The organism is Pseudomonas fluorescens, from assembly GCF_902497775.2.
Lineage (GTDB): Bacteria > Pseudomonadota > Gammaproteobacteria > Pseudomonadales > Pseudomonadaceae > Aquipseudomonas > Aquipseudomonas putida_F.
In genome coordinates this window covers 3,451,249-3,681,934 of the sequence record NZ_OZ024668.1, presented here as the reverse complement: position 1 = coordinate 3,681,934, position 230,686 = coordinate 3,451,249, and the positions used below count along the sequence as shown (strand labels likewise).

At 62.0% G+C, this 230,686-nt stretch carries 189 protein-coding genes, 4 tRNA genes, 1 other RNA gene, 4 pseudogenes and 1 riboswitch (2 of these 199 running past the window's edge); of the genes and pseudogenes, 100 read left to right on the top strand and 98 right to left on the bottom strand.

The annotated features are described in order from the left end of the window. The 6 genes from F8N82_RS16810 to F8N82_RS16785 all read right to left on the bottom strand — a co-directional run. On the bottom strand, positions 1-138 hold the 5' portion of the coding sequence (locus tag F8N82_RS16810; RefSeq protein ID WP_038996331.1) for a PaaI family thioesterase. 300 nt of this gene lie to the left of the window's left edge; the window shows 138 of its 438 coding nt (coding positions 1-138); its start codon is at positions 136-138; its stop codon lies off the left edge, out of view. 12 nt (positions 139-150) lie between these two features. Then, positions 151-1,227, bottom strand: coding sequence for an acyl-CoA dehydrogenase family protein (locus F8N82_RS16805; RefSeq protein WP_038996330.1), 1,077 nt, complete (start codon positions 1,225-1,227; stop codon positions 151-153). Positions 1,228-1,236: 9 nt separating this feature from the next. Next, positions 1,237-2,361, bottom strand: a complete 1,125-nt coding sequence (locus F8N82_RS16800; protein ID WP_038996329.1) for an FAD-dependent oxidoreductase — start codon at positions 2,359-2,361, stop codon at positions 1,237-1,239. Next, positions 2,358-4,304 (bottom strand): asparagine synthase (glutamine-hydrolyzing), encoded by a 1,947-nt coding sequence (gene asnB, locus F8N82_RS16795; RefSeq protein ID WP_052251554.1) that lies wholly within the window; start codon positions 4,302-4,304, stop codon positions 2,358-2,360. The genes F8N82_RS16800 and asnB overlap by 4 nt, the downstream gene beginning before the upstream one ends. Before the next feature lie 86 nt (positions 4,305-4,390). After that, positions 4,391-5,173, bottom strand: coding sequence for an enoyl-CoA hydratase-related protein (locus F8N82_RS16790; protein WP_052251553.1), 783 nt, complete (start codon positions 5,171-5,173; stop codon positions 4,391-4,393). A 3-nt stretch (positions 5,174-5,176) separates the two neighbouring features. Next, the gene (locus F8N82_RS16785; RefSeq protein WP_038996328.1) at positions 5,177-6,364 is read right to left on the bottom strand and encodes a hydroxymethylglutaryl-CoA synthase; all 1,188 of its coding nucleotides are present in this window, start codon (positions 6,362-6,364) and stop codon (positions 5,177-5,179) included. Between the two features lie 670 nt (positions 6,365-7,034). Here F8N82_RS16785 and F8N82_RS16780 point away from each other — a divergent pair. After that, on the top strand, positions 7,035-7,940 hold the full coding sequence (locus tag F8N82_RS16780) for a LysR family transcriptional regulator (RefSeq protein WP_038996326.1): 906 nt from the start codon (positions 7,035-7,037) through the stop codon (positions 7,938-7,940). Positions 7,941-7,957: 17 nt separating this feature from the next. Here F8N82_RS16780 and F8N82_RS16775 read toward each other — a convergent pair whose 3' ends face one another. From F8N82_RS16775 to F8N82_RS16760, 4 genes are all read right to left on the bottom strand, one after another. Further along, positions 7,958-9,331 carry a TolC family outer membrane protein gene (locus tag F8N82_RS16775; RefSeq protein WP_038996325.1) on the bottom strand — a complete coding sequence of 458 codons (1,374 nt, stop codon included), beginning with the start codon at positions 9,329-9,331 and terminating at the stop codon, positions 7,958-7,960. Between the two features lie 104 nt (positions 9,332-9,435). After that, the gene (locus F8N82_RS16770) at positions 9,436-12,516 is read right to left on the bottom strand and encodes a MexW/MexI family multidrug efflux RND transporter permease subunit (protein ID WP_038996324.1); all 3,081 of its coding nucleotides are present in this window, start codon (positions 12,514-12,516) and stop codon (positions 9,436-9,438) included. 45 nt (positions 12,517-12,561) lie between these two features. Further along, positions 12,562-13,677, bottom strand: a complete 1,116-nt coding sequence (locus F8N82_RS16765) for an efflux RND transporter periplasmic adaptor subunit (protein ID WP_038996322.1) — start codon at positions 13,675-13,677, stop codon at positions 12,562-12,564. Next, entirely contained in the window at positions 13,674-14,330 is a 657-nt protein-coding gene (locus F8N82_RS16760) for a DsbA family oxidoreductase (protein WP_052251552.1), read from the bottom strand. Before F8N82_RS16760 ends, F8N82_RS16765 begins: the two co-directional genes overlap by 4 nt. Before the next feature lie 170 nt (positions 14,331-14,500). Here F8N82_RS16760 and F8N82_RS16755 point away from each other — a divergent pair, with 170 nt between their 5' ends. Continuing rightward, positions 14,501-15,427: a class I SAM-dependent methyltransferase gene (locus tag F8N82_RS16755; protein ID WP_038996320.1), complete on the top strand. Its 927-nt coding sequence runs from the start codon at positions 14,501-14,503 to the stop codon at positions 15,425-15,427. 7 nt (positions 15,428-15,434) lie between these two features. Here F8N82_RS16755 and F8N82_RS16750 read toward each other — a convergent pair whose 3' ends face one another. The 12 genes from F8N82_RS16750 to gcl all read right to left on the bottom strand — a co-directional run bounded on the left by F8N82_RS16750 (position 15,435) and on the right by gcl (position 31,070). After that, the gene (locus F8N82_RS16750; protein ID WP_038996319.1) at positions 15,435-16,898 is read right to left on the bottom strand and encodes a PepSY domain-containing protein; all 1,464 of its coding nucleotides are present in this window, start codon (positions 16,896-16,898) and stop codon (positions 15,435-15,437) included. A 10-nt stretch (positions 16,899-16,908) separates the two neighbouring features. After that, entirely contained in the window at positions 16,909-19,077 is a 2,169-nt protein-coding gene (locus tag F8N82_RS16745) for a TonB-dependent receptor (RefSeq protein ID WP_038996318.1), read from the bottom strand. Between the two features lie 100 nt (positions 19,078-19,177). Beyond that, positions 19,178-19,564: a DUF2946 domain-containing protein gene (locus F8N82_RS16740; RefSeq protein ID WP_038996316.1), complete on the bottom strand. Its 387-nt coding sequence runs from the start codon at positions 19,562-19,564 to the stop codon at positions 19,178-19,180. A gap of 41 nt (positions 19,565-19,605) precedes the next feature. Then, positions 19,606-21,633 carry a mechanosensitive ion channel family protein gene (locus F8N82_RS16735; protein ID WP_038996315.1) on the bottom strand — a complete coding sequence of 676 codons (2,028 nt, stop codon included), beginning with the start codon at positions 21,631-21,633 and terminating at the stop codon, positions 19,606-19,608. A 129-nt stretch (positions 21,634-21,762) separates the two neighbouring features. Then, positions 21,763-22,764, bottom strand: a complete 1,002-nt coding sequence (locus tag F8N82_RS16730; RefSeq protein WP_038996314.1) for a sulfate ABC transporter substrate-binding protein — start codon at positions 22,762-22,764, stop codon at positions 21,763-21,765. A gap of 93 nt (positions 22,765-22,857) precedes the next feature. After that, on the bottom strand, positions 22,858-23,682 hold the full coding sequence (locus tag F8N82_RS16725) for an ion transporter (protein WP_038996313.1): 825 nt from the start codon (positions 23,680-23,682) through the stop codon (positions 22,858-22,860). 44 nt (positions 23,683-23,726) lie between these two features. Beyond that, positions 23,727-24,611: an urea transporter gene (locus tag F8N82_RS16720; RefSeq protein WP_038996311.1), complete on the bottom strand. Its 885-nt coding sequence runs from the start codon at positions 24,609-24,611 to the stop codon at positions 23,727-23,729. Positions 24,612-24,752: 141 nt separating this feature from the next. After that, positions 24,753-26,168 (bottom strand): pyruvate kinase, encoded by a 1,416-nt coding sequence (gene pyk, locus F8N82_RS16715; protein WP_038996310.1) that lies wholly within the window; start codon positions 26,166-26,168, stop codon positions 24,753-24,755. Between the two features lies 1 nt (position 26,169). Further along, the gene (locus F8N82_RS16710; protein WP_038996309.1) at positions 26,170-27,438 is read right to left on the bottom strand and encodes a glycerate kinase type-2 family protein; all 1,269 of its coding nucleotides are present in this window, start codon (positions 27,436-27,438) and stop codon (positions 26,170-26,172) included. Positions 27,439-27,531: 93 nt separating this feature from the next. Further along, positions 27,532-28,425 (bottom strand): 2-hydroxy-3-oxopropionate reductase, encoded by an 894-nt coding sequence (locus F8N82_RS16705; protein WP_038996308.1) that lies wholly within the window; start codon positions 28,423-28,425, stop codon positions 27,532-27,534. Positions 28,426-28,454: 29 nt separating this feature from the next. Further along, complete coding sequence (gene hyi, locus F8N82_RS16700; protein WP_038996307.1) at positions 28,455-29,237, bottom strand: hydroxypyruvate isomerase; 783 nt, start codon at positions 29,235-29,237, stop codon at positions 28,455-28,457. Positions 29,238-29,294: 57 nt separating this feature from the next. After that, positions 29,295-31,070: a glyoxylate carboligase gene (gcl, locus tag F8N82_RS16695; RefSeq protein WP_038996306.1), complete on the bottom strand. Its 1,776-nt coding sequence runs from the start codon at positions 31,068-31,070 to the stop codon at positions 29,295-29,297. 256 nt (positions 31,071-31,326) lie between these two features. On the opposite strand from gcl, the gene F8N82_RS16690 reads away from it, so the two are divergent. Next, the gene (locus tag F8N82_RS16690; RefSeq protein ID WP_010225106.1) at positions 31,327-31,767 is read left to right on the top strand and encodes a GlcG/HbpS family heme-binding protein; all 441 of its coding nucleotides are present in this window, start codon (positions 31,327-31,329) and stop codon (positions 31,765-31,767) included. A gap of 82 nt (positions 31,768-31,849) precedes the next feature. Here F8N82_RS16690 and F8N82_RS16685 read toward each other — a convergent pair whose 3' ends face one another. Continuing rightward, positions 31,850-32,458: a TetR/AcrR family transcriptional regulator gene (locus tag F8N82_RS16685; protein ID WP_038996305.1), complete on the bottom strand. Its 609-nt coding sequence runs from the start codon at positions 32,456-32,458 to the stop codon at positions 31,850-31,852. Between the two features lie 146 nt (positions 32,459-32,604). Between F8N82_RS16685 and F8N82_RS16680 the strand changes: the two genes are divergently transcribed. Beyond that, the gene (locus F8N82_RS16680) at positions 32,605-33,513 is read left to right on the top strand and encodes a DUF808 domain-containing protein (protein ID WP_038996304.1); all 909 of its coding nucleotides are present in this window, start codon (positions 32,605-32,607) and stop codon (positions 33,511-33,513) included. 15 nt (positions 33,514-33,528) lie between these two features. Here F8N82_RS16680 and F8N82_RS16675 read toward each other — a convergent pair whose 3' ends face one another. Then, entirely contained in the window at positions 33,529-35,475 is a 1,947-nt protein-coding gene (locus F8N82_RS16675) for an LTA synthase family protein (protein WP_038996303.1), read from the bottom strand. Positions 35,476-35,614: 139 nt separating this feature from the next. Here F8N82_RS16675 and F8N82_RS16670 point away from each other — a divergent pair, with 139 nt between their 5' ends. Next, positions 35,615-35,980: a hypothetical protein gene (locus F8N82_RS16670; protein WP_038996301.1), complete on the top strand. Its 366-nt coding sequence runs from the start codon at positions 35,615-35,617 to the stop codon at positions 35,978-35,980. 98 nt (positions 35,981-36,078) lie between these two features. On the opposite strand, the gene F8N82_RS16665 is transcribed toward F8N82_RS16670, so the two are convergent. The 7 genes from F8N82_RS16665 to puuE all read right to left on the bottom strand — a co-directional run bounded on the left by F8N82_RS16665 (position 36,079) and on the right by puuE (position 43,065). After that, positions 36,079-36,867, bottom strand: coding sequence for an outer membrane protein OmpK (locus tag F8N82_RS16665; protein ID WP_038996300.1), 789 nt, complete (start codon positions 36,865-36,867; stop codon positions 36,079-36,081). A 362-nt stretch (positions 36,868-37,229) separates the two neighbouring features. Continuing rightward, a complete protein-coding gene (locus tag F8N82_RS16660; RefSeq protein ID WP_038996299.1) occupies positions 37,230-38,015 on the bottom strand; it encodes an outer membrane protein OmpK in 786 nt (261 codons plus the stop codon). Between the two features lie 134 nt (positions 38,016-38,149). Further along, the gene (locus F8N82_RS16655; protein WP_038996298.1) at positions 38,150-39,505 is read right to left on the bottom strand and encodes a nucleobase:cation symporter-2 family protein; all 1,356 of its coding nucleotides are present in this window, start codon (positions 39,503-39,505) and stop codon (positions 38,150-38,152) included. A 133-nt stretch (positions 39,506-39,638) separates the two neighbouring features. Further along, complete coding sequence (locus F8N82_RS16650; protein ID WP_038996297.1) at positions 39,639-40,964, bottom strand: urate hydroxylase PuuD; 1,326 nt, start codon at positions 40,962-40,964, stop codon at positions 39,639-39,641. A gap of 51 nt (positions 40,965-41,015) precedes the next feature. Then, a complete protein-coding gene (locus tag F8N82_RS16645; protein ID WP_038996296.1) occupies positions 41,016-41,519 on the bottom strand; it encodes an ureidoglycolate lyase in 504 nt (167 codons plus the stop codon). A gap of 104 nt (positions 41,520-41,623) precedes the next feature. Then, on the bottom strand, positions 41,624-42,139 hold the full coding sequence (uraD, locus tag F8N82_RS16640) for a 2-oxo-4-hydroxy-4-carboxy-5-ureidoimidazoline decarboxylase (RefSeq protein ID WP_038996295.1): 516 nt from the start codon (positions 42,137-42,139) through the stop codon (positions 41,624-41,626). Next, positions 42,136-43,065: an allantoinase PuuE gene (gene puuE, locus F8N82_RS16635; RefSeq protein WP_038996294.1), complete on the bottom strand. Its 930-nt coding sequence runs from the start codon at positions 43,063-43,065 to the stop codon at positions 42,136-42,138. The genes uraD and puuE overlap by 4 nt, the downstream gene beginning before the upstream one ends. Positions 43,066-43,463: 398 nt before the next feature. Here puuE and uraH point away from each other — a divergent pair, with 398 nt between their 5' ends. Then, complete coding sequence (gene uraH, locus F8N82_RS16630; RefSeq protein WP_010225132.1) at positions 43,464-43,817, top strand: hydroxyisourate hydrolase; 354 nt, start codon at positions 43,464-43,466, stop codon at positions 43,815-43,817. A 958-nt stretch (positions 43,818-44,775) separates the two neighbouring features. Here the strand turns inward: uraH and F8N82_RS16625 are convergent. Next, positions 44,776-46,125 carry an NCS2 family permease gene (locus F8N82_RS16625; RefSeq protein WP_038996292.1) on the bottom strand — a complete coding sequence of 450 codons (1,350 nt, stop codon included), beginning with the start codon at positions 46,123-46,125 and terminating at the stop codon, positions 44,776-44,778. 358 nt (positions 46,126-46,483) lie between these two features. On the opposite strand from F8N82_RS16625, the gene F8N82_RS16620 reads away from it, so the two are divergent. Both F8N82_RS16620 and aqpZ read left to right on the top strand, forming a co-directional pair. After that, a complete protein-coding gene (locus F8N82_RS16620) occupies positions 46,484-47,251 on the top strand; it encodes a GntR family transcriptional regulator (RefSeq protein WP_036994364.1) in 768 nt (255 codons plus the stop codon). Positions 47,252-47,390: 139 nt separating this feature from the next. After that, positions 47,391-48,089 carry an aquaporin Z gene (gene aqpZ / locus F8N82_RS16615; protein ID WP_038996290.1) on the top strand — a complete coding sequence of 233 codons (699 nt, stop codon included), beginning with the start codon at positions 47,391-47,393 and terminating at the stop codon, positions 48,087-48,089. Here the strand turns inward: aqpZ and guaD are convergent. The 4 genes from guaD to xdhA all read right to left on the bottom strand — a co-directional run bounded on the left by guaD (position 48,086) and on the right by xdhA (position 54,200). After that, positions 48,086-49,390 (bottom strand): guanine deaminase, encoded by a 1,305-nt coding sequence (gene guaD, locus F8N82_RS16610; RefSeq protein WP_038996289.1) that lies wholly within the window; start codon positions 49,388-49,390, stop codon positions 48,086-48,088. The genes aqpZ and guaD overlap by 4 nt on opposite strands. Before the next feature lie 10 nt (positions 49,391-49,400). After that, positions 49,401-50,246 carry a xanthine dehydrogenase accessory protein XdhC gene (xdhC, locus tag F8N82_RS16605; protein WP_038996288.1) on the bottom strand — a complete coding sequence of 282 codons (846 nt, stop codon included), beginning with the start codon at positions 50,244-50,246 and terminating at the stop codon, positions 49,401-49,403. 110 nt (positions 50,247-50,356) lie between these two features. Next, on the bottom strand, positions 50,357-52,753 hold the full coding sequence (gene xdhB, locus F8N82_RS16600) for a xanthine dehydrogenase molybdopterin binding subunit (RefSeq protein WP_150776777.1): 2,397 nt from the start codon (positions 52,751-52,753) through the stop codon (positions 50,357-50,359). After that, positions 52,746-54,200, bottom strand: coding sequence for a xanthine dehydrogenase small subunit (gene xdhA / locus F8N82_RS16595; protein WP_038996287.1), 1,455 nt, complete (start codon positions 54,198-54,200; stop codon positions 52,746-52,748). The genes xdhB and xdhA overlap by 8 nt, the downstream gene beginning before the upstream one ends. 272 nt (positions 54,201-54,472) lie before the next feature. Here xdhA and F8N82_RS16590 point away from each other — a divergent pair, with 272 nt between their 5' ends. From F8N82_RS16590 to F8N82_RS16550, 9 genes are all read left to right on the top strand, one after another. Further along, complete coding sequence (locus tag F8N82_RS16590) at positions 54,473-55,132, top strand: GntR family transcriptional regulator (RefSeq protein WP_038996286.1); 660 nt, start codon at positions 54,473-54,475, stop codon at positions 55,130-55,132. Positions 55,133-55,134: 2 nt separating this feature from the next. After that, complete coding sequence (smc, locus tag F8N82_RS16585; RefSeq protein WP_038996285.1) at positions 55,135-58,623, top strand: chromosome segregation protein SMC; 3,489 nt, start codon at positions 55,135-55,137, stop codon at positions 58,621-58,623. A 204-nt stretch (positions 58,624-58,827) separates the two neighbouring features. Further along, entirely contained in the window at positions 58,828-59,697 is an 870-nt protein-coding gene (zipA, locus tag F8N82_RS16580) for a cell division protein ZipA (RefSeq protein WP_038996284.1), read from the top strand. A 92-nt stretch (positions 59,698-59,789) separates the two neighbouring features. Then, a complete protein-coding gene (gene ligA, locus F8N82_RS16575) occupies positions 59,790-62,144 on the top strand; it encodes an NAD-dependent DNA ligase LigA (RefSeq protein ID WP_038996283.1) in 2,355 nt (784 codons plus the stop codon). Positions 62,145-62,204: 60 nt separating this feature from the next. Beyond that, on the top strand, positions 62,205-63,362 hold the full coding sequence (locus tag F8N82_RS16570) for a zinc-binding metallopeptidase family protein (RefSeq protein ID WP_038996281.1): 1,158 nt from the start codon (positions 62,205-62,207) through the stop codon (positions 63,360-63,362). Between the two features lie 97 nt (positions 63,363-63,459). Further along, positions 63,460-63,556, top strand: an RNA gene (gene ffs / locus F8N82_RS16565) — signal recognition particle sRNA small type. Positions 63,557-63,688: 132 nt separating this feature from the next. Continuing rightward, the gene (locus tag F8N82_RS16560; protein ID WP_080764781.1) at positions 63,689-68,326 is read left to right on the top strand and encodes a dermonecrotic toxin domain-containing protein; all 4,638 of its coding nucleotides are present in this window, start codon (positions 63,689-63,691) and stop codon (positions 68,324-68,326) included. Positions 68,327-68,420: 94 nt separating this feature from the next. After that, positions 68,421-70,427 carry a DNA polymerase III subunit gamma/tau gene (gene dnaX / locus F8N82_RS16555; RefSeq protein ID WP_038996278.1) on the top strand — a complete coding sequence of 669 codons (2,007 nt, stop codon included), beginning with the start codon at positions 68,421-68,423 and terminating at the stop codon, positions 70,425-70,427. 69 nt (positions 70,428-70,496) lie between these two features. Further along, positions 70,497-70,823 carry a YbaB/EbfC family nucleoid-associated protein gene (locus F8N82_RS16550; RefSeq protein WP_010226011.1) on the top strand — a complete coding sequence of 109 codons (327 nt, stop codon included), beginning with the start codon at positions 70,497-70,499 and terminating at the stop codon, positions 70,821-70,823. Positions 70,824-70,879: 56 nt separating this feature from the next. On the opposite strand, the gene F8N82_RS16545 is transcribed toward F8N82_RS16550, so the two are convergent. From F8N82_RS16545 to F8N82_RS16530, 4 genes are all read right to left on the bottom strand, one after another. Next, on the bottom strand, positions 70,880-71,962 hold the full coding sequence (locus tag F8N82_RS16545; protein WP_080764780.1) for a fimbrial protein: 1,083 nt from the start codon (positions 71,960-71,962) through the stop codon (positions 70,880-70,882). A 14-nt stretch (positions 71,963-71,976) separates the two neighbouring features. Next, the gene (locus tag F8N82_RS16540) at positions 71,977-74,538 is read right to left on the bottom strand and encodes a fimbria/pilus outer membrane usher protein (protein WP_224793724.1); all 2,562 of its coding nucleotides are present in this window, start codon (positions 74,536-74,538) and stop codon (positions 71,977-71,979) included. A 99-nt stretch (positions 74,539-74,637) separates the two neighbouring features. Then, positions 74,638-75,378: a fimbrial biogenesis chaperone gene (locus tag F8N82_RS16535; RefSeq protein ID WP_052251550.1), complete on the bottom strand. Its 741-nt coding sequence runs from the start codon at positions 75,376-75,378 to the stop codon at positions 74,638-74,640. 67 nt (positions 75,379-75,445) lie between these two features. Continuing rightward, positions 75,446-75,985: a fimbrial protein gene (locus F8N82_RS16530; RefSeq protein WP_052251549.1), complete on the bottom strand. Its 540-nt coding sequence runs from the start codon at positions 75,983-75,985 to the stop codon at positions 75,446-75,448. A gap of 367 nt (positions 75,986-76,352) precedes the next feature. Between F8N82_RS16530 and recR the strand changes: the two genes are divergently transcribed. Further along, positions 76,353-76,955 (top strand): recombination mediator RecR, encoded by a 603-nt coding sequence (recR, locus tag F8N82_RS16525; RefSeq protein WP_038996276.1) that lies wholly within the window; start codon positions 76,353-76,355, stop codon positions 76,953-76,955. A gap of 13 nt (positions 76,956-76,968) precedes the next feature. Here recR and F8N82_RS16520 read toward each other — a convergent pair whose 3' ends face one another. The 16 genes from F8N82_RS16520 to ccoN (F8N82_RS16445) all read right to left on the bottom strand — a co-directional run bounded on the left by F8N82_RS16520 (position 76,969) and on the right by ccoN (F8N82_RS16445) (position 92,570). Further along, entirely contained in the window at positions 76,969-77,517 is a 549-nt protein-coding gene (locus F8N82_RS16520) for an adenine phosphoribosyltransferase (RefSeq protein ID WP_038996275.1), read from the bottom strand. Positions 77,518-77,572: 55 nt separating this feature from the next. Then, positions 77,573-78,307: a Crp/Fnr family transcriptional regulator FnrA gene (gene fnrA, locus F8N82_RS16515; RefSeq protein ID WP_010226003.1), complete on the bottom strand. Its 735-nt coding sequence runs from the start codon at positions 78,305-78,307 to the stop codon at positions 77,573-77,575. Positions 78,308-78,523: 216 nt separating this feature from the next. After that, a complete protein-coding gene (gene hemN, locus F8N82_RS16510; protein WP_038996273.1) occupies positions 78,524-79,906 on the bottom strand; it encodes an oxygen-independent coproporphyrinogen III oxidase in 1,383 nt (460 codons plus the stop codon). Positions 79,907-79,989: 83 nt separating this feature from the next. After that, positions 79,990-80,673, bottom strand: a complete 684-nt coding sequence (locus F8N82_RS16505; RefSeq protein ID WP_038996272.1) for a sulfite exporter TauE/SafE family protein — start codon at positions 80,671-80,673, stop codon at positions 79,990-79,992. Further along, complete coding sequence (ccoS, locus tag F8N82_RS16500; protein WP_010225999.1) at positions 80,666-80,878, bottom strand: cbb3-type cytochrome oxidase assembly protein CcoS; 213 nt, start codon at positions 80,876-80,878, stop codon at positions 80,666-80,668. The genes F8N82_RS16505 and ccoS overlap by 8 nt, the downstream gene beginning before the upstream one ends. Before the next feature lie 12 nt (positions 80,879-80,890). After that, positions 80,891-83,344 carry a heavy metal translocating P-type ATPase gene (locus F8N82_RS16495; RefSeq protein ID WP_038996271.1) on the bottom strand — a complete coding sequence of 818 codons (2,454 nt, stop codon included), beginning with the start codon at positions 83,342-83,344 and terminating at the stop codon, positions 80,891-80,893. 97 nt (positions 83,345-83,441) lie between these two features. Beyond that, positions 83,442-83,981 carry a FixH family protein gene (locus tag F8N82_RS16490; RefSeq protein WP_038996270.1) on the bottom strand — a complete coding sequence of 180 codons (540 nt, stop codon included), beginning with the start codon at positions 83,979-83,981 and terminating at the stop codon, positions 83,442-83,444. 12 nt (positions 83,982-83,993) lie between these two features. Beyond that, positions 83,994-85,409: a cytochrome c oxidase accessory protein CcoG gene (gene ccoG, locus F8N82_RS16485; protein WP_038996268.1), complete on the bottom strand. Its 1,416-nt coding sequence runs from the start codon at positions 85,407-85,409 to the stop codon at positions 83,994-83,996. A 252-nt stretch (positions 85,410-85,661) separates the two neighbouring features. After that, positions 85,662-86,642, bottom strand: coding sequence for a cytochrome-c oxidase, cbb3-type subunit III (gene ccoP, locus F8N82_RS16480; RefSeq protein ID WP_038996267.1), 981 nt, complete (start codon positions 86,640-86,642; stop codon positions 85,662-85,664). Further along, a complete protein-coding gene (locus tag F8N82_RS16475) occupies positions 86,639-86,836 on the bottom strand; it encodes a CcoQ/FixQ family Cbb3-type cytochrome c oxidase assembly chaperone (RefSeq protein WP_010225992.1) in 198 nt (65 codons plus the stop codon). The genes ccoP (F8N82_RS16480) and F8N82_RS16475 overlap by 4 nt, the downstream gene beginning before the upstream one ends. A 5-nt stretch (positions 86,837-86,841) precedes the next feature. Beyond that, positions 86,842-87,450: a cytochrome-c oxidase, cbb3-type subunit II gene (gene ccoO, locus F8N82_RS16470; protein ID WP_036994387.1), complete on the bottom strand. Its 609-nt coding sequence runs from the start codon at positions 87,448-87,450 to the stop codon at positions 86,842-86,844. Beyond that, the gene (gene ccoN / locus F8N82_RS16465; protein ID WP_038993873.1) at positions 87,450-88,892 is read right to left on the bottom strand and encodes a cytochrome-c oxidase, cbb3-type subunit I; all 1,443 of its coding nucleotides are present in this window, start codon (positions 88,890-88,892) and stop codon (positions 87,450-87,452) included. The genes ccoO (F8N82_RS16470) and ccoN (F8N82_RS16465) overlap by 1 nt, the downstream gene beginning before the upstream one ends. Positions 88,893-89,379: 487 nt before the next feature. After that, complete coding sequence (gene ccoP / locus F8N82_RS16460) at positions 89,380-90,327, bottom strand: cytochrome-c oxidase, cbb3-type subunit III (protein WP_038996266.1); 948 nt, start codon at positions 90,325-90,327, stop codon at positions 89,380-89,382. Next, positions 90,324-90,521 carry a cbb3-type cytochrome oxidase subunit 3 gene (locus F8N82_RS16455; protein ID WP_010225988.1) on the bottom strand — a complete coding sequence of 66 codons (198 nt, stop codon included), beginning with the start codon at positions 90,519-90,521 and terminating at the stop codon, positions 90,324-90,326. Before F8N82_RS16455 ends, ccoP (F8N82_RS16460) begins: the two co-directional genes overlap by 4 nt. Positions 90,522-90,526: 5 nt before the next feature. Next, complete coding sequence (ccoO, locus tag F8N82_RS16450) at positions 90,527-91,135, bottom strand: cytochrome-c oxidase, cbb3-type subunit II (RefSeq protein WP_038996265.1); 609 nt, start codon at positions 91,133-91,135, stop codon at positions 90,527-90,529. Positions 91,136-91,145: 10 nt separating this feature from the next. Beyond that, the gene (gene ccoN / locus F8N82_RS16445) at positions 91,146-92,570 is read right to left on the bottom strand and encodes a cytochrome-c oxidase, cbb3-type subunit I (RefSeq protein ID WP_038996264.1); all 1,425 of its coding nucleotides are present in this window, start codon (positions 92,568-92,570) and stop codon (positions 91,146-91,148) included. A 49-nt stretch (positions 92,571-92,619) separates the two neighbouring features. On the opposite strand from ccoN (F8N82_RS16445), the gene F8N82_RS16440 reads away from it, so the two are divergent. Continuing rightward, complete coding sequence (locus F8N82_RS16440) at positions 92,620-93,306, top strand: alpha/beta family hydrolase (RefSeq protein ID WP_038996263.1); 687 nt, start codon at positions 92,620-92,622, stop codon at positions 93,304-93,306. An 87-nt stretch (positions 93,307-93,393) separates the two neighbouring features. On the opposite strand, the gene F8N82_RS16435 is transcribed toward F8N82_RS16440, so the two are convergent. Further along, the gene (locus tag F8N82_RS16435) at positions 93,394-93,678 is read right to left on the bottom strand and encodes a pyrimidine/purine nucleoside phosphorylase (RefSeq protein WP_038996262.1); all 285 of its coding nucleotides are present in this window, start codon (positions 93,676-93,678) and stop codon (positions 93,394-93,396) included. A gap of 70 nt (positions 93,679-93,748) precedes the next feature. Then, positions 93,749-94,300, bottom strand: coding sequence for an exonuclease domain-containing protein (locus F8N82_RS16430; protein ID WP_038996260.1), 552 nt, complete (start codon positions 94,298-94,300; stop codon positions 93,749-93,751). A gap of 180 nt (positions 94,301-94,480) precedes the next feature. Here F8N82_RS16430 and F8N82_RS16425 point away from each other — a divergent pair, with 180 nt between their 5' ends. After that, entirely contained in the window at positions 94,481-95,269 is a 789-nt protein-coding gene (locus F8N82_RS16425; protein WP_224793725.1) for a substrate-binding periplasmic protein, read from the top strand. Between the two features lie 61 nt (positions 95,270-95,330). Further along, positions 95,331-96,344 carry a GNAT family N-acetyltransferase gene (locus F8N82_RS16420; protein ID WP_038996258.1) on the top strand — a complete coding sequence of 338 codons (1,014 nt, stop codon included), beginning with the start codon at positions 95,331-95,333 and terminating at the stop codon, positions 96,342-96,344. Between the two features lie 59 nt (positions 96,345-96,403). Here the strand turns inward: F8N82_RS16420 and F8N82_RS16415 are convergent, their stop codons facing one another. Next, positions 96,404-96,934, bottom strand: coding sequence for an RNA polymerase factor sigma-70 (locus tag F8N82_RS16415; RefSeq protein ID WP_038996257.1), 531 nt, complete (start codon positions 96,932-96,934; stop codon positions 96,404-96,406). Positions 96,935-97,269: 335 nt separating this feature from the next. Between F8N82_RS16415 and F8N82_RS16410 the strand changes: the two genes are divergently transcribed. After that, positions 97,270-110,232 (top strand): non-ribosomal peptide synthetase, encoded by a 12,963-nt coding sequence (locus F8N82_RS16410; protein WP_150776781.1) that lies wholly within the window; start codon positions 97,270-97,272, stop codon positions 110,230-110,232. Between the two features lie 4 nt (positions 110,233-110,236). Here F8N82_RS16410 and F8N82_RS16405 read toward each other — a convergent pair whose 3' ends face one another. The 4 genes from F8N82_RS16405 to dsbD form a co-directional block, all read right to left on the bottom strand. After that, positions 110,237-110,716: a YkgB family protein gene (locus F8N82_RS16405; protein WP_038996255.1), complete on the bottom strand. Its 480-nt coding sequence runs from the start codon at positions 110,714-110,716 to the stop codon at positions 110,237-110,239. A gap of 76 nt (positions 110,717-110,792) precedes the next feature. Beyond that, positions 110,793-111,557 (bottom strand): thiol:disulfide interchange protein DsbG, encoded by a 765-nt coding sequence (dsbG, locus tag F8N82_RS16400; protein ID WP_038996254.1) that lies wholly within the window; start codon positions 111,555-111,557, stop codon positions 110,793-110,795. Continuing rightward, positions 111,542-112,399 carry a TlpA family protein disulfide reductase gene (locus tag F8N82_RS16395; protein WP_038996253.1) on the bottom strand — a complete coding sequence of 286 codons (858 nt, stop codon included), beginning with the start codon at positions 112,397-112,399 and terminating at the stop codon, positions 111,542-111,544. Before F8N82_RS16395 ends, dsbG begins: the two co-directional genes overlap by 16 nt. After that, a complete protein-coding gene (gene dsbD / locus F8N82_RS16390; protein ID WP_038996251.1) occupies positions 112,399-114,102 on the bottom strand; it encodes a protein-disulfide reductase DsbD in 1,704 nt (567 codons plus the stop codon). Before dsbD ends, F8N82_RS16395 begins: the two co-directional genes overlap by 1 nt. 175 nt (positions 114,103-114,277) lie before the next feature. Between dsbD and F8N82_RS16385 the strand changes: the two genes are divergently transcribed. The 3 genes from F8N82_RS16385 (at position 114,278) to F8N82_RS16375 (ending at position 117,856) form a co-directional block, all read left to right on the top strand. Next, positions 114,278-114,961: a response regulator gene (locus F8N82_RS16385; RefSeq protein ID WP_038996249.1), complete on the top strand. Its 684-nt coding sequence runs from the start codon at positions 114,278-114,280 to the stop codon at positions 114,959-114,961. Further along, entirely contained in the window at positions 114,958-116,283 is a 1,326-nt protein-coding gene (locus F8N82_RS16380) for an ATP-binding protein (protein WP_038996248.1), read from the top strand. The genes F8N82_RS16385 and F8N82_RS16380 overlap by 4 nt, the downstream gene beginning before the upstream one ends. Before the next feature lie 160 nt (positions 116,284-116,443). Further along, positions 116,444-117,856: an aspartate aminotransferase family protein gene (locus tag F8N82_RS16375; protein WP_038996247.1), complete on the top strand. Its 1,413-nt coding sequence runs from the start codon at positions 116,444-116,446 to the stop codon at positions 117,854-117,856. A gap of 122 nt (positions 117,857-117,978) precedes the next feature. Here F8N82_RS16375 and F8N82_RS16370 read toward each other — a convergent pair whose 3' ends face one another. Then, positions 117,979-118,950 (bottom strand): siderophore-interacting protein, encoded by a 972-nt coding sequence (locus F8N82_RS16370; protein WP_038996246.1) that lies wholly within the window; start codon positions 118,948-118,950, stop codon positions 117,979-117,981. Positions 118,951-119,095: 145 nt separating this feature from the next. Between F8N82_RS16370 and F8N82_RS16365 the strand changes: the two genes are divergently transcribed. Beyond that, positions 119,096-120,718: a twin-arginine translocation signal domain-containing protein gene (locus tag F8N82_RS16365; RefSeq protein ID WP_038999512.1), complete on the top strand. Its 1,623-nt coding sequence runs from the start codon at positions 119,096-119,098 to the stop codon at positions 120,716-120,718. An 82-nt stretch (positions 120,719-120,800) separates the two neighbouring features. Here the strand turns inward: F8N82_RS16365 and F8N82_RS16360 are convergent, their stop codons facing one another. From F8N82_RS16360 to F8N82_RS16350, 3 genes are read right to left on the bottom strand one after another with little or no spacing between them, the layout of a single operon-like run. Then, on the bottom strand, positions 120,801-122,201 hold the full coding sequence (locus F8N82_RS16360) for an efflux transporter outer membrane subunit (RefSeq protein WP_038996245.1): 1,401 nt from the start codon (positions 122,199-122,201) through the stop codon (positions 120,801-120,803). Between the two features lie 3 nt (positions 122,202-122,204). Continuing rightward, the gene (locus F8N82_RS16355; protein ID WP_038996244.1) at positions 122,205-124,181 is read right to left on the bottom strand and encodes a MacB family efflux pump subunit; all 1,977 of its coding nucleotides are present in this window, start codon (positions 124,179-124,181) and stop codon (positions 122,205-122,207) included. Beyond that, positions 124,182-125,360 (bottom strand): efflux RND transporter periplasmic adaptor subunit, encoded by a 1,179-nt coding sequence (locus tag F8N82_RS16350; protein WP_038996243.1) that lies wholly within the window; start codon positions 125,358-125,360, stop codon positions 124,182-124,184. 227 nt (positions 125,361-125,587) lie between these two features. Here F8N82_RS16350 and F8N82_RS16345 point away from each other — a divergent pair, with 227 nt between their 5' ends. From F8N82_RS16345 to F8N82_RS27650, 6 genes and pseudogenes are all read left to right on the top strand, one after another. Beyond that, positions 125,588-126,067, top strand: coding sequence for a sigma-70 family RNA polymerase sigma factor (locus F8N82_RS16345; RefSeq protein ID WP_038999510.1), 480 nt, complete (start codon positions 125,588-125,590; stop codon positions 126,065-126,067). A 181-nt stretch (positions 126,068-126,248) separates the two neighbouring features. After that, a complete protein-coding gene (locus F8N82_RS16340; RefSeq protein WP_038996242.1) occupies positions 126,249-126,734 on the top strand; it encodes a hypothetical protein in 486 nt (161 codons plus the stop codon). Between the two features lie 97 nt (positions 126,735-126,831). Further along, positions 126,832-128,142 (top strand): MFS transporter, encoded by a 1,311-nt coding sequence (locus F8N82_RS16335; RefSeq protein WP_038996241.1) that lies wholly within the window; start codon positions 126,832-126,834, stop codon positions 128,140-128,142. A 114-nt stretch (positions 128,143-128,256) separates the two neighbouring features. Further along, a pseudogene (locus F8N82_RS16330) lies at positions 128,257-128,555 on the top strand (type II toxin-antitoxin system MqsR family toxin). A 2-nt stretch (positions 128,556-128,557) separates the two neighbouring features. Next, positions 128,558-128,959 (top strand): type II TA system antitoxin MqsA family protein, encoded by a 402-nt coding sequence (locus F8N82_RS16325; protein ID WP_038996240.1) that lies wholly within the window; start codon positions 128,558-128,560, stop codon positions 128,957-128,959. A gap of 412 nt (positions 128,960-129,371) precedes the next feature. Next, positions 129,372-129,569: a hypothetical protein gene (locus F8N82_RS27650; RefSeq protein WP_038996239.1), complete on the top strand. Its 198-nt coding sequence runs from the start codon at positions 129,372-129,374 to the stop codon at positions 129,567-129,569. Here F8N82_RS27650 and F8N82_RS16315 read toward each other — a convergent pair. The 3 genes from F8N82_RS16315 to F8N82_RS16305 are packed head-to-tail and all read right to left on the bottom strand — an operon-like array spanning position 129,566 to position 132,811. Next, a complete protein-coding gene (locus F8N82_RS16315) occupies positions 129,566-130,528 on the bottom strand; it encodes a DHH family phosphoesterase (RefSeq protein WP_038996238.1) in 963 nt (320 codons plus the stop codon). The genes F8N82_RS27650 and F8N82_RS16315 overlap by 4 nt on opposite strands. 1 nt (position 130,529) lies before the next feature. Further along, entirely contained in the window at positions 130,530-131,705 is a 1,176-nt protein-coding gene (locus F8N82_RS16310; RefSeq protein WP_038996237.1) for a sulfotransferase family protein, read from the bottom strand. Further along, complete coding sequence (locus F8N82_RS16305) at positions 131,702-132,811, bottom strand: DUF1214 domain-containing protein (protein WP_038996236.1); 1,110 nt, start codon at positions 132,809-132,811, stop codon at positions 131,702-131,704. The genes F8N82_RS16310 and F8N82_RS16305 overlap by 4 nt, the downstream gene beginning before the upstream one ends. A 505-nt stretch (positions 132,812-133,316) precedes the next feature. Here F8N82_RS16305 and F8N82_RS16300 point away from each other — a divergent pair. The 8 genes and pseudogenes from F8N82_RS16300 to F8N82_RS16265 form a co-directional block, all read left to right on the top strand. Further along, complete coding sequence (locus F8N82_RS16300; protein WP_338918780.1) at positions 133,317-136,367, top strand: hypothetical protein; 3,051 nt, start codon at positions 133,317-133,319, stop codon at positions 136,365-136,367. A 43-nt stretch (positions 136,368-136,410) separates the two neighbouring features. Next, positions 136,411-138,204: an RHS repeat-associated core domain-containing protein gene (locus tag F8N82_RS16295; RefSeq protein WP_338918779.1), complete on the top strand. Its 1,794-nt coding sequence runs from the start codon at positions 136,411-136,413 to the stop codon at positions 138,202-138,204. 156 nt (positions 138,205-138,360) lie between these two features. Further along, complete coding sequence (locus F8N82_RS16290; RefSeq protein ID WP_338918777.1) at positions 138,361-138,846, top strand: hypothetical protein; 486 nt, start codon at positions 138,361-138,363, stop codon at positions 138,844-138,846. A 550-nt stretch (positions 138,847-139,396) separates the two neighbouring features. Continuing rightward, positions 139,397-139,699 (top strand): DUF3077 domain-containing protein, encoded by a 303-nt coding sequence (locus F8N82_RS16285; protein ID WP_038996233.1) that lies wholly within the window; start codon positions 139,397-139,399, stop codon positions 139,697-139,699. A gap of 133 nt (positions 139,700-139,832) precedes the next feature. Continuing rightward, positions 139,833-140,300 (top strand): SRPBCC domain-containing protein, encoded by a 468-nt coding sequence (locus tag F8N82_RS16280; protein ID WP_038996232.1) that lies wholly within the window; start codon positions 139,833-139,835, stop codon positions 140,298-140,300. Positions 140,301-140,387: 87 nt separating this feature from the next. Continuing rightward, positions 140,388-141,299: a sulfate adenylyltransferase subunit CysD gene (gene cysD, locus F8N82_RS16275; protein WP_224793727.1), complete on the top strand. Its 912-nt coding sequence runs from the start codon at positions 140,388-140,390 to the stop codon at positions 141,297-141,299. Then, positions 141,299-142,260: pseudogene (locus F8N82_RS16270) on the top strand (sulfate adenylyltransferase subunit 1); the annotation flags it as partial. The gene cysD and the pseudogene F8N82_RS16270, both read left to right, overlap by 1 nt. An 80-nt stretch (positions 142,261-142,340) precedes the next feature. Beyond that, positions 142,341-142,454 (top strand): annotated as a pseudogene (locus F8N82_RS16265) (transposase); the annotation flags it as partial. A 27-nt stretch (positions 142,455-142,481) separates the two neighbouring features. On the opposite strand, the gene F8N82_RS16260 reads toward F8N82_RS16265, so the two are convergent. Further along, on the bottom strand, positions 142,482-144,146 hold the full coding sequence (locus F8N82_RS16260) for an electron transfer flavoprotein-ubiquinone oxidoreductase (RefSeq protein WP_038996229.1): 1,665 nt from the start codon (positions 144,144-144,146) through the stop codon (positions 142,482-142,484). 544 nt (positions 144,147-144,690) lie between these two features. On the opposite strand from F8N82_RS16260, the gene F8N82_RS16255 reads away from it, so the two are divergent. From F8N82_RS16255 to F8N82_RS16215, 9 genes are all read left to right on the top strand, one after another. Beyond that, the gene (locus F8N82_RS16255; protein WP_010224703.1) at positions 144,691-145,440 is read left to right on the top strand and encodes an electron transfer flavoprotein subunit beta/FixA family protein; all 750 of its coding nucleotides are present in this window, start codon (positions 144,691-144,693) and stop codon (positions 145,438-145,440) included. Beyond that, positions 145,441-146,370: an electron transfer flavoprotein subunit alpha/FixB family protein gene (locus F8N82_RS16250; protein ID WP_045200521.1), complete on the top strand. Its 930-nt coding sequence runs from the start codon at positions 145,441-145,443 to the stop codon at positions 146,368-146,370. A gap of 166 nt (positions 146,371-146,536) precedes the next feature. Continuing rightward, positions 146,537-147,310, top strand: a complete 774-nt coding sequence (locus F8N82_RS16245) for a substrate-binding periplasmic protein (protein WP_224793732.1) — start codon at positions 146,537-146,539, stop codon at positions 147,308-147,310. 9 nt (positions 147,311-147,319) lie between these two features. Continuing rightward, positions 147,320-147,673: a DUF4398 domain-containing protein gene (locus tag F8N82_RS16240; RefSeq protein ID WP_038996224.1), complete on the top strand. Its 354-nt coding sequence runs from the start codon at positions 147,320-147,322 to the stop codon at positions 147,671-147,673. Beyond that, positions 147,670-148,479, top strand: a complete 810-nt coding sequence (locus F8N82_RS16235; RefSeq protein WP_038996223.1) for an OmpA family protein — start codon at positions 147,670-147,672, stop codon at positions 148,477-148,479. The genes F8N82_RS16240 and F8N82_RS16235 overlap by 4 nt, the downstream gene beginning before the upstream one ends. Positions 148,480-148,874: 395 nt before the next feature. Next, positions 148,875-150,320, top strand: coding sequence for a PLP-dependent aminotransferase family protein (locus F8N82_RS16230; protein WP_038996222.1), 1,446 nt, complete (start codon positions 148,875-148,877; stop codon positions 150,318-150,320). Positions 150,321-150,381: 61 nt separating this feature from the next. Next, positions 150,382-150,858: a hypothetical protein gene (locus tag F8N82_RS16225; protein ID WP_052251548.1), complete on the top strand. Its 477-nt coding sequence runs from the start codon at positions 150,382-150,384 to the stop codon at positions 150,856-150,858. Positions 150,859-150,985: 127 nt separating this feature from the next. Further along, a complete protein-coding gene (locus F8N82_RS16220) occupies positions 150,986-151,240 on the top strand; it encodes a YkgJ family cysteine cluster protein (protein ID WP_038996221.1) in 255 nt (84 codons plus the stop codon). Between the two features lie 32 nt (positions 151,241-151,272). Continuing rightward, positions 151,273-151,878: an START domain-containing protein gene (locus F8N82_RS16215; RefSeq protein ID WP_038996220.1), complete on the top strand. Its 606-nt coding sequence runs from the start codon at positions 151,273-151,275 to the stop codon at positions 151,876-151,878. A gap of 143 nt (positions 151,879-152,021) precedes the next feature. On the opposite strand, the gene gltA is transcribed toward F8N82_RS16215, so the two are convergent. Further along, the gene (gene gltA, locus F8N82_RS16210; protein WP_010224685.1) at positions 152,022-153,311 is read right to left on the bottom strand and encodes a citrate synthase; all 1,290 of its coding nucleotides are present in this window, start codon (positions 153,309-153,311) and stop codon (positions 152,022-152,024) included. Positions 153,312-153,661: 350 nt separating this feature from the next. Between gltA and sdhC the strand changes: the two genes are divergently transcribed. The 11 genes from sdhC to F8N82_RS16155 all read left to right on the top strand — a co-directional run bounded on the left by sdhC (position 153,662) and on the right by F8N82_RS16155 (position 167,603). Continuing rightward, entirely contained in the window at positions 153,662-154,048 is a 387-nt protein-coding gene (sdhC, locus tag F8N82_RS16205; RefSeq protein WP_174242293.1) for a succinate dehydrogenase, cytochrome b556 subunit, read from the top strand. Beyond that, complete coding sequence (gene sdhD / locus F8N82_RS16200) at positions 154,042-154,410, top strand: succinate dehydrogenase, hydrophobic membrane anchor protein (protein ID WP_028945358.1); 369 nt, start codon at positions 154,042-154,044, stop codon at positions 154,408-154,410. Before sdhC ends, sdhD begins: the two co-directional genes overlap by 7 nt. Before the next feature lie 3 nt (positions 154,411-154,413). Beyond that, complete coding sequence (gene sdhA, locus F8N82_RS16195) at positions 154,414-156,186, top strand: succinate dehydrogenase flavoprotein subunit (protein ID WP_038996219.1); 1,773 nt, start codon at positions 154,414-154,416, stop codon at positions 156,184-156,186. A gap of 11 nt (positions 156,187-156,197) precedes the next feature. Then, positions 156,198-156,902 carry a succinate dehydrogenase iron-sulfur subunit gene (locus tag F8N82_RS16190; RefSeq protein WP_038996218.1) on the top strand — a complete coding sequence of 235 codons (705 nt, stop codon included), beginning with the start codon at positions 156,198-156,200 and terminating at the stop codon, positions 156,900-156,902. Between the two features lie 246 nt (positions 156,903-157,148). Then, positions 157,149-159,980 carry a 2-oxoglutarate dehydrogenase E1 component gene (locus tag F8N82_RS16185; RefSeq protein WP_038996217.1) on the top strand — a complete coding sequence of 944 codons (2,832 nt, stop codon included), beginning with the start codon at positions 157,149-157,151 and terminating at the stop codon, positions 159,978-159,980. A 42-nt stretch (positions 159,981-160,022) separates the two neighbouring features. Next, entirely contained in the window at positions 160,023-161,240 is a 1,218-nt protein-coding gene (odhB, locus tag F8N82_RS16180) for a 2-oxoglutarate dehydrogenase complex dihydrolipoyllysine-residue succinyltransferase (protein ID WP_038996216.1), read from the top strand. 105 nt (positions 161,241-161,345) lie between these two features. Further along, positions 161,346-162,782: a dihydrolipoyl dehydrogenase gene (lpdA, locus tag F8N82_RS16175; RefSeq protein WP_038996215.1), complete on the top strand. Its 1,437-nt coding sequence runs from the start codon at positions 161,346-161,348 to the stop codon at positions 162,780-162,782. Positions 162,783-162,957: 175 nt separating this feature from the next. Continuing rightward, complete coding sequence (sucC, locus tag F8N82_RS16170) at positions 162,958-164,124, top strand: ADP-forming succinate--CoA ligase subunit beta (RefSeq protein WP_010224674.1); 1,167 nt, start codon at positions 162,958-162,960, stop codon at positions 164,122-164,124. Beyond that, entirely contained in the window at positions 164,124-165,008 is an 885-nt protein-coding gene (gene sucD, locus F8N82_RS16165; RefSeq protein WP_004376004.1) for a succinate--CoA ligase subunit alpha, read from the top strand. The genes sucC and sucD overlap by 1 nt, the downstream gene beginning before the upstream one ends. Positions 165,009-165,359: 351 nt before the next feature. Continuing rightward, positions 165,360-166,673 (top strand): branched-chain amino acid transport system II carrier protein, encoded by a 1,314-nt coding sequence (gene brnQ, locus F8N82_RS16160; protein WP_038996213.1) that lies wholly within the window; start codon positions 165,360-165,362, stop codon positions 166,671-166,673. Between the two features lie 189 nt (positions 166,674-166,862). Then, entirely contained in the window at positions 166,863-167,603 is a 741-nt protein-coding gene (locus tag F8N82_RS16155) for a DUF599 domain-containing protein (protein ID WP_038996211.1), read from the top strand. A gap of 86 nt (positions 167,604-167,689) precedes the next feature. Here the strand turns inward: F8N82_RS16155 and F8N82_RS16150 are convergent, their stop codons facing one another. Then, positions 167,690-167,965: a hypothetical protein gene (locus F8N82_RS16150; RefSeq protein ID WP_038996210.1), complete on the bottom strand. Its 276-nt coding sequence runs from the start codon at positions 167,963-167,965 to the stop codon at positions 167,690-167,692. A 153-nt stretch (positions 167,966-168,118) separates the two neighbouring features. On the opposite strand from F8N82_RS16150, the gene F8N82_RS16145 reads away from it, so the two are divergent. The 4 genes from F8N82_RS16145 (at position 168,119) to F8N82_RS16130 (ending at position 171,834) form a co-directional block, all read left to right on the top strand. After that, the gene (locus tag F8N82_RS16145; protein ID WP_038996208.1) at positions 168,119-168,595 is read left to right on the top strand and encodes a PaaI family thioesterase; all 477 of its coding nucleotides are present in this window, start codon (positions 168,119-168,121) and stop codon (positions 168,593-168,595) included. Beyond that, a complete protein-coding gene (locus tag F8N82_RS16140) occupies positions 168,592-169,053 on the top strand; it encodes a PaaI family thioesterase (RefSeq protein WP_038996206.1) in 462 nt (153 codons plus the stop codon). The genes F8N82_RS16145 and F8N82_RS16140 overlap by 4 nt, the downstream gene beginning before the upstream one ends. Positions 169,054-169,147: 94 nt before the next feature. Then, a complete protein-coding gene (gene htpG, locus F8N82_RS16135) occupies positions 169,148-171,052 on the top strand; it encodes a molecular chaperone HtpG (RefSeq protein ID WP_038996205.1) in 1,905 nt (634 codons plus the stop codon). A 56-nt stretch (positions 171,053-171,108) separates the two neighbouring features. Beyond that, positions 171,109-171,834 carry a dienelactone hydrolase family protein gene (locus tag F8N82_RS16130; protein ID WP_038996204.1) on the top strand — a complete coding sequence of 242 codons (726 nt, stop codon included), beginning with the start codon at positions 171,109-171,111 and terminating at the stop codon, positions 171,832-171,834. Positions 171,835-171,954: 120 nt separating this feature from the next. On the opposite strand, the gene F8N82_RS16125 is transcribed toward F8N82_RS16130, so the two are convergent. Beyond that, positions 171,955-172,815: a pirin family protein gene (locus F8N82_RS16125; protein ID WP_038996203.1), complete on the bottom strand. Its 861-nt coding sequence runs from the start codon at positions 172,813-172,815 to the stop codon at positions 171,955-171,957. A 104-nt stretch (positions 172,816-172,919) separates the two neighbouring features. Between F8N82_RS16125 and F8N82_RS16120 the strand changes: the two genes are divergently transcribed. The 4 genes and pseudogenes from F8N82_RS16120 to F8N82_RS27640 all read left to right on the top strand — a co-directional run bounded on the left by F8N82_RS16120 (position 172,920) and on the right by F8N82_RS27640 (position 176,223). Further along, positions 172,920-173,927, top strand: coding sequence for an amidohydrolase family protein (locus F8N82_RS16120; protein WP_038996202.1), 1,008 nt, complete (start codon positions 172,920-172,922; stop codon positions 173,925-173,927). 66 nt (positions 173,928-173,993) lie between these two features. Beyond that, the gene (locus tag F8N82_RS16115; RefSeq protein WP_038996201.1) at positions 173,994-174,458 is read left to right on the top strand and encodes a DUF3859 domain-containing protein; all 465 of its coding nucleotides are present in this window, start codon (positions 173,994-173,996) and stop codon (positions 174,456-174,458) included. A 139-nt stretch (positions 174,459-174,597) separates the two neighbouring features. Continuing rightward, a pseudogene (locus F8N82_RS27645) lies at positions 174,598-175,368 on the top strand (MCP four helix bundle domain-containing protein); the annotation flags it as partial. After that, entirely contained in the window at positions 175,360-176,223 is an 864-nt protein-coding gene (locus F8N82_RS27640) for a methyl-accepting chemotaxis protein (RefSeq protein WP_414602496.1), read from the top strand. The pseudogene F8N82_RS27645 and the gene F8N82_RS27640, both read left to right, overlap by 9 nt. 121 nt (positions 176,224-176,344) lie before the next feature. Here the strand turns inward: F8N82_RS27640 and fabB are convergent, their stop codons facing one another. The 5 genes from fabB to F8N82_RS16085 all read right to left on the bottom strand — a co-directional run bounded on the left by fabB (position 176,345) and on the right by F8N82_RS16085 (position 183,227). After that, entirely contained in the window at positions 176,345-177,565 is a 1,221-nt protein-coding gene (gene fabB, locus F8N82_RS16105) for a beta-ketoacyl-ACP synthase I (RefSeq protein ID WP_150776782.1), read from the bottom strand. A gap of 11 nt (positions 177,566-177,576) precedes the next feature. Then, positions 177,577-178,092, bottom strand: a complete 516-nt coding sequence (gene fabA, locus F8N82_RS16100; RefSeq protein WP_038996198.1) for a 3-hydroxyacyl-[acyl-carrier-protein] dehydratase FabA — start codon at positions 178,090-178,092, stop codon at positions 177,577-177,579. Positions 178,093-178,297: 205 nt separating this feature from the next. After that, positions 178,298-180,226 carry a response regulator gene (locus F8N82_RS16095; RefSeq protein WP_038996197.1) on the bottom strand — a complete coding sequence of 643 codons (1,929 nt, stop codon included), beginning with the start codon at positions 180,224-180,226 and terminating at the stop codon, positions 178,298-178,300. Continuing rightward, complete coding sequence (locus F8N82_RS16090) at positions 180,223-181,116, bottom strand: ABC transporter substrate-binding protein (protein ID WP_038996196.1); 894 nt, start codon at positions 181,114-181,116, stop codon at positions 180,223-180,225. The genes F8N82_RS16095 and F8N82_RS16090 overlap by 4 nt, the downstream gene beginning before the upstream one ends. After that, on the bottom strand, positions 181,116-183,227 hold the full coding sequence (locus F8N82_RS16085; RefSeq protein WP_038996195.1) for a TonB-dependent receptor plug domain-containing protein: 2,112 nt from the start codon (positions 183,225-183,227) through the stop codon (positions 181,116-181,118). The genes F8N82_RS16090 and F8N82_RS16085 overlap by 1 nt, the downstream gene beginning before the upstream one ends. 171 nt (positions 183,228-183,398) lie before the next feature. Between F8N82_RS16085 and F8N82_RS16080 the strand changes: the two genes are divergently transcribed. From F8N82_RS16080 to F8N82_RS16040, 9 genes are all read left to right on the top strand, one after another. Continuing rightward, positions 183,399-184,424, top strand: coding sequence for an NAD(P)H-dependent glycerol-3-phosphate dehydrogenase (locus tag F8N82_RS16080; RefSeq protein ID WP_038996194.1), 1,026 nt, complete (start codon positions 183,399-183,401; stop codon positions 184,422-184,424). A gap of 13 nt (positions 184,425-184,437) precedes the next feature. Further along, on the top strand, positions 184,438-184,785 hold the full coding sequence (locus tag F8N82_RS16075; RefSeq protein WP_038996193.1) for a DUF4389 domain-containing protein: 348 nt from the start codon (positions 184,438-184,440) through the stop codon (positions 184,783-184,785). Continuing rightward, the gene (sixA, locus tag F8N82_RS16070) at positions 184,782-185,237 is read left to right on the top strand and encodes a phosphohistidine phosphatase SixA (protein WP_038996192.1); all 456 of its coding nucleotides are present in this window, start codon (positions 184,782-184,784) and stop codon (positions 185,235-185,237) included. The genes F8N82_RS16075 and sixA overlap by 4 nt, the downstream gene beginning before the upstream one ends. A 38-nt stretch (positions 185,238-185,275) precedes the next feature. Further along, complete coding sequence (locus F8N82_RS16065; protein ID WP_038996191.1) at positions 185,276-185,719, top strand: hotdog fold thioesterase; 444 nt, start codon at positions 185,276-185,278, stop codon at positions 185,717-185,719. Between the two features lie 91 nt (positions 185,720-185,810). Next, a complete protein-coding gene (locus F8N82_RS16060; RefSeq protein ID WP_038996190.1) occupies positions 185,811-186,158 on the top strand; it encodes a hypothetical protein in 348 nt (115 codons plus the stop codon). 92 nt (positions 186,159-186,250) lie between these two features. Then, positions 186,251-187,045, top strand: a complete 795-nt coding sequence (locus F8N82_RS16055; protein WP_038996189.1) for an alpha/beta fold hydrolase — start codon at positions 186,251-186,253, stop codon at positions 187,043-187,045. Then, positions 187,042-187,896: an alpha/beta hydrolase gene (locus tag F8N82_RS16050; protein ID WP_038996188.1), complete on the top strand. Its 855-nt coding sequence runs from the start codon at positions 187,042-187,044 to the stop codon at positions 187,894-187,896. Before F8N82_RS16055 ends, F8N82_RS16050 begins: the two co-directional genes overlap by 4 nt. Before the next feature lie 145 nt (positions 187,897-188,041). After that, entirely contained in the window at positions 188,042-188,809 is a 768-nt protein-coding gene (locus F8N82_RS16045; RefSeq protein WP_371857241.1) for a DUF4892 domain-containing protein, read from the top strand. Between the two features lie 12 nt (positions 188,810-188,821). Next, positions 188,822-189,874 (top strand): AI-2E family transporter, encoded by a 1,053-nt coding sequence (locus F8N82_RS16040; RefSeq protein ID WP_038999507.1) that lies wholly within the window; start codon positions 188,822-188,824, stop codon positions 189,872-189,874. Between the two features lie 9 nt (positions 189,875-189,883). On the opposite strand, the gene F8N82_RS16035 is transcribed toward F8N82_RS16040, so the two are convergent. The 10 genes from F8N82_RS16035 to F8N82_RS15990 form a co-directional block, all read right to left on the bottom strand. Next, positions 189,884-190,378 (bottom strand): Lrp/AsnC family transcriptional regulator, encoded by a 495-nt coding sequence (locus tag F8N82_RS16035; protein ID WP_010224632.1) that lies wholly within the window; start codon positions 190,376-190,378, stop codon positions 189,884-189,886. Between the two features lie 12 nt (positions 190,379-190,390). Further along, positions 190,391-191,242: an ABC transporter ATP-binding protein gene (locus F8N82_RS16030; RefSeq protein WP_224793827.1), complete on the bottom strand. Its 852-nt coding sequence runs from the start codon at positions 191,240-191,242 to the stop codon at positions 190,391-190,393. A gap of 3 nt (positions 191,243-191,245) precedes the next feature. Further along, complete coding sequence (locus F8N82_RS16025) at positions 191,246-191,959, bottom strand: ABC transporter permease (RefSeq protein ID WP_038996186.1); 714 nt, start codon at positions 191,957-191,959, stop codon at positions 191,246-191,248. After that, positions 191,956-192,681 (bottom strand): ABC transporter permease, encoded by a 726-nt coding sequence (locus F8N82_RS16020; RefSeq protein WP_038996184.1) that lies wholly within the window; start codon positions 192,679-192,681, stop codon positions 191,956-191,958. The genes F8N82_RS16025 and F8N82_RS16020 overlap by 4 nt, the downstream gene beginning before the upstream one ends. 75 nt (positions 192,682-192,756) lie before the next feature. Beyond that, on the bottom strand, positions 192,757-193,536 hold the full coding sequence (locus tag F8N82_RS16015; protein WP_038996183.1) for an ABC transporter substrate-binding protein: 780 nt from the start codon (positions 193,534-193,536) through the stop codon (positions 192,757-192,759). Between the two features lie 249 nt (positions 193,537-193,785). Next, positions 193,786-194,832 carry an ornithine cyclodeaminase gene (locus F8N82_RS16010; protein WP_038996182.1) on the bottom strand — a complete coding sequence of 349 codons (1,047 nt, stop codon included), beginning with the start codon at positions 194,830-194,832 and terminating at the stop codon, positions 193,786-193,788. A gap of 20 nt (positions 194,833-194,852) precedes the next feature. Then, positions 194,853-195,770: a citrulline utilization hydrolase CtlX gene (gene ctlX, locus F8N82_RS16005; protein WP_038996180.1), complete on the bottom strand. Its 918-nt coding sequence runs from the start codon at positions 195,768-195,770 to the stop codon at positions 194,853-194,855. A 133-nt stretch (positions 195,771-195,903) separates the two neighbouring features. Further along, positions 195,904-196,836 (bottom strand): ABC transporter substrate-binding protein, encoded by a 933-nt coding sequence (locus F8N82_RS16000; protein ID WP_038996179.1) that lies wholly within the window; start codon positions 196,834-196,836, stop codon positions 195,904-195,906. Next, positions 196,833-197,219, bottom strand: coding sequence for a (2Fe-2S) ferredoxin domain-containing protein (locus tag F8N82_RS15995; RefSeq protein WP_052251662.1), 387 nt, complete (start codon positions 197,217-197,219; stop codon positions 196,833-196,835). Before F8N82_RS15995 ends, F8N82_RS16000 begins: the two co-directional genes overlap by 4 nt. 106 nt (positions 197,220-197,325) lie before the next feature. Next, positions 197,326-197,529: riboswitch (cobalamin riboswitch) on the bottom strand. A 5-nt stretch (positions 197,530-197,534) separates the two neighbouring features. Beyond that, positions 197,535-199,346 carry a sigma-54-dependent Fis family transcriptional regulator gene (locus tag F8N82_RS15990; RefSeq protein WP_038996178.1) on the bottom strand — a complete coding sequence of 604 codons (1,812 nt, stop codon included), beginning with the start codon at positions 199,344-199,346 and terminating at the stop codon, positions 197,535-197,537. 244 nt (positions 199,347-199,590) lie between these two features. Between F8N82_RS15990 and F8N82_RS15985 the strand changes: the two genes are divergently transcribed. The 6 genes from F8N82_RS15985 to F8N82_RS15960 are packed head-to-tail and all read left to right on the top strand — an operon-like array spanning position 199,591 to position 205,525. Further along, complete coding sequence (locus F8N82_RS15985; RefSeq protein ID WP_038996177.1) at positions 199,591-200,685, top strand: ABC transporter ATP-binding protein; 1,095 nt, start codon at positions 199,591-199,593, stop codon at positions 200,683-200,685. Beyond that, positions 200,685-201,782, top strand: coding sequence for an ABC transporter ATP-binding protein (locus F8N82_RS15980; RefSeq protein ID WP_038996176.1), 1,098 nt, complete (start codon positions 200,685-200,687; stop codon positions 201,780-201,782). The genes F8N82_RS15985 and F8N82_RS15980 overlap by 1 nt, the downstream gene beginning before the upstream one ends. Further along, a complete protein-coding gene (locus F8N82_RS15975) occupies positions 201,779-202,642 on the top strand; it encodes a carbohydrate ABC transporter permease (RefSeq protein ID WP_038996175.1) in 864 nt (287 codons plus the stop codon). The genes F8N82_RS15980 and F8N82_RS15975 overlap by 4 nt, the downstream gene beginning before the upstream one ends. A gap of 9 nt (positions 202,643-202,651) precedes the next feature. Then, positions 202,652-203,452: a carbohydrate ABC transporter permease gene (locus F8N82_RS15970; RefSeq protein ID WP_038996173.1), complete on the top strand. Its 801-nt coding sequence runs from the start codon at positions 202,652-202,654 to the stop codon at positions 203,450-203,452. A 10-nt stretch (positions 203,453-203,462) separates the two neighbouring features. After that, complete coding sequence (locus tag F8N82_RS15965; RefSeq protein ID WP_038996172.1) at positions 203,463-203,735, top strand: DUF2160 domain-containing protein; 273 nt, start codon at positions 203,463-203,465, stop codon at positions 203,733-203,735. Positions 203,736-203,785: 50 nt separating this feature from the next. Beyond that, complete coding sequence (locus F8N82_RS15960; RefSeq protein ID WP_038996171.1) at positions 203,786-205,525, top strand: ABC transporter substrate-binding protein; 1,740 nt, start codon at positions 203,786-203,788, stop codon at positions 205,523-205,525. A gap of 61 nt (positions 205,526-205,586) precedes the next feature. Here F8N82_RS15960 and folD read toward each other — a convergent pair whose 3' ends face one another. Next, entirely contained in the window at positions 205,587-206,441 is an 855-nt protein-coding gene (folD, locus tag F8N82_RS15955) for a bifunctional methylenetetrahydrofolate dehydrogenase/methenyltetrahydrofolate cyclohydrolase FolD (protein WP_038996170.1), read from the bottom strand. A 284-nt stretch (positions 206,442-206,725) separates the two neighbouring features. Between folD and F8N82_RS15950 the strand changes: the two genes are divergently transcribed. From F8N82_RS15950 to F8N82_RS15935, 4 genes are all read left to right on the top strand, one after another. Then, positions 206,726-206,802, top strand: a tRNA-Arg gene (locus F8N82_RS15950). Positions 206,803-206,843: 41 nt separating this feature from the next. Further along, a tRNA-His gene (locus F8N82_RS15945) sits at positions 206,844-206,919 on the top strand. Positions 206,920-206,972: 53 nt separating this feature from the next. Then, positions 206,973-207,057: transfer RNA gene (locus tag F8N82_RS15940), tRNA-Leu, on the top strand. Between the two features lie 84 nt (positions 207,058-207,141). Then, positions 207,142-207,217: transfer RNA gene (locus tag F8N82_RS15935), tRNA-His, on the top strand. 174 nt (positions 207,218-207,391) lie between these two features. Here F8N82_RS15935 and F8N82_RS15930 read toward each other — a convergent pair. Beyond that, positions 207,392-207,706, bottom strand: coding sequence for a hypothetical protein (locus F8N82_RS15930; RefSeq protein WP_150776985.1), 315 nt, complete (start codon positions 207,704-207,706; stop codon positions 207,392-207,394). A 206-nt stretch (positions 207,707-207,912) separates the two neighbouring features. Here F8N82_RS15930 and F8N82_RS15925 point away from each other — a divergent pair, with 206 nt between their 5' ends. From F8N82_RS15925 to F8N82_RS15900, 6 genes are read left to right on the top strand one after another with little or no spacing between them, the layout of a single operon-like run. Beyond that, positions 207,913-210,324 (top strand): TonB-dependent receptor, encoded by a 2,412-nt coding sequence (locus F8N82_RS15925; protein WP_052251547.1) that lies wholly within the window; start codon positions 207,913-207,915, stop codon positions 210,322-210,324. Positions 210,325-210,335: 11 nt separating this feature from the next. Continuing rightward, positions 210,336-211,256 (top strand): ChaN family lipoprotein, encoded by a 921-nt coding sequence (locus F8N82_RS15920; protein WP_052251546.1) that lies wholly within the window; start codon positions 210,336-210,338, stop codon positions 211,254-211,256. A 26-nt stretch (positions 211,257-211,282) separates the two neighbouring features. Next, positions 211,283-212,227, top strand: a complete 945-nt coding sequence (locus F8N82_RS15915) for a ChuX/HutX family heme-like substrate-binding protein (RefSeq protein WP_038996168.1) — start codon at positions 211,283-211,285, stop codon at positions 212,225-212,227. Next, positions 212,224-213,054, top strand: a complete 831-nt coding sequence (locus tag F8N82_RS15910; RefSeq protein WP_038993863.1) for a heme/hemin ABC transporter substrate-binding protein — start codon at positions 212,224-212,226, stop codon at positions 213,052-213,054. The genes F8N82_RS15915 and F8N82_RS15910 overlap by 4 nt, the downstream gene beginning before the upstream one ends. Continuing rightward, positions 213,051-214,061 carry a FecCD family ABC transporter permease gene (locus F8N82_RS15905; RefSeq protein ID WP_038993862.1) on the top strand — a complete coding sequence of 337 codons (1,011 nt, stop codon included), beginning with the start codon at positions 213,051-213,053 and terminating at the stop codon, positions 214,059-214,061. Before F8N82_RS15910 ends, F8N82_RS15905 begins: the two co-directional genes overlap by 4 nt. Position 214,062: 1 nt before the next feature. After that, positions 214,063-214,830 carry an ATP-binding cassette domain-containing protein gene (locus F8N82_RS15900; RefSeq protein ID WP_038993861.1) on the top strand — a complete coding sequence of 256 codons (768 nt, stop codon included), beginning with the start codon at positions 214,063-214,065 and terminating at the stop codon, positions 214,828-214,830. 7 nt (positions 214,831-214,837) lie between these two features. Here F8N82_RS15900 and F8N82_RS15895 read toward each other — a convergent pair whose 3' ends face one another. The 3 genes from F8N82_RS15895 to F8N82_RS15885 all read right to left on the bottom strand — a co-directional run bounded on the left by F8N82_RS15895 (position 214,838) and on the right by F8N82_RS15885 (position 216,795). After that, on the bottom strand, positions 214,838-215,797 hold the full coding sequence (locus F8N82_RS15895; RefSeq protein ID WP_038993860.1) for a FecR domain-containing protein: 960 nt from the start codon (positions 215,795-215,797) through the stop codon (positions 214,838-214,840). Continuing rightward, a complete protein-coding gene (locus F8N82_RS15890) occupies positions 215,794-216,309 on the bottom strand; it encodes a sigma-70 family RNA polymerase sigma factor (protein WP_038993859.1) in 516 nt (171 codons plus the stop codon). The genes F8N82_RS15895 and F8N82_RS15890 overlap by 4 nt, the downstream gene beginning before the upstream one ends. Before the next feature lie 69 nt (positions 216,310-216,378). Beyond that, the gene (locus tag F8N82_RS15885) at positions 216,379-216,795 is read right to left on the bottom strand and encodes a hypothetical protein (RefSeq protein WP_052251391.1); all 417 of its coding nucleotides are present in this window, start codon (positions 216,793-216,795) and stop codon (positions 216,379-216,381) included. Positions 216,796-217,055: 260 nt separating this feature from the next. On the opposite strand from F8N82_RS15885, the gene F8N82_RS15880 reads away from it, so the two are divergent. From F8N82_RS15880 to F8N82_RS15850, 7 genes are all read left to right on the top strand, one after another. Then, positions 217,056-217,346, top strand: coding sequence for a DUF6388 family protein (locus F8N82_RS15880; RefSeq protein WP_038993858.1), 291 nt, complete (start codon positions 217,056-217,058; stop codon positions 217,344-217,346). Between the two features lie 278 nt (positions 217,347-217,624). Further along, positions 217,625-218,938 carry a trigger factor gene (gene tig / locus F8N82_RS15875; RefSeq protein WP_038996167.1) on the top strand — a complete coding sequence of 438 codons (1,314 nt, stop codon included), beginning with the start codon at positions 217,625-217,627 and terminating at the stop codon, positions 218,936-218,938. 91 nt (positions 218,939-219,029) lie between these two features. Then, complete coding sequence (gene clpP / locus F8N82_RS15870) at positions 219,030-219,671, top strand: ATP-dependent Clp endopeptidase proteolytic subunit ClpP (RefSeq protein ID WP_010224369.1); 642 nt, start codon at positions 219,030-219,032, stop codon at positions 219,669-219,671. A 108-nt stretch (positions 219,672-219,779) separates the two neighbouring features. Then, positions 219,780-221,063, top strand: a complete 1,284-nt coding sequence (gene clpX, locus F8N82_RS15865) for an ATP-dependent Clp protease ATP-binding subunit ClpX (RefSeq protein ID WP_010224368.1) — start codon at positions 219,780-219,782, stop codon at positions 221,061-221,063. Between the two features lie 151 nt (positions 221,064-221,214). Then, a complete protein-coding gene (lon, locus tag F8N82_RS15860; RefSeq protein ID WP_038996166.1) occupies positions 221,215-223,611 on the top strand; it encodes an endopeptidase La in 2,397 nt (798 codons plus the stop codon). Positions 223,612-223,759: 148 nt separating this feature from the next. Then, complete coding sequence (locus F8N82_RS15855; protein ID WP_010224366.1) at positions 223,760-224,032, top strand: HU family DNA-binding protein; 273 nt, start codon at positions 223,760-223,762, stop codon at positions 224,030-224,032. 198 nt (positions 224,033-224,230) lie between these two features. Then, positions 224,231-226,102, top strand: a complete 1,872-nt coding sequence (locus tag F8N82_RS15850) for a SurA N-terminal domain-containing protein (protein WP_038996165.1) — start codon at positions 224,231-224,233, stop codon at positions 226,100-226,102. A 110-nt stretch (positions 226,103-226,212) separates the two neighbouring features. Here F8N82_RS15850 and F8N82_RS15845 read toward each other — a convergent pair whose 3' ends face one another. The 4 genes in view from F8N82_RS15845 to F8N82_RS15830 are tightly spaced (at most 1 nt apart) and all read right to left on the bottom strand, a layout consistent with a single transcriptional unit that may run on beyond the window. After that, positions 226,213-227,823 carry an ABC transporter ATP-binding protein gene (locus tag F8N82_RS15845; RefSeq protein WP_038996164.1) on the bottom strand — a complete coding sequence of 537 codons (1,611 nt, stop codon included), beginning with the start codon at positions 227,821-227,823 and terminating at the stop codon, positions 226,213-226,215. Between the two features lies 1 nt (position 227,824). Beyond that, positions 227,825-228,844 carry an ABC transporter permease gene (locus F8N82_RS15840; RefSeq protein ID WP_038996163.1) on the bottom strand — a complete coding sequence of 340 codons (1,020 nt, stop codon included), beginning with the start codon at positions 228,842-228,844 and terminating at the stop codon, positions 227,825-227,827. 1 nt (position 228,845) lies between these two features. Beyond that, positions 228,846-229,919, bottom strand: coding sequence for a microcin C ABC transporter permease YejB (locus F8N82_RS15835; protein ID WP_038996162.1), 1,074 nt, complete (start codon positions 229,917-229,919; stop codon positions 228,846-228,848). A 1-nt stretch (position 229,920) separates the two neighbouring features. Continuing rightward, positions 229,921-230,686, bottom strand: partial view of an extracellular solute-binding protein gene (locus F8N82_RS15830; RefSeq protein ID WP_095162000.1) — the 3' end only. 1,079 nt of this gene lie beyond the right edge of the window; only the last 766 of its 1,845 coding nucleotides appear in the window; its start codon lies off the right edge, out of view — the gene reads right to left on this strand; it ends in the stop codon at positions 229,921-229,923.

The following is a 230,686-nucleotide window of genomic DNA, read 5'->3' as shown; positions in this document are numbered from 1 at the left end:
GATGGCCTCGGTGACCCGCAGGCGGCAGGTGCAGGCCCCAGGTGTCTGCTCCAGTAGTTCGAGCCCGCAGTAGCGCTGGTAGGCATGTTCGAGCAGCGCGCTGGAGTGGGCGGCGGCGTGTTCACTGATCTGATTCATGGTTGTGTTCCTTCACAGTTGCCGGGCAATGATTTCCAGCATGATTTCGTGGGTGCCGCCGCCGATGGCCAGCAGGCGGGCGTCGCGGTGAATGCGTTCGACGCTGTTGGGCGCCATGCAGCCGTGGGCGCCCTGTAATTGCACGGCATCGCGGGCAATGGTTTCCAGGGTCTGCACCGCGCTGTTCTTGGCAATGGCTACCTGATGGGCGCTCAACTGGCCGGCGGCCTGCAGGGTCACGCAGGCTTGCACGTAGTGGCGGCTGACGCTCAATTGCGCGTAGTGCTCGCTGAGGCGCTGGCGTATCACTGATTTTTCGATCAGTGCCTTGCCGCCGACCTGGCGCTGCTTGCACCAGGCGATGCTGTGCTGCAGGGCGATATCGGCCGAGGTACTGGCCATCACCGCCAGGTTCAGGCGCTCCTGTTGCAGGCTGCCCTGCAACAGGCGGCCGACACCGCCGGCCTTGGTCAGGCGCACCACCGGAGTGTTGTCGAAGCTCAGGTCGGCCAGGGGCAGGCAGCGCCAGCCCAGGCATTGGCGTGGTGTATGGCTGATACCGGCAGCCGTGGTGTCGACCAGGAACAAGGCCAGGCCGTCTTCGCAGTGGCCAACCAGCAACAGCCAGTCGGCCCGGGCACCGTTGCAGATGAACGCCTTGTGACCGCTCAGGCGGTAGCCGCCGGCATGCCGCTCGGCACGGCAGGTGAGGGCGTGCAGGTCGGAGCCGGCCTGGCTTTCGGTGATTGCCAGGGCGATGCTCTGGCGGCCATCGAGTACCGCCGGGATCAGCTCGGCAGCCAGTTCCGGGGCGCTGGCGTGTAGGGCCTTGAGGCTGACAAGGTGCGAACCCAGGCCCATGGTGATGCCCTGGGCACCACTGCGGGTCAGCTCTTCGACCAGAATTGCCAGGCGCTGTGGATCGTCCGGCAACACGGCGTTGCTATGGCCCAGGTTGAGCAACCCGGCCTCGCCGGCCTGCTGATTGAGCCGCGGCGGGTAGGCCCCGAGCTCCTCCCACTGCGCCACGTAAGGGCTGATGTGCTCGTTGACAAAAGCACGCACGTCGTTGCGAAAGACTTCGCTCATGCTCGTTCCTCAGAAGACGGTGGTTTGGGCCAGGTCATGGAAGCGGTTGACGATCGGCAGGATGCGCGCCGGGGTGACCGCACTGTCTTCCTCGAAGTAGTACAGGTCGGTCATGTCGCGCATCACTTCCAGCATCACCCGCGAGCGTTCGGCAGCGCGCACCTGGTAACGCTGCAGGGCGGCATCGAGGCTGTCGTCGCACAGACCGATCAGGGCCTGGGCAAGCATGAAGCCATTCTCAAGACCCAGGGTCAGGCCATAGCCGAGGGTCGGCAGCATGGCGTGAATGCTGTCGCCGAGCATCGCCACCCGGCCGTTGTGCCAGCGCCCGGCACCGGTCAGGGCCATCATCTTGTGGGTGAGGATCTGTTCGTGCGGGGTGCGCTCGATCATCCGCAGAATGTCCGCGGGCAGGTCGGCGAACAGCTTGAGCAGGCCTTCACGGTCATGCAGTGGCTGGTCATGGTGCTGGTAGGCGGCGAACCAGTAGCGGTAGGGGCGGTCGGCCGCCAGCGGGTAGGTGACCACCCGCGAGAAAGCCGAGGTGAAGATCTGGCAGCGGTCGTCGTGCAGCAGCGGCGAATCGAACTCGACCATGCCGCGGCTGGCCACCAGGCCCGTGTCGTAGGGGCGCAGACCGGGTTCCAGGCACTGGCGCACGGTGGAACCGACGCCGTCGCTGCCGATCACCAGGTCAAAGTCCTGCTGATGGCCGTTGCTGAAGTGCACCCGGGCCCGGTCGCCGAGGTTGTCGATCCGCTCGCAGCCCATTTCATAGCGCACCTGGTCGGCGCCGAGCTTTTCGCGCAGCAGGCCGAACAGCTCGCTGCGTGGAAACATCACCGCAGGCGCCGGAATCTCCAGCCCGGTGGGGCGCACCGGTTGGCTGTGGATCAGTTGGCCATCGCGACCGTGGGTATCCAGGTACTCGATGGCTTTGCCGTGCCGCATGAACTCACGGTCATTGAACAGAAAGCGCAACACCTGCACGCCTTGGGGCCAGACATAGATCCCGGTACCGGCATCCCGCGGCCCGTGACTGCGCTCGTACACTGTGCAGTCCAGGCCGAAGCGCTTGAGCATGAGGGCGCAGGCCAGGCCATTGAGGCCTGCGCCAATGATCGCGATCTTCATGCCGCCACCCCTGCATCCAGCGGGTTCCAGTGCTGGCCGGTCATGCGGTAGCGACGTTGCAGCAGGCACAGGCTCGTCAGTTCCATCAGCATCGGGTCGAGCAGGCCCTGCTCCTGGGCCGACAGGCTTGGCAGCTGGTTGAGCAGGCTGCGCACCTTGGCCGCGTCGAAGAACGGCAGGGCGTCCAGGTCGCTGCTGTTGAGGGTGTCCTGCACCAGTTGGTACAGGCGCCCTTGTTGCTGCAGGGTTGCCGGTGGCGCGCGGAAGTAGTGCTTCTTGCGTTCGTACAGGGCGGTTGGCAGGTAAGGACGCATGGCTTCGCGGAAGACGAACTTCTCGGTGGCGCCACGGACTTTCATCCATACCGGCATCTGGCAGGCCAGCTCGACCACGTGGTGGTCCAGCAGCGGCACCCGGCCTTCGATGCTGTTGGCCATTTCCATGCGGTCACCAAGGGTGGTGAGGACAAAGTTGGGCAGGTACGACTTGGCCCACAGGTACATCGAGTTGTGCACCGGGTCGCGGTCTTGCAGCTTGCTGTGATCAAGGCGATCGAAGAACTGGCGGTACGGGTCGATACCGGCAAACTGCTCGCGGAAGTCGGTGCGGTACAGGCCTTCCAGGGCCTTGAACCAGCCCGCCTGGTTGTCCAGCCAGGACACCCCGTGCTTGAGCTGATTGACCATCCAGTGGATGTCCTGGGGCATGTGCGCGCCGGTGTAGCCCTGTTCGTTGTCCTTGATCCGCTGGCGCAGCAGGCTGATGACCTTGGGGTCTTGCTGCTCGTTGTTGTACAGCAGCATGTCGCGACGAAAGTGCGGGTAGCCGGCGAACACTTCGTCGGCGCCTTCGCCGGTCAGTACCACCTTCATGCCGGCCTTGCGGACTTCGCGGCTGAGGATGTACTTGGCCACGCCGTGGGCGTTGAAGAACGGTGTTTCGTTGTGCCACAGCGCCTGTTCGAAGTTGTCCGCCAGGTGGTCCTGGGTAATTTCGATGGTGTGGAAGCGCGCATTGTTGTGTTCAGCGGCCATGCGCGCAAAGCGGTTCTCGTCGTAGTCGTCCATGTCGGTGAACGACAGGTTGAAGGCATCCAATGGCTCGCCGTGCAGTTTGGTGGCGATCCCGAGCATGGCCGAGGAATCGATGCCACCACTCAGGTACACCCCCATCGGGACATCGGCGCGCAAGCGCAGGCGCACCGATTCTTCGATGGCTTCGCGAACCGCCTGGATCATCCCGGCTTCGTCGGCAGGTGCCACGGCGTCACGGCGGGCGAACTCCATGTCCCAGTAGCGACCGCTGTGCAGGCCGCCGTGGTCGACCATGATCCAGCAGCCGGGCTGCACGCTGCGCACGCCTTTGAACAGCGTGTGGTCGCGCAGATAGAAGGCGCGGCTGGCGTAGGCGTTCTCGTCCCAGGCAGCGCTGACACCGGCGGCCAGCAGGGCCTTGATCTCCGAGGCGAAGTACCAGTTGCCCTCGTGCTGGGCGTAGAACAGCGGCTTGATGCCCAGGCGGTCACGCACGGCCAGCATCAGCCGGCGCTGGCGGTCGAACAGCAGCAGGGAGAACTCGCCGCGCAGGCGGTTGAGTCCGGCCAGGCCCGAGCGGCGGTACAGGTGCATGGCGATTTCGCTGTCCGAGGCGGTCTTGAAGGTGGCGCCGTCGGCTTCCAGTTCGGCGCGGATGCGTTCGTGGTCGTAGAACTCACCGTTGACCACGATCACCAGGTCGCCTTCATCGGCAACGATCGGTTGCATGCCATTGTCCAGGCCGATGATGCTCAGCCGGGTATGGCCGAGCACCGCGTGCTCACCCGGGTCACGCCAGAGGCTGTGCTCGTCCGGGCCACGGTGATTGATCGCAACCAGGGCGTCGAGCACCGCCTGGTCAGGTACGTTGTGACGATTGGACTGATATACACCGATAAAACCACACATGACAAAATCCTTTTTGAATGAGGTCGGGCGTCGCCATCGGGCGGCTCCGGGGTGCGGGGGCAGATTCACCCGCACGGTGTCAGGGTTCACTCCAGCCAGTCAGGCCGGGTACGACTGAAGAAAGCGTTGAGTCCGTGCTGGCCTTCGTCCGAGGTCCGCAAGCGGGCGATCAGCCGCAGGTTCTCCGGCTGTTCTTCGAGCAGACCGTCCTGTCGGCCCAGGCGCAGGAGCATGTGCTTGACCGCACGGCTGGCCTGCGGGCCGGTCTGCAGGAGCAGGCCCAGCCAGCGGTCGCGGCAACTCTCGAGCACCTGCTGCGGTACCTGCTTGTGCACCAGTTGCAGCTGCACCGCGCTGTCGCCGTCGAAAATCTCCGCCGAAAGCATATAGCGCCGCGCCTGGCGCAGACCCATGGCGCGCACCACATAGGGGCTGATCATCGCCGGGGCCAGGCCCAGGCGCGCTTCACTGAAGGAGAAGCGCGTCTGATCGGCTGCCAGCACGTAGTCGGCACAACACAGCAGGCCCAGGGCACCACCGAACACCGAACCCTTGGCGACGACGATGACCGGTACCGGGAAGTTGTCCAGGCGTTGCAGGACTGCGGCCAGGAGGCCGGCATCCTTCAGGTTCTGGGCTTCGCTGAAGGCCAGGCTGCGGCGCATCCACTCAAGGTCGGCGCCGGTGCAAAAATGCTCCCCGGCACCATCCAGTACCAGGGCCCGCAAACCAGAGCGGCTGGCCAGCTCGTCCAAATGCCCGGTCAAGGCCTGCATCAGGCTTTCATTGAGGGCATTGCCGGCATGTGGACGGTTCAGGGTCAGGCAGGCAACCGTTGGCTGTAGCCAGCTCAGAAGCGCTTCGCTCATGGTCTAGCTCGCCATCTGCAGTTGCTGGGCGGTGCTTTCGTACAGGCGGCGGTAGCCTTCGGCGCCGCAGTAGCGGAAGGCGCCGGTGGTTACCCGTGGGGTGCTGTAGTCGGCGCTGGCCGGCTGGTTGTTGCCGTAGAACCAGTCGCTGTACTGGGCGTGGCTCAGGCGGGTGCGCTGGGCGAGCATGCGGGCATGCTGCTGGCGCCGCGAGTGGGCCTGGTAACCGTTGACCACGGTGGCGCTGAAGAATTCGCCAACGCTGCCCGAGCCATAGCTGAACAAGCCGATGTGCTGGCCGCTGAGGTCTTCCTCGGTCTTGTCCAGCAGCGACAGCAGGGCGATGTACAGCGAGGCGGTATAGCAGTTGCCGATGGCTTTGCCATACAACTGGCTGGTGCTGTAGGCCTTGTCGCCGAGCGCCATGGCGGCTTGCGGTTCGATAGTCTCGAATACCGAGAAGGCCTTTTTCGCCATCTTGGTGAACGGCTGGTGGAAGCACAGGTAGCTGATGTCGCTCAGGGCCAGGCCGCCATCGGCGCGGTAGTTCTGCCAGGCGTGTTGCAGCGACTCGAGGTAGACGTCGATCGACAGTTTGCCGTCTACCAGCGCGGTGCTACGGTAGTTCGGCCGCCAGAAGTCCATGACGTCCAGGCTGTAGCGGCCCTGGTGCGGGTGGATCTCCAGCAGGCGCGGGTTTTCGCCGACGATCATCGCCACGGCGCCGGCGCCCTGGGTGCATTCGCCCTCGGAGTTCTGCTCGTAGCGGGCGATGTCGGTGGCGATCACCAGGACCTTTTCCTGTGGCCGCTGGCGTACCAGGGCGCAGGCCATCTGCAGGCCGGCGGTGGCGCCGTAGCAGGCCTGCTTGAACTCCACCACCCGGCAATCGGCGCGCAGGCCGAGCAGGCTGTGGACGAACAGACCGGCCGATTTCGACTGGTCGATCCCGCTTTCGGTTGCCAGGATCACCGTGGCGATGCTGGCCCGGGTCGCGTTGTCAATCAACGGCAGCGCGGCGTTGGCCGCCAGGGTGACGATGTCTTCGTCAGGGGCGGGGACGGCCATGAATTCCTGGCCAATGCCCACCAGGTATTTATTCGGGTCGATATTATGCCGCGCGGCAAGTTCATCGAGTGAAAAGAAGTGCTCCGGTACAAACAGCCCAATATCGTCAATGCCGATTTTCATGTGTATACCCAGTTTATTATTCGTTCGAGAAGTTGCTGATACACGCCCGGTTGTTGTTCTCCGGTGCCGACTTATCCAGTTGCAAGTGGCGATTGAATTATTGCGGCTGAAGGTTCAATCAGGAAAAGCGAATTATTCAGATAGGAATCATGAGGGGGGTTCATGGGTTGGTGATTGTTGCTTTTTTATGTCCGTTTGCCCCCGGGTAAAGGCTCTGGTTGCTATTCGTGATTCGCTTGATGGCTTTGTAACGGGCAGGCTAAAGCCTCGCGCAAGCACGAAGAAAAGAGTACCCGATAAAAACAAAGTTTCTTTATTTTTCCAGTTTGTCCGACAGTTGGGTGTTAGTTAAATAATCGGCTGGTGCCGTCGGAAGGTCGCTTTATGGCATGTTTATGCCGCTGCAGGTAGGCGTTGATTACGCAGTTGGCGATCGCCTTAGTTGCCCGTGATTTATCCGTGAGGTTCATCGCCTTCTCCCAGAAGGTCAGTGTTCTTCCATGATTGAATAAACGGCTGCATGTTCAGTTGTCGCATGAAGGCGTCTGCCGGGAAAAGTGAATTAAGTAGCGTTGATCCGGTCACCCGCTTCATGTATTCGCCGTGGCTGTGGTACAACCCCCGGGTGGCGTCGTTGACGCCCCGATGCCGGTCATACAAGGAGGTAGGCATGTTTTCCAAGATCAGTCTCGATCAGTGGCGCGCGTTCGTGTCGACCGTGGAGTGCGGTGGGTTTCAGCAGGCTGGCGAGCACATGTACAAATCCCAGTCGGCGATCAGCCACTCGGTCAATCGCATGGAGATGCTGCTGGGCCAGGAACTGTTCATCATCGAAGGGCGCAAAGCTGTGCTGACCCCGTTGGGCAAGGCCCTGCTGCCCCAGGCCAAGCACTTGCTGGGCGCGGCGCAGAAGCTTGAACACCTGGCCAACCAGTATCAGCCGGGGCTGTTCACCGAGCATGCGATGGCAGTCGATGTGTTGTTCCCGATCGAGTTGCTGCAGCAAGGGTTGCATGAGTTTTCGTCCACCTTCAAGGATCACCGCATCCGTTTGTATGAAACCGCGTTGTCCGGTGCCCGCGAGCTGCTGGAAGACGGCAAAGTCGAGCTGGGCATCGCCAGCAGCCTGCCGTCCGGTTACCTGCAGGAGTTCCTGCTCAACGTCTCGCTGATCTGCGTGGTGGCGGCCGACCATCCACTGGCGTTGGTCGAGGGCGAACTGAGCCTGGACGACATGAAGACCCATCGTCAGGTGGTGATTCGCGACTCGGGTACGCGCAATTCACAGAACAGTGGCTGGCTCGGCACCTCCCAGCGCTGGACGGTGAGCAGCCTTGCCGCCGCCAAGATCTTCGTCGATCGCGGCCTGGGTTTTGCCTGGTTGCCGGAGCATGTGATCGCCGACGAGCTTGCCGACGGGCGCTTGCGCCGGGTGCCGTTGCAGCACCAGCGCGAGCGTGAAGTGCCGATGTACATGGGCTATGCCGAAGAGTTCAAGCACAGTCCGGAGGTGCGGCTGATGGCTCAGATCATTCGTCAGCTGTGCCAGCGGCAAAAGGAAGGCATCCAGGGCTGACCGGATAGCGGCCTGGTTCAGCTCTGGCGGGCCAGGTCGGTGGGCAGGAAATCCTTGTCCGGGTCGTAGTCGGGTTTGAGGTACTGGGCCAGGCTCTGCAGGTCGCCGGGGTTGAGGCTGCCGGCTTCGAGCTTGAGGCGCAGGCCATTGAGGATGTAGCCGTAGCGGGCGATGTTGTAGTCGCGCACGGCGTTGTACAGATCACGCTGGGCATCAAGGATGTCGACGATATTGCGGTTGCCGACCTCATAGCCAGCTTCGGTGGCCTTGAGCGAGCCCTGGCTGGAAATGATGGTCTGGCGCCGCGCCCGTACCTGCTCGACATCGCTGTTGACCGCGCGAAAGGCGTTGCGCGAGCGCTCCACCACTTCCCGTTGCAGGCTGGTCTGGTCATATTCGCTCTGGTCCAGGCGATGACTGGCCTGGCGCACCCGCGAGCTGGTGCCGCCGCCACTGAAAATCGGCAGTTTGAAGTGCACCATCAGCGTACTGTCGCGCTGGTTGCCCGAGCGCTGGCCAAAGTGGCTGGGGCTGTCCATCAGGTCACTGTCGCCTTCGGCATAACCCAGCGCCAGGTTGAGGGTCGGCAGGTGCTCGGCCTTGCTGCTGCGCAGGGTCTGCTCGGCAACTTGCAACTGCGATTGGCTGGCACGCAGGCGCAGGTTCTGGCTCAGCGCCTTGTCGACCCAAAGCTCGACCTGATTTGGCGACGGCGCCACCACCGGCAGGCTGTGGCGGATGCCGATCAACGGCGGCTGCGCTTGCCCGGTCAGGCGCATCAGGGCCTGGTAGGCATCGTCGCTGCGCCGCTGGCTGTCGATCAGGTTGGCGTTGGCCCGGTCGAAGCTGGCCTGGGCCGAAAGCACGTCGTTCTGGTCGGAGAGGCCGGCATCGAAACTCAGGCGGGTCTGGCCCAGTTGGCGCTCGAAGGCACGCAACTCGGCCTTGGTCGCGGCGAGGTTGTCCTCGGCCAGCAGGGTGTTGAAGTAGGCCTCGGCGGTGCGCAGGATCAACTGCTGCTGAAATGCCGAAAAGTCCAGCTCGGCCTGTTCGCTTTCAGCCTGGGCGGCCTTGAAGGTGAACCAGCGCGAGGCGTCGAACAACGGCTGGTTGAGGGTCAGGCGGTACAGGCTACCACTGCGTTCTTCGACGTCATGGCGGTCGCTGCGGCGATTTCCGGCATCGGCCTCCAGGGCTACCTGCGGCAGCAGTTCGGCGCGTGCCTGGGGCATGTTTTCCTGGCGCGCCAGGTAGTTCTCGCGAGCGGCGGCCATTTCGCTGTTATGCGCCACCACCTGGGTGTACACCGACATCAGGTTGCTGCGGCTGGCCTCTTCGGCCTGGGCCAGCGGCGCCAGGATCAGCAGGGCGAGGATTGACTTTCGAAACATGTGTGGCTCTCTTTTTTGCCAAGCCGGTCCCGCAGCGGCCCTCAGGGCCACCGGGGAAGGCGGATGGAAGCAGGCGGGCACGGCGAGGCCATACCCGGTTCAGGTCAGGCCAGGGCGCTTACGTCGGCCAGCTCCTGGTGACGTGGCGATTCACTGGCGGCGCGGTGGTCCTTGGCCAGCAAGGAGTACACGGTCGGCAGGATGAACAGGGTGAACAGGGTGCCGATCAGCATCCCGACCACGATCACCAGGCCCAGGCTGAAGCGGCTGTGGGCACCGGCGCCGCTAGCCAGCAGCAGTGGCACCAGGCCGACGACCATGGCGGCGGTAGTCATCAGGATCGGCCGCAGGCGGATCTGTGCGGCACGTTCGATGGCACTGCGGCGGTCGAGCTGTTCAGCCTGCTGCAGTTCATTGGCGAACTCGACCATGAGGATGCCGTGCTTGCTGATCAGGCCGATCAGGGTCACCAGGCCGATCTGCGTGTAGATATTCACCGTGGCATAGCCCAGGTACAGCGGGATCAGCGCGCCGCAGATCGACATCGGCACACTGATGAGGATAACCAGCGGGTCGCGCAGGCTTTCGAACTGCGCCGCCAGCACCAGGTAGATGACCAGGATGGCGAAAATGAACGTCACCACGAGGGCGCTGCCCTCCTGGACGAACTGGCGGGCATCGGACAGCCAGTCATGGCTGAAGCCTACCGGCAAGCTGTCGGCCTGGGTGCTGAGGAACTGCACCGCATCACCGATGCTCACCCCCGGGGCCGGCACGGCCTGCAGGGTGGCCGAGTTGAGCTGGTTGAACTGGGTCAGCTTGTTGGCTTCGATCGACATGTCGAAGCTGACCAGGGTCGAGAGCGGGATCTGTGCGCCATTAGCCGCTTTCACGTATTGTCCGACCAGCATTTCGGCAGACATGCGCTGATTGCGCAGCACCTGGGGAATCACATCATAGGAGCGGCCGTTGAGGGCGAAGCGGTTGATGTAGTTTTCGCCCACCAGCACCGCCAGGGCGTCGCCAATGGCCTGCATGCTGATACCCAGGTCGTTGGCCTTGTTGCGGTCGATGCTGATGTTGACCAGCGGGCTGTTGAAGTCCAGGTCGCTGTCGACCACGGCGAACAGGCCGCTGGCCATAGCCGCTTGCTTGATCTTCTCCATTGCCTCGAACACCACCCGGTGTTCCTGGGAACTCTGGATCACCATCTGCACCGGCAGGCCACCCGTGGAGCCTGGCAACGACGGCAACTGGAAGGCGAAGATGCTCACCCCCTCGATTTCGCCGACGGCTTTCTGGATTTCGCCCTGCAACTGGTCCGCGCTGCGCTCGCGCTCTTCCCAGACGCTCAGGTTGGCACCGCCGAAGGCTGTGCGCGGGCCGTCATTGCCGTTGACCACCCAGGTGATGTCGGTTTCCGGGAAGCTGGCGAACAGCCGGTCCATTTTCATGGCATAGACTTCGGTGTAATCGATGTTGGCGTATTGCGGCGCCTTGGCCACCGCCAGCACCTGGGCCTGGTCTTCGCCCGGCGCCAGTTCGCGTTGAGCGCCCAGGTACAGCACCGGCAGGCTGATGAATACCGCCGCCGCCAGCACCAGGGTCACGCTACGGTGGTGCAGGGAGACGTCCAGCAGGCGCCGGTAGCCATTGCCCAGGCGCTGGAAGAAGCGTTCGGCGGCGCGCGCCATGGGACCTTCATTGACCTGGCGGCTGAGCAGAAACGAACTCATCACCGGCGACAGGGTCAGGGCCACCACCCCGGACACTACTACTGCCCCGGCCAGGGTAAAGGCGAACTCCTTGAACAGCGCCCCGGTCAGTCCGCCCATCAGGCCGATAGGCGCATACACCGCCGCCAGTGTCAGGGTCATGGCAATCACCGGCCCGGCGATTTCCCGCGCACCGACCAGCGCCGCATGCAGGGGCGACTTGCCCGACTCGATATGACGGTGGACGTTCTCCACCACCACGATCGCATCGTCCACCACCAGGCCGATGGCCAGGACCATGGCCAGCAGGGTCAGCAGGTTGATGCTGAAGCCGAACAGGCTCATGATCGCCGCCGCGCCGATCAGCGACAGCGGGATGGTCACCAGCGGAATCAGCACGGTGCGCAGCGAACCAAGGAACAGGAAGATCACCACGGCGACGATAATCACCGCCTCGACCAGGGTCTTGAGCACTTCGTCGATCGATGCCTGGATGAACCGCGCTACCTCGAAGACGATGTTCGCGGTCATGCCCGGGGGCATGTTTTCGCGTATCTGCGGCATCAGGTCCTTGACCCCCTGGACGATGGTCAGCGGGTTGCCGGTGGGGGTCGGGTGCAGGCCGATGAACACGCTCGGTTCGCCGTCCATGATGCCGCTGGTGTCAAAGGATGTGGCGCCCAGCTCGGCGGTGCCGATATCGGCGAGGCGGATCAGGGTGTCGCCCTGGGTCTTGACCACCATCTGGCGAAACTGCTCGACACTGGTCAGGTCGGTGTTGACGTTGATGTTGGCCGAGACGTACTGGCCCTTGGTCTGGCCGGCGGCGGCCTGGAAGTTGTTCTTGCGGATCGCTTCGGCGACATCGCTGGCGGAGATGTTGCGCGCCGCCATGCGTGCTGGGTCGAGCCACAGGCGCATGGCCAGTTTTTGCCCGCCGAGGATCTGCGCTTCGGCAACGCCGTCCACCGAGGCGAACAGCGGTTGCACCACCCGCGAGATGTAATCGGTAATTGCTGGCAGGCCGATGTCCTTGCTGGAGAAACCGACATAGATCACCGCCGTGCCTTCACCCGAGGACTTGGCAATCACCGAGTCATAGGCGCCTTCGGGCAGTCGGTATTTGACCTGATTGACCGCGGCCATGATCTCGGTAAGGGCCTTGTTCGAATCGGCGTTGAGCTTGAGGCGGATGCTGATCACGCTCTTGCCCTGGGTCGAGGTCGAACTCAGGTAGTCGACGCCGTCGACCGAGGCCACCGCCTGGGCGATCGGCTGGGTGACGAAGCCTTGCATCAGCGAGGAGCGCGCCCCCGGGTATTCGGTGCTGACGGTAATGGTCGCGCTTTCCAGTTGCGGATACTGGCGGATCGGCAGGTTGAGCAGAGCCAGCAGCCCGAGCATGACGATCATCGAGCAGACGACCAGCGTCAGCACTGGCCGACGGATGAACAGGTCAGTGAATTTCATAGCGGAACAAGTCCCTTTCAAAGGCACGCAGAGTGCCGGTCGGCGTTACAGTTGCTGCGCCACGTCGGGTTTCTTCAGGTCGCTGGCGGCCATCGCATCCTGGGTCAGGCGCACCGGCATGCCGTTGCTCAGGCGGATCTGCCCGGAGACCACCACGCGGTCATTGGCGTTGATTGCATCGAGCACCACCACGCGGTCATTGCGCCGTGCGCCGAGCTTGACGAACACCTGCTCGACATTGAGCTGGCCGTTGTTTTCGCGCAGGACGAACAGCGAATTGCCGTAGGCGTTGTAGCTGATCGCGGTTTCCGGAACGCTGAGCACGTCGGCCAGGCTAGGCAGCTCGACACTGACATTGGCGAACATGCCGGGCTTGAGCAGCAGATCGGGGTTGTCCAAGGTCGCCTGGACCTGCATTGAGCGGGCACCAGGGTCGATCTGCGGCTCCAGGGTGGTGACCGTGGCCTGGAACGAGCGCTGCGGCCAGGCATCGACCTTGAGGTTGATCAACTGGCCAGGTTGCAACTGGGCGGCAGCCTGTTCCGGCAGCGAGAAGTTCACGTACAGGCGTGACAGCTGGGTCAGGGTCACCACGCTGTCGCCGGGGCTGAGGTACTGGCCCAGATCGACCTTGCGGATACCCAGCACGCCGGCGAACGGTGCGCGCAGGGTTTTCTGGCTGATCACAGCCTGGACCCGGGCAATCTCGCCACGCACCTGGTCGTAGTTGGCCTGGGCCTGGTCCAGTTGCGACTGGGTCGAGGCCAGCAATAGCACCTTGCGCGTGCGCTCCAGGGCCAGCTTGGCGTTTTTCGCCTGGGCCTGGAGCTTGGCCAGGTCACCCTGTTCCGGGCCGTCGTTGAGCTTGAGCAGTACCTGGTTGGTGCTGACTGCCTTGCCGGCGGTGAAGTTGAGTTCGACGATACGCCCGCCGACTTCCGGTGACACCTGTACCTGCTGGACCGCGGCCAGGGTGCCGACACTCGACAGCACCACCGGCATCGGCCCCGACTGGACATTGGCCACCGCCACCGGGGTTGCTGGCGCCGCACTCGGCGTCGGTGCGCTGGTATCACTGACGCCACTCGGCGACCAGACCATGAAGGCTGCCGCCAACATGGCGACGGCGCTGCCCGATCCTACCCAGTAGCGCGCTTTCATTGCAGGGCTCCTTGTGGCTGGGCGGCCAGTTCCTGGCGAATCTTGCCGAGCGACTCACGCAGTTGTTCAAGCCCCAGGGCGCCCGGGATCAAGTAACGGTCGGCGACCACCAGCGAAGGCACCGAGCTGATGCCCAGGTGGCGGCCCAGGTGCAGGTCCTGTTCGAGCAGGGCATGGGCATCGTGCTCGAAACTGTGGGCAAAGGCCTGCGGGTCGAAGCCGGCTTCGGCGGCAATCGCCAGCACCGTGGCCTGGTCGCCGATGTTGCGGCTTTGCACCAGGTGCGCCAGTTGCAGGCGGTCGAACATCAGTTCGTGAGCCGCATTGCCACCCAGGGCGTTGGCGGTCTGGCAGGCGCGAGCGGCCAGCAGGCCGTTGGGGTATTCGAACGCTTGCTGGCGCATGCCTTCGATGTTGATGCGTTTTTCATCCTCGGCGCGGGCGCAGGCTTGCCAGTGCCCGAGGATGGTGTCCTTGGCCTGTGGCATCGAGCCGAAGCGTTCGATCATCGCTTCTCGGCTGGTTTGCAGGATGAAGGTGCGGTGCTGGATATCCAGGTCGAGTTCGGCTTGCAGGTGCTTGAGCCGTGGGGCAAGGACGAAGCACCAGCCGCAGACGACATCGTGGAAAAATTCGACTTTCAAGGAAGACATGGTAGTGACCCGATAGCAGGAGGGATGGAGGCACTATCCACAGCGGCTGCGGGAGAAAAAAGCGACAAAAGTGCAGCTAACCCTCCCATCCCCTTCATCGATGGCCGAACGGCCAGCCAGCACGGGCCGGGCAGGGTAGAATAGGCCGCTTTACCCGATTGAATCCGCCCATGACCTCTGTGATCGACACCCTCCAGCAGCACCTGCTCGCCGCCCTCGCCCCGGCGCCGACTGAAACCCAGCGCCTGTTCCACGGCCGCGGGCGCTGCTGGCCGGGCCTTGAGCAGATCACTGTGGACTGGCTGCAGGGCGTGCTGCTGGTGTCACTGTTTCGCGAGCCGCCCGAAGGCCAGTTGCCAGCGCTGGAGCAGATGCTCCTGGCCCTGGCCGAGGCGCCGTGCTGGCCCGGTCAGGCCATTCTGATCCAGCATCGCTATCTGCCGGACAGCCCCGGTCAATGGCTGCTGGGCACACCTAGCGAGCATTGGCTGATCGATGAAGACGGCCTGCGCTACCAGCTGGACCTGGGCCTGAAGCAGAACACCGGCTTGTTCCTCGACATGCGCTATGGCCGGCGCTGGGTGCGCGAGCAGGCGGCGGGCAAGCGCGTGCTCAATCTGTTCGCCTACACCTGTGGTTTTTCGCTGGCGGCGATTGCCGGCGGCGCCGAGCAGGTGGTCAACCTGGACATGGCGCGTTCAGCGCTGAGTCGCGGCCGGGATAACCATCGGCATAACGGCCATGACCTGGGCAAGGTGAGTTTTCTCGGCCATGAGTTGTTCAAGTCGTGGGGCAAGGTACGCAAGTCCGGGCCCTACGACCTGATCATCATCGACCCGCCAACCTTCCAGAAAGGCAGCTTTGTCCTGACCCAGGATTACCGCAAGATCCTGCGGCGCTTGCCGGAACTGTTGAATGACGGCGGCACCGTGCTGGCCTGCGTCAACGACCCGGCCATCGGCCCGGACTTTCTCATCGAAGGCATGGCTGCAGAAGCCCCGGGGCTGGCCTTCGTCGAACGCCTGGCCAACCCGCCGCAATTCCCTGACAGCGATCCGGCGGGTGGCTTGAAGGCGCTGGTGTTCAAATCCCGCTAGGCAGGGCCTACTTGCCTAACCTCCGCCAGCCCAGTACCACACCACTGACACTCAGCAGCAGCCCGCCCAGGCTGCAGGCGATCATCCAGGCATCCCACAATGGCCGCTGCTGCAGCAGCGGCAGCCAGTCCCAGCTGTGCAGCAGCGAGAACAACCAGCGCGATGCGCGCCGGGGCCGGTCCAGTACACCCAGCACCTCGCCGGTGAACAGGTCCAGGTGCAGCCAGGTCCGCTGCGGGTCGGCAAAGCGGATACGTAACACCGGCAAGCGTTTTTCCAGGTGCCCGAGCATGCTCTGCTCGGCCCTGGCGTAGTAGTAGAAGTCATAGGCTTCAAGCTGCTCACTGTGCATCTGGCCCTGAGGCAAGATCGCTTGCGCGGCGCGCTCCAGCACTTCCCGCGGCAGGCGCTCCAGCACCTGGCCGTCGGCCATCGACAGCACCCGCGTACGGCCAGCACTATCATGACCGACCAGATACCCGCTGCCGGCGATCAAGCGCCATTCAAGCTCACGGGCCTTGAAACCTTGCTGCTCAAACCGCGCCAGTGCCTCGCTGGCCGAGACCGGCAAAGCCGCCGCCGTCAACGGCCCGCCCTGGTACGCCGCAACGTTCAGCGGCGCCGAACTGCTGAACAGCCGCCACGGGTTCATCGACATCAAACCGCTGAAGATCCAGGTGATTGCCAGCACGCCGAACAGCAAGCCGCCGATATGGTGCCAGCGGGCGAAGCCCCGGTAGGGTGAGCGCGAGCCACTGCGGTAGGGCTTGCGCAGGCGCCAGCGGAGGATGCCGATCACCGCGCCGAGCAGCGCCATCAGCGTGGCGGCTAGCGATAGGTAGATCACCATGTTGCTCCACACGCCATCCATACCGACGCCACGCAGCGGGTACAGCCAGTGCAGCCAGGCGCCGACCAGGTTCCAGCCGCGCTCCAGGGCGCTTGCATCGCGCACCACTTCGCCGGTTTTGCCGGAGATGTACAGCAGCGTGCGCTCGGCATCGTCGAGCTGCACCCGTTGCAGCGGGCGCTCGGCGTCGAGGGCGCGGGAGTGGCTCCACAGGTCCTCGATCACCGCGCCGGCATAACGGGCCGTCGCCTGCGGGTCGTATTGACGCGCGCTGGCAAGGGCCTGCTCGCGATCGATCGCTTGCAGGCGCTGACCGCTGCGGGCATCCACCGCCACACTGGGCCGATCCGGATAGCTGAGCAGGTAGCGCGGCGCCCCGGCCACCATGCTCAGGCGGATGCTTGCCGGGTTGCGCTCGGCATCGGCACTGCGCAGGGCAGTGCCGAGGTCGACGCAGCAATCCTGCAGGCGCAGCGGCGGCAGGTGAGCCAAGTGCTCGCGGGGCGTCAGCTTGGGGTAGCCGACATACAGCATGACCATGCCCGAAAAGAACCACAGGGCCATGAACAGGCACAAACCGATGCCCAGCCAGCGGTGCCAGAGGTACAGGTAACGTTTCATCGGCGGCGTCCTAGAAGCGCGTCTGCACGGCCAGTTCCAGGGTGCGCGGGGCACCGAGGTAGAGCATGCTAGAAGAGGTCCAGCGGGCATACACCTCGTCGGTCAGGTTGCGCACCCGGGCAGTGATGCGCGTGTCGTCATCGACCTTGTAGCCGAGGAAGGCGCCGAAGATCGTGTACGCCGGCGCGTAGCGCGTGTTGGCCGCATCGGCATACACCGAAGACACATAGCGGCTGTCGGCGCCGACCTGCCAGCTCGGGTCGATGTCGTAGGTCAGCCACAGGTTGGCGACCCGTTCGGGGATGTTGGTCGGGGTGTTGCCTTTGCGCGAGATCGAGCGCCCGGCGACGTTCTCGTTGAACTCGTCGTACTGGGCGTCGACATAGGCGAAGTTGCCTTCGGCCAACAGTTTCGGCGTGACGTGCAGCGAGGCGGCCACCTCGACCCCGCGCGAGGACTGCTTGCCCACTGGCTGGGTGAGGCTGGGGTTGGCGGCATCGGCGGTGGCCAGGTTCTTGCGCTCGATGTGGTAGGCGGCGACGGTGGCGGCGCCGCGGCCATCGAGGAAGCTGAACTTGCTGCCCACTTCCAGTTGCTTGCCGGTGCTCAGGTCGAAGTCGCGGACCGAGGCAAAGCTGGCCGTGCTGAGCATGCCCGAAGGCGGGTCGGCGGCGGTGCTGTACTGCACGTAGACGTTGGCGGCCGGGGTCAGCTCATAGACCAGGCCGATGCGCCCGGTGGTGGGCTCGTAGCTGCGCTGGAAGTCCAGCGGGTTGTTGGCATCGACGCTGCGGTAGTTATGCACATCGAGATCGATATGGTCGTAGCGCAAACCGGTGAGCAGCGACAGGCGCTCGGTCAGTTGCAGGCGGTTTTCGACGAACGCCGCCCAGGTGTCGACGGTGTTCTCGCGGTTCTTCTGATAACCCGGGACCATGCCGTTCAAGTCGTAGAAGTGCCCGGGTTCGAAGTTCGCCGGATCGACGCTGTCGAAAATGCCGGTGATCGAGCGCGGGTAGTTCATCTGCACGTTGTGGCTGTAATCCAGGCCCGCCGACCACTGGCTGTTCAGACCGAACAACTGGCCCTCGTGCAGCAGCTCGAAGCGGTTGCCGTTGAGCTCCTGGTCATGACGTTGCAGCAGCGCGTTGGAGCGGTTAACCCGGCTGTTGTCGGCGTTGTAGGCGTAGGTTTCGAGGTTACGGAAGTTACGCTCGGTGTTGTAGTGATAGAGGGTGTTGCGCAGCGAGGTGGTGTCGTTGAAGCGGTATTCGGTGATCGAGCGCAGCCAGCGCACGCGCTGCTCGTAGCGGCCGTCCTCGACGTTGTAGTTCTCGAAGCGGCGGCTCTCGTCGATCTTCATTTCACCACCCAGTGGGTTGAGCACCGGGCTGCCCCAGTAGGGGCTGTCGACCGTTTCGTTCTGATACTCCACGGCCAGGGTGTGGGACAGTTGGTCGTTGATGTCAGTGAGCAGCGAGAACGCGACGGTCCAGGCATCGCGCTCTTCGCGATCGACGTAGCCGTTGCTTTTGCTATGGCTGAAGTCCAGGCGTGCGTAGTTGCGGATGCCGTCGCCCTCGTTGAGCGCGTGGTTGAAGCCGAACGAGGTTTCGCTGCTGTCGTAGGAGCCGTACTTGATCCTTCCTTCGTTGAAGTTCTCGTCGCGGCTGGCCAGCTTGGTGATGTAGTTGATCGATCCGCCCACGGCACCGGCACCGAACAGGAAGCTCGACGGCCCGCCGACGGCTTCGACCCGGTCATAGATCCAGCTGTCGACCGGGCGCGCGGCTACCGTGTCGTATTGCAGGCTGATGCCATTGAACAGCTGGGTGATCTGCGCCCCGGAAAAGCCCCGGTAAGCCACCGAGCCTGCCGAGCCTGGCGGCGCGGCGGCGGTCATGCCGGGTACGCCGTTGAGGACGTCCTGGGTGTTTTGCGCGCCGCGCTGCTCGATCTGCTGGCGGTTGACGATGTTCACCGAAGCCGGGGTTTCCCGGGGGGTGAGGCCAAGGCGCGAGCCGGTTTGCGAAGGCGTGTCGAGCAGCACACCGTCTTCGGCGTCGGTGCGGCTGTTGATGCGCAGGTCAGGCAGGGTCAGCGGCGCCTCGGCCACAGCGTGGAAGGACAGCGCGCACAGCAGCGCCGCGCAACCGCAAAGGCGATAGGAGTAGGGCATGAATCACACTCTGGAAATTGAGCCAGCGGCCGCTTGCACCTGTCGGGCAGGCGCAGCAAAAAACGGCCGGTTTCGGGCAGCCCGGGAGCTGCCAGGAGGTTCAAGCCAGAAGCGGGGAGGCGCGGGGGTTGGCGGCCGGCCAGCAGTAACGCGGCGGTGCCTTGCTGCGCAGTTCACGGTGATAGCGACGGACATGGGCAACCGCCAGTAGCCAGCCGATGACCAGCACAAGGCCCAGGCATACCACGGCTGCAGCGCACACCGGGCAGGTCTGCATGCTGTCCCAGCCCGCCACCGCCTGATCGCCGAAATCGCTTTTCAGCGTCGGCCCGGCGCTGCCCATGGCCGAGCAATAGGCGCCGCCGATGCCGTTGAGTTGCAAGCCCATCATCTGCCCGTGACCGATACCGCAGGCGAACAGATTGAACAGGACACAGAAGTACAAGGTCCAGGCAATCAGCGGGCGGTCGGAGGGGGCGCGGTTCATGGCCGCGACTTTAGCACCGATGCCCGCTGGCGTTAAAGCAATCAGGCCGGTTCTTCAGCGACTTTTTGCGGCGGCGGATTGTATTGCGCGAAGCTGACGTCGTCGGTCTGGTCGACGCGCTTTTTCAGCCGTTCGTTGAAGGCGCGATTGACCGCATATTGCCCGCCGGAGCTGGTGCGAAACTGCGCGGTCAGGGTCATGCCGTTGAGGTTCATGCTGTCGACCCCGAACACCTGCAACGGCCCTTGCAGGCTGTGGCGCAGCAGCGGGTCTTCACTGATCGACTGGCCGACTTCGCGGATCAGTTTCAGCGCGCTGTCGACGTCGGTCTCGTAGCTGAACTGCACCGAGAAGAACGCATAGGCGAACTGGCGCGACTGGTTGGTAACCGCCTTGATCTGACCGAACGGTACCGAGTGCACGAAGCCCTTGCCATCGCGCAGGCGCAGGGTGCGGATGGTCAGGCTCTCGACCGTGCCGGCATGCCCCGAATCGAGTACCACCCAGTCGCCAATGGCGATGGTGTCTTCGATGAGGATGAACAAGCCGGTGATCACGTCCTGCACCAGTTGCTGGGAGCCGAAACCGATGGCCAGGCCGACCACCCCGGCACCGGCGAGCAGGGGCGCGACGTTGATGCCCAGGTTGGCCATGGTGGTGATGGTGCAGATCACCACTAGGATGATCTTGATGGCGTTGCGCAGCATCGGCAGGATGGTCCGCACCCGGGTGCTGGGCTGGCGCGACGAGCGCCGGCCAACCGTGGGCTTGAGCGCTTCCTGGATCGCGGTGTCGATCACCACCCACAGCAGCCAGGTGACCAACAGAATCAGGCCGATGCTGCTCAGCGAATCACTGATCGCCCGGCCCAGGCTGTTGCGCAGGGCAAATTCGAGCACCGAAAAGCCCCAGATGCGCCCCAGCAGTTCGATGAAGGTCACCGCCATGGTGATGCGCAGCAAGGCATGGGCGAGGTTGCGCAGCAGCTCCTTGTACGGGCGCAGACGCTGCCCGGGCTCGATGTCGTGGGTCTTGAACAGGTGCTGCAAGGTGGTACTGAGGAACAGTGTGCCGATCAGCAAAATGGTGGTCAGCAGGGCGTTTTGCAGGGCCTTCTGGCTCTCTTCACCGGCGCCGATCAGGGTGATGGCCGAGACCAGGATCATCATCAGGATCGGCAGGTACCAAAGCCAGGAAAAGATCCGCAGGGTCTCCTGCACGGCGCGGTGCTGCATACGGTCCTTGAGCGAGCGGTTGCGGATCAGGTGCGCCACCGGCCGGCGCAGGCGGATCACCAGGATGGCAAACGACAGGGTCGCCAGCAGGCCGGTCACTACCGCCACGCTGCTGGTGATATTGCCGCCCAGCTGCCGGGCGATCTGCGGGCTGGTCAGGGCATCGCTCCAGGCCGCCAGGAAGCCGATCATGAACAACGGCCGCGGCGCCACCTGGCGAATGATGCGCACCGCCGCGCGCTTGTGGCCGGTGTCGAACAGGGTGATCAGGCAGAGGATGATCGAGGTCGAGAAGATGCCGCTGCTGGTGGCATAGGCCAGGCTCAGGCCCAGGGCACGGCCAACCGAAGGCTCGAGGTAATGGCTGATGTACAGGGTGGTCGGCAGACTGGCCAGGGCCGGCAGGGTGTAGGGCAACAGATAGCCGAGCAGTTTTTGCAGGCGCGGCCGCTCGCGCAGCGTTCGGCTGTTGTTGCTGCGGTGGGCCAGCAGGCGGCCGAGGTTGGTGAGTACGGCGAAGGCGACCAGCCAGGTGATGCTCAGCAGGGCGAAATCGCCGAGCAGGTCCAGAGCATCGCGACCGGCGTGGCGGTTGACCAGTTGATCGACTTCGTTGGCGGCGCGGTCGGCGCGCAGGCGCCAGCTGTCGAACAGGTGGCTGTCGACATCCAGCTCCTGGCTGACATCGTCCAGGCCATCGGCAATGGCGCCAAGCAGGCCGCCCTGGACCACAGGTTCCGGGGCAGGAGTTTCAGCGGCAGGGGTTGGCTCGGCGGCGAACAGCTGGCTGCTCAACAGGCAACTGAACAGCAAGGTGAGTAAAGATCGGGTCACTGGGCACTCCTTGAGCCGTGGATGACGGAAAGGGTAGTCAATGAACTGATCAGCGGATGGGGGGAGAAGTTCGATAGGAGGGTGGAGCAATCGCGGGGCAAGTCGAGTCGTCGCCCCGCGATGAGGCCATTACTGCCCGGTATAGATCTGGTCGAAAACCCCGCCATCGTTGAAGTGGGTTTTCTGCACGGTGCGCCAGTCGCCGAAAGTCTTCTCGACCGACAGGAAGTCGACTTTCGGGAAGCGGTCGGTGTACTTGGCCAGCACCGCTGCATCACGTGGGCGCAGGTAGTTGTTGGCGGCGATTTCCTGGGCCTCTGGCGACCACAGGTACTTCAGGTATTCCTCGGCGGTGGCGCGGCTGCCTTTTTTGTCGACCACTTTGTCGACCACTGTCACTGGCGGCTCGGCTTCGGCGCAGACGCTTGGGTAGATCACTTCGAACTGATCACGACCGAACTCGCGGGCGATCATCTCGGCTTCGTTCTCGAAGGTCACCAGTACGTCGCCGATCTGGTTGGTCATGAAGGTGGTGGTGGCGGCACGGCCACCGGTATCGAGCACCGGCGCCTGCTTGAACAGCTTGCCGACAAAGTCCTTGGCCTTGTTTTCGTCACCGCCGTTCTTCAGTACATAGCCCCAGGCCGAGAGGTAGGTGTAGCGGCCGTTGCCCGAGGTTTTCGGGTTTGGCACGATCACCTGGACGCCGTCCTTGAGCAGGTCAGGCCAGTCTTTCAGGGCCTTGGGGTTGCCCTTGCGGACGATGAACACAGTGGCCGAGGTGAACGGCGCGCTGTTGTTCGGCAGGCGCGTGACCCAGTTGTCCGGCACCAGCTTGCCGTTGTCGGCCAGGGCATTGATGTCGGTGGCCATGTTCATGGTGATGACATCAGCCGGCAGGCCATCGATCACCGAACGGGCCTGCTTGCTGGAGCCACCGAAGGACATCTGTACGGTGATTTTCTCTTTGTGCTCGGCTTCCCAGTGCTTCTGGAACGCGGCGTTGTAATCCTTGTAGAAGTCGCGCATTACGTCATACGAGACGTTCAGCAACGGCGCCGAAGCGGCCTGGGCCAGGGAGCCGAAGGCGAGGCCGGCGGCCAGAAGCGAGGCACTGAAGAGTTTTTTCACTGCGCATTCCTTGTTCGAGTTGGCGTTAAAGGCATTATGCCAGCGACTATAGCGGTTGGGCTTTAGGCGCTAAAAGATTAAAAAGTGCTTTGCTTATTCCATTTTATTGAACAGTGCGTTGCCGCAGCGCGAGCAGAACGCAGCGCCGTGCTCATGGCTGTTTTTCCGGCACACCGGGCAGTCGTGCTGCAGCTGTTCGCCACGCATGGCGTTGGCCAGCTCCGCGGTGAAAATCCCGGTGGGCACGGCAATGATCGAGTAACCGGTGATCATCACCAGCGACGAAATCACCTGGCCAAGCGGGGTCTTGGGCACGATGTCGCCAAAGCCGACGGTGGTCAGGGTGACGATGGCCCAGTAGATGCCCTTGGGGATGCTGGTAAAGCCATGCTCAGGGCCTTCGACCACGTACATCAGGGTGCCGAATACGGTGACCAGGGTGGAGACGCTGAGCAAGAACACGATGATTTTCTGCTTGCTGCCGCGTAGTGCCGCGAGCAGGTAATGGGCCTGCTTGAGGTAGGGGCTGAGCTTGAGCACACGGAAGATCCGCAGCATCCGCACGACACGGATGATCAGCAGGTACTGGGCATCGCTGTAGTACAGGGCGATGATCCCCGGGACGATCGCCAGCAGGTCGACCAGGCCATAGAAACTGAAAGCGTAGCGCAAGGGCTTGGGCGAGCAGTACAGGCGGACCAGATACTCGACCAGGAAAATCGCGGTAAAGCCCCACTCGATGGCCGCCAGCAGCCCGGCGTAGCCCTGGTGCACCTCGTCGATGCTGTCGAGGATCACGGTGACAAGGCTGGCGAGAATAATCAGCAACAGGATCTTGTCGAAGCGCCGACCGGCAGTGGTGTCGGATTGAAAGACGATGACGTAGAGCCGCTCGCGCCAGCTCGAAGGGGTGTCCATAGGCTCGTTCCAAAGGCAGATGGGCAGAGCCTAGGGGCTGCATCTCAGCTGTGCAAGCGACGCCGGCTGTGGGACGCGGGCACGCGCAGCAGGCGGCCACCGGCGTGCAGCAGCCAGCAGGCGAGGATGAACGGCGCGGTCAGGCCGGCGACCGGCAGCAAACTGAACGCCGGTTGCAGGGCAATCGCCAGGACGATGGCCAGCAGCGGCAGCCAGGGCCGTTGGCGCTCCTGGCTGAAGGCCAGGGCGGCGAGGGCGGCGTTGAAACCGAACAGGCCGTTATAGGCCGCCGTGGCTTCGCCACCGATCAACGCAACGCTGCCACCGATGGCCGAGCCGAGCAGAGCCCACACTGCCGCGTAGCGATTGGAGATCAGCAGGCCGATCGCGATCAGCACACCGGCCAGGGGCTGGTCGAGCAAAAAGATTTGCCCAAGGCCGCGGGCCAGGGCAAACAGCGGGTTGGCCTCGACAGTGGAGTTGCTGACGGAGGCGGGTTCAGCCATGGCCAGCGCAGCCCAGCCGAGCACTACGAACGGCGCGGTATAAGCGGGCAGCAGTTGCTTGGGGCCGCGCTTGAGCCACTGGTGCACGAGCATGCTGCTCAGGCCGCCGGCGGCGATGATCAGCGGCGGCAGGATCGCCGACCAGGGCAGGGCATGGCTGATCAACAGGCCGATCAGTACGCCGTTGTAGCTGTACAGGCCGGCCTGGCGATCCGTGCGGTTGTAGCCACGGCGCTGGGCGGTCAGCAGCCCGGCGAGGGCCCCGAGCAGTGCGCCGCCGACCAGGTCGGGCGCGGTCAGGGTGATTGCCAGCAGGCAGCACAGGCCGCACAGCGGATTGCGCTGCAGCAGCACCTGGCTGAAGCCGTTGAGCAAAGCCGTAGCCCAGTCGGGGCACGGGTTGACGAAATTCTTGGTGTACATGAGGGCAGTCTGGGTTGATGTGGAGTGGGGAGCCTCTTTGGGCCGGGTTGTCCCACCTGGAGTTTGTGCTGCATTCATCGCGGGGCAAGCCCGCTCCCACAAACCAGTAGGAGCGGGCTTGCCCCGCGATAGGCCTCACCTTCAGATCAAGGTCTCGATCCGCAGCGTGTTAGTCGACCCCGGCTTGCCAAAAGGCACACCGGCAGTGATCAACAGGGTATCGCCACGGCTGGCCATGCCTTGGGCCTGGGCGATTTCCAAGGCGGTGGAGCAGATCTCGTCGACCTGGCGCAGGCGATCGTTGACCACCGAGTGCACACCCCAGGCCACGCTCAGGCGCCGTGCGGTGGACAGGTTCGGGGTCAGGTTGAGGATCGGTGCCCGTGGCCGCTCACGCGCAGCGCGCAGGGTCGAAGCCCCCGACTCGCTGTAGTTGACCAGCACCGCCACCGGCAGGATGCCGCTGATACGGCGAATCGCGCAGCTGATCGCATCCGACACGGTGGCCTCGGCTTTCGGCCGGCCGACATCAAGCTGCACCTGGTAATCCGGGCCGTTCTCCACCTGGCGGATGATCTTGCTCATCATCTGCACCGCTTCCAGCGGGTAGTCACCCGAGGCGGTCTCGGCCGAGAGCATCACCGCATCGGCGCCTTCGGCCACGGCGTTGGCCACGTCGGTGACTTCGGCGCGGGTCGGCGCCGGGGAGAAGCGCATCGATTCGAGCATCTGCGTGGCCACCACCACCGGTTTACCCAGTTCGCGACAGGTGTTGATGATGCTCTTCTGGATCTGCGGCACGCTTTCGGCCGGCACTTCCACGCCCAGGTCGCCACGGGCGACCATGATCGCATCGCTGAGCTCGGCAATAGCGCGCAGCTGGGTGACTGCCGAAGGCTTCTCAATCTTGGCCATCAGGTAGGCGCGGTCACCGATCAGCTGGCGCGCTTCGACGATGTCTTCCGGGCGCTGCACGAACGACAGCGCCACCCAGTCCACGCCCAGCTCCAGGCCGAAGCTCAGGTCACGGCGGTCCTTGGCGGTCAGTGGGCTCAGGTCCAGCACCGCTTGCGGCACGTTGACGCCCTTGCGGTCGGACAGCTCGCCGGCGTTGAGCACTTCGGTCTCGATCGCGTCGCTGTGCTTGGCGGTCACCCGCAGGCGCAGCTTGCCGTCATCGAGCAGCAGGTCCATGCCCGGCTCCAGCGCGGCGATGATTTCCGGATGCGGCAGGTTGACCCGCTCAAGCGTGCCCGGGGTGCTGTCCAGGTCCAGGCGCAGGGCCTGGCCGCGTTGCAGCTGGACCTTGCCTTCGGCAAAACGGCCAACGCGCAGCTTCGGTCCCTGCAGGTCCATGAGGATGCCCAGCGGGTAGTTGAGCTGGCTCTCCACCTCGCGGATCCACTGGTAGCGCAGGGCGTGGTCTTCGTGCTCGCCGTGGCTGAAGTTCAGGCGAAAGATGTTTACCCCGGCCTCGACCAGTTGGCGGATGTCATCGATGCCCTTGATCGCGGGACCGAGGGTGGCAAGGATTTTGACTTTTTTATCAGGCGTCATGTCAGGCACTCTCGAGAATCAGGATGGCGCGAAAATCGTTGACGTTGGTCCGCGTCGGCTCGGTGACGATCAGGTCATCGAGCGCGGCGAAGTAACCGTAGCCATTGTTGTTGTCCAGCTCATCGCTGGCCGACAAGCCCAGGGCCGCGGCGCGGGCGTAGCTGTCCGGGGTCATCAGCGCGCCGGCGTTGTCTTCGGAGCCGTCGATGCCATCGGTGTCACCGGCCAGGGCGTAGACCCCGGGCAGGCCCTTGAGGCTTTCGGTCAGGCTCAGCAAAAACTCGGCGTTGCGCCCGCCACGGCCATTGCCGCGCACGGTCACGGTGGTCTCGCCACCGGAGAGGATTACGCAGGGCGGCGACAGCGGCTGGCCGTGCTGGACGATCTGCCGGGCGATGCCGGCATGGACCTTGGCCACCTCGCGCGACTCGCCTTCCAGGTCGCCAAGGATCAGCGGGCTGAAACCGGCCTGGCGGGCTTTGACCGCAGCGGCTTGCAGCGACTGCTGGGGGCGGGCGATAAGCTGGAAGTGGCTGCGCGCCAGGGCCGGGTCGTCAGCCTTGACGGTCTCGGACGCCGGGTTGTTCAGCCAGGCGGTCACCGCAGCGGGTGCTTGGATGTTGTAGCGCTTGAGGATCGCCAGGGCTTGGGCCGAGGTGCTCGGGTCGGCCACGGTGGGGCCGGAGGCGATGACCGTGGCCAGGTCGCCCGGTACATCGGAAATTGCATAGGTATAAACGGTGGCCGGCCAGCAGGCCTTGGCCAGGCGCCCGCCCTTGATCGCCGAGAGGTGCTTGCGCACGCAGTTCATCTCGCCGATGGTGGCGCCGGATTTGAGCAGGGCCTTGTTGATCTGTTGCTTGTCGGCCAGGGTCAGGCCTTCGGCAGGCAGTGCCAGCAGCGCCGAACCACCACCGGAGAGCAGGAAGATCACCCGGTCGTCAGCCGTGAGGTTGCTGACCATTGCCAGCACGCGCTTGGCCACGGCCAGGCCGGCGGCATCCGGGACCGGGTGGGCGGCTTCGACCACTTCGATCTTCGAGCAGCTGGCGCCGTGGCCGTAGCGGGTGACCACCAGGCCGGAGACCGGGCCCTTCCAGGCGCGTTCGACGACTTCAGCCATGGCCGCGGCGGCCTTGCCGGCGCCGATGACGATGACGCGACCGCTGCGGTCGCTGGGCAGGTGAGCTTCAAGGACCTGGCGGGGATGCGCGGCATCGATGGCCGTGGCGAACAGCTCGCGCAGAAAGTGTTGCGGATCGACCGACATGGCAGGCTCCAATCTTATTGTTTTTCAGAATCAAAAACGCCCCTGGGCCCGCCTCCGTGCAGGCTGACCCAGGGGCGGGTGTTGCCCGGGGTCTTACTTCTCGTCGCGGATCGAGAAGTTGGCCATGTGCTCAAGGCCTTTGAGCAACGCGGAGTGGTCCCAGTTGGCGCCACCGATGGCCGCGCAGGTGCTGAACACTTGCTGGGCATTGGCGGTGTTGGGCAGGTTGATGTTCAGTTCCTTGGCGCCTTGCAGGGCCAGGTTCAGGTCCTTCTGGTGCAGGCTGATACGGAAGCCCGGATCGAAGGTGCCCTTGATCATGCGCTCGCCGTGCACTTCGAGGATCTTCGAGGAAGCGAAGCCACCCATCAGTGCTTCACGCACCTTGGCAGGGTCGGCGCCGTTCTTGGCGGCGAACAGCAGCGCTTCGGCCACGGCCTGGATGTTCAGGGCCACGATGATCTGGTTGGCGACCTTGGCAGTCTGGCCATCGCCGCTGCCGCCGACGCGGGTGATGTTCTTGCCCATGACCTGGAACAGCGGCAGGGCGCGCTCGAAGGCGTTCGGGCAGCCGCCGACCATGATGCTCAGGGTCGCGGCCTTGGCGCCGACTTCACCACCGGAAACCGGGGCGTCGAGGTAGGTGGCGCCGGTAGCCTTGATCTTCTCGGCGAAGGCTTTGGTGGCGGTAGGCGAGATCGAGCTCATGTCGATCACCACCTTGTTCGGGCCGACGCCCAGGGCCACGCCGTTCTCGCCGAACAGTACCGAGTCTACCTGTGGGGTGTCGGGCACCATGACGATGATGAATTCAGCTTCCTGGGCCACTTCTTTCGGGTTGGCCAGGGCCACGGCGCCAGCGGCGACCAGGTCGGCCGGAGCTGCATCGTGGTGGGTAGACAGGAACAGGCTGTGACCGGCTTTTTGCAGGTTCTGCGCCATTGGGTGGCCCATGATGCCGGTGCCGATGAATCCGATTTTAGCCATGAGAAATGCCTCTTGTAATTGTGTGCAGGTCAGATCGCGTTATGGGTCTTCAGCCAGCCAAGGCCCGCTTCGGTGGTGGTCAGCGGCTTGTATTCACAGCCCACCCAACCCTGGTAGCCGATGCGGTCCAGGTGTTCGAAGAGGAAGCGGTAGTTGATCTCGCCAGTGCCCGGCTCGTTGCGCCCAGGGTTGTCGGCCAGCTGGATGTGGTTGATCTTGGCCAGGTTGCTTTCCATGGTGCGGGCAAGATCCCCCTCCATGATTTGCATGTGGTAGATGTCGTACTGCAGGAACAGGTTGCTGCTGCCGACTTCGGCCTGGATTTCCAGGGCCTGTTTGGTGGTGTTCAGGTAGAAACCCGGGATGTCGCGGGTGTTGATCATTTCCATGACCAGCTTGATCCCGGCGGCTTGCAGTTTGTCGGCGGCAAATTTCAGGTTGTCGACGAAGGTCTTGCGCACGCTGGCGCAGTCCGGACCTTGTGGACGGATACCGGCCAGGCAGTTGACCTGGGTATTGCCCAGTACCTGGGCGTAAGCGATGGCCAGGTCCACGCCTGCGCGGAACTGCTCGACACGGGCCGGATCGCAGGCGATACCGCGATCACCTTTGGCCCAATCGCCGGCCGGCAGGTTGAACAGCACCTGGGTCAGGCCGTGGGCATCGAGCTGCTGCTTGATTTCAGCCGAGCTGAAGTCGTAGGGGAACAGGTACTCGACACCGCTGAAGCCGGCGTCGGCAGCAGCCTTGAAACGGGCGAGGAAGTCCTGCTCGGTGAACAGCATGGACAGGTTGGCGGCAAAACGTGGCATGGTTGTCTCCTTGCAAAAAGGGGCCCTGTGCACTCGGCAACAGGGCCTTCGCAGCGATCAGTCGAGCAGGGAAATCGCGGTTGGCGCGTCGTTGCCGACCAGGGCCAGGTCTTCGAATTCGTTGACCGCGTTGATTTCGGTGCCCATGGAAATGTTGGTCACGCGCTCGAGGATAACCTCGACCACCACCGGTACCTTGAACTCTTCGGCCAGTTTCTGCGCCTTGAGCAGGGCCGGGGCGATCTCGCCAGGCTCGGTCACGCGCAGGGCCTTGCAGCCCAGGCCTTCGACCACGGCGACGTGATCGACGCCATAACCGTTTAGCTCAGGTGCGTTGACGTTCTCGAACGCCAGTTGCACACAGTAGTCCATCTCGAAACCACGCTGGGCCTGGCGGATCAGGCCCAGGTAGGAGTTGTTCACCAGCACGTGGACGTACGGCAGGTTGAACTGCGCGCCCACCGCCAGCTCTTCGATCATGAACTGGAAGTCATAGTCGCCCGACAGTGCCACGACCTTGCGGGTCGGGTCGGCCTTGACCACGCCCAGCGCGGCAGGGATGGTCCAGCCCAGTGGGCCGGCCTGGCCGCAGTTGATCCAGTGGCGTGGCTTGTAGACGTGGAGGAACTGCGCGCCGGCGATCTGCGACAGACCGATGGTGCTGACGTAGCAGGTGTCCTTGCCGAAGACCTGGTTCATTTCCTGGTAAACGCGCTGCGGCTTGACCGGCACGTTGTCAAAATGGGTCTTGCGCTGCAGGCTCGACTTGCGCTGCTGGCAGTCTTCCAGCCAGGCGCTGCGGTCCTTGAGCTTGCCGGCGGCTTTCCACTCGCGGGCCACTTCCAGGAACACATCCAGGGCGGCGCCAGCGTCGGAAACGATACCCAGGTCCGGGGTGAATACCCGGCCAATCTGGGTGGGCTCGATGTCGACGTGAATGAAGCGGCGGCCTTCGGTGTAGACGTCAACGGAGCCGGTGTGACGGTTGGCCCAACGGTTGCCGATACCCAGCACCACGTCGGACTTGAGCATCGTGGCGTTGCCGTAGCGGTGCGAAGTCTGCAGGCCGACCATGCCCACCATCAGCGGGTGATCGTCGGGGATGATGCCCCAGCCCATCAGGGTCGGAATTACCGGAATACCGGTCAGCTCGGCGAACTCCACCAGCTTGTCGCAGGCATCGGCGTTGATGATGCCGCCACCGGCGACCAGCAATGGACGCTCGGCCGAGTCGAGCATGGCCAGGGCTTTCTCGACCTGGATGCGGTTGGCTGCAGGCTTTTGCACCGGCAGCGGCTGGTAGGCGTCGATGTCGAATTCGATCTCGGCCATCTGCACGTCGAACGGCAGGTCGATCAGCACCGGGCCTGGGCGGCCGGAGCGCATTTCATAGAAGGCTTTCTGGAACGCATACGGCACTTGGCCGGGTTCCAGCACGGTGGTCGCCCACTTGGTCACCGGCTTGACGATGCTGGTGATGTCGACGGCCTGGAAATCTTCCTTGTGCATACGGGCACGCGGCGCCTGGCCGGTGATGCACAGGATCGGGATGGAGTCGGCCGAGGCACTGTACAGGCCGGTGACCATGTCGGTGCCGGCAGGGCCGGAGGTGCCGATGCACACGCCGATGTTGCCGGCCTTGGTGCGGGTGTAGCCCTCGGCCATGTGCGAGGCGCCTTCAACGTGACGAGCGAGGACGTGATCGATACCGCCGACTTTCTTCAGGGCCGAGTACAGGGGGTTGATGGCTGCACCCGGAATGCCAAACGCGGTTTCCACACCTTCGCGGCGCATCACCAGAACGGCTGCATCAATTGCTCTCATTTTGCTCATGGTTTTGTGCCTCTTTGATTTTGTAATTGTATACAAATGGCTTTTTACCAGAGTGTATTCACGGCAGACGACTCTGGTCAATCCATTTTCATCGGCGATCGGCGCTTTCGTCGGGAAGCCTTTAAAAATGGCATTTCGTCAGAATTGGTTCATCGCGTCGAAATTATTGTATACAAAAATATTCGCAATTGTGTTCTATTTGTTCTATTGATTTTTACACCTGCCCTCGGGCTTCTAACAACAAGAGGACCTTTCCATGAACGCTTTGACCTTGAAAGTCGCTGTCAGCCTGGTGAACGCTGCGCTGGTTGCCGGGCGCAAGATCTCCTCCGCGCCGTTGACCGTGGCGGTGCTGGATAACGGAGGGCACCTACTGGCCCTGCAGCGAGAAGACGGCGCCAGCCTGTTGCGTCCACAAGTGGCGATGGGCAAGGCCTGGGGCGCGATCGCCCTGGGCAAGGGCTCGCGCCTGCTGGCGCTGGACGCACAACAGCGCCCGGCGTTTTTCGCCGCGCTAAACGGTTTGGGTCAAAGCCCGGTGGTGCCGGCGCCGGGTGGAGTGCTGATTCGTAATCAGCAGGGCGTGGTGCTCGGGGCGATCGGTATCAGTGGCGATACCTCGGATATCGACGAGCAGTGCGCGATCAGTGCGATTGAGGAGGCGGGGTTGACGGCGGATGCGGGGGTAGCGGCTTAAGGCCTATCGCGGGTCAAGTCTCCCACAGGACTACAGCTATCTCTGTGGGAGCGGGCTTGCCCCGCGATAAATACACCACCGATCAAGCGTCCGGCTCACACCCTTTGAGCACCAGGCGAATGATGGTCTGCGCCGCCGCCTCGTAGTCGCTGTCATCCAGCTTGGCCTTGCCGGTGACCACCGAAATCTGCCAGTCGAAGTCAGCGTAGGTCTGGGTCGCCGCCCAGATGCTGAACATCAGATGATGCGGGTCGAGCTTGGCGATCTGGCCGCGGTCGATCCAGGCCTGGATGCATTCGATGTTGTGCCGGGCCTGGTCATTGAGCTGCTCGACCTGGCTCGGGCTCAGGTGCGGCGCGCCGTGCATGATCTCGCTGGCAAATACCTTGGAAGCAAACGGCAGGTCGCGGGAGATGCGCACCTTGGAGCGGATGTAGGCGCTCAATACTTCTTTGGGATCGCCGTCGGCATTGAACGGTGTCGACGCCTGCATGATCGGCTCGATGATACTTTCCAGGACCTCGCGGTAGAGGTTTTCCTTGGACTTGAAGTAGTAGTAGACGTTGGGCTTGGGCAGGCCGGCCTTGGCCGCGATGTCGCTGGTCTTGGTGGCAGCGAAGCCCTTGTCGGCAAACTCTTCACTGGCCGCGCGCAGGATCAGTTCTTTGTTGCGCTCGCGAATGCTGCTCATGGTTGACGCTGTTCCTCGTGTCTGGCCGCTGGCGGCACCGGGCCTGGGAGGGCGGTTGCGCATGGTAGCACCGCGTTCGCAAGCGGCTCAAGGTGGCGACTTTGAGCTAGACTGTGGCCCTCTCAACCCGCTGGAATCAGGCAAACATGGCAGGAAGCAGTCTTCTGGTATTGATCGACGATATCGCCACGGTACTCGACGATGTCTCGGTAATGACCAAGGTCGCGGCAAAAAAGACCGCGGGGGTGCTGGGCGACGACCTGGCGCTCAACGCTCAGCAGGTCACTGGCGTGCGCGCCGAGCGGGAAATCCCGGTGGTCTGGGCGGTGGCCAAGGGCTCGTTTCTCAACAAGCTGATCCTGGTGCCGGCCGCGCTGTTGATCAGCGCCTTTATCCCTTGGGCGGTGACGCCGCTGCTGATGATTGGCGGCGCGTTCCTGTGCTTTGAAGGGTTCGAGAAGCTCGCGCACAAATTCCTCCACAGCAAGGAGGAAGACCAGGCCGAGCACGCGGCGCTGAGCGAGGCGGTGGCTGACCCTGCGGTCGACCTGGTGGCCTTCGAGCAGGGCAAGATCAAGGGCGCGGTGCGCACCGACTTCATCCTCTCGGCCGAGATCATTGCCATCACCCTGGGCACGGTCGCCGATGCGCCGCTGACCCAGCAGATCATCGTGCTCTCGGGCATCGCCATTGTCATGACCATCGGGGTCTATGGCCTGGTGGCCGGCATCGTCAAGCTCGATGACCTGGGCCTGTGGTTGACCCAGAAGGCCTCCAGTGCGGCCAAGGCGATCGGCAACGGCATCCTGCGGGCGGCGCCGTACATGATGAAAAGCCTCTCGGTAATCGGTACGGCGGCGATGTTTCTGGTCGGTGGCGGGATTCTGGTGCACGGCGTGGCGCCGCTGCATCATGCCATTGAAGCCTTCAGCGCAGGGCGCGCAGGGGTGCTGACCAGTACCCTGCTCAATGCCGGGGTGGGGATTGTCGCGGGTGCTGCTGTGCTGGCGGTGGTTGTGGTTATCGGCAAGCTCTGGCGTGCTGTCAGAGCTTGATTTCGAGGGGGCCGATCAGTTCTTCAGTGCCGTGCGTTCGTCGGGCGATGGCAGCCAGTCGAGCAGGTGGTGGGTAAAGCCGTAGCTGGCCACCTGGTAGTAGGCGATGGCGCGCTGGATCAGCGGATCGCTCTTGTCGCTACTCACCTCGCGGCTTTCGCCCAGAGCCTGATTATGCCGGCGCAGGCCGTCGCGAGGGCTGAGGATCGCCAGGTCCTGGCCGTCGAACAGGCCCAGGTGCTGGTAGTTACCGATCAGCACCCGTGGCGCCAGGCCATCGTCCTGCTGCAGATCGCGACCGAAGAAGGTCGAGGTGTAGCTCATGTTCAGCAGGCCGAGCAGGGTTGGCGCCAGGTCGATCTGGCTGGCCAGTTTCGCTTCCTCGCGTGCTTCGATCAGTTTCGGCGCATAAATGAACAGTGGGATCTGGTAATTGCTCACTGGCAGGTCTTCCTTGCCGGCACTGCCCGCCGTGTGGTCGGCGACAAAAATGAACAGGGTATTGTCGAACCAGGGCTTGCTGCGTGCCTGTTCGAGGAAGCGTCCGATCGCATAGTCGGTGTACTTCACCGCACCGTCGCGACCATTGCCAGAAGGAATGTCGATGCGACCTTCGGGGAAAGTGTAGGGGCGATGGTTGGAGGTGGTCATCAACTGCAGAAAGAACGGCACCTGGTTGGCATGGTCGGCATCTGCCAGTTTGATCGCCTGGCGGTACAGGTCTTCATCGGATATGCCCCAGGCATTCTTGAAGCTGATCTCGGCGTCATCCACGCTGCTCTGGTCGACGATGCGATAACCGTTGCCGCTGAAGAAGGCGTTCATGTTGTCGAAGTAGCCGCGCCCGCCATAGACGAACACGCTGTCATAACCCACTTCCGACAATTGTTGGCCAAGGCTGGCAAACCCGCTTTCGCGACCGATGCGCTTTACGATCGAGCGGCCCGGTGTCGGCGGCATTGACAGGGTGATGGCCTCCAGACCGCGGTCGGTACGGGTGCCGGTGGCATAGAAGTTGTTGAAGTACAGGCTCTGTTTGCGCAACGCATCGAGGTTGGGCGTAAGGTTGCGCGTATCGCCGTTGCTGCCCAGGTATTTGGCACTCAGGCTTTCGATCGTAACCAGAACGATGTTGGGCGTGCGCGGGGTGCCAGCGTGGGTAATTTCGCGGCGAATGCCCATGGGCTCCTGGTCGATGAAGCGGCTATTGGGTTCCTGCAGTTCGGCGCGGATCAGCTGGGTCGAAGCGTTTTGCGCCAGGCTGCCATAGAACTGCGAGTAGTCCAGTTCGTTGTTGCGAAATGCGGCGAAGAATTGATAAGGCCCATTGCTGGCCAGTTCACGGGCATAGGCATTGCCGCCTTGGCCACGTGGCATGTCCTGGTTGATCAGCAACAGACAGGCGCCTGCCAGCAGGGTCAGGCCGGCAAAGCCAGCCAGGCGCTGACGAGTACTGGGCAAGGGTGCGTCCAGAGCCTGGCGCAAGGGGGCGCGTAGCGCCAGCGTCAGCACTGCGGCCAGCAGTGCCAGCACGCTGAGGATCAGGCCGATGGGATAAGACTCGAGAATGTTGTTCAGCACCTCATCGGAATACACCAGGTAATCCACGGCGATGAAGTTGAAGCGCACACCGAACTCGTCCCAGAACAACCCTTCGGCAACCGCCACGAACAACATCAGGTACAGGCTGGCACACAGCGCGACACGCAGCAGCCCGCGGTGCAGGCGCAGACGCCAGGCACGCGCCGGGCACACCAGCAGATACAAGGCCAGGGGCAGGGCGGCGTATACCAGGAAACTTAGGTCGTAGACGAAACCGGTGACGAAGATCGAGAAAAAACTCCCGCCGGCTTCGCTCAAATGGGTGAAGTACAGGATGCTTCTGGTTATCAGGAATGTAAATAACCACATCGAGGTCAATAACAGTAAATAGCGCACCGGCGCTGAGCGGATAGCGTGCATGGCGTTTGCCTTGTTATAGCGAAAGAGAAGGGCCGGCAAACTAACGCTGGAGGTGAGAAAAATTTGTCAAATAAATGCAGTGGAGAAGTTTTTCCTCTGGTTTATAGTGGTGCGCTCTTACTTGCAAAGGATTGCATCAATGGCGGTCGTATCGGCTGCCTTTGCCTCATTGACAGGGAATTTGCATATGCCGTTAAAAACATTGACCTACGGTGCCTTTCATCTTGGCTTGTATATGCTTGCAGCATTGGCCTGGACCGGCCTGTGCGTCCTGGTGCTGCTGAACGCGCGCAGGGGTATGCCCGGCCTGTCGGCGGGCGCTAGCCTGTATACCGGCACAGTCGGGGCACTGGTCTGCCTGGGGTTGCTACTGCTGGATGTCTTTCGCCTGGTAAGCGATCGGGTGGTGTTGTTCGGGTTGCTTGTAGTAGGGGTAATGGTGCCGACGCTGATTGCGGTGTTTCTTTATGTGCGGCTGAATGCACGCCGCCAGGATGTATGTTGATTTTATTTGTAGGAAGTTTATTTATTGTGTGTAGGAAAGTTAATATTTGTAATATGACCGTGCCCTGGCAAGGGGCACGGTCTATTAGAGTGTAGTAATCAGAAGTGCACTTTAACCAGGAAGCTGGCAGTGTTCTGGTCGGTGTCGAAGGCGTCGCTGTCCTTGATACCGTACTTGTTCTTCCAGTAGTCGTATTCGAAACCGACATACAACTGCTTCTCACCCCAGTTCAACGCCTTGCCCAGGTCGTATTTGACCTGTGGGTTGAAGTGCAGGTTGGCGTGGTAGGTGCCACGGCGGCTGGTGGCGTCGTTATCCACGACCCAGTCCATGAAACCATCGATGAGGATGTCGGATTTGCCCACAGGGATGGTGTAGGACCAAACCGGGGTGATCTGCCAGACATTGTCACCGGCGCGGCTGCCTTCGGTGTTGCGCTGGTAGAAGTTCAGCTGGAAGTAATCGAAGCCTGGGATGTCCAGGTCGAAGCCCGGGCCGATCAGGTAGGACTCGGTGTCACCCTCGCCAAACTCGTAGGTCATGGCCAGCAGCACGTCCTTGACCGGGCCGAAGGCCAGCTTCTGGTCGAAGATCTTGCCGAACGACAGGCGCGGGCTGATCTCGCCGTAGTAGGTGTTGGGGCCGTTGTTGAAGTCCTTGTCGCCGTTGTAGAAGATCTTGTCGACGAAGATGAAGTTGTCACCGTACTTCCAGCCATCGGCGTGCTCGAAGGTCACGGTCTGCTGGATCGACGGGTTGACGGCGAAGTTCTTGCCCCACAGGTAGGTCAGGCTGTTGTTCTGCCATTGCAGCAGATCACCGGCGCTGGCGCCGGTGCTGGCCGCCAGCAGGCCGCTGGCGAGGATCAGGCTGTTGGTAATACGCATCGCGTAGTTGCTCCCTTGATTGATTCTTTATGGGTGCTCTGGTGTGGCACCTTCTGGGTAAATACTTGTCTTGCGGGTCAGTTTTTTTCGATTGGCCACAGCTATTTGGCAAGCGCTGGGCCAACCTTCCGGGTCAGTCACAAGCAATCCTGCTCGACGTCTTTCTGAACAGTTGAAATGGGTATTTCAGGTTGGCGTGACGCTTGCCAACCGCCCGAATTCATTGACTGAGCGGTCAGCAAACGCAGGCAGGATCCGTCCTGCCCTGATCGAGGGGGCGCGCAGATTACTGGCTTGCGCGCCGGTCCTCAAGTGCTCCGTCCTGGAGCGGGTGGGGCAAAAATTGTGCGTTCGGTCAGCTTTTAGAAGTGAACCTTAACCAGGGCGCTGGTGACGCTCTGATTGGTGTCGAGCTTTCCACTGTTCTCGATACCGTATTTGTCTTTCCAGTAGCTGTATTCGATACCCACGTACAGCTGTTTGGCGCCCAGGTTCAGGGCCTTGCCCAGGTCGTATTTGACCTGCGGGTTGAACTGCAGGTTGGCGTGGTAGGTACCGCGCCGGCTCTGGTCGTTGTCCACCACCCAGTCCATGTAGCCGTCGATCAGGACGTCGGATTTGCCCACGGGGATGGTGTAGGAGAAGGTCGGGGTAATCTGCCAGACGCGATCACCCGGGCGGCTGCCTTCGGTGTTGCGCTGCATGATGTTGAGGGTGAAGTAGTTGAAGCCGGGGATCGCCAGGTCAAACCCGGGGCCGATCAGGTAGGCCTCGTTGTCGCCTTCGCCAGACTCGTAGGTCATGGCGATCAGGACGTCCTTGATCGGGCCGAACTCGAACTTGCGATCGAAGATCTTGCCCAGGGACAGGCGCGGGCTGAACTCACCGTAGTAGGTGTTGTTGCCTTTGTTGCGGTCGGTGCCGCCGTTGTAGAAAATCTTGTCGATGAACAGGAAGGTGTCGCCGTACTTCCACTTGTTGGCATGTTCGAAGGTCACCGTCTGCTGGATCGCAGGGTTGACCTGGAAGTCCTTGCCGTAGAGGTAGGTGAGGCTGTTGGTGTGCCAGAGCAGCAAGTCCCCTGCGGTGGCTGGCAAGGTGGCCAGCAGGCCGCTACCCAGCAGGAGGGAAGTGGTGATGCCTTTCATGTTGTGATTCCCGGCTTTGTTATTGTTGGTTTTCGGTTTTTTTGGCGCGAAGCGCCCCGGCCGACCCGCTCCCACGGGTCGACGGCCTTGCGTATTGCTTGGGTGATGCCGGGCGGCAAGCGCCGCCCAAAGGCTCAGTGCTGGTGGGCGGTATCGTTGTGGGCGGCGCGCTCGGCGCCACCGAGAATGTTGAACAGCAGGTTGAGGATCAACGCGCTGACCGTGGCCATGGCAATCCCGCTGTGGGTGATCGGTTCCATCCACTGCGGCATCTGCGCGAAGAACTCCGGACGCACCACCGGGATCAGGCCCATGCCGACGCTGACGGCTACCAGCAACTGATTGCGGCGGTCGGCGATGTCGGCTTCCTGAAGGATCTTGATACCGGTGGCGGCGACCATGCCGAACATGGCAATCGACGCCCCGCCGAGTACCGCAGGCGGAATCGAGGCAATCAGGAACGCCGCTTTTGGCAGCAGGCTGAGCAGGATCAGAAAGCCTCCGGCGACCACAGTGACGTAGCGGCAGCGCACGCCGGTCATCTGCACCAGGCCGATGTTCTGGGCGAACGAGGAGTGGGTGAAGGTGTTGAAAAAACCAGCCACGAACGACGCACCGGCATCGCACATCAGGCCGCGGCGCAGCATGCCCGGGGTAACTTCACGGTCGGTGACCTTGCCCAGGGCGAGGAACATGCCGGTGGACTCGACGAAGATGATCACCACCACCAGGCACATCGACAGGATCGGCGCTAGGCTGAAGGTCGGCATGCCGAAATGCAGCGGCGTCACGACCTGTACCCATGGCGCTTCACCGAGGCCAGAGAGGTCGACCATGCCGATGGAGCCGGCGATGATGTAGCCCAGGCCCATGCCGATCAGTACCGAGACATTGACCCAGAAACCACGCATGAAGCGGTTGATCAGCAGGATGGTGGCGAGCACCAGGCCGGCGACGATCAGGTAGACGGGGGAGCCGAAGGGCGCGGCATCGGCGCCACCGCCGGCCCAGTTGACGGCAACCGGGAACAGCGACAGGCCGATCGAGGTGATGACCGTGCCGGTCACCAAGGGCGGGAAGAAGCGCACGACCTTGGACATGAACGGCGCGATGATCATGCCGAAGAAACCGGCGGCGATGGTTGCGCCGAAAATCCCCTGCAGGCCGACGCCGGGCATGCCGGCCATGGCCACCATGCTGCCAACGGCGGCAAAGCTTGCGCCCATCATCACCGGCATGCGGATGCCGACAGCGCCAATGCCGAACGACTGGACGATGGTGGCGACACCAGCGACCAGCAGGTCGGCATTGATCAGGAAAGCGACTTCTTCACGAGAAAGTCCGGCGGCTTGTCCGATGATCAGCGGCACGGCAATCGCGCCTCCGTACATCAGCAACACATGCTGCAGACCCACCAGGAACAGTTGGAACAGGGGCAGTGGCTGTCGTGGGGGCGCAACAGGGATGTACGCCTTGCGTGACTCGGACATGCAACACCTCGGTTTTGTTTTTATTCTTGGAGCTGCAAGCTTCAAGCGCCAAGCTTCAAGAAGAAGCAGGAGGTCGCGCTTGGCTTGCAGCTTTTTTTTGCTTGTCGCTTACAGCTGGCAGCTTGCGGCTGCCTTAGTGGGTCGGTGCTCCCTTGGCGACCCAGGCGCCAATCAGTTCACGTTCCTGCTGGGTCATCTGGGTGATGTTGCCCAGCGGCATGATCTGCGTAGCCACGGCTTGTGCCTGGATGCGTGCGGCCTGTTGCTGAATCTGTTGCGGGGTATCGAGCATCACCCCGGCAGGAGCGGCGCTGAACAGCGGGCTGGTCGGCTTGGCCGAGTGGCACACGGTGCAACGCTCCTGGATGACGCTGTGGATCTTGTCGAAGCCGGCGTCGTCGAGCTTGGCGGTGGCGTTGGCTGGCGCCTCGGTCGGTGCGGCAGGCTGTGCTGGAGCGGCAGCCTGTTCGGCAGCTTTCTCGGCAGCGGTCTTGCCACCCAGGGCGGTTTCCGGCAACGGCTGGTACTCGACCTTGGCGGCGGCCTGCTCAGGGGCGGTCGGCATCGGCGCTGGGCCGGTGACGTAGGCCAGGCAGATCATCGCCAGGGCGCCGACCGGCAGGGTCCAGGCGTACTTGTTGCTGTCATGACGGGTGTTGAAGTAGTGACGTACCAACACCGCAGCCACCGCGATACCGCCCAGGATCAACCAGTTGTACTGGCTGCCATAGGTGCTCGGGAAGTGGTTGCTGATCATGATGAACAGCACCGGCAGGGTGAAGTAGTTGTTGTGTCGCGAACGCAGCAGGCCTTTGGCCGGCAGCAGCGGATCCGGCGTCTGGTTGGCTTCGATGGCGGCTACCAGCTGACGCTGGGCCGGCATGATGATGCGGAACACGTTACCGACCATGATGGTGCCGATGATCGCGCCGGTGTGCAGGTACGCGCCACGACCGCTGAACACCTGGCTGAAGCCGTAACAGGCGGCGATGACCAGCACGAACAGCACCAGGCCGAGCAGGCCAGGGCGCTTGCCCAGGGGCGAGTCGCAGAGGAAGTCATAGATAAACCAGCCGGCGATCAGCGAACCGACACCGATGGCAATGCCTTCACCACCGCTCAGGGTACTGCCAGGAGCCAGCAGGTAGAGGGTCGGGTTCCAGTAGAACACCAGGCACAGCAGGGCAATACCCGACATCCAGGTGAAATAGGCTTCCCATTTGAACCAGTGCAGGTTCTCCGGCATTTTTGGCGGAGCCAGCTTGTACTTCTCCAGGTGGTAGATCCCGCCACCGTGAATCGCCCAGAGATCGCCGGACAGACCGTCGCGCGGGTTGGCCCGGTTGAGGTTGTTTTCCAGCCAGACAAAGTAGAACGACGCGCCAATCCATGCCACGCCAGTGATCATGTGAACCCAACGCACGCTCAGGTTCAGCCATTCCAACAGATGTGCTTCCACAGTCTTTACCTCTACCCCTGGCACCCTGTAGCCGGGCGCTCAGGTCTTCTCTTATTGGTGGGGGGCGAGGATCAATTGCTCATCCTCATTGAAAAAATGCTCATCGCAGTTGTTGCCAGTGCCACTGCGATCAACCACCAGGAAGTCATCCCGCTTTTCGATCGTCAGCACCGGGTGGTGCCAGACGCCGCGATGGTAATTGATGCCCTGCCTTCCATTACTGATGAAGGCACGGACCAGGCCCGATACAGGTGCATCGCCAACGGGCGCGACCACGATCAGAAAGGGGTTGCCGAGCAGCGGAATGAAAGCCTGGCTGCCCTGCGGATGGCGCTCCAGCATGCGGACGGTCAGCGGCATGTCCTGCGCGTCGGCGCGGAAGATGCTGATGATCGCCTTGTCGTCGGGGTGTGCGGTTTCGACCGTGGCCAGACGATGAAAGCGCATAGTCGAGCCGTTGTTGATCATGAAGTGGTCGCTGCCGTCGGTTTCGATCACGTCACCGAAAGGGGCGAAGGCTTCTTTGCTCAGGGGCTCAATCACTAAAGTGCGCATGCGGATTCTCTTTATTCTGTGTTGTGGAGGGTGTCGTTGTTGCGCCGGTCAGGCCCTGGGTACGCTCGCGTGGCGCACTCGGGCCAGCCCGGCGGTCGACGCCCTTAAAGCTGCAGCAGGCGGAACAGGGCGATCAGGTTGATCTGCGCCAGCGCTTCCTTGAACTCGGCTTCGACCGAGTTGTGGATGCGCTTTTCAAAGGCGGCCAGGATCTGGTGCCGGTTGCTGCCTTTGACCGCCATGATGAACGGGAACTTGAACTTCTCTTTGTAGGCATCGTTGAGTTCGGTGAAGCGCTCGAACTCTTCGGCGGTGCACTGGTGGATACCGGCGCCGGCCTGTTCATTGGTGCTCGATTCGGTCAGTTCACCCTGGATCGCGGCCTTGCCGGCGAGGTCCGGGTGAGCATTGATCAGCGCCAGCTGAGCGGCGTGGTCGGCGCTCAGCAGGATGTCGCTCATGCGCTGGTGCAGGGCTTCGATCTGGTCGATTTCCTGCAGTTGGCCCAGGTCGTAGGCCTTTTCGGCAACCCATGGCGAATGTTCGTAGATGTCGGCGAAAGCTTCGACGAACGCTGTGCGATCCAGGGTCGACGGCTTCAGGGTCTTGAATGCGGTCATTGTGCTTTCTCGGCTTGGAAAGGGTGGGTGGCATGCCAGTGACGGGCGATGTCCACGCGCCGGGCGAACCAGACCTGGTCATGGCTCTTGGCGTACTCGACGAAGCGCTTGAGCGCAGCCAGGCGCGCCGGGCGGCCGATCAGACGGCAGTGCAGGCCGATCGAGAGCATCTTCGGTGCCTCGGCGCCTTCTTCGTAGAGCACATCGAAGGCGTCCTTGAGGTACTGGAAGAACTGCTCGCCGCAGTTGAAACCCTGGACCTGGGTGAAGCGCATGTCGTTGGTGTCCAGGGTGTAGGGGATCACCAGGTGCGGCTTGTCGGTCGGGTTGTTGCGTTCCCAGTAGGGCAGGTCGTCGTCGTAGGTGTCGCTGTCGTAGAGGAAGCCGCCTTCCTCCATCACCAGGCGGCGGGTGTTCGGCCCGGTGCGGCCGGTGTACCAGCCCAGCGGACGCTCGCCGGTGAGTTCGGTGAGGATGCGGATGGCTTCGAGCATGTGCTCGCGCTCCTGGGCCTCGTCCATGTTCTGGTAGTCGATCCAGCGGTAGCCGTGGCTGCAGATCTCGTGGCCGGCTTCGACCATGGCGCGGATCACGTCCGGGTGGCGCTGGGCGGCCATGGCCACGGCGAACACGGTCAGTGGTACGCCGGTGTCCTTGAACAGCTTGAGCAGGCGCCAGACGCCGGCGCGGCTGCCATACTCGTACAGCGATTCCATGCTCATGTTGCGCGCGCCCTGCAACGGCTGGGCGGCAACCATTTCCGAGAGGAAGGCTTCGGACTCTTTGTCACCGTGAAGGATGTTGCGTTCGCCACCTTCTTCGTAATTGAGCACAAAAGACAAAGCAATGCGGGCGTTCCCCGGCCAGCGCGGATGGGGTGGGGTGTTGCCGTAACCGATCAGGTCGCGAGGGTAATCAGCGCTCACTGCAGTCTTCCTTCTTGTACGTGAATGCGGAGGGCGTGGGCGCCCGGGTAGGGTATCGGCCACGACGATGGAATTATTGTATACAACTTTGTTTGCGATTTGTAAGCCTGTTTTTTCGCTTTTCTTTGTCTTTTCACCCACTCCAGCCTCTATAAGGAGCCCTGCAAGAAATCTGCCTGATCGGTCAGCTAATGACGGGTGTGTCGGCCAGTGGCGTGGTTTTGCGACTGATGGCATATTTGCAGGGGATGAGCGGTGTGTCAGGAAAGAATACCGAATTATTGTGTACAATTTTACAGAAAAATGTCTTAATAATCCGACAGCCGCACGTTGTCGGGCTTCCTGACGCTGGCGTGCGGGTATTTTTTGCCCACAGATAGAACAGAGGCGAGCAAGCAATGGGACGTTTGACCACGCATGTACTGGATGCCGCTCATGGCTGCCCTGGCAGCTCGATCAAGGTCGAGCTGTACCGGGTCGAAGGCCAGCAGTTGGAGCTGGTGAACACTACCCTGACCAACAGCGATGGCCGTTGTGACGCGCCGCTGCTGCAAGGCGATGATTACCGCAGCGGCGTCTACCAACTGCAGTTCAGCGCCGGCGACTACTACCGTGCCCGCGGCGTACAACTGCCCGAGCCTGCTTTCCTTGATGTGGTGGTACTGCGTTTCGGCATCAGCGCCGAGCAGGATCACTACCACGTACCGCTGTTGATCTCGCCGTACAGTTACTCGACCTATCGTGGAAGCTAGTTGGTCGCTAGAAGAATCTTCGTAGGTCCTTGCCCGCTCACACTGCGGGCTTTTTTTGGTTCTTCACGGGTTGCCGGAGGCTATGATCCTTGGGTTGGGATGTTGAGGTTTCTAGCTTATCCATTCACTGTGGCGCTGCTGCTGGCCCCTTCCGCCCTTACGGCGGGTCCCTTTTGTCTTGGCAAAAGGAACCAAAACCGCTCGCTCCAGCATACGGCCCTACGCTGCGCTCCGGGTTCCTTCGCTACGGTGCCTTCCAGGGGCATCGCGGCCTACGACTTGCTACGCCAAGTCTACGTCTCGCGACTTCGGCCTGGGCCGAAGGGTGCTACGCACCAGCCCCCTCCAGACACCTACGCTCAGCCTCCTGAAGTCGCGAAGTTATGGGCGGCGCCTGCACTGACGTATCTGCGAAAGCAGATTATGGCGGCGCCAAGCTGACGCTGAAGCGAGGACCGACTTGCTTCATCTTGATGTTGATCTTGATCTTCATGCGCGTACTTCCAGGCGCCGCGAAAGGCGACTTCAGGAGGCCGAGCGGAGGTGCTTGTAGGGGCGGTGCGCAGCACCTTCGGCGTCAGCCGAAGACGCGAGACGTAGACTTGGCGCAGCAAGTCGTAGGCCGCGATGCCCCGGAAGGTGGCGTAGCGAGGGGACCCGAAGCGCAGCGTAGGGCCGTATGCAGGAGCAAGCGGTTTTGCCTACCTTTTCCCAAGAGAAAAGTAGGCCGCCGTAAAGGCGGAAGGGGCCAGCAGCCCCACACCGAATGGATAAACTCGCGCCCCCCAACCCAGGATTCCGTGAAGAACCTTTTTTTTGCCTGTGATTTTTCTGCGGCCTCATCGCGGGTCAAGCCCGCTCCCACAGGTGTAGGAGCGGGCTTGACCCGCGATAGGTCCCTCGCAAACAACAAAAAGCCCCACCCGAAGGTGAGGCCCTTGTCTCGCAATCGCCTTGTTTACAGGAACACAAACTTGGCAATGAAGATCGCCGTCAACACCCACAGGCTCGCCGAGATCTCTTTATAGCGACCGGTACCCGCCTTGAGCACCACATAGGTGATAAAGCCCAGGGCGATACCGTCAGCGACGGAGAAGGTCAACGGCATCATGATCGCAGTGACGATCGCCGGGATGCTGTCGGTGGCTTCATCCCAGTTGATATGGGCCATGCTGCCCATCATCAGCATCGCCACGTAGATCAGCGCGCCGGCCGTGGCATAGGCGGGAATCATCCCGGCCAGCGGAGCGAAGAACATCGCGGCGATGAAGAACAGGCCGACCACCACCGCAGTCAGCCCGGTCCGGCCGCCGGCGGCGACCCCCGCAGCACTCTCTACATAGCTGGTCACCGGTGGTACGCCGACCACGGCACCGAACACACTCGATGCGCTGTCGGCTTTAAGCGCTCGCGAGAGGTTCTCGATGCGCCCGTCGGCATTCACCAGGTTGGCCCGCTGGGCCACGCCCATCAGGGTGCCGGCGGTGTCGAACATGTGCACGAAGAGGAAGGCAAACACCACGGCGATCATGCTGACGTTGAACACCCCGGCCACGTCCATGGCCATCCAGGTCGGCGCCAGGCTCGGCGGCAGCGAGAACAGTCCGCCGTACTCCACCAGGCCCAGGCCCCAGCCGGCGAGGGTGACGCTGATGATGCTGATCAGGATCGCGCCAAACACCCGGTGGTAGCTGAGCACCGCGATCATCAGAAAGCAGATCGCCGCCAGCAGCGGGCCGGGCTCGTGCAGCGAGCCAAGCTTGATCAGGGTCGCCGGGCTGTCGACGACAATCCCTGCGGTTTTAAGACCGATCAGTCCGAGGAACAATCCGACGCCGGCACCCATGGCATGACGCAGGCTGACCGGAATGCTGTTGAGCAGCCATTCGCGCACCCGCGACAAGGTCAGCAGCATGAACAGTACCCCAGAGACGAACACCGCGCCCAGCGCAGCTTCCCAGGTGTAGCCCATGGTTCCGACCACGGTGTAGGTAAAGAAGGCGTTGAGGCCCATGCCCGGTGCCAGGCCAACGGGCCAGTTGGCGTACAGGCCCATCAACAGGCAACCGAGGGCTGCGGCGATGCAGGTGGCGACGAACGCCGCGCCGTGATCGATGCCAGCATCGGCCATGATGTTGGGGTTGACGAAGATGATGTAGGCCATGGTGATGAAGGTGGTCAACCCGGCGATCATTTCGGTTTTGACGGTGGTGCCATGTAGCTTGAGTTTGAAAATCCGCTCCAGCCAGCTCGTTTCGAGCGGTGGGGCAAGATCCAGCGTAGGGGCGTCGGATTTGCGGCTTTCCACAGCGTGTACTCCTCAAGTCTTTTCTTGTTTTCCAGAACCAGTCCTGCGCACGCACTGGGGGGCTCTGTGAGGCGGATGGGATGGCAGGCCACCGGACCGTTTGTTGACTTCTGGGTCAGGAAGTTGCACGGATGGATTATGCGTTTGTATACAAAGAATGCAAATAATGTTTTTGTTGTTGTGCCCAGATAATTTGCTGGTGTAGCTATAAAGGCCATCGCCACCTGCAGAAATCCCTGCGGCTGTGTACAATGTGCCAATACCTTAATCGTTTAATTTCTTATCAGGACTTGCCATCGCCCCACTGGCTGGTATTACAGTCAGGGTCCGACTGGCGGATCTCCGTGCTCGAGTGCCCATGAACGAACAGCTGCAACCTCTCAAGAAACCAGTGCGTACCGGCAAGGCCGGTCGTAGCGGAACCCAGGACGATATCGTCTACGCGCACATTTTCGAGGCCATCCTCGAGCAGCGTCTGGCGCCGGGTACCAAGTTGAGCGAGGAAGCCCTGGGCGAGATCTTCGGCGTCAGCCGTACCATCATCCGTCGCGCCCTGTCGCGCCTGGCCCACGAAAGCGTGGTGCTGCTGCGGCCCAACCGCGGTGCGGTAGTGGCCAGCCCGACGGTCGAAGAAGCCCGCCAGGTGTTCTTCTCGCGGCGCATGGTCGAGCGCGCCATCACCGAGCTTGCGGTCGAGCACGCCACTGCCGAGCAACTCAACGAACTGCGCCAGATGGTCCGCGAGGAGCGTGACAGCTTTTCCCGCGGCGATCGCGGTGCTGGTATTCGCCTGTCCGGCGAGTTCCACCTGAAACTGGCGGAAGCGGCGGGCAATGCCCCCTTGATCAGCTTCCAGCGCAGCCTGGTGTCGCAAACCTCGCTGATCATCGCCCAGTACGAAAGCGGCAACCGCTCGCATTGCTCCTACGACGAGCACATGCAACTGATCGACGCCATCGAGGCCCGTGACGTCAACCAGGCAGTGAGCCTGATGATGCACCACATGGACCACATCGACAGCAAGCTCAACCTCGACGAGGACAGCGCTTCGGACGACCTGCATGCAGTGTTCTCGCACCTGCTGCAGACCAAGAAGCGTGGTGGGGTTGCGCCGCTCAAGGGGTGAAGGCCAGTAACACCCAATCGCGGGTCACTGGCAGGTTATCCAGCCTCTGCTAGATTCTCACCTGAACCACCGCAAACCTTCATCAAGCAGTTGGGCTTGCGCGCTATGCGTAGAATTTCAACTACTTGAGGACAGGTATATGTCGATGCCCCTGAGCAAACGCATGGGTGCTGAACTGATCGGGACGTTCTGGCTGGTGGTGGGTGGCTGCGGCAGTGCGGTGATCGCGGCCTCGTTCCCCGTCGGTATCGGCCTGGTCGGGGTGGCCATGGCCTTCGGCCTGACCGTGCTGACCATGGCTTTCGCCATCGGTCATATTTCCGGATGCCATCTGAACCCCGCAGTGTCGGTCGGGCTGGTGGTGGGTGGGCGTTTTCCGCTCAAGGACCTGCTGCCCTACGTCATCGCCCAGGTGATCGGGGCGATCCTCGGTGCAGCGGTGATCTACTTCATTGCCAGTGGCAAGGCAGGCTTCGAGTTGTCGGCGGGGCTGGCCTCCAACGGCTATGCCGATCATTCACCCGGCGGCTATTCATTGGCGGCAGGCTTTGCCAGTGAAGTGGTGATGACCGCGATGTTCATCCTGATCATCATGGGCGCTACCGACAGCCGTGCCCCGGCAGGCTTTGCACCGATCGCCATCGGCCTGGCCCTGACCCTGATCCACCTGATCTCGATTCCCGTCACCAACACCTCGGTGAACCCGGCGCGCAGCACGGGGCCGGCGATTTTCGTCGGTGGCTGGGCGCTGCAGCAACTGTGGTTGTTCTGGGTGGCGCCGCTGATCGGGGCGGTGATCGGCGGCGCGTTGTACAAGGGGCTGTTCCGCGAGCCTTAGCGCTGGTGCACGCAGCGCCCGGCAGCGAAGGTCTGCTTGACGGTGCGGTCATCGCCCAGGGTCATCAGCACGAACAGCGTCTCGTCGATACTGTTGGACTGCTGGATGCGGTAGTCCATCAGCGCCGTGGCCTTGTAGTCGAGGACCACGAAGTCGGCATCGTTGCCAGGCTGCAGGCTGCCGATACGGTCATCCAGGCTCAGTGCCCGGGCGCCGCCCAAGGTTGCCAGGTACAGTGACTTGAACGGGCTCAGGCGCGCGCCCTGCAACTGCATGACCTTGTAGGCTTCATTCAGGGTGTTGAGCAGCGAGAAGCTGGTTCCGGCGCCGACGTCGGTGCCCAGGCCGACCTTGACCTTGAACTTCTCGGCCTGTGGCAGGTTGAACAGGCCGCTGCCGAGGAACAGGTTGGAGGTCGGGCAGAAGGCCACGGCCGAGCCGGTTTCGGCCAGGCGCTGGCATTCGTCGTCGCACAGGTGCACGCCGTGGGCGAACACCGAGCGTTGGCCGAGCAGCTTGAAGTGGTCGTAGACGTCCAGGTAGCCCTTGCGCTCCGGGAACAGTTCTTTGACCCAGTCGATCTCCTTGAGGTTTTCGCTCAGGTGGGTGTGCATGTACAGGTCGGGATACTCGCTCAGCAACTGGCCGGCCAGGGTCAGTTGCTCCGGGGTGCTGGTCGGGGCAAAGCGTGGGGTCACTGCGTAGTGCAGGCGGCCCTTGCCGTGCCAGCGCTCGATCAGCGCCTTGCTTTCGGTGTAGCCGGATTCGGCGGTGTCGGTCAGGTAGTCCGGGGCATTGCGGTCCATCATCACTTTGCCAGCGATCATGCGCAGGTCCAGGCGCTCGGCCTCTTCGAAGAAGGCATTGACCGACTCCGGATGGACACTGCCGAACACCAGGGCGGTGGTGGTGCCGTTGCGCAGCAGTTCTTCAACGAAGATCTTCGCGACCTTATCGGCATGCGCCTTGTCGGCGAACTGCTTCTCGCAGGGGAAGGTGTAGGTGTTGAGCCAATCCAGTAACTGCTCGCCGTAGGAACCGATCATGCCGGTCTGCGGGAAGTGAATATGGGTGTCGATAAAGCCCGGGGTGATCAGGGCGTCCTGGTAATGCTCGACCGCGACGTCGGCGGCCAGGGTCGGCAGCAGCTCGCGGGCATCACCCAGGGCGCTGATCTTGCCGTTGTCGATCAGCAGCAGGCCATCTTCGAAATACTGATAGGAGGCTTCGACGCCCACTTCGGCAGGGTCGGCGATGCTGTGCAGGATGGCGGCACGGTAGGCTTTGCGGGTTGCGCTCATAGGGCTCTCGTCATATGGCTTGGCTGCGCCGTGATGGCGGCAGCAATTGGGCAATGGGGCCGGTGTTGGCAGCGTTGTTGTGCTGGCCAAAGCTGGCGTTGTAGGTGGCAATGATTTGCGCGGCGATCGACACGGCGATCTCGATCGGCAGCTTGCCCTTGACCTCGGCGATGCCCATCGGGCAATGCATGCGCTGCAGGCGTTCCTCGGCGAAGCCGCGCTCACGCAGGCGATGCTCGAACTTGACGCGTTTGGTCTTCGAGCCGATCAGGCCGAACCAGGTGAAGTCGTTGCGCTTGAGGATCGCCGCCGTCAGTTCCAGATCCAGCTGATGGTTATGGGTCATGACGATGCAGTAGCTGCCCACGGGCAGCTCATCGACTTCATCCACCGGCTCTTCACTGACGATCTTGCTGACCCCGGCGGGAATGCTCTCGGGGAATTCCTGCTCGCGCGAGTCGATCCAGCGCACCTTGCAGGGCAGGGCGGCGAGCAAGGGTACCAGAGCGCGGCCGACATGGCCTGCGCCGAATACGGCGATCTGCGCCTGCACCTGGCCCATCGGCTCGAACAGCAGCACGGTGGCGCCGCCGCAGCACTGGCCGAGGCTGGCTCCGAGGCTGAAGCGTTCAAGGTGCGGGGCTTCGCGGCGCTCGGCGAGCATCTGCCGGGCGATGTGCATGGCCTTGTACTCCAGGTGGCCGCCGCCGATGGTGTCGAATAGTTGCTCGGCACTGACAACCATTTTCGAGCCGGCATTGCGTGGCGTCGAGCCGCGCTCTTCGATGATGGTTACCAGTACGCAGGGCTCGCCGCGGGACTGCAGGTCGGACAGGGCGTTGATCCAGGTGTGCATGTTCAGTTACCTATGTGGTGCCTGTGCTGGCCTCATCGCGGGTCGAGCCCGCTCCCACAGGTCCGGTGTACACAGATCCTGCGGGAGCTGGCTTGCCAGCGATAGCGGGCTCACGGTGTCACTGTCTCAACCTCGGTAGCAGGCTGCTGCGCCGCCAGCGCCTTGCGCATCTGCTCGCAACCCCAGAGCACCCGCTCCGGCGTCGCCGGCGCATCGATCAGCGGGTGCACGCGGTAATCGCCCAGGCTCGCCACGGCGTCCTTGATCGCGCACCAGGCGGCAATGCCGAGCATGAACGGCGGCTCGCCCACGGCTTTGGAATGGAACACCGTGTCTTCCGGGTTCTTGCGGTTTTCCACCAGTTTCACCCGCAGATCCACCGGCATGTCGGCCACCGCCGGGATCTTGTAACTGGCCGGGCCGTTGGTCATCAGCTTGCCCTTGGCGTTCCACACCAGCTCTTCGGTGGTCAGCCAGCCCATGCCCTGGATGAAGCCGCCCTCGACCTGGCCGATGTCGATGGCCGGGTTTAGCGAGGCGCCGACATCGTGGAGGATGTCGGTACGCAGCATCTTGTACTCGCCGGTCAGGGTGTCGACGATCACCTCGGCGCAGGCCGCACCGAAGGCGAAGTAGTAGAACGGCCGGCCACGGGCCTGGCTGCGGTCGTAGTAGATTTTCGGGGTCTTGTAGAAGCCTGTGCTCGACAGCGAAACCTGGGCGAAATACGCCTGCTGCACCAGGGCATCGAAACTGAGGATTTCATCGCGCACGCGCACGTGGCCGTTGCGAAACTCGACGTCTTCCTCGCTGACTTTGTACTGCCGTGCGGCGAACTCGGTCAGGCGTTGCTTGAGGATCTCGGCGGCATTCTGCGCCGCCTTGCCGTTCAGGTCGGCGCCGCTGGAAGCTGCGGTCGGCGAGGTGTTGGGCACTTTGTCGGTGTTGGTTGCGGTGATCTGGATGCGCTGGAAATCCACCTGGAACACTTCGGCCACCACCTGCGCGACCTTGGTGTTCAGGCCTTGACCCATTTCGGTGCCGCCATGGTTCAGGTGAATGCTGCCATCGGTGTAGATGTGCACCAGGGCACCGGCCTGGTTGAGGAAGCTGGCGGTGAACGAGATGCCGAACTTCACCGGGGTCAGTGCCAGGCCTTTCTTGAGGATCGGGCTGTTGGCGTTGAAGCGGCGGATCGATTCGCGGCGCTCGGCGTAATCACTGCTGGCTTCGAGCTCGGCGGTGATCTCTTCGAGCATGTTGTGCTCGACGGTCTGGTAGTAGTGGGTGACGTTGCGCTCGGTCTTGCCGTAGTAGTTGGCCTTGCGCACTGCCAGCGGGTCGAGGGCCAGGTGGCGGGCGATATGGTCCATCACCTCCTCGATGGCGACCATGCCCTGCGGGCCGCCAAAACCACGGTACGCAGTGTTGGAGGCGGTGTTGGTCTTGCAGCGGTGGCCATGGATGGTGGCATCGCCCAGGTAGTAGGCGTTGTCGGCGTGGAACATGGCACGGTCGACAATCGAGGCCGAGAGGTCCGGCGAGCAGCCGCAGTTGCCGGCCAGGTCGAAGTTGATCCCGTGCAGGCGGCCGTTGTCATCGAAACCGACGTCGTACTCGATGTAGAACGGGTGGCGTTTGCCGGTCATCAGCATGTCTTCGACCCGCGGCAGGCGCATCTTGGTTGGCTGGCCGGTGAGGTGGGCAATCACTGCGCACAAGCAGGCGGGGCTGGCTGCCTGGGTTTCCTTGCCGCCAAAACCGCCACCCATGCGGCGCATGTCGACGACGATCTTGTTCATCGGCACGTCGAGCACTTCGGCCACCAGCTTCTGCACTTCGGTGGGGTTCTGGGTCGAGCAGTAGACGATCATCCCGCCATCTTCGGTGGGCATCACCGAGGAGATCTGGGTTTCCAGGTAGAAGTGCTCCTGGCCGCCGATGTGCAGGGTGCCCTGCAGGCGGTGCGGGGCGCTGGCCAGGGCGCTGACCGAGTCGCCGCGCTGGTGGGTATGGCTGTCGAGCACGAAGTGTTTTTTGCGCAGCGCCTGGACCACATCCAGCACCGGCTCCAGGTCTTCGTATTCGATGATCGCGGCCATGGCCGCGCGGCGCGCGGTATCGAGGTCGCGGGCAGCGACGGCAAGCACCGGCTGGCCGACGAACTCGACGGTGTCGATCGCCAGCAGCGGGTCGCCGGGCAGCAGCGGGCCGATATCCTTGAGGCCCGGCAGGTCTTCGTGGGTGATCGCGATGCGCACGCCTTCGAAGGCGTAACAGGGGCTGGTGTCGATGCTCAGCACCCGGGCGTGGGCGCGGTCGGACAGGCGTGCATACACATGCAGCTGGTTGGGGAATTCCAGGCGGTCATCGATGTACACCGCTTCGCCGGACACATGTTTGTCGGCACTGTCGTGCTTGAGGCTGCGGCCGACCCCGGTGGTCAGGTCCTGGCTGAACAGTTCTGCCATTTCGGCCTGGCTTTTGGCGACGTGATGGTTAGACATAAGCGGTCACCCGAGTTTCGATGTGCGGCGTTTGCAGTTCGATGAAGTATTTGCGCAGCAGGTTCTGCGCGCTGAGCAGGCGGTATTCCTTGCTCGCGCGAAAATCCGAGAGCGGTGTGAAGTCCTCGGCCAGCGCCTGGCAGGCGCGCTCGATGCTGGCCTGGTTCCAGGCCTTGCCGACCAGCGCCGCTTCGCAGGCGCGGGCCCGTTTGGGGATTGCCGCCATGCCGCCGAAGGCAATGCGCGCCGCCTCGACCACGCCGTTGTTGATGCGCAGGTTGAACGCCGCGCAGACCGCCGAAATGTCATCGTCCAGGCGCTTGGACACCTTGTAGGCGCGGAACGCCCAGTCGGCGCGGGCCCGTGGCACGATGATCTTCTCGATGAACTCGCTTTCCTGGCGTGCGGTGATGCGGTAGTCGATGAAGTAGTCTTCCAGCGCCAGGGTACGGCTGTTGTCACCTTTGCGCAGGACGATCTGCGCATCCAGGGCGATCAGCAGGGGCGGCGAGTCGCCGATTGGCGAGGCGTTGCCGATGTTGCCGCCCAAGGTGCCCTGGTTGCGGATCTGCAGCGAGGCGAAGCGGTGCAGCAGTTCGCCAAAATCCGGGTATTCGCGACTCAGGGCGTCGTAGCAGTCGGTCAGCGGCGTGGCCGCGCCGATTTCCAGGTGCTCGGCTTGAGTGTCGATGCGTTTGAGTTCGGCGACGTTGCCAACATAGATCATCACCGGCAGGGTCTTGTGGAACTGGGTGACTTCCAGCGCCAGGTCGGTGCCGCCGGCCAGCAATCGGGCTTCGGGGTGCGAGCCGTAGAGTTCGGCAAGGTCAGCCACGGTCAGCGGCACCAGGCAGCGTTTGTCGCCGCTGTTGAGCTCGCCGGTTTCGCTCGGGGCGATGGCCTTGAGGCGGGCAATGGTCTGCGCTTGGCTGCGGTCGAACTGATCAGGCTGGGCCTGGCAGCAGGACTGCTCGGCGGCGGCCAGGATCGGCCGGTAGCCGGTGCAGCGGCAGAGGTTGCCGGCCAGGGCTTCCTGGGCCTTGTGCAAATCGGGTGCGTCACTGTTCTTTTGCAGGGCGAACAGCGACATGACAAAGCCCGGGGTGCAGAAGCCGCATTGCGAGCCGTGGCAATCGGCCATGGCCTGCTGCACGCTGTGCAGTTTGCCCTGATGCTTGAGGCCTTCGACGCTAATCAACTGTTTACCGTGCAACGACGAGACGAAGGTCAGGCACGAGTTGAGGCTGCGGTAGCGAATGTGTTCGCGGCCATCCTCGGCCTGGGCCAGTTCGCCGACCACCACGGTGCAGGCGCCGCAATCGCCGCTGGCGCAGCCTTCCTTGGTACCGGACTTGCCCAAGTGTTCACGAAGATACTCGAGCACGGTCAGGTTGGGGTCCAGGGCATGCTCACTGCGCAGCTCCTGGTTAAGTAGAAACTGGATCACGGGAAGGCCTCACAAGCGACTTATTGTTGTTGAGCGGACTGTAAGCAGACTTGATTTTCAGGTCAACAATTTTCTGACCTTTGGGTCAGGAAATTTCTCGTGGCGCTTCCGCCCTTTCACAGGTGCTCTGTTATGAGCATAGTTGGCCCTGCGTGATCCGAATCTTTTGCGCCAATCGTGCCAACTTCTGCTGTATGGCCACTGCGCGGCGCGGGGGCAAGTGCGCTACAATTCCGCGCTTGTGCACAGTTCAATGATTTTGAAGGAAAACCATGACGTTCAAGGCGCCGGACAGCCTCTCCGAGCAAATTGCCCATTACCTGGCCGAGCGGATCATCCGCGGCGAGCTCAAGCCCGCCGAGCGTATCCAGGAGCAGAAGGTCACCCAGGCATTGAATGTCAGCCGTGGCTCGGTGCGCGAGGCGCTTTTGATCCTCGAACGCCGCCACCTGGTGACCATCCTGCCGCGTCGTGGTGCCCATGTGACCGAACTCAATGAGCACAATGTGCGCAGCCTGTGCACGCTGATGGGCGAGTTGTACAACCTGCTCGGCAATGCCGTGGCCCTGAACTGGCGCAACGATGGCGATCTGTTGCCGTTCCTCAAGATCCAGCAGCGCCTGAACGGTGCGTTCGAGCGCCAGGACATCCGCGCTTTCGTCGACGAAAGCTTCGCGGTGATGCGCGCCGCCTATCCGTTTGCCAACAATCCCTACCTGCAGGAAACCGTCGAGAACCTGCAGCCGGCCATGAGCCGTACCTATTACCTGGCGCTGGACCAGCGCAAGGCCAACATGAACGATTTCCTGGTGCTGTTTGCCAACCTGCTCGAAGCCGTGGTGGCCCGTGACCCGCTGCGCATCCGCACGGTGCTGGCCGAGTACTGCCAGCGCAGCTGCGAGCTGGTGCTGGCGGCGCTGGCGACTGCCTGAGCATGCGCTTAAAGTGCATTCGCCTGGCCGGGTTCAAGTCGTTCGTCGACCCGACCACGGTCAACTTCCCCAGCAACATGGCCGCCGTGGTCGGGCCCAACGGCTGCGGCAAGTCCAACATCATCGATGCGGTGCGCTGGGTGATGGGCGAAAGCTCGGCCAAAAACCTGCGTGGCGAGTCGATGACCGACGTCATCTTCAACGGTTCGACCAGCCGCAAGCCGGTGAGCCAGGCCAGCATCGAGCTGGTGTTCGACAACTCCGATAGCACCCTGGTCGGTGAATACGCGGCGTATGCGGAAATCTCCATTCGCCGCAAGGTGACCCGCGACGGGCAGAACACCTATTACCTCAATGGCGCCAAATGTCGGCGCCGTGACATTACCGATATCTTCCTCGGCACCGGCCTGGGCCCGCGCAGCTACTCGATCATCGAGCAGGGGATGATCTCCAAGCTGATCGAAGCCAAGCCCGAAGACCTGCGCAATTTCATCGAGGAAGCGGCGGGCATCTCCAAGTACAAGGAGCGCCGGCGCGAGACCGAGAACCGCATCCGCCGCACTCACGAGAACCTCGAGCGCCTGACCGACCTGCGCGAAGAACTCGAGCGCCAGCTCGAACGTTTGCATCGCCAGGCCCAGGCAGCCGAGAAGTACAAGGAATATAAAGCCGAGGAGCGTCAGCTCAAGGCGCAACTGGCGGCCCTGCGCTGGCAGGCCCTGAACGATCAGGTGGGCCAGCGCGAAGCGGTGATCGGCGACCAGGAAGTGGCCTTCGAGGCCCTGGTGGCCGAACAGCGCAATGCCGATGCCAGCATCGAGCGCCTGCGTGATGGCCATCATGAGCTGTCCGAGCGCTTCAACCTGGTGCAGGGACGCTTCTACTCGGTTGGCGGCGATATCGCCCGGGTCGAACAAAGCATCCAGCACGGCCAGCAGCGCCTGCGCCAGTTGCAGGATGACCTGAAAGAGTCCGAGCGCGCGCGCCTTGAAACCGAATCGCACCTGGGCCATGACCGCACCATGCTCGCTACTCTGGGTGAAGAGCTGGAGATGCTCGAGCCCGAGCAGGAACTGACCCTGGCTGCCGCCGAGGAGGCCGCCGCCACCCTGGAAGACGCCGAAACCACCATGCATGGCTGGCAGGAGCAGTGGGACAGTTTCAACACCCGCTCGGCCGAGCCGCGGCGCCAGGCCGAAGTGCAGCAGGCGCGCATCCAGCAGCTGGAAACCAGCCTCGAGCGCTTGGCCGAGCGCCAGCGCAAACTCGGTGAAGAGCGTGATCAGCTCAGTGCCGATCCGGAAGACGCCGCCATCCTCGAACTGGGTGAGCAAGTCGCTAGCAGTGAGCTGCTGCTCGAAGAACTGCAGATAGAAGAGCTGCAGGTGGTCGAGCAGCTCGAGACCCTGCGCGAACAACTGCAGCAAGCGGTACAGGCCCAGCAGCAAGCCCAGGGCGAACTGCAGCGTCTGGGCGGCCGCCTGGCTTCGCTTGAGGCCCTGCAACAGGCCGCGCTCGACCCTGGCACCGGCACCGCCCAGTGGCTGCGCGAGCATGGCCTGGAACAGCGTCCGCGCCTGGCCGAAGGCTTGCGCGTGGAGCCGGGTTGGGAGCTGGCGGTGGAAACCGTGCTCGGTGCCGACCTGCAGGCGGTGCTGGTCGAGGATTTCAACGGCCTGGACCTGAGCACCTTCGATCAGGGCGAGCTGCGCCTGCTCGACAGCCGTGGCGAAGGCGTGCGTATGCCCGGCAGCCTGCTTGACAAGGTCGAAGGGTGTATCGATCTGGCGCCCTGGCTTGGCCAGGTCAAGCCGGTAGAGAACCTCGAACAGGCCCTGGCCCTGCGTGCTCAGCTGGCGGATGGGCAAAGCCTGATCAGCCGCGACGGCTACTGGGTCGGCCGGCACTTTTTGCGCGTCAGCCGTGCCAGCGACGCCCAGGGAGGGGTGCTCGCCCGTGGCCAGGAGCTGGAGCGCCTGGGCCAAGAGCTGCAAGAGCATGAAGCGGCGCTGGAGTTGCTGGAAGCCCGGCTGCGGGAACTGCGCGAGCAGCAGCAAGAACTTGAAGAGCGCCGCGAGCAATTGCGTCGCCGCGCTCAGGACGAAGCCCGCCAGCAAAGCGAACTCAACGCCAGGCTCTCGGCCGGCAAGGCCCGTTCCGAGCAACTGAGCCTGCGCCGTCGGCGTCTGGAAGAAGAACTGGCCGAGCTGCTCGAACAGCGCAGCCTTGAGCACGAAAATCTCGGCGAGTCGCGCCTGCAGTTGCAGGAAGCCCTCGACCTGATGGCGCAGGACACCGAGCAGCGCGAGCTGCTGCTGGCCCAGCGCGACAGCCTGCGCGAGCGTCTCGACCGGGTGCGCCAGGAAGCCCGCCAGCACAAGGACCACGCCCACCAGTTGGCGGTGCGCCTGGGTTCGTTGCGCGCCCAGCATGACTCCACCCGCCAGGCCCTGGAGCGCCTGGAGCTGCAGTCCGAGCGCCTGAGTGAAAAACGCGAACAGCTGACCCTGAACCTGGAGGAGGGCGAGGCGCCGCTGGAAGAACTGCGCCTGAAACTCGAAGAGCTGCTGGAAAAGCGCATGAGCGTCGACGACGAGATGCGTCAGGCACGCCTGCACATGGACGAAGCCGACCGCGAGCTGCGCGATGCCGAAAAGCGCCGCACCCAGGCCGAACAGCAGTCGCAGCTGCTGCGTGGCCAGCTCGAGCAGCACCGTCTGGAGTGGCAGGGGCTGAGCGTGCGGCGCAAGACTTTGCAGGAGCAACTGCACGCCGATGGTTACGATCTCGACGGGGTGCTGGCGACCCTGGGCGAACAGACCAGCGAGCAGGAAGCCGAACAGGAGCTCGAACGCATCGATGCGCGTATCCAGCGCCTGGGTGCGATCAACCTGGCGGCTATCGATGAGTACCAGCAGCAGTCCGAGCGCAAGCACTACCTGGATGCCCAGGATGCCGACCTGGTCGAAGCGCTGGATACCCTCGAGAACGTCATTCGCAAGATCGACAAGGAAACCCGCAACCGCTTCAAAGATACCTTTGATCAGATAAATGCCGGATTGCAGGCACTTTTCCCAAAAGTTTTCGGTGGCGGCAGCGCTTACTTGGAACTGACGGGCGAAGATCTACTCGATACAGGGGTGACGATCATGGCGCGGCCACCGGGCAAGAAGAACAGCACCATTCACCTGCTCTCGGGCGGTGAGAAAGCGCTGACCGCCCTGGCCCTGGTGTTTGCCATTTTCAAATTGAACCCGGCACCGTTCTGCATGCTCGATGAAGTCGATGCGCCACTGGACGATGCCAACGTCGGGCGTTACGCCCGGCTGGTGAAAGAGATGAGCCAGACGGTGCAGTTCATCTATATCACCCACAACAAGATCGCCATGGAAATGGCCGATCAACTGATGGGCGTGACCATGCATGAACCGGGTTGTTCGCGGCTGGTGGCGGTGGATGTGGAGGAGGCGATGGCCATGGTCGACGCCTGATTTGAAGCAATAAAGCGTGAACCTGCGGTAAATGGCCCTGTCAGTTGCGACAGACGGTGTAAAGTTATCTTTGGTCGTGCTAGCTTAATGTCACTTATTTTTTTGCGTGGGTAAAACGCCTGTCAGAACATAGAGTTGGCGCCACGTTTTAAAGGGGTTTAAACCCTTTATTTTTCAGCATTTTTTACAGAGGCACGGGATTACATGGAAATCGGTCTGCGCGAGTGGCTGATCGTCATCGGCATTATTGTCATTGCCGGTATTCTTTTCGACGGCTGGCGCCGCATGCGCGGCGGCAAGGGCAAGTTGAAATTCCGTCTGGACCGCAGCTTTTCCAACCTGCCGGACGATGAAAGCAGCAGCGGCACCGAAGTGATCGGTGAGCCGCGCGTGCTCGACACCCACAAAGAGCCTGCGCTGGACGAGCACGATTTACCGTCGATGAGTGCGGGGCGTGAGCGTGAACCCAAGGTTGGCAAGAACAAACGCAACAAGCGCGGCAACGAGCCACAGCAGGGTGACCTGAACCTGGCCGCCGAACCGCGTGAGCCTGATCTGTTCGGCAATGCCGACGACGACTTCCCGGATGAAAGCCCGAAAACCAGCGGCTATGGCTCCAGCCCCGACAAAGACCTGCCACCGGTTGAAGAAGTGCTGGTGATCAGCGTGATTTCCCGCGATGAAGGCGGCTTCAAGGGCCCGGCATTGCTGCAGAACATCCTTGAAAGCGGCCTGCGTTTTGGGGAAATGGACATCTTCCACCGTCATGAAAGCATGGCCGGTAATGGTGAAGTGCTGTTCTCGATGGCCAACGCGGTCAAGCCGGGCGTGTTCGACCTCGACGACATCGACCACTTCAGCACCCGCGCGGTGAGCTTCTTCCTCGGTCTGCCAGGCCCGCGTCATCCCAAGCAGGCCTTCGACGTGATGGTGGCTGCGGCGCGCAAGCTGGCCCACGAACTCAATGGTGAGCTCAAAGATGATCAGCGCAGTGTGATGACCGCGCAGACCATCGAGCACTACCGCCAGCGCATCGTCGAGTTCGAGCGCCGGGCACTGACCCAGAAGCGCTAAAGGCATCGCCTGTAGGAGCGGGCTTGCCCCGCGATAAGAAACACGCAAGAGCAGCCAAGGCTGCTCTTTTGCTTTGCAAGAGATGACACACCATGACCGCCGAATCCCGAATCCTTGAACTGCGTGCCGAACTCGATCAGCACAACTACCGCTACTACGTGCTCGATGAGCCGAGCGTGCCTGACGCCGAATACGACCGGCTGTTCAACGAGCTCAAAGCCCTGGAAGCCGAACACCCGCAGCTGGTGACCGCTGACTCGCCAACCCAGCGCGTCGGCGGTTCGGCCTTGTCGGCGTTCAGCCAGGTGCGCCACGAAGTGCCGATGCTCAGCCTTGGCAACGCCTTCGAAGAGAACGACCTGCGCGAGTTCGACCGCCGGGTGGTTGAGGGCCTGGACCTGCCGGCTGGTGATCTGCTCGGCGATGGCGAGGCGGTTGATTACAGCTGCGAACCCAAGCTCGACGGCTTGGCCGTCAGCCTGCTGTACCGCGACGGGCAACTGGTGCAGGGCGCCACACGTGGCGACGGCACCACCGGTGAAGACATCAGCGTCAACGTGCGCACTGTGCGCAACATCCCGCTCAAGCTGCAGGGCGAGGGCTGGCCGGCGGTACTGGAAGTGCGTGGCGAGGTGTTCATGTCCAAGGCCGGGTTCGAGCGCCTGAACCAGGCGCAGATCGAAGCCGGTGGCAAAACTTTCGCCAACCCGCGCAACGCCGCGGCCGGCAGCCTGCGTCAGCTCGATTCGAAGATCACTGCCAGCCGCCCGCTGGAATTCTGCTGCTACGGCGTCGGCCAGGTGTCGGCGCCGATTGCCGACACCCATACTGGCACCCTGGAGCAACTCAAGGCCTGGGGCATGCCGATCAGCCGCGAGCTGCGCCATGCCGCCGGCGTGGCCGAGTGCCTGGAGTACTATCGCGACATCGGCGCACGGCGCAATGACCTGCCTTACGAGATCGACGGCGTGGTGTTCAAGGTCAACAGCCTCGCCTCCCAGCGTGAGCTGGGCTTCCGTGCCCGGGAGCCGCGCTGGGCGATTGCCCACAAGTTCCCGGCCATGGAAGAGCTGACCGAAGTGCTGGATGTCGAGTTCCAGGTCGGTCGAACCGGCGCGGTAACCCCCGTGGCCCGGCTCAAGCCGGTCAAGGTGGCGGGCGTGACGGTGTCCAACGCGACCTTGCACAACATGGACGAAGTGGCGCGTCTGGGCCTGATGATCGGTGACACGGTGATCATCCGCCGCGCCGGCGATGTGATCCCGCAGGTCATGCAAGTGGTCACCGAACGCCGTCCCGAAGACGCCCGTCCGGTACACATTCCCACCGAGTGCCCAGTGTGCGGTTCGCAGGTCGAACGCACCCAGCTGGTCAAGCGCAGCAAGGGCAAAGAGACCGTCAGCGAAGGCGCGGTGTACCGCTGCGTTGGCCGCCTGGCCTGCGCCGCGCAGCTCAAGCAGGCGATCATCCACTATGTGTCGCGCCGGGCCATGGACATCGAAGGCCTGGGCGAGAAGAGCGTCGAGCAACTGGTGGATGAGGGCCTGATCCGCTCGCCCGCCGATCTCTACCAACTGACTTTCGAGCAGATCGTCGATCTTGAGGGCTTTGCCGAGCTGTCGAGCAAGAACCTGCTGGCCGCCATCGAGGCCAGCAAGAATCCGGGGCTGGCGCGCTTTATCTATGCCTTGGGTATTCCCGATGTCGGTGAGGAAACCGCCAAGGTTCTCGCTCGCTCGCTGGGCTCGTTGCAGCGGGTCATGGCCGCCTTGCCGCAAGTGCTGACCTACCTGCCGGATATCGGCCTGGAAGTGGCCCACGAGATCCACAGCTTTTTCGAAGACGAACACAACCGCACCGTTATCGCCCAGTTGCTCGAACGTGGCCTGCAGTTGCAGGACGAGGGCGAGCTGGGCGCCGAGTTTGCGGCCAGCACTACCCTGGCCGGGTTGATTGCCAAGCTGGATATCCCGTCAGTCGGGCCAACCGGCGCCGAGAAACTGGTGGCCAAGCTCGACAGCCTGGAGAAGATCATTGCCGCCGACGGCATCGACCTGCGTCAGGCCCTGGCGGCCAAGCCGGCCGAAGCGGTGCGCGCGTTCTTCCAGGTGCCTGAGAACGCCGCCCTGGCCCTGGCGATCGAAGCTCAATTGCGCGACTTCGGCATGCACTGGTCGAGCGCGAAGAAGGTCGCCGAGGGCTTGCCCCTGGCCGGCCAGACCTGGGTACTGACCGGCTCGCTGGAGCGCATGAGCCGCGACGTGGCCAAGGACAAGCTGGAAAGCCTCGGGGCCAAGGTTGCCGGCTCCGTGTCGGCCAAGACCCACTGCGTGGTCGCAGGTCCCGGCGCTGGCTCCAAGCTGGCCAAGGCCAATGAGCTGGGCTTGAAAGTGCTGGATGAAGATGCCTTTGTCGGCTTCCTGGCCGGGCACGGCATCGAGGTATAAACGCGGCACGCGGGGTACTGGCCATGGTCTAGTCTTGGCAAGCAGCCAGGAGGGATCGCCATGTACCGCTTTTTCGAACAGCTGGGCGCCAGGATCGCGGCGCCCTTTGTCAGCCAGCAGCAACACCCGGATCGGGTCTGGCAATGCCAGTGTGGGCAGTCGGTGTTCTTTCGCAACAGCCAGTGCCTGGCTTGCCAGTCGGCATTGGGCTTTTGGCCGGCGAGCAATCGGGTTGCCAGCTTGATGCCGGGGCCCGGCGCAGGCCTCTGGCTGCTCGACGGTGAAGTTCGATGCGGACCCTTGCGCCGCTGTGCCAATCTCGACACGCCCGCAGCCTGCAATTGGCTGCTGGCTGCTGATGAGCCGCACAGCCTGTGCCTCGCCTGTCGCCTGAACCGGACCATCCCCGACCTTTCAGTCAACGAAAATCACCTGCGCTGGCGCAAGCTGGAAACCGCCAAGCGCCGGCTAGTGGCCCAACTGATGCACCTGGGCTTGCCGATCGAACCCAAGCAAGAGGACGATGGACCAGGCCTGGCGTTTGATTTCATCGGTGTTGATCTGGAAGGCAACGCGCCGACCACCGGGCATGCCAACGGCTTGATCACCCTGGACGTGCGCGAGGCTGACGATGACTGGCGTGAGCGGGTGAGGGTGCAACTGCATGAGCCCTATCGAACGCTGCTGGGGCATCTGCGTCACGAAGTCGGTCACTACTACTGGGACCGCCTGATCGCCGGTAGTGACTGGCTCGGCGGCTTTCGCGAGCTGTTTGGCGACGAGCGTGAAAGCTACAGTGAAGCACTGGAACGTCACTATCAACAGGGGGCCCCCAGCGATTGGGCCGCTGCCCATGTCAGTGCCTATGCCACCATGCACCCCTGGGAAGACTGGGCCGAGACCTGGGCGCACTATCTGCACATTACCGATGCGGTCGATACCGCCCTGGCGCTGGGTATGAACGCCAAGGCGCTGGAGCTCGATTACCCGGCGTTTTCCTCAGAGGCGCTGTACCGCGCGGACGAGCCTGGCGCGCCGGCATTTCTGGCGTTGATCAACGCCTGGCTGGAGTTGTCAGCGATGCTCAACGAGCTGTCGCGCAGCATGGGTCAGCCGGATTTCTACCCCTTCGTGCTACCGGCGGCGGTGGTTGCCAAGTTGCATTTCATTCACCTGTGCGTGACCTCGGAAGGTGGGCAGCAATTGCCAAGTCATTGAGCTGCTATGATTTTTTCACGCTCAAGGGTTGTAACTTGGTTTAATGCCGGTACAATGGCGCGGCTCGTCGCCAGATGAGCATGCGTTATGGTGGCCCCATCGGTCCCCCCGCAACGATTACCCGTGAACCTGGTCAGATCCGGAAGGAAGCAGCCACAGCGGGAACATTGTGTGCCGGGGTGTGGCTGGTGGGGCCGCCTCCATTCTGCTACCCCCCTTTCCCAGTACCTATCGCTCCCTCAGTTCAATCTGTGTGGTAGCTGTGTACCACTTGAATACCTTGCAAAGCGCTTAACGTCCCTGGCTCCAACTACGGGAGTTCGCTGATGCAGGATTCAACCGCCAATTCGTCTTCAGGACATGCCGATACCCTCTCTTCGGCAAATTTTCATGTGCAGTTTGTCCGTGATCAGATACCCATCTGGTTGCGTATCGCCGATCCAGCGGTGCTGGCAAAGTTGGCCGCCAGTCTTCGTGCCAGCCACACCAGCAACTTGCAGCGCTCACGCTTGCTCGCGCCTTTGCAGCGGCTGGATGCCTTTGCCGCGCCGTTGTTCTCACAGGCTGTGCAACGTCGCTACGGCTGTGAACTGCCGCAAGACACCGTGTATTTCTTGCGCACCACCACTGCTCTGCAGGGGTTCACTCTGCCGAGCTATAGAGCGTTGTGGAGACGCCACTATCAGCATCAGAGCCTGTTGCAAGCAGCCCTGCACAATTTCGACGAACTTCAGGCTGCCCCCGGTAGTTCCTTGTTGCGTGAATCCACGCTGCGCAGGGGCAATACGGTATGGGATAAGGTCCCGGTGGAGAGCTTCGTCGATTTTTGTCGGGAACTGGATCTTGGCGGGCAGTACCTCAGGCATTTGCGTGGCGTTTTCTATGCTGCGGACGGGGGGCGCCCATCGTCTGCAATCAGCAATGCCTTCGCCGAGTGTGACCGTTATGGGTTGGAAGTGGATGCCCACCTGGCCTTGATCAAGGGGGATATCAGTGCGGCGTTGCACCACTGCGTGCTGGAGCTTGCCTCGGGCAAAAGTCAGGTCAGCTATGAAGGGGTGCCCTTCGTACCCAAGCGTCTCAAGCTTGCCGGTATTGAAATTACGGGCGTGACCTTGTTCGAAGCCCGTTACAACCCGCCGTCACCGTTGGCTGGTCTGGTCCGTCCCTGGTTGAGTTTGGTGCTGCACATTCCTGGCGATCGTATCGCGCCTCTGAGGGCGTATTCGAGTTGGACCGAGCTTGAGAAAGACCTGGCTGGGCGTCTGGCAAATTCGGGGTATCAGCATTCCTTCATCAGAAGGGTCATTCGCCGCAAGTGGCCGGCATTGGTCCAGGCGCTGAGGCAACGGCTTTATGAGGGAGGTGGCGCGATGCGAGTGGTTCGCGCCGAGCCCGACCTGGCGCTGGATGCGTTGTCACTTGAGCAGGGCATGTACGACCACCTTTTGACGCAGCGTCTGGCGCAGATGGAGGACGATGCCCGCTTCTGTGCCGTACCCACTGCCGAGCAGGATGCCCAGGCACGGCATGCTGTGTTGCAGAAGGCCTTGGATATCGGTCTGGATGTTCTCGGGCTTGCGGCGTTCGTGCTCCCGGGCGTGGGCGAGTTGCTTTTGGGGGTGACCGCTGCGCAGTTGATGGGCGAGGTATTCACCGGGTTGCAGGACTGGGCACAAGGCGATGTTCATGAAGCCTTCAACTGCCTCACCCATGTCATTGAAGAGGTGGCGGGGCTGGCTGTCGGCGCAGTAGTGGTGAGCACGGCCAGCAGCCTGGTCAAGAATTCGGCACTGTTCAAGGCGCTCGTGCGCGTTCATCGTAGCGATGGTTCCAGGCGCCTGTGGCGTGCCGACCTTGCACCCTATGCCAGGCGCCTTGACCCTTCCCAGGTGGGTGAAGCCAATGCCCAGGGTATTTACCAATTCGGCGCCGAGCAGTTCATCAGTATCGATGGTCACTTCTACGCTGTGCAGCAGGGCTTGCGCCCGGGAGAGTGGCGCATTCGTCATCCGCTGCGTGATGGTGGCTGGGAGCCAGTGGTCGAGCACAACGCTCAGGGCGCCTGGCGCTGTGATTTCGACTCGCCTCATCGATGGCCGGACGCCGCCTATGCATTGCGCCGGTTTGGCCCCCGGTTCAGTGATTTCAATGATCAGGAAATCGAGGCCATGCTGAACATCTGCGGCCTGGATCTTGGCCAATTGCGCCAGTTGCACCTGCAGCGTCAGCCGGTCCCGGCTGCGTTGCTGGAACTGTGCAGTCGGGCCCGCCTGCGCAGTCGCCTGGAGCAATTCGAACAGCAGCTCATGGGTGCCCCGGAACACGCTCAGGAGGCGTTCAGTCTGCTGGCGTTGCAGCGCTTGCCCGGTTGGCCGCAATGGCGACGACTGGAAATCGTCAGCCAGCTGCAGGCCGAATCGCCGGAGGTACTGCAGTTGTTGCGTAGCGAAGTGGATGAGCAGGGTGTGCTTGCCAGTTTCCATGGTGCTTTGTCTGATGATGAGCAGGCGCTGCTGAATGTGCGGCAGGCAGGGGAGCAAAGTGCGGCGCAGGCCATGGGCAAGCAAATGTCCCTGTGGCTGCAAGCGCACCGGGCCAGTTTCTTTGATCGTTGCCTGGCGATTGAGCAACCTGTCGGGACCTCGCCGTTGCAACTGCAGTTTCCCGGGCTCGCTCCCGAACTGGTGGCCCGAATCGAAGCCGAAGCCAGTGAGGTTGAACGTCAGCGTATGAGCGATGATCGCCATGTTCCGTTGCGGTTGGCAGAGCAAGCTGCACAAGCCTTGCGTGAGGCACGGCTTGACCGGGCCCTGGAAGGTTTTTTCTGGCCGCAAGCGAACAATGCCGATTGCAATGTGTTGATGCTGCATGCAGTGCAAAAAGACCCGCATTGGCCGCAGGGGTTAAGGTTGCAGATCGAGGGGCCGGCAACCCCTGGAGTACGGCGTTTGTTTTACCGCAACGATCGCTTCATTGTTGAAGAACACTCGGATGATCCACCAGAGGGGCTGCTGCCGTTGGCCCTCAGGCTTGCCGGGATTGTACCGGAGCAAGGTCAACAGGCATTTAGTGCCACCCTGGGGAGCCGGGTAGCCGCGCAACGCGGTGTTGCCTTTGAGGTACTGGGTGTTGCTGAGCGCGGTGGCTGGAATGCGCCTCAGCGCTGGGCGGACAGGCGGATAGGCTATCCATTGAGCGGACGCGGGGCCGTGCGGGTGCGTCTGGCCAGTCTGGAAGAGCAGTTGCTGGAGCTTTATCCGGATTTTGATCGGGCGCAGATCGATGCTTTTTTCGCACCTTATCGTGCGGCGCCTGCCCAGGCGCTGGCGTTGTTGCACCGATTGAATGAAGAGCTGCGTGGTTTGCGCGTGACGTTGCGGCGCTGGCAGGAGCAGGCCACCAGTAGTCGCGTCAACGCCAATCGTCAGCAAGTGAGCGCGGTATTGATTGCTGCCTGGCAGCGCCGGTTGACCCGGATTCAAACCTCTTTCGGTATACATCTGGGTTACAGGCTGTCATTGCATGGCTTGTATGTCGAAAGCTTGCCGAGCCTGGTAGCGGACTTCAGCCATGTGGTTGAGCTGGAACTGTCTGCCTTGGGGTTGCGGGACGTCGAGCCGGGCTTTCTTAGTCGATTCGGGCGAGTTCGTTATCTTGACCTTTCCAACAATGCGTTGACGCGTTTCCCTCAAGTGCTGGAGGGGGCGACTTCATTGCGCCATTTATCGCTGCGCGGCAATGCTGTCATCCTCGATGAGTCAGGTGCCGGGCAACTGAGGGCGTTGTGGCAACTCGAGACCATTGACCTTACCGGCAATCCGCTTGGGCGCTTGCCTGACGTGGGGGGGATGGCGCATTTGCGTCGCTTGCAACTGCGTGCTACGGGTATTTTCGAAGTGCCGGGTGGGCTTGTCGATCGCCCCTATCTGGAAGAAGTGGACCTGCGTGACAACCGTATTAACCAGCTTGCCCCAGGCTTTCTTGATGAGCCTCGGGATTTTCTGCGGCGAATACATCTTGACGGTAACCCACTGGCGCCCGCGCAGCGACGTCTTTTGCGGGCGCGGCAGAATGTTTTGCCGATGTTTGTACCTGCCCTGGATGCGGGAGGGCGGTTTTGGATTATTGACAGTGTTGATAGGCAAGTGCTTGAGCGGTATTGGTTGCGATTGCAGCGCGAGCCCGAGGCTGAAGCGCTTTTTTCGCTGTTCGAGCACTTGGCGGCAGTCGGTCAGGCCCATAACGTTGTACCGGAACTTCGCGTGCGCGTGCAGGGGCTATTGCGTTCGATGGCACGTAGTGGGATGGGGCGCGAACTGGCGGCCCTGGTCGCATCGAGTGCGCCGCAGGTTGATGCGATGACGCTGTTGGGTCGATTGGAACTGCGAGTCGATGCAGCCCGTGCGCTATCAAGTTCGCTTGCGCAAGCCTCGCCCGCCGCATTACTGAGCTACGCCCGTGGGAGTCTGCGTTTACAGCGCCTGGAGGCGTTCGTGATACAACTCATTGACCAGACTGCGCAGTGGGCCGGGCGTCGACTGGAAGTGTTTGAAAGCTATCGTTTCGCCTTGGGCGAGCGTCTCGGTCTGGCGGGGCAGGCACTGAACCTGGGGGCTGATGACATCCGCGTGGGTGAGGAGCAGATGCGTACGGCCCAGGCTTATGTGGAGTCGTTTGACGATGTTCAATTGTCCTGCGTTCTGATTCGGGACAGGTACTGGGTACAGTACATTCGTCAGCGGCATGACCAGGCCTGGCATGAGCTGGAGAATCAGTTCGTCATGCGCGCCCACCGCCAGCGCTTGCGCGAAGGCGGCCGCGCGCCGGCAGAACGCGAGCGTTTGGAGCAGGGGCGTCAGTTGCAGCAGGCTGAAGATGAAGTGGCCTTGCTCATGCAATTGACCCGTGCCGAACTGGGCTTGCCCTTTGATCCGGGCAGTGCCCCGCGCCGTGGTGGTTGAACCGACAGCCACTGCGCATTGACGAGCGGGGTGCAATTTTGCCCCTGCTCCGCTACGATTAGCGGTCTTCAGCTTGCAGTCGCGACGGTTTTCGATGAGTTATCAGGTTCTTGCACGTAAATGGCGTCCGCGCTCGTTCCGCGAAATGGTCGGCCAGACCCATGTGCTCAAGGCCTTGATCAACGCGCTGGACAACCAGCGACTGCACCATGCCTACCTGTTTACCGGTACCCGCGGCGTGGGCAAGACCACCATCGCGCGGATCATCGCCAAGTGCCTTAACTGTGAAACCGGTATCACCTCGACCCCTTGCGGTACCTGTTCGGTATGCCGGGAGATCGACGAGGGGCGCTTTGTCGACCTGATCGAGATCGACGCCGCCAGCCGCACCAAGGTCGAAGATACCCGCGAGTTGCTCGACAATGTGCAGTACGCGCCGAGCCGCGGGCGCTTCAAGGTCTACCTGATCGACGAAGTGCACATGCTTTCCAGCCACTCGTTCAACGCCTTGTTGAAAACCCTGGAAGAGCCGCCGCCCTACGTCAAGTTCATCCTGGCCACCACCGACCCGCAGAAGCTGCCGGCGACCATTCTCTCGCGCTGCCTGCAGTTCTCGCTGAAGAACATGACCCCCGAGCGGGTAGTCGAGCACCTGAGCCATGTGCTCGGTGCTGAAAACGTTCCCTTCGAAGACGATGCCCTGTGGCTGCTCGGCCGCGCAGCTGATGGTTCCATGCGCGATGCCATGAGCCTGACCGACCAGGCCATCGCCTTTGGTGAAGGCAAGGTGCTGGCAGCGGATGTGCGAGCGATGCTCGGGACCCTGGACCACGGTCAGGTCTACGGAGTGCTTCAGGCCCTTTTGGAGGGCGATGCGCGTGCCTTGCTCGAGGCCGTTCGCCACCTGGCAGAACAGGGGCCGGACTGGAATGGCGTACTGGCCGAGATGCTCAACGTGCTGCACCGCGTGGCCGTTGCCCAGGCACTGCCGGAGGCAGTGGACAACGGTCAGGGCGATCGTGATCGGGTCCTGGCTTTGGCCCAGGCGCTGCCGGCCGAAGATGTGCAGTTCTATTACCAGATGGGCCTGATCGGCCGCCGCGACCTGCCGTTGGCGCCAGATCCGCGTGGCGGCTTCGAGATGGTCCTGTTGCGCATGCTGGCGTTCCGTCCTGCTGATACCGACGACGCGCCGAAACCGGTGCTAAAGCCGGTGGGGATCAGCCAGGCCACAGCTGATTCTGCAAGCGCGGTGGCAGCAGCCCCCCAGGCTGCGCCTGCCGTGGCGGTTGCAGAGGTTGCAGCCCCGGCGCCAGTGCTGGCTGAGCCTGAACCCATTGCGATACCTGAGCCAGAACCAGCGCCCGAACCGGTCGAGGTTCATGCCCCTGAGCCGGTTGTCGACCTGCCCTGGAATGAGCCGGTTGCAGCAGAGCCTGAGCCGCTTGCCGTCGAGCAGCCTGAGCCAGCACCAGTACCAGTAGCCGCAGCCATAGAGGCGCCACCACACGACGACGGCATCGGCTACAGCCCTGCCGGTATGGACCGCGACGACGAGCCGCCGCTGGATGAAGACTATTACGAGCCGGAGCTGGACCCGGCCAGCTACAGTTATCTGGATGAGCTGGCCATCGAGCATGCCCACGAAGTCGACGCGCCGCCTGCCGAGCCGTTGCCGGCTGCGCAACCGGCCACGGGCCTGGCGCTGAAATGGCTGGAATTGTTCCCGCAGTTGCCGATCTCCGGGATGACCGGCAATATCGCCGCCAACTGTACGCTGATCAGCGCCGAAGGCGACGACTGGCTGCTGCACCTGGACCCGGCCCACAGCGCCCTGTTCAACAGCACGCAGCAGCGGCGCCTGAACGATGCGTTGAACCAGCAACTGGGTCGTACGCTCAAACTGACTATCGAGCTGATTCGCCCGGAACAGGAAACTCCCGCCCAGGCTGCAGCCCGCAAGCGTGCTCAGCGTCAGGGCCAGGCTGAGGCCTCAATCCAGGATGATCCGCTGATCCAGCAGATGATTCAGCAGTTTGGCGCTATGGTCCGCCACGATACGATTGAACCTGTCGACGCCCCGGTTGCCCAGGGCGAGTAACGGATAAACAGCAGCGGCCCGGGCCTGACCCGCGCCGCACCCCGTAAGCCAATATTTGAGGTGATCCCCATGATGAAAGGTGGCATGGCCGGCCTGATGAAGCAGGCTCAGCAGATGCAAGAAAAAATGGCCAAGATGCAGGAAGAGCTGGCCAACGCCGAAGTGACCGGCCAATCCGGCGCCGGCCTGGTCAGCGTGGTGATGACCGGTCGTCACGACGTCAAACGTATCAGCCTGGACGACAGCCTGATGCAGGAAGACAAGGAAGTGCTCGAAGACCTGATCGCCGCCGCCGTCAACGACGCCGTGCGCAAGGTCGAAGCCAACAGTCAGGAAAAAATGGGCGGCATGACCGCCGGCATGCAGTTGCCACCAGGCTTCAAGATGCCGTTCTGAAGCAGCGCTTCACTGAAAATGCCAGGCCTGTGCCTGGCATTTTTTTGCCTGTGGTTTCAGTTGTAACTCATGGTGAAGCTGGCCTGGCCTTGGGCGGTGCCGGCCCGGACGTTCGAGCTTGTCTGGATGAACCGGGCGCGCAAGGGAAGGGTAAAGCTTGGGGTGCCCGTATAGATCGTTCCGGCATGTTGCGGCTGGTGCAGGTTAATTGGGTTGTTGTCGGCCTTGAGCACCTGGATGCCGATCCCGCTTGCTTGAGAGCCTGGCGCCAGGCCCAAGATGTTGGAGGTGTTGTTCGCCGAGTGGGTGTCCCTGAGGGAGTAGTTGATCGAAAGCCGCCCGCCGGATCCGCCGCCTGAGCAGTTCAGGTGAATGTTGAAGGGCACGGGCGTTGTGGTTTTGTTGATCTGGTTGAAAAAGTACTGAGGGTGGCTGCCGAGGGCGACCGCAATGTTCTGTGAGCCTGAGTTGACGGCGCAGGTGGGGTTGGCGGAGATGATTCGGATGCTGGTATTGGAGAGCAGTATGTTTTTCGACCTGACCCCACCCAGATAGCCATCGACCAAGGGTGAATCCATCTGCAATGTTGCGTTGGGCAGTGCTCCGCTTCTGGTCTTGATCAATTCCAGCTTGTAGTTCATCCAGTACTGGTAGATGACGATGCCGCTGGAACTCTGACTGAGTCGGGGCCACACGTATGTCCAGTATCCGTTACCTACAGGCGTGTGTTCGGTTGCGGTGACCTTCACCCCTATACCATCAACATTGGTGCTGTAGATTGAGTTCCCGAGAGGGCTCAAATGCATGGCTCGGCGATATCCCCAATGTTTGTAGTGGTGACCAAAGCAACTGATGGATGTCGTGGAGGTACTGGCCTGGCTGCTGTGCAGCACTGTTCCTGGTGGGGCGGACGGGACAACAGTGAGCTGGCTGGGCATTGCAAGTGTGGCAAGGCCTCCATTCCCTGTTTTCAGCTTGCAGCCAAAGGTGCGATCCGAAGTCGCGTGTGAAGAAGAAACGGTATTGGATTGAAGTACGAGCACTGCCTCTGGTGTGTCTTGTGCGGCGTTTGCCGCGGTCGCCAGAGTTATGCCAGCAACGGTTGCCCATTTGAGGCGTGAATCGATGGTGTTATGCATGGGAGAGGATTCCGTCAGGGCGTGCAGATGCCTTCGAGGTGCCGCAGGTTTTTGGTGTTCTGGCGCTTGCGAAGGTCCAGGGTGTAGGCAATACGGCAAGTTTTTTCATGTTGTTTACCCCAGCGAACTTGAAGTACGCCCTTTGGTGCCAAGCCACGAACGAAGGCTTGGCTGCCTTGACCAACAACGCCGAGTTCGTTCCCCGCGTCGTCCTCTATCACGCTGCCAAAAGGAATGAGCTCGTTGTCGGGATGGCTGATCTGAACGACCGCGGACACGCCATAGGTCGTAGGAAATTCCAACAGCGCGATAGCTCCAGCGCGCGGTACTGTCTGTTGTGTCGTGCCGTTTAGCTCGACATCGGTAGGCAACCCCCTAGGGTTCAGCTCAATCTTGTTGCTTCGATAGGGCGTCAGGCTGGGTATCACGGCATAGCCCTGGCGATCTATGCTCACTGCCGTGTACGAACTGAGTTGGGCGCCATGGGCATTTTCAGCTTTGGCCAGGCCAAAAGTGTCGCCAAGCGGCTGTGACAATGTCACGCCGCCGGCATGAGCAACGATGGCCCCGCGGGCGCCAAGCGAGCTTTGTGAGACGTTGCTGCCATGACTGAGCGAGCCGCTGAACTCGGCAATCGGACTGCGGTAAAGCAGATTGCCACTCAGGTTGCTGTTGCCTTCGCCATGATTGCGGTCGTGGCTGGTCGTTACACCGTAGCTCAAACGATTCTCGGCGTCGGCGATGCCGGTCAGGGTGGTTTGTACCTGGCTGTGGCCTTGCTGATTGCGTGAGGCACTGGCGTTGAGGGTTTGCGACCGGTCGGCCCCCAGCGGCAGGGAGAGCGTCAGGTTGAGGACATTGTCACGCCGCCCGGAAGCGGTGCGCTCTCTTGCGGCTGACAAGCCGTAGGTCAAACGTTTGAAGTGGTTGCTGTAGCCCAGCGAATAGTTGACGTCAGTGCCCGGGTAGTTCCAGTAACGGGTTGCCGAGGCCGTCAGGTGCAGTTGGCCGTAGCGTTCGGCCAAAGGTTGGCCGAGGGTGAGTGCGCTGCGACTGCGCTGGTGGAGAAAGTCCAGGCTGTGGCTGGTGCCGCGCAGGTATTGGCGATTGAGGAAGGCGTCTTCGAGATTGAAGTAGCCCTGGGTGGAATAGCGGTGGGTGGCCAGGGCAATTTGCGTATCGGTGGTGTTCAGGGTCTTGGCGTAGCTCAGGCGCAGGCTTTGGCCTCGCTGGCTGCCCAGGCCCGGCAGGTGGGTGCGTGCCTGGGTGACATCCAGGCCGAAGGCGCCCAGGCCAGTGTTCAGCGCCCCTCCCAGCAGGAACGCCCCATAGCCCGAGGCGAAGGTCAGGCCGCTGTAGGAACTGAGCAGATTGTTCAGGCCATACTGCCAGTTGCCTTCAGCGAACACCGGCTCGCTCACCAGGCGCTGATTCTGCAGGGTGCCGAAGGTTGCGCTGTAGCGCTGCTGCCCTGGGCGCAACGACAGGGGGACGGCCGTATAGGGGACCGAGAAGCTGCGCACCTGGCCATCGGCTTCGGTGATCACCACCTCGAGGTCGCCGCCGTAGCCTGGGGCTTGCAGGTCGTCGATCTCGAACGCCCCCGGGGCGACGGTGGACTCGTGCAAGATGACGCCGCGCTGGCGCACCACTACCCGCGCATTGCTGTTGGCCACACCCCGGACCACCGGGGCAAAACCGCTCTGCGAGTGCGGTAGCATGCGGTCATCACTGGCCAGGCGCGCCCCGATGAAACTGACGGAGTCGAACAGATCACCCGGCGTGTAGGTCTCTCCCAAGGTCAACTGCGATGACCAGGAGGTGATGTCCCGTTGCGCGTAGCTGGACTGGCTCTGGTAGCGCCGCTGGCCCTGGTTGCTCCAGGCCAGGGCTCCATCATGGCGCAGGCGCCAGTCGCCCAGGTTGACTCCGGTGTTCAGGCCCAGGTAGCCCTGGGTTTGCAGTCCCTCCTGTTGGTTGCGGGGTTTGAGGTTGTAGACATTCAGGTTGTAGCCGGCGAAGCCTGCTGTAATGCCGCTGTCCCACTGGCTGGGGTCGACATAGTCGACGCTGGTGCGTTTGAGCCCGACCTGCGCAATGCTCAGGGACAGTTGCTGGCTGCTGAAATCGAACTCACTGAAGGCATCATCCAGTAGTACCTCGATTGGCAGGCACCGGTCTCTCTGCAGTTGTGCGGTGTGCTCGATGGAAAGTCGTTCGGTGGCAATGCCCAACCTGTGCAGCAAGGCCAGGTCAAAGCAGGCAACAGCGTCCTGTTCGGGGCCCTGGCTCTGGAAGGGAATATCCAGGCGGCCTTGCCATTGCTGGTTGATGAACACTTCGATGTTGTGGTTGCCGGCGGCGACGATGTTGCGTTTCTCAAAGCGTGACAGGTCGACTGGCAAGGCTGCGCCGTTGCTTAGAAATGCCGATTCGAATTGTACTGCCGAGGGTTCCGGTGTATCGGCCAGGGCTAACGGTGACAGGCTGACGAAGCTGAGCGAACCCAGAAAAAGAGTGGTTCGCCCACGGGTCAACCCGCCCGGGGTGTCACTAAGTGGGCAAGTGCGAGTCATGAGGGTCTGTAAATATTGAAACAGTGATAAAAGAGCGCCGCAGTCAGTACCGTGCCCGCGCGGTGGTCACGGGGTGTTCAGTCGCTGGGCGCAAAGAGTTCAGAGGGACTTTGAGTAATCCGCAGTGGCGGTATTGTCTTCGCCGGCGCCATGGTCATTGATGCTGATGAAGTTAACGTTGACGGGGGTGGTTGGCGGTGTTTTAAAACGTTCCGATGTGCTGAAAGTTTCACTGGAAAAGGGCGCGACGTGACCACTTCCAAACATCAGTTTATGACCATTGGATTCAATTTCGATGTGGCCGATATTGACGAAGTAAGCAGTAGGGTTGTCAGCTTTTAATGTCCATTTTTTGTCGGCTTTAATTAACGTCCAGTGGATGGCATTGGCGGATTCGTTAACATGACCGGGTAACTTGGCCGGGCGATAGAGCACTTTGATACGGGAACGGAAGGCAAATTGAAGATAATTCTCGCCCTCTGCTTTGGGAGGGACTTCGAGAAGGTTGAACCAGTACAGGGTCTCGCGATCCTCCGCCATTTTGGTACCGTTATGCAGCAGGCGGATGGTCTGCCCCTTGCCTCCCTCGATACGGGCTATGGCCGGGGTAACGACGAACGGCATCTGGAGGGTTTCCGGGGCGGCCTTGCTGTCTCCGTCGTCGAGCCAGAGCTGGACCAGGGTGGGATTTTTCGCCTTGTTCTCCAGGCCAATGGTGGCTTCACCCTGTTCGGCGGGAAAGATGATGCGGGTGTTGGAGATGACGACACTGGCCTGGGCGGCAGTGATGCAGCTCAGCCAGGTTGCCGCCAGGAGAAACAGCTTGGGTATCGAGGTCATGTGTAATCAGTCGCGTGAGAGGTTCGTAGAGCGTTAGGCAGCCGCCAAGGGCGACTGCCCGTAAGGCTTAGATGTAGCGGATCAGGTATTCCACCCGGGTGGCGATCGGCCCGGCGCTGGCGGTGCCGGTGGCGTAGTAATGAGCCGAGTAATTGAACGTGGCCGCACCGTTGGCCAACTGCTGAGGAATGGTGTTCTGCTCACCCTGGGGGCGTCCGATGTGGATTGCGCCGTTGTTGGCATTGCGCAACTGCACATGGACGTTGGTGGCGCCGCCGGGATCGGGTTTCAGTCGGCCACTGGCCGGATCAACGCTGCTGCCGGTGAGAAATTCGATGTCGATGCGCCCGCTAGGTGGGTTGCAACCGGTCAGCCGGATCTGAAATGCACTGCCCAGGTAGGTGTTGCCCACAGACCCCAGGTCGTCGGTGCGCGCCGGGCGCATGGCGACGGTGAAGTTGTTGGCCCCGGAGCCGCCGTTGATGGTGCAGGTCTGGGCAAACACGTTGCCGGTGAAGGTAATGCGGCCGTCGCGGGCCTGGGCAGTACTGGTCATGGCAGCAAGTAACGACAGGGAAAATACTGCGCCAAGTGTGGATTTGATCATGTGGGTACCGTATAGCAATGTTCAGTGGGTGTTTGAGTGTTCCTGGTTCGGCTTTCAAATAAACAGCAGGCATAAAGTTGGATATATTGAAAGCGCCGTGATTATGGAGTGAGTCGCACGGTTTTAATGTAGGAGCACCTTGGGGAGAATCTGTGGCTTGAATTGTCAGGGAATGTAGGAATAACGCTAAGTCTGGAACTCGTTAGTGCAAACTTATGCGCGCTCAGGCGCGAACTTGAGCATTAATTTGGATCCACACTCGTGGACGCTGGGTAGTGCCATATAGAAACGGCGGCAGCGGCACAGGTTTGACGCTGGCCCAAGGGACGGGTATAAACCGCCTTCACTTGCATCAAGGCCTTTTCCCATGAGTTTCAGCCCACTTATCCGACAGCTGATCGACGCATTGCGCATCTTGCCTGGCGTCGGCCAGAAAACCGCCCAACGCATGGCCTTGCAACTACTTGAGCGTGATCGCAGTGGGGGTACCCGTTTGGCCCAGGCCTTGAACCAGGCCATGGAAGGGGTGGGCCATTGCCGTCAGTGCCGGACCCTGACCGAGCAGGCGTTGTGCCCGCAGTGTTCCGATCCGCGCCGCGATGACACGCTGCTGTGCGTGGTGGAAGGGCCGATGGATGTCTATGCCGTAGAGCAAACCGGTTATCGCGGTCGCTACTTTGTGCTCAAGGGCCACCTGTCGCCGCTTGATGGCTTGGGCCCGGAAGCCATCGGCATTCCGCAACTGATGACCCGGATCGAGGAGCAGGGCAGCTTCACCGAGGTGATCCTCGCCACCAACCCAACGGTGGAAGGTGAAGCGACCGCCCATTACATCGCCCAGTTGCTGGCCGACAAAGGCTTGGTCGCTTCGCGGATTGCCCACGGTGTGCCGTTGGGCGGTGAACTGGAGTTGGTCGATGGCGGTACCCTGGCGCATTCGTTTGCCGGGCGCAAACCGATCTCGCTGTAACCCCGCGATACTGTCAATACTCGCTCAGCGAGAACTCGGTCAGGCAGAAGGTCGGCACACCAGCGTCGTTCAGGCGCTGTGAGCCACCCAGCTCCGGCAGGTCGATGATCGCTGCCGCCTCGAGCACCTGCGCACCCATGCGTCGTACCAGCTTGGTGGCGGCCAGCAAGGTGCCACCGGTGGCAATCAGGTCATCGAAAATCAGCACCGAGTCGCCTTCACAGAGGCTGTCGGCGTGCACTTCGAGGAAGGCTTCGCCGTACTCGGTCTGATAACCCTCGGCGAGCACATCGGCCGGCAGCTTGCCCTGCTTGCGAAACAGGATCAGCGGCTTGTTCAGTTGGTGGGCGATGATCGAGCCGATCAGAAAGCCGCGCGCATCCATGGCGCCGATATGGCTGAAGTCGGTTTCGACGTAGCGTTCGATAAAGGCATCGGCGACATGGCGCAGGCCGCGCGGCGACTGGAACAGCGGGGTGATGTCGCGAAAGATCACGCCCGGCTTGGGGAAGTCCGGTACCGGGCGGATCAGGGCTTTGAGGTTGAAGGTGTCGCTAGGCATGGGGCGGGTATCCTGAAAAAACCACTGCCCGCCAGTATACCTGTTATCCGCAGGGTCAGCTTTCCAGCGAACCACCGGCCAGGGCGCACAGTTGGATCGGGTCAAGGATATGGATTTCCTTGCCTTCGGCCTGGATCAGGCCGTTCTGCTGGAAGCGCGTGAACACCCGCGAGACGGTCTCGACCGCCAGGCCCAGGTAGTTGCCGATCTCGTTGCGCGACATGCTCAGGCGGAACTGATTGGCCGAGTAGCCACGGGCACGGAAGCGCGCCGAGAGGTTGACCAGGAAGGTGGCGATGCGTTCATCGGCGGTCTTTTTCGACAGCAGCAGCATCATCTGCTGATCGTCGCGAATCTCGCGGCTCATCACCCGCATCAACTGGCGACGCAGCTGGGGCAGTTGCACCGACAGCTCGTCCAGGCGTTCGAAGGGGATTTCGCAGACCGACGTGGTTTCCTGGGCCTGGGCCGACACCGGGTAGGCTTCGGTGTCCATGCCGGACAGGCCGACCAGCTCGCTGGGCAGGTGGAAGCCGGTGATCTGCTCCTCACCACTGTCGCTCAGGCTGAAGGTTTTCAGGGCGCCGGAGCGCACCGCATAGACCGAGCCGAAATTGTCGCCCTGGCGGAACAGAAACTCGCCTTTTTTCAGCGGACGCCCGCGTTTGACGATTTCATCCAGTGCATCCATGTCTTCCAAGTTCAGCGACAAGGGCAGGCACAGAGGCGCCAGGCTGCAATCCTTGCAATGGGCCTGGTTATGGGGGCGCAGTTTGACTGGCTCGGACATTTCTTCAATCCTTGTGGGAAAGCACACATAAGCCGTAAGGGTAACCCAGGCTAGGGTGTTTCGGCCAGCTTGGACGATTGTGCCGTTTGCAGATGCACGCTTGCGCTGTTCGGGCCGAGGGGCTCGCAGCCTGTGCGCTGCAGAGCCTTCGAGCGCTGTTTGACCCAGGTTTTACTGGGCCAAACGGGAAAAGCCTGCGACAAAAAACCTCAGTATTCAGATAACCCGAGAGAAACGCTGGCGGTTGTGCAGGTCCAGGTAAGCGTCGAACACCATGCACACCGAGCGCACCAGCAGCCGCCCGGCAGGCAGCACTTTGATGCTTTCGTTGCTCAGCTCGATCAGCCCGTCCTTGTGCATGGCTTGCAGGGCAGGCCACTGGTCCTTGAAGTAGCCGCGAAAATCGATGGTGAACGCCCGTTCGATGGTCTCGAAGTCCAGTTCGAAATGGCAGATCAACTGCTGGATCACCGCCCGGCGCAGGCGATCATCGTCGTTGCAGATCAGGCCGCGGCTGGTGGCCAGCTGGGCCGTGGACAGGGTGTCCTGGTAGGTGTTGAGGTCGCTGCTGTTCTGGCAGTAAAGGTCGCCGATCTGGCTGATCGCCGAGACCCCGAGGCCGATCAGGTCGCAATGGCCGTGGGTGGTGTAGCCCTGGAAGTTGCGTTGCAGGGTGGATTCTTCCTGAGCGATCGCCAGCTCGTCATCGGGCAGGGCGAAGTGGTCCATGCCGATGTACACGTAACCGGCGGCGGTCAGTTGCTCGATGGTGTTGTGGAGCATTTCCAGTTTTGCTGCCGGGGCCGGCAACTCGCTGCTGTCGATGCGCCGCTGGGGCATGAAGCGCTCCGGCAGGTGGGCATAGTTGAACACCGAGAGACGGTCCGGTTGCAGCTTGATCACTTCTTCGACGGTGCGGGCGAAGCCTTCCGGCGTCTGCTTGGGCAGGCCGTAGATCAGGTCGAGGTTGATCGAGCGAAATTGCAGGGTGCGCGCCGCTTCGATGATCGCCCGGGTTTGCTCCAGGCTCTGCAGGCGGTTGATCGCTCGCTGCACCACCGGATCGAGGTCCTGGACGCCGAGGCTGACGCGGTTGAAACCCAGTTCACGAAGCAGTCCCATGGTCGACCAGTCGGCCTCGCGCGGGTCGATCTCGATGCCGTAGTCACCGGAGTCGTCGTCCAGCAGATTGAAGTGCTGGCGCAGGTGGGCCATCAACTGGCGCAGTTCGACGTGGCTTAAAAAGGTCGGGGTGCCGCCGCCAAAGTGCAACTGCTCGACGGTCTGCTTGGGGTCGAGGTGGCAGGCGATCAGCTGGATTTCCTGCTCCAGGCGCTGCAGGTAGGGCGCGGCGCGGCCTCGGTCCTTGGTGATGACCTTGTTGCAGGCGCAGTAGTAGCAGATGTTGGCGCAGAACGGCACATGTACATAGATCGACAGTGGGCGAACGGCACGACGGCTGTCACGCAGGGCGTGCAGCAGGTCGAAAGAGCCAACTTCGCTGTGCAGTTGCACCGCGGTCGGGTAGGAGGTGTAGCGTGGGCCGGCCAGGTCGTAGCGGCGAATCAGGTCGGAGTCCCAACGAAGAACGTCGAGCATGCGGGCAGTCCCCAGAAAGAGCAGCAGTGTCCGGAGTCTAGGGAGCGCGGGGCAAACCCGTGTTGATTTGTATCAACGCCGCTTCAGTGGCCCATCAGCCAGTGCTGGTGCGGCCCTGGCAGGGTCCACAGGCCGAACAGCATGACCAGCACGCCACCAGCGATGCGCACGCCACGCTGGCGCAGCAGGGCGCTGGTGCGTTCGGCGGCAAGGCCGGTTGCCAGCAGCACCGGCCAGGTGCCCAGGCCGAAGGCCAGCATCAACAGCGCGCTGTCGGCGGCATTGCCCTGGCTAGCCGCCCACAGCAGCGTGCTGTACACCAGCCCGCATGGCAGCCAGCCCCATAGGGCGCCGAGCAGCAGGGCACGCGGCAGGCTGGACACCGGCAGCAGGCGGTTGGCCACGGGCTGGATATGCCGCCACAGGCCACGGCCCAGGCTTTCGATGCGGGTCAGGCCGCTCCACCAGCCGGCCAGGTACAGGCCCATGCTGATCAGCAGCAGGGCCGCCAATACGCGCATGGCGGTCGCCACCGGGCTGTTGGCAACCGCCCAGCCGGCGAGGCCGAGCAACAGGCCGGCCAGGGCGTAACTGAGGATGCGTCCCAGGTTGTAGGCCAGCAGCAGGCGAAAACGCCGGCTGCGTTGCTCCTTGGGAATGGCCAGGGTCAGCGCGCCCATCAGGCCGCCGCACATGCCCAGGCAGTGGCCACCACCGAGCAGGCCTAGGATCAACGCTGAGCTGAGCAGGGGCAGAAGTTCAGTCACGAGGCGGCGTACCGTCGTCGGGTTTCTTGCCGTCGGCCTCGTCCATGGCCGCCTGGTGCTGGGGGTCCTGATCGTCGAACAGGATGCTGTGGGCCGGGCCGTCGAGGTCGTCGTACTGGCCGCTGTCCACTGCCCAGAAGAAGATGTAGATGGCGATGGCGACGATCAGCAGGGCGGCCGGGATCATGATGTAAAGCGCGGGCATGGGGGCTCCTGGTCAGGCCGTCGCGGGATGCGTGGCGGTGGCTGGCGCATGGCTGGCCGGCAGGCCGCTGACGCGGGTCAGGCGCAGGGCATTGAGGACCACGATCAGCGAGCTGACCGACATGCCGACCGCCGCCCAGATTGGCGTGATCCAGCCCAGCGCGGCAAACGGCAGCATGACGCCATTATACGCCGAGGCCCACAGCAGGTTCTCGATAATGATCCGTCGTGTGCGTCGGGCCAGGCTGAAGGCCTGGACCAGGGCGTCCAGACGGTTGGACAGCAGCACCGCGTCGGCGCAGGTCTTCGCCAGGTCGGTGGCCGAGCCCATGGCAATGCTGATGTCGGCAGCCGCCAGGATCGGCACATCATTGACCCCGTCTCCGAGCATCAGCACCTTGCGCCCTTGCTGCTGCAGGTGCTTGAGTTTCTCCAGCTTGTCATCTGGGCGCAGGCCGCCAATAGCCTGGTCGATCTGCAGTTCGGCGGCCACGCTCTGGACCATCGGCGAGCTGTCGCCGGACAACAACAGGGTTTGCCAGCCACGGGCGCGGCAGGCAGCCAGCAGGTCGGCGGCGTCGCTGCGCAGGCGGTCGTCGAGGACGAACCAGGCCAGCGGGCCCTGCTGGTCACCGAGCAGCAGCCATTGCCCGGCTTCGTCCGGCATCGCCGGTGCCCGGGTGCCACTGAGCGCGCAGACAAAACCCGCTTCGCCGATGCGTAGCTGCTGCCCGCCAACCTTGCCTTCCAGACCCAGGCCAGGCATTGCCTGAACGTCATCGGCGGCCTGGCTGGCACGGCCGAAAGCACGGGCGATGGGGTGTTCGGAGCGGTTCTCGAGGGCGGCGGCGAGCATCAGGCAACGGTCGGCGTCGGTGTCCGCCAGGGGACGAATCGCCCGCAGGGTCAGGCGGCCTTCGGTGAGGGTGCCGGTCTTGTCGAAGATCACCGTGTCGATCTGGTTCAAGCCTTCCAGCACGTGGCCGCGGGTCAGCAGCAGGCCAAGCTTGTGCAGGGTGCCGGTGGCAGCGGTCAGCGCGGTTGGAGTGGCCAGCGACAGGGCGCAGGGGCAGGTGGCAACCAGCATGGCGAGGACGATCCAGAACGCCCGCGACGGGTCGATCTGCCACCAGAGCAGGCCGATGGCGGCGGAGGCGATCAGGGTGAACAGCAAAAACCATTGCGAGGCGCGGTCGGCGATTTCCGCCAGGCGCGGTTTTTCCGACTGCGCCCGCTCCAGCAGGCGGACGATGGCCGACAGCCGGGTGTCCTGGCCCAGGGCCTGGACTTCGACGGTCAGTGCGCTTTCGACGTTAAGGGTGCCGGCAGTGACTGCGTCGCCGGCGCTGCGCGGTTGTGGCAGGTATTCACCGGTCAGCAGCGATTCGTCGATGCTCGACTGGCCGCTGACGATGCGCCCGTCGGCAGGAATGACATGACCGGGTTGGATCAGCACGCAGTCTTTCAGGCGCAGTTCGCTGAGCAGGATCCGCTCGCTCTGCCCGGCGAAGCCCAGGCGCAGGCACGAAGCCGGCAGGAGGTTGACCAGTTGCGCGGTGGCGGCGGCCGTGCGCTCGCGGGCGCGGCGTTCCAGATAGCGCCCGGCCAGCAGGAACAGGGCAAACATGCCCACGGCGTCGAAGTACAGCTCGCCGCTGCCGGTGATCGCGGTCCAGATCCCGGCACCGTAAGCCAGGCCGATGGCCAGTGAGACCGAGACGTCCATGGTCAGGTGGCGCGTGCGCAAATCGCGGGCGGCGCCGCGAAAGAACGGTGCGCAGCTATAAAACACGATCGGCGTGGTGAGGAACATCGCGACCCAGCGCAGGATGGTATGCAACTCGGGACTGAGGTCGATGTTGAATTCCGGCCAGGTAGCCATGGTCGCCATCATCGCCTGGAACCACAACAACCCGGCGACGCCCAGCTGACGCAGGGCGGTGCGGTTTTCGCTGGCCAGCTGTTCGGCGGCGCGATCGGCCTGGTAGGGGTGAGCGGCGTAGCCGATATGGCGCAGCTCGGCGAGCAGCTTGGACAGTGGCAACTGGCTGTCGGCCCAGCTGACCTGCAGGCGGTGGTTGGACAGGTTCAGTCGCGCCTCGGCCACGGCCGGCAGGTTGCGCAGGTGCTTTTCGATCAGCCAGCCGCAGGCGGCGCAGCTGATACCTTCGATCAGCAAGGTGGTTTCGGCCAGTTCGCCACTGTGGCGCACGAAGGGCTTTTGCACATCGGCGCGGTCATACAAGGCCAGTTCGTCGACCAGTTGCTGGGGCAGGGCGTCGGGGTTGGCGCTGGCTTCACTGCGGTGCTGGTAATAGCTTTCCAGGTTGCCGGCGACGATGGCTTCGGCCACCGCCTGGCAGCCCGGACAGCAGAACGCCCGTGGCTGGCCAAGTACCACGGCGGTGAAGTGGCTGCCGGCAGGCACGGGCAGGGCGCAGTGGTAGCAGGGCGTGGGGCTGGTCATGGTGTCAGTCGCAAGGATTGGTGTTGGGCTCATCGCGGGTCAAGCCCGCTCCCACAGCGGGCCGTGGGAGCGGGCTTGACCCGCGATCAGCAACGACTCATTTCTCGAGGTGTTCAGCCCCTTGCAGCGCCTCGTCACCGAGTACCAGGGTCTTGTCGTGAGCGACTTCCTCTTCCTCGAACAGGCGCCATACATGCTCATCCTGGCTGCCCAGCAGCTCGACGAAACGCCGGCCTTCAACCTTATCGCTGAGTTGGCCCAGGTAGCGCCCGGCTTCGCTCTCGCTGCGGGTCAGGACGATCTTGCGGTCCTTCTCCGGCTGGGTCGGCGAGATCAGGTTCAGCTCCAGGGTTCGCGGCATGCTGTTGCCGGTCAGGCGCAGGTCGACTTCGCCGGTCAGTTCGTCCAGGTGCACGCTGGCCTTGAGGTTGAGGGTCTGGGCTAGCAGTTCACGGTCCAGCGAGCGGTTGATGCCTTTACCAGCCTCGTAGTAGTTGTCGTTGACCAGGTTGTCCGGGTTGTTCACCGCAATGGTCACCATGGTCAGGCTCAGGGTCACCGAAGTGGCCAGCACGCCGATGATGATCCACGGCCAGAGGTGCTTGTACCAAGGGCTAGCGGCAGTTGCAGAAGGCATGGGCTCAGTCTCTTATCGAATTTGCGGGCCGATGAAGCGGCTCTTGGCTTCAACCTGGGTGGCGCTGTCGTCAGCGTCCTTGAGGGTGAAGATGACTTCGTTGGTGGTCGACGGCAGTTGCTCCGGAGCCATCGACAATTGCACTGGCAGGCTGACGATATCGCCGGCGGCGACGCGGATTTCCCGTGCACCCTCAAGCTTGAGGTCTGGCAGGCCACCCGCTTCGAGCACGTAGACGTGGTCGCGCTGATCCTTGTTCATGACCTTCAGGCTGTAGACGTTCTCGATCCGCCCCTGGGCGTTCTCGCGGTACAGCACACGGTCCTTGCTGACGTCGAAACCGACCAGTGAACGCATGACGAAGGCGCTGGCCAGCAGGCCGATCATCGCCAGCAACACCACGGCATAGCCGATCAGGCGCGGACGCACCATGTGGGTCTTCTGTCCCGACAGGTTGTGCTCGGTGGTGTAGCTGATCAGGCCTTTGGGGTAGTTCATCTTGTCCATGATGGTGTCGCAGGCATCGATGCAGGCGGCGCAGCCGATACATTCGATCTGCAGGCCGTCACGGATGTCGATGCCGGTCGGGCACACCTGTACGCACATGGTGCAATCGATGCAGTCGCCCAGGCCCTTGGCTTTGTAGTCGAGGTCTTTCTTGCGCGGGCCGCGGGTTTCGCCGCGGCGCGGGTCGTAGGAGACGATCAGGGTGTCCTTGTCGAACATCACGCTCTGGAAGCGCGCATACGGGCACATGTACACGCACACCTGCTCACGCAGCCAGCCGGCGTTGCCATAGGTGGCCAGGGTGAAGAAACCGACCCAGAAGTAGGCCCAGCCGTCGGCCTGGCCGGTGAAGAACTCGATGACCAGCTCGCGGATCGGCGAGAAGTAGCCGACGAAGGTCATGCCGGTGACAAAGCCGATGCTCAGCCACAGGCTGTGCTTGGCCAGCTTGCGCAGGAACTTGTTGCCGCTCATCGGCGCCCTGTCGAGTTTCATGCGCTGGTTGCGGTCGCCTTCGGTGACTTTTTCGCACCACATGAAGATCCAGGTCCACACGCTTTGCGGGCAGGTATAACCGCACCAGACACGGCCAGCGTAGACGGTGATGAAGAACAGGCCGAAGGCGGCGACGATCAACAGGCCTGAGAGCAGGATGAAATCCTGGGGCCAGATGGTGGTGCCGAAAATGTAGAACTTGCGCTCCGGCAGGTTCCACCAGACGGCCTGGTGGCCACCCCAGTTCAGCCACACCGTACCGAAGTACAGCAGGAACAGGAAGGCGCCGCCGAGCATGCGCAGGTTGCGGAACACGCCGGTGAAGGCGCGGGTGTAGATCTTTTCTCGCGAGGCATAGAGATCGACGCTGCTGTTGTCTTTACTGGCAGGCGGGGTGACGTCATGTACCGGAATCTGCTTGCTCATCATTGAGTCCCACGGCAGTGGTGAAGTGCCGCGACCAGTACATGCCGGCCGCAGTCGGAAGCTTGCTGCTCTAGGGCGCATGATACGCCTGTGTTGCGAGTAGGGGGGAGGGGTGCGACCTTTGGCCGCGTTGGGGAATTGCAGGTAATAGTGTATTGGCCTGTGTCAATTGACGCAGGTCATGGCTAGGGGCGGGGGTCTATAAAAAAGCCCCGGCAGTTTTACTGCCGGGGCTTTTGCCAGCTGGGCGAATTACTTCGCTTCAGCGGTTTTCTCAGGCTGGTGCGACAGGCTGTAGACATAGGCCGCCAGCAAGTGGACCTTGTCGTTGCCCTGGATCGCTTCCTGGGCAGGCATCTGGCCCTGACGGCCGTAACGGATGGTCTGCTGCAGTTGGGCGAAGCTCGAACCGTAGATGAACGCGGTCGGGTGGGTCAGGTCAGGCGCGCCCATGGCCGGGGTGCCCTTGCCTTCAGGGCCGTGGCAGGCCACGCAGTTGGTGGCAAACAGCTTCTGGCCGTTGGCAGGGTCCGCTTTGGCGTCCTTGGGCAGGGAACGACCATCGAGGTTGGTCAGCACGTAGGCGGCAACGTCGGCAACACCTTGTTCGCCGATGACTTCGGCCCAGGCCGGCATCACCCCGTGACGACCGCCCATGATGGTGGTCTTGATGGTTTCCGGCTCGCCGCCCCAACGCCAGTCGTTGTCGGTGAGGTTGGGGAAGCCGTAGGAGCCCTTGGCGTCGGAGCCATGGCACACCGCACAGTTGGAGGCGAACAGACGGCCGCCCATCTTCAGCGCTTGCGGGTCTTTGGCAACTTCTTCAATAGGCATCGACGCGAATTTGGCGAAGATCGGCCCGAACTTGGCGTCCGAGCGGGCCATTTCCTTCTCCCACTCGTGTACGCCGGTCCAGCCGGCCTGGCCGTTGGCAAATGCGGTCTTGTTGTCGTTGTCCAGGTACTGGTAGCCCGGCAGCAGGCCTTTCCAGTTACCCAGGCCCGGGTACAGCACCAGGTAGCCCAGGGCGAAAACGATGGTGCCGACGAACAGCATGAACCACCATTTTGGCAGCGGGTTGTCATACTCCTCGATGCCGTCGTAGGCGTGGCCCACGGTTTCTTCGGTGGTTTCGCTGCGCTGGCCCTTGCGGGTGGACAGCAGCAGCCAGGTCAGGGCGAAGATGGTACCCAGACTCAAAACGGTGACGTACAGACTCCAGAAGGTAGTCATTCGTTGTTACTCCTAGACGCTTTCGCTTGCGCTTGCTCGACGTGCTTGCTGGCTTCGGGATCATCCGCGAAGGGCAGCATGGTCGCTTCGTCGAACTCGGACTTGCGCCGAGAACTGAACACCCACAACGCCAGGCCGATAAAGGCCACCATCACCACGACGGTGCCCAGGCCACGAATCATCCCGATATCCATCAATGTCACCGTTTGCTTTTGATGATGGTGCCCAGGCCTTGCAGGTAGGCAACCAGGGCGTCCATTTCAGTCTTGCCCTTGACCGCGTCGCGGGCACCGGCGATGTCTTCATCGGTGTACGGCGTGCCGAGGGTGCGCAGGACTTCCATCTTCTTCACCGTGTCCTTGCCATCGAGCTTGTTCTCCACCAGCCATGGGTAGGCCGGCATCTTCGACTCGGGCACGACGTTGCGCGGGTTGTACAGGTGAGCACGGTGCCAGTCGTCGGAGTAACGACCGCCGACGCGGGCCAGGTCCGGGCCGGTACGCTTGGAACCCCAGAGGAACGGGTGGTCCCAGACGCTTTCACCAGCGACCGAGTAGTGGCCGTAGCGTTCGGTCTCGGCGCGGAACGGACGGATCATCTGCGAGTGGCACTGCACGCAGCCTTCGCGGATGTAGATGTCGCGGCCTTCGAGCTCCAGCGCGGTCCGCGGCTTCATGCCCTCGACCGGCTTGTTGGTAACGTCCTGGAAGAACAGCGGGACGATCTGGGTCAGGCCGCCGATACTCACGGCGATGACCATGAAGAAGGCCAGCAGGCCGATATTCTTCTCGACTACTTCGTGCTTCATCAGTGAGCTCCAACTACAGCGATCTGAGCGGCGGCTTCAGCTTCGGCCGGCTTCGAGGCGCGGACAGTACGGAAAACGTTGTACGCCATCAGCAGCATGCCGGAGGCGAAGAACGCACCGCCCAGGGCACGGACGATAAAGCCCGGGTGGCTGGCTTGCAGGGCTTCGACGAAGGAGTAGGTGAGGGTGCCGTCGTCGTTGATTGCACGCCACATCAGGCCTTGAGTGATGCCGTTGACCCACATCGAAGAGATGTACAGCACGGTACCGATGGTCGCCAGCCAGAAGTGCGCGTTGATCAGGCCGGTGCTGTGCATCTGCTCGCGGCCGTAGACCTTCGGAATCATGTGGTACAGGGCGCCGATCGAGATCATCGCTACCCAGCCAAGCGCGCCGGCGTGGACGTGGCCGACGGTCCAGTCGGTGTAGTGCGACAGCGAGTTGACGGTCTTGATCGCCATCATCGGACCTTCGAAGGTCGACATGCCGTAGAACGCCAGCGAGACCACGAGGAAACGCAGGATCGGGTCGGTGCGCAGCTTATGCCAGGCGCCCGAGAGGGTCATCATGCCGTTGATCATGCCGCCCCAGCTTGGCGCCAGGAGGATGATCGACATGGCCATGCCCAGCGACTGTGCCCAATCCGGCAGGGCGGTGTAGTGCAGGTGGTGCGGGCCTGCCCAGATGTACAGGGTGATCAGTGCCCAGAAGTGCACGATCGACAGGCGATAGGAGTAGATCGGGCGCTCGGCCTGTTTCGGCACGAAGTAGTACATCATGCCGAGGAAGCCGGTGGTCAGGAAGAAGCCTACGGCGTTGTGGCCGTACCACCACTGGATCATCGCATCGGTGGCACCCGAATACGCCGAGTAGGACTTGAACAGGCTGACCGGCAACGAGGCGTGGTTGACGATGTGCAGCATCGCGGTCACCACGATGAAGGCACCGTAGAACCAGTTACCCACATAGATGTGCTTGGTCTTGCGCTTGACGATGGTGCCGAAGAACACCACACCGTAGGTGACCCAGACGATCGCCAGCAAAATGGCGATCGGCCATTCCAGCTCGGCGTATTCCTTGGTCGTGGTGTAGCCCAGCGGCAAGGTAATGAGCGCACCGACGATCACCGCTTGCCAACCCCAGAAGGTGAAGGCCGCGAGGCTGTCGGAAATCAGTCGCGTCTGGCAGGTTCGCTGCACGACATAGTAGGAAGTGGCAAACAGTGCACAACCACCGAAGGCGAAGATCACCAGGTTGGTGTGCAGCGGGCGGAGGCGTCCGAAGCTCGTCCATGGCAGGTCCAGGTTCAGCTGGGGCCAGACCAGTTGCGAGGCGATGAAGACACCAAGCCCCATGCCAAGGATCCCCCAGACCACCGTCATGATGGCGAACTGGCGGACGACCTTATAGTTATAAGCAGTCGGACTGATTGCTGTGCTCATTCTAAGGTTCCACGGTTTGGGTGTTTTTATAGGGTAAAAATCGGCGCAAGTATGTATAAACCGTGTGGTTATTGCAACGCGATGGCGCCCGCGCCGATCCTTGCCAAAGCCTGTTCCACGGCGGTTTCGAGCCTTTGTGGCGGGCAAATTGTACACAATTAATTATTTGATATGTGTACCAAAAATTGATTTTTCGTCTAAGGCAAAGACTTCCGATGCGTGCTTGCTCAGTGCCGTTCATCACTCGCTTGCAGGCGCTTAGGTCGGCCCCATCAGCCTTTGCGCAGAACCGCTGGCGAAAAATGCCCCAAAAAGGTGCAAACACACCGGCTGTTTCAGTCGCTGTGGCAACAAGCTTAGTTGTGATCGAGGGGGGTGCAAGGCGGGGGTAGGGCAGGGTGCGACACTTGGTCGCAAGGGGCGAAGGGAACCGCCGCATCGGGTGCCGATGCGGCGGTTTGAGTCAAGGCTCAGTTACTCAATCGTTTTACTTGGCAGACAGGGTTTCACCTTGTGCAGGTTCGTCCTGGGACAGGCTGTAGACATAGGCGGCCAGCAGGTGGACTTTGTCGTTGCCCTGGATCGCTTCCTGGGCAGGCATCTGGCCCTGACGGCCGTAACGGATGGTCTGCTGCAGTTGGGCGAAGCTCGAACCGTAGATGAACGCGGTCGGGTGGGTCAGGTCCGGAGCGCCCATGGCCGGGGTACCCTTGCCTGCAGGGCCGTGGCAGGCCACACAGGTGGTGGCGAAGAGTTTCTCGCCATTGACTGGGTCGGCCTTCGCTTCCTGAGGCAGGGTGCGGCCATTGAGGCCGGTCAGCACGTAGGCGGCAACGTCGGCAACGCCTTGTTCACCAATCACGTCGGCCCAGGCCGGCATCACCCCGTGACGACCGCCCATGATCGATGCCTTGATGGTTTCCGGCTCGCCGCCCCAGCGCCAGTCCTTGTCGGTGAGGTTAGGGAAGCCATAGGCACCCTTGGCGTCGGAACCGTGGCAGACGGCGCAGTTGGAGGCGAACAGACGGCCACCCATTTTCAGCGCTTGCGGGTCCTTGGCCACTTCTTCCACCGGCATGGCGGCGAACTTGGCGAAGATCGGTCCGAACTTGGCGTCGGCCTTGTTCATTTCCTTTTGCCATTCGTTGGTCTGGGTCCAGCCGTCTTCATAGCCCGGCAGGATGCCTTTCCAGTTGCCCAGGCCCGGGTAGAGGATCAGGTAGCCGACCGAAAACACCAGGGTGCCGACGAACAGCCAGAACCACCACTTGGGCAGCGGGTTGTCGTACTCCTCGATGCCGTCGAAGCTGTGGCCCATGGTCTGGTCGGTGGTGCCTTTGGTTTCGCCCTTGCGGGTGCCCAGCAGCAGCCAGGTCAGGCCGATCAGGCTACCGATGGTCAGTACGCAGATGTACGTACTCCAGAAGGTGGTCATTGCCCGTTACTCCTCGGTTCGGGTTCGTTGGCGGCAGGTGCCAGGCGGTCGTCGGCGAACGGCAGCAGGCTGGCTTCGGCGAATTCACGGTCACGCCGGCCGTTGAACACCCACAGCGACAGGCCGATGAAGGCGATGGCCACCAGCAGGGTGCCCAGGCCTCGCAGTTGGCCGATATCCAGTGTGAAGTCCATGGCGCTTACCTCTTGTTCTTGATCGCGGTGCCAAGCACCTGCAGGTAGGCGACCAGCGCGTCCATTTCGGTCTTGCCCTTGAGCGACTCCACCGCGCCGCTGATGTCGGCATCGGTGTACGGCACGCCGAGGGTGCGCATGGTGCTCAGCTTGGTCTCGGTGTGGCTGCTGTCGACCGGGTTGGCGACCAGCCATGGGTAGGCCGGCATCTTCGACTCGGGCACGACGTTGCGCGGGTTGTACAGGTGCGCACGGTGCCAGTCATCGGAGTAGCGGCCACCGACGCGGGCCAGGTCCGGACCGGTACGCTTGGAGCCCCAGAGGAACGGGTGGTCCCAGACGCTTTCACCGGCCACCGAGTAGTGGCCGTAGCGCTCGGTCTCGGCGCGGAACGGACGGATCATCTGCGAGTGGCACTGCACGCAGCCTTCGCGGATGTAGATGTCGCGGCCTTCCAGTTGCAGCGCGGTGTAGGGCTTCATGCCTTCCACCGGCTTGTTGGTGACGTCCTGGAAGAACAGCGGCACGATCTGGGTCAGGCCGCCGATGCTGACGGCAAACACCATCAACAGCACCAGCAGGAAGACGTTCTTCTCGATTACTTCGTGTTTCATCAGGGTCTCCTCAGGCCAGCTGCGCGGCGGCAGGGGCGGTCGCGGCCACCGGAGCACGCACGGTGCGCCAGGTGTTGTAGGCCATCAGCAACATGCCGGTGAGGAAGATCGCCCCGCCGACGAAGCGCACGATGAAGCCTGGGTGGCTGGCCACCAGGGTTTCGACGAAGGAGTAGGTCAGCGTGCCGTCTTCGTTGACTGCGCGCCACATCAGGCCCTGGGCAATGCCGTTGACCCACATCGAGGCGATGTAGAGCACGGTGCCGATGGTCGCCAGCCAGAAGTGCGCGTTGATCAGGCCGAGGCTGTACATCTGCTCGCGGCCAAACACTTTCGGGATCATGTGGTACAGGGCGCCGATCGAGATCATCGCGACCCAGCCAAGTGCGCCGGCGTGAACGTGGCCGATGGTCCAGTCGGTGTAGTGCGACAGGGCGTTGACGGTCTTGATTGCCATCATCGGGCCTTCGAAGGTCGACATGCCGTAGAACGCCAGCGAGACCACGAGGAAACGCAGGATCGGGTCGCTGCGCAGCTTATGCCAGGCGCCCGAGAGGGTCATCATGCCGTTGATCATGCCGCCCCAGCTTGGCGCCAGGAGGATCAGCGACATGATCATGCCCAGCGACTGCGCCCAGTCGGGCAGGGCGGTGTAGTGCAGGTGGTGCGGGCCTGCCCAGATGTACAGGGTGATCAGTGCCCAGAAGTGCACAATCGACAGGCGATAGGAATACACCGGACGCTCGGCCTGTTTCGGCACGAAGTAGTACATCATGCCGAGGAAGCCTGCGGTCAGGAAGAAGCCTACGGCGTTGTGGCCGTACCACCACTGGACCATGGCGTCGGTGGCGCCACCGTACAGCGAGTAGGACTTGGTCAGGCTGACCGGGATTTCCAGGTTGTTGACGATATGCAGGATCGCCACGGTGATGATGAACGCACCGAAGAACCAGTTACCCACATAAATGTGCTTGGTGGTGCGCTTCATCAGCGTGCCGAAGAACACCACGGCATAGGCCACCCAGACAATGGTGATCAGAATGTCGATCGGCCATTCCAGTTCGGCGTATTCCTTGGAACTGGTATAACCCAGCGGCAGGCTGATGGCAGCCAGCAGGATCACCAATTGCCAGGCCCAGAAGGTGAAAGCTGCCAGGCGTGGCGAGAACAGGGTGGTCTGGCAGGTGCGCTGGACCGAATAGTAGGAAGCGGCGAACAGTGCGCAACCACCGAAGGCGAAGATCACCGCGTTGGTGTGCAAGGGTCGCAGGCGGCCGAAGCTGGTCCAGGGGAGGTCGAAGTTGAGCGAAGGCCAGACGAGTTGTGCGGCGAGAAAAACGCCGAGCCCCATCCCGACGATTCCCCACACCACCGTCATAATGGCGAATTGGCGGACCACCTTGTAGTTGTAGGCGGTACTGCTGGTTGTGTTCATGTATGGGTTCCCATCCACGGTTATAGGCAGACTAAACAGCGAGGCAAGCATGAGTAATGGGCAACTGGCCGGTATTGACGGGGATCAATGGGCGCGGCTGGTCAAAAGCCGTGGCTGGCTGTGGAATGCCCCGCAAAATCAGGGGGATGGCCAGCATTTGGGGTGCCTGATCCTGGCCCACGGCGCGGGTGCGCCGATGGACAGCGGGTTCATGGAAGAAATGGCGCAAAGGCTGGCGGAACAAGGGCTGGGGGTGCTGCGCTTCGAGTTTCCCTACATGGCCCAGCGCCGCGTAGATGGTGGCAAAAGGCCGCCAAATCCCCAGGCCAAATTGCTCGAATGCTGGCGTGAGGTGTATGCGCAGGTGCGACCATTGGTCACTGGGCCGTTGGCCATTGGCGGCAAGTCCATGGGCGGGCGCATGGCCAGCCTTCTGGTCGACGAATTGGGCGCCGATGCATTGGTGTGCCTGGGCTATCCCTTCTATGCTGCGGGCAAACCGGAAAAACCACGGGTGGCGCATCTGGCCGAGTTGAAGACACCAACCCTGATCATTCAGGGTGAGCGCGATGCCTTGGGCAATCGGCAGACGGTGGAAGCTTATCAGCTGTCTTCAGCGATCGAGCTGTGCTGGCTGCAGGCGGGCGATCATGACTTGAAGCCGCTGAAGGCTTCGGGGTTCAGCCATGGCGATCATCTGGCGACGGCGGCGCAGAGGATCATAGGGTTTTTGTAGGAGCGGGCTTGCCCCGCGATCAGAGAGTGGCCATACCCCCCTAATCGCGGGGCAGCCCGCTCCTACAGTCGCGATGCTTGTGGCTGCTTAGCCGCGATACTCGCACAGGTAGGCAGTATCAACCGCTACCTTGAGCTGGAACTTGCTGTTGGCCGGGACATTGAACTGGCTGCCGGCGGTGAAGGTTTCCCAGTTGTCGCTGTCAGGCAGCTTGACGGTCAACGCACCGGACACCACGTGCATGATTTCGCGCTGGGCAGTGCCGAACTCGTATTCGCCCGGGGCCATCACGCCAACCGTGGCCGGACCTTCAGCGGTGCCGAAGGCGATCGACTTGACCGTGCCATCAAAGTACTCGTTGACTTTAAACATGGGCGACTCCTGAACAGGGGCTAAAAAGGCAGGCCAGTATGCCCAAGGCCCGGAGCGCCGTCATCCGCTTTCAGGTGCCATAGGCCGGCAGCGCCAGGGGCAGCAGGCGGGCGGTGTTGCGGGCGTCTTCCAGAGCCCGGTGCTGCTGCCCGCTGAACTGCAGGCCGGCCAGTTGCAGTGCGCCATTGAGGCCCAGCGGGCGCTGCAGCTGGCGGGCTTTGGCGAAGCGTTGCTTGAGGTTGATGTGCGGCAACTCGGCAAGCAAACTGTGGACCTGGTACTGCTGCCATTCCTGCAACAGTTGTTTGCGGTCGTAGTCGCCCCAGCTGACCCAGCCCTCCAGATGCCCGGCATGATGCCCGAGCCAGCGCTCGAACTGCGCCCACACCTGGGCGAAGGTCGCTGCCGTATCGACATTGGCCTGACTGATGTGTGTCAGCTCGCGGCAGAACGGGGTCAGTTGCGGCCGCCGCCTGGGGCGCACGAAGCGCTGAAAATGGCCGACTTCGCGGCCCTTGCGGTCAACCAGCGTCGCGCCGATTTCGATGATTTCCATATCCGTGACCGGCCAGCCACCATCGTCTGTGGTTGCTTCAAGGTCGATCACCAGCCAATGGCCCATAGTAGGCTCCCATCCAAGACTGCATAAGAGCGTAGCCAAACTCGGGCGAGCCGGGTATCCCTGGCGTTTTGCCTGCTGCGCTTGGCGCAACCGACAGTTGTGCAACGCCTTGAAAACGCCTAGCTTAGGCGGATTCCGGTTCAAACCCGCAAAGAGTGTGTTGCTTTGAGTTCAGCGCCCATGCCCCAGACGGTGCCCTTGCTGTTAACGCTTGCCGCGATGTGTCTGGCCCCATCGGCCTGGGCGGCAGCAGAAATCGAGGTCAAAGTCGGGGCCGCACACTTCCCGCCTTATACCGTGCGCCCGGAGCAAGGCGCCGATACCGGCTTGCTGCCGCAACTGCTCGAGGCGCTTAACAACGTCCAGCAACGTTATCGCTTCGTCCTGGTGCCGACCTCGATTCCGCGGCGCTTCGGCGACTTGCAGCAGGGTCGCACCGACATGGCGATCTTCGAGAACCCCGAGTGGGGCTGGCAGCAGATTCCCCATGAGAGTGTCGACATGGGCCTGGAAGATGCCGAAGTCTTCGTCGCCCATCGCCAGGCCGGCCGCGATCAGAGTTACTTCAACGACCTCAAGGGTAAGCGCCTGGCACTGTACAGCGGTTATCACTACGCCTTTGCCGATTTCAATCCCGACCCCAAGTACCTGGCCGACACCTACAACGCGACCCTGACCTATTCCCATGACAGCAACTTGCTGATGGTCCAGCGCGGGCGCGCCGATGTGGCCCTGGTCACCCGTTCCTATTTCAGTGACTTTCTGGTGCGCAATCCGCAAAGCACCGAGCAGTTGCTGGCGTCCGAGCGCGTCGATCAGGTCTACCATCATTACGCCCTGTTGCGGCCCGGTGCGCCGATCACCGGCCCGGCCTTTGCCGGTTTGTTGCAGTCCCTGCGAGACAACGGCGCGTTGCTGAAAATTTTCCAGCCCTACCGCATCAGCGTCAGTACGCCCAAGGCCGACTAAATTTACCTGCGCAGGCAACGTTCACCAGGGTAAGCCGATCATTCCCTTGTGAGCCAAGATCATGCCATTCGATTCCGTTTCGCCAACGTTATCTTTGCCTCGCTGGCGCAGCCTCAGCGCCGATGAAGGCGATTGTCATCTGAGCCTGGTACTTGAAGGCAGCCCGTTGGTGCGGGTACGCCTGCAGCGTGGCGAGACCTTGCAGGTGCTACTTGAGGACTATGCCCACGAGCATGGGCAGCAAGCCTTGTGGGCCGTCTGTTACTGGCTGTTCGCCCGCGACCCCGGTTGCCAGCGTCTGACCTGGCACCTGGACCAACCGCCACAGGAGGCCTTGAACAGTGGCTTGCTGGTTGCCACCTCGAGCCAGGGCCAGTACCTGTGTGAGCGCAGTCTGTTCTGGCAGTTGCCGCAACCCTGGCTCGGCCAGCCCTTTGCAGGCGTCTACCCGCAGCAAATGCAGCTCACTGACGGCAAGCGCCATCCCCGGCGTGCACCCAAGCCGCGCGGCGAGGTGTACCGGCGCTTCGATGCGCGGCTTGGCGCCTGGGTGTCGTTACGCACCCTGGAAATCGACCAGGACCTGGAGCGCTTCAATCGTTGGCAGAACAACCCGCGGGTGCTCAACTTCTGGCAGGAGGGTGGTAGCCTCGAACAGCATCGCGACTACCTCAGCAAGCTCGACGCCGATCCGCACAGCCTGACCCTGATCGGTTGCTTCGATGACCAGCCCTTCGCCTATTTCGAGGCCTACTGGGCCAAGGAAGACCGTATCGCGCCGTTCTACGCGGTGGACGACTATGATCGCGGCATCCACATGCTGGTGGGTGAAGAACAGCATCGCGGCCCGCACAAGGTTGCCAGCTGGCTGTCAGCGCTGGTGCACTACCTGTTCCTGGACGATCCGCGCACGCAGCGGGTGGTGGCCGAGCCACGAGCGGACAACGGCAAGATGATCGGCTACATGCACGACCAGTGTTTCCATTGCGAGAAGGAATTCGATTTTCCACACAAGCGTGCGGCCTTGATGATTCTGGGCAGGGAGCGGTTTTTCGAAGGCTGCACGTTGCTCTGACCCTCAAGCGGCAAGCGGCATCACAACCCTTGCCGCTTGAAGCTTGAAGCTTGCCGCTCTCAAGCTCTCTGGCTTGAGACCTTGCGACAATGCACCAGGGCATCGCGAATCATGAAGTTGACCAGGGTCGGCGAAACGCCCAGTTCCTTGGCGATATCTTTCTGCGGCACGCCGTGCAGGCGGTACATCTCGAACGCGTAGCGGGTGCGTTGCGGCAAGTCGTTCAAGGCATCGGCGATGTGTTCGAGGGTCGCGAAGTTGATGTGCGTGGTTTCTGGTGAAGCACCCTGGATCACCACATTCAGGCCTTCCTCTTCGCTGCCGGAGTACTTCAACTCCATGGCCTGTTTGCGGTAGTGGTCGATGGCCAGGTTGCGCACGATCTGGAACAGGTAGCTAAGTTGGGCCTTGAACGAGGACGTGATCTGCGGCGCTGAGCTGAGCCGGAAGAACGCATCCTGGACCACGTCCTCGGCACGCGAGCGGCAGCCGGTGATACGCGCGGCAATCTTGACCAGGATACTGCGGTTGTCGACAAACGCCTGGAGTAACGGTGAATCGCACTTACTTGTGGATAGTTGTTCCGCCATGGAAATCACCTTATCTCTAAGAGGGAAGTGGAGCACTCCAGACTCGGAGGCTTCCTACGACGTGCGACAAGCTATTCTTAATGATAATTGTTGTCAAATGCGAAAGTTAATAAGTCTCTATGCCTTTTGCTTCTAAGCTTGCGCTTTGTGACCGGCTTCAAATTCCGCATTTTTGCGCCTCAACCCCCGCCGTTCGTGCGGCTTAATTATTTGCTCCGGCCATCCGTTCCTCTGTGTACATCCTCGGCTCTGGCAGGGCGCACTTCGCCGCCTGCAAGCCCGCCCGGCACGCCAACCGAGACCTGATTTCACGTACAGACTCTGGCAGGAACCCCATGACGGACGCCTTCGAACTCCCGGTTACGCTGGTCCAGGCACTGGCTCAACGCGCAGTGCTCAGCCCCGAGCGGGTCGCCTTGCGCTTTTTGGCCGAAGATCCGCACGATGAGGCCGTGCTTTCCTATCGCGACCTTGACCAGCGGGCGCGGACCATTGCCGTCGCCTTGCAGGCACGCTGCAACGTGGGGGATCGGGCGATCCTGTTGTTTCCCAGTGGGCCGGACTACGTCGCAGCGTTCTTCGGTTGCCTGTATGCCGGGGTGATCGCGGTACCGGCCTATCCACCGCAATCGTCGCGACGTCACCATCAGGAGCGCTTGTTGTCGATCATCGACGATGCCGAGCCGCGCCTGCTACTGACCATCAGCACCCTGCACGACAGTCTGCAGGCCCTCGAAGTGCTGGCCGAGCCAGGCGCGCCACAGCTGCTGGCGGTCGATACCCTGACGGCGGCCCAGGTTGACAGCTGGCAGGCGCCGACCCTGCAGGCCGACGACATCGCCTTCTTGCAGTACACCTCCGGCTCCACGGCCTTGCCCAAGGGCGTGCAGGTCAGCCATGGCAACCTGGTGGCCAACGAAGTGTTGATCCGCCATGGTTTCGGCATCGATGTAAACCCCGATGATGTAATCGTCAGCTGGTTGCCGCTGTACCACGACATGGGCCTGATCGGCGGGCTGCTGCAACCGATTTTCAGCGGCGTACCCTGCGTGCTGATGGCGCCGGCGTACTTTTTGGCCCGGCCGCAACGCTGGCTGCAGGCGATCAGTGATCACGGCGGCACCATCAGCGGTGGGCCGGACTTCGCCTATCGGTTGTGCAGCGAACGGGTCAGCAGCGCGGCGATGGCCAGCCTGGACCTGAGCAAATGGCGGGTGGCTTATTCCGGTTCCGAGCCGATCCGCCAGGACAGCCTGCAGGCTTTTGCCGATAAATTCGCGGCCTGCGGCTTTGTGCCGGAGAGCTTCTTTGCCAGCTACGGCCTGGCCGAAGCCACCCTGTTTGTCAGCGGCAGCCGCCGTGGCCAGGGGATTGGCGCGTTGGCGCTCGACCGCCAGGCACTGGCGCGCAACAGCGCAGAAGCGGGTGAGGGCACGGTGCAGATGAGCTGCGGACGCAGCCAGCCCGGCCATGCCGTACAGATTGTCGAGCCGCAGAGCCTGACGCTGCTGGCCGATAACCGGGTCGGCGAGATCTGGGCCAGCGGCCCGAGCATTGCCAAAGGCTACTGGCGCAACCCTGAAGCGTCTGCCCGCACCTTTGTCGAACAGAGTGGGCGCACCTGGCTGCGCACCGGCGACCTGGGCTTTTTGCGCGATGGCGAGTTGTTTGTCACCGGCCGCCTCAAGGACTTGCTGATCGTGCGCGGGCACAACCTCTACCCGCAGGATCTGGAAAAAACCCTGGAGCGTGAAGTCGAGGCCCTGCGCAAAGGCCGGGTAGCAGTGTTCGCCGTCGATGACCACGGCGAGGAGGGCATCGGTGTCGCCGTCGAGATCAGCCGCAACGTGCAGAAGGCCATCACGCCTGCAAACCTGATCAAGACCCTGCGCCAGGTGATCGCTGATGCCTGCCAGCAAGCGCCGGCGGTGGTGCTGTTGCTCAACCCGGGCGCCTTGCCCAAGACCTCCAGCGGCAAGCTGCAACGCTCGGCCTGCCGCTTGCGCATGGACGACGGCAGCCTCGATTGCTATGCACGTTTCCCTGATCAGCAAGCCGTGGCCGTGGTTGATCAAGGCGCGGCGCAGACCGTCATGCAGGCCCGGGTTGCGCGCCTGTGGCGCGAGCTGCTGGGCCTTGAGCTGATTGACGCTGACGATCATTTCTTCCTGCTCGGCGGCAACTCCATCGCCGCCACCCAGCTCTGCGCGCGACTGGGTGATGAGCTGGGCCTTGAGCTGGGTGTGCGGGTGCTGTTCGAAGCCCCGACCCTGGCTGGTTTCAGCGCAGCAGTGGCGGCGTTGCAGCGCGATGGCAGTGTCGCCCGGGGGGCCATCAGCCGCCTCGGCCGCACGCAGGCCCTGCCGCAATCGCTGGCGCAAAACCGCCTGTGGCTGACCTGGCAACTGGAACCGCACAGCGCGGCGTACAACATTCCCGGCGCCCTGCGCCTGCGCGGCGAGCTGGACCACGCGGCATTGCAGGCCAGCTTCCAGACCCTGGTCGAGCGCCACGAATCCTTGCGCACGGTGTTCGCCGAGGAGGATGGCCAGGCGCTGCAACGCATCCTGCCGAGCCTGGCGTTTAGCTTGCAGCACCTGGACCTGTCCGCAGCCAGTGGCCAAGACGTGCAGGCGCTGCGAGAAGCCGAAGCCATGCAGCCCTTCGACCTGCAGCAGGGCCCGCTGCTGCGCGTGACCCTGGCGCGCCTGGACAGCGAAGACCACCAGCTGTGGGTGACCTTGCATCACATCATCGCCGACGGCTGGTCGATGAACATTCTCATCGACGAGTTCTCGCGCCTGTACGCCGCCCACTGCCAGGGCCAGCAGGCCCAGTTGCCGGCGTTGAGCCTGGACTACGCTGATTACGGCAGTTGGCAGCGCCAATGGCTGGCCCAGGGTGAAAGCGCCCGGCAATTGGCGTACTGGAAGACCCGCCTTGGCGAGCAGCACAGCGTGCTGGACTTTGCCACCGACCACCCGCGGGCAAACCGCCAGGGCAACGCCGCCGCGCGCCTGAGCGTGCGCCTGCAGCCGACCTTGGCCGAAGCCTTGCGCAGCATGGCCCGGGCCCATGAGGCGACATTGTTCATGGTCTTGCTGGCGGGTTTGCAGAGCCTGCTGCACCGCTACAGCGGGCAGACCGACATCCGTGTCGGGGTGCCCAACGCCAACCGCCCGCGCCTGGAAACCCAGGGTTTGGTAGGCTTTTTCATCAACACCCAGGTCCTGCGTGCCGAGCTTGACGGACGCCTGGCGTTCGACCAGTTGCTGGCCCAGGTGCGCGAGCGCACCCTGGAGGCTCAGGCCCATCAGGACCTGCCGTTCGAGCAACTGCTCGAAGCCTTCCCGCAAGCCCGCGAGCAAGGCCTGTTCCAGGTCATGTTCAACCATCAGCAGCGCGACCTCAGCGCCTTGCGTCGCCTTCCCGGGCTGCTGGCCGACGAGCTGCCATGGCACAGCCGTGAAGCCAAGTTCGACCTGCAACTGCACAGTGAAGAAGATCATCAGGGCCGCCTGACCCTTTCGTTCGACTATGCCGTGGAGTTGTTCGAGGCGCCGACCATCGCGCGCATCAGCGCCCAGCTGGTTGGCTTGCTGGAGCAGGTCTGCGCGCAACCGCAGATCGCCATCGGCGCTGTGCAACTGCTTGACGCCGATGGCTGCGGGCAACTCCTTGCCTGGGGCCAGGCGCCGGCGGCCCCGGCACAGCAGTGGGTGGTCGAACAGCTCAACGAACAAGCTCGCCAGACGCCGGCAAACACGGCGTTGGTGTGGCAGGGCGGCAGCCTTGATTACGCCAGTTTGCACCAGCAAGCCAACCGCCTGGCCCATTACCTGCGCGACAAGGGCGTCGGCCCGGATGTATGCGTGGCCATCGCCGCCGAACGTTCGCCGCAACTGCTGATCGGGTTGCTGGCCATTCTCAAGGCCGGTGGTGCCTATGTGCCGCTGGACGTCGACTATCCGCCCGAGCGCCTGGCGTACATGCTCGCCGACAGCGGTGCCAGCCTGCTGCTCAGCCACAGCGATGTGCTTGAACGCTTGAACCTGCCGGCGCAGGTCAGTGCCATTGCCATGGACCGCCTCAAGCTCGACAGCTGGCCAAGCCAGCCACCGGGCCTGCACCTGCACGGCGACAACCTCGCCTATGTGATCTACACCTCCGGCTCCACCGGGCAGCCCAAAGGTGTCGGCAATACCCATGCGGCACTGGCCGAGCGCCTGCAGTGGATGCAGGACAGCTATCAACTCAATGCCAGCGACGTGCTGATGCAGAAGGCGCCGATCAGCTTCGACGTGTCGGTGTGGGAATGCTTCTGGCCACTGGTCAACGGTTGTCAGCTGGTGCTGGCCGGCCCCGGCGAGCATCGCGACCCGCAGCGCATTGCCGAACTGGTCCGCGCGCATGGCGTGACTACCCTGCATTTCGTTCCGGCCTTGCTCCAGGTGTTTGTCCAGGAACCATTGGCCGTGCAGTGCAGCAGCCTGCGCCGGTTGTTCTCCGGTGGCGAAGCGCTGTCGGCGAACCTGCGTGAGCGGGTGCTGCAGGTATTGCCGCAGGTGGCCCTGCATAACCGCTATGGCCCGACCGAAACCGCCATCAACGTCACCCACTGGCAGTGCAGCGATGCCGACGGTACGCGCTCGCCGATCGGCCGGCCACTGGCCAATGTCGTCTGCCGGGTGCTCGATGACGAACTGCAACTGACACCGCCCGGCGTGCCGGGTGAGCTGTACCTGGGCGGGGCCGGTCTGGCCCGGGGTTACCTGGGGCGGGCGGGGCTTACCGCCGAACGTTTCGTGCCGCAGCCCGATGGCGACGGCCAGCGCCTGTATCGCAGTGGCGACCGGGCGCGCTGGCTGGCTGACCTGGGGGCGCTGGAGTACCTGGGCCGGCTCGATCAGCAGGTCAAGCTGCGCGGCTTGCGCGTCGAGCCGGAAGAGGTCGAGGCCTGCCTGCTGGCGCAGCCCGGCGTCGAACAGGCGCTGGTGATGATTCGCGACACCGCCGCCGGCCCGCAACTGGTCGGTTACTACAGCGGTGTCCAAGCGAGCGCGCAATTGCGGGTGGCACTGGCAGAGCAATTACCCGCTTACATGGTGCCGGCGCAGCTGGTTCACCTGATGCAAATGCCACTGGGCCCGAGCGGCAAGATCGAGCGCAAGGCGCTGCCCGAGCCGCAGTGGCAATCGCGTGAACACATCGAGCCGGGCACGGCTCTGCAGCAACAGGTCGCGGCGATCTGGCGCGAGGTGCTGGGCATCCCGCGGGTCGGCTTGCAGGACGACTTCTTTGCCCTCGGCGGTCACTCGTTGCTGGCTACTCAGATCATTTCCCGCACCCGTCAGGCCTGCAACGTCGAATTGCCGCTGCGCACCCTGTTCGAGGCCAGTGAACTGGGTGCCTTTGCCGCTGCCGTCGAGGCGATCCAGCACCGCGGCGCCCACAACCTGCAAGGTGAGATCCAGCGCATCGACCGCCGTCAGGCAGTGCCGTTGTCCTACTCCCAGCAGCGGATGTGGTTCCTCTGGCAGATGGAGCCGGACAGCCCGGCCTATAACGTCGGCGGCATGGCGCGCCTGAGCGGGGTGCTGGATGTCAGCCGCTTCGAGCAGGCATTGCAGGCGCTGATCGTGCGCCATGAAACCCTGCGCACGACCTTCCCGAGCATCGACGGCGTGCCGTATCAGTGCGTGGCCGAGGACAGCAACCTGCAGATGAGCTGGCTGGATATCTCCAGCGCTGGCGCGCAGGACCGCGAGCAATGCTTGCAGGCATTTGCCGATGAGCAGGCGCACCAGCCGTTTGACCTTGAGCGCGGGCCGTTGCTGCGCGCCTGCCTGGTCAAGGCGGGGGAGCGTGAACATTACTTCGTTCTGACTCTGCACCACATCGTTACCGAAGGTTGGGCCATGGACATCTTCGCCCGCGAGCTGGGCGAGCTTTACGAGGCCTTTGTCGATGAGCGCGAATCGCCGCTGCAACCCTTGCCGGTGCAGTACCTGGACTACAGCGTGTGGCAGCGCCAGTGGCTGGAAAGCGGCGAGCGTCAGCGCCAGCTGGATTACTGGCAAGCCAAGCTGGGCGCTGAGCATCCGGTGCTCGAACTGCCTGCCGACCGTCCGCGTCCGGCGGTGCAGAGCCACCGTGGCGAGCTCTACCGTTTCGACCTGAGCCCGGAGCTGGCAGCGCGGGTACGTGCCTTCAATGCCGAGCGCGGCCTGACCCTGTTCATGACCATGACCGCCACCCTGGCGGCGCTGCTCTACCGCTACAGCGGCCAGACCGACCTGCGCATCGGTGCACCGGTGGCCAACCGCATTCGCCCGGAAAGCGAAGGCTTGATCGGCGCCTTCCTCAACACCCAAGTGCTGCGTTGCCAGCTCGACGGGCAGATGCGTGTCGGCGAGTTGATCGAGCAGGTACGCCAGACCGTGATCGACGGCCAGTCCCATCAGGACCTGCCTTTCGATCAACTGGTCGAGGCCCTGCAGCCGCCACGCAGCAGCGCCTATAACCCGCTGTTCCAGGTGATGTGCAACGTCCAGCGCTGGGAGTTCCAGCAAAGCCGTGAGCTGGCCGGGATGCAGGTCGAATACCTGGTCAACGACGCCCGCGCGACCAAGTTCGACCTCAACCTGGAAGTCACCGACCTCGATCGCCGCCTGGGCTGCTGCCTGACCTACAGCCGCGACCTGTACGACGAGCCGCGCATCGCACAAATGGCTGCCCACTGGCAGAACCTGCTGGTGGCATTGCTGGGTGATCCCGAGCAACGCCTGGGCGAGTTGCCGTTGCTGGCGGCTGCCGAGCAACAGGCTTTGTGTGATTCGCTCAAGGGCGACACCACCCTGGCGCTGGAGCAGAACATTCACCAACTGTTCAGTGAACAGGCGGTGCGTCAGCCCCATGCCCTGGCCCTGACCTTCGCCGGTCAGCACCTGAGCTATGCCGAGCTCGACGCCCGCGCCAACCAGTTGGCCCGCGTACTGCGTGAGCGCGGCGTCGGCCCGCAGGTGCGCGTCGGCCTGGCCGTGGAGCGCTCGCTGGAGCTGGTGGTTGGCCTGCTGGCGATCCTCAAGGCCGGCGGCGCCTATGTGCCACTGGACCCGGAATACCCGCTGGAGCGCCTGCACTACATGATCGAGGACAGCGGTATCGAGCTGCTGCTGGGCCAGCGTGGGTTGTTCGAAGCGCTTGGCGAGTTGCCGGCCAAGGTCGCCCGCTGGTGCCTGGAAGACGACCGCGGCGGCCTTGCCGCTTACAGTCGCGAAGCCTTGCCATCGCTGACCTTGCCGGGCCATCAGGCCTACCTGATCTACACCTCTGGTTCCACTGGCAAGCCCAAGGGCGTGGTGGTTAGCCATGGCGAAATCGCCATGCATTGCCAGGCAGTGATCGAGCGCTTTGGCATGCGCAGCGAGGACTGCGAGCTGCACTTCTATTCGATCAACTTCGACGCGGCCACCGAGCGCCTGCTGGTGCCGTTGCTTTGCGGTGCGCGTGTGGTCCTGCGTGGGCAGGGGCAGTGGGGCGCGGAAGAAATCTGCACATTGATCCGCGAGCAGCAAGTGTCGATCCTCGGCTTTACGCCAAGCTACGGCAGCCAGCTGGCCCAATGGCTGGCCAGCCGCGACGAAAACCTGCCGGTGCGCCTGGTGATCACCGGCGGCGAGGCACTGACCGGCGAGCACCTGCAGCGCATTCGCCAGGCCTTCGCCCCGCAGCAGTTCTTCAACGCCTATGGCCCGACCGAAACCGTGGTCATGCCCCTGGCCTGCCTGGCTCCCGCGCAACTTGAAGGCGGTGCCGCCAGCGTGCCGATCGGCAGCGTGGTCGGTGCCCGCAGCGCATACATCCTCGATGCCGACCTGGCCCTGTTGCCGCAAGGCGGCATCGGCGAGCTGTATGTGGGGGGCGCCGGCCTGGCCCAGGGTTACCACCAGCGCCCGGGCTTGAGTGCCGAGCGCTTTGTTGCCGATCCGTTCAGCGGCAACGGCGGGCGCCTGTACCGTACCGGTGACCTGGTACGCCAGCGTGCCGACGGTTTGGTCGAGTATGTCGGGCGCATCGACCACCAGGTGAAGATCCGCGGGTTCCGTATCGAGCTGGGCGAGATCGAAACCCGCCTGCTCGACCATCCGGCGGTGCGCGAGGCCGTGGTACTGGCTTTGGACATGCCCGGAGGCAAACAGCTGGCCGCTTACCTGGTGTGCGATCAGGCCCGGGCCGATGGCGCCGAGCAGGCCGCGCTGCGTGAGGCATTGAAGGCGCAACTGCGCCTGCACTTGCCGGACTACATGGTGCCGACTCATCTGGTAGTGCTTGAACAGATGCCGCTGATGGGCAATGGCAAGCTTGACCGTCGCGCCTTGCCGGCGCCGGACCTGGAGCAGGGCCGCCAGCGCTATGAAGCGCCGCGCAGCGAGCTTGAACAACAATTGGCGACGATCTGGCGTGAAGTGCTGAACGTGCAGCAGGTCGGCTTGCAGGACAACTTCTTCGAACTGGGCGGCGACTCGATTCTGTCAATCCAGGTGGTCAGCCGTGGGCGTCAGGCCGGGTTGCATTTCACCCCGCGCGACCTGTTCCAGCACCAGACCATCCAGACCTTGGCAACAGTGGTCAGCCGCAGCGAAACCACCCAGGTCGACCAGGGCCCGCTGAGCGGCCGCGCGGCGTTGACGCCGATCCAGCACTGGTTCTTCGACAGCGACGTCGCGCAGCCCCAGCACTGGAACCAGGCGGTATTGCTGACGCCGGTCGAACGCTTGCACGGCAAGCCCCTGGAGCAGGCGTTACAGCAGTTGTTGCAGCATCATGATGCCTTGCGCTTGCGCTTCACCCAGGCAGGCGGTCAATGGCAAGGCGAATACGCCCAGGCCGACCATCGCGAGTTGCTCTGGCAGGCCTCGGTAGCCGACCTGGGCGACTGCCAGGCGCTGTACAGCGATGTGCAGCGCAGCCTCGACCTGACCCAGGGGCCGCTGCTGCGCGCGTTGCTGGTCGAAGACGGCGAAGGGCGCCAACGCCTGTTACTGGCCATCCATCACCTGGTAGTCGACGGCGTGTCCTGGCGCGTGTTGCTGGAAGATCTGCAAGCGTTGTATCGCGGCCAGGCGCTGGCGGCCAAGACCCGCGCCATGAGCGACTGGGCGGCGCGCCTGTTGGCCTATGCCGGCAGCGACTCATTGCGTGACGAACAGAACTGGTGGCAGGCGCAGTTGAGCACAGCCAGCCGCGAACTGCCCTGCGATCACCCGCAAGGGGCCAACCTGCACCAGCAGGCGCAGACCCTCAGCGTGCGGCTGGACGCGACCCGCACCCGGCAATTGTTGCAGGAAGCGCCCGGCGCCTATCACACCCAGGTCAACGACCTGCTGCTGACCGCCCTGGCGCGCGTGCTGTGCCGCTGGAGCGGCGACAGTACGGTGCTGGTGCAACTGGAAGGCCACGGTCGCGAGAGCCTGTTCGAAGACATGGACCTGACTCGCAGCGTTGGCTGGTTCACCAGTGCCTACCCGCTGAGCCTGAGCCCGCTGAACGTCGAGGCGGCCGAAGGGCAGGGTGCTTCGATCAAGGCCATCAAGGAGCAACTGCGCACGGTGCCGCACAAGGGCCTGGGCTACGGTGTGCTGCGCTACCTGGCCGATGCGCCGGTGCGCGAAGCCATGGCCGCGTTGGCGCAGGCGCGCATTACCTTCAATTACCTGGGCCAGTTCGACCAGCAGTTCCAGGCCGATGCGCTGTACCAGCCAGTGGATGAAAGCGCCGGGCTCGCCCACGACCTGCAGGCGCCGCTGCCCAACTGGCTGAGCGTCGATGGCCAGGTGTACGGCGGTGAGCTGCAATTGCGCTGGACCTTCAGTCGTGAGCGCTATGACCAGCAGACCATCGAAGCCCTGGTCGAGGCCTACCGGCTCGAACTGATTGCCCTGATCGAGCATTGCCTGACCCCGGGCACTGGCAGCTTCACGCCTTCGGACTTCCCGCTGGCGCAACTGAGCCAGGAGCAGATCGATGCCTTGCCGGTCGCCGCTGCCCAGATCGAGGACGTCTACCCGCTGACGCCGATGCAAGAGGGGTTGCTGCTGCACACCCTGCTGGAACCGGGCACCGGCATCTACTACATGCAGGACCGCTACCGGATCAACAGCGCCCTCGACCCGCAACGTTTCGCTCAGGCCTGGCAGGCGGTGGTCGGCCGTCACGAAGCCTTGCGCGCCTCGTTCTGCTGGAACGCCGGCGAGGCCATGCTGCAGATCATTCACAAGCCGGGGGCAACGCCGGTCGACTATCAGGACTGGTCGGATATCCCTGAAGCTGAACAGGAAGCGCGCCTGCAAGCGCTGCACAAGCAGGAGCGCGAAGCCGGTTTCGACTTGCTCCAGCAGGCGCCGTTCCACCTGCGCCTGGTGCGGGTGGGCGAGGAGCGCTACTGGTTCATGATGAGCAACCACCACATCCTCATCGATGCCTGGTGCCGTTCGCTGCTGATGAATGACTTCTTTGAGATCTACCTGGCCATGGGCGAGAGTCGTCAGGCGCAATTGCCGCTGCCGCCACGCTATCGCGACTACATCAGCTGGCTGCAGCATCAGGACCTGGACGAGGCGCGCCAGTGGTGGCGCAGCAACCTCGAAGGCTTCGAGCGCAGCACCGCGGTGCCCAGCGACCGGCCATTGCTGCGTGACCATGCGGTGGAGCATGCCGGCATGCTCGTCGGCGATTGCTACACCCGCCTCGATGCCGCCGATGGCGCCCGCCTGCGCGAGCTGGCCCAGGCCCATCAGCTGACCATCAACACCTTCGCGCAAGCGGCCTGGGCCCTGGTGCTGAGCCGCTACAGCGGCGAGCGCGACGTGGTCTTTGGCGTCACCGTGGCCGGTCGTCCGGTGAGCATGCCGCAGATGCAGCGCACGGTCGGGCTGTTCATCAACAGTATCGCCCTGCGAGTGAAACTGCCTGCATTGGGCGAGCGCTGCAGCGTGCGCCAGTGGTTGCAAGGCCTGCTGGAACGCAACATGGAACTGCGCGAGTACGAATACCTGCCGCTGGTGAGCATCCAGGAATGCAGCGAATTGCCCAAGGGCCAGCCGCTGTTCGACAGCCTGTTTGTGTTCGAGAACGCGCCGGTGGAAGTCGCCGTGCTCGACCGCGCGCAGAGCCTCAACGCCAGCTCCGATTCCGGGCGTACCCACACCAACTTCCCGTTGACTGCCGTCTGCTATCCGGGCGACGACCTGGGCCTGCACCTGTCGTTCGACCAGCGTTACTTCGATACCGCCACGGTCGAGCGCTTGCTGGCCGAGTTCAAGCGTTTGCTGCTGGCCCTGGCCGAGGGCTTCCAGGGCGATGTCAGCGAGCTGCCGTTGCTTGGTGATGCCGAGCGGCACTTTTTGCTCGACGACTGCAACCGCAGCGAGCAGGCCTACAGCCTGGAGCAAAGCTACGCCGAACTGTTCGAAGCGCGGGTAGCGGCACACCCGCAGCGGATTGCCGCGCGCTGCCTGGCGCAAACACTTAGCTACGCCGAACTCAACCACCAGGCCAACCGCCTGGGCCACGCGCTGGTCGCCGTCGGTGTGGCAGTCGACCAGCCGGTGGCCTTGCTGGGCGAACGTGACTTGCCATTGCTCGGCATGATCGTCGGCAGCTTCAAGGCCGGTGCCGGTTACCTGCCATTGGACCCCGGCCTGCCACGTGCACGCCTGCAACGGATTGTCGAGCTCAGCCGGACCCCGGTGCTGGTGTGCACTGAAGCCTGCGCCGAGCAGGGCCGTGCCTTGCTCGACGAGCTGAGTTGTGCCGGGCGGCCAAAACTGCTGGTCTGGGAGCAGGTTCAGGCCGCCGCCGGGCCGCACGCCAACCCGGGTATCTACAGCGGGCCGGACAACCTCGCCTATGTGATCTACACCTCAGGCTCCACCGGGCTGCCCAAAGGGGTGATGGTCGAGCAGCGCGGCATGCTCAACAACCAGTTGAGCAAGGTACCGTACCTGCAGCTGGACGAGCAGGACGTGATTGCCCAGAGCGCTTCACAAAGCTTCGATATCTCGGTCTGGCAGTTCCTCGCCGCGCCGCTGTTCGGTGCCCAGGTGGCCATTGTGCCGAACGCCATCGCCCACGACCCGCAGGGCCTGCTGGAACACGTGCAGGCGAGTGGTATCACCGTATTGGAGAGTGTGCCGTCGCTGATCCAGGGCATGCTGGCCAACGAGCAGCAAGCGCTCGATGGCTTGCGCTGGATGCTGCCGACCGGTGAGGCGATGCCGCCGGAACTGGCGTCGCAGTGGCTGCAGCGCTATCCGCAGATCGGCCTGGTCAATGCCTATGGCCCGGCCGAGTGCTCGGATGACGTGGCGTTCTTCCGCGTCGATGCCGCCTCGACCCGTGGCAGCTACCTGCCGATCGGCACGCCGACCGACAACAACCGCCTGTACCTGATTGGCGACGATCTGCAGCTGGTGCCGCTGGGCGCCGTCGGTGAACTGTGCGTCGCCGGTACCGGCGTGGGCCGTGGCTATGTCGGCGACCCGCTGCGCACTGCACAAGCCTTCATCCCGCATCCGTTCGGTGCGCCGGGCGAGCGTCTGTATCGCACCGGTGACCTGGCGCGCCGGGGGCCCGACGGGGTCCTCGAATACGTCGGGCGTATCGACCATCAAGTGAAGATCCGCGGTTACCGGATCGAGCTGGGCGAGATCGAGGCGCGTCTGCACGAGCAGGGCGAGATTCGCGATGCCGCGGTCGGGGTGCAGGAAGGGATCAATGGCAAGCATCTGGTCGGCTATCTGGTGGCCAGCAACCCTGGCGCCGATACCACCCTGCTGCTGGAGCAGGTCAAACAGCGCCTGCGCGCCGAGTTGCCGGAGTACATGGTGCCGCTGCACTGGGCCTGGCTCAAGCAACTGCCGCTCAATGCCAACGGCAAGCTCGACCGCAAGGCCTTGCCGGCCATCGACATCGGCGCCCAGCACAGCCAGGCCTACCTGGCACCGCGCAGCGAACTGGAAACCACCCTGGCCGGCATCTGGGCCGAGGTGCTCAAGGCCGAACGGGTCGGGGTGCGCGACAACTTCTTCGAGTTGGGCGGGCATTCGTTGTTGGCCACCCAGATCGCTTCACGGGTGCAAAAGGTGCTGCAACTGAATGTGCCGTTGCGGGCAATGTTCGAGTGCAGCACGGTCGAGGAGCTGGCGACCTATGTCGAAGGCCTGAAGGCCAGTGAGCTGAGCGACGACAAGGTCGACCGGCTCAGTGACCTGATGGCTGAACTGGAAGCGCTGTAGGGCTTCAGCCCGGGGCGGGGCTGGTGCGCAGCAGATCGTGCTTGAGCAAGGCGACTGAGGCGGCCAGCAGCACGGCGTCCTTGATCAGAAAGGACGTCGCCCCACCCATGGCCGGAAAGCCCCCGGCGCTGTTCTCCCAGCCGCCCGGGGTGGTAATGATCAGGGTCAGGGTGGTGGCGTAGGTGAGCACCGAGCCCAGTGCGCCGATCACCGCCAGCCGTGGTTGCCAGATACCGGCCAGCAGCGCCGCGCCAATCGCCCATTCCGCTACGCCCAGCGCATAGCTGGCGCCGTGGATACCGAAGGCCAGGTGCAGCCAGGACAGCAGCGGGCTGTTGTCGATCAGCGGAATCAGGGCCTGGGCTTCATAGTCGAACCATTTGGTATAGCCAAAGCCGAAGAAAATCAGGATCAGGCTCCAGCGCAGCAACTGGGTGTCCAGGGAGGAGCGGATGAATCGATCGAGGTAGGCGGGGCGAGTCATGGCGAGGTCCTGTGGTTGGATGAGGCAGGTATCCTCAAGACGCCGTGACCGCCCTGTTGTTACATCAGTTGCTTACTCAACGCTTGCCGAGAATCTTGCCGAGCAGCTCCGGTCGCGGTGCGCCCTGCTGGGTTTGCAACTGCTGCTGGTCGTCCAGGTAGAAGATGGCCGGCGTCGCTGACAGGCCGAGTTCTTCCATGACCGCGAGGTTGGCATCGAGCTTGGCTTGTACGCCTTCGGGAATCTTGTCCAGGGCCTTGAGGGTGCTGGCCTTGCCGGCTTTCTCATGCTGCGCCAGGGCTTTGACCGGGTCTTTGCTGGCCAGCAGTGCGGCCGACTTACCCGGGCTGTCTTCACGGATGATGCCAACCATGATGTGCCGCAATTGCACCTTGCCCGACTCGACCCACGGTCGCGCCTGTTGCCAGAATATGTTGCAGTACGGGCAGTTGGGGTCGCTGAACAGGTAGACGGTGCGCGGTGCGTCGGCCTTGCCGTCGGCGATCCAGGCGGTTTTTTCCATCTTCGCCCAGACCTCTTTGGCCATGGGTGCATACACCAGTTTTTCCAGCGGCGCCTGGCTCAGGTCCTTGCCCTGCTCGTCGAACAGGCTGCCTACCAGCACGTGCTTGCCATCGGCGGTCAGGTACAGCGCCAGACCGCGGTTCTGGTACTCGGCAGCATAGCCACGCAGGCCATCGGGCGCGTCGAAGCTGCCTTTGATTTTCGCGCCTTTGGCTTCCAGTTGCTGGATAGCCTTGGGCAGGTCTTGAGCCTGTACCAGTTGGCTGGTCATCAGGCCCAGGGCCAGGGTGAGGGGCAGTTTCAACAGAGATCGCATGCGACGTTCCTTGTGGGGGATGGGACGGCAGGCGCGGGTGCGCGCTCGAAAGATTGCAGGGCATGGCTGAGGCTGGCCCGCGACAGCTCGCCGAGGTGGCTGCCGACCAGGCGCCCCTCGGCGTTGTAGAACAGGGTAGTGGGCAAGGCCATGGAGCCGACCTTCCGCGCCAGCTGGCCGCCGCTGTCGAACAGCACGTGGGAGAGGTTCAGGCCGGTGGTGGCGAGGAAGGTGACCACGGTCTGTGGTGCTTCGCCCTGGTTGACGAACAGGAAGGTGATGTCCGGGTAGTCGCTTTGTGCCTGTTGCAACACCGGCATCTCGCGCCGGCAAGGCGGGCACCAGGTGGCCCAGAGGTTGATCACCAGCGGCTTGCCGCGATAATCGGTGAGTTCGACGGCCTGGCCGTTGGCTTTGCGCAGGCTCATTTCCGGCAGTTGGGTGCCCTGGTCATAAAGATGGCTGGCCAGGCTGCCGAGCAGCCAGAACAGGCCGCCACTGAACAGCCCCCAGCCCAGCGGCCGACGCAGGGCCGGCCGGCGGTAACCCAGCCACAGGGCCCCGATGGCAACCGCGAGCAGGCCTGGCCACAGGAGGAAACCGCCGTCGCGCAGGTCGATGACCTGCAGCAGGTCTTCGCGGTACATCGACCAGTACTGCAGGACGAAGCCCAGGCGTGCACTGAGCAGGCCGAGCAGGAACAGGCTGAACAGCACCGACTCCGGATTGTCGCCGCCGCGCTTGGCGACGCGCCAGCCGACCAGGCTGGCCAGGGCCAGGGCGCAGATCAGCAGCAGGTGGTTCAGGGCCATGGTCAGCGGCCCGAGCGCAACAGTCAGCATTATCCTTGGCTCCGGGTAGTGGCCCAGTGTTGGAGGAAGTTCGCCGCATCGATTTCACCGGTGACGCGCCGGCCCCGGCGTTCGTTGCCCTCCGGGCCGATCCAGATCAGGCTGGGCGGGCCGGGGACCTGATAGCGCTGTAGCAACTCGCGGCTGGACGCAGCATCGGCGGTCACATCCAGGCGCAGCAAGCGTACGCCGCCGAGCGCCGCCAGCACGTCGGCGCGGGCAAATACCTGTTTTTCCATGACCTTGCATGACACGCACCAGTCAGCATAGTAGTCGAGCATCACCCACTGACCGTCGGCCTTGGCCGCCTCCAGCTCGCGCTGCAGATCGGTCGGCTGGCTGACGGTGGTGAACGCATCGCGATGCTCGGCGAGGGTTGCCGGGCCGTTGCTGGCAGTGAACGGCTGCAGCGGTTTCCAGGGGTCATCGCCACCGGCTGCAGCGCCGACGATCAACAGGCTGCCCCAGAAACCCAGCAGCAGTGACAGCGCGCGCAGGGCTCGCAAAGCCTGCAAGGCTGGCCACGCCGCCCAGGCCAGGGCGATCAGCCAGGCACCGGCAAGGCCGAGCCACAGCGAAGGCTCCAGCACCGCGCGCAAGGTATACAACGCCATGGCCAGGAAGACGAAGCCGAACAGCCCTTTGACCCGGTTCATCCAGGCGCCCGGGCGCGGCAGGTAGCGGTTGCCCAGGGTGACCAGCAACAGCAGCGGCAAGCCCATGCCAATACCCAGGGTAAACAGCACCAGGGCGCCATGTACGGCATTGCCGCTCTGGGCGATGTACAGCAGGGCGCCGGCCAGCGGTGCGGTCATGCACGGGCCCATCAGCAGGCCCGACAAGGCCCCGAGCAAGGCCGCACCATACAGGTTGCCGCCCCGGGTGCCGTGCCCAGCGCGCTCCAGGCGGTCGCGAATCCACACCGGCAATTGCAGTTCGAAGGCACCGAACATCGGCAGGGCCAGCAGCACGAACAGCCCGGCCAGGGTGCCCAGCAGCCAGGGTTGCTGCAGCCAGGCCTGAAAGCTTGCGCCCAGCAGTGCGGCAACCACGCCCAGGGCGGCATACACCAGGGCCATGCTCAGCACATAGACGCTGGCCAGCAACCAGCCACGGCGGGCACTGGCACCGCTGCCCAGCACCAGCCCGGCGAGAATCGGCAGCATCGGCAACGAGCACGGGGTGAAGGCCAACAGCAAGCCAAGGCCGAGGAAGGCCAGCAGGCTCCAGGCCAGCGTGGACTGCTGCAGGCCGCCGGCCAGGGCCTGATCACTGGCCTGGGTTGCGGCAGTTGTACCGCCGAGGCTGACCAGGCTGGTTTGCGGCGGGTAGCACAGCCCGGCATCGGCGCAACCCTGCCAGCCCATGCGCAGTTCACCGCTGGCGCTGGCGGGCAGGATCAGTTCCAGTTCGCCACGGTACACCTGGGTTTCACCAAAATATTCATCGCTGTGGGGCAGGGCGGCGGGCAATTGCGGTTGCTGCTCCGGCGCCAGGCCATCGAATTTCAGGCGTTTCTGGTACAGGTAGTAGCCATCGGTGATCTGCCAGTGCAGACGCATCTGCCCGGACGCCAGGCGTTCGCTGCTGAACACGAAGGCCTTGTTGACCGGCAGGAAATCGCTCTGGGCAAACGGGTTGGCCTGGCTCAGGCCGCTTAGCAGGAACATCAGGGCAAACAGAAAAACGCGCATGTCGAAGCCTTGGCAATGCGATGAAGGGCCCAGCTTGGCCCAGCCCGATTAACCGAAAGTTAACCCGTTGACTGACGGCTGTCGCCAAGGCCACGACGGCTGCGGCCTGGCGCGGCATAATCCTGGGTTAATCCGCCTGGGCTTGAATAAAGCCTTTCATGACCGAGACCCCACCATGCACGTACTGCTCTGCGAGGATGATGACCTGATCGCCAGCGGCATCAGCGCCGGCCTGAGCGCCCAGGGCATGACCGTCGACCGGGTGGCCAGCGCTGGCGCGGCCCAGGCCATGCTCCAGGCCGCGGCGTTCGACGTCATGGTGCTCGACCTGGGCCTGCCCGATGAAGACGGCCTCAAGCTGCTGCAGCGCCTGCGTCAGCAGGGCCATTCGTTGCCGGTGCTGATCCTCACCGCCCGCGATGCGGTCACCGACCGGGTCGAGGGCCTGCTGGCCGGCGGCGACGATTACCTGCTCAAGCCGTTCGACCTGCGGGAACTGGCCGCGCGCCTGCATACCTTGCTGCGCCGCGCCGCTGGGCGGGCGGTGAACATCATCGAGCACGGCCCGCTCAGCTACGACCCCAGCAGCCGCGAAACCTGCCTCGGTGGCCGCCCGGTCGACCTGTCGCGGCGCGAGCAGGCGCTGTTGCAGGCCCTGCTGCACAACCGTGGCCGGGTACTCTCAAGCGAACAGCTCAAGGACAGCGTGTACGGCTTCGGTGACGAGGTCGAGAGCAACGCACTGAACGTGCATATCCATCACCTGCGGCGCAAGCTGGGCAACGGTATCGTCGAAACCGTGCGCGGCCTGGGTTACCGCCTGGGGCCGGCGCAATTGCCGGAGGAATCGCAACCATGACCCTGCGTTTGCGCCTGACCCTGATCCTGGGCACCGCCTTTATCGTCATCTGGGTGCTGGCAGCGGCGTGGATGCTGCGCGACCTGCGCATGCAGATGATGTTTTCCCTCGATCAGCGCCTGGTAGCCTCGGCACGCATGGTCGCGGGCCTGGTCGACCAGTTGCCGCAGCCTTTGTCGAGCAAGGGCGAGGGTACGCGCCTGAGCGCTGATCAGTTGAGTGTCGATGGCATGGCCTGCCAGGTCAGCTCGCTGCGGGGTGAAATCCTCGCTCGCAGCCATAACAACGATCAGCCCCTGGACGACCAGCGCAGCGGTTTTCACGACCAGACCATCGATGGCGCCCGCTGGCGCAGTTTTACCTATGCCCACGGCGATGTACGCATTACCACCGCCGACCGGCACCAGGAGCGCGAAGCCCTGAACCGCTCGATCTTGCTGGCGGCCTCGGCGCCAGTGCTGATGGCCTTGCTCGGTAGTCTCGGTTTACTGTGGATGGGGGTCGGCAAGGGCCTGGCACCGCTCAACCGCATGCGCGATGCCTTGCGCCGGCGCAGCCCCGACTCCCTTGAGCCGCTGCAGGTACGCGGCCTGCCCAGTGAGTTGCAACCGTTGCTGGAAACCCAGAACCAATTGTTCCTGCGTATCGGCCAGACCATCGAGCGCGAGCGGCGGCTGACCGATGATGCCGCCCATGAGCTGCGCAGCCCGTTGACCGCGATCAAGACCCACCTGCAGGTGGCGCGAATGACCGACGGCGAGGTGCGCGAGCAGGCCCTCGAACATGCCGAACAGGGCGCGGATCGCCTGCACCGGACCCTTGAACAACTGTTGCTGCTGGCCCGGGTGGAGGGCCGCCTGTCGTTTGAAGACGGCCTGCAGTGCAATGCCGAGCAGATCGCCCGCCAGGCGATTCAGGACACCGGCATCGACAACGCCCGGCGTATCGATCTGCAATTGTCACCCGGAGCGGCCCAGGTTTACCTCGGTATGCCGACACCGTTGGCAGTCACGGCCCTGCGCAACCTGCTCGACAACGCCTTGCGTCATACCCGCGGTAGCGAACCGGTGGAGCTGGCGGTGCAGATGGAGCAGGACCGGGTGGCGTTCCTCGTGCGCGATCACGGCCCCGGCATTCCCGAGCAAGACATCGAACACCTGACCGAGCGCTTCTGGCGCCACAGCCAGAGTGGCGGTTGCGGCTTGGGCCTGGCGATCGTCCAGGCGATCGTCCAGCGTTGTGCCGGTAGCTTGCGCTTTGACAGCCGCAGCGACGGCTTGCGGGTGTTGCTGCACATTCCATTGCGCGTGAGCCCGTCCTGACGGGTTGGCGCAATGCGCTCGATGAAAAAATCCCGGCCAACAACGGGCAAGTGGCTAAATCCTCAGCGCGCTGAAGCGTTTTTCAAGCGATAACAACCCGCACACATCTGGTAACAGGCGCGTGACGGGCACATCCGCTTGCTTGCGAGGGTTTCCCCAGATGTCAGTCGCTATCAGCCTTACCCCGGCGCACCCGGTGTCTTCGGACTCCCTTGCGCCTGAAACACTTTATGCGTTCGACGAATCGCCGTTGCTGGCACGCCAGAGCCAGCAGGAATCCAACGCCCGCAGTTACCCGCGGCGCATCCCCCTGGCGCTCAAACGCGCCCGTGGGATTTATGTCGAGGACGTCGAAGGGCGTCAGTTCATCGACTGCCTGGCCGGTGCCGGTACCCTGGCGCTGGGCCACAACCATCCGGTGGTGATCGAAGCGATCCAGCAAGTGCTGGCCGATGAACTGCCGCTGCACACCCTGGACCTGACCACGCCGGTCAAGGATCAGTTCGTCCAGGACCTGTTCAGCCTGCTGCCGGAACAACTGCGCAGCGAAGCGAAGATCCAGTTCTGCGGGCCTACCGGTACTGACGCAGTTGAAGCTGCGCTGAAATTGGTGCGCACCGCCACCGGGCGCAACACCGTGCTGTCGTTCCAGGGCGGCTACCACGGCATGTCTCAGGGCGCCCTGAGCCTGATGGGCAGCCTGGGGCCGAAGAAACCGCTGGCGGCCCTGCTGGCCAATGGCGTGCAGTTTTTGCCGTACCCTTATGACTACCGTTGCCCCTTCGGGCTGGGCGGCGAGGCGGGCGTGAAGGTCAATCTGCACTACCTGGAGAATCTGCTCAGCGACCCGGAAAGCGGTGTGCAACTGCCGGCGGCGGTGATCGTCGAGGTGGTCCAGGGTGAGGGCGGGGTGATTCCGGCGGATATCGAGTGGCTGCGTGGTGTGCGGCGCATCACCGAAAAAGCCGGGGTGGCGCTGATCGTCGATGAGATCCAGAGTGGCTTTGCCCGTACCGGCAAGATGTTTGCCTTCGAGCACGCGGGCATCACCCCGGATGTGCTGGTGCTGTCCAAGGCCATCGGTGGCAGCCTGCCGCTGGCGGTGGTGGTGTATCGTCAGTGGCTGGACACCTGGCAACCAGGGGCGCATGCCGGCACCTTCCGTGGCAACCAGATGGCCATGGCCGCAGGCTCGGCGGTGATCAACTACCTCAAGGAACATGACCTGTGCGCGCATGCCCAGGCCATGGGTGAGCGCCTGGCGGCCCACTTGCGCCGCTTGCAGGAAGAATTCCCGCAGTTGGGGGATATCCGCGGGCGTGGCTTGATGCTGGGGGTGGAGCTGGTCGATCCGCAAGGGCAGGTCGATACTCAGGGGCATCCCGCAGTCTGCGCGCGCCTGGCACCGCTGGTGCAGCGCGAATGCCTCAAGCGCGGCCTGATTCTTGAGCTGGGTGGGCGTCAGGGGGCAGTGGTGCGCTTTCTGCCGCCGTTGATCATTACTGCCGAGCAGGTTGATGAGGTGGCGGCGCGCTTTGCCCGTGCTGTGCGTGCGGCGGTTGGCAGTTTGTAAGCTGCCCCGGGCTTTGGGTGTTGGGTGTTGGGTGTTGGGGCTGCGGGATTATCCGTTCGCTGCAGCCGCGCCACAGCGAACGGATAAACTCGCATCCTCAAATGTGAAGACCGTTTGCTGCTTCAGTCGAAGGTACGACCGGCGCGCCAGTAGCCCATCAGGGTCAGGGCACTGCGGTCCAGCCTGCGTTCAGTAATCAGGTAGCGACGAATGTTCATCACCGCTGCCGACTCGCCGGCGATCCATGCGTAGAAGTCGCCGTTGCCGGGTTTGGCCAGCTCCCAGAGGATCTGCCGGTCGATATCGACCTCTTCCAGGGCGATATTCGCTCGTGCGCCCGCTGCTGTCGCAGGCAAGCGCGCCAGCTCGCGGCTGGCATGAATCATCGCTTCGCCATGGGTGCAGTGCAGCACTTCGCGCGGCAGCCAGTTCAGTTCGGTGGCGCCGCTGCAGGTCAGGTCGAGGCAATCGGCTTCGCAGGGGACTTCGATGAACGCCTGAACCGGCACCTCGGGCAAGCCTGCAGCCATGTGTTCGAGGATCCCGGCAATCGCCGGCAAGGCGGTCTCGTCACCGATCAACAACAGCGTGCGCAAGTTCTTGGGTGGTCGCCATTCGTAGCCCCCGGGATCGGCGTCGAAGGCCAGGTTCGGCGCAACCATCTGCAGGCGGTCGCCGATACGCGCCTGGGTCGCCCAGGTCGACGCCGGGCCGTTGACGCCGTGCAGGACGAAGTCGACATCCACTTCCAGCGCCTCGCGGCGCAGGTCGCGGATGGTGTAGGTACGCATCGGCGGGCTCTGCTCGGCGCTCAGGCCGCGACGCGCTTCCTGCCAGGAGCCGTGCTTGGGCAGTTGCGGGGGTTGGCCGTCGGCGGATGGAAAGAAGATCTTGATGCGCTGATCGGCAGCCAGGGTGCGCATCTGCGCGACATCCTCACCGCTGAACACGAAGCGGCTGAGGGACGGGCTGAGGGCAATGATGGCTTTGAGCTGAACATCGAACAGTCCGTAGGCACTGGTTCTGGCAGGTTTGCCGACCAGCTTGCGCAGACCGTTGCCCAAGGCGTTGGTCAGTGAAGTGGAGGCGGACATGGGCGGTACCTTTGACAAGGGAGGTACCTTGAAAACGAAATAACCACGCCTTGAATTAGCGCAGGGTAGCGGTGGTTAAATTTCGTCTCCCAGGATACGTCCTAGCTTGGATAAAGCCTGCTTCATGGCTGATACGGGTAGGATGATGACGATTTCGCGACGAGGATTCATAGCGGGCCTGGCAGTGGCGGGCGCGACCGTGCCGGCCGCCTATTACGCGCACAAGCAATTGACCCATGATCCACAGGACGACATCGTCACCCCGGGCGAGGCCAGCGTCGAACTGGCTGATGCTGCTGGCCAACAACTGGCCGATCAACTGCGTGGCGTCTGGGACTTGCGCTTGAGCGGCGCCGATGGCGGGCTCGCCGGGCTGCCTGTGGAAGGCTTGCAGATGTACCTGGACGTCGCCGCCAAAGGTCGGGGCTTGCGGGGCTTTGTCGACACCGAAAGGGTTTTGCGTAGCGATGCCCCGGCCGCTTACCGGGTGCTGGGCGACCTGGTCGGGGCGTCCACTGCCACGGTGCGCTGGCGGCTGATGAGCACCCAGGGTGGGCCGGGCTATGAATGCAGCGCCAGCCTGGATGAAGTCTGGGGCAGTTTTGGCAACGCTGGCAGCGGTACCCTCAGTGGCCGCTTGCAACCGCTGGATCGCTCGATGGCCTTGCCCTTGGCCGACAGTCACTTCGTTGCCGTCAAGCGCCTGTTTCCCGAAGCCCGTGAGCGGCTGCCCTATACCCCACCGTTGCAGGCCTGGTTGATCAGCGCCGAGCACCGTTTGTTTCATCAGCTCTGGCATGCGACCCGCGACAAGTGGCATCGGCTGTCTGAAGAAAAACACGGTGCCTTGCGTGGCCTGGGCTGGCAGCCCGGCCCGCGAGACAAGGAACGTGATGCCCGTGGCCCGCGCAAGCATCGCAACGGCTCGGGGGTGGACTTCTTGTTCATGCACCGGCATATGCTCGGCACCGCCCGATCGATGCAGGACCTGCCGTCATGGACGCATTTTCCTCTGCCGCAACCCAGTGTCGAGCAGGACCGCCAGGGCTTTGCCCGCTACTACGATAACCACGATGGCTATTGCGTGCCGCCCGGCTGGCGGGCGCCAGGCGATGAGGCGTATGGCAAGTGGGTCTCGGCGATCAAGGCTGGCGAGACGTTCTGCAGCAACTTCCAGGTCTGGGAATCGCAGTACCAGGACCCGCTGTACCTGTCGAAATTGACGCTTGGCGCCTTCGGCTCGGAACTGGAGATGAACCTGCACGATTGGCTACACATGTGCTGGGCGTCGGTGCCGCGCGATCCGGTCAACGGTGCGCCGGTACCTTTTGCCCGTGATCCGGCCGATTTTGCCGGGCGCTGGTACGGGGCAGAGAATGATTTCCTCGGCGATCCGTTCTCGTCCCATGTCAATCCGGTGTTCTGGGGCTTTCACGGTTGGATTGATGATCGCATCGAGGACTGGTACCGCGCCCATGAGCGCTACAGCCCAGGGCAGGTGCGGCGTCTTGAGGTCAATGGCGTGCAGTGGTTTGCCCCGGGGCGCTGGGTCGAGGTCGCCGACCCGTGGTTGGGGCCGGTGACCCATGGCTGCAGCACCACGCCTGGGATGTTCCCGGGCAAGTCGGTGGAAATGGACGTCGAGACCATGAAGCTGGCCTTGCGCATCACCTTTGGTGCAGACGACAAGATTGGCGATCTGGTGCGGCGGGTGCCGCAGCGGCCCTGGTATGCGCGGCATCTGTCGTTGCGCGGGATTGTTTCCTGACTGCTCGTTGCGTCGGGCCGGCTTTGCAGGCCATCGCCGGCAAGACCGGCTTCCACAGGTGTTGTGTGGGAGCCGTTTTGGTTTAGCGAACCGCCTGCCAACCCCCGCCCAATGCCTTGTACAGCGCCACGCTGCCCTGCAGCCGGGCCAGGCGCAATTGCACCTGTTGGTCCTGCGCCTGGTACAAGGTGCGCTGGGTTTCCAGCACCGTCAGCAAGGTCTCGGCGCCAGCGCGGTAACGGCGTTCGGACAGTTCGAAGGCAATCTGCGCCTGTTGCGCTTCCTCATTCTGCGACAGGCGTTGCTGGTCGACACCACTGATGCCGTTGAGCGCCTTCTCGACATCGGCAAAGCCGGCAACGATGCTGCTGCGGTAACTTTCCAGTAGTTCATCCTGCTCGGCACGGGCTTTGTCGCGCTCGGCGCGCAGGCGGCCGTTGTTGAAGATCGGCGCGGCAAGCCCAGCGCTCAAGGTGTAGTAGGGGCTGCGCAGAATGCGCGCGAAGGTATCGGCGCCCGAGCCTAGGTCGGCACCCAGGGTCAGGCTTGGCAGCATGGCCGCGCGGGCCACTTTCACGTCGGCCTGGGCAGCCGCCAGGCGCGCTTCGGCCGTAGCGATATCCGGGCGGCGGCTGAGCAGGTCACTGGGCACGCCGCTGCCGATCTCGGGCCAGTTCAGGGCAGTCAGCGACTCATCGAAAGCAGGCAGGGACTGTACAGGCTCACCGAGCAAGGTCGCCAGGGTGATGCGCGCCTCCTGCAGCTGCTGTTCGAACAACGGCACCTGGCGCTGCTGACCGGCAACCAGGCTGCGTTGCTGGGCCAGTTCCAGGGCAGTGGCCGAGCCTGATTGATAGCGGGTTTCAACCAGGCGCAGAACATCCTCGGCGTTGCTCAGGTTGAGGCGAGCAATACGCACTTGCTCACTCAGGGACAGGCTTTGCAGGTAGCTGTTGGCAACGCCGCTGAGCAGGGTCAGCTCAACGGTCTGGCGATCGAAACGGCTGGCATCCAGGCTGTACAGGGCGCTGTCGCGGGCGGCGGCGTTGCCTCCCCAGAAATCGATTTCGTAGCTGGCGCTCAAGCGGGTAGAGAATGACGTGCTGGTGCGCTCGCGGCTGCTGGCATCGAGCTGATCGAAACCGTTGCCATGCAGCAGGCGTTGACGGCTGGCATTGAGGCCGAACTTGACGTCGGGCAACAGCGGCGCGCCGGCGATCACCGCCGAGGCCTGGGCCTGGCGCACACGCGCTGCGGCCGCGGCCAGGTCGAAGCTGTTGCGCCGCGCCTGTTCGATCAACTGATCAAGGGTGGGGCTTGAGAATTGCTGCCACCAGTTCTCCTGGGGCAGCACGCTGGTGGCTGCTTGTCCTTGCCACTGGCTCGGTGCCTGCAGCCCGCTCTGGGGGGCGGGGGCAGTCGAACCGCAGGCGGCAAGCAATACACCGATGGACAACAAGCTGAGACGGCTGGGCAGGTTCATGGGCTATTCGCTGGTAAGGGCTTTGACCGGGTCGAGGCGTGCGGCCTTGCGGGCCGGCATGAAGCCGAACACCACGCCGGTGACCACTGCACAGGCAAAGGCGCCAAGCACAGCGGGCAAGGAGAAGGCCACGGCAATGTCGGCCAGCAGCAACACGCCGCCAATCAATAATGCCAAGGCAATGCCGGTGACTCCGCCGACCATCGACAGCAGCACTGCCTCACTGAGGAACTGGCGCAGGATGTCGCGCTGGCGGGCGCCGGTGGCCATGCGGATACCGATCTCGCGGGTGCGTTCGCGCACCGTCATCAACATGATATTCATCACCCCGATACCGCCGACCAGCAGCGAGATTGCGGCGATCGAGCCGAGCATCAGCGACAGGGTGTTCTGCGTGCGTGCTTCGGCCTGGATCAGCGCCGCGTCGTTGGTCAGCTCAAAGTCGTGCTTGCCGTTGTGGAGTTTGCGCATCAAGCGGTCGATGGCAGCTTCGGTGTCGGCCACACGCCGCGAATCGGCGGCGGCGATGGTCACGTACTCCGGGTCGCGGCTGCCGAACAGGCGGATGGCGGCCGCCGAGTAGGGCACCACGATACGCTCGTCGCTGTCCTGATCGCCTGAGCTTGCGCCTTTGCCGGCGAGAATGCCGACCACCTGGAAGGGCACGTTCTCGACCAGGATATACTGGCCGATGGGGTCGTTGCCGGTACCGAAGAGTTTCTCCCGGACCTTCTGGCCGATGACCGCCACGGCTGCCGCGCTTTGCTCGTCGGCTTCGGTGAAGAAGCTGCCCTCGACCACCGGCCAGTTGAAGATTTCGGAAAAATAGGTGTTATTGCCGCCGACATAGAACTGTTGGTTGTTGTTGCCGTAGCGCACCATCAGCGAGTTGCCGATCACCGGCATGATCATCTTCACCTGAGGCAGGCTGGACACTGCGGCAACGTCATCGAGGGTGATGACGCCAGCCGGCTCGCGCAAGGTCGGAGCGCTGCCGCTGAGGTAAAGGATGTTCGAGCCGAAGGCGGCCATCTGCGCCATGACCTGGCGCTTGCTGCCTTCGCCGACCGCCAGCATGACCACCACCGAGGCGACGCCGATGACGATCCCCAGTAGGGTCAGGGCGGTGCGGAAGCGGTTGATCCACATGATCCGCCAGGCAGCTTGCAGGGCCTCGACCAGCTCGCCTTTCCAGGCGCCGTTGGCGGTCGCACCCAGGTTCAGGCGCTGGCGCAGGTCTTCGGCCTGCAGGCCGGGAGCGCCGGGAGCGCCGGGAGCGGGGATGGCTGCCTGCTCTGCCGAGTCACTGAGCACCAGGCCGTCACGAATCTCGATAATCCGGTTGGCCCGGGCCGCGACTTCGCGATCGTGGGTAATCAGGATCACCACATGGCCCTGGCTGGCCAGCTCGTCGAGCAGGGCCATGACCTCGGCGCCGCTCTGGCTGTCCAGTGCGCCGGTCGGCTCGTCGGCGAGGATGATGTGCCCGCCGTTCATCAGCGCGCGGGCAATCGATACCCGTTGCTGCTGGCCACCGGACAACTGGTGCGGGCGGTTGCCTGTGCGGCTGGCCAGGCCCAGGCGGTCGAGCAGGGCTGCGGCGCGGGCGTGACGCTCGTTGGCAGGGGTTCCGGCATAGATCGCCGGCATCTCGACGTTTTCCTGGGCCGAGCCCGAGGCAATCAGGTGATAGCCCTGGAACACGAAGCCGAAGGCTTCGCGGCGCAGCCAGGCCAGTTCGTCGCTGTCGAGGTCGGCGACGTCCTTGCCGGCGAAGTAGTAGTTGCCCGATGTCGGGCGGTCGAGGCAGCCGAGGATGTTCATCAGCGTCGACTTGCCGGAGCCGGAGGCGCCGACAATGGCCACGAATTCACCAGGATGGATGGCCAGGCTGATGCCGCGGACCACTTCAACCTTGGGCGTATTGACACCACCATAGGATTTGCGGATATCGCACAGTTCGATCAGGGGCGTGGACATTCAACCCCCGCTTGCGGCAGGTACGCCGATCAACAGGCGATCGCCCTCGGCCAGGCCGTCGAGCACCTGCACCCGCAGGCGGTCATTCAGGCCGGTACGGACCTGGCGTTGATTGACCTTGCCATTGCTGTCCAGCACCTGGGCGATGCGCAGGTCATCGCTATCGGCGTGTTCATCCAGTGCCGCCACCGGCACCGTCAGCACCTTGCTGGCGCGCCCGGCGACAAAGAACACCTGGGTGGTCATCTCCGCCATCAGGGCGTTGTCCGGGTTGTCGACATCCAGCAGCACGGTGTACAGCACCACTTTGCTGCTGGCGCCACTGCCGCTGGCACTGGCTGGACTGCCGCCGCCCTGGCTGGCTTGATCGAGAGGTTTGGGCGGCACCGGCAGAATTTGCCGCACACTGCTGGTCCAGCGCCGCTTGCCGCCGGCCAGGGTGGTGAAGTAGGCCGTCATGCCGGGCTTGACGTGGCCTATGTCGGCTTCAGATACCTGGGCCCAGACGGTCATCGGCGACAATTTGGCGATGCGCAGGATCAGCGGGGTTTGCTGCTGGGCATTGAGGGTCTGGCCTTCACGCGCGTCGACCGCAACCACGGTACCGGACATCGGCGCATAGATGCGGGTGTAACCCAGTTCGGCCTCGTCACTGCGCAGGCTGGCCTGTGCCTGGCGGATTTGCGCCCGATACATGTCGATCCGTGCCTGAGTGACCTTGAGCTGGGCCTGGGCACTTTGCACGTCCTCCTCGCGCGTTGCGCCACCGGCGGCAAGGCTACGTTGCCGTCGGTACTGCTGGTCGGCAAGTTGGTACTGGGCTTTCTGCTCGTCGAGCTGGGCCTTGAGGTTCTCGATCGAGAACCGTCCGGCGTCGAGCCTGGCTTGTTGCGTCGACGGGTCGATCTCAACCAGCAATTGGCCTTCCTTGACCTGATCCCCCACCTCGGCATGCAGTTTTCGGATCTGCCCGGAAGCCTGGGCGCCGACGTCCACATAACGTCTGGGCTGCAAGGTGCCCAGGGCGGTGACGCTGCTTTCGATGTCACCGCGGCTCACGGTTACGGTGCTCAGCGGGTCGCCACCAGCGGGCAGGGTTTTCCAGGCGAGCAGGGCGCCCAGGCTGAGCAGGCCGAGGCCGCATAGCAGCAGGCGACGAGTATTCGATGAGCGTTTCATGCAGGGTTCCAGCCAGATGGAATGGCCCGTGACATCTCACTGCCGAATAGGCGCGGCAGACACGGGAGGCTCCCAGGTAAACGAGGTGGGTGCCGTGGAATTTACCGGAAGCGGGGGCGGATGTTGCTGAGAATAATTATAATTTGTATTATTGCATACTGCCATCATTCAGATCCGCTCAACCACGAATCAGGGAACCCCCGCAGATGTCGCGGCCAGGTGTTGTGTTGGAAACCTACTATCGCGAACTGGTGAGCTTTCTCTGTGCCCGCCTGGGTAACCGGCAGGCCGCGGAGGACGTCGCCCACGATGCCTACATCCGGGTGCTGGAGCGCACTGCTGGCGATGACATCGAGCACCCGCGTGCCTTCCTTTACCGAACTGCCCTGAACCTGGTGATCGATGGCCATCGGCGAGGTCTGCTGCGCCAGGCCGAGCCGCTTGAGGTGCTGGATAGCGACGAGCGTTTCTTCTCCCCAGCGCCTTCCCAGAGCATGGACCTGAACCAGCGCCTGGACTTGATGCAGCGCGCCCTGGCCGAGCTCAGCCCACGTTGCCGCGAGTGTTTTCTGCTGCGCAAGCTCGATGGCCTGTCGCACCCGCAGATCGCCGAGCGTTTGGGTATTTCGCGCAGCCTGGTCGAAAAACACATTGTCAACGCGATGAAACACTGCCGCGTGCGAATGCGCGAGTGGGAGTCGCAGTAAGGCCTGGCCTGGGGAAAATGTGAAAAATTCGTCGGGGCTTTGCTTGATTTATGCTCATTTCCCGACAACTATCAGTGAAGACCCTCTATCTGGCGAAGTGCCCGCCAACAGCCTGCAATTGATGATCTGGCGCAGTATGGTCAAGGAACGTCTCTAACGCTCTCTGCCTTGGTCATAGACGATGCCGAACAAATCGCTGCGGATCCTGATTGCCGACGAACACCCGATGCAGTTGTTGCAACTGGAACGGATGCTCAATGGCATGGGCTATTACCGCATAGCTCCGGTCGAGAGCTTCGAAGATTTGCAGCGTCTGGTGCAGAGCGCACTGCAACCGTTCAACCTGCTGCTGGGCAACATCGACCTGGCCAGCCATGCCGGCGTCGACCTGGAGCGGTTTTGCCGGGTCAACCCGCTGATCCAGCATGCCCTGTTGTACGAGTCACAACACTTGAAGATCCCCTCGATTCCCGACAGCCAGCGCCGCGCTGTCAATGTCAGCCTGCCCAAGGTCCCGGACAACGAGACCATCCAGTCCTTCATGAACATCATCGACTCGCCCCAGGTGATCGGGCATTTGCCGGGCATCCCTGAGCGTGCGGGCAAGCAGGCTTACACCCCACGGCGGATGGACTTCGCCCAGACTGCGTTTTCTCGCCAGTCCTGAAGCTGCGCTGGGAGTCGCGGGGTAGCTTTTGCTATCCTCTTGCGTTTGCCCTGGCACGCCCGTCGCGTCGGCATTCGATCACTTGCGGATACCCCCTATGACTGCCACTGACCCTGCGCGCCCGCTGCAGCTGTCGCGCAGCGACCATAAGACCCTGAGCCTGGCGGCCCTCGGCGGGGCGCTGGAGATCTACGATTTCATCATTTTCGTGTTCTTCGCCCTGACCCTGAGCCAGTTGTTCTTCCCGCCGCAGATGCCCGAGTGGCTGCGCCTGCTGCAAAGCTTCGGCATCTTCGTCACCGGTTACCTGGCGCGGCCGCTGGGCGGCATCCTGATGGCCCATTTTGCCGACCATCTGGGGCGTAAACGGGTGTTCAGCCTGAGTATCCTGATGATGGCCTTGCCGTGCCTGCTAATCGGGGTGATGCCTACCTACGCCGATATTGGCTATGCGGCGCCGCTGATTCTTTTGGCCTTGCGCATCCTTCAGGGCGCAGCGGTAGGGGGCGAGGTGCCGAGCGCCTGGACCTTCGTCGCCGAGCACGCGCCGCCGGGGCGTCGCGGGTACGCCCTGGGCTTTCTGCAGGCGGGCCTGACCTTCGGTTACCTGCTCGGTGCCCTGACCGCCACAGCACTGGCGCAGCTGTTCAGCCCGCAGGAAATCCTCGATTACGCCTGGCGCTACCCGTTTCTGCTCGGCGGCGTATTTGGCGTGATCGGTGTGTGGCTGCGCCGTTGGCTGAGTGAGACGCCAGTGTTCCTGGCCTTGCGCGAGCGCCGTGACCAGCCGCCGGCCTTCCCCTTGCGTACGGTTTTGCGTGAGCATCGCCGCGCGTTGATTCCTGCCGCATTGCTCACCTGCGTGCTGACGTCGGCGGTGGTGGTGCTGGTGGTGATCACTCCGACGGTGATGCAGCAACGCTTTGGCATGAGCGCCGGACACACCTTCGCCTTGAGCAGCATGGGTATCGTCTTCCTCAACATCGGCTGTGTGCTGGCAGGTTTGCTGGTCGACCGTATTGGCGCCTGGCGGGCGCTGATGATCTACAGCCTGTTGCTGCCACTGGGCATCGCCGGTTTGTACGCCAGCCTGGTGGGCGGCTGGGGCTGGACCGGTGCGGCCTATGCGCTGGCCGGCCTGGCTTGTGGCGTGGTGGGGGTGGTGCCATCGGTGATGGTCGGGTTGTTCCCGGCGCAAATTCGCGTGTCGGGCATCTCTTTTACCTACAACATTGCCTACGCCTTATGGGCCAGCACCACGCCGCTGCTGCTGATCGCCCTGATGCCCTGGAGCCCGTGGGTATGCGTGGCTTTCTGCCTGATCATGGGGGTGGTTGGGTTGCTGACGGCGATGTACTTCGGTGCGCGCGAGGCGGCGGCCTTCGACGACCAGGCGGTACGCTGCTGAGTTCATCTGCGGTGACAATCGTTACCCGCTGAATGGCCGCTGATCAGGCAGACTCCAGAGCCGGCAAATGGATTGTCGCGTTTGCCAAATTAAACCTACTAGGTTAATTTTCTCATGGAGAAAGGAACGCCGCATTGCAGGCTTTCGACGGTCAGGGCGCTGCTTGATGCGGGTCGCGTCCGAGCGACTGGTTCGGCGCTTGCTGGCGCAGCAGTGCTTGGTCTGGATTTCGAACTGATGCTCGAAGTGGTTCGTGCCCTGAATGCCACGGATTTCTACTAGAGCATGACCACGCAAGCGAACCACCGTATATGGCAAGACGTTTACCGGCCCAGCACCTGCTGTGGGCGGGTCTACCTGGAAAACTGACGGTCATCGATGATGTGCTCATCGTGTCCTTCAAGGAGTTGTGAAGATGAAATGTCCAGCCTGTGGCGCGGCCGAGCTGGTCAGTGCCAGTCGTGATTTACCGTACACCTACAAAGGTGAGACAACACGGGTGAGTGACGTGACTGGAGATTTTTGCCCGGCCTGTGAAGAAATGGTGCTCAGTGATCTGGAGTCCCGGCGGGTCAGTGCGGCGATGCTCGCGTTCAATCGACAGGTCAATGCGGCGGTGGTCGATCCACAGTTCATTGCCGCCGTACGCAAGAAGCTGGCGCTTGATCAGCGTGAGGCGGCGGAAATATTTGGCGGCGGAGTCAATGCATTTTCCCGCTACGAAAATGGCAAGACCAAGCCACCCTTGGCCCTGGTCAAATTGCTCAAGCTTCTTGATCGCCACCCTGAGTTGTTCGAAGAAGTCAGAATGGCCTGATGCAAGCGATAAAAAGATGGAGCAAAACGGCTGAGGCCATCATCAGCTCGGTGCATAAGGCAAAGCTGAGCGCGACAATGAATAAATTAACGAATTAGCTATTCAGGCCACTAGATCGAATGCAGCGTCGACCACAACAGCCCTTTAGCCGGCAGCATCACTTCCACGTGATGAGGGGCGGCCAACCCCATCCACGATCAGGAAGCCGAAATGTCCGCCATCAAACTCTATTTCCACCCACTGTCCGGCCACGCTCGTTCGGGCGCAAGGTGATTTGCACCTGGATGCCCGACCAGCACCGCACCCTCTACCAGCAGTTGTCGTTCATTGTGATCGGAGCGGTCGACGCTGAGGGCGTGCCCTGGGCCAGCCTGTTCGATGGCCCGCCCGGGTTCATGCAGAGCACCTGCTCGTGCACCACAGTGCCGATGCCAGCGATCCGTTGGCCGCCGCGTTGCTGCCAGGCGCTGCCGTCGGGATGCTGGGCATCGAGTTGCACACGCGGCGGCGCAACCGCATCAACGGTCGTATCGACATCATGACCGACGCTTCTCACCCAACAGCCTGCAGACCGGAACCTGTCTCCAGCCCGCAGGTGCCTGAGCGCTAGGCCCAGCCAAATGCCTCCTCGAACGCTTCGGCAAAGGCTGTCACCTCGCTTGCAGGCAGGTGGTTGATGCCCGCCGCCCGCGCGCGACCACCACCGCTGGCGAAGCGCCGACAGAATCCATCTGCCGCCAGCGGGTGCTGCGCCGAGGTGCGCACGCTGACGGTGAAACCACCGTCACTGTTGCTGCCGAGCAACGCCAGTGCCTGGTCCGGGTGCTGGCTTCGCAATTGGTTGACCAGCACACCCATCACGCGTCGCGCCCAAGGTGCGTCGGGCAGGCGATACAGCACCGCGCCGGTCACCTCGCGCCAGGCACTGAGGCGCGCCGCTTTGGCCATGTCTGCTTGATAACCACGCTGCAGCGTGGCAAAAGCTGCGCTGCCGGCAATGAAGTCCAGTGGGTCGGCGAAGGGCTTCAATGCCTCGGCCAGCGCTGCGGGGTCGAAGTGCAGGTCGCCGAGGCTTTCGCCATAGGCGTTGTAGTTGAGGTAAAGGCCCAGCTGTTCGAGCGGCTCGATCTGCTCTGGCAGCACGCCGTATTGTTCGCACAGCGCCTGACCGAGCTCCGCCAACCCATCGCCGAAGGCCGCAACAATCGCCCAGCGATGATGGCGACCGCCGAGGTAATCATTGACCAGCGAGCTGGTACAGACGTTCGCGGCGGTGTTGATGTACGACTCGAAGCCCGGATGGCTGGGCAGCTCCCCGGCAAAATGGTGATCGAAGTAGCGAACGCTTGCGCCGCCGTGCAGCAGGCGGGCGACGGCCTCACGGTTCTGGTCGTGGGCGACGTCCAGCACGGTGACGCGGTCGCCACGGCTGGCCCGCACGCGCTGCACCAGGCCGATATCGCGCTTGACGCCGGTCACCAGCTCGCCAGCCGAGCCTTGCGCCAGGCGCAGCTGTTGCAAGGCGCACAAACCATCGGCATCGCCATTGAAGGCAAAGTATTCAGTCATGTCAGGTCCGGTTTTGCGCAGTGAGGTGGCGGGCACGGTAGGCCGCGTAGTCCTGCTTCAACTGATGTTCGCTGAGGCCGAACTGCTCCAGGTTGTAAGCATGTGCGGCGCGCTTTTCCCGGCCGTTCCGTGCCAGCCAATCGCTCATCGCGATGCGCACTTCATTGCTCAATGGCAGACCTGCGAAGGCGTAGATCCTTTCGATCACCCCGAGCGGGTCGGCCAGGGTGTCCTCGAACTGCACGTCGAGGAAGCGTTCGGTCGGCTGTCGTTCGCGCACCGCCATGCTATGGCCGATAGCGCGAGCCATGCGCTCGTTCCACTGAGCGCCGACCTGGCGCGGGTCCGGCGCCTCGCTGTACATCTGCCACAGGGTATGGACGAAGCTGGCAATTGACGGGATGGTCTTGCCGGGCTCGCGGTGGGTGAGGATGACCTGTGCACGCGGGAAGGTCTTGAACAGCAGTTCCAGAGTGTGCAGGTGCTGCGGGCTTTTGAGCAGCCAGCGCCGTCCGCTCGGCAGCCCGCGCCGTTGCTGTTGCCACTGAAGGAACTGGAGCATTTTCTTCAGGTAGGCGTACACCTCGCTCTGATCCTGGCGGTCCAGCCAGGCGGTGTAGGAGGGCACATTGGCGTAGGAATCCATGGCGCACATGAAGGAGTGCTCCATGAGCATGAACTCTTCGTCGGCCGGCATCGCATCGAGCGGGTGAATGGACAGGATCTGCGGCATGTACTCCAGCATCGCCGCGACTTCGGCGTAGGCCCGGGCGGTGCGCTGGCTTGGCTGCTCGACCGACTCGCCCGGCAGCGGCGCGGGGTAGCGGGTTTCCCACCAGGTGGCCGAGTGGAACTGTGGGTCCACGGCGAGGGTGCGTTGCATCAGGGTGGTGCCGGTGCGGGGCAGGCCGACGATGACCAGAGGATCGTCGAGTGCTTGCTGTTCGATCTCCGGGTAGCGACGACAGTAGTCTTCGATCACCAGGCGATTGACCAACTGGCCGACCAGCTTTTCACGCATCAGCGCCAGGCCCTGCTCGGACAAGTCGGCTTCGGCGTGCAGCGCGTCGATCATCACCTGCAACGCCTCGCGGTAGTTGCCGGGGCCAAAATCGCTCAAGCCTGCGGCACGGGCGCTGGCTTCGGCCAGCAGGTTGTCCAGGTTCAAGAGGGTCATTGGAAGTCCTTGAGGCTGTCAGTTTTGACGATGCGCGTGGTGGGGTGAACGTGTTCAATGGCGCCAACCCAGCGCAGGCACAGGGTGCCCTGGCGCTGGCCGGCGGTTTCCAGCCAGCTCGGCAGGCCCGGGTCACGGGCGCTGAGGATCAGGCGCACGCCGCCCTGGTCGTTGTATTGAGCCGAGTGCTTGTTCAGGCAAATCCGGTGGTAGCGGTAGTCCAGCGACTCCATCCAGTAGTTGTTGATCTGCAGGTTCCAGAAGTCGCAGTCAGGCACCGTTTCAACCTCGATCAGCAGCGCTTCGTCGTCTTCCAGGGCCCAGTGCGAGTGGTAATAGAAAATGTTCGGGTCGCCACCCACCGACTGGCACAAGGCCTGGTTAGCCGGCGGCAGCTGGTTGCTGTGGGCTTGATAACCCTGGGCCCAGTCGGCGAACAGGCGGGCGGTGTTTTCCACGAAACTCGCGGCCCGTTGCAGGCCCTGGTGCAACTGGTGCGGGTCGAGCGGGCCGGGCTTGTCGCCACTGCCGATGCGCTCGATACGCAGTTGCGCGGGCTTCTCGGTTTTCCGATCGAGGAAGGTCTGGCGCACGATCAGTGCATTGCTTTCGGGCTCCAGGCGCAGCCAGTTGCCGCCAGTGGGTTGCTGGCTGAGGATAATCTCGAAGCTGCCGTCGGCATTCACTTCCAGGTGATCGGCGTCGATGGCACCGGTCGGGGTCATGGTGCCGTCGGTTTCGTAGCCGCCTTTCTGGGTGCCGAAACTCAGGTAGGCAACGCTGCCGCGCTGGCCGCTGACACGGTAGCTGTTGTGGCCGTTGAGGCGGGCGTACTGGTAGAGGTTGTCGGGGTTGTCTGCGCCGATCTTGGCGGTTTCATGGGAGGGCGAAAAGAACCCGGGGAAGTCCGGGTCGGCGAACTCCACGTGCATTTCCAGGGCAATGCGCATCAACCGACTCAGGTAGCGGAAGCCTTCGGCACGGGTGTGCGCGTCGGCGGGGGCCTCGGCGCGCAAGATCTGGTCGCCGCTGCGCTTGAGTACGTCGCAGAAGGCGTGCCAGGTCTGGCCGCTGAGCAGTTGCTCGTCGATGGGGTGTGTTGTCATGTTGAATCTCCAGTCGCCTCGGGCGGTGCCGGTGCACGGCCTTCTGGTGTCCACCCTATAAATGCGGGGGGGCGGGATTCTTCGTCTGAGTGGACTAGGGGGGAATTTGGGATGGGTTACTGTGTTGTTGGTAATACTGTATAAAAACCACCTGACAGTTTTGATAGTAGCGGTCCTGTTGTTTTGATGGATACAATGTTTTTAACGAGTGCCGTACTTTGGATATTGTTTGGTGCAGTTGATCTAGATGAGAGGTAGTCCCCATAAGAACAGACTGGGAAAGGGGTGGATTTATTTCTCCAAGCAAAATAGCAGCAAAAATAAATCTGTCCTACTTTGCTTTTTTCTGATTTATGTTTGGCGATGCATCGAGCTATTTTCTAACTGTTCAGGGCTGATGAATACACATTCGTGCTGATGAAATGAGTGCGATCTCGGCTGTGTGTTTGAAAAATACAAGTCGATAATGCAGTCAGCTCACTGTAATGATGACGGAGACGCTGAAATGAATAGTAGAGCTAACAGTGGTTTGCACGTGGACGCTAGGACAGGGGAGTTCTCTGCATATTTGGCAGTTACCACCATCGTAGGTAATGCGGGTGCAGGGCCGACGGTCGATGTCGGGTTCAGGTATTCTAGCCGGTCAGATACTTGGCGGCAAAGCTTAAGTTATGCGACGGAAAGAGTCGGTTCAAAAAAAATTCAATTGCATTTAAGTGATGGGCGATTAGTAGAGTTGGAGGAAGGTCTCAATGTGCAGCTTCCTGACTTGAGAGTGGTGAATGGTGGCGGTGAAATTAGAATTTACCACAAAGAAGGCGTAACTGAATTGTTGCGGGCAAGGGGGGAATCGAACCGCCGTGAAAGGGTACGTTGCTATTTGGTTGATAAGATAATGCTGGCTACTGGTGAGAGTATTTATTTTGAGTGGAAAGGGTTTACTGGATTGTGTTCTATAGATTTGTTTATAGATATGGCTGAGTTATTTGGAGGGGAAGTTGATGATAACTATTTCTATCTATATAGAATAGAAGACAGTAGTGGGGTGTTATTTGAGCAGCAATATGAAGTGTTGGACGAATTCCCCAGTGGTGTTTTTGCTTTTGGGGAGTTAAATGCGAAGAATGAAATTGGTTTTTATTTAAGGGGTTTTGATGTTAGGCCTGCATTTCTTCAGGGGCGGAGCAGTTTTCTTGGGCAGTTTTATATGCGTATTCAACGGGAAGGTCTTCCAGAGAAAAATACCGATGGGCAGATAACGTTTAAGATGTCTGGACGGCTGGAATCTATATCGCTTGACGCAGAGATGAGAGTTGTCAGTCATGAAGTATCTTTCGTTGATGACCTTCCAAAGCAACTAACCTGCTATGCCTATCAACCCGCCGAAGACGGCAGCAGCATCACAACGACGACAACGACACAAGGCAGCGCTGTCACCACCAGCATCAAGCACTTCGACAAACGGGGGCAGCTCTACAAGGAACTGCTGTCTGAGGATGGAGTTACCGTTGAAATTCTCCAGGGCGCCTATTTTGTTAAGCCGTGGAACGCCTGTATCGGATATACCAAAAAAGCGCCGGTTGGAGCGGAGGCGAATGAGCAGAGTGTATCGTTTTGGGTGTTGGACCTAGACGGTAATTTAATCTGCCTCTTCCAGAATGGCATATTTACCCAACGAACCTATTACAAGACGTATACGATGTCGGTTGATGCCAAAAATGCAGTGATCGTCGTCGATGAGTCGCTGTTTGCCTGGTTTACCGCAATCATCGGCTTGAATCGGGGTACATCGTACGGTATTCGCTATGATACCGAAGGGATGAAGTTGCCCGCTGCACCGCCTTCGGCCACTAAGCGCTTCAATTTGCCACCGATCAAAGAGATTGGGTGCCCGGCAAACCCCAATTTTTTCAATACATACCTAGAGTCTGAGCGTGTCTACAAGTGGTCGGGCGGTAAACTGGTGGACCTGAGCCTCACGTTCTACGGCTATACAAGACTTGCAATCAAGGGCGACAGCCCTAACTTGGTGAAGGAGATGGACGCGGTCTTGCCTTCGGTGAAACTTACGATACTCGCTGCTGAGTGTGAGGATCAGGCGGTCTTTAGAAAAGAAGCACAGACATTCAATCAGGGTGAGATCAAAGCCCTCTATGGTGATTGGGTGGATAACGGTGTTAACAAATTTACCACTGCGCAAGCGATCAAAGGCTTAAGTCAATCGGTGTCATCAACCACGATGACAGGTTTTGTCGCGGCCATCGTCGAGCCTTTGGAAATCAAGCTCAAAGCATGGAAAGATTGTTCCATGACCTTGGAAACAACGGAATACTACAATGATGTAAAAGATCAAAGCCACGGTCGAGTTAAGCAAACCACATTTTGCATCCTGGATAAAGCCGGTAAGGAAGTGCCTGACTCCAAACAAGTAACTGATTTTGCCTACCACATGGAACAGAACAAACTGACCAAAACCATTACATTCAATGACCATGACAGCAGCACCCGGGCGCAGAGCCAGGAGATCACCTCCATCAATACCGGGCTGGTATTGGGCACCATCGGCTCGCTGAAAGAACAAACCGAATTTGCCTACGATGAACAGTCTCGTCTGATCAAGGAAACCAAGACATTTCCGGGCACTACTGCAGCCGAAAACGTCACGCTGGAAACCCACTACGCCTACCTAGAACTCGATAACAAAGGGATAGCGGTTGATTGCACCTTGCCCTCTGGCGAGCGCCAATCGTCAGCGTATGATGCATTCGGCCGCCCGACCGCCTCATACCTCTACTCCGAGGCCAAGCAAAGCTGGTTGCCGTTGGTAACGATCGACTATGGCCCAGACGGGCTGACCCAAACCAATATCGAGTATGACTACGATGCACAGGATAATGAGCTGTGTCGTATCGAGAGTATTAGAAAAATCGAAAGGACCCAAGAATGGGATCAGCAATCGTTGGTGCTCGGCAACATCGTCCGCTATGAGCGCTACCTGCATGACACGCGGCAATTGCGGGTATGGCAAACACTCGACGATCAGCAAACTGACGCGACGCTAACTACATACAACACCGATGGCTCGATCGCTCGCGTGCAGACGTTGGCCGCGGATGAAAGCGTCTTGCTGGAAACCCACTTCGAATACGACCTTCGTGGTTGTCTCAGCAAGCGGACGAGTACTGGCCAACCCGACATGATGTACGAGTATGACGGTTTCAGTCGTATTACCCGTATCACCTGTGACGGTATAACGACGGTCAATGAGTACCCGGCCAATCTATTGGCAGAAACAGCAGTCAAGGCCAAGGTTCAGGCCCAGGGATCGGACACTTCTTATGAGTTGGGGGGGCTGACCCTTGACCGGCTAGGGCGTGTGAAAAAAAGCACGATTGGCGGCCGCAGCCTCGATTATAGCTATAGCGGAAGTAGCCGCTGGGGCTTGCATCTGTTGCCAGCACCGAATGTCAAGGCACCCTGGGTCATCGAAGCAGGGCAAACACTTTCAATGACGATGATTTCTCATCATCCCTATCGAGTGAAGGGCGACTTCTGAGTATCACCGAGGTGGGTATTCCAATTTAGAGGAGTTTACGGCTATGGCACACACGGCGCTTGACCTGAATGTGGGACAGGACGGTAAATATGAAATTTTCACCAACGGCAAATTCAACGGCGAATATATCGGGCCGAGCATAGCTACTACAGCTATAGATGGTGATTTTGAAATTAGAAAAAAATATAGCCGTGACGGAGAGCAAATTCCGATAACAATCAAAAACTGCAATGCGTACAAAGTTTCTATCACTCAGCTTGAAGTGCCTGTTCTCCAATCTCTCGAACACACTCAAGAGAAGGGTAAAAGCACAACTACTCAGAAGAACGCTTCGGAGGGTTGGGCGTCCACTACTACTCTTTCGTTGCGTGGTCGTTTGCTTAATGCTACCGATTGCCTGGGTAACGAGACCCACTATAGTTATGACGATTATGTGCGCTGCACACTGGCGGATAGCCCTGCCGCGAGTAACAGTTTTATCTATTCCGGCGACAAGCTTACACAGGAAGTAATCGAAGATAAAAGCACAAGCACGCGATTGACCGTGGATTATGAGTATGATAAGCGCGATCGAGAAGTTCGGCGTTCGTTCAGTTGCGACGGGTTCCCCACAATCGTCCTGTCGCGTGATTACGATGTGCTCGGTCGGGTTGTTCAAAGTGAATTGATCAAGGATGGGCTGCCACTACGCAAGGAAACATTCAACTACAACGCCAGAGGGCAATTGATTGGTTATGGCTGCGAGGGTGAAGCGCGGCCAGTTACCCCTTGGGGCAAGGTACTGACCGAGCAATACTTTGCTTACGATGAATTGGGCAACATGGTGACGTGCGCAACCGTCACCGATGAAGGCACTTATACGACCGCCTATCGCTATGGAACTATCGACCGCACCCAGCTCGAGAGTCAGACCAGCGAAGGCGATAGTTCACCCCCCGCGGTCAGCTACACTTATGATAAACAGGGGCGCCTGATCAAGACGCTGGAGGGGGATCAGCAATCCATCTACGCCTATAACCGCATTGGCAAGCTGGCCAAGTGCAGTCGCCAGGTGCTTGCTGATGGCAGTGTTAGCGACCGTGATGATTTCGCCTATGTGTATGCTCGCAGTGGTGAGTTGATTGCACAGACGGGCGATGGCTCTACCGACTACATTTTCTGTGGACAGCGCAGGGTGGGGCGTCGTAGTAGCAACAGCCATATGCTGTTGTTGAACAATAGCCCGTCAGCTTTGCTGCAACGCCATGCCCGAGGTAACGCCGAGCCGCACCACAGTTTTGAACTCTGCGACGCTCAAGGCAGCCTGGTTGCATCCTTCGATTTGTCAAGCAAAGAATTGAACACCTTCGCCTACACACCATTTGGCTATCGCCCGACGGATGCCAACGACACTCACTGGCTGGGTTTTAATGGCGAAGCGCTGGACACCTACAACAAGGGTATCTACCACTTGGGTGAGGGTTATCGCATGTATGACCCGCGTCACCAGCGCTTTATGGCTCCTGACAGCGAGAGCCCATTCGGCATGGGCGGCTCGAATGCTTATGCGTATTGCCTGAACGATCCGGTCAACTTCAGTGACCCCACCGGGCACGTTCCGATTACTTACCAGTCCAGTAAATACCTCTTTTTGCCGTCTACCTTACATCCCATTTACAGGGCCGTAGTGTTTGGGAGTATCGGCATCGCCCTTGCGCCTTTTACAGGCGGTGCCTCGCTAGGTTGGACAGCGGCGGTTGTGGGGCTGGCTATCGCTTCTGCGGCGTTTGACATTGCTGCAGCGGCGACGGAGAAGAGTAATCCGGAATTGTCGGCGTGGTTGAGGGGGCGGGGATAGTGACAGGGATTGCCAGTGGGGGCAGCCATATTTGGGGTGAAGTTGGCTGCCAGAATTTTGCCCAGGTTAGCGATGGCGCGAGGTGCTCTGGCTACCGGTTCCGAGGCGCGAGCAGTCGATTTGGGGAACCTGCATAAAAGCGTTCTAGCGACAAAAGTGCCCGATCCTAAAAAGTACATGCGATGGTATCAAGAGACAAAAACCGGGGGGCGACAAGGTGATAGGCATTTTTGGGGTGTTAATACAAAAATTAATGGAGATGATTTAGACGTTCCTATCACTCAAATTAAGCGTCGCAACTCAGCAAGCGATGTGCATTTTTACACAGGCGGTCACGGAGAGGGCAGTGGGCATGGAAATAATTGGCTGGATGCTGCAGGAGGGGGCGTGACCAGAAATCCGCAGCTGGATCAATCAGCTTTCTTTCGGCAAGATATGGTCAGACTAGCTTCTAAAGGTAATCCATTTCCGAATAAAAGGGCTATATATGTGCATGAGCTTGACAGCACTACGCCAATCCCCATGCTTGAGTCGTGGGAGAACCAATCGGGGCATCATATTATGGCCTATTGCTTTTCACGGAATGATGAGCGTTTTTTAAGTGTCTATAACAAGCTGCCTGTCAGAAGTTATATTGACTAGTAATAAAATTTAATCAGTTGCCGATGGTTGTGCATGAGGGTAACGCTACAAAGTGTTCGTCTCTATTCGAGCGGTAGTTATGTAGGCAGCTGTTTGGACTCTCTACAGCGGACCAGCCAACAGCTGTCGGTGGTCCGCTAGGTGTTTGGTCCCGCCATGCGGAACACGAAGACAGACTCCATGGCATGCCACTGAGCATCAGCCGGTCGTTTTTTTCGGGGATGCCCAGTGCGGTGATCTACGGAACCGAGTCTGGTCAGATCGAGGTCCTAGGACATATCCTACGCATTCTGTCGCTATCTGAAACTTGCCCGGGGAAGGCCAACACACTAGTCTCGCTCGGTCACTGAATGTTCGGTGATCGGGTTTGGCGACCCGGCAAAAAGATACTGACAGAACGCTTCCGTTTTTTATGGCAGCTACGTGCGGGAGGGTTTCGGCCCTGCCGGGTTTCTCCAGTGTCGTCCCGGTTCGCCAACCCGCACATGGCTGCCACCCATTCGTTTGGCGACGGTGCAGTGGTAGCTCCTCTGACGACCTGGAGTTCACCATGAAAAAGCACGTCCCCGATCCCCCCAGCCTGCACCTCGTCGAAACCGCCGAGACCCCCATCAACAGCTGCTCTGAGCATCCCCCTTTGTTCAACGTCCGCGCCGGTGTCAGCGTCGAAGACGCCCTGGTGCACGCATCGCTCTACCTCAAATGCGCCAGCGTCACCATTCCTCAGGCAGTTCAATACACCCGCGAGCCCGGCTGCGGTTTTGCCTGGTCGACCCAGCATTCGGTGGAGATGGCCAAAGCACTGATCGATGCGGTGCTCGATGGCATCGAGCAGCGGCACGTGCGCAACTGACAACCTCACACGGCCCAATTTAGTCCAGCTAGACGAGGAACCCACTGCCCGCCACTGGGCAAGATGGGGAGCGGGCCGCCCCGGCCCGCCTTGTTATCTCAGCGCGGTGACCATACCGCGCACAGGAGCCCCAATGCCCCAGAACACCCTCGTAACGTCAGTAACCGTGGATATCGCCGCACCGGCAGCGCTGGTGTGGGAAGTGCTGATCGACCTCGAACGCTATCCGCAATGGAACCCGTTCACCGTCAAGGTCGAGTCGAGCCTGCGCCTGGGCGAGGCGGTGAATCTGTTTTTGCCAGACCCGACCCGCCCGGGCGAGTTGGTGCATGTGGTTGAGCAATTGGTCGCGTTCGACCGGCCTTCACGGCTGGCCTGGGAGATGTACGCCACGGCCGACAACCCGGATGCAGCGCGCCGCGACCAGTACATCGAAGCGACCGGCGAAGCAAGTTGCCGCTACCACACCACCGACCTGTTCCTGGGCCCGACCGCGCAAACGGTGATGGAAAACCACGGCCCGTGGGTCAAGCAGGGCTTCGATGCCATCGCCCACAGCCTCAAGGCCAGGGCCGAGGCGTTGTATCGGGAAAGCCTGTAATCCGCATCGCGCGGTTCTTAGTCTAGGTAGACGAAGAACCGCGAACCCCGCTTTCAATACTGTGATCTCCAGCAGGGCCCGGCACCTTTGAGGAGATCGGAGATGTTGACTCATTTGCAATGGCTGGAGGCGCAGAGCATCCACATCATGCGCGAGGTGGTGGCCGAGTGCGAAAACCCGGTGATGCTGTACTCGGTCGGCAAGGACAGTGCGGTCATGCTGCACCTGGCGATGAAGGCGTTCTACCCGGCCAAGCCACCCTTTACCCTGCTGCACGTGGACACCACCTGGAAGTTTCGCGAGATGATCAGCTTCTGCGATCAGACCGTCGAACGCCTGGGCCTGGACCTGAAGGTGCACATCAACCCCGAGGGGCTGGAACGCAATATCAACCCCTTCACCCACGGCTCGGCGGTGCACACCGATATCTGGAAGACCCAGGGCCTCAAGCAGGCGCTGGACCTGTACGGCTTCGACGCGGCCTTTGGCGGCGCACGCCGTGACGAGGAAAAATCCCGGACCAAGGAGCGGATTTTCTCGATCCGCTCCGAACAGCACCGCTGGGACCCGAAGATGCAGCGCCCGGAACTGTGGCGGCTGTACAACACGCGCAAGCGCAAGGGCGAGAGCCTGCGGGTGTTCCCGATCTCGAACTGGACCGAGCTGGATATCTGGGAATACATCCACCAGAACGACATCCCCATCGTGCCGTTGTACCTCGCCAAGGAGCGCCCAGTGGTGGAGAGTGATGGCACCCTGATCATGGTCGATGACGAGCGCATGCAACTGCGCCCGGGAGAAGTGCCGCAAATGCGCCAGGTGCGTTTTCGCACGCTCGGCTGCTACCCGCTCACCGGCGCCATCGAGAGCTCGGCCTGCAATTTGCCGCAGATCATCGAAGAAATGCAGCTGAGCAAGACCTCGGAACGGCAAGGGCGGCTGATCGACAGCGATTCGACCGGTTCCATGGAAAAGAAAAAGCAAGAGGGGTACTTCTGATGAACCAGGTTATTGAGCCGATGCCACAGACCAAGGGGCTGCTGCGTTTCATCACCTGCGGCAGCGTCGACGACGGCAAGAGCACGCTGATCGGCCGGCTGTTGTACGAATCGAAAATGCTCTTCGACGATCAACTCGGCCAGCTTGAAATCGACTCGAAAAAGATAGGCACCCAGGGTGGCGAGCTCGATTTTGCCTTGCTGGTCGATGGCCTGGCCGCCGAGCGTGAGCAGGGCATTACCATCGACGTGGCGTACCGCTTCTTCGCCACCGACAAGCGCAAGTTCATCGTTGCCGATACACCGGGGCACGAGCAGTACACCCGCAACATGGTCACGGGCGCGTCTACCGCTGATGTGGCGGTGCTGTTGATCGATGCCCGCAAGGGCCTGCTGACCCAGACCCGCCGGCACGGCTACCTGGTGAAGCTGATCGGCATTCGTCAGGTGGTGGTGGCGGTGAACAAGCTGGACATGGTCGGCTATTCCGGGAAGTGTTCGAGCAGATCGAAGCCAATTACCGCGCGTTCGCGGCACAGCTCGGCCTGCAGAATATCGTCTGTATTCCGATGTCGGCGTTGGCCGGTGACAATGTCATCGAGCCCAGTGCCAACACGCCCTGGTACCAGGGCCCGACGCTGATGCAGTACCTGGAGCACGTCGAGCTCGAAGGCGATGCGCTGCAGCAGGCGCCGTTTCGCATGCCGGTGCAATGGGTCAACCGGCCCAACCTGGACTTCCGTGGCTACGCCGGCAGTGTGGTCGCTGGCTCCATTCGTTGTGGTGAGCGCATTCGCGTGTTGCCGTCGGGCAAGGAAAGCCGCATCGCCAGCAGCATCACACCGGCGGGCGAGCAGCCCCAGGCGATCTGCGGCCAGGCGATTACCCTGACCCTGGAAGATGAAATCGACATCAGCCGTGGCGACATCATCGCCCCGGTCGCGGCGCCCCTCGAAGTATCAGCGATGCATGCACCAGCGCATCTTCAGCCGGAACGCCTGCGCATACGGCAAACAGCGGAGCGTGGCCGATGCATACGGGGCAACTGGAAGGCATCAACAACCGGATCAAGGTGATCAAGCGCATGGCCTACGGCTACCGGGACAGCGAATTCTTCTTCATGAAGATCAAGAATGACTTTCCCGGCAATCCGTGAAGAACCTTTTTTTAGCTGCCAGCAGACTTACATGTTCGGGTAAGTCGGGCCGCCGGCGCCTTCCGGGGTAACCCAGGTGATGTTCTGCGAAGGGTCCTTGATGTCACAGGTCTTGCAGTGCACGCAGTTCTGGGCGTTGATCTGGAAGCGCTTGCTGCCGTCTTCCTGAGTCACTACTTCATACACGCCGGCCGGGCAGTAACGCTGGGCTGGCTCGTCGTACAGCGGCAGGTTGGTGCCGATCGGGATGCTCGCATCGGCAAGCTTTAGGTGGCACGGCTGCTCTTCTTCATGGTTGGTGCTGGAGAGGAACACCGAGCTCAGCTTGTCGAAGCTCAGCTTGCCATCGGGTTTTGGATAGTCGATTTTTTTCGAGTCGGCAGCCAGCTTCAGGCAGGCGTAGTCAGGCTTGGTGTCGTGCAGGGTGAACGGCAGCTTGCCGCCGAACCAGTTCTGATCGACGTAGTTGAACGCCGCACCGAAGATCGGGCCGAACTTGTGCATGGCCGGGCCAAAGTTGCGGCTGGCGAACAGCTCTTCATGCAGCCAGCTGGCCTTGAACGCTTCGACGTAGCTGTTGAGCTGGTCGCCGCCTTCGCTGCCGGCCAGCAGGGCATCGGCCACCGCTTCGGCGGCGAGCATGCCAGACTTCATCGCGGTGTGGCTGCCCTTGATCTTGGCGAAGTTCAGGGTGCCCAGGTCGCAACCGATCAGCGCGCCGCCGTTGAAGACCATTTTCGGCAGCGAGTTCAGGCCGCCCTTGGAGATGGCGCGGGCGCCGTAGCTGATGCGTTTGCCGCCTTCGAGGTACTTGCTGATTACCGGGTGATGCTTGAGGCGCTGAAATTCGTCGAATGGCGACAGGTAGGCGTTGCTGTAGGACAGGTCGACGATCAGGCCGACCACCACCTGGTTGTTCTCCAGGTGGTAGAGGAACGAGCCACCGGTATTCTCGGTGCTCACCACATCCAGCGGCCAGCCGGCGGTGTGCACCACCAGGCCTTGCTCGTGCTTGGACGGATCGATTTCCCAGATTTCTTTCAGGCCGATGCCGTAGTGCTGGACGTCGGACTCGCTGTCGAGGTTGAAACGCTTGATCAGTTGCTTGCCGATATGGCCTCGGCAGCCTTCGGCGAACAGGGTGTACTTGCCGCGCAGTTCCATGCCCGGGGTGTACAGGCCTTCTTTGGGGTTGCCTTCACGGTCGACACCCAGGTCGCCGGTGATGATCCCGCGGACTACGCCATTTTCGTCGAACAGCGCTTCCTGGGCGGCGAAGCCCGGGTAGATCTCGACGCCCAGGTTCTCGGCCTGCTGGGCCAGCCAGCGGCACAGGTTGCCCAGGGAGATGATGTAGTTGCCCTGGTTGTGCATGGTCTTGGGCACGAACAGGTCGGGGACCTTGATCGAGCTGCCAGCATCCTTGAGCACATAGATGTCGTCGCGTTTGACTTCGGTGTTGAGTGGCGCGCCGAGCTCTTTCCAGTCCGGGAACAGTTCGTTCAGGGCGCGCGGTTCGAATACCGCACCGGAGAGGATGTGGGCGCCGACTTCCGAGCCTTTCTCGACCACGCAGACGCTGATTTCGTTACCGGCTTCGGCGGCCTTCTGCTTCAGTCGGCAGGCGGCGGACAGGCCAGCCGGGCCAGCGCCGACAATGACCACGTCGAATTCCATGTATTCGCGTTCCACAGGTTCTCTCCTACTCAAGGCTCATCGGTTTTTCTTTGTTGGCGGGTGTCAGGCGGTCATTTTTCAGACGCTCGGGCTGTAGCTCGAGCGATGACGGACTACACCGCTTTCTCTTGGCCGCGCATTATATCTACACCACTCGCGGGGTCCAATACAAACGTTTGTTTGAATTTGCCGCAGGCCAGTAAAATCAAAGAAGCGCGGCTTGAAGCTGACCGGTTTGCCGTATTGACCGGATTGGGCGTTACGGTCAAGATACGAGCGGTTTTGCGCTCGCCGTAGGCTGACCGTCGGATGCAGGAGCACCCCTAAAAACCAGGCGAAAAGCAGGGCAGTTACGCCATAACCCGCTTTGTAGTGGAGTTTACACGCCACGACAAATAATGACCCACGGGTTTTGCAACTGACAGGCCGAATCGAGACTGCTGGGTCAGGGTTAAATTCGTCCACCTGTGATCGTTTTTAGAGGTGCCCTTGTACCCACGCGCAATCGCCGGGTTTGCCCCAGGCGACATTCTTTTCACCGGAGAGTAACGAGGAATCCATGAAGGTTCTTGTAGCTGTCAAACGAGTGGTCGACTATAACGTCAAGGTTCGCGTCAAGGCGGACAACTCCGGCGTCGACCTTGCTAACGTCAAGATGTCCATGAACCCCTTCTGCGAAATCGCCGTAGAAGAAGCCGTACGCCTGAAAGAGAAGGGCGTTGCGAGCGAGATCGTCGTCGTTACCGTCGGCCCGGCCACTGCCCAGGAGCAACTGCGTACTGCCCTGGCACTGGGTGCCGACCGCGCCATTCTGGTCGAATCGGCTGAAGAGCTGACTTCGCTGGCCGTGGCCAAGCTGCTCAAGGCAGTGGTCGACAAAGAGCAACCGCAGCTGGTGATCCTTGGCAAGCAAGCCATCGACAGCGACAACAACCAGACCGGCCAGATGCTGGCTGCGCTGAGCGGTTACGCCCAGGGCACCTTCGCCTCCAAGGTTGAAGTTGCTGGCGACAAGGTCAACGTCACCCGTGAAATCGACGGCGGCCTGCAGACCGTTGCGCTGAACCTGCCAGCCATCGTCACCACCGACCTGCGCCTGAACGAGCCACGCTACGCGTCGCTGCCGAACATCATGAAGGCCAAGAAGAAGCCGCTGGAGACCGTTACTCCAGATGCGCTGGGCGTTTCCACCGCCTCCACCAACAAGACCCTGAAAGTCGAAGCGCCGGCTGCCCGCAGCGCCGGTATCAAGGTCAAGTCGGTTGCTGAACTGGTCGAGAAACTGAAGAACGAGGCGAAGGTAATCTAAATGACTATCCTGGTTATCGCTGAACACGAAAACGGTGCCGTTGCCCCGGCCACCCTGAACACTGTTGCTGCTGCCGCCAAGATCGGTGGTGACATCCACGTGCTGGTCGCAGGTCAGAACGTCGGTGGCGTCGCTGAAGCTGCTGCCAAGATCGCCGGCGTTGCCAAGGTTCTGGTTGCCGACAACGCAGCTTACGCTCACCAGCTGCCAGAAAATGTCGCGCCGCTGGTTGCCGAGCTGGGCAAGGGCTACAGCCACGTGCTGGCACCTGCCACCTCCAACGGCAAGAACATCCTGCCGCGCGTTGCCGCGCTGCTGGACGTCGACCAGATCTCCGAGATCATCTCGGTTGAATCGGCTGACACCTTCAAGCGTCCAATCTACGCCGGTAACGCCATTGCCACCGTGCAATCGAACGCTGCCGTCAAGGTCATCACCGTACGTGCCACAGGCTTTGACGCCGTTGCCGCCGAAGGTGGTTCGGCTGCTGTTGAAGCCGTCGCTGCTGCACACGACGCCGGCAAGTCGGCCTTCGTTGGCGAAGAGCTGGCCAAGTCCGACCGCCCTGAGCTGACCGCTGCCAAAATCGTCGTTTCCGGCGGTCGCGGCATGCAGAACGGTGACAACTTCAAGCACCTGTACGCCCTGGCCGACAAGCTCGGCGCAGCCGTTGGTGCTTCGCGCGCTGCGGTCGACGCAGGTTTCGTACCGAACGACATGCAGGTCGGTCAGACCGGCAAGATCGTTGCACCACAGCTGTACATCGCCGTCGGTATCTCCGGCGCGATCCAGCACCTGGCCGGCATGAAAGACTCCAAAGTGATCGTTGCGATCAACAAGGACGAAGAAGCGCCGATCTTCCAGGTGGCCGATTACGGCCTGGTGGCTGACCTGTTCGAAGCCATCCCTGAGCTGGAGAAGCTGGTTTAATCCAGCTGCTTCACTTATAAAAGAGCCCGGTCCGTCCGGGCTGTGCAGGCCAGCCTTGCACAGCCCGGCGGATCGGGCTTTTTCATTCAGGGTAAGAAAGTTGAGGAGTCGTTGCATGGGATGGCGTGGCCGGATAAACACGGCGCTGGTGTTCGCTGCGGTACTGATGCCGTTGCAAACCTGGGCGGCAGGGAAGTGTGAGCGGCTGGTAGCCACCGGCAGTCCGGATGCCCCGCCTTACTCCTGGCGCGACCCGCAAGATCCCAAGCACCTGATGGGGGCCAACGTCGACCTGTTCAAGCAGGTTGCCAGCGAGCTGGGCCTGAAGGTTGAAATCCTCGACAGCGGCAGCCGCAGCCAGGCCCTGGAGGAGGTGCGCAGCGGTCGCGTCGACCTGCTGATCGATTCGCCCTTTGCGGTGGCCGAGCTGACCACGGTCGACTTTGTCCACCCCTCGTTGCTGAGCAACGAATACGTGGTCTGGACCCGTCACGATTCGCCGTTGGTCTATAACACCCTGGCCGATTTGCATGAACATCGAGGCAGCGTCTCGGAAAAGGCGCGCCTGACCCCCGAATTTACCGCCTACGCCAAGAGTCAGCTGCAGCTGGCGCGGTCACAGAACCTGACCCAGGCCTTCCAGAAGTTGCTGCTCGGCCAGGTCGACTATGTGCTGGCCGGGCGCTACGCCGGGATGGCCATGGCTCAGGCTCTGGGCATGAGCAACGAGCTGATTGCCCGTGGCTTGCCCCTGGACCGTCCGGGCCTGTACCTGGCGCTGTCGCATAATTCGGCATGCAATGACGCCTGGTTGCGCGGACAACTGGCAAAAAAGCTGACAGAATTGCCGGCCTCCGGCGTGTCCCAGGCGGTACTGCAACATAATGTCGAACGCTGGAAAGCGCAGATGCAGGCGCCGCTGGATGCCCCTAAACAGTAGGAAGATTGCGTGAGAACTCATTCACTATTCGCCGTTCTGGCGCTGCTGGCCCTGGCCGGATGTGCCAATGACCCGGCCCCCAATGAACAGCTGCGCCTGTCCGAGCAGGCACTGGAGCAGGCCAAGGCGGTGGGTGCCACCGACGAAGTGGCAGAGCTGAAGCTGGCTGAAGACAAACTGGCCCGGGCCCGTGCCAACATGACCAGCGAGTCCTACCGTGACGCGCGCATGCGCGCGGAGCAGGCCGAGCTGGACGCGCGCCTGGCCGAGGCACGGGTGCTCACGGTCAAGAGCAAGGAGCAGCTGGACTTGCTGCAGTCGCGGGTCAATCGCCTGCGTAAACAGTTGGGAGAGCAGCGGTGAGTTCGATCAAACCTTTGGCGGCACTGTTGTTGCTCGGCGTGGTTGGCCTGCAGGGCTGCGCCAGCCAGCGTAGCGAGACGGCGCTGGATGAAGCCACGGCCAAGTTCCAGACGGTCAAGGACGACTCCGACGTCTTGCGCAGCGCACCGCGTGACGTGATTCGTGCCGGTGAGTCCCTGGCCCGCGCCGAGCGTCTGTCCAGTTACTTCGGTACCGGCGCCGATGTGCGCCATTACGCCTACCTGAGCCAGCGCTACAGCGACATTGCCCGCGAGCACAGCAACCTGCTGCTCAATCAGGAGCGCCTGGCCAAACTCGAGCTCGAGCGTCAGCGCCTGCAACTGGCCCTGCGCGAAGCCAAGCTCGCCAGTGTGCAGCAGCAGGGCAAGTGGCTTGAGGCGCAGATTGTCAGCCTGGCCACCGAGCAAAGCGACCGCGGCCTGGTCATGACCCTGGGCGACGTGCTGTTCGATACCGGGCATGCGGAGCTGAAGAACTCGGCCAGCCGCACCGTGCTCAAGCTGGTGCAGTTCCTGCAACTTAACCCTAAGCGCGTCGTGCGTATCGAGGGTTATACCGACAGCACCGGTGCGCCTGAAGACAACCTCAAGCTGTCCCGCGATCGGGCTCAGGCGGTGGCGGACATGTTGATCGATCTGGGTGTCGATGAAAAACGCATCCAGGTCGAAGGGTACGGCGACCAGTATCCGGTCGAGGCTAACGCCTCGGAGCGGGGCAGGGCGCAGAACCGTCGGGTCGAGATCGTCTTCTCCGACGAGAAGGGCAAGCTTGGCGCGGCGCGCTGAGTAATAGATGAAGAAACCCGGTGAGTGTCCCTCACCGGGTTTTTTATGGCTCTTCAGGGGCTTGGGTTGGGTTTTTGAAGCTGCGGGCTTATCCATTCGGTGTGGTGCCGCTGCCGGCCCCTTCCGCCTTTACGGCGGCCTACTTTTGCCAAGAACAAAAGGGACCCGCCGTAAGGGCGGAAGAGGCCAGCAGCGGCGCCACACCGAATGGATAAGCTCGCAGCCTCAGCATCCCCACCCTGGTTGTGACAAATGGCACACCCCCGCCTCTGTCACACAACTGTATTGTCGACTATTCTGCAATCTGTCCCAGTACACTTCGCAACTGTTCCGGTATTCTTGGCCGAAACAGCCGTACAAAAACAACTACATTGCCTGCGTGTCGAGAACTGATCATGACCAACCTGTTGCTCTACCAGCGCATCGCCCAGCAACTGGCCGAAGATATTCGCCGCGGTGTGTATCAGCCAGGTGAGCGTGTGCCGTCGGTGCGCAAGATGAGCTCGCAGCTCAATGTCAGTCATGCCACCGTGCTGCAGGCCTATGCCAACCTCGAAGACCAGGGCCTGATCCGCGCGCGGCCGCAGTCCGGCTACTATGTGCACCAGACGCCAGCACTGACTGCGCAGACCCCGGACATCGCCCGGGTCGAGCGCCCCGGCCTGGTCACGCGCAGCAGTATCATCCAGCAGGTACTGACCGAAGCCCGGCGCGACGGGGTGTTCCCCTTTGGCGCGGCGGTGCCCCATGTCGATTATTTGCCGGTGCGCGCGCTCCACCAGCAGTTGGCCAAGGTCACCCGTTTTCATAGCCCGCGGGCCTTCAGCTACATGTTCAGCCCGGGTTTCGAGCCATTGCGCCGGCAGATCGCCATTCGCATGCGCGATGCCGGCGTGGTGGTCGACCCCAGTGAAGTGGTGGTGACCCATGGCTGTGTCGATGCCCTGCAGATGTCGCTGCGGGTGCTGACCCGGCCGGGCGACCTGATCGCCGCCGAGTCGCCGACCTACTACGGCTTGCTGCAACTGGCCGACCTGCTCGGGCTGAAAGTGATCGAAATCCCCAGTGATCCGTCCACCGGCATCAGCCTCGAAGCGCTGCAACTGGCGGCCAACCAGTGGTCGATCAAGGCGCTGGTACTGACTGCGCGCCTGAGCAATCCGCTGGGCGGCACTATTCCCGAGGACCGCCAGAAGCAGCTGTTGCGCCTGGCCTCGGACTTTGACATCCAGATCATCGAAGACGATATCTATGGCGAGCTGATGTTCGAGCAGGGCAAGACCAAGGCGCTCAAGGCCTTTGATCGGCTGGGGCGGGTGATTTATTGCTCGAGCTTTTCCAAGACCCTGTCGCCTGGTGTGCGCATCGGCTGGATGGTCGCTGGCAAATACCAGGCTGAAATCCAGCGCCTGCAAACGTTCACCACCCATTCGGCCTGCAGCGTCACGCAGATGGGGGTGGCGTCCTACCTGGAGAACGGCGGTTACGACCGGCATCTGCGCTACATCCGTCAGGAATACCGGAAAAACCTCAGCGCCTACCAGCTGGCCGTGCAGCAGCACTTCCCGGACGGTACGCAGATGACCCGGCCCACCGGCGGTTTCATCCTCTGGGTCAGCCTGCCGGGGCGGGTCAATACCCAGGAGTTGCATGTGCGCGCCTTGCAGCAGGGCATCAGTATTGCCCCTGGGCTGATCTTCAGTAATACCGAGCAGTTCAACCACTGCATTCGCCTGAACTGCGGCATCCCGTGGAACCGTGAGGCGGAGCGGGCAGTGATGACCCTGGGTATGCTGGCCAGCCAGTTGTGCCAGGAGTCGGCCTCGGGCGCGTTTTTCTAGACTTGCCAGTCGTGTCAGGAACGGGGAGCATAAGCATTTTTAGGGATAATCGTCGGTGCCTATGAAAGCGTTGCGTTGTATCGGGTTGTCCCTGTGTTTGCTCGGTGGCTTGGCCTGCGCCTCGGCAGCAGTGGCCGAAACGGCGCCGGCCGGCAAAACCCCTGCAACAAAAAGCGCCAAGCCTGCAGCCAAGCCAAAGCAGGCAAAAACGCCGCCAGTGCGCAAGAAGGCAGCCACCAAGGCCAACCAGCGCAGCGCGCGCAAAAACGCCAAAGCGGCGCCAAAGCCATTGCCCAAGACCAAGCTCGACCTGAGCCTGCCCTCCGGTCTGGTCAAGGAGATGAAGCCCGACACCCAGGCGCAGGCGCCGCTGCCCAAGCCTTTGTTGCCGTATCTGTTTGGCGAAAAGCCACCGTCCGACAGCCCGTTCCAGCTCAATGGCCGGCTGATCAGCAACGAAATGCAGCTGCAACTGCGTAATGACAGCCGCAATAAAGATGTCGAAGGCGCGGCCATTGAGTTCGAGTTCAAGCAGTAGGGCAAAACTGACTGTTCGGTCATCACTTTCAGGCTGATATTTCATCCTGTCGGCAATTTCAAGCACCTGTTTAAGCGGTTACTATCCGGGTTCATTCATCATTTGTTACTCCGAGGATTCTGTTGTCATGAACTGCCGTGAAGGTTGTGGCGCCTGTTGCATTGCGCCCTCCATCAGCTCGCCGATACCGGGGATGCCCAAGGGCAAGCCAGCCGGTGAGCGCTGCCTGCACCTGTCGCTTGCCAATCTCTGTGGCTTGTTCGGCAAGCCCGAGCGTCCGGCGGTGTGCGGTGGTTTCAGGGCGGAGGCTGATATCTGCGGCAACGACCGCGATGAGGCGATCAGGATTCTGGGGTGGCTGGAGCAAATGACGGCAGCTTGAAACGCGGATCTTCGACAATAAGGAACAAGAGAATGGGATCGTTTAAGCAAGTGGCACTGGTGTTGGGTCTGGGTGCGGTGCTGATGCCGCTGGCTCACGCCGAAGACTGGAAGCAAGCCAAGAACGAAGACGGGATCAAGGTCGAGCTCAGTGAGGTTGCCGGTTCCGATTACAAGGCCTATCGCGGCGTAACCTTTATCAAGGCGCCGCTGGCGAAGGTCAGGGCCCTGCAGGAGGACGTTGCCGGCGCCTGTGCCTGGATTCACGAGTGCAAGTCGCAAAGGCTGCTGAAAGCCGAAGGCGACCAGAGCTGGACCTACACCCAGTTCAACACCCCGTGGCCGGTTACCGCGCGCGATTCGGTCCTGCATGTCACCACCACCGAGGCCGCCGATGGCAGCCTGACCCGCAAGCTTGAAGGTGTGCCGAAGTACCTGCCAGACGAGAAGGGCTTTGTCCGTGTGGCCAAGGTCGACGGTTTCTGGAAGTTGCAACCAAAAGACGGCGGCACCGAGGTGACGTACCAGGTGCACACCGAGCCGGGCGGCAGCGTGCCGTCGATGGTGGCGAACAAGTTTGTGGTGGATGCGCCGTTCAATACCTTGAAGGCGTTGAAGGCGAAGGCCGAGAAGCCGTAAGTACAGTTGGTGTAATTGGCGGGCTTGGGTTAACTGTTGGGCAATCGCGGGTCAAGCCCGCTCCCACAGGGGTGTGAACCGCGATGAGAGCGCAATAAAAAGGCTGCCCGAAGGCAGCCTTTTTTCGTGTTCGGCCCAAAGGCTTACTTGCGGTCTTCCAGCTTGACGATGTCGCGCGACTCGTAGCCGGTGTACAGCTGGCGAGGGCGGCCAATCTTGTACGGGCTGGAGAGCATTTCTTTCCAGTGCGAAATCCAGCCAACGGTCCGCGCCAGGGCGAAGATCACGGTGAACATGCTGGTTGGAATGCCGATCGCCTTGAGGATGATCCCCGAGTAGAAGTCGACGTTCGGGTACAGCGAGCGCTCGATGAAGTAAGGATCGGTCAGGGCGATCTCTTCCAGGCGCATGGCCAGTTCCAGCTGCGGGTCGTTCTTGATGCCCAGCTCGCGCAGGACTTCGTCGCAGGTCTGTTTCATCACGGTGGCGCGCGGGTCGCGGTTTTTGTAAACGCGGTGACCGAAGCCCATCAGCTTGAACGGATCGTTCTTGTCCTTGGCCTTGGCGATGAATTTGTCGATGTTCGAGACATCGCCGATTTCATCGAGCATGGTCAGTACCGCTTCGTTGGCACCGCCGTGGGCAGGGCCCCACAGTGCAGCGATACCGGCGGCGATACAGGCGAACGGGTTGGCACCTGAAGAGCCGGCCAGACGGACGGTCGAGGTCGATGCGTTCTGCTCGTGGTCGGCGTGGAGGATGAAGATCCGGTCCATTGCCTTGGCCAGTACCGGGCTGATCGGTTTGATCTCGCACGGGGTGTTGAACATCATGTGCAGGAAGTTTTCCGCGTACGACAGGTCGTTGCGCGGGTACATCATGGGCTGGCCCATGGAGTACTTGTACACCATCGCCGCCAGGGTCGGCATCTTGGCGACCAGGCGGACCGCAGAGATTTCGCGGTGCTGCGGGTTATTGATGTCCAGCGAGTCGTGATAGAACGCCGACAGGGCGCCAACCACGCCACACATGACGGCCATCGGGTGGGCGTCGCGGCGGAAGCCGTTGAAGAAGGACTTCAACTGCTCGTGCACCATGGTGTGGTTCTTTACGGTGCTGACGAACTGGGCCTTCTGCTCGGCATTCGGCAGTTCGCCGTTGAGCAGCAGGTAGCAGGTCTCTAGGTAGTCGGATTTTTCGGCCAGTTGCTCGATCGGGTAGCCGCGGTGCAGCAGGATACCCTTGTCGCCGTCGATATAAGTGATCTTCGACTCGCAGGATGCGGTCGCCATGAAACCAGGGTCGAAAGTGAAGTGACCCGTGGCCCCCAACCCTCTAACGTCGATAACATCGGGACCAACGGTGCCGGTTAAAATGGGCAGCTCGACGGGGGCTGCGCCCTCGATGACCAACTGCGCTTTTTTGTCAGCCATGTGGCCTCCTATTAATGCTTGAAATCATCAGACAGACCCCCCACGCAGGGCCCGCACCACTATAGTGAGATAAATTCGAATGTCAATTTGCCTAAAGCACGGTTGTAAAGGGCTTTGGGCGCTGTTTTTCCTCGAAATTACCGCCCGTTTACGCCTTTTGCTGGCTAAAGGCAATGCGCTATTTGGGCTAGGTGTCTGCGTTGTCATTAGTAGCCTAACTGTCTATAATCGGCCCCCGACCGCCAGGGGCTTGCAAGCCCGTGTTGCTGGGGTCGTCACTCCCTGGGTGGTGGGTACCTGACCAGTACACTTACCAACAACTTTGCCCTGCTTGCTAGGGGCTCTTCAGTGTGAAAAAAGCCGTGAAAAGCCAACGACCTGTAAACCTAGACCTAAGGACCATCAAACTCCCCATTACCGGCGTTACGTCATTTCTTCACCGTGTTTCCGGCATCATCCTCTTCCTGGGCCTTGGCTTCATGCTTTATGCATTGGGCAAATCCCTGGGTTCGGAGGAAGGTTTCGCCGAGGTGAAGGCATGCTTGACCAGTCCGCTGGCCAAGTTCGTGGCATGGGGCCTCCTGTCCGCCTTGCTGTATCACTTGGTAGCCGGTGTGCGCCACTTGATCATGGACATGGGCATCGGTGAAACGCTGGAAGGCGGCCGACTGGGCTCGAAAATTATCATCGCCGTCTCCGTGGTGGTGATCGTGCTGGCAGGAGTTTGGATATGGTAACCAACGTCACGAACCTCTCGCGTTCGGGCCTCTATGACTGGATGGCGCAGCGCGTTTCTGCGGTCGTTCTCGCGGCTTATTTCATTTTCCTGATCGGATACCTGGTCGCGCACCCGGGCATCGAGTTTGCCCAGTGGCACGCTCTGTTCTCCAACAACGCGATGCGTATCTTCAGTCTGCTGGCCCTTGTAGCCCTGGGCGCTCACGCCTGGGTCGGCATGTGGACCATTGCCACCGACTACCTGACGCCGATGGCGCTGGGCAAGTCGGCGACTGCCGTACGTTTCCTGTTCCAGGCGGTATGTGGTGTCGCGATGTTCGCGTACTTCGTCTGGGGTGTGCAGATTCTCTGGGGTATCTGATTCATGGCTAACATTCCTACGATTTCATTCGACGCCATCATCATTGGTGGTGGTGGTGCCGGCATGCGCGCTGCGCTGCAGCTGGCCCAGGGCGGTCACAAGACTGCCGTGATCACCAAGGTCTTCCCGACCCGTTCGCACACTGTATCGGCCCAGGGTGGTATCACCTGCGCCATCGCTTCGGCCGACCCGAACGATGACTGGCGCTGGCACATGTACGATACCGTCAAGGGTTCCGACTACATCGGTGACCAGGACGCTATCGAATACATGTGTCAGGAAGGTCCTGCTGCCGTTTTCGAACTGGACCACATGGGTCTGCCGTTCTCGCGTACCGAGCAAGGCCGCATCTACCAGCGTCCGTTCGGTGGTCAGTCCAAGGACTTCGGTAAAGGTGGCCAGGCCGCCCGTACCTGCGCCGCTTCCGACCGTACCGGTCACGCGCTGCTGCACACCCTGTACCAGGGTAACCTGAAAGCCGGCACCACCTTCCTCAACGAGTACTACGCCGTAGACCTGGTAAAAAACCAGGAAGGCGCGTTCGTTGGTGTGATCGCCATCTGCATCGAGACCGGCGAAACCCTGTACATCAAAGCCAAGGCCACCGTTCTGGCCACTGGCGGTGCAGGCCGTATCTACTCCTCCACCACCAACGCCCTGATCAATACCGGTGACGGTATCGGCATGGCGCTGCGTGCAGGCGTTCCGGTTCAGGATATCGAGATGTGGCAGTTCCACCCGACCGGCATCGCCGGCGCTGGTGTACTGGTTACTGAAGGTTGCCGTGGTGAAGGCGGTTACCTGATCAACAAGCACGGCGAGCGTTTCATGGAACGCTACGCGCCTAACGCCAAAGACCTTGCTGGTCGTGACGTTGTGGCCCGTTCCATGGTTAAAGAGATCATCGCCGGTAACGGCTGTGGCCCTAACGGCGACCACGTGATGCTCAAGCTCGACCACCTGGGTGAAGAAGTACTGCACAGCCGCCTGCCAGGTATCTGTGAACTGTCCAAGACCTTCGCTCACGTTGACCCAGTGGTTGCGCCGGTTCCTGTTGTTCCAACCTGCCACTACATGATGGGCGGCGTTGCCACCAACATCCATGGTCAGGCCATGACCCAGGACGCCGATGGCGTCGATCACATCATCCCGGGCCTGTTCGCGGTCGGTGAAGTGGCGTGCGTATCGGTTCACGGTGCCAACCGCCTGGGTGGCAACTCGCTGCTCGACCTGGTGGTCTTCGGTCGCGCTGCCGGCCTGCACCTGGAAAAAGCGCTGAGCGACGGTATCGAATACCTCGACGCCAGCGACACCGACATCGATGTTGCCCTGAGCCGCCTGAACAAGCTCAACGAGCGCAACACCGGCGAAGACGTGGCTACCCTGCGTCGCGAGCTGCAAAGCTGCATGCAGAACTACTTCGGTGTATTCCGTACTGGCGAATACATGCAGAAGGGGATCGAGCAACTGGCTCAGCTGCGTGAGCGTATCGCCAACGTCAAGATCAACGACAAGTCCCAGGCCTTCAACACCGCGCGTATCGAAGCGCTGGAGCTGCAGAACCTGCTGGAAGTCGCTGAAGCCACTGCCATTGCTGCAGAAGTCCGTAAAGAGTCCCGCGGCGCTCACGCCCGTGAAGACTTCGAAGATCGTGACGACGAAAACTGGCTGTGCCACACCCTGTACTTCCCGGGTGAGAAGCGCGTCGCCAAGCGCGCCGTCAACTTCGCGCCGAAAACCGTTCCGGCGTTCGAGCCTAAAGTCCGGACTTACTAAGGGTGGCCACAATGTTGCAAGTCGAAGTTTATCGTTACAACCCCGATACCGACTCGGCACCCAAGATGCAGGTGTTCCAGGTCGATACCGGCGGCAAGGACCTGATGGTTCTCGATGTCTTGGCACTGATCAAAGAGCAGGACGAAGGTTTCTCGTATCGTCGCTCCTGCCGTGAAGGTGTTTGCGGTTCCGATGGCATGAACATCAACGGCAAGAACGGCCTGGCCTGCATCACGCCGCTGTCGGCAGTGGTCAAGCGCAACAAGCTGGTTGTCCGTCCGTTGCCTGGTCTGCCGGTCATTCGTGACCTGGTCGTCGATATGAGCATCTTCTACAAGCAGTACGAGAAGGTGAAGCCATTCCTGCAGAACGACACGCCGGCTCCGGCCATCGAGCGTCTGCAGTCGCCGGAAGAGCGCGAGAAGCTGGACGGTCTGTACGAGTGCATCCTGTGCGCTTGCTGCTCGACTTCCTGCCCGTCGTTCTGGTGGAACCCGGACAAGTTCCTCGGTCCAGCTGCACTGCTGCAGGCCTATCGTTTCCTGGCCGACAGCCGTGACACCAAGACCCAGGAGCGTCTGGCTTCGCTGGATGACCCGTTCAGCGTGTTTCGTTGCCGCGGCATCATGAACTGCGTAAACGTTTGCCCTAAAGGTCTGAATCCGACCAAGGCCATCGGTCACGTACGTAACATGCTGCTGCAAAGCGGTACCTGATTTTAAAAGTGTTGTACCCGTAGTACGCCAAGGTGCGGGCCCTTGCCCGCACCAAGGTGAAACCCGAGCTAGGGCCCACAAAGCCCCAGCTTTTACCTATGAAGATATGAGACCAGCAGGGGCTTCCGGGCTGGTACCCGGAAAATCTGTAGGATCCTTGGTGGCTTGGTTGGGTCGCTGCATTAGGACTTTTCCAGGCGCGCTGTGGCTCTTGCCGATCCGTCCCCTAACCGAGGGTGACCAAGCATGCAAGAAAGCGTGATGCAGCGCATGTGGGATAGCGCCCACCTTTCAGGTGGTAACGCTGCATATGTGGAAGAGCTCTACGAGCTTTACCTGCACGACCCTAACGCTGTGCCAGAAGAGTGGCGCACTTACTTCCAGAAGTTGCCCGCCGAAGGCAGCACCGCTACCGATGTATCGCACTCTACAATCCGCGACCATTTCGTACTGCTGGCAAAGAACCAGCGCCGCGCCCAACCGGTTTCCGCCGGGAGCGTGAGCAGTGAACACGAGAAGAAGCAGGTTGAAGTTCTGCGACTGATCCAGGCCTACCGTATGCGCGGCCACCAAGCCGCGAAGCTCGACCCCCTGGGGTTGTGGCAGCGCCCTGCGCCAGTAGACCTGTCGATCAATCATTACGGCTTGACCAATGCCGATCTTGATACGACCTTCCGTGCCGGCGACCTGTTCATCGGCAAAGAGGAAGCGAGCCTACGCGAAATCTTCGACGCTTTGCAGCAGACATATTGCCGCACCATTGGCGCCGAATTCACCCACATCGTCGACTCCGAGCAGCGCAGCTGGTTCCAGCAGCGTCTGGAGAGCGTGCGTGGGCGTCCAGTCTTCTCCGCGGATATTCAGAGCCACCTGCTCGAGCGCGTCACCGCCGCTGAGGGTCTGGAAAAGTACCTGGGTACCAAATACCCGGGCACCAAGCGTTTCGGCCTGGAAGGCGGCGAGAGCCTGATTCCGATGCTGGACGAGCTGATCCAACGCTCCGGTTCCTACGGTACCAAGGAAGTTGTCATCGGCATGGCCCACCGTGGCCGTCTGAACGTACTGGTCAACACCTTCGGCAAGAACCCGCGCGACCTGTTCGACGAGTTCGAAGGCAAGAAGAAGGTCGAGCTGGGCTCCGGTGACGTGAAATACCACCAGGGCTTCTCGTCCAACGTGATGACTGCCGGTGGTGAAGTTCACCTGGCCATGGCGTTCAACCCTTCGCACCTGGAAATCGTCTCGCCAGTGGTTGAAGGTTCGGTACGTGCCCGTCAGGACCGTCGCAACGACAGCGTTGGCGACAAGGTACTGCCGATTTCCATCCACGGTGATGCGGCATTCGCCGGTCAGGGCGTGGTCATGGAAACCTTCCAGATGTCGCAGACCCGCGGTTTCAAGACCGGCGGTACCGTGCACATCGTGATCAACAACCAGGTTGGTTTCACCATCAGCAACCCGCTGGACTCGCGTTCCACCGAGTACGCCACCGACGTTGCCAAGATGATTCAGGCTCCGATCCTGCACGTCAACGGTGATGATCCGGAAGCAGTGCTGTTCGTGACCCAGCTGGCCGTCGATTACCGCATGCAGTTCAAGCGTGACGTGGTCATCGACCTGGTCTGCTACCGTCGTCGCGGCCATAACGAGGCCGACGAGCCGAACGGCACCCAGCCGCTGATGTACCAGCAGATCGCCAAGCAGCGCACCACCCGCGAGCTGTACGCCGAAGTCCTGACCCAGGCGGGTCGCCTTGACGCCGAACGCGTCCAGGCCAAGGTCGACGAGTACCGCAACGCGCTGGACAACGGCCTGCATGTTGTAAAAAGCCTGGTAAAAGAGCCGAACAAAGAGCTGTTCGTCGACTGGCGTCCGTACCTGGGTCACGCCTGGACTGCGCGCCACGACACCCGCTTCGATCTGAAGACCCTGCAGGAACTGTCGGCCAAACTGCTGGAGCTGCCGGAAGGCTTCGTGGTTCAGCGTCAGGTTTCGAAGATCTACGAAGATCGCCAGAAGATGCAGGCCGGTGGCTTGCCGATCAACTGGGGCTACGCCGAAACCATGGCTTACGCCACCCTGGCGTTCGAAGGTCACCCGATTCGCATGACGGGTCAGGATATCGGTCGCGGCACCTTCTCTCACCGCCATGCGGTGTTGCACAACCAGAAGGACGCCAGCACCTACATCCCGTTGCAGAACCTCTTTGAAGGCCAGCCACGTTTCGACCTGTACGATTCGTTCCTGTCCGAAGAAGCGGTCCTGGCATTCGAATACGGTTACTCGACCACCCAGCCTAACGCGCTGGTGATCTGGGAAGCCCAGTTCGGCGACTTCGCCAACGGTGCCCAGGTGGTTGTCGACCAGTTCATCACCAGCGGCGAGCACAAGTGGGGCCGTCTGTGCGGTCTGACCATGCTGTTGCCACACGGTTATGAAGGGCAGGGGCCTGAGCACTCCTCGGCACGTCTGGAGCGTTACCTGCAGCTGTGCGCCGAGCACAACGTCCAGGTTTGCGTACCGACCACGCCGGCTCAGATCTACCACCTGCTGCGTCGTCAGGTCATCCGTCCGCTGCGCAAGCCGCTGATCGTGCTGACGCCAAAGTCGCTGCTGCGCCACAAGCTGGCCATCTCGACCCTGGAAGAACTGGCCGAAGGCTCGTTCCAGACCGTGATCCCGGAAATCGATACCCTCGATCCGAAGAACGTCACTCGTCTGGTCCTGTGCAGCGGCAAGGTCTACTACGATCTGCTGGAAAAACGCCGTGCCGAAGGCCGCGAAGATATCGCCATCGTGCGTATCGAGCAGCTGTATCCGTTCCCTGAAGACGACCTGGTCGAAATCCTCGCGCCGTACACCAATCTGAAAGATGTGGTGTGGTGCCAGGAAGAGCCAATGAACCAGGGCGCCTGGTACAGCAGCCAACACCACATGCGTCGTATCCTGACCCGCCACAACAAGGACCTGGTCCTTGAGTACGCCGGTCGTGATGCTTCGGCAGCACCCGCTTGTGGTTACGCTTCGATGCACGCCGAGCAGCAGGAAAAACTGCTGCAAGATGCCTTCACCGTTTAATGCCATCGCGCACCAGAAACCGAATTTAAGGAACCACTGATAATGGCTATCGAGATCAAAGCCCCTACTTTCCCGGAATCGGTTGCCGATGGCACCGTTGCCACCTGGCACAAGCAGCCGGGCGAAGCCGTCAAGCGTGACGAGCTGATCGTCGACATCGAAACCGACAAGGTTGTCCTGGAAGTACTGGCTACCGCTGACGGCGTACTGGGTGCAATCGTCAAGGGCGAGGGCGAGACCGTCCTGTCCGACGAAGTCCTGGGTTCGATCGAAGCCGGTGGCGTTGCTGCCGCTGCTCCTGCCGCTGCTGCCGCGCCTGCCGCTGCTGCACCTGCTGGCGCTGCTGCTGGCGACGAAGACGCCATCGGCGCTCCGGCTGCACGCAAGCTGGCCGAGGAAAACGGCATCGCCCTGAACAGCATCAAGGGCACCGGCAAAGACGGTCGCATCACCAAGGAAGACGTGGTTGCTGCCATCGAAGCGAAGAAATCCGCTCCGGCTGCCGCACCTGCCGCCAAGCCAGCCGCCGCCGCTGCCCCGGTAGTCGCCACTGGCGATCGTACCGAGAAGCGCGTGCCGATGACCCGCGTGCGCGCTACCGTGGCCAAGCGCCTGGTAGAAGCACAGTCGAACATGGCCATGCTGACCACCTTCAACGAAGTCGACATGACCGAAGTCATGGCCCTGCGTTCGAAGTACAAGGACCTGTTCGAGAAGACCCACAACGGCGTACGCCTGGGCTTCATGTCGTTCTTCGTCAAGGCGGCCACCGAAGCGCTGAAACGCTTCCCGGCCGTCAACGCCTCGATCGACGGTTCCGACATCGTCTACCACGGTTATGCGGACATCGGCGTTGCCGTTTCCAGCGACCGCGGCCTGGTGGTACCGGTACTGCGCAACGCCGAGCAGATGAGCCTGGCTGAAATCGAGAACGGCATCGCCACCTTCGGCAAGAAAGCCCGTGACGGCAAACTGTCGATCGACGAAATGACCGGCGGTACCTTCACCATCACCAACGGTGGTACCTTTGGTTCGATGATGTCGACCCCGATCGTCAACCCGCCGCAGGCTGCGATTCTGGGCATGCACAACATCATCCAGCGTCCTATGGCCGTCAATGGTCAGGTCGTGATCCGTCCGATGATGTACCTGGCACTGTCCTACGACCACCGTCTGATCGACGGTAAAGAAGCCGTGACCTTCCTGGTGACCATCAAGAACCTGCTGGAAGACCCGGCTCGTCTGCTGCTGGATATCTGATTGAGCAGCTGCAAGCTGCAAGCTGCAAGCGGCAAGCCTGAACGGTTTGCGCTTGAGCTTGTGGCTTGCAGCTTATCGCTTGCAGCTTTAAAGAGGATTTTCTGAATGTCGCAAAAATTTGATGTGGTAGTGATTGGCGCAGGTCCTGGCGGCTACGTAGCTGCCATCAAGGCCGCGCAACTCGGTCTGAGCACTGCCTGTATCGAGAAGTACACTGACGGCGAAGGCAAACTGGCCCTCGGCGGTACCTGCCTGAACGTGGGTTGCATTCCTTCCAAGGCCCTGCTGGACAGCTCCTGGAAGTACAAGGAAGCCAAAGAGAGCTTCAACGTTCACGGTATCTCCACTGGTGAAGTGAAGATGGACGTTGCCGCGATGGTTGGCCGCAAGGCTGGCATCGTCAAGAACCTGACCGGCGGTGTTGCCACCCTGTTCAAGGCCAACGGCGTAACCTCGATCCAGGGCCACGGCAAACTGCTGGCTGGCAAGAAGGTCGAAGTCACCAAGGCTGACGGCACCACCGAAATCATCGAAGCCGAGAACGTGATCCTGGCTTCCGGTTCGCGTCCGATCGACATTCCACCGGCTCCGGTCGACCAGAATGTCATCGTCGATTCCACCGGCGCCCTGGAATTCCAAACCGTACCTAAGCGCCTGGGCGTGATCGGTGCTGGCGTGATCGGTCTGGAACTGGGTTCGGTCTGGGCTCGCCTGGGCGCAGAAGTCACCGTCCTGGAAGCCCTGGACACCTTCCTGATGGCCGCTGACGCCGCTGTCTCCAAGGAAGCGCTGAAAACCCTGACCAAACAAGGTCTGGACATCAAGCTGGGCGCTCGCGTCACCGGCTCCAAGGTCAACGGCGCTGAAGTCGAAGTGACCTACACCGACGCCAATGGCGAGCAGAAGATCACCTTCGACAAGCTGATCGTTGCGGTCGGCCGTCGTCCAGTGACCACCGATCTGCTGGCTGCCGACAGCGGCGTGACCATCGACGAGCGTGGTTTCATCTTCGTCGACGATCACTGCGCGACCAGCGTACCGGGCGTCTACGCCATCGGTGACGTGGTTCGTGGCATGATGCTGGCGCACAAGGCCTCGGAAGAGGGCATCATGGTCGTCGAGCGCATCAAGGGCCACAAAGCCCAGATGAACTACGACCTGATTCCATCGGTTATCTACACCCACCCGGAAATCGCATGGGTCGGTAAAACCGAACAGACCTTGAAGGCCGAAGGCGTTGAGGTTAACGTGGGCACCTTCCCGTTCGCGGCTAGCGGCCGTGCGATGGCTGCCAACGATACCGGTGGTTTCGTCAAGGTCATCGCCGATGCCAAGACCGACCGCGTCCTGGGTGTACACGTGATTGGCCCATCGGCTGCCGAATTGGTGCAGCAGGGTGCAATCGCAATGGAATTCGGCACCAGCGCCGAAGACCTGGGCATGATGGTTTTCTCCCATCCGACCCTGTCCGAAGCGCTGCATGAAGCCGCGCTGGCTGTGAATGGCGGTGCCATTCACGTTGCCAACCGTAAGAAGCGTTAAACAATAAGAAACCACGGCGGGTGGCCCGTCGTGAGTCTTGCGTGCATGACTCACCGCGGAAAGTCCGCCGGACTCGAACTCCCGGAGCATACCGGGGGCAAGTGGTCACAGGTGGCGCGGCACTCCCCAGGAGCGCAGCGCCGAAGCGCAGTACCTAACGAAGACGGTAAAAAGCATGAATCTTCACGAGTATCAGGGTAAGCAGCTGTTCGCTGAATACGGCCTGCCAGTTTCCAAGGGTTTCGCAGTCGACACCCCTGAAGCTGCCGCAGAAGCCTGCGACAAGATCGGTGGCACCGAGTGGGTTGTCAAAGCCCAGGTCCACGCCGGTGGTCGCGGTAAAGCGGGCGGCGTCAAGCTGGTTCGCAGCAAGGAAGACGCCAAGGCGTTCGCTGCGCAATGGTTGGGCAAGCGTCTGGTAACCTACCAGACCGACGCCAACGGTCAGCCAGTGACCAAGATCCTGGTCGAATCCTGCACTGACATCGCCAAAGAGCTGTACCTGGGCGCTGTAGTCGACCGTTCGAGCCGTCGTATCGTGTTCATGGCTTCCACCGAAGGTGGCGTGGACATCGAGAAAGTTGCTCACGAGACTCCTGAGAAGATCATCAAGGCTACTATCGATCCACTGGTTGGCGCTCAGCCATTCCAGGGTCGTGAACTGGCGTTCCAGCTGGGTCTGGAAGGCAAGCAAGTTGCTCAGTTCGCCAAGATTTTCGTAGGCCTGGCCAAGCTGTTCAAAGAACACGACCTGGCCCTGCTGGAAGTAAACCCGCTGGTCATCAAGGCCGACGGCGACCTGCACTGCCTCGATGCCAAGATCAACATCGACGCTAACGCCATGTACCGTCAGCCTAAGCTGAAAACCTTCCACGACCCGTCGCAAGACGATCCTCGTGAAGCCCACGCTGCCAGCTTCGAGCTGAACTACGTGGCCCTGGAAGGCAACATCGGCTGCATGGTCAACGGTGCCGGCCTGGCCATGGGTACCATGGACATCGTCAACCTGCACGGCGGCAAGCCAGCCAACTTCCTCGACGTAGGTGGTGGTGCTACCAAAGAGCGCGTTACCGAAGCCTTCAAGATCATTCTGTCCGACAGCAATGTCGCGGCCGTTCTGGTCAACATCTTCGGCGGCATCGTTCGCTGCGACATGATTGCCGAAGGCATCATTGGCGCTGTGAAAGAAGTCGGCGTCAAGGTACCGGTTGTTGTTCGCCTGGAAGGTAACAACGCTGAACTGGGTGCTAAAGTACTGGCAGAAAGCGGTTTGAACATCATTGCTGCAACCAGCCTGACCGACGCTGCTCAACAAGTTGTCAAAGCTGCGGAGGGCAAGTAATGAGCGTCCTGATCAATAAAGACACCAAAGTCATCTGCCAGGGCTTCACCGGCTCGCAAGGTACTTTCCACTCCGAACAGGCCATCGCCTACGGCACCAAGATGGTCGGCGGCGTAACCCCAGGCAAGGGTGGCACCACCCACCTGGGCCTGCCAGTGTTCAACACTGTCAAAGAAGCTGTAGAAGCTACCGGCGCTGACGCGTCGGTCATCTACGTTCCGGCTCCTTTCTGCAAAGACTCGATCCTGGAAGCTGCTTTCGGCGGCATCAAGCTGATCGTCTGCATCACCGAAGGCATTCCTACCCTGGACATGCTCGATGCCAAGGTCAAGTGCGACGAGCTGGGTGTTACCCTGATCGGCCCTAACTGCCCAGGCGTCATCACTCCGGGCGAGTGCAAGATCGGCATCATGCCAGGTCACATCCACTTGCCAGGCAAGGTCGGTATCGTTTCGCGTTCCGGCACCCTGACTTACGAAGCGGTCAAGCAGACCACTGACGCCGGTTTCGGTCAGTCCACCTGCGTCGGTATCGGTGGCGACCCGATCCCGGGCTCCAACTTCATCGACATCCTGAAGCTGTTCCAGGAAGACCCGAAGACCGAAGCGATCGTCATGATCGGCGAGATCGGCGGTTCGGCTGAAGAAGAAGCTGCTGCCTACATCAAGGCCAACGTCACCAAGCCTGTCGTTTCCTACATCGCTGGTGTTACCGCTCCTGCGGGCAAGCGTATGGGCCACGCTGGCGCCATCATCTCCGGCGGCAAAGGCACTGCAGACGAGAAATTCGCTGCGCTGCAGGACGCTGGTGTGAAAACCGTGCGTTCGCTGGCAGACATCGGCAAGGCCCTGGCCGAGCTGACTGGCTGGGAAGTGAAGAAGTAATCACTGCCCGCTGACAAAGAGGCCACCTTCGGGTGGCCTTTTTGTTTTCTGCTAATGCCATCGCGGGGCAAGCCCGCTCCTACATGATCTGTAGGAGCGGGCTTGCCCCGCGATGCTTTCTGGCAAAAAAGCGGTCAACCAGACGACATGTACATTCGCACATCGGACAAGCAGCCCTGCAGCAGTGCGTTTCTGTGACAAATTCGTTAACCTATGCACTCATTTTGTGCCCGCTCCCCAAAAGGGAACGACACGCTAAACGGGTCTGGCTCATCCAGCCAGGCAGCATTTCCCTCACCCAAGGGGAAATCCCTCTCTAAATCCCGATTTCAGCAGTGTGGTATTTCCTTAATGAAAGTTTTAAAAGGCCAGGACATTCTGGCACTTGGTTTTATGACGTTCGCTTTGTTCGTCGGCGCGGGCAATATCATTTTCCCACCTATCGTCGGTCTGCAATCCGGTCCACACGTGTGGATGGCGGCGCTAGGTTTCCTGATCACTGCTGTGGGCCTGCCGGTCATCACCGTTATCGCCCTGGCCAAGGTCGGCGGCGGCATGGATGCCCTGAGCAGCCCGATCGGCAAGGTCGCCGGCGGCCTGCTGGCCGCAGTGTGCTACCTCTCGGTAGGCCCGTTGTTCGCCACCCCGCGTACCGCCACTGTATCCTTCGAGGTGGGTGTTGCGCCGCTGACCGGTGAAAGCCCGCTGGCCCTGTTCATCTACAGCCTGGTGTACTTCCTGGTGGTACTGGCGGTGTCCATGTACCCGGGCAAGTTGCTCGACACCGTCGGCCGCTTCCTCGCGCCTCTGAAGATCATCGCCCTGGCCGCGCTGGGCATCGCCGCGTTCATGCTGCCAGCCGGTGGTATCGGCGAAGCACAGCCTGCCTACGTCGCCGCACCGTTCTCCCAGGGTTTCATCAATGGTTACCTGACCATGGATACCCTTGGCGCGCTGGTGTTCGGTATCGTCATCGTCAACGCCATCCGTTCGCGTGGCGTCGAATCGCCACGGTTGATCACCCGCTACGCGATCATCGCTGGCCTGATCGCCGGTGTCGGCCTGGCCCTGGTGTATATCAGCCTGTTCCGCCTGGGCGCCGGCGCCCATGAAATCGCTGCCGGTGCCAGCAACGGCGCAGCGGTACTGCATGCCTATGTACAGCACACCTTCGGCTCGCTGGGCAGCGGCTTCCTGGCCGTGCTGATCGCCCTGGCTTGCCTGGTGACCGCGGTGGGCCTGACCTGCGCCTGTGCCGAGTACTTCAGCCAGGTACTGCCACTGTCGTACCGCACCCTGGTGGTGATCCTCGCCGGCTTCTCGCTGCTGATCTCCAACCTCGGCCTGACCAAGCTGATCATGTTCTCGATCCCGGTGCTGACCGCAATCTACCCACCGTGCATCGTGGTCGTGGGCCTGAGCTTCTGCAAAGAGCTGTGGAACTCCGAGGTGCGCATTCTGGCGCCGGTGATGCTGGTGTCGCTGCTGTTCGGCATGATCGATGCCATCAAGGGCACCGCCCTGGCCAATGAGCTGCCAGAAATCCTGGCCCACCTGCCGCTGAGCGAGCAGGGCCTGGCCTGGCTGGTGCCTTCGGTGGTTACCCTGGGCGTTGCGGTGCTGTGTGACCGCATGCTGGGCAAGCCACGCGAAGTGCTGGCCTGAGAATTGGCCAGGTGACGGACGCCGGCCACAAGCCAACAGGGTGACCGTCACGGCAGATTCCGAGCCCCGTGTCCGAAAGGATGCGGGGCTTTTTCGTTTCTTAAGGGCAGACGTGTCTTTTTCTGCGGTAAAGCGTCGAAAGCCGGTCAATGGGCTTTATTGTGCTCGAAACTTCTATCAGGACCTTGCATGAGCTTCATTCAAAGCAATCTGATCCACCTGCTGGCCGCCTGCTGGTTTGTCGTCTGCTGGGGCGGTTATACCCGTTACGCCACCTGGAAGGGCCGCGATACCGCGTGCCTGGCCAGCGTGATGCACCTGTACCGCGAAGACTGGATGCGCCGCATGCTGCTGCGCGACAACCGCATCGCCGATGCCAGCGTGATCGGCAACCTGGAGCGCAACGCCTCGTTCTTTGCCTCCAGCACCCTGATCATCCTTGCCGGCATTCTCACCGTGCTCGGCGCTTCGGACCGTGCGGTGTCGTTGCTGGCGGACCTGCCGTTGGTGCAGCAGGCATCCCAGGGCATGTCGGAAATCAAGTTGCTGTGCCTGGCGATGGTGTTTGTGTATGCCTTCTTCACCTTCAGCTGGTGCATGCGTCAATACAACTTCGCGGCGGTGTTGGTGGGCTCGGCGCCGATGATCGGCGAGCGCCACGTCAGTGAACTTGAGCGCAAGGCATTTGCCCATAGAGCGGCCAAGGTTATTTCCCTGGCGGCCAACCAGTTCAACTTTGGCCTGCGTTCCTATTACTTTGGCATGGCCATGCTCTGCTGGTTTATCAGCCCCTGGTTGTTCATGTTGATGAGTACCGGGGTAGTGTTGGTGCTTTATCGCCGGGAATTCCACTCCGATGTGCTCGATGTGATGGTCTATACCCCGACCGAAGCGCCAGCGTCGGAGCCGGCCAAAGAGAACCTCGCCTGACGGTCATGGACTGAATCGTTTAATCCGATTCCACAGGCATAAAAAAACCCGACAGCGTCGGGTTTTTTTTATTCCAGCGGGCGTGCTTACTTGGCAGGCTCGGCAGGAGCAGCTGGTGCAGCTGGAGCGGCTTCTTTCGCAGCTTCTTCAGCGGCTTTTTGTTGCGCTTCGGCCTGATCTTTGGCGGCTTCGGCGTTTTCTTTCGCTGCCTCGTTCACTTTATCCTGAGCTTCACCCATCTTCTCTTGGGCTTGCTCGGCGTGTTGTTGAGCATCTTGGGCTTTGTTTTCGCTGGCTTTATCGCAAGCGGCCAGGCCCAGAGCAGCGGCGAGCATAACGGCAAAAGCAAAAGGTTTACGCATGGGGTGTTTCTCCTTGTGGAATAAGTTACTTGTTCCTTTGAGCTCAAGTAACCGGTAGAAGTTCCGCGCACAATACAGATATATAACAAATGGATCTATATGGACATTTGCCAGACTGTGTGCATGTTCTCAATGGCCTGAGAGTTTTTTCTAATGAACGACACTTCTTTGCTGGCAATGGCCGAGCGTTTTCTTTCGGCATTGCGCCATTGCCAGGTACTGCAGATGCGCGTGCATCATGCCGATGCCGAGGGCATGACCCTGATACTGCCTTACTCCACCAGGATTGTCGGCAATCCGCAAACCGGCGCCGTGCACGGCGGGGCGGTGACCACCTTGATGGATACCACCTGCGGCATGGCCACCCTCTGCGCGCTGCCTGAGTTCGAGGTCTGCCCGACCCTGGACCTGCGCATTGACTACATGCACCCGGCCGAAGCTGGCAAGGATATCTTCGGCCATGCCTATTGTTATCGCGTTTCCCGCGATGTGATTTTTACCCGTGGCGTGGCCTATCAGGACGATCCCGAGCAGCCGATTGCCCAGGTGGTGGGCACCTTCATGCGCCTGGGCAAGGGCATCAAGGGCGGCCTCAATTTTGCCGACAAGCTCAAGGGGAGTGGCCAATGATCCCGCCAGAAGTGCACCTGCAACTGCGCCAGGCCCATGCCCAAGGCAATTATGAGCCGCTGCTGCAGTTGATCCCTTATGCCGGATTGATTGGTATCCAGTGCAGCCGCCAGGGTGACGACCTGCTGTTTTGCCTGCCGGCCAGCCAGGACAACATAGGCAATCCTTTGCTGCCGGCGATTCATGGCGGGGTGATCGCAGGCTTCATGGAGCTGTCGGCGGCGCTGTACCTGCTGATTTTCAGCGAAAGCGCGGCGATTCCGAAGATCATCGACTTTTCCATCGACTACCTGCGCGCTGGCCACTACCGCGACACCTACGCCCGCTGTCAGCTGTGGCGCCAGGGTCGGCGGGTGACCAATGTGGCGATCACCGCCTGGCAGGGTGACCCGGATGAGCCAATTGCCACGGCACGGGCGCATTTCAAGATCGAAGAAATGACCTCGCCCTTGAAATAGCCCAAGCCACCCCCATCTGTTGTGCATCCCGCCGTGAAAGCAGGCCGCCGGCCTGCCCAACGACAACTGTCATCAGATCGGAGTGTTGAAGACCATGAGTGTGGAAACTCAAAAAGAAACCCTGGGCTTCCAGACCGAGGTGAAGCAACTGCTGCACCTCATGATCCATTCCCTGTATTCGAACAAGGAAATCTTCCTTCGCGAACTGATTTCCAACGCCTCCGACGCCGTCGATAAACTGCGCTTCGAAGCCCTGGCCAAGCCAGAGCTGCTCGAAGGCGGCGCCGAGCTGAAAATCCGCCTGAGCTTCGACAAGGACGCCAACACCGTCACCCTCGAAGACAACGGCATCGGCATGAGCCGCGAGGACGTGATCGCGCACCTGGGCACCATCGCCAAGTCCGGCACCGCCGACTTCATGAAAAACCTCACGGGCGACCAGAAAAAGGACTCGCACCTGATCGGTCAGTTCGGCGTGGGCTTCTATTCGGCCTTCATCGTCGCCGACAAGGTCGACGTGTTCAGCCGCCGTGCCGGCCTGCCCGCCGCCGAAGGCGTGCACTGGTCGTCCAAGGGCGAGGGCGACTTCGAAGTCGCCACTATCGACAAGGCCGAACGCGGTACCCGTATCGTCTTGCACCTGAAAAAAGGTGAAGAAGAGTTCGCCGATGGCTGGCGCCTGCGCAACATCGTCAAGAAGTACTCCGATCACATCGCCTTGCCGATCGAGCTGCCAAAACAGGTCGAAGCTGGCGAAGGCGAAGAAAAGCCGGCCGAAGAATGGGAAACCGTCAACCGCGCCAGCGCCCTGTGGACCCGTCCGCGTACCGAGATCAAGGACGAGGAATACCAGGAGTTCTACAAGCACATCGGTCACGATTTCGAGAACCCGCTGGCCTGGAGCCACAACAAGGTCGAAGGCAAGCTTGAGTACAACTCGCTGCTCTACGTACCGGCCCGTGCCCCGTTCGATCTGTACCAGCGTGAAGCACCGCGTGGCCTGAAGCTGTACGTGCAGCGCGTGTTCATCATGGACCAGGCCGAATCCTTCCTGCCGCTGTACCTGCGCTTCATCAAGGGTGTGGTCGACTCCAACGACCTGTCGCTGAACGTTTCGCGCGAGATCCTGCAGAAAGACCCGATCATCGATTCGATGAAATCGGCACTGACCAAGCGCGTGCTGGACATGCTCGAGAAGCTGGCCAAGAACGAGCCTGAGCAGTACAAGGGCTTCTGGAAGAACTTCGGCCAGGTGATGAAAGAAGGCCCGGCTGAAGACTTCGCCAACAAGGAAAAGATCGCCGGTCTGCTGCGCTTCGCTTCCACTCATGATGAGAGCGGCGAGCAGAGCGTTGCCCTGGCCGACTACCTGGCCCGCGCCAAGGAAGGTCAGGACAAGATCTACTTCCTCACCGGCGAGTCCTACGCGCAGGTCAAGAACAGCCCGCACCTGGAAGTCTTCCGCAAGAAAGGTATCGAAGTGCTGCTGCTGACCGACCGCATCGACGAGTGGCTGATGAGCTACCTGAGCGAATTCGACGGCAAGAGTTTCGTCGACGTCGCCCGCGGTGACCTGGACCTGGGCAAGCTGGACTCTGAAGAGGACAAGAAAGCCCAGGAAGAAGTCGCCAAGGACAAAGAAGGCCTGGTCGAGCGCCTCAAGGCTGCACTGGGCGAAAGCGTCAGCGAAGTGCGCGTGTCGCACCGCCTGACCGATTCGCCGGCGATCCTGGCTATCGGTGAGCAGGACCTGGGCCTGCAGATGCGCCAGATCCTCGAAGCCAGCGGGCAGAAGGTACCGGACTCCAAGCCGATCTTCGAATTCAACCCGGGCCACCCGCTGATCGAGAAACTGGACAACGAGCAGAGCGAAGACCGTTTCGCCGACTTCTCGCACATCCTCTTCGATCAGGCCGCGCTGGCGGCGGGCGATAGCCTCAAGGACCCGGCGGCGTACGTTCGTCGCCTGAACAAGCTGCTGGTCGAATTGTCGGCTTAAGTAGTTGCAGGAAAGCCCGCTTCGGCGGGCTTTTTTCATGGTGCAAGGAGGAGTGCATGAGCAAGGTTACCGTCGAATCGCTGGTCTATCATGTTGCCGGCAAAGCCTATGAGAGCCGCTTGTTCTTTACCCAGGGCGCCCGCGAGCAGCCCGGGCTGCTGATGGCGCCAAACTGGATGGGGGTGGGCGAGGGTGCCGAGCGTATCGCCCGCGAAGTTGCCGCCCAGGGTTATGTGGTGTTGCTGGCCGACCTCTACGGCCAGACCCTGCGCCCGTCGAACATGGACGAAGCCGGTGCGGCGATGACGCCGCTGAAGGATGACCGCGTCGAGCTGCGCAAGCGCCTGAAGGCGGCACTGGACCAGTTGCTGGGGCAGTCGAAGGCGGTATTGGAGCCGGGCAAGCTGGCCACTTTCGGCTTCTGCTTCGGCGGTTGCTGCGCCTTGGAGCTGGCCCGCGAAGATGCCCGCTTGCTGGCCGCGGTGTCGTTCCACGGCACCCTGGATACGCCGCTGCCGGCTGAAGAGGGCAAGGTCAAGGCCTCGATGCTGGTGCTGCATGGTGCGGCCGACCCGTTCGTGCCCAAGGCGCAGTTGCCGGCGTTCGAAGCCGAGATGGACGCGGCCAAGGTCGATTGGCAATTGATCAGCTATGGCGGCGCGGTGCATTCGTTCACCGATACGGCGGCGAACGTTCCCGGCAAAATGAAGTACGACGCCCGCACATCCAAGCGCGCGTTCCGGGCGATGTTCAATCTGCTCGATGAAGTGTTCCAGCGCTGAGTGAGGGGGCTGCGGTGCAGCCCGTCGCCAGCAAGGCTGACTCCTACACTGGACCTGCATGCATCCACCCTGTGGGAGCCGGCCTTGCCGGCGATCGACCGCGTAGCGGTCGCGACAACCTCAAGGCAACTCGATCCGCTCGGTTTCCCCCGGCACCGTCGGCCAATCCCCGGCCGCCCAGCGTGCCCGCGCCTGTTCGATCAACGCCGGGTCACTGGCAACGAAATTCCAGTTCATCCGCCGCGGTCCGTCCAGCGGCGCCCCGCCAAACAGCACCAGCTGACTCTCGCTGTCGGCATACAGGCTCATCTCTTCACCGGGCGGCAATACCACCAGGCTGCAGGGTTCGACTGCCTCGTCGTTCAGGCTGACTTCGCCATCCAGTACATACAACGCACGCTCGACATGCTCGGTGGGCACCGTCAGGGTTGTGGCCGCCCGCATCTGTACCAGCGCATACAGGGTCGGCGACAGCACCGGCACCGGCGATTGCAGGCAAAAACCGTTGCCGGCAATCATGCGAATACTGACCCCCAGGCTGTCACTGACCGGCAAGCTCGCCGCCGGGTGATGGCTGTAGTGCCCAGGACCTTGCTCGTGCTTCTTGGGTGAGGCCAGCCACACCTGCAAGCCATGCAGGCGCAAGCTCTGCGTCAGCAAGTCGGATGGGGTGCGCTCGACATGGGCAATGGCGCTGCCAGCGGTCATCCAGCTGACTTCACCGGCCTTGACCCGTTGATCCGAGCCCAGGCTGTCCTTGTGCTGGATCTCGCCCTCGAACAGGTAGGTGAGGGTCGACAGGCCGATATGCGGATGCTGGCGAATGTTCATGCCGCGCCCGGCCGGGTAGTCGGTTTCGAGCATGTGGTCGAAGAACACGAACGGCCCGACGCTGCGGCACTGGGCCGAAGGCAGGGGACGCAGGATAGGTTGGCCTTCGACCGATTCGGCGCGAGGGCGGATGACCAAGGGAAGGCTCACGGTGTGCTCCAGGCCAGGAGGGAAAGTTCTTGTAGCATAACCTGCTGAACTGCTGTGTGTTCAGCTCGGTCTACCCTGTCTGAATCGGCCAAAAGGAATGCGAGATGATTGCCAGGTGTCTGGGCTGGGTGCTGTTGCTGGGGGTGTCGCTTGAGGCGGCGCAGGCGCGCGAATACCACTACAGTGATGCCCACCTGCATTACGTCGACTTCTTCCAGGAAACCGCCGGCATGGATGCCTTGCTCAAGGCCATGGATGAGGCGCGTATCGACCAGTCGATGATCTCCGGCATTCCGGTGGCCAAAAAATGGCATGAGGATGAGCCCAAGCGCCCGCGATACTACGCAGGCGACGATGCCGATGCCTATTGGTACAGCGCCACCGATATCTATGTCGCGGCGGCCCTGGAGCAGCTCAGCCCCGCCCAGCGCCAGCGTTTTCATCCGTTCCTTACCGGCTTCAACCCGGTCGACAAGAATGCTGTGGCCCACATCGAGCGCATGCTCGAGCTGCACCCGGGCCTGTGGCAGGGCATCGGCGAGGTGTTCACCCGCCATGATGACCTCACTGCGCTGACCAGCGGCGATATACCCAGGGCCAACAACGAGGCCATGACCCGCATCTATCACCTGGCCGCCGAACAGGACCTGCCGGTGCTGATCCATTCCAACATCACCTCCAAGCGAGAGCGCAATCCGCTGTACCTGGCGGAAATCGAAGAGCCGCTGCGCAATCATCCGCATACCCGCTTCATTTGGGCTCACGCCGGTACCAGCATGGAGATCCATCGCCACCAGACGCAGCTGGATTTTTTGCTGCCGACGCTGTCGCGGATGCTCGAGGATTACCCGAACCTGTACATAGACCTGTCCTGGAGCGTGCTGCAGCCTTATCTGCTGGACGAGAAGGGCAACCCCAGGCCTGAGTGGCTGGCGCTGGTCAAACGCTTCCCGGAGCGCTTCATGCTCGGCTCCGACGTGGTCGGGCGCTTCAACAGCCTGGGTGAGCAGCTGCATGGCTTTGATCCGTTTCTGGATGCCTTGCCTGGCGATGTGGCGCAAAAGGTCGCCCGCGACAACTTTCTGGCTGTGCTGCCCAAAGTGCGCAAGTGACAGCACTGTCATCAGCTTGTCATGCCCGCGTCATAGCCTGCCGCCATCAACCTGATGGAGTGCACTATGTTCCCATGTCGTTTCAGCGCCCTGTGCGGGCTGTTGCTGGTTAGTGCGATGGCCAGCGCCGAGGTTCGTGTCGAGGGGCCGGTCGAGTACGGCCTGTTCGAAACCCGCCACCAGAATTTCCAGCCGGGCGAACGGGTGCTGACCCAGAGCAACCAGACCCTCCAGCAAACCGATGAAATCCCGGCGCGCCTGGGCAGCAAGTTCGGCATGCGCTACCGCCTGCAAGGCAAGGTGGCCGAAGACACGCCGCTGACCCTGCTGTACCTCACCCCTGGGGTGCGTACGCCCGACGGCAAGCGCCACGACAAGTTCGAGGTGGTGCAAAAGCTGGTGCCGGGCGCGGCCCAGGACGTCATGGCCTATGAGTTCAGCGAAAATCACGAAGTGGTGCCGGGGCAGTGGCATTTCATGGTCTTCCAGGGCGATCGCCTGCTGGCCGAGCAACGCTTTACCGTGCGTTGAGGCAGGGTGGCCGTGGCGTCGCGATCATAAGGCCTTTTGATATCACGTTTTCGTCTTACGCAAATTTTCTCCAGGCCGATACCGTCTAGAAGCAAGGACTGCTGCACTGTTTTGCAGCGCTTTTGGAGGGAGCCAGAAGATGAGCTTGAGAAGCATGAATATCGCGCCCAGGGCCGGCCTGGGTTTTGGTCTGGTGGCGGCGCTGGTGTTTGCCCTGGGCGTTTTTGCCCTGATGCAGATGACCAGCATGCGCCAGCAGTCCGAGCAGGTCGACAGCAACTGGTTGCCCAGCGTAATTTCGGTCGGCCAGATGACCCAGGACATGCTGCGCATCCGCGCCTTAACCCTGCGTCTGCTGGTCAATCGTGATGCTGCGGCCCTGGAGCAGAACAAGGCGCGCATCGACGAGATCAAGTCCGGTCTGGACAAGGCCCAGCAGAGGTACCAGGCGCTGATCGTCCTGCCTGAAGAACAGACCCTGTTCGACCGCTACCTGAGCCTGGAGCAGCGCTACCTCAAGCTGCAGGCTCAGGTGGTCCAGCTGTCCACCGAGCACCGGCTGGAAGAGGCGGTCGCCATGGTCAATGGCGAGATGAACCAGCTCGCCGACCAGATGACCGCCAGCCTCAACGAGCTGATCGCGCTGAATAACCATCATGCCAACACCGCGACCGACCTTGCCGAGGTTGTCTACAAAGAGGCGCGGATCTGGGTGGTCGGCTTATTGATCGCCGCCGTGGCGCTCACTGTGGTACTGGCCCTGACCCTGACCCGCAGTATCGTCCGGCCGCTGGCGCAATCGCTGCAGGTGGCCGAGGTGGTGGCCACCGGCGACCTGACCCCGCAGATTTCGGTGCAGGGCAAGGATGAGCCAGCGCGTTTGCTTGCCGCCCTGAAACAGATGCAGCAGAGCCTGCGCGATACCATTGGACGTATCTCCGATTCATCTAACCAGTTGGCCTCGGCCTCCGAAGAGCTCAGCGCAGTGACCGAAGATGCTACTCGCGGGCTGATGCAGCAGAGTCAGGAAATCGAACAGGCGGCGACTGCCGTCAACCAGATGACCGCGGCGGTGGAGGAGGTGGCGAGCAATGCCGTGGCCACTTCCGAAGCCTCGCGTGAGTCGGACCGCATCGCCCGTCAAGGGCGCGAGCAGGTGCGCCGGACTGTGACCTCGATCGAAGACCTGGCGGCCGGTGTCACTGCCAACGCTGAAGAGGTCGGGCAACTGGCGCAGCAAGTCCACGGTATTACCAAGGTGTTGGATGTGATCGGTGCGATTGCCGAACAGACCAACCTGCTGGCCCTTAACGCTGCGATCGAAGCCGCGCGAGCGGGTGATGCCGGGCGTGGTTTTGCTGTGGTGGCTGATGAAGTCCGGGCGCTGGCTCATCGCACTCAGCAATCGACCCGCGAGATCGAGCAGATGATCGATGGCATTCAGCAAGGCACCAATCGCGCGGTCGAGGGCATGCAGCAGACCAACGAGCGGGCGCGCGGTACCCTGGAAGGCGCCCATGCTGCCGGTGCGGCGCTGGAGGAGATTGCCACGGCCATCAGCCTGATCAACGAGCGCAACCTGGTGATTGCCAGTGCCTCGGAGCAGCAGGCGCAGGTGGCGCGAGAGGTGGATCGCAACCTGACCAATATCCGCGACCTGGCCATGCAGACCTCGGCGGGGGCCAATCAGACCAATGCGGCGAGCCAGGCGTTGTCGCAGCTGGCGATTGAGCTCAATGGGCTGGTGGGGCGGTTTTCGGTGTAACGCATCGCGGGTCAAGTCGAGTCGTCGCACCGCCGCTCCCACAAGATCGGCACAGGACCCGCGCTGGCACAAACAAAAACGCCCCGACCAGTCGGGGCGTTCGAGCATAAGGGGCTAGCCCTTACTTGCCTGCCCAGCGCTTGAGCACCAGGGTGGCGTTGGTGCCGCCGAAACCGAAGCTGTTGCTCATCACGGTATCGATCTTGGCGTTTTCCTGGGACTGGGTCAGTACCGGCAGATCGGCTACTTCCGGGTCCAGTTCATCGATGTTGGCGGAGCCGGCAATGAAGTTGCCTTCCATCATCAGCATGCAGTAGATCGCTTCGTGAACGCCAGCGGCGCCCAGGGAGTGACCGGACAGGCTCTTGGTCGAGCTGATGGCTGGCGCCTTGTCGCCGAACACTTCGCGAACGCCCTTCATTTCGGCAACGTCGCCAACCGGGGTCGAGGTGCCGTGGGTGTTCAGGTAGTCGATCGGGGTGTCGACGGTGGACATGGCCATCTGCATGCAGCGGATGGCGCCTTCGCCGCTTGGCGCGACCATGTCGTAGCCATCGGAAGTAGCGCCGTAGCCGACGATTTCGGCGTAGATCTTGGCGCCGCGGGCCAGAGCGTGTTCCAGCTCTTCAACCACGACCATACCGCCACCGCCGGCGATGACGAAGCCATCACGGTCGGCGTCATAGGCGCGGGAGGCTTTTTCCGGGGTGTCGTTGCGCTTGCTGGACAGGGCGCCCATGGCGTCGAACAGGAACGACTGGCTCCAGTGCTCTTCTTCACCGCCACCGGCGAAGACGATGTCCTGCTTGCCCATCTGGATCTGTTCCATCGCGGTACCGATGCAGTGAGCACTGGTGGCGCAGGCCGAAGCGATGGAGTAGTTCAGGCCCTTGATCTTGAACGGGGTGGCCAGGCACGCCGAAACGGTGCTGCTCATGGTCCGGGTGACACGGTACGGGCCAACGCGCTTGACGCCTTTCTCGCGCAGGATGTCCAGCGCTTCCATCTGGTTCAGGGTCGAGGCGCCGCCGCTGCCTGCGATCAGGCCGGTACGCGGGTTGGAGACCTGCTCTTCGGTCAGGCCCGAGTCCTTGATCGCGTCAGCCATTGCCAGGTAGGCGTAGGCTGCGGCGTGACCAACGAAACGGTAGATTTTACGGTCGATCAGTTCTTCGAGGTTGAGGTCGATGGAGCCGGAAACCTGGCTACGCAGACCCATTTCGGCATATTCCGGGTTGAATCGGATGCCAGGGCGGCTTGCACGCAGGTTGGCGGAGACGGTCTCTTTGTCATTGCCCAGGCACGAAACGATGCCCAGACCAGTGATAACGACGCGGCGCATGCGGATAACCCTTAGAAGTTGTCAGTGGAGGTGAATACGCCGACCCGGAGGCCTTCGGCGGTGTAGATCTCGCGACCGTCGACGCTGACCGAACCATCGGCGATGGCCATGTTCAGCTTGCCTTTGAGGACGCGCTTGATATGAATGTTATAGGTGACTTTCTTGGCGGTCGGCAGGACTTGGCCGAAGAATTTCACTTCGCCCGAACCCAGGGCACGGCCGCGGCCTGGAAGGCCTTGCCAGCCGAGGAAGAAGCCGACCAGTTGCCACATGGCGTCCAGGCCCAGGCAGCCCGGCATCACCGGATCACCTTCGAAGTGGCAGGCGAAGAACCACAGGTCCGGGGTGATATCCAGCTCGGCGACCAATTCACCTTTGCCGTACTTGCCACCCTCTTCGCTGATATGGGCGATGCGATCCACCATCAGCATGTTCGGGGCGGGCAGTTGCGCGTTACCTGGGCCGAACAGCTCACCGCGACTGCAGCGCAGCAGGTCTTCCCGAGTAAAGGCGTTTTGTTTGGTCATGCGAGCTCCTCAATAGTCCCCGTGCGGCAGGGGGCAAATCTTCCCGGCCGTCCCAAAACATATGCGTTTGAGCCGGCAGCCTACACATAGACTATTGCGTTGTAGTGAAAGTCACAGCACACGGGACAAAGAAGTACACTTGTGCACTGAAATTTTATTTTCAAGCCCTTCGCGGCGCTTGTCCAGTCTCTTAGACTGCCGCAATTTAGCATTTATCGCCAGTCGCAGCTGTCTGACCGGGCAGCCAGCGTTGCAGAATTTGCTGCAGATCAGTGCGTTTGAACGGCTTGGCCAGGTAGTCGTTCATGCCCGCCTTCAGGCAGCGCTCGCGATCGCCCTGCAAGGCATTGGCGGTCAGGGCGATGATCGGCATGGCCGCCGCCTGCGGTAGCAGGCGAATACGCCGGGTGGCCTCGTAACCGTCGATGATCGGCAGGCGGCAATCCATCAGCGCTGCGGCAAAGCGCTGGCGCCCGGCTTGCGCCACGGCCTGGGCGCCATCAACGGCGACGCACACCTCAAAACCCAGGCTGCGCAGCATGGCTTCGATTACCGTCTGGTTCACCGGGTTGTCTTCGACCAGCAGTATGCGCCGGCCCTGGCCGTCGTCTTCGGGGCGGGTCAGGCCGCTGGGCAGGCGCGGCGTTTGCGCCGTAGACAAGGCCAGGGGCATCTCCAGGGTGAAGATCGAGCCGATGCCCTCACGGCTTTCGCCGCGCAGGGTACCGCCCATCCGTTCGGCCAGGGTACGGGCGATCGACAGGCCCAGGCCCGTGCCGCCATAACGGCGGGAAATCGAGCTGTCGGCCTGCTGGAAGGCGACGAACATCATCTCCAGGCGTGTGCTGTCGATGCCGATACCGGTGTCGCGCACCGCGCAGGTGAACCAGAGCAACTGGCGGTCGAGCACCTGCCAGCGCGGTTCGATGTGCACGCTGCCGCGCTCGGTGAACTTCAGGGCGTTGCCGATCAGGTTGAGCAGGACCTGGCGGATGCGGGTCGGGTCGCCCACCACCTGCAGCTGTTCCATGCCCGGCGGCAGGCGCAGTTGCAGGTCCAGCTCGCGTTGCTGGGCCAGGTGCTGGAACGACTGCACGCTGCTGCCGATCAGCTCGCCGAGGTTGAAGTCGATATGCTCAAGCTCGAGGTTGGTGCGCTCGATGCGCGAGAAATCGAGGATATCGTTGATGACCTTGAGCAGGTGTCCGGTCGATTCACTGGCCACGGCGGTGTATTCGGCCTGCTCTTCATTGAGCGAGGTTGTTTCCAGAAGTTGCAGCATGCCCATGACGCCGTTCATTGGCGTGCGCAATTCGTGGCTCATCATCGCCAGGAAGTCGGACTTGGCCTTGTTCGCCTGTTCGGCTTCTTCGCGGGCCTGAATCAGCTGCGACATGGCCTGCTGCTGTTCGTGGCTGGCCTTGCCCAGGGCGTTGGCCAGGTTGTTGATGTGCCGGGCCAGGTGTCCCAGTTCGCTGTCATCGACCACCGGCAATGGCGCATTGAACTCGCCTTGCTGGATAGCCCTGACCGCATGGCCCATGTCGCTGATCGGCTTGGCCAGGCTCAGCGCCAGGCGCCGGGCGAGGATGAAGGTGAACAGCAGGGCGAACAGGGCGAGGATCCCGGCCTTGACCACGATTTCCTGCTGACGCTCGCTGAAGGCGTCGTCCGACATGCCGACGATCACCCGTCCCAGGTAGTCGTCGCCGATGTTTCTGGTCGGCGCATTGCTGTGCAAGAAGTCGTTGTCCAGGCGGATCTGCTGCAGGCGGATCGGGGCCTGGAACACTTCGACCTGCTGCGCGCGGTTGTTGCTTTCGTCCGGTTGCTCGACGTACACGAGGATATGGTTGCTGCTGTCCTGCACCTCGAGAAAGCGCACGTGGGGGATGCTCAAGGTGGCGCGCATCAAACTTTCGAGCACTTCGTTGTTGCCGGCGATCACGCCGTACTCGGAGGCCGGGGCCAGCTGATTGGCGATCAACTGGCCAGTGTGGTTGAGTTCCTGGCGCAGGTCCTGGATGCGCACGAAGGTAAAGAAGCTGATCAGCAGCAGGGTCAGCAACAGGGCCGGGCCGAGGCTGATGATCTGCGTACGGGTATGGATGTCCCAGCTCAGGCGCCGTCTCATGGTGTGCTTTCTCCTTCGGCCAGAGCCAGGGCGGCGGCGGACGGGTCAATCGCTTCGATACCCAGGGCTCGGGCCACCTGCTGGTTGCCGAGCACGCTGAAGTGATCCGGGTAGAGCGTACGTGGCCAGCGATTGGGAGCCTGGTTGAGCAGCCTGTCGAGCACTGCCAGCCAGTCATCCTGATCGCTCAGGGTGCTGGCCAGGGCACCGGCCTTGACGAAACCGGCATTGGGCCCGATCAGCGCCATCTGCCGGCCATAGCTGCTGAGCAAAACGTTCTTCGCCGTCTTGGAGTTGTACAACTGTGGATCGTCGATGCCCAGCAGTACATCGCTGTTTTGCAGAAGAGTTTGCAGTGGGCGGCTGTCACGCAGGTCGGGCCAGGCTTGGGCAATGATTTCCAGGCCCATCGGGCGCGCCGCCTTGCGCAGTTCGTCGAGAAGGAACTGGCTGTGTTCGGCATACAGTACGCCCACGCGCTTGGCCTGTGGCAACAGGTAGCGGGTCAGGCGCAGCTGGCGGGCCAGGGGTGGGTCGCTCCACAGCAGGCTCAGATAAGCCGGGCGCAGGCTGCCCAGGCGCTGCTGGGCCTGGACCCGGCTGACACGCAGGGCCAGGGCCGGAGGTCCTGCGGTTTCGCTCAGGCGCCACTCGAGGCCGGCGCCATCGAGCAGGATCAGGCGCGTGGCGGCTTTTATCTGGCTCGGTCGCGGCAGTTCGGCCACCGGCACGAAATGCACCTGGTCGGCCGGGCGGCGCTCGCGCAGGGCTTCAACGAAGCTGCGCACGCCGGGGTTGTCCAGGCTGGCGGTGAGCAGGATCTCACTGGCCGACAGGCCCCCCAGGGGCCACAGGCAGGCCAGCAGCAGCCAGTGCCGCAGGCGGCGCATCAGAACGCTAGCTCCGCACTGAAAGACACTACATGGCGGCTGTCATAGCGGTTGTCGTAGATGGTCGTGGGTTCGTCGTCCAGGCGCTGCTGGAGCATGCCGGCCAGTTCCAGGTTGGTACGGTTCCAGTGCAGACGCTTGGCCACGCGCAAGTCGACGCGTTCGAAGCGGTACTGGTTGAGCGCGTCATCACCATAATAGAAGAGGGCGCTGGACCAACCGGCGCCCCAGTCCCGCAACCAGCCGGCCGAGCCACTGTTGTGCGCGCTCAGGCGCCGGTCGGCGGGGTTGCTGGCCCAGGCATCGACGTAGGCGTAGGTCAGGCGCAGGCGGTCGGTCGGGCTCAGGCGCCAGTCCAGCTGCGCTTCGCTGCCGCTGAAACGGGCCTTGTTGCTGTTGCTGGCAATGTACTGGTTGTTGCGCAGAGGTTCGCTGATCATGCCGGTGATTTCGTCGTAGAACAGCTTGAGGTCGACGCTCAGGTCGGCATCGGCGAAGTAACCGTTATAGCCCAGTTCCCGCGAGCGCATGCGCTCCTGTTCGAGATCGCCCGGGCCGCGGGTCTTGACGAAGTATTCGGCGTTGCGCTGGCCGAAGGCGCCGGGCACCAGGTTGTTGACCCGGTAGCTCCAGTTGACGTTGTTTTCGAACATGTCCGGTGAGCGCACCGCTTCCGAGTACACCGCGCGCAAGCCGTGGCGCGGGGTGATCAGGTAGTTGACTGCCACCCGTGGGGTCAGGGAGTTGCCGGACAGCCGGGCATCTTCGTACATGGCCCCGCCCTGGAGGATCCAGTGCTCGTCGGCGCGCCATTCCAGGTGGCCGAACAGGCGCCAGGTACTGTCGTCGAGGCTGCCATTGAAGTAGGTCTGTGAATCGGCGCGGTCGTAGCGGTAGTTGGCCCCGCTGACCAGGCGCAGGCTGTCGGACAGGCTCAGGGTGTCCTGCACTTCAAAGTCGTAGCGGGTTTCCCGGGTGCTCTGGTCGATATCACCGCACACCTGCTGCGCGCCGCCATTGCGCCACTGCTGCTGAACCTGCGTGGCCAGGGCGAGTTCCTCACTGCTGCCGGCGGGCAGGGGCGAGGTGATGTTGCGCGCCACCTGCTCGGCAAAGTTCGGGTTCAGGCGCCAGAGCTGGGTCAGTTGCGGGCTGAACGACAGCGCCGCATCACAGGCGCGCCACACTTGCTCACGGTCCCAGTGCTGGGCCGAGCCCTGTACATAGAGGCTGTGGTCGGGGTTGAAGTCGATGTTCCAGCGCAGGGAGCCTGCGTAGTCCTTGGCATTGAGGTCGGCGTTGTTGCCAGCGGCCGTAATGTAGGGGAACACCGGCTTATAGGTATAGGGCCGCTGGTCACTGCCTTCCTTGGCCGAGAGTTGCCATTCCAGGCTCTGGTTGCTGGCCAGGGTGTGGCTGGCGCTCAGACCCAGGCGGTTGAGGCGGCGGCTGTCGCGGTAGTCCTGGCCCAGGTGGTTCTGGTCGAAACCGTCGTCCTGCATGCCCGACAGCGACAGGCGCAGGTCACCGCCGTCCCAGCCCAGGCCTTGGCTTGCGTACCAGTCATTGATGCCGCGCTGGCCACGGGTGACCTTCAGGCGCGTGCCGTGGCTGTCGGCCGGGCTGCGGGTGAGGATGTTGACCACCGCCATCAGTGCATTGGCGCCGTAACTGACGGTGTTGGGGCCGCGGAACACCTCGATGCGCTCGATGTCTTCCATGGCCAGCGGTATGTCGCTCCAGTCCACTGTAGCCAGGCCTGCGCGGTACACCGAACGGCCATCGATCAGCACCTGCATGCGCCGGGCATCATTGACGTTGCTGCCGTGGTAGTTGACCGTTGGCTGGTTGCCGGCGCCGTAGCCGATCATCATCCCCGGCACCAGGCGCAGCAGCTCGGGTATATCGCGGGCGCCGCTGGCGCGAATCAACTCGCTGTCGAGCACGGTCATGCTACCCGGCACCGCCGCTGGCGATTGCTTGAGGCGGGTGGCGGTGAGCACTTGCGGCAGGGCCTGGCTGTCGACGAACAGGTCGTCAGCCACACTGGGGCCGCTGAGCAGGGCAGTCAGCAGTAATAAAGGGCGTTTGGAGGTCGGGCCAAAAGACACAGTACGGCCTTGGTAACAGGTTCAAGTCGGGCATGTTAACCGAGTGGTGGGCATTTTCCAGTCATGGCGCGACTGTTCCCAAGGCCGATTCGGTCATCTGCCACTGGCTCTGGCACTGGCGCTCCGTATAATGCGCAGGTCGCCACTTTAATTGGTTTTAACGGATTGGATATGACTGAACAGCAGCCTGTTGCAGTTCTGGGAGGCGGGAGTTTCGGCACCGCCGTGGCGAATCTGCTGGCGGAAAACGGCGTTCGGGTGCGCCAATGGATGCGCGACCCCGAGCAGGCCGAGGCCATGCGCAGCAACCGCGAGAACCCGCGCTACCTCAAGGGCATCAAGCTGCATGCCGGGGTCGAGCCGGTCAACGATTTGCTGGAGACCCTCGAGGCCTGCGAGCTGATCTTCGTCGCCTTGCCCTCCAGCGCCCTGCGCAGCGTGCTGGCGCCCCATGCCCAACTGCTGGGCGGCAAGATGCTGGTCAGCCTGACCAAGGGCATCGAGGCGCAAAGCTTCAAGCTGATGAGCCAGATCCTCGAAGAAATCGCTCCCCAGGCGCGCATTGGCGTGCTGTCCGGGCCTAACCTGGCCCGCGAAGTGGCCGAACACGCCCTGACCGCCACCGTGGTCGCCAGCGAAGACGAAGCCCTCTGCCAGCAGGTCCAGGCCGTACTGCACGGGCGCACCTTTCGCGTTTACGCCAGCGGCGACCGCTTTGGCGTCGAGCTGGGCGGGGCGTTGAAGAACGTCTACGCGATCATCGCCGGCATGGCCGTAGCGCTGGGCATGGGCGAAAACACCAAGAGCATGCTGATCACTCGCGCCCTGGCCGAGATGACCCGCTTTGCCGTCAGCCAGGGCGCCAACCCGATGACCTTTCTGGGCCTGGCCGGGGTCGGTGACCTGATCGTCACCTGCTCCTCGCCCAAGAGCCGCAACTACCAGGTCGGTCACGCCCTGGGCCAGGGCCTGAGCCTGGACGAGGCGGTCAGCCGCCTGGGCGAAGTGGCAGAAGGGGTGAACACCCTCAAGGTGCTCAAGGTCAAAGCCCAGGAGGTGCAGGTGTACATGCCCCTGGTCGCCGGGCTGCACGCGATCCTGTTCGAAGGCCGGACCCTGACCCAGGTAATCGAGCTGCTGATGCGCGGCGAGCCGAAAACCGATGTCGACTTTATCTCCACCAGCGGTTTCAACTAAGCAGGAGCAGGACATGAACGAATCCCCGAACCAGACCCAGCGCGAGTCGATCATCTTGCGTGTGCTGTGGATGCTGGTGTTCCTGGTGGTCTGGCAACTGGCCGAACTGCTGCTCGGCGGCCTGGTGCTGGTGCAACTGATCTACCGGCTGATCTATGGCGCTCCGAGCGCCAGCTTGATGAACTTCGGCGACAGCCTCAGCCAGTTCCTGGCCCAGATCGGCCGCTTCGGCAGCTTCCACAGCGACCAGAAGCCCTGGCCGTTCGCCGACTGGCCAACCCCACGTGCGCCGGAAGGCGAGGCTGCGCACAGCGTGCCGCCGGCCGCGCACCCGGTACGCGACGAAGAGCCGAAGCTGTGAAGCTCTGGGTTCTGCGTCACGGCGAAGCCGAGCAGCGGGCCAACACCGACGCCGAGCGCCGGCTGACCGCTCATGGCCGCGAGCAGGTGCTGCGCAGCGCCGCAGAGCTGCTCGGCCAGCCGCCGCAGGTCATCCTTGCCAGCCCTTATGTGCGCGCCCAGCAGACCGCGGCGCTGGTCCACGAGGCGCTGGGTTTCGCCAAGCCGGTGCAGACCGTACCGTGGCTGACGCCTGACAGCGACCCGCACGCGGTCATTGCCGAGCTGGACAAGCTGGGCGTGGATGAGGTGCTGCTGGTCAGTCACCAGCCGTTGGTGGGTAACCTGGTGGGGCTGCTGGAACACGGCAGCTACCAGCAAGCGGCGCCGATGAGCACCGCCAGCCTGGCGCAGCTTGAAGGCGACTGGCCGCTGGCCGGGCTGATGACCCTCAAGAGCCTCAAGCACCCGTGAGTCACCCTCATTTACAAGCACAACAAGGATTTGCGCCCATGAGCCTGTGGCATACCCAGCCTGATATCGACCATCTCAACGCCCTGCAGAAGAACACCATCGGTGAGGTCCTGGATATTCGTTTCGAAGCATTCAGCGAAGACTCGCTGAGCGCCAGCATTGTCGTCGACCATCGCACCCACCAGCCGTTTGGCCTGCTGCACGGCGGTGCCTCGGTGGTGCTGGCCGAAACCGTCGGTTCCATGGCCAGCTACCTGTGTATCGACCCGCAGAAATTCTACTGCGTGGGCCTGGAAATCAACGCCAACCACTTGCGCGGGATCCGCAGCGGGCGGGTAACCGCGACGGCCAAACCGGTACACATCGGCCGCAGCACGCATGTCTGGGATATCCGCCTGAGCAGCGACGAGGGCAAGGCCAGTTGCATCTCGCGCCTCACCATCGCCGTAATTCCTCTGGGTCAGGACGCCCCCAGCCGCTGATCGACCTGGCATTTTTACCAGTTGTCGTGCCCCGTACACCTTGTTAGCGTGCATTGAAGTTGCGGGGCAGGGTGTCCCAGGGAATTCGACTATGAGCAGTAGACATCTGGATCTGGTGTACTCAGCCGACGTGCAGCCGGCGCTCGACAAGGTACAAAAGCATCAGGTGCTGGACTTTGCCGAGTACCGCATGCTGCAGGACAGCGCCGACGCCAAGCTCGACTACCTGCTGCGCAAGTTCGAAGGCCAGTACGAACTGGAACAACTGCGCCAGGCCAGCATTCGCATGTCGCACCTGCTGCAGACCAGCTGCCTTGCCCTGCGCCGGCTCGAGCTCGATGCCGAAGACAAGCGCCGCGCCCGCGAAGCGCTGGAGCAGCAACTGGCCTATATGCAGGCCTGCCTGCGCCGCTCGATGGCCAGTTTTGGCGAGTATTGACCTGATTGCCGTCGCCGATGGCTTTTCCGGACATTGCCCCAGCGGGTGCGGTTGCCGACAATGAGCCATTACTTCCCTCTGGATTGGCGGCCATGTCGCAGCAAATCTTCTTCGCTCATGCCAATGGTTTCCCCTCGGCCACCTACGGCAAGCTCTTCGCTGCGCTGGCACCGGACTACCAGGTCACCCATCTGGCCCAGCACGCCCACGACCCGCGCTTTCCGGTCAATGACAACTGGCACAACCTGGTCGACGAGCTGATCCATCACCTGGAGCAACAACCGGGCCCGGTCTGGGGTGTCGGCCACTCCCTGGGCGGCGTGTTGCACCTGCATGCCGCCATGCGCTGCCCGCAGTACTACCGAGGCGTGGTGATGCTCGATTCGCCGGTGCTGACCCGGGTCGATCAGTGGTTGATCCAGGCGGCCAAGCGCATGGGGTTCATCGATCGCATCACTCCGGCCGGGCGGACCCTGGGCCGCCGCGAAGCCTTTGCCGACCGTGACAGCGCGCGGGCCTATTTTGCCGGCAAGACGTTGTTCCGCCATTTCGACCCGCAATGCCTGGATGACTACCTGGACCATGGCCTGGAGCCCGGCGAAGACGGCTTGCGCCTGCGCTTTGACCCGGCTACCGAGATCAGCATCTACCGCAACCTGCCGCACACCAGCCCAAGCCCGGCCAGGCAGTTGAACCTGCCCCTGGCCATGGTCCGTGGCAGCCACAGCCGAGTGGTCAAGCGTCACCACGCACTGGCCGTGCGTGGCATGCCCAGGGGCGAATACCACAGCCTGCCGGGTGGCCACATGTTTCCCCTTGAGTACCCCACCGATACCGCGAGCCTGATCAAAGGCCTGTTCGACCGCTGGCAGGACACCCCGGCATGAACAGCGAAATGGAAGAAGTACGCCTTAACCTGGGGCATATCGAGCTGGCTGCGCACCTGTTCGGCCCGGTCGATGGCCTGCCGGTGATTGCCTTGCACGGCTGGCTCGACAACGCCAACAGTTTTGCCCGCCTGGCACCGCGGCTCAACGGCCTGCGCATCCTCGCCCTGGACCTGGCCGGCCACGGCCATTCCGAACACCGCCCGGCGGGTGCCGGCTACGCCCTGGCCGACTACGTCCACGATGTGCTGCGGGTCGCCGAGCAGATGGGCTGGGAGCGTTTTGCCCTGCTTGGGCATTCGCTGGGGGCGATCATCTCGGTGCTGCTAGCCGGCGCCCTGCCCGAACGGGTGACCCGCCTGGCCTTGATCGACGGGGTGATCCCGCCCACCAGCGGCCCGCAGGATGCGGCTGAACGCATGGGCATGGCCCTGCAGGCGCAACTGCGCCTGGACAGCAAGCGCAAGGCGGTGCACCCGACCCTTGACCAGGCCATCGAGGCGCGCATGAAAGGCATGGTGGCGGTCAGCCGCGAAGCCGCCGAACTGCTTGCCCAGCGTGGGCTGATGCCGGTACCCGGTGGCTTCAGTTGGCGCAGCGACAGCCGCTTGACCCTGCCATCGCCCACCCGCCTCAATGAAGCCCAGGCCATGAGCTTTGTGCAGCGCATTGCCTGCCCGGCAAAACTGGTGGTGGCCGCAGACGGCATGCTGGCGCGTCACGGCGAGTTGCTCGAGCAGCTACCCTTTGAGCGAGAACAACTGCCGGGCGGCCATCATCTGCACCTGAATGACCAGGCCGGCGCAACCCTTGTTGCAGACTGTTTCAATCGCTTCTTTGGCATTCCTTGACTTGTGGCGGTCAACTGTCGAGGCTTGGCGGGTTGAACAGGGAGACAACCATGATCGAGCAAGACAACGCCACATCCATTGACCGCCTTGGCGCCCCGCGCTCGGTGGCGTGCCTATGAGGCTCAAACCTTTTATCCAGGCGGCAATGGCCGGGCTCGGTGTTCTCGCCAGCCTGCCGCTGCTGGCCGACGGGCTACCGGTACCGCTGGACGCCAAAGTGATCGAGCAGCGCCCGGCAGTACTGCAGGAGCGCATCTACCCGTTGGGCGGTCTGCGCAAGATCAGCAATCAGCTGCGGGTCGACGGCAAGATCGAGAGCCGTGGCCAGGTCAGCTCGACCACCTATGAGCTACCCCGCGAGCGCAGCGCCAACGAAGCCTTCACCGCAGCCCGCGAAACCCTGCAGAAGGACGGCGGCTATCCATTGTTCTGGTGCCAGGCCCGTGATTGTGGCGAGAACAGCCTGTGGGCCAACGAGGTGTTCAAGAACCGCACACTGTCGGGCGCGGACGAGCAACAGGCATTCATTCTGCTGCGCCGCTCCGCCGAGCAGAGCAACACCCTGATCGCGCTGTACAGCATCACTCGTGGTAACAAGCGCGCCTACCTGCACGTTGAAGAGTTCGTCGCCGAGGCGCCTCTGGGCGAATTGCTGCCGACCGCAGCGACACTGATGCGCGAACTGCTCGACACCGGCAAGCTCGACTACCCTGACTTGAATGGCGAGCCGCCTGAGGCCTGGGTCAACCTGATCGGGCGCAGCCTGAACAACAGCACCACCTTGCGCGTGAGCCTGAGCGGGGCCAAGGCCGAAGCCTGGCGCGAGCAACTGGTCAAGGCCGGAGTACGCCCGGCGCGCCTGGAAGTGGGTAGCGCCGAGACTGAAGGTTTGCACGTCGAACTGATTCGTTGATCGAGAAGCATGATGCCCAATAATGACCGCCTCCTGGTGCAGATCATCCTGCTGGCGCTGCTTGGCGCCGGCCTGTGGGTGATGGCGCCGTTTATCTCGGCGCTGCTCTGGGGGGCCATCCTGGCCTATGCCAGCTGGCCGCTGATGCGCCTGTTGACCCGCCTGCTAGGCGGTCGCGAAACCCTGGCGGCAGGCTTGCTGACCACCTTGTGGATCCTCCTGGTGGCATTGCCGCTGGTATGGCTGGGCTTCAACCTGGCCGATCACATTCGTGACGCCACCGCGTTCGTGCGTGATGTGCAGGTCGACGGCCTGCCCGATGCGCCGAGCTGGCTGGCCGGCGTGCCGTTCGTGGGCGAGCGTCTGGTGGGCATGTGGAACACCATTGACCAACAGGGCGCCGCCTTGCTCACCACCATCAAGCCGTACCTGGGCCAGGTCGGCAACTGGCTGCTGGCGCGCAGCGCACAGATCGGCAGCGGAATTCTCGAGCTGACCTTGAGTCTTGTCTTCGTGTTCTTCTTCTACCGTGACGGGCCACGCCTGGCGGCTTTCGTCCTGCGCCTGCTGGACCGTTTGATCGGCGAGCGGGCCGAGTATTACCTGGACCTGGTGGCCGGTACCGTGCAGCGCGTGGTCAACGGCGTGATCGGCACCGCCGCCGCGCAAGCGGTACTGGCCCTGATCGGCTTCCTGATTGCCGGTGTGCCGGGGGCGCTGGTGCTGGGTATCGTCACCTTCATGCTCAGCCTGATCCCCATGGGCCCGCCACTGGCCTGGGTGCCGGCCACCGCCTGGCTAGCCTGGCAGGGCGAGTACGGCATGGCGGTGTTCCTCGGCCTCTGGGGGACGTTCATTATCAGCGGCGTCGACAACGTGCTCAAACCCTACCTGATCAGCCGTGGCGGCAACCTGCCGCTGGTGATCGTCCTGCTCGGGGTGTTTGGCGGCCTGCTGGCCTTCGGCTTTATCGGCTTGTTCATCGGCCCGACCTTGCTGGCGGTGGCCTACAGCCTGTTGCTGGACTGGTCGCGCAGCGGGCCGGTGGCGCCGCCGCGTACCTGAGGTGATGGCCTAGAGCTGGGGGGCGGTGTTCTTCACCACCGCCAGCTCCGGGTGGGCGACCAGCTTGTCGATGTGCAGCTCGTCGTTGTTCATCCAGGTCTCGGTCAGCACCCGGTAGTGCTCCATGTCGCGGCAACGCATGCGCAGGCTGTAGTCGAAGTGGCCGCTGATCAGCTGGCAGTCGAACACCTGCGGGCAGGCACGTACGCAGGCCTCGAAGGCCTTTTGCGCCGCGCGCCCGCTCTGGTTGGAAAGGGCCACCAGCACCAGCAGCGACAACCCCGGCGAAACCATCTGTACATCGATGATCGCGCCATAGCCGCGAATCACCCCGCGCCGTTCCAGCTTGCGCACCCGCTCCAGGCACGGGCGTGGGGTGAGGTGCACCAGCGATGAGAGCTTTTCATAGGTGATGCGTCCGTTGTGGCGCAGCACGTCGATGATCGCTTCGTCGATCCGGTCCAGGGGCGGCGTGGTCTGTGGGCTGTTGACCTTGGTATCCATGCAGGTTCGGCTTCACTTCAAACGGTTGGAAAGAAATTGCTGCAGGCGCTCGCTCTGCGGCTGGTCAAGTATCTCGGCGCTTCCTTGTTCCTCGACCCGGCCCTGATGCAGAAACAGCACCTGGCTCGACACCTGACGGGCAAAGCCCATCTCGTGGGTGACCATGAGCATGGTACGACCTTCCTCGGCCAGCGTCTGTATGACTTTCAGCACTTCACCGACCAGCTCCGGGTCCAGGGCCGAGGTCGGTTCATCGAAGAGGATGATTTCCGGCTCCATGGCCAGGGCCCGGGCGATCGCCACCCGCTGTTGCTGGCCACCGGAGAGAAACGCCGGGTACTGGTCGGCGGCGCGCGGCGGCAGGCCAACCTTGTCCAGGTACTTGCGCGCCCGGGCTTCGGCTTCTGCGCTGCTGACCCCAAGCACCCGCCGCGGCGCCATGCAGATGTTCTCCAGCACCGTCATGTGGCTCCACAGGTTGAAGTGCTGGAAGACCATGGCCAGGCGTGTGCGCAGGTTCTGTAACTGGGCCGGATGCGGCGCCCGGGTGCCGGCACGGCCCTGGCGCATTTCAATGGTCTGCTCGTCGAGCGTGATGACCCCGGCGTCGGGTTGCTCGAGGAAGTTGATGCAGCGCAGCATGGTGCTCTTGCCCGAGCCGCTGGCGCCGATCAGGCTGATCACGTCGCCTTTGCGCGCCTGCAGCGAGACGCCTTTGAGCACTTCATGATCGCCATAGCGTTTGTGCAGGTCGGCAACGCTCAACTTGACCGTGGCATCGGCGGCAACGCTGGCGATACGTGGAGTTGGACGGCTGCCAGGGGTGTGCTCGGCAGTCGCCAGGGCGTGTGCGGTAGTGGTCATGAATTAGCCTCGGGCAGGAACAAGAAAACCCATCCAGCGTCGCTCGGCCAGGCGAAACAGCCCGACCAGCGCGAAGGACAGCAACATGTACAGCAGCGCCGCGGTGCCGAAGGCCTGGAAGGTCAGGAAGGTGGCGGCGTTGGCATCGCGGGCAACTTTGAGGATGTCGGCGATGGTGGCGGTGAAGGCCAGCGAGGTGGCGTGCAGCATCAGTATCAGTTCGTTGCTGTAGGCCGGCAGTGAGCGGCGCAGGGCTGCTGGCAGCACCACGAACAGGTTCAGCTTCCAGCCGTGCAGGCCATAGGCCTGGGCCGCTTCGATCTCGCCATGGGGAATGTTGCGAATCGCTCCGGCGAAAATCTCCACGGTGTAGGCGCAGGTGTTGAGTACGAAGGCCAGCAAGGTGCAGTTCAATGCATTGCGAAAGAACTGGTCGAGCAGGGCGTGATCGCGCACCACCTCTAGCCCGTACAGGCCGGTGTAGCAGATCAGCAACTGGATATACAGCGGCGTGCCGCGGAACACAAAGGTGTAGAACTCCACCGGCCAGCGCAGCCAGAGGCTGCGCGACACCCGCGCCAGGGCCAGCGGCAGCGACAGGAAAAAGCCCAGGACCATGGTGATAACGAACAGCCACAGGGTCATGGCCAGCCCGCAAAGCCCGGCACCATCGCTGTAGAGGTAGGCCTGGCCGTATTGCTCAAAGAGTTCGATCATCGGGCCAGCCCCTTGATGCCAGTGTTGTAACGCCGCTCCAGGTGCTTGAACAGGCGGTTGGAGAGGGTGGTGATCAGCAGGTACACAAGCCCGGCGATGATCAGGAAATACAGGGTGTTGTTGGTGGTCTTGCCGGCGTTCTGCGCGGCCTTGACCAGGTCGGCCAGGCCGATGATCGACACCAGCGCGGTGGACTTGAGCAGCACCAGCCAGTTGTTGCCCAGGCCCGGCAGGGCGAAGCGCATCAGTTGCGGGAACAACACCAGGCGAAAGCGTTGTGCACGGCTCAAGCCGTAGGCGGTGGCGGCCTCCAACTGCCCGGCCGGGACGCTGAGAATCGCCCCGCGAAAGTTCTCGGTGAAGTAGGCGCCGTAGATAAAGCCCAGGGTGATTACTCCGGCGGTAAACGGGTCGATCTCGAAGTAGTCCCAGCCGAGCAGTTCGGTCAGGTCGTTGAGCCACAGTTGCAGGGTGTAGAAGATCAGCAGGATCAGCACCAGGTCCGGCACGCTGCGAATCAGGGTGGTGTACAGGGTGGCCGGTACCCGCAGCAGTTTCAGTCGCGAGAGCTTGGCGCTGGCGCCGAACAGGCCCAACGCCAGGCTCAGGGCCAGCGACAGCAGCGCCAGTTTCAGGGTCATCCAGGTCCCTTGCAGCAACAGCGGGCCGAAGCCCTGCAGGCTCAGGGCCTGCCAGCCATGGGAGTGAAGGAAGTCGTTCACGGGAAAAATCTCGGTAGGACGCAGGGCAAATGCGGCCGTGATCAGCTCAGGGCGAACTGATCACGACAGCACGGCTTACTCGTTGTAGATATCCAGGTCGCCGACGTACTTCTTCTGGATTGCGGCGAAGGTGCCGTCGGCGTGTACCGCAGCGATGCCTTTGTCGAGCAGGGCCTTGAGCTCGCTGTCGTTCTTGCGCAGGCCCATGGCGATGTCCAGGGGCAGGGTGGGGTCCTTGATCGCCGGGCCGCTCTTGAAGTCGGCGCCTTCGGGCTTGGAGAGGAAGTTGAGCTGGGCTTCGAGCTTGTCGGTCAGGGTGGCGTCGAGGCGGCCGTTGATCAGGTCCGCGTAGTTCTGGTCCTGGGCCTGGTAGGCCTTGACCTGGGCGCCCAGCGGCGCCAGCTTGGCGCGGGCGTAGGCTTCCTGCAACGAGCCTTGCAGCACGCCGACCTGCTTGCCTTTGAGCGACTCGGGGGTGTCGCCGAAGTCGGCGCTCTTGCGCACGATCACCGAGGTCGGGCTGAGGAACAGTTTGGCGCTGAAGTCGATCTGTTTTTCCCGCGCCGGGGTCACCGCCATCGACGACATGATTGCGTCGAACTTGCGTGCCCGCAGGGCCGGGATCATGCCGTCGAATTCGTTGTGCACCCAGGTACACTTGACCTGCAGCTTGGCGCAGATGGCGTTGCCCAATTCGATGTCAAAGCCTTGCAGGCTGCCATCGGCGGCAACGGATTCAAAAGGGGGGTATTCGGGGTAGACGCCGAAACGGATCTCGGTCCATTCCTTGGCCTGCACCGCACTTGCGCACAGTGGCAGGAGCAGCACGCTGAGGAACTTTCGCAGCGAAGTCATATTCGTATCCCTGAGTTTTATAGTTGATGTAGGGCAGTGGTGCGCTTCTGGTCTTTTAGTGACTCTCGGGTCGGGCTCAGAATGCGCGATGACGACGTTTTTTTTGTGTCGTTTGCGCCGGCGTCGGCGGCCGGATTTTGCTGTTAACGCGTGTATGGCAGCCGAATCGGCTGGATCACCTCCTGTTTGAGCTTCCCTTGCAGCAGTTTCCGATTCTGCCGCGCCGTGGCACGGCAGAATCGGTCGGGTTCAGGCGCGCTTTTTCTGCAGGTTTTCAACCGGCGCACGCAACAGCGCGAACAGGTCTTTGGGGTCCTTGAGCTCCGGCACCAGGGCGATCTCGCTGCCGATGTCCAGGGCCTTGGCCACGTCCAGCACATAACGCAGCGCCGAGTAGTCTTCGAGGGCGAAGCCGACCGAGTCGAACAGGGTCACTTGTGCGGCGTTTTCGCGACCGGCCGCCTGGCCGTTGAGCACTTGCCAGAACTCGGTGGTTGGCGAGTCGGCGGGCATTTGCTGGATTTCGCCTTCGATGCGGCTTTGCGGTTCGTACTCGACGATCACCCGCGCACGCTCGACGATTTCCCGGTGCAGCTCGGTCTTGCCCGGGCAGTCGCCGCCGACGGCATTGAGGTGCATGCCCGGCTCGATCATCTGCGGGGTGAGGATGGTGGCGTAGGCCTTGTCGGCAGTCACCGTGGTAACGATATCGGCACCACGCACCGCTTCGGCGACGGAGCCGGCGACGCTCACCTTGATTGTCGGGAAGGCGCTGAGGTTGGCCACCAGCTTGGCGCTGGCGGCAGGGTCCAGGTCGTACAGGCGGATGTCCTCGATGCCTAGCAAGGCATGGAAGGCCAGGGCCTGGAACTCGCTCTGCGAGCCGTTGCCGATCAGCGCCATGCTGCGGCTGTCCTTGCGCGCCAGGTAGCGGGCGGCCAGGGCCGAGGTGGCGGCGGTGCGGATGGCGGTGGTCAGGGTCATCTCGCTGAGCAGCACCGGCGCGCCGGTATCGACGTCGCCCAGGGCGCCGAAGGCCATCACCGTAAGCATGCCGCGCTGGGTGTTTTTCGGGTGGCCGTTGACGTACTTGAAGGCATACAGGTTGGCGTCGGACACCGGCATCAGCTCAATCACGCCATCGGGCGAGTGGTTGGCCAGGCGCGCGCATTTTTCGAAGTCATGCCAGCGCAGGTAGTCCTCACGGATGTACTCGGCCATTTCGCTGATGCAGGTGCTCAGGCCTTTGCGTGCCACCAGGCGGCTGAGGTCGGTAACGTCGATATAGCGGGTCATGATGAACTCCTTTGTTGTAATCAGTGACGGACGGGCAGGTGCACTTCGGCGAGCATGCAGCGCGCGCTGCCGCCGCCGATGCGCTCGATATGGTCGATGTTCACCACCACCGGGTGGCTGTGCTGTTCGACCTGCCGGCGTTGTTCGGGGCTGAGCGAGCGCCAGGCGCTGCGCGACATCACCAGCAGCGGCTGGCCTTGCTTGTCGTGGACTTCGAGCATGTTGCCGGCGAAGCCTTCGAGCTGGTCGAAGTCCAGGGCCAGGATGTCCTTGCCGGTGTCGCGCAGCGAATACTCCAGGGCGCGACGTTCGTCGGCTTCGGGCAGCGCCTGCAGGCAGACCAGCGAGAGCCCGCGGCCGACGCTCATCATCACGTTGCTGTGATAGATCGGCGCCTGGTGGCGGTCGACGGCATGGAACAGGCACAGGCGATAGTCGAGCTGTTCGGCGAACAGGCGCAGGGCCTGGGTGTGGGTGCGCCCGGAGTGGCAGGCGTAGCTGATCCGGTGCTCGCGATCCAGGACCATGCTGCCGGTCCCTTCCAGATACATACTCTGCTGTTCCAGGGGGCTCAGATCGATGGTCTGACGGACGGCGAAGCGCTCCTCGAGCACCTTGAGCACGCCCTTGCTGCGCTCCAGACGGCGGTTCTGGCCTTCCATCGGGTAGAGCACCAGGCTGCCGTCGGCGTGGCTGCTCCACCAGTTGTTGGGAAAGATCGAGTCAGGGGTGTGCGGCGCCGGGGTGTCCTGCACCACCAACACTTCGACGCCGTGCTGGCGCAGGGTGTCGACATAGCCATCGAACTCTTCCAGCGCTTTGTGCTGTGCCTGCTCCGGGTCGAGCAGGGCTTGCTGGAAACGGTTGTTCAGGGCAGTGTCCGGGTTGAAGGCGAACCGCGCCGGGCGGATCATCAAGACTGTATTTGTTGTTTGCATCGAGGCACGCATCCGGGGTTGGCTGTGTGCTTATTGTCGACGTGATCAACGATAAATCCCGGCTGAAGCGCGTTGGGCGCTCAGCCGGTAAAGCTGAAATAGTGGGTTTGGCAGCGGAATCGGCTGTAACGGTTCAAGGCACGTCTTGCTTGAAGGCGTGCAGCCGGCGGGCCAGGCTCAGGGCGGTGCTGGCGCTGTGTTCGCCGGGCAGAAGGTGGGTGAAGGGCAGGTCGATCAGGCGATTGTCGCGCACTGCGCGCAGGTGCGAGAGTGCCGGGTGCTTGCGCAGGTAGGCGCGCTTGCCGGCAGCGGGCGACCACACGGCATCGGCCAGGATGATCACGTCGGGGTCGGCGCGCAGCAGGCTTTCGGCATCGACCGTGACCCGGTTCAGCTCGACCTCGGCGTACAGGTTACGCCCGCCCGCTGCACCGATCAGCTGGGTGATGAAGCCGCGCTTGCCTTCGCTTTGCAGGCCGTTGACCGCGCTGTCGAGGTAGAACACCGACAGCGGCTGGCCGTGCCCGGCGATGGCTTTGGCGGCGGCCAGGTCCTGGCGCTGGCGGCTGATCAACTGGTTGGCCTGGGCGTCGCGCTGCAGCAGGCGGCCGAGGGTGCGCAGGTCGTGTTCGACGGCGGCAAAGCCGTTTTCAGGTGCTGGCGCGCAGGCGTTCTCCAGCAGGTAGGTAGCGATGCCGTTGGCCCTCAAGGTCGTGCGCGGGGCGACGCCGTCGCTGTCGCGAAAGGCGCTGGCAAACCCCCCGATCAGCAGGTCGTAACCCTGGGCATAGACCACCTCGGTTGCCGGGTAGCGGTGTGATAGCAGCGCAACCCCACGATAGCGACCGCTGGCCAGGGCTTGCGGGTCGTCATCTATGTAGCTGACGGCGGCAAGCGCCGGGCCGGCCTCAAGGGCCAGGAGCAGGTCGGCGGCGTGCTGGTTGAGGGCCAGGATGCGCTGCGGTCGGTCCTCTGGCAGTTGCCAGGTCTGCCCGCAGTTCTGATAGTCCAGGGCTACGGCGCTGCTGCTCAATACGGCCAGTAAGCTGGCGCCGATCCACCTCATGAGTCCTGGCCGTTGAGCAGCAGCTCGGGCACCGGCTGGCCGTCGATCAGGTGCACGCGCACCAGGCGCTGTGCGTCTTCTGCGTTGGCCACCCGGTACCAGCAACGGTCCGGATACACCGTCAGCACCGGGCCGAGGTTGCACGGGAACTGGCAATGGCTGCGGGTCAGCAGCACGCCGTCAGTGGTTTCGATGCGGTTGGCCACCAGCAGCTCGCGGCGCAGGACTTTCCACAGCGGCAGGGCACCACGTTGCACACAGCGCGGGCCGGTGCAGAGCATCACGTGGCGGGTGTGCTCGGGGATCTGCGACCACTCGGGTTTGCTCTGGATTTGATCTTCGGCGAGTCGGCCGCGGCGACGCTTGGGGGTTGTTGCTGTCATGGACTTCTCGAAAAACATTCGCGAAGCGCACAGGAGGGGCCCGGCCAACACGCGCCAGAGAGCCGGCTCGTGCCCGCCCTCCGCAGGTTTGCCTAAATGACTGCAGGCAGTCGTGGGGCTTCAGGCCGGTCTCCGGGCTTGCGAGGCTTGAAGCCATTCACCTTCCCGTGCCTGTGGGCACAGTGGCGTGTTGAATGCTTCACTCGCTTACCGTTGCGGGGGCAGCGCCGGACTGGTCGATAACGACGCACCGGCTTCCCGTTTCACCTGACGCACGGCGGCGGCAGGCACCTGAAACTGGCAGGCATCTGACCATCAGCCCAGGCGTTCGTCAACTGCGCAAGCATGGCCCTGGGCGTGCAGGCGCTTGTACAGGGTGGTGCGGCTGATCCCCAGGTCGCGGGCCAGGGCCGAGATATTGCCATTGAGGGCGCGCAGGCGCTGGCCGAGGTCGTCAGTGTTCGCCGGCGTGGCCAACACGGGCACCGCGGGCCTGGCCTCAGGCAACTCGGCAAAGAAACTGTCCGGCAGGTGCTCCACGGCAATCGGCCGTTCGCCGGCCAACGCCAGCGCCACCTGCAGCACGCTGGCCAACTGGCGCAGGTTGCCCGGCCAGGGATGCTGGAGCAGCAGTTCCAGCACCTTGCCAGGTAGCTGCGTCGGCGCCCCGGGCTCGCGGTACTGCTGGTGGAGCTGTTCGATCAAAACCAGGCGGTCGCTGCGCTCGCGCAATGGCGGCAGCATCAGGCTAAGACCTGCGATGCGGTAATACAGGTCCTGGCGAAAGTGGCCGAGGCGTACCTGCTCGGCGAGGTTGTGGTTGGTCGCCGAGACCACGCGGATATCCACCGGGGTCGGTGCGCCGCTGCCTAGTGGCTGGATGCTGCGGGTCTGCAGAAAGCGCAGCAGGCGCGCCTGGGTCGGCAGCGGCATGTCGCCGATTTCATCGAGAAACAGGATGCCCCGGTCGGCCTTGCGGAACAGGCCGATGTTGCCCTTGTGGTGGGCACCGGTGAACGCGCCTTTCTCGTAGCCGAACAGCTCCGACTCGACCAGCTCGGCCGGGATCGCGGCGCAGTTCACCGCGATCAACGGCTGGGCGGCGCGGCTGCTGGCGCGGTGCAGGGCAGTGACGAAGATCTCTTTGCCGGCGCCGGTTTCGCCCTCGATCAACAGCGGGATGTCTTTTTCCAGCAGCAACCCGGCCTGGCGCAGGGCCTTGTCGATACGCGGGTCGCAGCTTGGTTGCGTGTGGCCCGGTGGTGTGGCCGCAGGGATTTGGGTGGGGGCGTGCAACAGGCAATGAAAGCGGTTGCGACCGCTGACCTGCACAGCAAAAGGCTGCTCAGCGTTGTGGGCCAACAACTGCGCCAACGGTGTTCTGAACAACTGCTCCAGGTTCGATTGCAGCGGATTCTGCCCGAGCAGGCTGTCGGCCCGGCGATTGGCCGCCAGCACCCGGCCCTGGTCATCGAACAGCAAGAGCCCGGCCCATTGGCTGTCGAGGTTGTTGGCGCCGGTATTGAAGCTCAGCTGCCGGTAATGCCCGGCAAAGCGTGCCAGGATCAGGCGGTTCTCCAGGCTCTGGCTCATCATCCGCACCAGGCCCTGGGTTTGCGCTGCCGGCAGGTAGCTGTCGCTGGACACATCAAGCACGCCGATCAGCTGGCGCTCGGCATCGAACAACGGTGCGGCGGCGCTGGCCATGAAGCGGTTGAGCTTGAGGAAGTGTTCATCCTGGCTGACATGCACCGCCTCGCCGGTGGCCAGGGCGGTGCCGATGGCATTGGTGCCCACCCCTTGCTCGCGCCAGCAGGCGCCGGCGACAAAGCCGTGGCGCTGGCGCGGGTCGATAAAGCGGCGGGTGCCCCAGGCATCGAGCAAATGGCCCTGGTGGTCGCTGAGCATGATCAGGTAACTGGAGTTGCCGAGCAGGTGTGCGTACTGCGGCAGCACCTCGTCGCGGGTGGTGCCCAGCAGTGCATGCTGGCGTTCGAGCAGTTGGCTGACCTGCGCGGCGGATGCTTCGCCGAATTGTGGTTGCGACTGATGATCCAGGCCGTAGGCGCGGCAGCGCTGCCAGGACGCCTGAATCAATTGCGCATGGGCACTGGTGGATGCGGCCATGGGCCTGTCCTCTGCCGGCGGCAGTGTTGTTGTTTTTGTGTGATCCAGTGTTGTTCAGTCCTGTTCATTGTCAATGCCGCGGCTGTTCAACTGAGCAGCGAAAACGGCTCATTTCTGTTCAGGGGTGAACGGTACTGATCCGCCGTGCTGGTGAAAGTCTTTTACCGACAAAGGCTTGGCGTGCGCTGGCACGAATCTGGCTCTGCTGCAGACGCCTGTCCGATAACAACAAGAAGGCCGCGCCATGTCGCTCACGCTCGACCATGTCAGCCGTACCGTGGATAACCAGGTGTGCATCGACGACGCCTGCCTGAGCTTCGAGCCCGGCTCGTTCAATGTGCTGCTCGGCCGCACCCTGGCCGGCAAGACCAGCCTCATGCGCCTGATGGCCGGGCTTGACCGGCCGGACCGTGGCCGGGTGCTGATGAATGGTGAGGATGTCACCGGCCGGCCGGTGCGCCAGCGCAATGTGTCGATGGTCTATCAGCAGTTCATCAACTACCCGACCTTGAACGTGTTCGAGAATATCGCCTCGCCCTTGCGCCAGGCGCGCATGGCCGAAGAGCAGATCCGTGAGAAGGTCCGGCAGACCGCGCAGATGCTGCGTATCGAGCCCTACCTGCAACGCTTGCCGCTGGAGCTGTCGGGCGGCCAGCAGCAGCGCACGGCCATGGCCCGGGCGCTGGTCAAGGATGCCGAGCTGATCCTCTTCGACGAGCCGCTGGTGAACCTTGACTACAAGCTGCGCGAAGAACTGCGCCAGGAGATGCGCGAACTGTTCGCCGCCCGCCACTGCATTGCCGTGTACGCCACCACCGAACCCAACGAGGCCCTGGCCCTGGGCGGCACCACCACCATCCTCCATGAAGGGCGCATCGTGCAGAGCGGGCCCACTGCCCAGGTCTACCACCAGCCGCGCACGGTGCTGGCGGCCGAGCTGTTCTCTGAACCGCCGATCAACCTGATGCCCGGGCGTATCAGCGGCAATGAAGTGAGTTTTGCCAGTGCCGTACATTTCGCCATGAACGCCGACTTGCGCCGCATTGGCGACGGCGACTACCGCTTTGGCGTGCGCCCGAGCCATATCAGCCTGGTGCCGTCCAACGACGATGACCTGGAGCTGGCGGTTTTGGTGGAGCTGGCGGAAATCAGCGGCTCGGAAACCTTCCTGCATGTGCGCAACGAGCACTTTCGCCTGGTCCTGCACTTGCCGGGGGTGCACGAGTATCACGTCGATGCGCCGATCCGGGTGTTCATTCCCACCCACAAGTTGTTTGTTTTCGACAGCGCCGGGCAACTGGTGCAGGCACCGGGCCTGCGTGAAGCGAGGGTCGCCTGATGGCCGAGATTCGCCTGCAGCAGTTGTCCCATAGCTACAGCCGCGACCCGCAGGGGGCGGCCGACTATGCCTTGCGCGAGCTTGAGCATGTCTGGGAGCAGGGCGGTGCCTATGCCTTGCTCGGGCCCTCGGGCTGCGGCAAGTCCACCTTGCTCAACATCATTTCTGGGCTGCTGAGCCCATCCCAGGGCCAGGTATTGTTCGATGGCAAGGTGGTCAACGCGCTGTCGCCACAGGCGCGCAACATCGCCCAGGTGTTCCAGTTTCCGGTGGTCTACGACACCATGACGGTGTACGACAACCTGGCCTTTGCGCTGCGCAACCAGGGCCTGGATGAAGCACGCATCGCCAGGAAGGTGGCCGAGATCGCCGAGGTGCTCGACCTGGGTAACCTGCTGAAGAAAAAAGCCCGCAACCTCAGCGCCGATGAAAAACAGAAGGTCTCCATGGGCCGCGGCCTGGTGCGCGACGATGTCTCGGCGATCCTCTTCGACGAGCCGCTGACGGTGATCGACCCGCACCTTAAATGGAAGCTGCGGCGCAAGCTCAAGCAGATCCATGAGCAGTTCAACATCACTATGATCTACGTCACCCACGATCAGCTCGAAGCCTCGACCTTCGCTGACAAGATCGCGGTGATGTATGGCGGGCAGATCGTCCAGTTCGGCACCCCGCGCGAGTTGTTCGAGCGCCCGCGCCATACGTTTGTCGGCTACTTCATCGGCAGCCCCGGGATGAATCTGATCCCGGTACAGGTGCAGCCCGGTGGCGTCGGTTTTGCCGGCATCCATCTGCCGTTGCCGGAAGAGCTGCAGGAACGCCTGGCCGCGAGCAATGCCACGCGCCTGCAGGTGGGCATCCGCCCCGAGTTCGTCCAGGTCTGGGACGCGCCATTCGATGAAGGCTTCAGCGCCAGGGTGGTGGATGTCGAAGACCTGGGCACCTACAGGATTCTCACCCTCGACCTGCAAGGCGTGCCGCTCAAGGTGCGCCTGGGCGAGGACCGTATGCTGCCCGAGGGTCAGGCCTGGATCAGTTTTCCGGCGCAGTGGCTGATGCTCTATGCCGATGACGTACTGCTGGAGGCCCGGCCATGAACAAGGTACCCAACAACAAAGCCTGGTGGCTGGTGCTGCCGGTGTTCCTGCTGGTGGCGTTCAGCGCCGTGGTACCGATGATGACCGTGGTCAATTACTCGGTGCAGGATATTTTCGACCAGTCCAGCCGCTATTTCGTCGGCGCCGACTGGTACCGCCAGGTGCTGCAGGACCCACGCCTGCACGACTCGCTGCTGCGCCAGTTCATCTATTCGGCTTGCGTGCTGCTGATCGAAATCCCCCTGGGGATTGCCATCGCCCTGACCATGCCGACCAAGGGCCGCTGGTCGTCCTTGTGCCTGATTGTCATGGCCATTCCGCTGCTGATCCCGTGGAACGTGGTCGGCACCATCTGGCAGATCTTCGGCCGCGCCGACATCGGCCTGCTGGGGGCTTCGCTCAACCAGCTGGGTATCAACTACAACTATGCCGCCAACACCATGGACGCCTGGATCACGGTGCTGGTGATGGACGTCTGGCACTGGACCTCGCTGGTGGCGCTGCTGTGTTACTCCGGCCTGCGGGCGATCCCCGATGTGTATTACCAGGCGGCACGTATCGACCGCGCTTCGGCCTGGGCGGTGTTCCGCCATATCCAGTTGCCGAAGATGAAGAACGTGCTGCTGATCGCGGTGATGTTGCGCTTCATGGACAGCTTCATGATCTACACCGAGCCATTCGTGCTCACCGGTGGCGGGCCGGGCAATGCCACCACCTTCCTCAGCCAGACCCTGACGCAGATGGCGGTGGGGCAGTTCGACCTGGGCCCGGCGGCGGCGTTTTCGCTGGTGTACTTCCTGATCATCCTGCTGGTGTCGTGGCTGTTCTATACCGCCATGACCCACGCCGACAAACAGTAGGGGCCGCCCATGAACCCGCGCAAGACGCTGCCGCTGCTGCTGTACATCCTGTTCCTGCTGGTGCCGATCTACTGGCTGCTGAACATGTCGTTCAAGAGTAACACCGAGATCCTCGGCGGGCTGACCCTGTGGCCGCAGAACTTCACCTTCGACAACTACCGGGTGATCTTCACCGACCCCAGCTGGTACAGCGGCTATCTCAACTCGCTGTACTACGTGTGCCTGAACACGGTGATCTCCCTGAGCGTGGCCTTGCCGGCTGCCTATGCCTTTTCGCGCTACCGCTTTCTGGGCGACAAGCACCTGTTCTTCTGGCTGCTGACCAACCGCATGGCGCCGCCGGCGGTGTTCCTCCTGCCGTTCTTTCAGCTGTATTCGTCGATCGGCCTGTTCGATACGCACATTGCCGTGGCCCTGGCTCATTGCCTGTTCAACGTGCCGCTGGCGGTGTGGATTCTCGAAGGCTTCATGTCCGGGGTGCCCAAGGAAATCGACGAAACCGCTTACATCGATGGCTACAGCTTCCCGCGTTTCTTCGTGAAGATCTTTGTCCCGCTGATTGGCTCGGGCATCGGCGTCACGGCGTTTTTCTGCTTCATGTTTTCCTGGGTCGAACTGCTGCTGGCACGCACCCTGACGTCAGTGAACGCCAAGCCGATTGCCGCGGTGATGACCCGCACGGTGTCGGCTTCGGGGATCGACTGGGGCGTACTGGCCGCCGCCGGGGTGCTGACCATTTTGCCAGGCATGCTGGTGATCTGGTTTGTCCGTAACCATGTGGCCAAGGGCTTTGCCCTGGGCCGGGTCTGAGGAGCGCGCTATGGACTGGATGGCCTGGACCCTGCCCACCGGGATCTTCTTCGCCGCGATCGGCCTGTTACTGCTGGGCATGACGCTGTACGAGCTGCGCCGGCCGTGCGTCGAACGTCGCGGTTTTCTGCCGATTGCCACCAGCCGTGGCGACCGGTTGTTCATTGGTTTGCTGGTCAGCGCTTACCTGCACTTGCTGGTAATCGGGCTCAGCGACTGGAACCTGTGGGTAGCCTCGCTGCTGTCCCTGGCCTGGCTGTTGGTGGTGATGCGCTGGGGTTAGCCGAGGGCAATCGGCACGGCTCCGTGAAAATACTCAATCGGGAGATCACAATGTTCGACAACAACAAGAACCGGCGACATTTGACCCTGGCAGCCCTGCTGGTGCTGGGCAGCTTTCACGCCAGCGCCTGGGCCGATGCCTACGAAGATGCCGCGAAAAAGTGGATCGGCAGCGAGTTCAAACCTTCGACCCTGACCCCCGAGCAGCAGCTCGAAGAGTTGAAGTGGTTCATCAAGGCCTCCGAGCCGTTTCGCGGGATGAAGATCAACGTGGTGTCGGAAACCATCGCCACCCATGAATACGAATCCAAGGTGCTGGCCAAGGCCTTTAGCGAGATCACCGGGATCAAGCTGACCCACGATCTGCTGCAAGAAGGCGACGTGGTGGAAAAACTGCAGACGCAAATGCAGTCGGACAAGAACATCTACGACGGCTGGGTCAATGACTCCGACCTGATCGGTACCCACTTTCGTTACGGCAAGACTGAATCGATCACCGACCTGATGGCCAACGAAGGCAAGGACTACACCTCGCCAACCCTGGACCTCAAGGACTTTATCGGTATCTCCTTCACCACCGCGCCGGACGGCAAGGTCTATCAATTGCCCGACCAGCAGTTCGCCAACCTCTACTGGTTCCGCGCCGACTGGTTCGATCGCCCCGACCTCAAGGCCAGGTTCAAGGAAAAGTACGGCTATGAACTGGGCGTGCCGGTGAACTGGTCGGCCTATGAAGACATCGCCAAGTTCTTCAGCGAGGACGTCAAGGAAATCGACGGCAAGCGTGTCTACGGGCACATGGACTATGGCAAGAAAGACCCGTCGCTGGGCTGGCGCTTCACCGACGCCTGGTTCTCCATGGCCGGCGGCGGCGACAAGGGCCTGCCCAATGGCCTGCCGGTGGACGAATGGGGCATTCGCGTCGAGGACTGCCACCCGGTCGGCTCCAGCGTGACCCGTGGCGGCGACACCAATGGCCCGGCGGCGGTGTATGCCACGCAGAAGTATGTCGACTGGATGCGTGCCTACGCGCCGCCTGAAGCCCAGGGCATGACCTTCTCCGAGTCCGGGCCGGTGCCGTCCCAGGGCAACATTGCCCAGCAGATCTTCTGGTACACCGCCTTTACCGCCGACATGACCAAGCCTGGCCTGCCGGTAATGAACGCCGACGGTACGCCGAAGTGGCGCATGGCGCCGTCGCCCAAAGGGCCGTACTGGGAGGAGGGCATGAAGCTGGGTTATCAGGACGCCGGCTCCTGGACGTTCCTCAAGTCGACGCCGGAGAAACAGCGCCTGGCGGCCTGGCTCTACGCCCAGTTCGTCACCTCCAAGACCGTCTCGCTGAAAAAGACCATCGTCGGCCTGACGCCGATCCGCGAATCGGATATCAACTCCCAGGCCATGACCGACCTTGCGCCCAAGCTGGGTGGGTTGGTGGAGTTCTACCGCAGCCCGGCGCGGGTGCAATGGACCCCGACCGGGACCAACGTGCCTGATTACCCGCGCCTGGCGCAGCTGTGGTGGAGCCACATCGCTGAAGCTGCCAGTGGCGAGAAAACTCCGCAGGAGGCGCTGGACGGCCTGGCCAAGGATCAGGACGCGATCCTCGCTCGCCTTGAGCGTTCCAAGGCCCAGGCCACCTGCGCGCCGAAGCTCAACCCCGAGAAAGATGCCCAGTACTGGTTTGACCAGCCCGGTGCGCCGAAGCCGAAACTGGCCAACGAGAAGCCCAAGGGCGAGACCGTCAGCTACAGCGAACTGCTCAAATCCTGGGAGGCTGCGCGCAAGTAACCACACTGGCACAAAAAAACGGCACCTTCGCAGGTGCCGTTTTTTATCCCGCCATCAACACTTACTTGTGCAACTCTTGCGCCGCATACAAAGTGTTTTCCAACAGGCACGCCCGGGTCATCGGCCCGACGCCACCCGGCACCGGGGTGATCCAGCCAGCGCGGGGCAGGGCGGTCTCGTAGACCACATCGCCAACCAGCTTGCCATCTTCCTGACGGTTGATGCCGACGTCGATGACGATCGCGCCTTCCTTGATCCACTCACCCTTGACCAGGCCCGGCTTGCCGGCGGCAACCACCACCAGGTCGGCGCGGCCGACGTGGCCGGCCAGGTCCTTGGTGAAGCGGTGGGTGACGGTCACGGTGCAACCGGCCAGCAGCAGCTCCATGGCCATCGGCCGGCCAACGATGTTGGAGGCGCCGACGACAACGGCGTTCATGCCGTACAGGTCCTGACCGGTGCTTTCCAGCAGGGCCATGATGCCTTTTGGCGTGCACGGGCGCAGCAGCGGGATACGCTGGGCCAGGCGGCCGACGTTATACGGATGGAAACCGTCGACGTCCTTGTCCGGACGAATGCGCTCGAGCAGCAGCGAGGCGTCCAGATGCGCCGGCAGCGGCAGCTGAAGGAGGATGCCGTCGATGTTCGGGTCATCATTGAGGCGATCGATCAGCTCGGTCAGGGCTTGCTGCGTGGTATCGCTGGGCAGGTCGAAAGCCTGGGAGATAAAGCCGACCTCTTCGCAATCCTTGCGCTTGTGCGAGACATAGACTTGAGAAGCGGGGTCGGTGCCGACCAGGATCACCGCCAGGCCAGGCGTACGCAGGCCTTGCTGGCGACGCTCCACGACACGTTGGGCGATCTGCTGGCGCAGGCTGGCGGCGATCGCCTTGCCGTCGATAAGGTGTGCAGTCATGACGCGTGATTAACCATCGAGTGGGAATAAAAAGAGCGCGCATTCTCGCATGAAGGGGGCCGAGGGCAAAGGCGCTTGGTCCGGCAATTGCCCTAAGCCCTTAAATAAAATGAATTTTTTTTAGAAAAGTGTTGACGGCCTATCCGCTCGTCTATAAGATTCGTCGCACTTGTCGGGCAGAGCCTAGCACTGGTTAGCAAGGTCAGGCAGAATAAGCAGATTTTTAGCTTGTTCGGTACGGCTAAAAGTTAATTTGTAATCGTAACAGAAAGCAGATTAAATATGCGCCCGTAGCTCAGCTGGATAGAGCATCCGCCTTCTAAGCGGATGGTCGCAGGTTCGAGTCCTGCCGGGTGCGCCAATCGGCAGCTTTGGCACAAGTAAAGCGGTAACTGCAATATGGTGGGCGTAGCTCAGTTGGTAGAGCCCAGGATTGTGATTCCTGTTGTCGTGGGTTCGATTCCCATCGTCCACCCCATATTCCAAGAGGCGCCTGATGAAAATCTGGCGCCTTTGCTTTAAACGCTTTACGCGGACGTGGTGGAATTGGTAGACACACTGGATTTAGGTTCCAGCGGCGCAAGCTGTAAGAGTTCGAGTCTCTTCGTCCGCACCATTCAAGCTTTCACCGCCCTTCGCTGAAGTGCGTGAATGTACCAAAAGGCAGCTTTGCCAGTAGTAAGGCTGCAAATGCAATATGGTGGGCGTAGCTCAGTTGGTAGAGCCCAGGATTGTGATTCCTGTTGTCGTGGGTTCGATTCCCATCGTCCACCCCATATTCCGAAAGGCGCCCGATGAAAATCCGGCGCCTTTTGTTTTAAGCGCTTCATGCGGGCGTGGTCGTTCTCACCATCCACGCTTTCACCTCCCTTTGCTGAAGCGCGAGAAAGTCTCGTAATAAGCCGCCTTGCGCGGCTTTTTACGTTTCTGGGCTTTTACTTTACCGGCAATCAGTTCGCCAAGGCATGCCATCCAATCCACGCCAGCCAATATCCGCCGATGACCGCCGAGGCTGTGCCCAGTGCAATCAGTGACAGGGTATTGAGTGCTGCCGTGGTACCTGCAAAGAAGGCCAGGGTGCGCGAGCCCTGGCTGGCAGCAAGGTACGCGCCGTACAAGCCCAGGATGACCGCAACGCCGGCCGTGGCCAGGGCCAGGGCTGGCGGTAGCTTTACCAGGGATACAGCCAGCGGAAGGATCAGCACATAGCCGATCACCTTGTAGCGCAAGCGCTGGCCTGGGGCTGGAGTGCGGCTTAGTAGCATGAGGATTCCCTGGTGTGGTCAATGTCCGCAGTGTTCCACGCGGCGTCAGCTTTTTCATCCGTTGGTTTATGGCCCTTTGTTACGCCCGCAGGGCTTGGGCGGCGTGGCGGCAAAAAATATTAAATAATTCTGATTAGCATTTCCCTTTTTCAATCCTTCGCGTGACCTCTATTGCAAGATCATTTCAATCTGCAAGGGAGCGCCTCGTGAAGAGCACACAGCCGGCCGCCGTTCAGCGGTTGCAGCACAACAACAAAAGCGGTGCACGCAAGATTGCCTGCAGTGCGTTGACGGCACTGGTATTGGCGGGCGGGTGCAGCAGTTGGTCGTTGGCCGACGCAGGCGAAAGGGGCGTGACCCAGCAGGCCCCGCTGCGCAAGCATTACCAGATTCCGGCAGGCGCGCTCGCCCCGGCGTTGAATCAGCTGGCCGGGGCTACCGGGGTGATCCTCACCTTTGATCCGCAGTTGAGTGAAAACCGCAGCACCCAGGGCTTGAGCGGCGATTACACCCTCAAGGAGGCCTTCGATCTGCTGCTGATGGGCACCGGCCTGTGGGTCGAGCGGCTGAAGGATCATACCTATGTGCTGCGCATGCACGAACGCAGCGACAGCGCCCTGGAAGTCGGGCCAACCATGGTGGGCGCCCTGGCCGAGCGGCCGGGCGCGATCCAGAGCAGTCGTGAGGTGCATGCCGAGCGCCAGGACCTCAACAGTGTGGTGCGTTCGATTCCGGGTACCTACACCTTGCACTCGCGTAGCCAGCCGGGGGTGTCGGTGAATATTCGCGGCCTGGCCGGGTTGGGCCGGGTCAACACCATGATCGATGGGGTGACCCAGACCTTTCGCAATAACGCCGGCCATGGCTCGGGCGGGCCGATGGCCTTTGTCGACGCCAACCTGCTGGCCGGGGTCGATGTGCAGCGTGGCTCGGTGGACGGCGCCGAAGGCGCCAACACCCTGGGCGGCTCGGCGAACTTTCGCACCTTTGATATCGATGACATCGTCAAGCCAGACCACCGCGTAGGTCTGCGTACGACCTATCGCACCGGTAACAATGGCTACGGCAATACCCGCATGTTCGCCGCCGGTGCCCGTACCCGCCCGGAAGATGTCGAGGGTGTCTACGGCCTGGTCGCTGCGGTCAGCAGCACCCAGACCGGCGAGTACAAGACCACCAATGGTCAGTCCAACGAGTACGACACCACCAAGCAGAATCCACGCTCCGGCTTGCTCAAGCTGCGCCTGCAGCCGAACGACATGCACCGCCTGGACCTGAGCGGGGTGAAGTACCGCAACGAGTTCTATCACAACTACCCCTGGCAGTTGGACAACGAGACCTATCGTGCCAAGTACGCCTACACGCCCTACAGCGAATGGGTGAACCTCACGGTCAATGCCTACCAAAACAAGACCAAGCTTGAGTATCCGCCGGTAGAAGAATCCCACTACATCGGTCGCAAGACGCGTGACGATGCCCACGGTTTTGACCTGACCAACGTCAGTCGTTTCAATCTTGGGCCGGTGGAGGCGAGCTGGAGCAACGGCGCGCGCTACTACACTGACGATTTTGTTGCCCAGACGCCGGAAAAACGCGGCGCCAACCCCGAAGGCAAGCAGACCACCCACAGCCTGTTCAGCACCCTGGAGTTCAATTACGACATCTATGCCCTGACCCTGGCCGGTCACTACGATGGTTACAAGGTCAGCGGCCATGTGCCCAAGTGCTCGATCATCGGCCAGTGCCGCGGTATCGACGGTGGCGACGTGGATGTCACCCGCCGCGAACACAGTTTCAACCCGCGGGTTGGCTTTGCCGTGAAGCCCTATGACTGGATGCAGCTCTACAGCAGTTGGTCGCGTACTTCACGGGCGCCGCGGGTGCAGGAAATGTTCTTCGAGAAAGTACCGCTCGAGGCCGATGCCAGCGATGCCGATGGTGTAGGAGCCAACCCATTCCTGCGTCAGGAGCGCTCGACCAACTACGAGTTCGGGGTCAACTTCTCGCGAAGCGGGTTGTTCACCAATGATGACTACGGGCAACTGAAGATCAACCGCTTCATCAGCAAGATCGATGGCTACATCACGCCGCAGTCGTTCGACATCCTCGATGACGAGGGCGAAGAGTCGGCGAAGATGAACTGGGTCAATTGGCCGGAAGAAGTGCGCATGAGCGGCTATGAGCTGGAAGGCCGCTACGACGCCGGCTTCTTCTACGCCAACCTGTCGTGGACCAAGGCCACTACCAAGTCGCCCACCACCTCCGGCATCGAGCTGGAAGACATCAACAGCCAGCCGGACCGCTTCTGGACCCTCGACCTCGGCACTCGCTGGTTCGACGAGCGCCTGGTGCTGGGCGCCCGTGGCGAATACGCCGGCCCCTCGGAAACCAGCTGGGACTGGTACGAGACGAAAAAGTCCAACTCCACCGGAGTGATCTGGGATCTGTATGGCAGCTACCGGGTGCAGGACAACCTGAGCCTGTTCTTCAACGTCGAGAACGTCGGCAACAAGGTCTACAACAACAGCGCCTCGGTGGATTACCTGATGTCGGCGGTGATGGACCAGGGCAATGGCCGCGGCCGCACTACCTCGTTCGGCTTCACCCTCGAATACTGACAGGACCCAACATGTTCAAGTCTTCCTTTATAGGGGCAGGGCTGGCGCTGCTCGTTGGTTGCGCCAGTGTCAATGCGCCGGTGGCCGACCGTGCCTATACCCGGGTCGAATCGCGCATTGGTGAATGGGGCGCAATCATCGAGCTGGGCAGTGGCAGGCAGATCTCACCGACCCAGCTGCTCGATGAGCTGGCGCCGGCGCGAACGGTGATGGTTGGTGAAGTGCATGACAACTTCGCCCATCACCTGATCGAACAATGGCTGGCCACCCATCTGGCCGAGCGCCGACCCCAGGGCGCAGTCGTTCTGGAGATGCTCGACAGCGACCAGCAGCGCCCGGTTAGCGAAGTCCAGGCCTGGCTGGGCCAGGGCAACCAGGTGCGCAGCCAGCGCCTGCAACAGATCATCCATTGGGACCCGCGCTGGAGCTGGGAGCAGTACGCCCCCCTGATGGAGGCACTGATGCCGGCGCCGACGTCGCTGCTGGCCGGCAACCTGTCGGGCGCTGAGCGCAAGCGCCTGACGGCGGCACCGGTACAAAACCCGGATGACCTGTTTCCGTCGCCGGCCATTGCCGCACGCCAGCGCCAGCACATCAGCGAAATGCACTGCGGGCAGATCGATGCTTCGCGCATGAACGCCATGCTCGCGATCCAGCACGCCCGCGACCAGCGCATGGCGCAGGTACTCGATAACGCCAAAGCCCCCGGCTTGCTGTTCGCCGGGGTCCTGCACACGCTGAAAAGCCTTGGCGCCCCGCAATACCTGGCGCAAGGCGCGAGCGATCCGGGGCTGAAAGTGCTGGTGATCGGTGAGCAGGATCATCGCCTGACCACCCGTGATGCCGACTACGTCTGGATGTTGCCGGCTGAAGATGCCGAGGGTGCCGCCCTGGTTGCCGCCGCTGACGGTTGCGACCAGCCCGCCCATTGAACCCCCTTCACTACAAGGAATTTACCGTGACTCAATTGACTGCTGTCGAACTCAACGAGCGTTTTGGTAGCGATTGCCTGTGTCTTGATCTGCCGGCGGTGGACGTCGCTGCGCAATTGCATGCCCTCGGCCCGGTGCGCACTGTGACCCCGGCCAGCCATGCCTGGATCGAGCAGGTCGGGTACTACCCGCAGTCTGACGATATCAGCGAAGCGGGGCTGGTGATTGGCGAAGATGGCCTGGACCTGCGCTTGAATCTGCGCGCCTGGTTCCGGGTGTGCTTGCAACATGATGTTATGCGTAATGCTTACAGCCTGAATGTGCTCGACCGACACGCTCAGACGTTGCTGCGCCTGACGTCACTGCCGCAGTCTTCGTCAGCGGGCTGGGCAGCGCTGTACAGCCAGTGTGTGGCCAGGCCGTCGCAATTCATCCCGCGCGAAGCCTTCGCCAAGCGCGTGGTCCAGGTGCCCGGCCTGGTTGATGAGTGGGCGGCGATGGCAAATGTCCATGAGCATTTTGCCCTGCTCAAGCGCCACGGCCTGACCCGTTACGAAGGCAACGCCCTGGTGGCCCCCAAATTTGCCCGGCAACTGGCGCAGTCCAGCCCGGTCGAGGTATTCCGGCGGTTGGCCGCCAGTGCCCTGGAATTGATGCTGTTCGTTTACAGCGCCGGCAGTGTACAGATCTTCACCGGGCGGTTGACGGGCATGAGCGAGGCAGGCGCGGAGCTGCTGTTTGATATGCCCGCCAGTGAGCAGGCGGCGCCGACCTGCTTCAGCATCGCCGATGCGCCGGATGCGCAAATCTGGCGCGTTTACAAGCCTAACCAGGTAGGCGGCGTCACCAGTCTTGAGTTTTTTGACGCCGAGCAGCGCCTGATCGTCCAGGTTTTCGCCCGTCGCCCGGCCGGGCAGCCTGAGCAGCTGGCCTGGCGTGAATGGCTGGATGCCCTGGAGGCGGTGCGATGAAGGGTTTGCTCTTTGGCGTGTTGACGGCGTGCGCGGTCATGACCGCCCAGGCCGAACCGGCCGACACCCTGGTGATCGGCAACGACCTGGCGGAAATTGTCGATCGACTGGGTGGCACGTCGCGCCTGGTGGGGCGCGATGACTCCAGTCGCTACCCGCAAGCGATCGCCAGCCTGCCGTCGGTGGGTTACCTGCGCCAGCTCTCGGCAGAGGGCGTGCTGGCCCTCAAGCCGCAGCGGTTGCTGATCAGCGATGCCGCCCGCCCGGGCATCGTGCTGCGCCAGTTGAGCGGCCTGGGGCTTGAGGTGGTGAGTATTGCCCGGGGCAAGGGCGTCGGCGATATCCCGGCAAAAATCGAGCAGGTCGCGGCGGCCATGGACCGTCAGGCGCAGGCGCAAGCGTTGCTCGCCGAACAGCGCCAGCTGGCAGGGCAGCTGGCAAAAACGCCAGTGCTGAAAGGGCCGAAGGCCTTGTTCATTTTCAATTACGCGGGCATGACGCCGCTGATCATGGGGCGCGGCACCGAGGCTCAGGCGGCGCTGGAACAGGCGGGGATCGAAAACTGCGCGACCTTCAACGCCTATAAACAAGTCGCGGCCGAAGCCATGGTGTCGCTGGCGCCGGATTTCGTGATTGTCAGCACGGCTGGGCTGGCGGCATTGGGTGGGGAAGACAACCTGTGGAAACTGGGCGGTCTGCTGCATACCCCGGCCGGACAGCATCGGCGCCTGGTGCAGGTCGATGACCAGGCGCTGCTGAACCTCGGGCCGCGCACGGTGCAGGCCATGCTGCAGTTGCGCCAGGATGCGGGAGCGCTATTTCCATGAAAGGCGCGGGAAGTGTCTCGTTGCCGACCTTGATGCTCATGCTGGCCGCGCTGTGCACCCTGCTGGTGGTGTGTTCGCTGATCGGCAGTATCGGCTTGTCGCCGCGGATCCTGTTTGGCGATCTGCCCACTGCGCTGGAGTGGCAGGTATGGAGCGAGGTGCGCCTGCCGCGCCTGCTGCTGGCAGTGCTGGTGGGGTCGACCCTGGCGGTGGGTGGCACAGCGATGCAGGGCCTGTTTCGCAATCCGCTGGCCGACCCCACCCTTTTGGGGCAGGCCAGTGGAGCGGGGCTGGCGGTGTCGGTCTGGATAGTACTGTTCAACGGCCGCTTCGCCGGGCTGGAACTGTATGGGCAGTTTTTCGCAGGTTTTCTCGGGGCGTTGCTGGTGACCCTGGTGATTTTTCGTATCGGCCGGGGGTACAAAGGGCGCGAGTCGACCATCACCTTGCTGTTGGCGGGACTGGTGATCAACACCCTGACGGGGGCCCTGGGCGGCATTCTCACCTTTGTTGCCAGCGAAGAGCAGTTGCGCCAGCTGAGCCTGTGGGGCATGGGCAGCCTGAGCAGCGCCGAGTGGTCGACCCTGACGCTGGCCTGCCTGGTCTTGCCCTTGACCTTGTGGGTGCTGGCGCGCTGCGCGGGTGATCTGGACCTGTTCCAGTTGGGCGAGGTGTCAGCGCACGCCGCCGGGCTGGATGGCGATCGCCTGAAAAACCGCGTGGTGCTGGCCTCGTCGCTGGGCGTGGGCCTGTGCGTGGCCTTGAGCGGCATCATCGGCTTTATCGGCCTGCTGGTGCCGCATTGCCTGCGCCTGTATTTCGGCCCTGGTCACCGTTTGCTGATTCCGGCGTCGATGCTCTGCGGCGCGATCCTGTTGCTGGTTGCCGACACCCTGGCGCGCAGCCTCACCAGCCCGGCAGAAATTCCCGTCGGCCTGGTCACCAGCATTATTGGCGGGCCGTACTTTCTCTGGTTGTTGCTCGGTCGCAAGGTGCGGGAGTTTTGACATGCTTGAACTGATCAATGTCAGCCTGGAGCGGCCCTTTGCCCTGGCGCCCATCAATGAACAGATCAAGCCCGGCGAGTTGCTCGGGCTGATCGGTCCCAATGGCGCGGGCAAAAGCACGCTGCTCTCGCTGATCTCCGGTTACCTGCAGCCGGGAGGCGGCCGCATCGACTTGCTTGGCCGTGAACTGTCTGGGTACGTGCCCGCACAACTGGCGCGCAGGCGGGCGCTGGTCACTCAACAGATGGACAGTGCCTTTGATTGGCGGGTCAATGAGTTCATTCGCCTCGGTCAGCAGCATCCCGGCGAGCCTTGCCCGGGCATTGTCGACGCCCTGGATATTCGCCATCTGCTCGGTCGCGGGGTGTTGTCCTTGTCCGGCGGTGAATTGCAGCGGGTGACCATTGCCCGGGCCATGAACCAGTTGGCCGTCAGCCCGCTGACTGACGCTTGGAACGATGGTCAGGGCTGCCTGCTGCTACTGGATGAACCTACCAGCGCCCTGGACATCGGCCAGCAACAAAACCTCATGCGGGTATTGCGCACCCTGGCCAGTTCACCGCGCATTGCGGTGGTATGTGTGCTCCATGATCTGAACCTGGCGGCACGCTATTGCGATCGCCTGTGGCTCCTGGAGAATGGCCGGCTCTGCGCCAGTGGTGCGCCAGCCCAGGTGCTCAGCGCGCAGCGCATTGCGCAAGTGTTCGGTGCGCAGGTGCGGGTAACGGCGGACGAGCAGCATAAAGTGAACATCGAACTGGCGCCGTGACAGGCCTCTAGCGCGGGCTCAACGTGACCCAGTAGCGCGAACGGCGCTGCACCCGCACGGGCAATGAGAGGGGCAGGGCGTCGAGTACCGCATCGGTATCAGCCAGCGGATAAACACCGGAGATGCGCAGCGCAGCGATTTCATCGCTGCAGCGCAGCAAGCCTGGCCGGTAACGGCTGAGCTGGCCCACGAAGGCGTCCAGGCGCATGTTGTCGGCCACTAGCAAGCCCTTGCTCCAGGCCGGCTCAGCCAGGTTGCCGCTGGCCGGTTCGATGCGTGTCGGGGTAAAACGGGTGCGTTGCCCCGGGGCCAGGCGCAGGGTGTTGCCAGGCGACTGCTGCGCCTGCACCTCGACCGCGCCTTCGAACAGGTCGACCTGGGTCATTCCCGCTTGCAGTTCGACGCAAAAACGGGTTCCCAGTGCACGCACCAGGCCTTGTGCGGTGTAGACACTCAACGGGCGTTCAACGGCGTTCGGCGGGTGGCCGCTGCTGATCAGCAGGCGTCCGGCATGCAACTGCACGCGCCGCTGCCGGTTATCGAACAGTACGGTGATCTCGGTGTTTGCATCGAGGGTCAACTGGCTGCCATCTTCCAGGCTGATGTGCTGCGGCGCGCTGGCGCCATTGCTGTAGCTCAACTCCCGGTTCGGCTGCCAGAAATTGCGATAGGCCAGTTGCCCGGCGCAGCCGAACAGGCCGAGCACGGCGAGGGCCTTGAGCGCTTGTCGGCGACTGCTGCCCGGGTTGCCCTGCGACAGGCTCTTGTAGCCGGCGTGGGGTTCAAGGCCCGCCATGCGCCGGCGCAGGGCTTCAATGTGCAGCCAGGCGCGCTCGTTGTCCGGATGGGCGGCGCGCCAATGCTCCAGTGCTTGCTGTTGCTCGGGGCTGAGCGCGCCCTCCATGGTTTCGGTGAGCCACTGCGCGGCTTCGCGGGTGGTGCGCGGGTTGAAGGGGGAGGGGCTCATGACAGCTCTGCAAAAAAACAATGTTGGTTGGCCCGTACCAGGTAGAGCTTCACCGAACGCGTGCTGACCTGCAGGCGCTGGGCGATCTCGGCAATCTTCAGGCCTTGCAGGTGCGACAGCAGGAAGGCTTCGCGGACCTTGCCCGGCAGGGCGTCGAGCATGCGATCGAGCAAGGTCAGGGCTTCGAGTGCCAGCACACGGACTTCGGGGGAAGGCTCCACTGCTTCGGGCAGGCTGGCCAACGCTTCCAGATACGCCTGCTCAACCAGGCGCCGGCGATAGACATTGGCCATCAGCCGCCGCGCCACGGTCGAGAGGAACGAGCGGGGCTCGCGGATCCTGAACAGGTCCTTGGAGCTAAGGATGCTCAGGAAGGTGTCCTGGGCGATGTCGGCGGCGTGCTCCGGGCAGCCGATACGCTTGCGTAGCCATCGGTGCAGCCAAAGGTGATGGTCGTTGTACAGGGTGCTCAGGTACGTATCGAGCTGCGGTGTAGCGGGGCGGGTGTCCATCGGGTGCGTGGCCGGCGTGAAGCGGAACGGGCGCGCAGTATAACGAGAACAATTATCAAATGATAATCGTTATTGATGAGTGTTGTTGGTCACAGGCTGGTTGCTGGCGGATATGCCGCCGTGCCCATCTGCCGTAGCGCCTGGTTGCACGCCTTCGTCGCAGGCTGCCTGGCTAATGGCTCTGGCCAACGAGCCCTTGAAGATAGGGGTGGGCTCGCGGTCGGCTTCGGCGTGTTGAAGATCCTCCAGCGAAGTTCCCGAGCCTAGGAAGCGTACGGTTCGAGCTGTGCAATCGTACTGGCGAGCACTGTAACTGGTGCCGCTGATGCCGATACGCTGGGTGATCACAGTGCGCTGGGAGGCATCTCCGGAAACGCTGACGATCGAGTAGCGGGCATCGGGGTCGAAGGAGGTTTGCAGTACTGTTGCGCTGGCGGCGAAGCTGCAGAGTGCCAGGCAGCTGCCGGAGATAAGTTTGGTCAGCACGGGTACTTCCTTGCATTTGGCGCTGTGATTTTGCAGGAGGTGTCAGTCGATAATGAAACGTATTACCGACATGGCACGTTGCTAGCTTAGTGGGCGAGCGCTTCCTAGACAATCACCTGCCCCTTTTGTTCCTGAATTTTCCGACAACTGGAGGAGATTATTCACGCATCTTTTTACGCCCTGGTGACAATTAACTAAAAGCTGATAAATTTCAGCCGGTTGAAACCGTGGCCGGGGCGGTCGCGAAAAGGAAAAACACCATGATTTCACCAGAACGTCAGGCTATTGCCCTGCAGCGCTATGTCGATGCCAACCCGCAGATGCGCGATGAGATCGCCGGGCTCAGCGAGCACGAGCAGGCTCAGCAGGTCCAGTGGGCCTTTGAGGATGCCGCGCAGGAACAGGGGATCGAGCCCTGGGAGCTGACCTTGCAACTGATCGCCGAGTCCCCCGAGGAGCTTGCGGCCATGCGCCTGGAGGTGCATCGCGAAGCTGCCGAGGCGTTGGGGATGGCATGGGAAGAGTATTGTGCGTTCAACGACATCGAATAGAGCCGCAACGCCGCGATTCGGATTTGTAGTGTTTTGACAAGATATTCTGCAGGCCAAGACTGGAGCGTCACGGCTTCACCTGTGGCGTCCAGGCCAGGGCCTGCGTGTGTTGAGGGGCCTTGGGCAGGGTTTTTGCCGGGGTCTATGAATTAAATGGACCGGCGTACTTTCCCGTCGTCCTGAACGGGGTGACTTCTGGTCTTTGAGCCACTAGAATGCTTGCCCTTGATTCTGGAGTCGGGTATCGCCGGCTAACGTCTGTGCAACGAGGAATATCCATGCAAGTTTCTGTTGAAAATACTTCTGCTCTCGAGCGCCGCATGACCATCGCCGTTCCGGCCGAGCGCGTCGAGACCGAAGTCAACAAGCGTCTGCAACAGACTGCCCGTCGCGCCAAGGTCCCAGGCTTCCGTCCTGGCAAAGTGCCGATGAGCGTGATCCGTCAGCGCTACGAAGACGCCGCCCGTCAGGAAGCCTTCGGCGACCTGGTACAGGCTTCCTTCTACGAAGCCGTGGTCGAGCAGAAGCTGAACCCGGCTGGCGCCCCTGCCGTCGAGCCAAAATCGTTCGAAAAGGGCAAGGACCTGGAATACGTCGCCATTTTCGAAGTATTCCCTGAGTTCACCGTTGCCGGTTTCGACTCGATCGCCGTCGAGCGCCTGAGCGCCGAAGTGGCTGACGCCGACCTGGACAACATGCTGGAAGTGCTGCGCAAGCAGAACGTTCGTTTCGAAGCCGCCGACCGCGCAGCCCAGAACGAAGACCAGCTGAACATCGATTTCGTCGGCAAGGTCGACGGTGAAGTGTTCGCCGGCGGTTCGGCCAAGGGTACCCAGCTGGTACTGGGTTCCGGCCGCATGATCCCTGGCTTCGAAGAAGGCCTGGTTGGCGCCAAGGCCGGTGAAGAGCGCGTTCTGAACCTGACCTTCCCTGAGGACTATCAGAACCTGGACCTGGCTGGCAAAACCGCCGAGTTCACCGTTACCGTCAACAGCGTTGCAGAGCCAAAGCTGCCTGAGCTGACCGAAGAATTCTTCGCCCAGTTCGGCATCAAGGAAGCAACCCTGGAAGGTTTCCGCACCGAAGTTCGCAAGAACATGGAGCGTGAACTGCGTCAGGCGATCAAGACCAAGGTCAAGAACCAGGTAATGGACGGCCTGCTGGCTGCCAACCCGATCGAAGTGCCGAAAGCCCTGCTGGAAAACGAAGTGAACCGCCTGCGCGTTCAAGCCGTTCAGCAGTTCGGTGGCAACATCAAGCCTGAGCAACTGCCGGCCGAACTGTTCGAAGAGCAAGCCAAGCGCCGCGTGGTGCTGGGCCTGATCGTCGCCGAAGTGGTCAAGCAGAACGAACTGAAGCCGGACGAAGACCGTGTTCGCGAAATGATCCAGGAAATGGCCTCGGCCTACCAGGAGCCTGAGCAGGTCGTGGCTTGGTACTACAAGAACGACCAGCAACTGAACGAAGTCCGTTCGGTTGTGCTGGAAGAACAAGTTGTGGATACTGTTCTGCAGAAAGCGACTGTGACCGACAAATCGGTCTCGTACGAAGAAGCCGTAAAACCAGCCCAGGCCCCTGCCGACGCTGAGTAATTCGCCTGCTTCGTAGGAAAACACCACAAGCCAGCCTTCGAGCTGGCTTGTGCGTATTCAAGACATGACTATTTGGGAGTGAGTGCAGGACATGTCCCGCAATTCTTATTATCAGCAGAGCTCTGACATCCAGGCCGCAGGCGGCCTGGTCCCGATGGTTATCGAGCAATCCGCTCGTGGCGAACGCGCCTATGACATCTACTCGCGCCTTCTGAAGGAACGAGTGATCTTCCTGGTCGGCCCGGTAGAGGACTACATGGCCAACCTGGTAGCGGCGCAGATGCTGTTCCTTGAAGCGGAAAACCCGGACAAGGATATCCATCTCTACATCAACTCGCCGGGCGGTTCGGTGACTGCCGGCATGTCGATCTACGACACCATGCAGTTCATCAAGCCGGACGTCTCGACCATCTGCATCGGCCAGGCCTGCAGCATGGGCGCCTTCCTGCTGGCTGCGGGTGCCAAGGGCAAGCGTCACTGCCTGCCGAACTCGCGGGTGATGATTCACCAGCCACTGGGCGGTTTCCAGGGTCAGGCGACGGATATCGAGATCCACGCCAAGGAAATCCTTTCCATCAAGTCGCGTCTGAACGAGCTGCTGGCCTACCACACAGGTCAGGACCTCGAGACCATCAAGCGTGACACTGAACGCGACAATTTCATGAGCGCCGAGCGCGCAGCCGAATACGGCCTGATCGACTCGGTCTACGACAAGCGGCAACTGGCCTCCTGAATCCGGGTGCCAGAGCAGGCGGGCGCGCATTGCGCCTACCTGCGGACTTGAAAAAGCCCGCAATTGCCTTCATCTTGTGTTGCAAGCCTACCGGATTGGATCGATCGAATGACTGACACCCGTAACGGCGAGGACAACGGCAAATTGCTCTATTGCTCCTTCTGCGGCAAAAGCCAGCACGAAGTGCGCAAGTTGATTGCCGGCCCCTCGGTATTTATCTGCGACGAGTGCGTCGACCTGTGCAATGACATCATCCGTGAGGAGGTGCAGGAAGCCCAGGCCGAAAGCAGCGCGCATAAACTGCCTTCGCCGAAAGAAATCAGCACCATCCTGGACCAGTACGTCATTGGTCAGGAGCGTGCGAAAAAGGTACTGGCGGTAGCGGTATACAACCACTACAAGCGCCTGAATCAACGCGACAAGAAGAACGACGATGTCGAGCTCGGCAAGAGTAACATCCTGCTGATCGGTCCGACGGGCTCGGGTAAGACCCTGCTCGCCGAAACCCTCGCACGTCTGTTGAATGTACCGTTCACCATCGCCGATGCCACCACCCTGACCGAAGCCGGTTACGTGGGTGAAGACGTCGAGAACATCATTCAAAAGCTGCTGCAAAAGTGCGACTACGACGTGGAAAAGGCCCAGATGGGCATTGTCTACATCGACGAAATCGACAAGATCTCGCGCAAGTCGGACAACCCGTCCATCACCCGTGACGTTTCGGGCGAGGGCGTGCAGCAGGCGCTGCTCAAGCTGATCGAAGGCACGGTCGCTTCGGTACCGCCGCAAGGTGGCCGCAAGCACCCGCAGCAGGAATTCCTGCAGGTCGATACGCGTAACATCCTGTTTATCTGTGGCGGTGCGTTCTCGGGCCTCGAAAAGGTCATCCAGGCACGCTCCACTCGCGGCGGCATCGGCTTTGGTGCCGAAGTACGCAGCAAGCAGGAAGGCAAGAAGGTTGGCGAGTCGCTGCGTGAAGTCGAGCCTGACGATCTGGTCAAGTTCGGTCTGATCCCGGAATTCGTCGGTCGTCTACCAGTTCTGGCGACTCTCGACGAGTTGGACGAAGCTGCGCTGATGCAGATTCTGACCGAGCCGAAGAACGCCCTGACCAAGCAGTACGCCAAGCTGTTCGAGATGGAAGGCGTGGACCTGGAGTTCCGTAGCGATGCACTCAAGTCCGTGGCCCGCAAGGCCCTGGAGCGCAAGACCGGGGCCCGTGGCCTGCGTTCGATCCTCGAAGGCATCCTGCTCGACACCATGTACGAGATTCCTTCGCAGAAGGATGTCAGCAAGGTGGTGATCGACGAGAGCGTCATCGATGGCTCCTCGCAGCCGCTGTTGATCTACGAGAACAGCGAGCCGCAAGCCAAGGCTGCACCCGACGTCTGAGTCGCCACGCGGCTCGATTCAAGCAAGGGGCCTTCGGGCCCCTTTGCTTTTCCTGTCGCAGAGCTTGTTTTTTTGCGGGCCTGCCCCCACATTAACTCCACGCTCAAATTCCATCGGTTTCCGGCCATAAGGCCGCTGTAGAGGCGAAATCATGAAGACCACCCTCGACTTGCCTCTCCTGCCATTGCGCGATGTCGTCGTCTATCCGCACATGGTCATCCCACTGTTCGTGGGGCGCGAGAAGTCCATCGAGGCCCTTGAGGCCGCGATGACGGGCGAGAAGCAGATCCTCCTGCTGGCCCAGAAGAACCCCGCTGACGACGATCCAGGCGAAGACGCCCTGTACCGCGTCGGTACCATTGCCACCGTCCTGCAACTGCTGAAACTGCCCGATGGCACCGTCAAGGTGCTGGTCGAAGGCGAGCAGCGTGGCGCGGTCGAGCGTTTCAACGAAGTCGACGGGCACATTCGTGCCGAAGTTTCGCTGATTGACGAATCCCAGGCCGCCGAGCGCGAGTCGGAAGTCTTCGTCCGCAGCTTGCTGTCACAATTTGAACAATATGTTCAGCTGGGCAAGAAAGTCCCGGCTGAAGTCCTTTCGTCGCTCAACAGCATCGACGAACCTGGGCGTCTGGTCGACACCATGGCAGCGCACATGGCGCTGAAGATCGAGCAGAAGCAGGAAATCCTCGAAATTCTCGATCTGTCGGCCCGTGTCGAACACGTGCTGGCGCTGCTCGATGCGGAAATTGACCTACTGCAGGTCGAGAAGCGTATTCGTGGCCGGGTCAAGAAACAGATGGAGCGCAGTCAGCGCGAGTACTACCTGAATGAGCAGATGAAGGCCATTCAGAAAGAGCTCGGCGACAGCGAAGAAGGTCACAACGAAGTCGAAGAGCTGAAAAAGCGTCTCGACGCCGCCGGCCTGCCAAAGGATGCCTACGCCAAGGCCCAGGCCGAGCTGAACAAGCTCAAGCAAATGTCGCCAATGTCGGCCGAAGCCACCGTGGTGCGCTCGTACCTCGACTGGCTGGTGCAGGTGCCGTGGAAGGCGCAGAGCAAGGTGCGCCTGGACCTGGCCAAGGCCGAGGAAATCCTCGACGCCGACCACTACGGCCTGGAGGAGGTCAAGGAACGCATCCTTGAGTACCTCGCCGTGCAAAAGCGGGTGAAAAAGATCCGTGGCCCGGTGCTGTGCCTGGTAGGACCGCCTGGGGTGGGCAAGACCTCCCTGGCCGAGTCGATCGCCAGTGCGACCAACCGCAAGTTCGTGCGCATGGCCTTGGGTGGCGTGCGTGACGAAGCCGAGATTCGCGGCCACCGCCGTACCTACATCGGTTCCATGCCCGGTCGTCTGATTCAGAAAATGACCAAGGTTGGTGTACGCAACCCGCTGTTCCTGCTCGACGAAATCGACAAGATGGGCAGCGACATGCGTGGCGATCCGGCCTCGGCGCTGCTGGAAGTGCTCGACCCCGAGCAGAACCACAACTTCAACGATCACTACCTGGAGGTCGACTACGACCTCTCGGACGTGATGTTCCTCTGCACCTCCAACTCGATGAACATCCCGCCAGCGTTGCTGGACCGGATGGAAGTCATCCGTCTGCCAGGTTACACCGAAGACGAGAAGATCAACATCGCGGTCAAGTACCTGTCGCCCAAGCAGATCAAGGCCAACGGCCTGAAGAAGGGCGAGCTGGAGATCGACGTCACGGCGATCCGCGACATCATCCGCTACTATACCCGCGAAGCCGGTGTGCGGGGTCTGGAGCGCCAGATCGCGAAGATCTGCCGCAAGGTGGTCAAGGAGCACTCCGGCCTCAAGCAGGTCGCGGTGAAGGTCACTGGCGAGCAGCTCGAGCACTACCTTGGGGTGCGCAAGTACCGCTACGGTCTGGCCGAGCAGCAGGATCAGGTTGGGCAGGTCACGGGCCTGGCCTGGACCCAGGTGGGCGGCGAGCTGCTGACCATCGAAGCGGCGGTGATTCCGGGCAAGGGCCAACTGATCAAGACCGGCTCGCTCGGTGACGTGATGGTCGAGTCCATCACGGCCGCGCAAACCGTGGTGCGCAGCCGGGCCCGCAGCCTGGGGATTCCTGCCGACTTCCACGAGAAGCGCGACACCCACATCCACATGCCCGAAGGCGCCACGCCCAAGGATGGTCCAAGTGCCGGTATCGGTATGTGCACCGCCCTGGTCTCGGCCCTGACCCAGATTCCGGTACGTGCCGATGTAGCAATGACTGGCGAGATTACCTTGCGTGGTCAGGTGCTGGCGATTGGCGGTTTGAAGGAAAAACTGCTGGCTGCGCACCGTGGTGGAATCAAGACGGTGATCATTCCGGAAGAGAATGTGCGTGATCTGAAGGAAATTCCTGAGAATATTAAGCAGGATCTGCAGATTAAACCGGTCAAATGGATTGACGAAGTCCTCCAAATTGCGCTGCAATACGCCCCGGAGCCCTTGCCCGATGTGGCTCCGGAGATTGTCGCCAAGGATGAAAAGCGCGACAGCGATTCCAAGGAAAGAATCAGCACACATTAGTACGTATTTGGCTGGGGGGCTTTCTTGACAGTATTTTCAGGCCCTTGTTATAAAGCGGCACTTAAGTGTCAACAGGCCACCCAGCGCTCGTTTAGCTTTTCATTACATACTTAGAAACAAACTCAATAGAGATATAAGGGGACTTAGAGTGAACAAGTCGGAACTGATTGACGCTATCGCCGCATCTGCTGATATTTCGAAAGCTAGCGCTGGCAAAGCGCTGGACGCAGTAATCGAATCCGTCACCGGCGCCCTGAAGGCAGGTGACTCCGTGGTACTGGTAGGTTTCGGTACCTTCTCCGTCACCGACCGTCCAGCTCGCACCGGCCGCAACCCGCAAACCGGTAAGACCCTGGAAATCCCTGCCGCCAAGAAGCCTGGCTTCAAGGCTGGCAAGGCACTGAAAGAAGCCGTCAACTAAGTCGCTTCCTTCAGGCTCACGCCTAACCGAGCCAGGCTCACGCCTGGCCCGGCTGCCGAGCGCCGGGAGGCCTGATACCAGGTTCCCGGCGCTCGGCCAGTTACGAGAAGGCGCATCCTCGGATGCGCCTTTCTTCTATCAGGACTCTACCCACGCTCCACGGTTGGTTCATTCAGTACAACCGTTTCTGGGGGACGCATGCTGCAGAATATCAGGGACAATTCACAAGGTTGGATTGCCAAGACCATCATCGGTGTCATCGTAGCCTTGATGGCACTGACCGGCTTCGATGCCATCTTCCAGGCCACCACCAGCAGCCAGGACGCTGCCAAGGTCAACGGCGACAAGATCAGCCAGAACGAGCTGAGCCAGGCCGTCGACATGCAACGTCGGCAGCTGATGCAACAGCTGGGCAAGGATTTCGATCCGGCCATGCTCAACGAGCAAATGCTGCGTGAAGCGGCGCTCAAGGGCCTGATCGATCGCAAGTTGCTGCTCCAGGGTGCCGAAGACGCCAAGTTCTCTTTTTCCGAGGCGGCCCTCGACCAACTGATCCTGCAAACGCCTGAGTTCCAGGAAGATGGCAAGTTCAGCGCCGAGCGCTTTGACCAGGTCATTCGCCAGATGGGCTACGGCCGTCTGCAATTCCGCGAAATGCTGGCCCAGGAAATGCTCATCGGCCAACTGCGCACCGGCCTTGCCGGCAGCGGTTTTGTCACCGATGACCAGGTCAACGCTTTCGCTCGCCTGGAAAAACAGACCCGTGATTTCGCCTCGCTGACCTTCAAGGCCGACCCGGCCGCAGTCAAGGTCACCGACGAGCAGATCAAGGCGCACTACGACGAACACGCCAAGGAGTTCATGAGCCCCGATCAGGTCGTCATCGACTACATCGAGCTGAAGAAATCCGCGTTCTTCGATCAGGTTGAAGTCAACCAGGACGAGCTCAAGGCGCTGTACGAGAAAGAAATCGCCAACCTCGCCGAGCAACGTCACGCCGCGCACATCCTTATCGAAATCAACGACAAGGTGAACGAGGGTCAGGCCAAGGCCAAGATCGAAGAGATCCAGGCACGTCTGGCCAAAGGCGAAGATTTTGCCACCCTGGCCAAGGAATTCTCCCAGGACCCGGGCTCGGCCAACAACGGCGGTGACCTCGGCTTTGCCGGGCAGGGCGTCTATGATCCGGCCTTCGAAGATGCGCTGTATACGCTGAACAAGGACCAGGTCTCGGGGCCGGTGCGTACCGAGTACGGTTTCCATCTGATCAAGTTGCTCGATGTGCAGGCGCCTGAAGTGCCAAGCTTCGACAGCCTGAAAGACAAGCTGACCCGCGAGCTCAAGACCCAGCAGGTCGAACAGCGCTTCGTCGAAGTGACCAAGCAACTGGAAGACTCGGCATTCGAAGCCTCCGACCTGGCCCAGCCGGCTCAGGAACTGGGTCTGAAGGTGCACACCTCGCCAGCGTTCGGTCGTGAAGGCGGCGAAGGCATCACTGCCAACCGCGCCGTGATCCAGGCCGCGTTCAGCACCGAAGTGCTGGAAGAAGGTTCCAACAGCACGGCGATCGAGCTGGATCCGGAAACCATCGTGGTACTGCGTGTCAAGGAACACCGCAAGCCTGAGCAACTGGGCCTTGAAGTCGTCTCCGAGAGCATCCGCAAGCACCTGGCCAAAGAGCAGGCGACTGCTGCCCTGAAGACCAAGGCCGATGCCCTGATCGCCGGTCTGCGTGATGGCAAGATTGCCCTGGCGGCGAGCCAGGACGGTCAGGCCTGGAAGGTCCACGAAGCGGTGTCGCGCAGCCAGGAAGGTATCGATCCGGTCGAACTGCAGGCACTGTTCCGCATGAGCAAGCCTGAAGCCAAGGACAAACCGGTGTACGCCAGCGTCACCCTGGCCGATGGTAGCCTGGTGGTGCTGCGCCTGAACGGCGTCAACGAAGGCACTGCGGCCACGGAAGAAGAGAAAGCGACCTATCGCCGCTTCCTTGCTTCGCGCGCCGGTCAGCAGGACTTTGCGGCGTACCGCAAGCTGTTGGAAGCCAAGGCGGATATCACTCGCTACTGAGTGCTTGAAGCTTGAAACAAAAAAGGCCGCAGATGCGGCCTTTTTTGTTTTCATCGCGGGGCAAGCCCGCTCCCACCGGTTTGTAGGAGCGGGCTTGCCCCGCGAAGAGGCTACTGAGCGACTGCTGGCGCCAGAAACGCCGCCTCCAGCAACTGCCGGGTATACGGATGCTGCGGAGCGGCAAAGATATCCGCCGCCACCCCTTGCTCCACTACCTGGCCTTGCTTGACCACCATCAACTGGTGGCTGAGCGCCTTGACTACCGCCAGGTCGTGGCTGATGAACAGGTAGGTGAGGTTGTACTTGCTCTGCAGCGAACGCAGCAGCTCCACCACCTGGCGCTGCACGGTACGGTCCAGTGCCGAGGTCGGCTCATCGAGCAGGATCAGCGCCGGTTTGAGTACCAAGGCCCGGGCTATGGCGATGCGCTGGCGTTGACCGCCGGAGAACTCGTGCGGGTAACGATGCCGGGCCTGCGGATCGAGCCCGACCTCCTGCAGGGCAGCGATGATCGCCTGCTCCTGCTCGGCGGCGCTGCCCATGCGGTGGATGCGCAGGCCTTCGCCGACGATATCGCTGACGCACATGCGCGGGCTGAGGCTGCCGAACGGATCCTGGAAGACCACCTGCATCTGCCGACGCAGCGGTCGGACCTGCTGCTGGGTCAGGTTCTCCAGGGCCGTGCCCTGAAAACGGATGCTGCCCTGGCTGCCGAGCAGGCGCAGGATCGCCAGGCCCAGAGTCGACTTGCCTGAACCGCTTTCACCGACGATGCCCAGGGTCTGGCCCTGGGGCAGGTCGAAGTTGATGCCGTCCACCGCCTTGACGTAATCGACGGTGCGCCGCAGCAAGCCTTTCTTGATCGGGAACCAGACGCGCAGGTCTTCGACCTGAAGCATTGGCGCGCCAGGCGGGTTGCCGGCGGGGCCGCCGCTGGGTTCGGCGCCCAGGAGCATTTGCGTGTAGGGGTGCTGGGGCGCGCTAAACAGTGTTTCGCAGTCGGCCTGCTCGACGATCTGGCCCTTTTGCATCACGCAGACCCGGTGGGCAATACGCTTGACCAGGTTGAGGTCGTGACTGATCAGCAGCAGGGCCATGCCCAGGCGCGCCTGCAAGGATTTCAGCAGTTCGAGGATTTTCAGTTGTACGGTGACGTCCAGCGCCGTGGTTGGTTCGTCGGCGATCAGCAGGTCCGGCTCGTTGGCCAGGGCCATGGCAATCATCACACGCTGCCTCTGACCGCCTGAGAGCTCGTGTGGCAGGGCTTTGAGGCGTTTGTGTGGCTCGGGTATGCCGACCATCGCCAGCAGCTCCAGGGTGCGCTCAGTGGCCGCCTTGCCGCGCAGGCCCTTGTGCAGCAGAAGGATCTCGTTGATCTGCTTTTCGATATTGTGCAGCGGGTTGAGCGAGGTCATCGGCTCCTGGAAGATCATCGCCACGCGGTTGCCGCGGATGCGCCGCATCTGTTTCTCGTCGAGGGTCAGCAGGTCGTGCCCCTCGAACAGGATGCTCCCGGACGGGTGCCGGGCCAGCGGGTAGGGCAGCAGGCGCAGGATCGAATGCGCGGTCACCGACTTGCCCGAGCCGCTTTCGCCGACCAGGGCCAGGGTTTCGCCGCGGCGGATGTCGAAGCTGACACCTTCAACCACCCGCTGGCATTGATCGCCGGTGACGAACTCGACGGCCAGGTCGCGGACTTCGATCAAGGTTTCCTTGCTCATCTCATTTCCTCGGGTCGAAGGCATCGCGGGCGGACTCGCCGATGAACACCAGCAGGCTGAGCATCAGCGCCAGCACGGCAAAGGCGCTCATGCCCAGCCAGGGCGCTTGCAGGTTGGACTTGCCCTGGGCCACCAGCTCGCCCAGCGATGGCGCGCCGGGCGGCAGGCCGAAGCCGAGGAAGTCCAGGGCGGTCAAAGTGCCGATGGCGCCGGTGAGAATGAACGGCATGAAGGTCATGGTCGAGATCATCGCGTTGGGCAGGATGTGCCGGTACATGATCGCGCCGTTCTGCATCCCCAGCGCCCGCGCCGCGCGCACGTATTCAAGGTTGCGTCCGCGCAGGAACTCGGCGCGCACCACGTCCACCAGGCTCATCCACGAGAACAGCAACATGATCCCCAGCAGCCACCAGAAGTTCGGTTGCACGAAGCTGGCGAGGATGATCAGCAGGTACAGCACCGGCAATCCCGACCAGATTTCCAGAAAGCGCTGCCCGGCCAGGTCCACCCAGCCGCCGTAGAAGCCCTGCAGGGCGCCGGCGATCACGCCGATGATCGAGCTGAGGATGGTCAGGGTCAGGGCAAACAGCACCGAGATACGGAAACCATAGATGACCCGCGCCAGCACGTCGCGGCCCTGGTCATCGGTGCCCAGCCAGTTCTGCGCCGACGGCGGGGCAGGCGCGGGGACCTTGAGGTCGTAGTTGATGCTCTGGTAGCTGAACGGGATCGGTGCCCACAGCACGAAGCTGTCCTTGGCGGCGAGCAGCTCGCGGATGTACGGGCTCTTGTAGTTGGCTTCCAGTGGGAATTCGCCGCCGAAGGTGGTTTCCGGGTAGCGCTTGAGCGCGGGGAAATACCATTCGCCGTCGTAGCGCACCGCCAGCGGCTTGTCGTTGGCGACCAGTTCGGCGCCAAGGCTCAGGCCGAACAGGATCAGGAACAGCCACAACGACCACCAGCCGCGGCGGTTGGCCTTGAAGCGCTCGAAGCGCCGGCGATTCAGAGGTGACAGGTTCATCTCAGTGCTCCCGGCTGTCGAAGTCGATACGTGGGTCGACCAGGGTGTAGGTCAGGTCGCCGATCAGCTTCACCACCAGCCCGAGCAGGGTGAAGATGAACAGGGTGCCGAACACCACCGGGTAGTCGCGGTTGATCGCTGCTTCGAAACTCATCAGGCCCAGGCCGTCGAGGGAGAAGATCACCTCGATCAGCAAGGAGCCGGTGAAGAAAATGCCGATGAACGCCGAAGGAAAGCCGGCGATCACCAGCAGCATGGCGTTGCGGAACACGTGGCCGTAGAGCACGCGGTTGGGGCTCAGGCCCTTGGCCTTGGCGGTGACCACATATTGCTTGTTGATCTCGTCGAGGAAGCTGTTCTTGGTCAGCAGGGTCATGGTCGCGAAGTTGCCGATCACCAGGGCGGTGACCGGCAGTACCAGGTGCCAGAAGTAGTCGAGCAGCTTGCCGGCGGTGCTCAACTCGTCGAAGTTGTTCGAGGTCAGGCCGCGCAGCGGGAACCAGTCCAGGTAGCTGCCGCCGGCGAACAGCACGATCAGCAGGATGGCGAACAGGAACGCGGGAATGGCATAGCCGATGATGATCGCCGAGCTGGTCCAGACGTCGAAGTGGCTGCCGTGGCGGGTAGCCTTGGCGATGCCCAGGGGGATCGACACCAGGTACATGATCAGCGTGCTCCACAGCCCGAGGGAGATCGACACCGGCATCTTCTCGACGATCAGGTCGATGACCTTGGCATCACGAAAGAAACTGTCGCCAAAATCCAGCTGGGCGTAGTTCTTGATCATGATCCACAAGCGTTCCGGCGCCGACTTGTCGAAGCCGTACATCTGCTCGATTTCCTTGATCAGGGCTGGGTCCAGGCCCTGGGCGCCGCGGTAGTTGGAGCCGGCCACCGACACTTCGGCGCCGCCACCGGCAATGCGGCTGGTGGCGCCTTCGAAGCCTTCGAGCTTGGCGATCATCTGTTCCACCGGGCCGCCGGGGGCGGCCTGGATGATGAGGAAGTTGATGATCAGGATGCCCAGCAAGGTCGGAATGATCAGCAGCAAACGGCGAAAGATGTAGGCCAGCATGCTATTTCGCCCCTTCGGCCGCTTGCGCCGGGTTCAGTGGTACCACCGGCTCGACATCCGGTTTGATCCACCAGGTGTTAATGCCGATGTCGTACTTGGGCGACACCTTGGGGTGGCCAATGTGGTTCCAGTAGGCCACGCGCCAGGTCTTGATGTGCCAATTGGGGATCACGTAGTAGCCCCACTGCAGCACCCGGTCCAGGGCGCGCGAGTGCTCGATCAGGCTTTGTCGCGAATCGGCGTTGATCAACTGCTCGACCAGAGTGTCGATGGCCGGGTCTTTCAGGCCGATGAAGTTGCGGCTGCCAGGGTTGTCGGCGGCGGCGCTCTGCCAGAACTCGCGTTGCTCGTTGCCCGGCGAGTTGGACTGCGGATAGCCGCCGACGATCATGTCGAAATCCCGCGAGCGCAGGCGATTGATGTACTGCGAGACGTCGACGCGGCGAATTACCAGGTCGATGCCCAGGTCCGCCAGGTTGCGCTTGAACGGCAGCAGGATGCGTTCGAACTCGGTCTGTGCCAGCAGGAACTCAATCGACACCGGCTTGCCCTGGGCGTCGACCATCTTGTCGTCGACAATGCGCCAGCCGGCTTCCTGTAGCAGCTTGTAGGCCTTGCGCTGTTGCTCGCGGATCATGCCGCTGCCATCGGTGACCGGGTTGGCGAAGGCCTGGGTGAACACCTGGTCGGGGATCTTGCCGCGCAGCGGTTCGAGAATCTTCAGTTCGGCGGCGTCGGGCAGGCCACTGGCGGCCATGTCGGAGTTC

Bases quoted from the DNA above. Each gene is read 5' to 3' on its own strand.
- F8N82_RS16535 (WP_052251550.1), bottom strand. From the start codon at position 75,378: ATGACCTCGATACCCAAGCTGTTTCTCCTGGCGGCAACCTGGCTGAGC.
- F8N82_RS16255 (WP_010224703.1), top strand. From the start codon at position 144,691: ATGAAGGTTCTTGTAGCTGTCAAACGAGTGGTCGACTATAACGTCAAG.
- clpP (WP_010224369.1), top strand. From the start codon at position 219,030: ATGTCCCGCAATTCTTATTATCAGCAGAGCTCTGACATCCAGGCCGCA.
- tig (WP_038996167.1), top strand. From the start codon at position 217,625: ATGCAAGTTTCTGTTGAAAATACTTCTGCTCTCGAGCGCCGCATGACC.
- F8N82_RS27640 (WP_414602496.1), top strand. From the start codon at position 175,360: ATGCAGCAGAGCCTGCGCGATACCATTGGACGTATCTCCGATTCATCT.
- F8N82_RS16230 (WP_038996222.1), top strand. From the start codon at position 148,875: ATGACCAACCTGTTGCTCTACCAGCGCATCGCCCAGCAACTGGCCGAA.
- ccoN (WP_038993873.1), bottom strand. From the start codon at position 88,892: ATGAGCACAGCAATCAGTCCGACTGCTTATAACTATAAGGTCGTCCGC.
- ctlX (WP_038996180.1), bottom strand. From the start codon at position 195,770: ATGCAAACAACAAATACAGTCTTGATGATCCGCCCGGCGCGGTTCGCC.
- F8N82_RS16040 (WP_038999507.1), top strand. From the start codon at position 188,822: ATGCCCAATAATGACCGCCTCCTGGTGCAGATCATCCTGCTGGCGCTG.
- F8N82_RS16335 (WP_038996241.1), top strand. From the start codon at position 126,832: ATGACTGCCACTGACCCTGCGCGCCCGCTGCAGCTGTCGCGCAGCGAC.
- dnaX (WP_038996278.1), top strand. From the start codon at position 68,421: ATGAGTTATCAGGTTCTTGCACGTAAATGGCGTCCGCGCTCGTTCCGC.
- F8N82_RS16520 (WP_038996275.1), bottom strand. From the start codon at position 77,517: ATGCCTAGCGACACCTTCAACCTCAAAGCCCTGATCCGCCCGGTACCG.
- F8N82_RS16765 (WP_038996322.1), bottom strand. From the start codon at position 13,677: ATGAAAGCGCGCTACTGGGTAGGATCGGGCAGCGCCGTCGCCATGTTG.
- ccoP (WP_038996266.1), bottom strand. From the start codon at position 90,327: ATGACCACCTTCTGGAGTACGTACATCTGCGTACTGACCATCGGTAGC.
- F8N82_RS16395 (WP_038996253.1), bottom strand. From the start codon at position 112,399: ATGCTGACTGTTGCGCTCGGGCCGCTGACCATGGCCCTGAACCACCTG.
- F8N82_RS16685 (WP_038996305.1), bottom strand. From the start codon at position 32,458: ATGAGCAGCATTCGCGAGCGCAACAAAGAACTGATCCTGCGCGCGGCC.
- F8N82_RS16540 (WP_224793724.1), bottom strand. From the start codon at position 74,538: ATGACTCGCACTTGCCCACTTAGTGACACCCCGGGCGGGTTGACCCGT.
- F8N82_RS16415 (WP_038996257.1), bottom strand. From the start codon at position 96,934: ATGGCGGAACAACTATCCACAAGTAAGTGCGATTCACCGTTACTCCAG.
- F8N82_RS16095 (WP_038996197.1), bottom strand. From the start codon at position 180,226: ATGAGACGGCGCCTGAGCTGGGACATCCATACCCGTACGCAGATCATC.
- hemN (WP_038996273.1), bottom strand. From the start codon at position 79,906: ATGCTCGACGTTCTTCGTTGGGACTCCGACCTGATTCGCCGCTACGAC.
- F8N82_RS16150 (WP_038996210.1), bottom strand. From the start codon at position 167,965: ATGCGTAAACCTTTTGCTTTTGCCGTTATGCTCGCCGCTGCTCTGGGC.
- F8N82_RS15880 (WP_038993858.1), top strand. From the start codon at position 217,056: ATGATTTCACCAGAACGTCAGGCTATTGCCCTGCAGCGCTATGTCGAT.
- F8N82_RS16720 (WP_038996311.1), bottom strand. From the start codon at position 24,611: ATGTACACCAAGAATTTCGTCAACCCGTGCCCCGACTGGGCTACGGCT.
- F8N82_RS16295 (WP_338918779.1), top strand. From the start codon at position 136,411: ATGGCACACACGGCGCTTGACCTGAATGTGGGACAGGACGGTAAATAT.
- F8N82_RS16360 (WP_038996245.1), bottom strand. From the start codon at position 122,201: ATGAACCTGCCCAGCCGTCTCAGCTTGTTGTCCATCGGTGTATTGCTT.
- F8N82_RS16305 (WP_038996236.1), bottom strand. From the start codon at position 132,811: ATGACAACACACCCCATCGACGAGCAACTGCTCAGCGGCCAGACCTGG.
- F8N82_RS16035 (WP_010224632.1), bottom strand. From the start codon at position 190,378: ATGGATACCAAGGTCAACAGCCCACAGACCACGCCGCCCCTGGACCGG.
- F8N82_RS16065 (WP_038996191.1), top strand. From the start codon at position 185,276: ATGAGCCTGTGGCATACCCAGCCTGATATCGACCATCTCAACGCCCTG.
- F8N82_RS16750 (WP_038996319.1), bottom strand. From the start codon at position 16,898: ATGAAACGTTACCTGTACCTCTGGCACCGCTGGCTGGGCATCGGTTTG.
- F8N82_RS16745 (WP_038996318.1), bottom strand. From the start codon at position 19,077: ATGCCCTACTCCTATCGCCTTTGCGGTTGCGCGGCGCTGCTGTGCGCG.
- F8N82_RS16140 (WP_038996206.1), top strand. From the start codon at position 168,592: ATGATCCCGCCAGAAGTGCACCTGCAACTGCGCCAGGCCCATGCCCAA.
- F8N82_RS16365 (WP_038999512.1), top strand. From the start codon at position 119,096: ATGACGATTTCGCGACGAGGATTCATAGCGGGCCTGGCAGTGGCGGGC.
- F8N82_RS16325 (WP_038996240.1), top strand. From the start codon at position 128,558: ATGAAATGTCCAGCCTGTGGCGCGGCCGAGCTGGTCAGTGCCAGTCGT.
- F8N82_RS16015 (WP_038996183.1), bottom strand. From the start codon at position 193,536: ATGACTTCGCTGCGAAAGTTCCTCAGCGTGCTGCTCCTGCCACTGTGC.
- F8N82_RS16495 (WP_038996271.1), bottom strand. From the start codon at position 83,344: ATGACCAGCCCCACGCCCTGCTACCACTGCGCCCTGCCCGTGCCTGCC.
- F8N82_RS16280 (WP_038996232.1), top strand. From the start codon at position 139,833: ATGCCCCAGAACACCCTCGTAACGTCAGTAACCGTGGATATCGCCGCA.
- ccoO (WP_036994387.1), bottom strand. From the start codon at position 87,450: ATGAAGCACGAAGTAGTCGAGAAGAATATCGGCCTGCTGGCCTTCTTC.
- F8N82_RS15960 (WP_038996171.1), top strand. From the start codon at position 203,786: ATGTTCGACAACAACAAGAACCGGCGACATTTGACCCTGGCAGCCCTG.
- F8N82_RS16425 (WP_224793725.1), top strand. From the start codon at position 94,481: ATGCCCCAGACGGTGCCCTTGCTGTTAACGCTTGCCGCGATGTGTCTG.
- F8N82_RS16805 (WP_038996330.1), bottom strand. From the start codon at position 1,227: ATGAGCGAAGTCTTTCGCAACGACGTGCGTGCTTTTGTCAACGAGCAC.
- clpX (WP_010224368.1), top strand. From the start codon at position 219,780: ATGACTGACACCCGTAACGGCGAGGACAACGGCAAATTGCTCTATTGC.
- F8N82_RS15985 (WP_038996177.1), top strand. From the start codon at position 199,591: ATGTCGCTCACGCTCGACCATGTCAGCCGTACCGTGGATAACCAGGTG.
- xdhB (WP_150776777.1), bottom strand. From the start codon at position 52,753: ATGTCTAACCATCACGTCGCCAAAAGCCAGGCCGAAATGGCAGAACTG.
- F8N82_RS16245 (WP_224793732.1), top strand. From the start codon at position 146,537: ATGCCGTTGCAAACCTGGGCGGCAGGGAAGTGTGAGCGGCTGGTAGCC.
- F8N82_RS16190 (WP_038996218.1), top strand. From the start codon at position 156,198: ATGTTGCAAGTCGAAGTTTATCGTTACAACCCCGATACCGACTCGGCA.
- F8N82_RS16300 (WP_338918780.1), top strand. From the start codon at position 133,317: ATGAATAGTAGAGCTAACAGTGGTTTGCACGTGGACGCTAGGACAGGG.
- F8N82_RS16075 (WP_038996193.1), top strand. From the start codon at position 184,438: ATGAACGAATCCCCGAACCAGACCCAGCGCGAGTCGATCATCTTGCGT.
- F8N82_RS16385 (WP_038996249.1), top strand. From the start codon at position 114,278: ATGCACGTACTGCTCTGCGAGGATGATGACCTGATCGCCAGCGGCATC.
- aqpZ (WP_038996290.1), top strand. From the start codon at position 47,391: ATGTCGATGCCCCTGAGCAAACGCATGGGTGCTGAACTGATCGGGACG.
- F8N82_RS16725 (WP_038996313.1), bottom strand. From the start codon at position 23,682: ATGGACACCCCTTCGAGCTGGCGCGAGCGGCTCTACGTCATCGTCTTT.
- F8N82_RS16690 (WP_010225106.1), top strand. From the start codon at position 31,327: ATGAACGCTTTGACCTTGAAAGTCGCTGTCAGCCTGGTGAACGCTGCG.
- F8N82_RS16145 (WP_038996208.1), top strand. From the start codon at position 168,119: ATGAACGACACTTCTTTGCTGGCAATGGCCGAGCGTTTTCTTTCGGCA.
- F8N82_RS16350 (WP_038996243.1), bottom strand. From the start codon at position 125,360: ATGAAACGCTCATCGAATACTCGTCGCCTGCTGCTATGCGGCCTCGGC.
- F8N82_RS16755 (WP_038996320.1), top strand. From the start codon at position 14,501: ATGACCTCTGTGATCGACACCCTCCAGCAGCACCTGCTCGCCGCCCTC.
- F8N82_RS16090 (WP_038996196.1), bottom strand. From the start codon at position 181,116: ATGCGCCGCCTGCGGCACTGGCTGCTGCTGGCCTGCCTGTGGCCCCTG.
- ccoO (WP_038996265.1), bottom strand. From the start codon at position 91,135: ATGAAACACGAAGTAATCGAGAAGAACGTCTTCCTGCTGGTGCTGTTG.
- F8N82_RS16455 (WP_010225988.1), bottom strand. From the start codon at position 90,521: ATGGACTTCACACTGGATATCGGCCAACTGCGAGGCCTGGGCACCCTG.
- ccoG (WP_038996268.1), bottom strand. From the start codon at position 85,409: ATGAGCAAGCAGATTCCGGTACATGACGTCACCCCGCCTGCCAGTAAA.
- F8N82_RS16370 (WP_038996246.1), bottom strand. From the start codon at position 118,950: ATGTCCGCCTCCACTTCACTGACCAACGCCTTGGGCAACGGTCTGCGC.
- F8N82_RS16215 (WP_038996220.1), top strand. From the start codon at position 151,273: ATGGGATCGTTTAAGCAAGTGGCACTGGTGTTGGGTCTGGGTGCGGTG.
- F8N82_RS16550 (WP_010226011.1), top strand. From the start codon at position 70,497: ATGATGAAAGGTGGCATGGCCGGCCTGATGAAGCAGGCTCAGCAGATG.
- ccoP (WP_038996267.1), bottom strand. From the start codon at position 86,642: ATGACTACCTTCTGGAGTCTGTACGTCACCGTTTTGAGTCTGGGTACC.
- F8N82_RS16710 (WP_038996309.1), bottom strand. From the start codon at position 27,438: ATGTCGGTCGATCCGCAACACTTTCTGCGCGAGCTGTTCGCCACGGCC.
- zipA (WP_038996284.1), top strand. From the start codon at position 58,828: ATGGAAATCGGTCTGCGCGAGTGGCTGATCGTCATCGGCATTATTGTC.
- recR (WP_038996276.1), top strand. From the start codon at position 76,353: ATGAGTTTCAGCCCACTTATCCGACAGCTGATCGACGCATTGCGCATC.
- F8N82_RS16490 (WP_038996270.1), bottom strand. From the start codon at position 83,981: ATGCCTTCTGCAACTGCCGCTAGCCCTTGGTACAAGCACCTCTGGCCG.
- F8N82_RS16645 (WP_038996296.1), bottom strand. From the start codon at position 41,519: ATGCGCACTTTAGTGATTGAGCCCCTGAGCAAAGAAGCCTTCGCCCCT.
- sdhD (WP_028945358.1), top strand. From the start codon at position 154,042: ATGGTAACCAACGTCACGAACCTCTCGCGTTCGGGCCTCTATGACTGG.
- F8N82_RS16045 (WP_371857241.1), top strand. From the start codon at position 188,042: ATGGCCGGGCTCGGTGTTCTCGCCAGCCTGCCGCTGCTGGCCGACGGG.
- F8N82_RS16545 (WP_080764780.1), bottom strand. From the start codon at position 71,962: ATGCATAACACCATCGATTCACGCCTCAAATGGGCAACCGTTGCTGGC.
- F8N82_RS16780 (WP_038996326.1), top strand. From the start codon at position 7,035: ATGTTTTCCAAGATCAGTCTCGATCAGTGGCGCGCGTTCGTGTCGACC.
- F8N82_RS16405 (WP_038996255.1), bottom strand. From the start codon at position 110,716: ATGACTCGCCCCGCCTACCTCGATCGATTCATCCGCTCCTCCCTGGAC.
- F8N82_RS16185 (WP_038996217.1), top strand. From the start codon at position 157,149: ATGCAAGAAAGCGTGATGCAGCGCATGTGGGATAGCGCCCACCTTTCA.
- F8N82_RS16560 (WP_080764781.1), top strand. From the start codon at position 63,689: ATGCAGGATTCAACCGCCAATTCGTCTTCAGGACATGCCGATACCCTC.
- F8N82_RS16440 (WP_038996263.1), top strand. From the start codon at position 92,620: ATGAGTAATGGGCAACTGGCCGGTATTGACGGGGATCAATGGGCGCGG.
- folD (WP_038996170.1), bottom strand. From the start codon at position 206,441: ATGACTGCACACCTTATCGACGGCAAGGCGATCGCCGCCAGCCTGCGC.
- F8N82_RS16705 (WP_038996308.1), bottom strand. From the start codon at position 28,425: ATGGCTAAAATCGGATTCATCGGCACCGGCATCATGGGCCACCCAATG.
- F8N82_RS16775 (WP_038996325.1), bottom strand. From the start codon at position 9,331: ATGTTTCGAAAGTCAATCCTCGCCCTGCTGATCCTGGCGCCGCTGGCC.
- F8N82_RS16410 (WP_150776781.1), top strand. From the start codon at position 97,270: ATGACGGACGCCTTCGAACTCCCGGTTACGCTGGTCCAGGCACTGGCT.
- fabA (WP_038996198.1), bottom strand. From the start codon at position 178,092: ATGACCAAACAAAACGCCTTTACTCGGGAAGACCTGCTGCGCTGCAGT.
- gltA (WP_010224685.1), bottom strand. From the start codon at position 153,311: ATGGCTGACAAAAAAGCGCAGTTGGTCATCGAGGGCGCAGCCCCCGTC.
- F8N82_RS16670 (WP_038996301.1), top strand. From the start codon at position 35,615: ATGGCGGTCGTATCGGCTGCCTTTGCCTCATTGACAGGGAATTTGCAT.
- odhB (WP_038996216.1), top strand. From the start codon at position 160,023: ATGGCTATCGAGATCAAAGCCCCTACTTTCCCGGAATCGGTTGCCGAT.
- F8N82_RS16430 (WP_038996260.1), bottom strand. From the start codon at position 94,300: ATGGGCCATTGGCTGGTGATCGACCTTGAAGCAACCACAGACGATGGT.
- F8N82_RS16590 (WP_038996286.1), top strand. From the start codon at position 54,473: ATGACGTTCAAGGCGCCGGACAGCCTCTCCGAGCAAATTGCCCATTAC.
- pyk (WP_038996310.1), bottom strand. From the start codon at position 26,168: ATGACGCCTGATAAAAAAGTCAAAATCCTTGCCACCCTCGGTCCCGCG.
- F8N82_RS15840 (WP_038996163.1), bottom strand. From the start codon at position 228,844: ATGAACCTGTCACCTCTGAATCGCCGGCGCTTCGAGCGCTTCAAGGCC.
- F8N82_RS15910 (WP_038993863.1), top strand. From the start codon at position 212,224: ATGAAGGGTTTGCTCTTTGGCGTGTTGACGGCGTGCGCGGTCATGACC.
- F8N82_RS16375 (WP_038996247.1), top strand. From the start codon at position 116,444: ATGTCAGTCGCTATCAGCCTTACCCCGGCGCACCCGGTGTCTTCGGAC.
- asnB (WP_052251554.1), bottom strand. From the start codon at position 4,304: ATGTGTGGTTTTATCGGTGTATATCAGTCCAATCGTCACAACGTACCT.
- dsbD (WP_038996251.1), bottom strand. From the start codon at position 114,102: ATGCGCGTTTTTCTGTTTGCCCTGATGTTCCTGCTAAGCGGCCTGAGC.
- F8N82_RS16120 (WP_038996202.1), top strand. From the start codon at position 172,920: ATGATTGCCAGGTGTCTGGGCTGGGTGCTGTTGCTGGGGGTGTCGCTT.
- sucC (WP_010224674.1), top strand. From the start codon at position 162,958: ATGAATCTTCACGAGTATCAGGGTAAGCAGCTGTTCGCTGAATACGGC.
- lon (WP_038996166.1), top strand. From the start codon at position 221,215: ATGAAGACCACCCTCGACTTGCCTCTCCTGCCATTGCGCGATGTCGTC.
- F8N82_RS15845 (WP_038996164.1), bottom strand. From the start codon at position 227,823: ATGAGCAAGGAAACCTTGATCGAAGTCCGCGACCTGGCCGTCGAGTTC.
- F8N82_RS16680 (WP_038996304.1), top strand. From the start codon at position 32,605: ATGGCAGGAAGCAGTCTTCTGGTATTGATCGACGATATCGCCACGGTA.
- dsbG (WP_038996254.1), bottom strand. From the start codon at position 111,557: ATGCGATCTCTGTTGAAACTGCCCCTCACCCTGGCCCTGGGCCTGATG.
- brnQ (WP_038996213.1), top strand. From the start codon at position 165,360: ATGAAAGTTTTAAAAGGCCAGGACATTCTGGCACTTGGTTTTATGACG.
- F8N82_RS16010 (WP_038996182.1), bottom strand. From the start codon at position 194,832: ATGACCCGCTATATCGACGTTACCGACCTCAGCCGCCTGGTGGCACGC.
- F8N82_RS16380 (WP_038996248.1), top strand. From the start codon at position 114,958: ATGACCCTGCGTTTGCGCCTGACCCTGATCCTGGGCACCGCCTTTATC.
- ligA (WP_038996283.1), top strand. From the start codon at position 59,790: ATGACCGCCGAATCCCGAATCCTTGAACTGCGTGCCGAACTCGATCAG.
- sucD (WP_004376004.1), top strand. From the start codon at position 164,124: ATGAGCGTCCTGATCAATAAAGACACCAAAGTCATCTGCCAGGGCTTC.
- F8N82_RS16660 (WP_038996299.1), bottom strand. From the start codon at position 38,015: ATGAAAGGCATCACCACTTCCCTCCTGCTGGGTAGCGGCCTGCTGGCC.
- F8N82_RS16770 (WP_038996324.1), bottom strand. From the start codon at position 12,516: ATGAAATTCACTGACCTGTTCATCCGTCGGCCAGTGCTGACGCTGGTC.
- F8N82_RS15975 (WP_038996175.1), top strand. From the start codon at position 201,779: ATGAACAAGGTACCCAACAACAAAGCCTGGTGGCTGGTGCTGCCGGTG.
- F8N82_RS16790 (WP_052251553.1), bottom strand. From the start codon at position 5,173: ATGAGCGAAGCGCTTCTGAGCTGGCTACAGCCAACGGTTGCCTGCCTG.
- F8N82_RS16050 (WP_038996188.1), top strand. From the start codon at position 187,042: ATGAACAGCGAAATGGAAGAAGTACGCCTTAACCTGGGGCATATCGAG.
- F8N82_RS16760 (WP_052251552.1), bottom strand. From the start codon at position 14,330: ATGTCTTCCTTGAAAGTCGAATTTTTCCACGATGTCGTCTGCGGCTGG.
- uraH (WP_010225132.1), top strand. From the start codon at position 43,464: ATGGGACGTTTGACCACGCATGTACTGGATGCCGCTCATGGCTGCCCT.
- F8N82_RS15835 (WP_038996162.1), bottom strand. From the start codon at position 229,919: ATGCTGGCCTACATCTTTCGCCGTTTGCTGCTGATCATTCCGACCTTG.
- F8N82_RS16675 (WP_038996303.1), bottom strand. From the start codon at position 35,475: ATGCACGCTATCCGCTCAGCGCCGGTGCGCTATTTACTGTTATTGACC.
- hyi (WP_038996307.1), bottom strand. From the start codon at position 29,237: ATGCCACGTTTTGCCGCCAACCTGTCCATGCTGTTCACCGAGCAGGAC.
- F8N82_RS15990 (WP_038996178.1), bottom strand. From the start codon at position 199,346: ATGGCCGCATCCACCAGTGCCCATGCGCAATTGATTCAGGCGTCCTGG.
- ccoS (WP_010225999.1), bottom strand. From the start codon at position 80,878: ATGCCCGCGCTTTACATCATGATCCCGGCCGCCCTGCTGATCGTCGCC.
- F8N82_RS16130 (WP_038996204.1), top strand. From the start codon at position 171,109: ATGAGCAAGGTTACCGTCGAATCGCTGGTCTATCATGTTGCCGGCAAA.
- htpG (WP_038996205.1), top strand. From the start codon at position 169,148: ATGAGTGTGGAAACTCAAAAAGAAACCCTGGGCTTCCAGACCGAGGTG.
- F8N82_RS16740 (WP_038996316.1), bottom strand. From the start codon at position 19,564: ATGAACCGCGCCCCCTCCGACCGCCCGCTGATTGCCTGGACCTTGTAC.
- smc (WP_038996285.1), top strand. From the start codon at position 55,135: ATGCGCTTAAAGTGCATTCGCCTGGCCGGGTTCAAGTCGTTCGTCGAC.
- F8N82_RS15980 (WP_038996176.1), top strand. From the start codon at position 200,685: ATGGCCGAGATTCGCCTGCAGCAGTTGTCCCATAGCTACAGCCGCGAC.
- F8N82_RS16055 (WP_038996189.1), top strand. From the start codon at position 186,251: ATGTCGCAGCAAATCTTCTTCGCTCATGCCAATGGTTTCCCCTCGGCC.
- sdhA (WP_038996219.1), top strand. From the start codon at position 154,414: ATGGCTAACATTCCTACGATTTCATTCGACGCCATCATCATTGGTGGT.
- F8N82_RS16000 (WP_038996179.1), bottom strand. From the start codon at position 196,836: ATGAGGTGGATCGGCGCCAGCTTACTGGCCGTATTGAGCAGCAGCGCC.
- F8N82_RS15995 (WP_052251662.1), bottom strand. From the start codon at position 197,219: ATGACAGCAACAACCCCCAAGCGTCGCCGCGGCCGACTCGCCGAAGAT.
- F8N82_RS15970 (WP_038996173.1), top strand. From the start codon at position 202,652: ATGAACCCGCGCAAGACGCTGCCGCTGCTGCTGTACATCCTGTTCCTG.
- F8N82_RS15895 (WP_038993860.1), bottom strand. From the start codon at position 215,797: ATGAGCCCCTCCCCCTTCAACCCGCGCACCACCCGCGAAGCCGCGCAG.
- F8N82_RS16620 (WP_036994364.1), top strand. From the start codon at position 46,484: ATGAACGAACAGCTGCAACCTCTCAAGAAACCAGTGCGTACCGGCAAG.
- F8N82_RS15905 (WP_038993862.1), top strand. From the start codon at position 213,051: ATGAAAGGCGCGGGAAGTGTCTCGTTGCCGACCTTGATGCTCATGCTG.
- F8N82_RS15965 (WP_038996172.1), top strand. From the start codon at position 203,463: ATGGACTGGATGGCCTGGACCCTGCCCACCGGGATCTTCTTCGCCGCG.
- F8N82_RS16315 (WP_038996238.1), bottom strand. From the start codon at position 130,528: ATGACTGAATACTTTGCCTTCAATGGCGATGCCGATGGTTTGTGCGCC.
- F8N82_RS15900 (WP_038993861.1), top strand. From the start codon at position 214,063: ATGCTTGAACTGATCAATGTCAGCCTGGAGCGGCCCTTTGCCCTGGCG.
- F8N82_RS16225 (WP_052251548.1), top strand. From the start codon at position 150,382: ATGAAAGCGTTGCGTTGTATCGGGTTGTCCCTGTGTTTGCTCGGTGGC.
- F8N82_RS16475 (WP_010225992.1), bottom strand. From the start codon at position 86,836: ATGGATATCGGGATGATTCGTGGCCTGGGCACCGTCGTGGTGATGGTG.
- F8N82_RS15850 (WP_038996165.1), top strand. From the start codon at position 224,231: ATGCTGCAGAATATCAGGGACAATTCACAAGGTTGGATTGCCAAGACC.
- fabB (WP_150776782.1), bottom strand. From the start codon at position 177,565: ATGCGCCGCGTCGTTATCACTGGTCTGGGCATCGTTTCGTGCCTGGGC.
- F8N82_RS16080 (WP_038996194.1), top strand. From the start codon at position 183,399: ATGACTGAACAGCAGCCTGTTGCAGTTCTGGGAGGCGGGAGTTTCGGC.
- uraD (WP_038996295.1), bottom strand. From the start codon at position 42,139: ATGACCGCATTCAAGACCCTGAAGCCGTCGACCCTGGATCGCACAGCG.
- F8N82_RS15920 (WP_052251546.1), top strand. From the start codon at position 210,336: ATGTTCAAGTCTTCCTTTATAGGGGCAGGGCTGGCGCTGCTCGTTGGT.
- F8N82_RS16220 (WP_038996221.1), top strand. From the start codon at position 150,986: ATGAACTGCCGTGAAGGTTGTGGCGCCTGTTGCATTGCGCCCTCCATC.
- ccoN (WP_038996264.1), bottom strand. From the start codon at position 92,570: ATGAACACAACCAGCAGTACCGCCTACAACTACAAGGTGGTCCGCCAA.
- F8N82_RS16285 (WP_038996233.1), top strand. From the start codon at position 139,397: ATGAAAAAGCACGTCCCCGATCCCCCCAGCCTGCACCTCGTCGAAACC.
- F8N82_RS16115 (WP_038996201.1), top strand. From the start codon at position 173,994: ATGTTCCCATGTCGTTTCAGCGCCCTGTGCGGGCTGTTGCTGGTTAGT.
- F8N82_RS15890 (WP_038993859.1), bottom strand. From the start codon at position 216,309: ATGGACACCCGCCCCGCTACACCGCAGCTCGATACGTACCTGAGCACC.
- F8N82_RS16435 (WP_038996262.1), bottom strand. From the start codon at position 93,678: ATGTTTAAAGTCAACGAGTACTTTGATGGCACGGTCAAGTCGATCGCC.
- F8N82_RS16420 (WP_038996258.1), top strand. From the start codon at position 95,331: ATGCCATTCGATTCCGTTTCGCCAACGTTATCTTTGCCTCGCTGGCGC.
- lpdA (WP_038996215.1), top strand. From the start codon at position 161,346: ATGTCGCAAAAATTTGATGTGGTAGTGATTGGCGCAGGTCCTGGCGGC.
- F8N82_RS16800 (WP_038996329.1), bottom strand. From the start codon at position 2,361: ATGAAGATCGCGATCATTGGCGCAGGCCTCAATGGCCTGGCCTGCGCC.
- F8N82_RS16665 (WP_038996300.1), bottom strand. From the start codon at position 36,867: ATGCGTATTACCAACAGCCTGATCCTCGCCAGCGGCCTGCTGGCGGCC.
- guaD (WP_038996289.1), bottom strand. From the start codon at position 49,390: ATGAGCGCAACCCGCAAAGCCTACCGTGCCGCCATCCTGCACAGCATC.
- gcl (WP_038996306.1), bottom strand. From the start codon at position 31,070: ATGAGCAAAATGAGAGCAATTGATGCAGCCGTTCTGGTGATGCGCCGC.
- F8N82_RS16655 (WP_038996298.1), bottom strand. From the start codon at position 39,505: ATGTCCGAGTCACGCAAGGCGTACATCCCTGTTGCGCCCCCACGACAG.
- F8N82_RS15930 (WP_150776985.1), bottom strand. From the start codon at position 207,706: ATGCTACTAAGCCGCACTCCAGCCCCAGGCCAGCGCTTGCGCTACAAG.
- F8N82_RS16785 (WP_038996328.1), bottom strand. From the start codon at position 6,364: ATGAAAATCGGCATTGACGATATTGGGCTGTTTGTACCGGAGCACTTC.
- F8N82_RS16030 (WP_224793827.1), bottom strand. From the start codon at position 191,242: ATGACCACTACCGCACACGCCCTGGCGACTGCCGAGCACACCCCTGGC.
- fnrA (WP_010226003.1), bottom strand. From the start codon at position 78,307: ATGTCCGAGCCAGTCAAACTGCGCCCCCATAACCAGGCCCATTGCAAG.
- F8N82_RS16355 (WP_038996244.1), bottom strand. From the start codon at position 124,181: ATGTCCACGCCCCTGATCGAACTGTGCGATATCCGCAAATCCTATGGT.
- F8N82_RS16025 (WP_038996186.1), bottom strand. From the start codon at position 191,959: ATGATCGAACTCTTTGAGCAATACGGCCAGGCCTACCTCTACAGCGAT.
- F8N82_RS16570 (WP_038996281.1), top strand. From the start codon at position 62,205: ATGTACCGCTTTTTCGAACAGCTGGGCGCCAGGATCGCGGCGCCCTTT.
- F8N82_RS16530 (WP_052251549.1), bottom strand. From the start codon at position 75,985: ATGATCAAATCCACACTTGGCGCAGTATTTTCCCTGTCGTTACTTGCT.
- F8N82_RS16155 (WP_038996211.1), top strand. From the start codon at position 166,863: ATGAGCTTCATTCAAAGCAATCTGATCCACCTGCTGGCCGCCTGCTGG.
- xdhC (WP_038996288.1), bottom strand. From the start codon at position 50,246: ATGCACACCTGGATCAACGCCCTGTCCGACCTGCAGTCCCGCGGCGAG.
- F8N82_RS16250 (WP_045200521.1), top strand. From the start codon at position 145,441: ATGACTATCCTGGTTATCGCTGAACACGAAAACGGTGCCGTTGCCCCG.
- F8N82_RS16310 (WP_038996237.1), bottom strand. From the start codon at position 131,705: ATGACCCTCTTGAACCTGGACAACCTGCTGGCCGAAGCCAGCGCCCGT.
- F8N82_RS16060 (WP_038996190.1), top strand. From the start codon at position 185,811: ATGAGCAGTAGACATCTGGATCTGGTGTACTCAGCCGACGTGCAGCCG.
- F8N82_RS16340 (WP_038996242.1), top strand. From the start codon at position 126,249: ATGCCGAACAAATCGCTGCGGATCCTGATTGCCGACGAACACCCGATG.